The sequence below is a fragment of the Actinoplanes sp. NPDC023936 genome (assembly GCF_040639325.1).
Taxonomy (GTDB): domain Bacteria; phylum Actinomycetota; class Actinomycetes; order Mycobacteriales; family Micromonosporaceae; genus Actinoplanes.
The window spans coordinates 197,882-400,463 of record NZ_JBEZZR010000003.1 but is presented as its reverse complement, the minus strand read 5'-3'; the positions used below and the strand labels follow the sequence as shown (position 1 = coordinate 400,463).

Below are 202,582 nucleotides of genomic sequence, written 5' to 3'. Positions count from 1 at the left end.
CTGCTCCCAGAACCGCACCTGCACCCCACGAGGCACCATCTTCCCCATCAAAACCCCTGATCAATCGAGTGTTGCAACCACTGATTGACTCCAAGGCTTGGGTAGCCGCTCTCGCCTACGGCTGGCGTTGCCGGGCCGTAGCTCCTACTAACTACGACGTGAGGCCGCGCCGCCCGGTTGTCGATCGTGGAGTGGTGCGGGCGGGCTGGCGCGCAGTGCTCTTGAAACAGGCGTCTGGCAGCACTGGTGACCAGCTAGTCGTGCTCGGCTGGCGGTCAGTGTTCTCGCCGCCCCTGCGGGACAGCACCGAGTGCCAGCCGGACCACGCCCTTCCACGATCCACACCAGCCGAGCACAGCACTCACGACCAGCTGGACCAGCTGGACCGGCTGGATGGACCGGCTGGACCGGCTGGACCAGCTGGTCGTCAGCGCTCCCGGACGCGGCATCGTCCCCGGGGGCGCGTCATCGCCGTTGCGGGACCCCAGCCGAAACCAGTGCCAACCCGCCCGGTCTTAGCCCACCGGGTCAGCGCTCACCACGACCGTCACAAAACCTCGGCCGCCAGCGCGAGCGGGTTGCCGAAGCGGTGTGCCGTGATGCTGACCGCCTGCTCGTGCAGGAACGGCAGCAGCTCCACCTGACCGGATTCGGTCACCGGGCCGGACCAGATCGCCAGGTCGGGGCGTCCGCCGGTGGCGGCCATCAGGGCGCTGCCGGCGGCCGGGGAGCCGCTGATCAGGCGGACCCGGCCGGCGCCGAGACCTGCGGCGAACGTGCCGTCGTCCTCCACCACCGCGTCCGGGAAGCGGGCGGCCAGTTCGGCCGGCAGCGGCTGGGCCGTCGAGATCCGCAGCCAGGACGTGCCGGGGGAGCCGGCGAGCGAACCGGCGAGGGTGCCGGCGGCCAGGACCCGTACCAGGTCGGTGAGGGAACCGTCGGCGGCGAGCCGGACGGTGACCGGGGTGGGCAGATAGCGGAGCACGTTGCGCTCGGCCTCCAGCGCGGAGACGTCGCTCGCCGCGAGCGGGAACGCGGCGTCGCTGCGGGCGGCGCGTTCCACCCGGGCGGCATCGGGCTCCGGCAGGAAGGCCGACGCGGCGGAGAGCAGCGTGCGCACCCCCAGGTCGGTGATCGGGGCGGTGGCGGCCGACGGGCGGGACTCCCAGCCGGTGAGGCCGGTCAGGTAGTTCGGGCCGCCGGCCTTGGTGCCGGGGCCGACCGCCGAGCGCTTCCAGCCGCCGAACGGCTGGCGGCGGACGATCGCGCCGGTGATGCCGCGGTTCACGTACAGGTTGCCGGCCTGCACCCGGTCCAGCCAGGTGCGGATCTCGTCGCCGTCGAGCGAGTGCAGGCCCGACGTGAGGCCGAAGTCCACCTCGTTGACCAGGTCGATCGCCTCGTCCAGGGTGTCCGCGGTCATGATGCCGAGGATCGGTCCGAAGTACTCGGTGCGGTGGTAGGCCGACCCGCGCCGCACGCCGTCGCGGACGCCCGGGCTCCACAGCTTGCCCGAGTCGTCGAGCGCGCGGGGCTCGAGCAGCCACTTCTCGCCCTGACCGAGCGTGGTCAGCCCGTCCAGCAGCTTGCCGGCGGCCGGCTCGACCAGCGGGCCGACCTGGCTGCGCGGGTCGGCCGGGTAGCCGACGTCGAGCGAGGACACCGCGTCGAGCAGCTGCGTCCGGAACCGATCGGAGTGGGCGACGCTGCCGACGAGGATCACCAGCGAGGCGGCCGAGCACTTCTGGCCGGCGTGACCGAACGCGGACGACACCACGTCCTTGACGGCCAGGTCCAGGTCGGCGCTGGGCGTCACGATGATGGCGTTCTTGCCGCTGGTCTCGGCGAGCAGCGGCAGGTCCGTGCGGAACGACCGGAACAGCTCGGCGGTCTCGTACGCGCCGGTGAGGACGACCCGGTCCACGAGCGGGTGCGCGATCAGCTCACGGCCCAGCTCGTTCTCCTCGACCTGGAGCAGGGTGACCAGGTCGGGGTCGGCGCCGGCCGCGCCGAGGGCGTCGCGGATGACGCCGGCGAGCACGGTGCCGCAGCGTTCCGCCGGTCCGGCCGGCTTGAGCACCACCGACGAGCCGGCGGCCAGGGCGGCGAGCACCGAACCGGCCGGGATCGCGACCGGGAAGTTCCACGGCGGCGTGACCAGGGTGAGCCGGGCCGGCACCGGGCGGGCGCCGTCGGTCCCGGCCAGCCCGGCGGCGAGCTCGGCGTAGTAGTGCGCGAAGTCGACGGCCTCGGAGATCTCCGGGTCGGCCTGGTCGGCGGTCTTGCCGGCCTCGGCGGCCATCACCTCGAGGAACATGTCGCGGTGGGCTTCCAGTGCTTCGCCGATCCGGTGCAGCACGGTCCGGCGGTCGGCGCCGCCCCAGGACGCGGCGGCGGCCTTCTCCATGGCGGCGTCCAGCTCGTGCTGCGAGTGGATCTTCACGAGGGAGAGGCCGAGCTGCGAGTCGGCCGAGCGGGCCAGGATCTCGCGGAACCGGGAGCGGTTGACGGCCACGGCCGGGTCGGTGTCCGGGGTGTTGACGAACCGGCCCGGCTCGGAGCGGGGGACCGCGGCGTAGCGGTCGGCGACCCGGTTCGGCTGCGGCGCCGCGGAGTCCAGGTCGGCGAGGGACGCGAGGAACCGCTGCTCCTCACGGGCGAAGAGCTCGGCCGAGGAGTGCAGCTCGAAGACCGCGGACATGAAGTTGTCCGAGCTGGCGCCCTCCTCGAGACGACGAATGAGGTAGGCGATCGCCACGTCGAACTGCTCCGGCCGTACCACCGGGGTGTAGAGCAACAACCCGCCCACCTCGCGCCGGACCGCCTCGGCCTGGCCCTCGGCCATGCCGAGCAGCATCTCGAACTCGATGCCGGCGCGGACGCCGCGCTTGCCGGCCAGAACCCAGGCGTACGCGACGTCGAAGAGGTTGTGACCCGCCACGCCGAGCCGGACGTTGCCGATCCGGTCCGGGTGCAGCGCGTAGTCGAGGACCCGCTTGTAGTTGGTGTCGGTGGCCTGCTTGCTGTCGCAGGTCGCGACCGGCCAGCCGTGCAGTTCCGCCTCGACCCGTTCCATCGGCAGGTTCGCGCCCTTGACCAGGCGCACCTTGATCCCGGCGCCGCCACGCTCGCGGCGGGCGGCGGACCAGGTCTGCAGCCGCATCATCGCGTCCAGCGCGTCCGGCAGGTACGCCTGCAGCACGATGCCGGCTTCCAGCTTGAGCAGCTCGGGCCGGTCGAGGAGCTGGGTGAAGACCGCGATCGTGAGATCGAGGTCCTTGTACTCCTCCATGTCCAGGTTCACGAACTTGCCGGTCTCGGCGGCGAGCGTGAAGAGCGGGGTCAGCTCGTCCACGATGTCCGCGACGGACTCCTCGAAGGCCCACGGGTTGTGCGGGGCGACGGTCGACGACACCTTGATCGACACGTAGTCGACGTCCGGGCGGGCGAGCAGGCGCTCGGTGCTCTTCAGGCGCTGCGCGGCCTCGCCGCGGCCGAGGACGGCCTCACCGAGCAGGTTGACGTTGAGCCGGACGTTGCGCTTCTTGATCCGGGCGATGGCCTTGCCGAGGCGGGCGTCGGTCGCGTCGACGATCAGGTGGCCGACCATGTGACGCAGGGCGCGGCGGGCGATCGGGACGACCACGCCGGGCATCAGCGGCGCGAAGAAGCCACCGGCGCGGACGGCGGCCCGCAGGTGCAGCGGAAGGAACGCCGGGATGTCGGCCGACAGCGAACGCAGCGCGCGGGCGCTGACCCGGGTGTCCTCCGGGCGGATCACACCATCGACGAAGCCGACAGTGAACGCGAGCCCTTTCGGGTCGCGCAGCACTCCGGCGAGCTGCTTCGCGGATCCGCCGACGGGAACGTCCGCCGCCTCGCGCAGCCAGCGCCGTACCAGGGCGATCGTCTCTTCGGCGATCTCAGACATCGGGAAGCTCCTTCCGGTTTCGGCAACAGTGTGGGCCGGGGGATCCGGTTAGGAAAAGCGACGCTTTGTGAGCGGTACTCTTAAGTTCAGCTAATCTGTGGACCGTGCTCGAGATCCGACGACTGATCCTGCTCCGCGAGCTCGCCGTCCGCGGCACGATCGCGGCGGTCGCCGAGGCGCTCAACTTCACCCCGTCCGCGGTGTCCCAGCAGCTCAGCCTCCTGGAGAAGGAGACCGGCACCCAGCTGCTGCGCAAGGCCGGCCGCGGGGTTCGGCTCACCCCGCAGGCCGAGGTCCTGGTCGCGTCGGTCGGCGAGATCCTGGACACCCTGGAGCGTGCCGAGGCCGGGCTGCAGGCCGCCGCCACCCGGGTCACCGGGCGGGTCCGGGTCGCGGTCTTCCAGTCGGCGGCGCTCGCGTTCATGCCGGCCACGCTGCGCGCCATGGCGGCGCGGTTCCCGGACGTCCGGGTCGAGATGGTCCAGCGTGAACCCGAGGAGGCGCTGCGCGAGACCTGGGCGCGCGACTTCGACATGGTCATCGCTGAGCAATACCCGGCACACGCCGCTCCGCACCATCCCGGGCTGGATCGGCGTGATCTGACCACCGACGCGATCCGGCTGGCGCTGCCCGCGGAGGACGTCTCCCTGCGCCCGGTCGGCTCGCTGGCGGCGGCCCGCCACATGCCGTGGGTGATGGAGCCGCGCGGCGCCGCGTCCCGGCACTACGCCGAGCAGGTGTGCCGGCGGGCCGGGTTCGAGCCGGACGTCCGCTACGAGACGGCCGACCTGCAGGCGCACATGCGGCTGGTCGAGTCGGGCAACGCGGTGGCGCTCATCCCGGACCTGGTGTGGGCCGGGCGCCCCACCTCGTGCCGGCTCCTGGAGCTCGATGAGCGCCCCCGGCGCACGATCTTCACGGCCCAGCGTCTGGCCGGCGCGGCGTCGCCGGCGGCACGGGCGTTCCGCGAGATCCTGGGCGAGTCAGTGTCAACAGAATGACCCTTTCCGGGTACGCGCCAACCAGTCCCCAGCCGCACCCAAACCAGTCCCACCCACGCCACCCCTGACGCCCCTTCCGCCGGCGCCCGAAGCCGCCGGCCCCGGCGCCCCCGCAAGCTCACCCCTCCGTCCCGCCCCCGCAAGCTCACCCCTCTGTGCCGCGCCCGCAAGCTCACCCCTCCGTCCAGTCCCCGCGTTGGCGAGGGTCGACCGGTCCGCCCCGCGCGCCGGGTCCGTCCGGTCGTCAGATCGCCAGGTCGCCTCATCCCTTGTCGCCCGCAGTTTCGCCCGCCGGGTGCACGGTTCGCCGCGTCTGCGTCCGGACGGCTCATCGAGCCCACCCCCCGTCACGATGGGTGACTGTCCACGGGGAGCACTACGGGGTGTGCGGCATTCTGCGGGGCCTCCCACGTCCGCGGCTTTCCGAAAAGCGCCGGCTTTACCCCGGATGCCGGCACGCCAGGTGACGATCCGAGGGTGGCCGGTCCGCCGATCCCGGGCACACCGAGCAGCGGGCGGCTGCGAGGGGCGGGCAGCTGCGAGGGACAGCCGCATCACCCGGACCCGCCGCTCACCAGCGCCGACTCCAAGATCCACTTAAGCCGGGTGACATTGCGCCCCACCCGGCCGTAGCCGAGCACGGTGATCAAGCCGGCTTAGCCTCAGCTACGGCTCAAGCGCGCCATGCCGCCCAGCTCAAGTTGACCTTGAGTTCGGCCTGGCGCACGACGGGCCGGTGTATCGCTGCCACTCGCCAATCGGCGGGACCCCGGTTGGCGGGTTCGACATCGCCATCGATGCCGCTCTCAGCTACGGCTCGCTGACCCGAACTCCACACGCTCGCGCGCCAATTCGGCTGCGTGTGGAATCGAGGTGCGGATCGGACCCGAACTTCACACGCTCGCGCGCCAGCTCGGTTGCGTGTGGAGTCGAGGTGCGGATCGGACCGGAACTTCACACGCTCGCGCGTCAGCTCGGTTGCGTGTGGAGTCGAGGTGCGGATCGGACCCGAACTTCACACGCTCGCGCGCCAGCTCGGTTGCGTGTGGAATCGAGGTGCGGATCGCACCCGAACTTCACACGCTCGCGCGCCAGCTCGGTTGCGTGTGGAATCGAGGTGCGGATCGCACCCGAACTTCACACGCTCGCGCGCCAGCTCGGCTGCGTGTGGAAGCGAGGTGCGGATCGCACCCGAACTCCACACGCTCGCGCGCCAGCTCGGCTGCGTGTGGAGTCGAGGTGCGGACCGCACCGGAACTCCACACGCGATGACCGCGAGACCGCTAGGCGGGGCAGGGGGAGTAGTTACCCCGTACCCCAATGGTGAACCGACAACCGAACGTCGCCTCCGCCACCTTGCGCCGGTCCAGGATCGCGTCGCCCGCGGGGCGGCGGCCGGTCTCCACCCAGCGCACCAGATCGTCGAAGCCCTGCTTCAGTTCCGGCTGGGTGAAGCCGCAGTGCGTGATGTCCCGGATGGCCCGCGAGACGAAGTTGCGGCCGCCGGACTCGCGGGCGTAGTACTGCTCCATCGAGAACGGGACGAACAGGTCGCCGATCCCGTGCAGCGACAGGACCGGGACGCGCGGCTTGCCGGCGATCACCGGGACGTCCTCGGTGGTGGTCCGGCGCACCCGCAGGACCTCGGCGTTGAGCCGCCACTCCGCCGGGCTGAGCCGGCGGGCGTCGGTCGACCGGTAGAGGGTGCGCTTGTTGTCGACGCTGCCGGCGGTCAGGCTCGGGTAGAAGCTGAACAGGAACGGCGCCCCGCCCTGCGACGCGGCGTTCCAGTAGGCGAGCGCCGCGTCGAACCCCGGCCGCTCACCGCCGCTGCGCCGCTCGACCACTCCCGACCAGGTGCGCCCGGCCTCGGTGAGACCTGTTCGCACCCCCAGCGCCGCGACGATCCGACCGAGTTGCTCGCCGAACGCGGCGGTGGCCGGGAAGTCGACGTCCACGTCGGCGAGCGCGGCGGCCGTGACGGTGGTGTCCAGGAAGTAGTCGAAGAGCTCGACGTCGCCGAGCACCCCGCACGTCGGCATCGCTCCGGCGAACGTGCGCGGGTACTTCTCGATCGCGACCGCCGTGACGTGCCCGCCCATCGACGCGCCGGTGATGTAGACCTTCCGCGCCGCGGTGCCGGTGGCCTGCCGGAACACGTCGATGAGCGCGCGGGTGTCGGTCACGCCCTGCGTCACGTCGTAGCCGTTCGTCGCGTAACTGGAGGCCGCCCAGGCGAAGCCGCGCTCGATGTAGTGCGCGCGCAGCGCCGGGTTGTCGACGAACACCGTGGTGCCGTTGCCCCGGTAGCCGTGGGCGTAGACCACGAGCCGCCCGTTCCAGTGCTGCGGCTTCTCGATCCGGTAGGCAGCGCCGTCCCGGACGCCGGTCCACACCTGAGCGCCGGGCAGGGCCGTGAACGGCGTCCCGTCCAGCTCGCAGTCCGGGTCGGCGACCAGGTATCCGGGCTGCCCCGGCGTGGGTGGGTCGCACGGCGGGGCCGCCGCCTGCGCGGGTGCGGCGGTGTTGGGCGCCGCCGCGTGCGCGGGTGCGGCGGGGACGAGCAGTGCGAGGGCGAGCAGGACACGACCGATCATGGCGTTACCTCCCGGTAACATCCAATGGTCGACTCACGTCGATGTCAAGAGCCCGCGCAGCGCCGCCCACTGCACCAACATGATCGTCTTGGCGTCCGCGATCTCCCCGGTCGCGATCTGATCGAGGGCCTTGTCGAACGGCAGCTCCACCACCTCGATGTCCTCACCGTCCTCGGCCAGCCCGCCGCCGGCGCCGACCCGCGACGCCGCGCTGTACGGCGCCGCGAAACAGTGCACCCGCTCGGTCACCGACCCCGGGCTCATCCACACCGCGAACACCGGCTCCAGCTCACCGACCTCGACGCCGAGCTCCTCGCTCGCCTCCCGCCGGATCGCCGCGGCCGGGTCGTCGCCGTCGAGCAGGCCGGCCGCCGCCTCGACGAACATGCCGTCCGGGTGGCCGTTCACGTAGACCGGGTAGCGGAACTGCCGGGTCAGCAGCACGGTCCGCCGCTGCGGGTCGTAGAGCAGCACGCACGCGCCGTCGCCCCGGTCGTACGTCTCCCGCTGCTCCCGGCTCCACGTTCCGTCCCGGCGGCGGTAGTCGTACGTGGTCCGGCGCAGCACGTGCCACGCCGTGGCAAGCAGCTCGACGTCGCGGACCACCACGTCCGGGTTGCCGGTCAGGTCCCGTCCGGCCCGGTCGAGCCTGGTGCGGCCACGGGCGTCAGGGGTGTCGATCTCGGCGGTCATGCCGGGATCTCGGGGAGCTCGTAGGAGACAGTTGGCTTCGTCACGCGGAGAAACGTACAGTCAAAACGCGCAACAGTCGACAACAATGAGGAGAAACACGGATGCTGGCGGCGGAACGACGCGACTACCTGCTGGCCCGGCTGCAGGCCGACGGCAAACTCGTGGCGAAAGACGCGGCCGCCGAGCTGGGCATCGCCGAGGACAGCATCCGGCGCGACCTGCGCGAGATGGCGGCGGCGGGTCTCTGCCAGCGGGTCTACGGCGGCGCGCTGCCGATCTCGCCGGCTGCCGCCGACTACGCGACCAGGACCACCGTCGCCGCGTCCAGCAAGGAACGGGTCGCCCGGGCCGCCGTCACGCTGATCCGCCCCGGCGCCACGGTCCTGCTCGACGGCGGCACGACAGCGCTCGCCGTCACCGCCGCGCTGCCCCGCGACCTGACGGCCACCATCGTCACGCACAGCCCGACGGTGGCCGCCGCGCTGGTCAGCCACCCCTCCGTGGAGGTCTACGTCCTCGGCGGCCGCCTCTTCAAACACTCCGCCGTCACCTCCGGCGCGGCGACCGCCGAGGCCGCCCGGCGGATCACCGCGGACCTCTTCCTGCTCGGCGTCACCGGCGTCCACCACGAGGCCGGCCTGACCACCGGCGACGCCGACGAGGCCGCCATGAAACGCACCCTCGCCTCCCGCGCCGCCGACACGTTCGTCCTGGCGAGCAGCGAGAAGATCGGCGCCGCGTCCCCGTTCGAGGTGCTACCGGCATCCGACGTCAGCGGCATCATCACCGACGCCGACCCCAGCCACCCGGTCCTGATCGAGTTGAGCCGAACGACAACCCCCATCCGGTACGCATGAACGCCGCCCCCAACCGCACCAGCCCCGTCCCCGAGAGTCCACGCGACCCAGGCGCGGCGCACGGCCGCCCGGCGCCTTTCGCGACGCTGCCCACGCACGGCCCCCGCGACCCGGTCCCGAGCCGTAGCCCACGCGGGTAGTCACAGCGTCTGACATGCCTGCGCTACGGCCGCGCAGCGCGAGCCGTAGCGCAGCCAGGTGTCGGGGTCGTTTTTGCTGCGCTGGCTACGGCTGGGTGGCGCGAGCCGTAGCGGGGGCAGGTGTCCGGGCCGTTTTTCCTGCGCTGGCTACGGCTCGGTGGGGCGAGCCGTAGTCCACGCACGTTAGGGCGGCGTGTGACATGTGTGGGCTACGGCCGGGCGGTGCGGGGGCGGTGCGAGCCGTAGCCAGGGACGGCTACCCCTGCTTGATCACAGGGCTGAGCTACGGCTGGGCGGCACGCACGGGCGCGCTGCGTGCTTCACGTGAGGTGCTTGCGGAGGACCTCGACGACCCGGTCCACGTCGGCGTCCGTGGTTCGCCAGTTGCTGAACGCCGCCCGCAACGCCGGCACCCCCCGATAGACAGTCGGGGTCAGGAACGCCTCACCCGAGTCCGCGATCGCCTGCACGGCACGGGACACGTCCCCCGGGAAGGTGAAGCAGACGACGTTCAACCGTACCGGGGCAAGGAGCCGGACCCCCGGCAGAGCCGCCAGCCGCGCGCCCAGCCGGTGTGCCGCGGAGATGTCGCGCTGGACGATCTCCCGGTGACCGGCGGTGCCGTACGCGATGAGGGCGAACCAGGCAGCGAGGGCGCGCAGGCGCCGCGAGTTCTCCGGGGTGAGGTGCACGTGGTCCGGGCGCGGGCCGGGCTCGCCGAGGTAGGACGCCGCGTTCTGGAAGACCCGGACCTGCAGGTCGCGGCGGCGGGTGAACTGTACCGCCGAGTCGTACGGCACGTTGAGCCACTTGTGCAGGTCGATGCCGACCGAGTCGGACGAGCCCAGGCCGTCGACCAGGTGCGCGTGGTCCGGTGACAGGGCCGCGAACGCGCCGAACGCGGCATCGGTGTGCAGCCAGAACGGGTGTGTCGCCCGGAGCGCGGCGATCGCCCGCAGGTCGTCGAAGTCCACGGTGTTGACCGTCCCGGCGTTGGCCACCACGATCGCCGGCCGCCCGCCGAGGTCACGCAACGCGTCGGAGAGCGCCGCCACGTCGACCGCCTCCCGGCCGGGCAGCGCCGGCACCAGCCGCAGCGCGTCGCGGCCGATGCCGAGCATGGCCAGCGCTTTCACGATGCTGGAGTGCGGCGTGCCGGAGAGGACCGTCACCTCGCCGAGCGCGCCCACGCCCTGCTGCGCGACGCTCACCCCGAGCTGCTCGCCGAGCCATTCCCGGGCGATCGCGAGGCCGACGAAGTTCGACATGGTGGCGCCGGAGACGAACGCGCCGGAGAAGGCGTCGCCGAGCCCGAACATGTCGCGCAGCCACCCGGCGGTCTCGTCCTCCAGATCGGCGGCGCTCGAGCCGGACCGGTTGGAGCCGTTCTGGTCGAGGGCGCCGGTCAGCCAGTCGCCGGCGAGCGCGGCGGGTGTCGCGCCGCCGGTGACGAAGCCGAGGTAGCGGGGTCCGGCGCTCGCCGAGAACCCGGGCGCCCAGCGCCTGTCGAACAGATCCAGTGCGCCGGCCGCGCCGATCCCTTCCGCCGGGAGGGTGGCCGGGCTCGGTGATTCGGGGGTACGGGCGACCGGCCGCTCCCCGAGTCCGGCGAGAAGGCGTGTCGCGTAGTCGCGGGTCGCCTGCAACAGTTCGGGGAAGGCGGCGAGGTCGCCGGCGAGTAAGGGGTCCACGTCTGTAGACCGTAGGTTCGCCGCCGGTGGCCTGTCGCGGTCCACCTGAGGAGAGCTGGCCCGCGGAACCGCCGGCCCGGACCCCGGACACGGATCGACGTCCGTCGAGTTACGGAACCGAGCCGATCAGCCGTTTTCTCCGTTGTTCACGTTCACAACACGGGGAGTTGGGATGATCTTCGCCGGGCACCCGAAAGCTGAGCGCGATCTTGCCCGTACGCCCTCGGAGCCACCCACATGAACCTCAGCCGCCGCACTCTGCTGCGCGCCTCGGCCGCCGGAACCGCCGGTCTGATCGCCGGACCGCACCTGCTCTCCTCCGCCGGCGTCGCGGCTGAGAAAGCCCTCCCCGCGTTCGTCGACAGCTACCGGACGAACATCACGGCGAACCTGACCGCCGAGACCAACGCCGCGGTCCGCATCCTGTCCGGCATGACGCAGGTCTGGTCCACCGGCACGGCCTGGAACACCGGTACGGTGCTCGACGAGGCGTTCCTGCGCGCCAACGTCCGCTACTGCGTGAAGACCACGCACGAGCGCACCGACGCCGAGGCCGCCCGCGCGTTCGTCGTGGACCGCCAGCACCAGAGCTACTCGGTGATCGCCGGACTCGGCCCGCTCGCCGACGTCTACAAGGCCGGCGCGCTCGCCGTCACCAGCATCACCGCGGCGCCTGCCACCACCCCCGCGACCACTGTCAGCGACGCGGTTCCGGCCGGGGCCCCGGCGGGTTCGGCGATCGGCGCCGGCTCCACCAGCTCCGCGCTCGGCAAGGTCGTCACGCTGGTCAACACGCTGCGCGGCAACTACTCCTCCGGCAACCCGGCGAAGTCCGCCTACCAGTACCCGCGCCCGTGGCGGCTGACCGCCGGCAGCCAGGTCGTGCCGACCGGCGAGGTCGACGCGCTCGGCTACCCGGTCTACGACGCGGACACCGTCGTGGTCCCGCAGCTGCTCCGCCAGCGCAGCACCAGCCCGGCCGAGGACGGCGGCTACGTCAGCGGCCACACCAACGCGCTCTACCTCGCGTCGATCGCGCTGGCCTACGCCGTCCCGGAGCGCTTCCAGGAGATGATCACGGCGGCCTACGACCTGGCCGAGACGCGGATCATCGCCGGCATGCACTCCCCGGTCGACGTGATCGGCGGTCGCATCCTCGGCACCGCGCTGGCCGCGGCGATCCTCGGCGACGCGGCCAACGCGACCCTCAAGGCCGAAGCGCGCGCCCAGGCGCTCGCCTATTTCCAGGCCCGGGTGGGTACGGACGTCTACGGCTTCGCTCACTCCGGAGCCGGTTCCGACGGGTACGGCGATCGCGCTCGCAACGCCGCCATCGTCACGCCGAAGCAGACCTACGGGCTGCCCCGCACCCGCAACCGTGCCGCCTTCGTCGTGCCGAAGGGCGCCGAGGTGCTGCTCGAGACGCGTCTGCCGTACCTGGACGCCGCGCAGCGCCGTGAGGTCCTGCGCACCACCGGCCTGGCCGCCGGCAATCCGCTGCTGGACGGCGGCGAGCAGTGGGGCCGGCTCGACCTGTTCACCGCGGCCGACGGGTACGGCGCGTTCGACTCCACGGTCGCGGTCAGCCTGGACGCCGCCGCCGGCGGGTTCGCGGCCGCCGACACCTGGCGCAACGACATCGAGGGCCGCGGCGGCCTGATCAAGCTGGGCACCGGCGCGCTGACCCTGGCCGGCGACAACGAGTACTCCGGCGGCACCACCGTGGCGCAGGGCACCCTGATCGCGGCCGCGAAGAACGCCCTCGGATCGGGCTCCGTCACGGTCACCGGCGGCACGCTGCGCCTGGACACCGAGAAGGTCCACATCGGCGGCGAGCTGAGGCTCAGCGCCGGCACCCTCGCCGCGACGGTCCGCCCGCACGGCGCGCCCCCGCTGACCGTGCACGAGGAGGCCGTGATCGGCGCGCGGACCGTCCTGGAGATCGCCGTCACCGAGCCGAAGAAGTACGACAGCGACAAGGCCGTCCCGGTCCTGAAGGCCCGCAAGATCCGCGGCCGCTTCGCCGGGGTCGTCGTGACCACGCCGGGCTACCACGCCGAACTGGTCCAGCAGAACGACACGGTAGCCGTCCGCCTCCGCAAGTCCTGACCCCCGGCCTCCTGCTCGTCCCCCGCCCCACCCCGGCACCCCGGGAGCCGGCCCCCACCGGCCCCGTCGCCAGCCCGTCCCCCGGGAGCCGGCCACCGCCGAGCCGTAGCCCACGCAGGTAAAGCGCCGCCCCGCGTGCCTGCGTGGACTACGGCTCGCGTGTCCGAGCCGTACTCCATGCAGGTAAAGCGTTCCGGGAAGCTGCGTGGGCTACGGCTCGCGTGTCCGAGCCGTACTCCACGCACCCAAGACGCCCCGGGAAGCTGCGTCGGCTACGGCTGGCGACCCCCACGAGCCGTCGCTGACGCGGCTGGATCGGGGACGCGTAGCGGTGGGATTGATCTCGGCCGGATGGGGGCCCCGCGGCCTCGCGTGGCAGCCAGGTCTCGTCGCGGACGCGGTGGGACGGGTGTGGTGCGGTCGGGGGCGGATCAGCGCGTACCCGATGGGGGAAATCTAGGGGCGGGAAGCTTGTTCCACGAGGGTGGCGGCGACGTCGCGGAGTTTGCGGTTGGCGGTCTGGGAGGCCTTGGCGAGGATGGTGAAGGCCTCGTCGGCGGTGCACCGGCGCTGGCTCATGATGATGCCCTTGGCCTGCTCGATCACGGCTCGGCTCGCCAGCGCCAGCTGCATCTGGCGGGCCAGGGCGGCCGTCGTGTCGTAGAGGCAGGCGTTCGCCAGGCAGACCGCGGCGTAACCGGCGAACGTCTCGGCCAGCAGCAGCGAGTCCGCGCCGAACGCGCGCGCGGTGGTGGCGTAGATGTTGAGCGCGCCGGTCACCGTCTCGTGGATGGGCAGGCCAACCGAGAGGACGCTGTGCACGCCGACCGAGCCGGCGTGGTGCTGCCAGCCGGGCCAGCGGTGTTCGGCGCGGACGTCGTCGACGAGCAGCGTGGTCCGGGCGATGGCGGCGGCGAGGCAGGGGCCGCTGTCGTTCTCGTACTGCCATTTGTCGATCCAGAGGGCGGCGTCGCCGGTGCACGCCACGGTGCGCGGGCCGGGGGAGCGGATCAGCGTCAGGGACACCTCGAACGCGCCCGGCACGGCCCGTTTCGCGAGGGTCGCCACCTGGTCGAGGACGCCCTCGAGGTCGGTGTCGCTCAGCGCGATCCGGCCCAGCTCGTGCAGGGCTGCGGTCGGGTCGGCGCGCTCGGGCGGCATAGCATCGAGTTTCGGTCAGGCGAGTACCCCGGGACGGGAGATTTCCCGGATGAGCGCGGAGATAACCCGTTGGGTATTATCTGGCTCCTGCGGCCCGAGTCGTTCATCGACGAAGGCCTTCCGGCGTCAAGCAGCGGCGCGGGTCCGGGGATCGTGTGGTCCTCCGGGCAGCGACACCGTTACCAACGCGAACCGCTGACGGCGGATCGCGCACCGCTGCGGGGATCCTCTGACGTTGAAGGCGCACGACCCGACCGATTCCGCCACCACCTTCGCGGAGATCGGCCGCATCTTCGCTGAGCTCGGCCGCATCAAGCTGGGTGAGACCGACCTCGATGGTGTCCTGCACCAGGTCGCGGACCTCGCCCGGCGAACCCTGCCCGGCGCCGGCCAGGTGTCGATCACCATGATCCGCGACGGGGACGCGTACACCGCGGCGCACACCGACCGGGCGGTGCTGGTGCTGGACGAGCACCAGTACGCGCGGGCCGCCGGGCCCGGTCTGGACGCCGCGCGGAACCGGACCACCGTCGCGATCCTGGACGCCGCGAACGACGAGCGCTGGGACGGCTGGCCGAGGCTCGCCGCCGAGGCCGGGTTCGGCAGCGTCCTCTCGGCCGGCCTGCCGATCGGCGAGCGCATGAGCGGCGCGCTCACCCTGTACGGCGAGCGCCCGCACGGGTTCGGCGACGACGGCGTGACGCAGACCGGGACATTCGTCCGGTACGCGGCGGTGGCGCTCGCGAACGCCCACCTCTACGACAGCGCCGCGAGCCTGGCGCAGCACATGCAGGCGGCGATGGAGAGCCGGGCCGTGATCGAGCAGGCCAAGGGGATCATCATGGGCGAGCGGCGGTGCTCGGCGGACGAGGCGTTCGCCATGCTCACCCGGGTCTCCCAGGACAGCAACCGCAAGCTGCGCGATGTCGCGGCAGCGCTGGTCGAGCGGACCCAGCGCGCACCCTGACGGGCGGGGCGCCTGGCCTCACGGGGGTGGTCAGGCGCTCACGTCGAGCCGCCCGCCGCCTCCGCCCTGCTGCTCCAGGTGCCGCAGCGCCGGTTCCAGATAGCCGCTGACCGGGTTGCGGCCGCCCGCCTGGTCGTACCGCCGGGACAGGTCCCTGAGGTAGGCGGCGGTCACCTCCTGGCCGGGGGCGAGGCGGCCGGCGGCCCGGTCGGCGGCGATCGCCGCGGCGAGCGAGTTGATCCAGCCGGCGTTCGGCTCGCCGGGCTTGATGCGCTGGCCGGTGGCCTGCAGAATCAGCTGCCGGTCGCGGTCGGTCAGTGCGGCGGCGTCCTCGCGGGCGTGCTGGGTGCGGGCCCGGACCGGCCGGGCGCCGGCCACCGGGGGCGCCGGCTGGCTGCGGTTCAATCGGGGAATGGACATGGCGGCTCCGACTCCCGTGGACGTTCTTCCCTCTCCTGATCGGTGCGCGCGGGGCGTTGCTGAGGCAAACAGATGAGGCGTATCCGCAGCTCGGACGGGTACTCCCGTAGGCATGACCAGTTGGAAGACCCAGGAACGGATCAACACCTGCGGGGTACGGCTGGACGGCGACCTGACTCTCCCGGAACACCCGGCCGGTTTGGTCATCTTCGCCCATGGCAGCGGTAGCTCCCGCCACAGTCCGCGGAACCAGATCGTGGCGGCGGAACTGAACCAGTACGGGTTCGCCACCCTGCTCACGGATCTGCTGACGCCGGAGGAGGAGGTGGCCGACGAGCGTACCGGCCTGCTGCGGTTCGACATCGGCCTGCTCGCCGACCGGGTGATCGGCATCATCGACTGGGCGCGGAACCATCCGCCGACGGCCGCGCTGTCGTTCGGCCTGTTCGGCGCGAGCACGGGCGGGGGAGCGGCCCTGGTGGCGGCGGCGGCCCGGCCCGAGGCGGTACGCGCCGTCGTGTCCCGTGGCGGCCGCCCGGATCTGGCCGGTCCGGCGCTGCTGGAGGTGCGCGCGCCGACGATGCTCATCGTCGGCGAGCGGGACGTGAACGTGGTCGAGCTCAACGAGCAGGCCCGCAACACCATGCGGATCAGCGCCGAGCTGCGGGTGATCGCGGGCGCCACGCACCTGTTCTCCGAGCCGGGCGCGCTGGAGCAGGTCGCCGAGGAGGCGGCCGGCTTCTTCCAGATGCATGTGGCAGTGCCGGTGTCGCCATGATTTTCGCGGATCGCACGGCGGCGGGGATCGCCCTGGCGGATCTCCTTGCCGGAAGAGCGCTGGATCACCCGCTGATCCTCGGCCTTCCGCGCGGCGGCCTTCCGGTCGCCGAGCCGGTGGCGAAACGGTTGAAGGCGGGTCTGGAGATCGTGGTGGCCCGCAAGATCGGAGCGCCGGGTCATCCGGAGTTCGGCGTCGGCGCGATCGCCGAGGACGGCCCGCCGGTCTTCGACCGGGACAACCTGCGGCACGCCGGCGCCACCGAGGCCGACATGGCGCCGACCCTGGCCGCCGAGCGGGTGGAGCTGAAGCGGCGGATCCGCGACTACCGCGGCGACCGGCCGGCGCCGGCGGTGCGCGGCCGGACGGTGGTGCTGATCGACGACGGGCTGGCGACCGGGGTGACGGCCCGGGCCGCGATCTCCTGGCTGCGCGCGCACGGCGCGGACCGGATCATCCTGGCGGTGCCGGTCTGCTCGCCGGCGGCGCGGGACGCGCTGAGCGCGGAGGCGGAGGTGGTCTGCCTGTCCGCGCCGGAACGGTTCGCCGCGGTGGGGCAATGGTACGACGACTTCGCGCAGCTCACCGACGACGATGTGAAGGCGGTGCTGTCGGAATTCATCACCTGTTGAGATCCAGCGTGCCGGAGGTCTACCTTGAAACTCATCAGGTGATGAGTTTCTGGGGAGGCACGCATGATCGAAGTCAGGGGCCTCGTGGTCAGGCGAGGCAGACGCGTCGTGCTCGACGGGTTCGACTGCGAGATACCGCGGGGGAGCGTCACCGGGCTGCTCGGGCCGAGCGGCAGCGGCAAGACGACGCTGATGCGCGCGATCGTCGGTGTGCAGATCGTCGCGGCGGGCACGGTCACGGTGCTGGGTCACCCGGCCGGCTCCGCGCCGTTGCGCCGCAGGATCGGGTACCTGACGCAGGCGCCCAGTGTCTACGCCGATCTGACCGTGCGGGAGAACGTCCGGTATTTCGCGAGTTTATACCGACTAGGCGTTCAGCAGGCTGACGCCGCCGTCGAAGCGGTCGGGCTCGGCAGCCATGCCGGTCAACTCGTGTCCGACCTCTCCGGCGGCCAGCGCAGCCGGGCCTCGCTGGCCTGCGCGATCGTCAGCCGGCCCGAGGTCCTGGTTCTCGACGAGCCCACCGTCGGGCAGGACCCGGTGCTGCGCGACGAGCTCTGGGACCACTTCCGCCGGCTCGCCGCCGACGGCGCCACCGTGCTCGTCTCCAGCCACGTGATGGACGAGGCGAACCGCTGCGACCGGCTGCTGCTGATCCGCCAGGGCGTGCTGATCGCCGACGACACCCCGGCCGCGGTCAAGCGGTCGGCCGGCACCGACGATCTCGACCAGGCGTTCCTGCGCCTGATCCAGAACCAAGAGGTGACGGCATGAGCGACCGAAGGGAGCTCATGATCGTCTGCTTCTTGTTCGAAATTGGAGGTGAAACAGCGTGATTCTTCTCAGCACGATCCGGCGGATCCTCACCCAGCTGCGGCACGACCCGCGCACCATCGCGATGATCATCGTGGTGCCCACGCTGCTGATCACGCTGATCTACTTCATGTACGAGGGACGGCCCGGCGCCTTCGACCGGATCGCCCTGATCATGCTCGGGGTCTTCCCGTTCATCGTGATGTTCCTGATCACCAGCATCGCGATGCTCCGGGAGCGCACCAACGGCACCCTGGAACGGCTCTTCACCACGCCGGTCGGCAGATTGGACCTCCTCTTCGGGTACGGGGTCGCGTTCGGTCTCGCGGCGGCCCTGCAAGCGGCGGTCGCGGCCGGGTTCGCGTACTGGGCGCTCGGCATGACGACCGCCGGAAGCGCCGGCCTGGTCATCCTGATCGCCGTGGCCAACGCCGTGCTCGGCGTCGCCCTCGGGCTGCTGTGCAGCGCGTTCGCCCGGACCGAGTTCCAGGCCGTGCAGTTCATGCCGGTGGTGGCCGCGCCGCAGCTGCTGCTCTGCGGGCTGTTCGTCGCCCGTGACCAGATGGCCGGCTGGCTGCAGGCGATCAGCAACGTGCTGCCGCTGTCCTACTCGGTGGAGGCGCTGACCGAGGTGGGCGCCCACGCGGAGGCGACCGCCACGATGTGGCGTGATCTCATCGTGGTGGTCGGCGCGATCGTGGTGGCGCTGATCCTCGGCGCGGCGACCCTGCGCCGGAGGACCGGATAGGAGGCTGTGCGTGGTGCGACGGACCGGACGCCGTCCCGGAAACCCGGACACCCGTGAGGCGATCCTGGGAGCGGCCCGCACCGCGTTCGCCGAGAAGGGATTCGACGGAGCGTCGATCCGGGGGATAGCCACCGGCGCCGGGGTCGACCCGGCGCTGGTGCACCACTACTTCGGCACCAAGGACAAGCTCTTCCTGGCGGCGATGAACTCGCCGATGGACCCGCTCGACGTGATCGCGGAGGCGGCGGCCGGTGACCGGTCCGAGGTGGGCGAGCGGTTCGTCCGGGCCTTCCTGGAGATCTGGGACGGCCCGCGCGGCGCGGCCGGGGTGGCGCTGCTGCGCTCGGTGGTCGGCACCGAGTGGACCACGAAGCTGTTCCGCGAGTTCATCCTCACCCAGATCCTGCGCCGGGCCGTGCCGAAACTGGGCCTCGACGAGGCCGAGGGGCAGTTGCGCGTCACCCTCGCCGCCAGCCAGATGGTCGGGATGGCGATGGCTCGCTATGTGATCAAAGTGGAGCCGCTGGCGTCGGCGCCGCCCGAGGTGGTGGTGGCGGCGATCGGCCCCACCGTGCAGCGGTACCTCACCGGTGCGATGCCCGGAGTGTTTCCGCCCCGCTGAACCCGGGCACCCTGCGGGTGTGCGATTGATCCTTCTGCCGATAGGTCTGCTTCTGCTGGCAGGGTGCGGGTCCGTCGACGACCGGTCCGCCGCGGCGGCCTCGGTGGCGTCGTCCTTCCTCCAGGCGGTCGCGGACCGGGACGGCTCGGCCGCCTGCGGCGTCCTCGCTCCCGCCACGGCGGAGAAGATCGGCGAGGACTGCGCGGAGGGCGTCCTGAGCGAGCCGCTGCCGGCGCCGTCGCCGGTCACCGATTCGCAGGTGTACGGGCAACGCGCGCTCGTCCGGCTCGGGAACGAGACGATCTTCCTGGGCATGTTCCCCGGCGGCTGGCGGGTGGTGGCGGCCGGGTGCACCCCGCAGGGTGACCGTCCCTACGACTGCGTCGTGGAGGGATGATGCGCCTCCAGTTCTGGCTGCTCCTGATCGTGGTGCTCGGCGGGCTGGCGTACTTCGCCACGCTGGGGGTGCTGCACCGATGAGGCGCTTCTTCCGGGAGAACTCGCTCGGCCTCGTCTTCGGGTCGCTCTTCCTGATCGTGCTGGTCGGGCAGGCGTTCGCCGGGCACGCCGACTACAACCAGCAGCAGGTCGCGGCCGGGATGGAGCCGATCTCGCTGAGCCGGTACCTGACCTCGGCCAGCTTCGGCGTCGACGTCGCCGAGAACTGGCAGTCCGAGTACCTCCAGTTCTTCCTCTACATCTTCCTGACGGTCTGGCTCGTGCAGAAGGGCTCCCCGGAGTCCAAGCAGCTCGGCGACGAGGGCCGGGAGTCCGACCGGGATCAGAAAGTCGGCGCGTTCGCCACGGACTCCTCGCCGCGCTGGGCGCGCTACCCGGGCCTGCGCGGGTCGCTCTTCGCGAATTCCCTGGGCCTGGTCATGGGTACGCTCTTCCTGCTCTCCTGGCTGACCCAGTCGATCGCCGGGACGGCAGCCTTCAACGAGGAACAGTTGCGCGACCTGCAGGAACCGGTCACCTGGGCGCAGTACCTGACCGAGCCGGACTTCTGGAACCGGACCCTGCAGAACTGGCAGTCCGAGCTGCTCGCCGTCGCCTCGATGGTGATCCTCTCGATCTACCTGCGGCAGCGCGGGTCACCGGAGTCGAAGCCGGTGGGCAGCTCCGACGACGCGACGGGCGTGGAGGGCTGACGCTCAGGGATTCCGGGCATCGTGCCGATCTTCCTGATGTCCGCTCCGCCCGCCGTCGGAAGGTGCCCCCTTGTCGCGCTGGAGGCGAATGCCCCGCTGGGGGAAGGTTCTGACCGTTCTCTGCGCGCTGCTCGCGCTCGTCGCCGGTCCGGTCGTGGTGACCAGTGGCGTGCTCGCGTACCGGTTCAACGACCTGGTCGCCCGGGACGACGTGCTGGCCGAGGCGGCGGCGCTGCCACCGATCACGGCTCCGCCGGAGTACCAGTCGTGGATCCGTAGGTCCACCACGTCGGCCTCCGTCGACCTGCCGGAGTTCTCCAAGAATGCTCGGAATTTTCTGGTGCTCGGCGTGGACACCCGCAAGGGCTGGACGGCCGCGCAGTCCCGCAGCGACACGATCATGCTGGTGCACGTCGACGGTGACGGGTCGAACGCCTCGGTGGTGTCGATCCCGCGCGACTCGTACGTCTACATCCCGCCGGTCGCCGGACGGTGGGCGGGCGGCAAGACGAAGATCAACTCAGCGTACGCGTGGGGCGGCGCGCCGCTGATGGTGCAGGTGGTCAGCCACCTCACCGGCCTGACCATCGACAACGTGGTCCGGGTCGACTTCGCCGGTGTCCGCCGGATCACCGACGTGGTCGGCGGGGTCGACGTGCGGGTCGCCAAGACCGTCCGGGACAAGCGGACCGGCGTGACGTTCCGGGCCGGGCGGCACCACCTCGACGGCAGGATGGCCGAGGTCTACGTCCGCCAGCGGTACGGCCTGCCGAACGGCGACTTCGACCGGGTCAAGCGGCAGCAGCAGTACCTGCGCGCGCTCGCCGAGAAGGTCACCTCGCTGGGCATCCTGGCCAACCCGCTGAGGATGGACGAGTTCGTCGCGGCGATCGCCGGCTCGCTGGTGGTCGACTCCGGGATGAACCTGGCCGGCATGGTCCGCGACCTCTCCGGCCTGCGGCCGGACGACCTGTCGTTCACCACGCTCCCGTCCGAGGGGTACGTGTCCAGCGCGGCCGGCACCGCCAACCGGCTGGCGCCGGCCGGGTGCGGCGAGTTGTTCGCGGCGCTGCTCACCGACACGATGGACGCCTACTTCGCGAAGAACGGCTCGTTCTCAGGATCGAGTGGCGCCTAGTCCCGCCTCAGGCTCTATTGGCGCCCAGCCTCGCCAGGTAGTCCTCGATGCCGGCGCGCAGGTCGTCCGGCACGTCCAGGAACTCCAGCCCCAGCTCGATGGTCCCGTCGCCCCGCACCATGCGGCGGGCCACCCGCGCCTCGGCGGAGCCCCGGAGGCCGTCGAAGGCGAACTCGGCGCGCATTTCATCACCGACCGTGAGCGGCGACCCGCCCGGCGTCGTGCAGCCCACTCCGTCGGCGCTGAGGTCCACCGCCTGTGCCGTGATCGTCCGTTCCGGTGTGGTGAGGAGGACCTGTCCCCGTACCGGAAGGCGATCGTGCCTGCGCCGCTCCAAGCGTTCCGCGACGTCGGAGAGGTCCCCGATCTGCGCCATCGTGGCGTCCACGCTCTGGTGCAGCTGCGTCACGATGTCGTTCTGCCGGTCCGCGATCCCGCCCAGGTGACGCATCGCGTCCTCGATCTCCCCGACGTCCCGGATGATCGCGCTGAGCGTCTCGCCCATCTGCGCCACGTCCGCCTCCAGGGCCGCGACAGTGCTCGTGATCTGCTCGGTCGAGTCCGCGGTCGTGTCCGCCAGGCCCTTCACCTCGTCGGCGACCACGGCGAACCCGCTACCGGCCGCACCGGCCCGGACCGCCTCGATGGTGGCGTTCAGCGCGAGCAGCCGGGTCTGCGACGCGATCCGGGAGATCACGCTGGCGATCCCGGCGACCTGCCGCAGGCTGGCGTTGAGCGCGGTGGCCGCCTCGTCCGCGCTGTGTGCCCGCTGCACCAGCGCCTCGGCCGCCACATTCGTGATCGTCACCCGCTCCTGGGTGGCGGCCGCCGAGTCCCGCGCCGCCCCGACCTGGAGCACCACGTCCTCCAGCTTCCCGCCGATCACCGCGGCGGTGCTGTCGATCGCCTCCTTCGCCCGCCGGCGCAGCCGCTGGTTGAGCCGCACCTGGTCGACCTGCGCGCTCTGCGCCCGGGCGTCCCGGTCGGCACGCAGCCGTTCCAGCTCGGCGTCGCGCTCGGCGAGAGCCGCGGTCAGCGCGGCGATCCGCTCCTGGGCATCGGCGGGCAAGCCGTCGCCGGCCGACCCGAACCGCCCCAGCAAGCCGCGCGTCATGCCGGACTCGCGGCCGTCGTCGGCATCACGGTCGCCTCCCATCCGGCACGTCGGACGCCCCCGACGCTACCCGCAGCCGGCGTCCCAGGTAGGCGGTTCCCGTCCCTCGCCCCACGAAGCCACCCACGGTGGTCCTCGCGGGGCGGGGCGGGCGGTCAGGCGGTGAGCAGTTTGTCGATCTGGGACTGGGCCTCTCGCATGCCCTCCTCCATGCCCATCTCCGCCATCCGCTCCAGCTGCTCGGCACTCGTGAACGTGGAAACCGTGGTCATCCGCGTCCGTCCACCAGCCGCCTCGATCGTGACGGTCCCGTGCGTGGCGTCCTTGGGATCGACCGGTTCGGAGTTCTCGTCGGCGAACCCGTCGTCGAACTCCAGCCGGTGCGGCGCCTCGATCGCCGTGATCGTCCACCAGCCGCGGGCCTTCGTCCCGTCCGGGCCGGTCATGTAGTAGCGCGCCTGCCCGCCCGGCTCGAACTCGTACCGCTCGAAGGTGGCCGGCCAGGTCGGCGGCCCCCACCAGCGCTCCAGCTTGCGCGGGTCGGCCCAGACCTCCCAGACCTTCTCCACCGTCGCCTCGAACTCGGCGACGAACGTCATGGTGAGTGTGTCCACGTCCTTGGTCGAGCTGATCACCGGCATGGCCGGTCTCCCCTCAGTCGTCGTTGACGATCTCGGCGATCCGGCCGGCGCGGTGCCGCCAGATCGCTTCGTACGCATCAAGCAGGAGCGCCACCCGGCGTAGTGCCGTGACCTCTCCGTGCACGATCTGCTCCCGCCCGCGCCGGGTCTTGCTGACGAGGGCGGCCCGCTCCAGCACCGCGACATGTTTCTGCACCGCGGCGAAACTGATCGGATATTGCCGAGCGAGTTCCGAGACGGACTGTCCGGAACGGATCACCTTGGTGAGGATGTCCCGCCGGGTGGCGTCCGCGAGGGCGTGGAAGACGCGGTCCGCGTCCGCCTCGGCGACAAAACCTACAACCATGTGGTTGTACGTTAGTCGCCGTCATGCTCCGTGGCAACCCGGTAGCGGAGTGGGTGCGGAAACGGGTTTCCCTGCGGTCCGGTCGGCGGCGGCCGATCAACGAGGCACTTAGCTGATCAACCCGACGGGAGTCGTCATGAGCATGAGCATCGGGACCTCGACCCCGCCCACCACCCGCGACACGCACGCCGCGTGGCTGCGCCGCCGCGAGGAGGACCTGCCGTCCAACTGGGTGTCGCGGGCGCGAGCGTCCGAGGACGAGCGGCGGGACCGTCAGCCGGAGCTGGCCTGATCCTCGAGCACGGCCACCACCACCGGCCCGACGCGCAGAACTCCGTCGTTGAGCGGCACGCAGCGGATCCCGCCCTTGCCGCGCAGCGCCCGGAACGCGCCCGGACCGACTGTCACGTCCATCCACGCGCACGGGTTGGCCCGCCGGCGCGCCCGCAACAGCACCGGTCCGGAACCCGAGTCGAGGCTCAGCACCGACCCGACCAGGTCGTCCACGGCGATCCCGGTGACCAGGATGTTGCGGCGTACCCGGGTCAACCCGGCACCCGGCGGCAGCGACTCACCGGCGATGACAGTGACGCTCGCGTCCCGGTGTGCCGGGTGGTTGAAGTAGCGATCCCCGGTGATCCCGAGCCCGGCCCGGACGCGGATCTCGGGGACCAGCTCGCCCGGCGGCGCGGGCGCCGGCCCGTCGGACGGGCGCCCCTCGAAGCGGTGCACGGGCGAGGCGAGCAGCTCGACGATCTCCGGCATGGCGGGAGTGTAGGCCCCGCCCCCGGCGTGGCCGGGCGAACACCCGTCTCAGCGCAGCGCCGCCAGGGCCTCGGCGAGGGCGTCGGTGGCGTCCCGGACGTCCACCTCGCGCGACTGCAGCGGCCCACCCGTCTCGGTGAGCCGGGCCGCCTTCGCCCCGCCGGCGTAGAACGGCGCGAACCCCAGGTCACGGATGATCCGGCAGGCGGCCTCGCGGGCGTCCCGCTCATCGGTGCAGACGAACTCGGCGAGCAGCGGGTCGTGCCCGCGCCGCCGGCTCAGCACGTCGGTGGGGATGGTGTTGAACGCCTTCACCCAGTGTGCGCCGGGCGCCCATTCGATGAGTGTCTCCAGGCCGCTCTTCCCGCCGGCGTGGGAGAGCATCCGGTCGGCGGCCTCGCTCGGCGGGCCGTTGATCGCGGCGGCGACGAGGATCGGGTCCTTGATGCTGGCGCCGGTGAGGTGGCTGCCGGTGGCGGCGCCGCCGGGGCCGGCCGCGACGGGCGCGCCGTCCGCCGGGTTGGTGACGTCGATGACGACCTTGCCCTCCAGGGCGCTCCTGGTCACGTCGACGGCCTCCTTCGCCCCGGACCAGTTCGGCGCGAAGATCACCACTTCGCCGAATGCCGCGGCCTGCGGGACCGACATGACGCGCAGCTTCCCGTTCATCCGGTCCACCTGCTCGCGCAGCCGCTCCGGGTGCCGGGACGTGACCGCCACGTCATGCCCGCTCTCGGCGCACCAGGTCGCGAGAGTGCCGCCGAGCTGACCTGCCCCAATGACACCGATACGCATGACCCCAGCGTGCCCCCTGAATCAGCCGCCGGACCGCCGAATCGGCAAATCCCCGTAGAGCATCCGCAGCTCGACGGTGACCAGGTCCTCGATGATCTCGTCCGGGTCCGCCGCGCCGACGAACGTGGCCAGTCGCAGGTCGTCGATCATCCCGGCCAGGACCGCGGGCGCCGGTCCCTCCGGAGCGAGCCCGGCGGCGCGATCCCGTTCGATGCGCGCGGCCAGCCGGCTGACGTGCGCCTCGCGCAGCCCGGCCCGCCACTGGGCGATCGGCGGGCAGCCCGGTGCGGCGGCGAGCGCGCCGGTGAGCAGGCGGCCGTGGCTGCGCCAGAGCGTCGCGAGACCGGCAAGCGAGGTGCGCAGCGACTCCTCGTCCGGTCCGGTGCCGTCCAGCCACGGGCCCGCGTCGGCGAGCAGCTCACCGGTGAGGCCGTGCAGCAGGGCGACGACGACGGCCAGTTTCGAGTCGAAGTAGAAGTAGAAGCTCGACCGGGAGATCTCCGCACCGGCGGCGAGGTCGTCGATGGTGATGTCGGCGAGCGGTTTGCTCGCCAGCAGCGTCCGGGCAGTTTCCAGGATCGCCTGCTCGCGCCGGTCGCCCTTGCTGGGCCCGCGACGCCTTCCCGGTGCGTTCATGCACTCACCGTAACGCGGCTAACAAACCGGAGTCGACACGGCGTCGACTTTTTCGACATACTGTCGAGAAGCAACGACAGCCCGTTTCCGATTGGGGAGTCCTCGTGAAAGAGATCCGCCTCGCGTCCCGTCCCACCGGCTGGCCCACCGCCGAGAACTTCGAGATCGTCGACATCGGGACGCCGGTGCCCGGGGACGGCCAGGTGCTGATCCGAAACGTCTACATGTCGGTCGACCCGTACATGCGAGGCCGGATGAACGACGTCAAGTCCTACGTCCCGCCGTTCGTGCTCGGCGCTCCGCTGGACGGCGCCGCGGTCGGCGAGGTGGTCGCGTCGAACGCTTCCGCGGTTCCGGTCGGCGCCGTCGTGGCGCACGGTCTCGGCTGGCGGGAGTACGCGGTGGCGGACGCGAACCGGGTGCGTGTGGTGGACCCGGCCGCGGCGCCGACGCTCTCCGCGTACCTCGGTCTGCTCGGCATGACGGGCCTCACCGGGTACGTCGGCCTTTTGGACATCGCGCAGTTCAAGGAGGGTGACACGGTCTTCGTCTCCGGCGCCGCGGGCGCCGTGGGCAGCGTGGTCGGCCAGATCGCCAAGCTTCGCGGAGCGAAGCGTGTGATCGGCAGCGCCGGCTCCGCGGAGAAGGCCCGCCACCTGGTCGAGGACCTCGGTTTCGACGCGGCGTTCAACTACAAGGACGCTCCGGTGCGCGAGCAGCTGCGCGCCGCCGCGCCGGACGGCATCGACGTCTACTTCGACAACGTCGGCGGCGACCACCTGGAGGCGGCGATCTCCGAGCTGAACAAATACGGACGCGTGGCGATGTGCGGCGCGATCGCGCAGTACAACGAGGTCGGTGCTCCGTCCGCCCCGCGCAACCTCGCCCTCGCCATCGGCAAGGAGATCAACCTGCGCGGATTCATCGTCGGCAACCACAACCACCGGATGCCCGACTTCCTCGCCGAGGTCGGCGGCTGGCTGCGCGAGGGCCGGATCTCCGCCCGTGAAACCCTCGTCGAGGGCATCGAGAACGCGCCCGAGGCGTTCCTCGGCGTCCTTCGCGGGGACAACACCGGCAAGATGGTGGTCAAGGTGGGCGATCTGCCCGCTGTCCGTTCCTGATCATTCGGGTACGGGTCACCGGGTCCCGTTCTCGGCGGGACCCGCACCCCGTACCCTGGTCACTCTGTGTGATTGTTGACGATTTGCCGGATCCTGAACGATGATTCGGTCGCGCGGCGCGGTTGATCGCGATACGGAACGTACGGTTGATCGCACTCGTCCGTACGGACGAGGTCACTGACGGAAAGCAGACACTAGCGTTCCCGTGTGGCGAATCGGTTCCAACTCTGGGGACAAGCAGGCTGGGCAAGTGCCGAGGTGGTCGGCGAGACGCACTACGCGAAAGCGATACGTGCTCTCTTCGGCTCTGACTTCAACCCCCAGGGCACCGACATAACCGTTCCCCTGCAGCTGATACCCGACCGCAACAACCGCCACGACCGGAACGCGGTCGGCGTCTGGTCCGACTCCAGCCTGCTCGGGCATCTGCCCCGGCCGGAGGCCGCCCGATACGTCAAGGTGCTCACCGAGCTCACCAAGCGTGGCCTGGTGCCCGAGGTCAACGCCCAGATCCACGGCCGCGAGTGGGGCGAGTACGACGGCCGCCCGCCCGCCTTCGTCGGCACCATCCGGCTCGACCTCGCCGAGCCGCACATGCTGTTCCCGGCGAACGACCCGCCGCGCGCCGAGCACCGGCTCCTGCCGTCCGGCTCCGCCGTCCAGGTCAACGGCCAGCAGCAGTTCCTCGACGTGCTCCGCCCGCTGCTGCGTCCCGAGGGCGAGTGCTGGGCGTACGTGACTCTGCACGAGATGGCCGACCACCTCGTCGAGGTGCGCATCGGCGACGCCCGGGTCGGCGATCTGAGCCCGAAGATGAGCGGCGAGCTGCTGCCCACCCTGCGTCACCTCTCCGAGCAGGGCCTGCTGACCGCGGCCCGGGCCATCGTGAAGGGCAACGCCGGCGAGGCCAGCGTGATGCTCTACATCGCCCGGGTGCAGGACCTCCCCGAGGCCTGGCAGGGCAAGCAGTCCACGACCGGATTCCCGGCCACCCCGGCTGCCCCCGCGCCGTTCCCTGCCGCTTCGTCGTCCACCGCCGGCTTCCCGGCGGCCCCTTCCGGGTACGCGGCCGCGGCGTCCTCCGGCTACTCCGCCGTGCCCGCAGGCTTCGGCGACCCGGTCGCGGCGCCTTCCGGGTACGCGGGGGCACCGTCCCCGGACGCCCCGGACCCGGCAGCCCCCGGCTTTCCGGCATCGTCGACCCCCGGCTGGGCCGCGGCGGGTGCACCCGCGTCCGGCGCGACCTCCACGGGACCGGCCACTCCAGGCGCGGCGCCCGGTCCGGCCGGGGGCATCGCACCCACCTGGTCCCAGCCCGGCGACCCGGCACCCACCCGGTCCCAGCCCGGCGACCCGGCACCCACCCGGTCCCAGCCCGGCGACCCCGCCCCGGGCCCGGCCGGTGGTAGCGCGCCGGGTTCACCCGGCGGCATCGCGCCGTCCTGGTCGCAGCCGGGCGACCCCGCGCCGTCCTGGTCGCCGGCGGCCGACGCGGTGCCGGGCGCTGCCGGTGGGATCGCGCCGTCCTGGTCGCAGCCCGGTGAGGCGGTGCCGAGCTGGGCCACCCGGGACGAGACGCAGGGCTGGACGCCCGGCGGTTCGAGCGAGACGACCTCCGGCTGGTCCGCGGGGGAGTCCGGCCTGAGGCTCGGCATCGCCAGCGACGCGGGCCTGGGCCGCCCCGCCATCGACAACAGCCCGAAGCGGGACGCCGGCCTGAGCCGCGACGCGAGCTTCGGCCGTGATGCGAATTCCGGCCGTGATGCGGGTTCCGCTCGTGATGCCGGTTCCGGCCACGATGCGGGGTTCGGCCGGGACGCGACGTCCGGCGGCGGGCCGGGGCGTGACGGCGGGCTCGGGCGCGGTTCCGCGGGTGACGGTCTGCCGGTGCGTCCGGCGGGCAGCGAGCCGGGAACGGCCGTGCCGAGCTGGGCCGCACCGGGGGAGACCGTGCCGAGCTGGGCCGCGTCCAGCGAGCCGGGCCAGGGCTGGACCGCCGGCGAACCGGGCCAGAACTGGAACGCCGGAGGCGAAGCGATACCGAGCTGGGCTGCGCCGGGTGACGCCGTGCCCAGCTGGGCCAAACCGAGCACCGGCGTGCCGGCCTGGGCCGTGCCGAGCGCCTCGGCGCTGCCGACCCTGCCGTCCACCGGGTCCCTGCCGGGCAGCACTGCCCCGCGCCTGGACCAGTCCGGCGACGACGCGGCGTCCCGCCCGTCCTCCCCGCCCCTCTCCGGGACATCGCTCGCCGACTCGCCCCCGCCTGGCACGCGGCCGGGATCGTCCACGCCGTCGTCCCCGGACGCTCTGCCCGGTTCGCCGATGTCGCCGTCTTCGGGCGCTTTGCCGGGTTCGTCGTCGCCGTCGTTGTCGGGCGCTCTGCCGGGTTCGCCCACGCCGGCCTCGTCGCTGCCGGGGTCGCTGTCCGGCTCGATCGCGCCGGCGTCGTCCGTGCCGGCGTCGTCGCGGCCCACGTCGGGGCAGCCCGCGGCGGGTCAGTCGGCATCGGGTCAGCTCACGGCGGGTCAGGCCGCGTCGGGTCGGGCCGCGTCGTCCGCTGCCGGGTCGCTGGCGCCGATGCCGGCTTCGCCCCTGTCGGCCGTGCCGTCCTCCGGGGCGCCGGCGCTCGGCGACACCGGATCGGCGGACTCGTTCGGCAGACCGGTGAGCCCCGCCCCGACCGGTGCGGAGATCGCCGAGACCACGGTGATCCCCGCCCTGGCCGCCGTGGTGAAGAGCAACCCGGCCCGCCGCTCCGGCGCCGCGCCGGTCTCCCCGGCCCCCGAGCCGAACCCGCACCCGCCCATCCCCGGCGCCCCGACCGGCATCAAGTTCGTGGTCCCGCCGGGCTGGCCGGTCCCGCCGGACGGCTGGTACCCGCCCGACGGCTGGCGTCCCGATCCCGGCTGGCCGCTGGCGCCGGCGGACTGGCAGTGGTGGGTCCCGATCTGGGACTGACCCGAACCCCCACCCTGAGCGGTCCGCAGCGCGCCTGTTCGCACCCTGACTCAACTCGCAAGGCCGGCCGGCTCGCCGCTTTCCGGCAGCCGTGGTCCACGCACGAAGCCGAGCCGTAGCCCACGCAGGTCATCGGCCATGATCACAGGCCTGAGCTACGGCTGAGTGGTGTGAGCCGTAGCTGAGGCAGGTCGTGGGCGTGGTTTGCCTGTTTGGGCTACGGCTGGGTGGTGCGAGCCGTAGTCCACGCCGGTTATTGGCCATGATCACAGGCCTGAGCTACGGCTGAGTGGTCCGAGCCGTAGCTGAGGCACGTCACGGGCGCGGATGACCTGCCTGAGCTACGGCTGGGTGGTCCGAGCCGTAGCCCAGGCAGGTCATGGGCTCGGATTACCTGCTTCCGCTACGGCTGGCGTCCGGGGGCGGACGGCGGTGGAGGGTGCGCCACGCCCGAGGTCGATTGGCTGTCGTTATTGTTCTGTTTGTGGGCGTTTGTGGCGGGCTGAGCACGTCCAGCCCTTTCTTCGACAGGCCGAATTCGATAGGTTGACGTCCGGAACGTCGTATTAACCCGGAAAATCGCCACGGTGACCCACCTTGCCTTGCTGGAATGTTCCAATGCGGTGGGATGATGCTGACGGGCTGACCGGACGGCCGGATGCGCGGGTTCGCGGAGTGCTGGAGTCCTGGCGTGCCGGTCTGCTGGATTTCACCGGCAGCAATCCGCTGATCGACGTGGATCCGTCGGGGGCGGGCGTCGTGGCGATCGTGAGCCCCACCCCCCGTACCATCATCGAGGCTCTTCAACAGGGCCGGGAGTGCGGCTTCCTCGGGATCGAGGAGCAGGCCGAGGGCCCGCGGCCACGCGCCGCGAACGTCTTCCAGACCGAGATGATCGACGCGGACATGGACGCGACGCTGCACGCGCTGCGCCGCACGGCCCGCCGTGACCAGTACGAGCAGGGCATCTCCGCGCTCTACCTGGCGCTCGGATCGCTGCACTGGCAGGACGGCGGCCAGCAGTTCGCCAGCCCGATCCTGCTCCTGCCGGTCGAGCTGGTCTGCCCGGACCCGCTCGACTACCCGCGGCTGCGGGCCCGTCCGGACGACCCGATCGTGAACCCGGCGCTGGCGGTGCGGCTCCGGACGTACGGGATCGAGCTGCCCACCGTGAACAGCATCGCCGGGCTGGACCTGACCGTGTTCTGGGCCCGCCTCGACGCCGCGATCAGCGAGCATCCGGACTGGCACTCCGACGAGGCCGTGCTGCTGTCCCGCTTCGACGTGCAGCGTGAGGTGATGTACACCGACCTGGTCGAGAACGAGCGGCAGATCCTCGCCCACCCGGTGATCCGTGCCCTCGCGACCGACCCGCTCGCCCAGCCGGACGCGTTGCGTTTCGAACCCGTACCGGTGCGCCGCATCGACGAGCTGGCCGCGCCGGACGACGTTCCGCTGGTCCTGGACGCCGACGCCGCCCAGCGGTCCGCGATCGCGGCGGCGGTGGACGGCCGCACGTTCGTGCTGCGGGGCGCGCCCGGCACCGGCAAGACCCAGACCGTGGCGAACATGATCGCCTGCCTGATCCACGCCGGGAAACGGGTCCTGCTCGTCTCCGAGAAGGCCGCCGCGCTGGACGCGGTGAAGGAGCGGCTCGGGCGGGTCGGCCTCGACGACTACCTCCTGGAGCTGCACAGCGACCGGATCGGCCGGCTCCAGGTCGCCGGCACGCTGGCCGCCGCGCTCGACTTCATCCCGCTGCCGCCGCCCAGTCTCTCCACCGACGAGCGCGAGGAGTTGCGGCAACACCGGATCCGCTTGAACGCGTACGCGGAAGCGATGAACGAGGTCCGCGAGCCGCTCGGTCACCGGCTGCACGACGTGCTCGGCATGTGCGCGCAGATGACCGATCTCCCGGCCGGGCCGGTGCCGTCCGCGCTGCCGGTGCCGCTGACCACGCAGTCGCTGCAGCGCGTCCGGGACGCCGCCGCGAGCCTGGGCCGCGCCTGGCGGCCGGCGCTGGAGGGCGACGACTTCCTCTGGCGGGACGTGATCGACCGCAACCGCCTGGACGCCCGCCTGCACCAGGCACAGGCCGCCCTGGAGCACCTGGCCGAGGCGGTCGCCAGCGACCGGCTCGCGGCCGTCTTCGACGCGCAGGCCCTGTCCGACGCGATCACGCTGACCACGCTTGTCGGCCACGCCGCCCGCCGGCCCGCCGAGGTGCCCGACGAGTGGCTCACCCTGGACAGCCTGGAAACCGTCGCGAAGGCCGCGGAGAGCCTGGTCACCCACCTGCGGTCGCTGCACCGGGCGGAGGAGGCGGTCCGCGCGAAGGCCGGCGTCACCTGGTCGGCGCTGCCCATGCCGGCGAAGCTGCCGGTCGTGCCGACGCTCGTGCACCTGAACCCGCCGCCGGTCGAGCTGCTGCCGCTGACCTCGGCGCAGGCCCGTGGCCTGGCCCGCCGGTTCGCCGAGGAGGCGGACCGGCTGGAGCAGCACCAGCACAGCCTGGACCGGGTCACCGCCCGGCTCGGCCTGCCGAACGTGGTCGCGTTCACCGACATCGGCCGGGTCGCCGCGATCGTCGACCTGCTGAACCGGCCGGACAAACCGGAGCCGACCTGGTTCGACACGACCGGGATGGCGTCCGCGCGGGCCGCCGCCCGGGTGCTGCAGCGGGCGGTCGACGTGGTGAAGGCCGCCGAGTCACGGGCGCGGGAGCACTTCAACGACTCGGCGCTGGTGGAGCCGGTGGACGAGCTCGCCGAGCGGTTCGCCACCCAGCACCGGGGGATGCGCAAGCTGCGGGCGCCGTACCGGCGGGACAAGCGGATCGCGGCCGGCATCGCCCGCACCGACGTGAAACGGTCGGACGCGGTCGCCAACCTCGCCGCGGCGGCCGCCTGGAAGCGGTCGATCCGCGAGCTGGAGCGGGCCGAGCAGGAGTACGCGCGGAACCTGGGCAGCCACTGGCGGCACCTGGACACCGACTTCGACGCGATCCAGGAGGCGCTGAAGACCGCCGAGGAGGCGCTGCGGATCACCCCGCCGGAGGCCCTGCCGGGCGTCATCGAGCGGGTCTGCGCGCCGACCCCGAACAGCGCGATCATCCGGATCGTCACCGAGGCGCGCAAGGAGTTCGACAGGTTCACCGCGGCGCTGCGCACGCCGCCGGAACCGGCGCCCCGGCCGCAGCTCGCGGCGGGGCCGATCCACGACGCCGTCACCTGGCTGCGGGCGCACGTGGAGCCGCTCACCGCCGCCGCCGACCTGGTCCAGGCGTACAGCACGGCGGCCGGGCGGGACTTCACGCTCGCCGAGTCGGCCGCGATCGGCCTGCTCCGGGAGTCCGCCTCGGACGCGGCGGCCGCGCTCTCCGCGAACGCCGCCGAGTACGCCGACGTGCTCGGACCGCTCTACCGCGGCACCCAGACCGACGTGGACGCCCTGGCCACGGCGATGTCCTGGGCGTCGGAGGCTCGCCGGGTACGGGCCGGCGCCGACATCGCGTTCACGCGTGAGCAGGCGGCCGCCCTCGCCGAGGTGCGCCCCACCGACGCGCTGCCGTCCCGGGTTGCCGAGTGGCAGGCCGCCCGCGACTGGATCCTGCGTGCCTTCGCCCCGCGGCGGCACCCGTCGCTGACCGCCACCCTCGACGACTACGAGACCGCCCGGAAGCTGATCACCGATCTGCTCGGGGACAACCACGGCCAGCAGGAGTGGTTCGACTACCAGGCGGCGCGCGCGGTGCTCGGCGAGCACGGCCTGGACCCGGTCGTGGAGTTCTGCGCGCACGGGGACCTGGCCGTCGACCAGCTGCTGCCGGTCCTCGGTCGGGCGCTGTTCCAGTCCTGGGCCGACATGATCATCCGCGAGGACGAGCGGCTGCCCCCGCTCGACGCGGCGTCCCGGGACCGGCTGATCCGTGAGTTCCGGCTCTGGGACACGCTGCTGGAACGGGCCGCGGCCGCCGACGTGATGAACGCTGTCGACGGGATGCAGCCGTCCGGCACGGCGGTCGCCGAGGCCGCGGTGCTGCGGGCCGCGGCCGCTCAGCAGGGCCGCCGCCCGCCGGTCCGGGACCTGCTCGCCGAGACCCGCAACGCCACCTTCGCGGTGAAGCCGTGCATGCTGACCATCCCGGCCGACGTGAGCCGGCTGATCCCGTCCGACCTCTACTTCGACGTCGTGATCGTCGACGAGGCGTCCCGGGTGCCGGTCCCGGACGCGATCACCTGCGCGTACCGGGCCAGCTCGATGATCGTGGTGGGTGACGACCGGCAGCTCGGCGCGGCGCCGCTGCCCGGCGGCGACGGCCAGTCCATCCTCGGCCTGGCCATCCACTGTGGCGCGTTCCCGGTGCTGGACCTGACCACGCACTACCGCAGCCGGCACGAGTCGCTCATCGCGTTCGCCAACCACAGCTTCTACGCGGGACAGCTCAACACGTTCCCGGCCGCCGCGCCGGCCGGCCCGGACTCCGGTGTGCAGCTGTTCGGCGCCGACGGCGACGAGTCGCTCGCCGAGGAGGTCGCCAGCCGCGTCGCGCACCACCTGGTCACCCGCCCGGACCGGACGCTCGGTGTGGTCACCTGTACGCCGGAGCTGCGCTGGGAGATCGAGGCCGCGGTCGCCGACATGGTCGGCTCACCGGACGACGACCGGCTGCGCGGCTTCTTCGTGAAGGACCTCGACGCGGTGCAGGGCGACGAGCGGGACGTGATGATCCTGGCGATCGGCACCGACCTCGGCGGGCTGGACGGCCCGGACGGGTGGCGGCGGCTCAACGTCGCGACGACCCGCGCGGCCCGCCGCCTCGAGGTGGTCTCCTCGGTGCGCGGCCGGGACCTGGCGGGACGCGAGCATCTGCGGCATCTCGCCGGCTATCTGGACTATGCGGTACGCGGTGCGGACGCGCTGGAGCTGACGGATCCGGCGGCCGACGCGCAGACGCCGTTCGAGGACTCGGTACGGGACGTGATCGCCGCCTGGGGCTATCACGTGCGGACCCGGGTCGGCACCGGTGCTTTCCGGGTCGACCTGGCGGTCCGCCTCTCGTCCCGGCGCACCGCCCCCGACGTTCTCGGCATCGAGTGCGACGGCACCACGTACGATTCCGCGCCCGCCGCCCGGGACCGGGACCGCCTGCGTGAGCAGGTCCTGCAGGGGCTGGGCTGGCGACTGCACCGGATCTGGGGCACCGCCTGGTACCTGGACCGCGAACACGAGGAGCAGCGGCTCCGGATCGCCATCGAGGAGGCCCTCGCCGAATACCCCGCCGAACCGGCGCCCGAGCTGACCGGCGACGAGAGCCCGGTGGCGGAGGCCGCCGGGGACGAGCCGATCGAGTCGCTGGAGTCGATCGAGCCGCTGGCCGACGACGGACTGGCCGGGGTCTTCGCCGAGGCCGATGCCGAGGAGGAGGCCTTCGCCGAGGCGTTCGCCGAGATCTACGCACAGTCCGAGCCGGAGGTCTACGCGGTTGCCGAGCCGGAGGTCTACGCGGAAACCGAGCGCGGTGAGGTCACCGTCGAGATCACCGCGGAACAGGCGGCGGCCGCGGCCGGACCGGTCTACCAGTACGACGAGCCGGCCGGCCCGGAGCCGTGGTACCTGGCCGCCGACTACCTGGTCGACGAGGCGGGCGCCTACCTCGCCGGGGTGAAGGACATGGATCGGGAGGCCGAGGCGTTCGAGGGACAGCCCGACGTGGTGGCCGCGGTCAGCGACTACGAGCACGTCGTGGTCCCGGCGATCTTCGAGCAGCTGCACCGGGCCGAGATCGACCCGGTCGACATGCACCCGGTCCCCGGGCAGGAGCAGCCCTACGAGCCCGAGTACCACGAGCAGCCGGAGCCGGTCGCCGTGACCGAGCCGGTCGCGGCGGAGCACCCGGTCGCCGCACATCTGAGCGAGCAGTGGGCGATCCCGTACCAGAAGGCGCAGTTGACGCCCCTCCCGGCCGGCGCCGGACTGACCGACCCGGACACCCGCCTGCAGCTGACCGACGCCGTGCGGCAGCTGGCGCAGGTGGAAGGACCCGTGCACATCACGATCGCGCTGCAGCGGATGCGGGAGCAGTGGGGTCTCGCCCGGATCACCAAGCAGGCGAGGGCGGCCATCGAGGAGGCGATCATCGACGCCGGGCTGGCCTGGGACGGCACGTTCCTGAGCGACCCCGACCAGCTCGTGCCGATGGTCCGGTTCCGGGCCGAGGACGTGGCCCGCAAGGCCGACCAGATCGCCGACAGCGAGCTGCGGGTGGCCCTGGAACACCTGGTCCACGACGGCGGTGTGCTCACCGTGGACCAGCTGCTCGCCGCCACCGGCCGGCTCTACGGCTGGGCCGCGCGCCGATCACCCGAGGTGGACGCCCGGCTCACCACGCTGATCGCGGACATGGTCGACGAGGGGCACCTGATCCATCAGGCGGACGGGCTGGCCACCGCGCACGGCCTGCCCGAGGTGACCTCGCTGTCCCGGCACGACGCGGCGCCGCAGAAGAAGGCGTCACGGTCGCGACGGTCGTCGGCCAGCCGGAAGTGAAGCGGGGTTCACTCGTGGTCCCTATCGTCCGGCCACATGGGAAAGATCGTTAACCGTGCGCTGGCGACCGCCGGCGTGGTCGCGCTCACCGTGACCCTGGCCGGCACCGCCTCGGTGGCCGGCAGCCACCACACCAAGGTCACCACGCCGACCCTGACCGCCTGGGCCTCGCTGCCCGCCGGAACGTTCGTGCCGGGCAGCGAGCCGTCCGGCAGCCTGGTCACCGGCAACCTGAACGGCTTCACGGCGCCCTTCGCGGACCAGCCGGTGCAGGGCTTCTCCGGCATCGCCGACAACGGCGACGGCACGTTCGACGTGCTCTCCGACAACGGGTACGGCAACCAGGCCAACTCGGGTGACTTCCTGCTCCGCATCCAGCGCCTGGCGCCGGCGTTCCGGAGCAACACGGTGGACGTGCTCGGCGGCGTCAACCTGACCGACCCGAACGGCTTCGTGCCGTGGAAGCTGACCCGCTCGGACCGGGTCCTGACCGGATCCGACTTCGACGTGGAGTCGATCGTCAAGGCGAAGGACGGCTCGTACTGGATCGGTGACGAGTTCGGCCCGTACCTGCTGCACTTCGACCGTGCCGGGCGTCTGCTCGCCGCCCCCGCGCCGCTCGACGGCGTGGTCGCGCCGGAGACCGCGGCCCGGACCGGCGTGCCCGCGACCCTGGGCGGCAGCAAGGGCTTCGAGGGCATGGCCGCGTCGCCCGACGGCCGTTACCTCTACCCGCTGCTGGAGGGCACCGTCGCCGGTGACGCCGCCGGGCAGCTGCGGCTCAACGAGTTCGACCTGCGCACCCGCAAGTACACCGGCAAGCGGTACGTCTACCAGCTCGACGCGCCGTCGCACGCCATCGGCGACGCGATCGCCGTCGACAGGAACCGCTTCCTGATCATCGAGCGGGACGGCGGCCAGGGCGCCACCGCCGTGCACAAGAAGATCTACCTGGCCACCAAGCGCTCCGACGGCACGCTCGCCAAGAAGCTCGTGGTCGACCTGATGAACATCGCCAACCCGCGCAAGCTGGGCGGTTTCGGCACCACGTTCACCTTCCCGTTCCAGACCATCGAGGACGTGGTGATCCTGGACGAGAAGGCCATCGCCGTGCTGAACGACAACAACTTCCCGTTCTCCACCGGCCGCACCGCCGGTGTCGCCGACAACAACGAGTGGATCACCATCGCGCTGCCCGAGTCGCTGCGCCCGGACAAGCGGGTTCTCCGCTGAGCCAACGGTGAGGGCGTGCCCCGGTGCCGAGCCGGGGCACGCCGGTCCCTTCGCGCGGATCAGCCGTGTTGGCGTTAACTCAGCGTTTCCGGCCCTTGTCAGGTGATCGCTCGGGTCGGTTAGGGTGAGCGCTAACATTCGCGGGCTTGTGGGGAGACGACGTGACTTACGGTTCGAAGGCGCTGCGCCGGGCCGTGCTGCGGGCCAACAAGATGATCCCGGAGGCCGGGCTCGCCCAGCTGACCTGGGGCAACGTCAGCGGCATCGACCGTGAGGCCGGGCTCTACCTGATCAAGCCGTCCGGGGTCGCCTACGACGAGCTGACCGAGGACCACCTCGTTCCCGTCGACCTCGCGACCGGCAAGGTGCTCGCCGGCGACCTGCGCCCGTCCGTGGACAGCGAGTCGCACCGGGCGTTCTACCTGGCGTGGCCCTCGATCGGCGGCGTCACACACACCCACTCCACCAACGCTGTCGCGTTCGCGCAGGCCGGGCTGGACATCCCGCTGCTCGGCACCACGCACGCCGACACGTTCAACGGCCCGATCCCGGTCACCCGCGGCCTGACCGCCGCCGAGTGCGCCACCGACTACGAGCTGAACACCGGCCGGGTCATCGTCGAGACGATCGGCGACGACGAGGCGGCCGCCGCGATGCCGGCCGCGCTGGTCGCCAACCACGGCCCGTTCACGTGGGGCGCCGACCCGATCAAGTCGGTGCAGCACGGCATCATCTGCGAGGCGGTGGCGGAGATGGCGCTGAAGACGCTGGCGCTCAATCCGGCGGCGAGCATCCCGCAGCACCTGCAGGAGCGTCACTTCAAGCGCAAGCACGGCCCGGGCGCCTACTACGGCAACCCGAAGGCCTGAGCGGCAGTAAGCCCTCGTCCGCAATCCAGGCGTGTCAGGGCTGCCAGGCGGGCACAACGCGCCTGGATCGCGCGGAGGAGCGGCGGCGGTCGGCGCGTTTCCGCTATCTCGGCAAGCGGTGCCCGCGTGGCATTCGTAGGTTGCCCAGATCGGCGGCCGAGGAGTGGTGAAAGCGCACACAACGCCGTCGTGAGCTCCCACCCGTGCCAGGGCCGGGACACGGGCACACGCACGGCTTAGGCGTGCTCTCGTCCACGCGCCGGAGCCGCATCGTGTGCTCCCGACGCGGGTCGGAGCGCGGAGAGGCGGCGGGCCGGCCGGATGACCTGCCTCAGCTACGGCTCGGGTCTGCGAGCCGTCGTTCAGTCATGGAATCGGGGCTGGATGAGGTGTGCCAGCGACGGCTCGGGTCGCTCAGCCGTAGCCGACACATGTGATCAAGCGCTGCCGGCCCGGTGGCAGCCGTAGGTTGCCTAGATCGCGGCGGGAGCGGCGGGCACGGCGGCGGCGGGAGTGGCGGCGGCGGGAGCGGCGGGCACGGCGGCGGGAGTGGTGGGCATGGCGGCGGCGGGAATGGCCGGCATGGTGAGAGCGGCCGGCATGGCGGGCGCTGTGATCATGGCTGGCGGGTGACGCCATGTGAAGGCCAGCCCGCCGAGGATCACGGTCTCGCCGGCCGCGCACAGCCCCGAGGCACGGTCGCCCGCGGACCCGTCGCGTCCGTAACTGATCATCAAGCTGGTGTCCGCCGTCGCGGCCGCGGTGTGGACGGCCCAGACCTCCCCGTACCCGGTGAGGCCGGTGCCGCCCGCGGTGAGAACCGTCGCCCGGCCCCGCAGCGGCACGGCGACCTCACGGCCCGTGATGTCCAGGATGTGCAGGGTGCCGGCCAGGCGAGGGTTCCTCCGGCGGCCGAAAACTCCGCGGCCCATCGAGCCGGGCCTTCCGCCGCCCGGGGCGGGCCTTCCGTTGCGCGGGGCGAGCCATCCGCTGCCCATCGGTCAGAGCCTCTGCGTCGTGTCGTCGTTGAGCACCTCTCGGACTGTAACGGCCCATCGACCGCAATCCCGGTCCGGTCACCGGTACGGGGACGTATCGCCACTGGTCACGACGCTAGTGGAAGATCTCGGACAGTCACCGCAGCCGGATCGGCGGGGTGGAGCTGGCCCGGGCGACGAGGGACGGCGCGATCAGCACGTCCTCCGGCGGGGCGGCGCCGGGCCGGCCGAGGTGGCGCAGGAGCAGGGCGAGGGCCCGGCGGCCGAGTTCGGCGAAGTCCTGGTGGACGGTGGTGAGCGGGGGCAGGAAGTATCCCGAGTCGGGCATGTCGTCGAAGCCGACGACGCTCACCTCCTCGGGCACCCGGCGGCCACCCTCCTGGAGGGCGCGCAGCACGCCGAGGGCGATCCGGTCGTTGGCGCAGAAGATCGCGGTGACCGCCGGATCGGCGGCGAGGCGGCGGCCCTGCTCGTAGCCGGCGGCCGCGTCCCACCAGCCGGAGGTGACCGGCGGGACGACGGCGCCGGCCGCGTAGAGCGTCTCGCGCCAGCCCTCCACACGGGCCTGTGACTCCGGCCAGTCCGGCGGCCCGGCGACGTGGTGGACCGTGGTGTGGCCGAGGTCGAGCAGGTGACGGGTGGCGAGGCGTGCTCCGGCGGTGTTGTCCACCCGTACCGTGGGGAAAGGCTCTTCCATGGAGCCGGAGGCTCCGCCGACCGCGACGCAGGCGAGCCCGGCGGGCGCGTGGGTCAGGGCGGTGAGCACGGAGGGTTTGGGCGCGATCGCGATGATCCCGTCGACGTCGTGCTGGGCGAGCCGGTCGACGGCCTCCAGCACGGGCCGGTGCTCCAGGTCCCGGACGGTGGCGACGCTGACCAGGTACCCGGCGGCCCGGGCCGCGCTCTCGATGCCGTAGAGCATGGATTCCGGGCCGAACAGGGTGGTCTCGAAACCGATGATGCCGAGCGTGTGCGACTCGCGGGTGGCGAGGGTGCGTGCCGCCAGGTTGCGGCGGTAGTTGAGCGAGCGCATCGCCGCCAGGACGCGTTCGCGGGTCTCGGCGCGCACGTTCGGATGTTCGTTGATCACCCGGGAGACGGTCTGGTGGGACACCCCGGCCAGTTTCGCGACGTCGCGCATGACGGTGCCGCGCTCCTTGCCGATCCGGGTCTCGCGCCGTGAACGGGGGCGGGCCGGCTCGGTCGTGGATCGCTGCTGGGCTGCGGGTTCCGGACCCGGCGCCGCTGCTGATGTCGCCATTGGACGATATCTAGCAGGTGACCGGACGATGACCGTGGGCGATACCGGCGTTCTTGCAATCTGGCTGAAACAAAGATCGAGATCTCTTGACGACCACGTTGAGAACGGTAACACTCACGAAACGCAAGCTGTGACGGCGGTCGCAGCGAACCGATTATCTCTGCGGTGAAGGCGTGTCTGCCTGCCGCTGCTCAATTTGTGAACGGTAACAGTTTCGGGAGGTTATGGTGCGCAGGAACTGGTCCGCGGCTGCTCTGGCCGGCGTTCTGGCCGTCTCCACGCTGGCGGGGTGTGGCGGCAGCGACGGTGCCGACAGCGGGTCGGGCAACGATGACGGCAAGATCACCCTTGGGTTCTCTCAGGTCGGCGCCGAGAGTGGCTGGCGTACCGCGAACACCAAGTCCATCCAGGAGTCGGCCACCGCGGCCGGCATCGACCTGCAGTTCTCCGACGCCCAGGGTAAGCAGGAGAACCAGATCACCGCGATCCGCAACTTCATCACGCAGAAGGTGGACGTCATCGCCTTCTCGCCGGTGGTCACCTCCGGCTGGGACGCGGTGCTGCAGGAGGCCAAGGACGCCGGCATCCCGGTGATCCTGACCGACCGCGCGGTGGACTCGCAGGACACCTCGCTCTACAAGTCCTTCATCGGCTCGGACTTCGTCGTCGAGGGCCAGAAGGCCGGCGAGTGGCTGATCAAGGAGTACGAGGGCAAGACCGAGCCGGTCAACATCGTGGAGCTGCAGGGCACCACGGGCTCCGCCCCGGCGCTCGACCGCCAGAAGGGCTTCCAGGAGAAGATCGCCGCGAACCCGAACTTCAAGATCGTGAAGTCGCAGACCGGTGACTTCAAGCGCGCGGACGGCAAGACGGTGATGGAGACCTTCCTGCAGTCCACCCCGGACATCGACGTGCTCTACGCGCACAACGACGACATGGGTCTCGGCGCCATCGAGGCGATCGAGGCGGCCGGCAAGAAGCCCGGCACCGACATCAAGATCATCACGGTGGACGCGGTCAAGGACGGCATGACGGCCCTGGCCGACGGAAAGATCAACTTCATCGTCGAGTGCAGCCCGCTCCTCGGCCCGCAGCTGATGGACCTGGTCAAGAAGGCCGACGCCGGTGAGGAGATCCCGGCCCGGGTGCTCACCGAGGAGACCACCTTCACCCAGGAGCAGGCCAAGGAAGCCCTCCCCACCCGCCAGTACTGAGCGATCCCGCCAGGTGCCCCGGCCGGCCCGGCCGGGGCGCCGCGGAGCGTCGAAGTGGAGCACGAATGGGCGAGCAGTCCCCGGTCCTCGAGATGACCGGGATCCGAAAAGTCTTCCCCGGCGTCGTCGCCCTCGACGGCGTCGATTTCCGGCTGTTCCCGGGCGAGATCCATGCGCTCATGGGCGAGAACGGCGCCGGTAAGTCCACTCTGATCAAGGTGCTGACCGGGGTGTACGCCATCGACGGCGGCGAGGTGCGGCTCGGCGGCGAGGTGGTGCACATCAACGGCCCGCTGCAGGCGCAGCAGGCCGGCATCAGCACCGTGTACCAGGAGGTCAACCTCTGCACCAACCTCTCGGTGGCGGAGAACATCTTCATCGGGCGCGAGCCGCGCAAGTTCGGCCGGATCCAGTGGGGCCTGATGCGCAAGCGCGCGGCCGAGCTGCTCGCCCGGCTCGACCTGAACATCGACGTGTCGGCGCCGCTGAACACGTACTCCCTGGCGATCCAGCAGATGGTCGCCATCGCCCGCGCGGTGGACATCTCGGCGCGGGTCCTGATTCTGGACGAGCCGACCTCCAGCCTGGACGCCTCCGAGGTGGCGCAGCTCTTCGCGGTCATGCGCCGGCTCAAGGACGACGGTGTGGCGATCCTCTTCGTCTCGCACTTCCTGGATCAGATCTACGAGGTCTCCGACCGGCTCACCGTGCTGCGCAACGGCCAGCTGATCGGTGAGTTCAAGACCGAGGAGCTTCCCCAGGTACGCCTCGTCGAGAAGATGATCGGCAAGGAGCTGGCGGCGCTGGAGTCCCTGGAGGACAAGGCCCGGCGCACCCGGGAGAAGGTGGCCGGCGCCGAGCCGATCCTGGAAGCCCGCGGGCTCGGCCGGTCCGGGGCGATCGCGCCGTTCGACCTCACCATCCACGCCGGCGAGGTGGTCGGCCTGGCCGGTCTGCTGGGCTCCGGCCGCACCGAGCTGGCCCGGCTGCTCTTCGGCGCCGACAAGCCCGACACGGGCGAGCTGCTCATCGAGGGCAAGGCGACGAACCTGCGCGACCCGCAGGTGGCGATGAAGCGGGGGATCGCCTTCTCCTCGGAGAACCGCCGCACCGAGGGCATCATCGGCGAGCTCAGCGTCCGGGAGAACATCATCCTGGCGCTGCAGGCGTCCCGTGGCTGGACCCGGCCGATTCCGCGCCGCAAGCAGGACGAGCTCGTCGAGAAGTACATCAAGGCGCTGCAGATCCGCCCGGCCGACCCGGAGCGCCAGGTCCGCAACCTCTCCGGCGGCAACCAGCAGAAGGTGCTGCTGGCCCGCTGGCTGATCACCGAGCCGCGGCTGCTGATCATCGACGAGCCCACCCGGGGCATCGACGTGGGCGCCAAGGCGGAGATCCAGAAGCTGGTCGCCGAGCTCTCCGACGGCGGCATGGCGGTGCTCTTCGTCAGCGCCGAGCTGGAGGAGGTCCTCCGGCTCAGCCACAAGATCGAGGTGCTCCGGGACCGGCGGCTGGTCGAGGAACTGGAGAACACGTCGGGCGTCGACGCCGACCGCATCATGCAAACCATCGCCAGCGGAGCGACCTCATGACATCCATCCTCAAGAACAGGTTGTTCTGGCCGGCGGCGATCCTGGTGGCGCTGCTGGTCGTCAACGCGTTCACGTCCAACCAGTTCGTCACGGTCCGCGACGGGCACCTCTTCGGCAGCCTGATCGACATCCTGCGGGGCAGCGCGCCGCTGCTGCTGGTCGCGCTCGGCATGACGCTGGTGATCGCGACCGGCGGCATCGACCTCTCGGTCGGCTCGGTCATGGCGATCTCCGGCGCGGTCGCCTGCCTGCTGATCAGCGACCTCGGCGACCAGAGCAGCGTGGGCCCGGTCCTGCTGATCATCCTGGTGGCGATCGGGGTGTCGCTGCTGGCCGGCCTCTGGAACGGCATGCTGGTCGCGGTGATCGGCATCCAGCCCATCATCGCGACGCTGATCCTGATGGTGGCCGGCCGGGGCATCGCCCAGCTGATCACCGACGGTCAGATCATCAACGTGCAGTCCGGCCCGTACGCGACGATCGCCACGGGCTTCTTCCTGGCGCTGCCGGTGGCGTTCCTGATCGCCGTGGCGGCGATCGTGCTCATCACGCTGCTCACCCGGCGTACCGCGCTGGGCCTGCTGCTGGAGTCGGTCGGCGGCAGCCCGACGGCGAGCCGCCTGGCCGGCATCCGGGCCCGCCGGATCACGCTGATGGTCTACGTGGTCTCCGGTGGCTTCGCCGGCCTGGCCGGCCTCATCTACAGCGCGAACATCAAGAGCGCGGACAGCATCTCGGCCGGCAACCTGATCGAACTGGACGCGATCCTGGCCGTGGTGATCGGCGGCACGGCCCTGATCGGTGGCCGGTTCTCGATCGCCGGCACGGTCCTCGGCGCGGTCCTGATCCAGGCGCTGACCGTCACGGTGGTGGCGATCGGCGTGCCGTCCGAGGCGACGCTGCTGTTCAAGGCCGTCGTCGTGGTCGCGCTCTGCCTGTCCCAGTCCCCGGTCTTCCGGGAGAAGGTCTTCGGCCGCCTGAAGCCGAAACCCGCCGTGCGAGCGGAGGTTCCCGCCTGATGACCACTGTCGACGTCACTCCGGAGACCGGTGGCAAGAAGGACTCGCCGATCAATCCGCGACGCCGGGTCTACCGGCCCAACACCAGGTACATCCCGGTCCTCGCGACCCTCGCCCTGCTGGTGATCATGTACAGCAGCGCGGTGGCGACGTACGAGAACTTCGGCCAGCCCAGCGTCATCGTGAACCTGTTCCGGGACAACGCGGTGCTGCTCGTGGTCACGGTCGGGATGACCTTCGTGATCCTGACCGGCGGCATCGACCTCTCGGTCGGCGCGGTGATCTCGCTGACCACCACGCTGACCGCCACGCTGCTGCAGGGCGGCTGGCCGCCGCTCGTCGTGCTGGTGCTGGTACTGCTGCTCGGCTCGCTGATCGGCGCCGGACAGGGCGCGGTGATCCACTTCTTCAAGGTGGAGCCGTTCATCGCCACCCTGGCCGGGCTGTTCCTGGCCCGCGGCCTGGCGCTCTTCATCAACCAGGCGTCGATCCCGATCCGGGACGAGACGTGGAAGGCGATCTCGGAGTACCGGATCCCGCTCGCCGACGGCGTGGTCACCAAGCCGGTCGCCCTGGTCGCGCTCGCCGCGGTGCTGATCGCCGCGGCGGTGCTGGCCTGGACCCGGTTCGGGCGCAACGTCTACGCGATCGGTGGCAACGCCGACTCCGCGCTGCTCATGGGCCTGCCGGTGGGCCGTACCCGGATCGCCGTCTACACCCTCAGCGGCTTCTGCGCGGCGCTCGGCGGTGTGCTGTTCAGCATCAACTCGACGTCCGGCTGGGCGCTGCAGGGCAACGGCCTGGAGCTCGACGCGATCGCCGCCTGCGTCATCGGCGGTGTGCTGCTCACCGGCGGCTCCGGTTACGTCTTCGGCGCCCTGCTCGGCGTGCTGGTCACCGGCCTCATCCAGACAATCATCATTTTCCAGGGTGACCTGAACGCGGCCTGGACCCGGATCATCGTCGGTGTCCTGCTCTTCGCCTTCATCGTCCTGCAACGACTCGTGACGAGAAAGGTGAAGTAGATGAGCGACGGGGAAGTCTGGTTCCTGACCGGCAGCCAGGGCCTGTACGGGCCGGAGACGCTGGAGCAGGTGGCGAGCCAGTCCCGGGAGATCGCCGCCCAGCTGGACGCGACGATCGACGCGGACGTGGTCTGGCAGCCGGTGCTCACCACCGCCGAGCAGATCCTGGACGTCTGCCGGCGGGCCTCCTCCACGCCGGGCGTGCTCGGCGTGATCACCTGGATGCACACGTTCTCGCCGGCCAAGATGTGGATCGCCGGCCTGGACACGCTGCGGGCCCCGCTGCTGCACCTGCACACGCAGCACAACGTGGAGCTGCCCTGGTCCGAGATCGACATGGACTTCATGAACCTCAACCAGGCCGCGCACGGCGACCGGGAGTTCGGGTTCATCGAGAGCCGGCTCGGTGTCCCGCGCAAGACCGTGGCCGGGCACGTCAGCAACCCGGCCGTGATCAAGAAGATCGCGACCTGGGTACGGGCGGCGCGCGGCTACGACGCGATGCGCACCCTGAAGCTGGCCCGCTTCGGCGACAACATGCGCGACGTGGCCGTCACCGAGGGGGACAAGGTCGAGGCGCAGCTGCGGTTCGGCGTCTCGGTCAACACCTATGGCGTCAACGACCTGGTGGCCGTTGTCGATCAAATCGGCGACGAGGAGATCGACAAGCTGGTCAAGGAGTATGCCGACACCTACGAGATCTCCCCGGAGCTGGCCGTCGGCGGTGATCGCCATGACTCGTTGCGGTACGGCGCGCGCATCGAACTGGGACTTCGCCAGTTCCTCACCGAGGGTGGCTTCAAGGCGTTCACGAGCAACTTCGAGGACCTCGGCGGCCTCAGGCAGCTGCCCGGCCTGGCCGTGCAGCGGTTGATGGCCGACGGCTACGGGTTCGGCGGCGAGGGCGACTGGAAGACCTCGGTGCTGGTGCACACGCTCAAGGCGATGGTCCCGGGCGGCGCCACCTCCTTCATGGAGGACTACACCTACGACCTCACGCCGGGCAACGAGGTCATCCTCGGCGCCCACATGCTCGAGGTCTGCCCGTCGATCGCGGCCGGCACGCCCCGGCTGGAGATCCACCCGCTCGGCATCGGCGGCCGGGAGGACCCGGTCCGGCTGGTCTTCGACGCCGCGCCCGGCCCGGCGGTCGTGCTCGGCCTGGCCGACCTCGGTGAGCGGTTCCGCCTGGTCGCCAACGAGATCGAGGTGGTTCCGCCGACCGCGCCGCTGCCGAAGCTGCCGGTCGCCCGGGCGGTCTGGAAGCCGGCGCCGTCACTGGAGACGTCGGCGGAGTGCTGGCTGACCGCCGGCGGCCCGCACCACACGGTGCTGTCGTCGTCGGTGGGCGCGGAGGAGCTGGCCGATCTGGCCGAGATGGCCGGCACCGAGCTGCTGGTGATCGACGCGGCGACCACGACCCGGTCGTTCACCAAGGAGGTGCGCTGGAACCAGGCGTACCACCGGCTGGCGCGCGGCTTCGGCAGGTAAGGCATTGACGGCCGTGCGCTCACCACGATGAGCGCACGGCCTCGATCATGATGTAGTCCAGGTCTCCGGCGTAGTAGTCGCAGCCGACCTCCACCTGGTCGCAGTCCAGCTTGCCGCCGATCGTGATCGGCCAGGAGTTCGCGATCGGGCCGGTCCATCCGCTGCGGGAGGCGACCTCCCGGCCGTCGATGGTCAGGAACACCCCTTCCGGTACGCGGACGCACCGCACCACATGCCAATCCCCGTCGTTGATCGGGTACGGCGCGACCACCTCGAGGAATCCCTTCGGCCCCCGGAACGTGCACTCCACCCGCCCGCTCGGTATCTGCAGCTTGAAGTTGCCGCCGGCGACCGTGGCCTGGCCCTTCTGGATGATGTTGCCGAACTTGTTGGTGGTGCGGAGCCGGACCGTCACGGCGAAGTCGTCAGTGCCGGGATCGAGCGACGAGTCGTCCGGGACCACCACCAGATGACCGGGGCGGGGCGGCGGAGTGTCCGGCTCCAGCCGTTCGAAGCGGTAGCCGCCGTCGTCGCCGAGCGACTCGCCGATGGCGACCTCGTCACCGATCCGGCCGTGCCGGCCGTTGCCGCTGGTGTCGATCATCCGCTGGGCGCCGCGCGCCTCGTTCATCGGCCAGAAGGCGACGGTGCGGCCGCCGGCCCGGGCGGGTGCCGGGAGCAGCGCGAAACCGGCGGCCACCGTGGTGGTGAGGACCGTGACCAGCACGCGGCGGCATCCCATGACTCATCCTCAAGGGGCGATCGAACAGAAGTTTCCTGAGCTTATGGGGAGCGATATCCCTTTTGTGCTCGCTTCCGGAAATCGACCGCTCGGCGTGATCGTTCGTTCACCGTTGCTCTCTCGCAACCGGGCAGCTCAGCTTGGTAGCATCCGCCGATCATGGACGTGCTCCGTCGGGAACCCGGGGCCGACTGCTGACAATCGGATAAGGCAAGCAGATAAGGAACGTGTCGAAGTGCTGCTCAATGGGACGGACAGTGAGACCTCGGAGCACGCGATGATCCCGCCCACCCCCGGCCTGCCGAATCAGGCGCTTCAGGTGCTGGCCCTGGCTCAGCGCACCGCCGAGGAGCACGTGGCGAGCGCCCAGCACCACGCGGACAAGATCCGCACGGATGCGCTGTCCGCCGCGGAGCAGATCGCCCGGGACGCGCAGGCGCACGCGAACACCGTACGCAGGGAAGCCGATCGGGTGTTGGCCGAGGCGCGCGCCGCGGCCGACCAGATGGCCCGGGACGCGCAGGCGCGCGCCGAGGAGGCCCGGCGCACCGGGGAGAAGATCGTGGCGGACGCCCGCGCCCGGGCCGAGACGATCGGCGCGGACGCGATGGCCGGCGCCGAGCAGTTGCGTCACCAGGCACAGCAGCGCTACGACGACGTGGTCGGCAGCCTGGGCGCCAAGCGTGAGGCGCTCCAGCAGCAGATCGAGGCCCTGGAGGACTTCGACCGCGAGTACCGGGGCCGGCTCACCGCGTTCATGCAGAGCCAGCTGCGCGCTCTCTGGATGGACGCGCCGCAGCTCACCGCCGAGGTGATCGACCAGGAGCCGGTCGCCGAGGAGCTGGAGGCGTCGCAGGCGCCGGCGCAGCCCCGGCACGCGGACGACGTGGACGATCCCGACTCCGACGAGCCCGCCGAGAAGTGAGCGAAGGCCCGGGGATCTCCCCGGGCCTTTCTTTGTGCGGCCTTTCTCATGCGGTCATGCCCATGCGGCTTTTCTCATGCGCTTTTTCTCATGCGGCGTAGACGAGCCGGCCGTCGACGTAGGTGAGCGCCACCGAGGTCGCACCGATCTCGGTGGCCGGCGCGGCGAACGGATCGCGGTCCAGCACGACCAGGTCGGCCACGTTCCCGGCGCGGATCACCCCGCGGTCGTCCAGATGATTCACGAACGCCGACCCCGCCGTGTACGCGGTCAGCGCCGTCCCGAGATCCAGCTCCTGCCCCGGCAGGAACGGCGGGTAGTCGCTGCCGTGGTGCGCCCGGTTCACCGCCACGTGGATCGCCTCGATCGGGTCCGGGGTGGTGACCGGCCAGTCGCTGCCGGCCGCCAGGTGCGCGCCGGCCCGGAGCAGATCGCCGAACGGGTACTGGTGCACGGCCGCCGCCGGATCCAGGAACGGGATGGTCAACTCGTCCATCTGCGGCTCGTGCGAGGCCCAGTACGCCTGCAGGTTCGCGCTCGCGCCCAGCTCCCGGAAGCGCGGCACGTCGTCCGGGTGCACCACCTGCAGGTGGGCGAGGTGCGGCCGGGTGTCCCGGAACCCGTTCGCGGCCCGGGCAGCGGCCACCGCGTCGAGCGCGTCGCGCACCGCCCGGTCGCCGAGCGCGTGGAAGTGCGCCTGGAAACCGAGCGCGTCGAGCGCCGTCACATAGTCCGGCAGCGACTTCGGGTCGATGAAGGAGAGCCCGGTGTTCGTGGTGGCGCAGCCGCACCCGTCCCGGTAGGGCGCGGTCATCGCGGCCGTGAAGTTCTCCGCCACCCCGTCCAGCATCAGCTTCACGCTGTCGCAGCGCAGCCGGCCCACGCTGAACGTCTCGCGTTTCGCGACCAGCTCCGGGATCTGCGACGCGTCCCGGTCCCGGTCCCACCAGAGCGCGCCGACCACGGTGGCCCGCAGCGAGCCGTCGCGCGCCGCGGTCAGGTACGCGTCCGACACGTCCGGGTACCCGTTCGTCGCGCACACCATCGCGTCCTGCCAGGCCGTGACGCCGAGCGAGAAGAGCAGCTCCTGGCCCCGGTAGAGGCCGGCCAGCCGGTCGGCGGCGGTGGTCTCCGGCAGCAGGTCGGTGACCAGCCGCATGGCGCCCTCCTGCAGCCCGCCGGAGGGGGAGCCGTCCGGCGCCCGGTCGATCCGGCCGTCCTCCGGGTCCGGGGTGTCACCGGTGATCCCGGCGAGTTCCAGGGCGCGGCTGTTCACCCAGGCGCCGTGGTGGTCGCGGTTGGAGAGGAACACCGGCCGGTCCGGCACCACCCGGTCCAGCAGCTCCCGGCCGGGCACCCCGCCGGGAAAGCTCTCCATCGCCCACCCGCCCCCGGAGATCCACTCCAGCTCCGGGTGCGCGTCGGCGTACGCCCGGACGCGCCGCAGGTACTCGTCAACATCGGTGGTGTTGCTCAGGTCGCACTGGTTCAGCTCGACGCCGCCCATCACCGCGTGCACGTGCGCGTCCTGGAAGCCGGGGATCAGCAGCCGGCCGCGCAGGTCGACGATCTCGGTGTCCGGGCCGGCCAGGTCGCGTACCTCGTCGGTCCCGACCGCCTGGATCCGGCCGCCCCGCACCGCGACCGTCGTGGCGTGGCCGCGGGCCGGGTCGGCGGTGAAGACCCGGCCGCCGACGAAGAGCAGGTCAGCTGAGGGAAGAACCACGGGCATGACTCCAGGTCCGATCTGTTCGGGAGAGTTGATCGAATCACCACCGCGGAGAAGCCGTCAAACACCGGACCAGCGTGACGAGTCAGGCCCTCGGCGCCCGCCCTGTCCCGCCCCGCCGCGCCGCTCGCGATCTTGGCGGGTTGGCGCGCACCGTGCCGGGATGCACGGTACGGGGATGATCGTGCGTGGGAGCGCTTCCAGGCGGCTCTGTTGAAGGAAAGCGCACAACGGGTGTTTGTTGGGGTTGCCGGAGCGCATCTATGGTGAGCGGATGGCGTCGACCCCTGTCGATCTAGATCGCGACGACCGCGATCGCCACGAGCCGGGTGGCGACGGTTCCATCGGCGTCGATGCCTCCTCCGGTGCGGGACAGCGGTCCGGCGGTCCGGGGCACGCCGGCCGGAGCCGGCCCGGGCAGCGCCGGCATCCGCCGGGACCGGCCCGTGTAGAGCAGCCGGTCCGGTACCGGAACGACCGCTTCTGTGCCGCCCTGGAACTCGCGGTGGTCGCCGCTCACGAGCTCGACGCGGCGGCCGACCGGCTCCCGGCGGATCCGCCGGCCGACCGGCTCCCGGCGGATCCGGCGGCCGACCGGGTCCCGGCGGGTCCGGCGGCCGACGGGGTCCCGGCGGGGCGCGGCGCCGGATTCGTCGAAGCCGGTCTGGCCGAACGCATCCAGCGCGACGCGATCGTCCGCCTCCGCGTCGGCGCCACCGCCAACCCGGGCCTGCTCGCGCTGCTGGCCGAGGGCCGCTTCGCCCCACCCGGCCCGCCCTGGCCGGCCGCGCCCTCGGACGGCCCGGCGCAGGGTGTGCCTGGGCGGGCCGCGTCGGCCGGGGGAGCGGGAGCACGCTTCGCCGACGAAGCGCCGGCCCCGGACCGGGCTGAGGCGGTGCGGCGGGCGCTGGCCGTACCGGATCTGCTCTGTCTCGTCGCGCCGCCCGGCGCGGCCCGGACGCTCACCGTCGTGGAGATCGTGCGCGCCGCCGCGGAGCGCGGTGAGCGGGTGCTGATCACCGCTCCGGAACCGGCGGCCGTCGATGCCGTGATGACCCGGCTGCCGCCCGGGCCGATCGTGGTGCGTGCCGACCAGGCCGGCGGGGGACCGGGCAGTGTCGCTGTGGCGGCGGCCGAGACGCAGCGGCGGATCCTGGCCCGGTCGCAGGCCGCCGCGCACCAGCTCGAACCGTGGCTCGGCGAGCCCTCGCCGGCGATGGGCTGGCTGAAACGCCTGACCAGCGCGCTCGCCGAAGCCCAGCAGGAACGGCAGCGCGCCGACCGGGCCTGCGCCGAGCGGGACGCGATCGCCGAGGCGGCCCGGCAGCGGCTCGGTGGCCCGGTCCGGGAGCGGCAGCGGGCCGTCGAGGTGGCCGAGCGGGCCGCCGCGCTCGCCGGTGACGCGGTGGAGCGGCTCGGTGCGTCGCTGCGCCGGGCGGAGGGGTCGCGGTTCGGCCGGTGGCGGGCCGGGCGTCTGCGGGACCGGCTGGCCGTGGCGACCCCGGCCGCGGACCAGGCGCGGGAGGCGCTGGCGCGGGCCCGCCAGGAGTACGCGGAACACCGTGACCGCCGGGAGAAGGACGTGGAGCAGGACGCCGCGGTCCGGGCCGCCGCCGACCGTGCCGCGTTCGCCGACCTGGCCGCGCACCGTGCCCTGGAGTCCGCGGAACGTTCCGCGCACCGGCTGTGCCATCTCCTCGACGGCGTGGCCGCGGAGCCGGCGTGGACCGCTGACGTGCCGGGCCTGTCCGGTTTCGCCGAGCACTGCGCCGGTCTGGAGCCGGTGCTGCGCAACCGGGCCGGGCTGCTGCTTGAGTGGCGTCAGCGGGCCGCCCGGCCGAGCGACCAGCTGCACGCGGAGCTGTTGAGATACGCCGACGTGGTGGCGACCACCTGCCTCGGCGCGGGCCGTCCGGACCACGGCGACCTGGAGTTCGACCTGGTGGTGCTCGTGGACGCGGGTCGCACCGCGCTGCCGTCCGCGCTCGTGCCGCTGGTCCGGGCCCGCCGGGCGGTGCTCGCCGGTGACGCGGGTCGCGGGCCGCTGCGTGACGTCGGCGCGGCGCTCGTGCCGGACGAGGTGGCCGGGCTGCTCACCACGAGCGTGCTGGACCGTCTCCTGGAGGGGGCGCCGGCCGCTAATCGCGTACGTCTGCGAAGCGCGCCATGACCGAACCGGCCCACCTGCCGCTGACCGAGATAGAACGGCGGGTGAGCGCCCTTCCGGAGGTCCGGCCCCGGCGGATCGTTCCGCTGCTGCTGCCGATGTGGGCGGTCGAGGTGACGGCGACCGTACGGGAGTCCCAGTCCTACGACGTGCTGGACCGGTACCTGTCCCGCGCGGTCGCCGAGGGCGGCCTGACCCGGACCGCCGAACTGGCCGAGTTCCTCGGTGTGGAGCAGCCGCTCGTGGCGCGGGCGGTCCGCCACCTCGCCGGGATCGGGCACCTGGTCCGGGACGGTGACAAGCTGAGCCTGACCGCGCTGGGCCGCCGTTCGGTGGCGGACGGCCGGCGTTACCAGCTGGCGTCGGGACGCCGGTTGGTGCTGCGGTTCGACGGGTTCCGGGGCGAGCCCGTGCCGTACCCGACGGTGATCCGCTCGGTGTGGCTGGCGGAGCCGTCGCTGACGCTGGACGGGACGGTGTTCCGGGCTCTCGGCGGGCGGCCGCTGCCCGGCGATGCGGTGGACGGGCTGCTGGCACGCCGGGACGCCGGTGACTTCACCGGGCCGGTCGAGCCGGTGACCGCCACGACGACCGGGATCTCTCCGATCTTTCTTCCGGTCTATCACGTCGAGTGCGACGGGGACGACGTGGTCTTCGGGAAGGCGGTGGACGGGCCGGACCCGTACCTCGCCGGGTTTATCCCTTTCCTCGGCGGGAACCGGGAAACCTAGCAGAACACGGTGTGGGGACCGCCACGGTCCCTCACCGACCATCCTGGTCCATGACGGACTACCGTGGTCCCTATGCCCCGCCCCACCAAGCAGCAGATCGATGACGAGATCCTCGACGCCGCGGCCGGCCTCTTCGCCCGGCACGGCTTCCGGGAGACGTCGGTGCAGCGCATCGCGGACACGGTGGGCTACTCGAAGACCGGGCTGCTGCATCGCTTCCCCAGCAAGGAGGCCCTGCAGAAAGCGGTCATCGGGCGCTGCGTGGAGCAGATCCGCGACACCGCCACCGGAGTGTCGGATCTGCCGGTGGGGCCGGAGCGGGACCGGGCCGTGATCACCGCTGTGGCCGAGCTGGCGCTGGCCCAGCCGGGCGCTGTGGCTCTCCTCCTCTCCTCCCTGGTCAGCGAGCCGGAGAGCGAGATGGGCCAGGCGCTCACCGAGATCGGTGCGGCGGTCACTGCCGCGTTCGGTGAGGAGTTCCTCTGCGACTCGGCTCGTGCGCTGCGCAAGGTCGGCGCCCTCGGTGCGATCGCGGTGGCCAGCGTGGCCCTGCGTGACGTCTTCGGCCCCGATGCCATGTCCGGCCTCGCCGAGGTCGGTTACGACGCTCTCGGACACAGCACACACTGAACAAGGGAACCCTCATGGCAACGTTGTTGCATCGCCTCGGGCTGGCGTCCGTACGGCACAGAATCGTCGTCACCGTCGTCTGGCTGCTGGCTCTCGTGGCCGTCGGGGTCGGCGCGGCCACCCTCTCCGGCACCACCGCGAACACCTTCAGCATCCCGGGCCAGGAGTCGACGAAGGCCCTGGACCTGATGAAGGAGAAGTTCGGCGCGGCGTCGGCCGGCGCCACCGTGCAGGTCGTGTTCGAGGCGCCCGCCGGTGAGACGGTGACCGGCCAGGACAACGCGGCGCAGATCGCGAAGACCGTCGCGTCGCTGGCCCAGGTGCCGGGTGTGGTGTCGGTCAGCAACCCGCTCGACCAGGCCAACCCGACGGTCTCCCGGGATCAGGTCGCGGCGTACAGCACCGTCACCTTCGACGTGCAGCCGTCGCTGGTCACCGACGAGCAGCGCGAATCGATCATCGACAAGGTGGAGGACGCCCGCGCGTTCGGGATGACCGTCGAGGCCGAGGGCGAGGCGCTCAGCAACCCGGCCGACATCGGCGGCGCCTCCGAGATCCTCGGCGTCGTGGTGGCCCTGATCGTGCTGGCGCTGACCTACGGCTCGCTCGTCGCCGCCGGCATGAACCTGCTGACCGCGATCGTCGGCGTCGGCATCGGCGCGGCCGGCATCGTCACCCTGACCGGCTTCGTCGACCTGCAGTCCACCACCCCGATCCTGGCGGTGATGCTGGGTCTGGCCGTCGGCATCGACTACGCGCTGTTCATCGTGACCCGGTTCCGGCACGAGCTGCGCCGCGGCCTGCCGGTCGAGGAGGCCGCCGCGATGGCCGTCGGCACCGCCGGCTCCGCCGTCGTCACGGCTGGCCTCACCGTGGTGATCGCCCTGGCCGGCCTCTCCGTGGTCGGCATCCCGTTCCTCACCGAGATGGGTCTGGCCGCCGCCGCCACGATCGTGATCGCGGTGCTGGTCGCGATCACCCTGGTCCCGGCCATCCTGGGCTTCATGGGGGTGCGCGCCCTGCCGAAGAAGCAGCGCGGCGTGGTCTTCTCGAACGGCGAGCTGCCGGACGGCCGCGGTTTCATCAAGGGCTGGGCGAACCTCGTCACCCGCCAGCGTACGATCAGCCTGGTGCTCGCCGTCGCGGCGCTCGCCGTGATCGCGATCCCGTTCTTCTCGATGCAGACCACGCTGAACCAGCGTGCCGCCGAGGGCAGCACCCAGGCCAAGGCACAGTCGATCATCGACAGCCGGTTCGGTCCGGGCGTGAGCAGCCCGCTGCTCGTGCTCGTCGACGGCCCGAACGCGGTCCAGTACGCGGCCACCGTGCAGAAGCAGGTGGCGGCCCTGCCGGACGTCGCTCTGGCCACCCCTGCGCAGCCCAACCAGGACCAGTCGGCGGCTCTCATCACGATCATCCCGGCGTCCGGTCCCGAGGACCAGAAGACCGTCGACCTGGTCCACGCGATCCGGGACACGGTTCCGGACTCCGACGGCGCCGAGGTCTACGTCACCGGCAACACGGCGGTCAGCATCGACGTGTCGCAGAAGCTCAACGACGCGCTCCCGGTCTACCTCGCGCTCGTCGTCGGCCTCGCGTTCGTGCTGCTGGTGCTGGTGTTCCGCTCGATCCTGGTGCCGGTCGTCGGCGTGCTCGGCTTCCTGCTCACGATCGGCGCGGCGTTCGGCGCGACGGTCGCCGTCTTCCAGTGGGGCTGGGCCGCCGACGCGGTCAACGCCGGCTCCACCGGCCCGATCCTGAGCCTCGCGCCGATCATCATCGTCGGCATCCTCTTCGGTCTGGCCATGGACTACCAGGTCTTCCTGGTCTCCCGCATGCACGAGGCGCACGCACACGGCGCGTCGCCGCGGGACGCGATCGTGACCGGCTTCCGGCAGGCCGCCCCGGTGGTCGTGGCCGCCGCCACCATCATGTTCGCGGTGTTCGCGGCGTTCGTCCCCGAGGGCAACGACACGATCAAGCCGATCGCGTTCGCCCTGGCCGTCGGTATCGCCTTCGACGCGTTCATCGTCCGCATGATCGCCGTACCGGCGGCGCTCGCTCTCCTCGGCCGGTCCGCCTGGTGGCTGCCGTCCTGGCTGCGCTGGCTCCCGGAGCTGGACGTCGAGGGCGCCGCGCTGGAGCGCACGCCGTCGACGGCGCCGTCACCCGCTCGCGTCACCCCGGCGCCGCAGGCGGATTCCGCGAACGCCGCGTCGGAGTCCACGTCCGTCTGAGATCCGCACCGCGTGTCACGATGCCGCCCGTCGCGTCTCCGCGGCGGGCGGCATCCTGACACAATGGTCGCCTCGGCGCGCACAGGTGGGAAGGCGTGATCGGCGTGGCTTACGGAGTGGTGCTGGTGCCCGAGGCGAGCGTGTCCCGGGCCCTGGTGGATCTGTCCCATGCGATCGGGGCCGGCCGGGAGCCGCTGATGCTGCTCGGTGACGAGGCCCCGCCGCACGTGTCGGTGCTGCACGTGGACTGCGCGGACGATCGGGTCCCGGCGATCGTGGCGGCTGCTCACCCGTACCGGGAAAGGTCTTTTGAAGTGACGGTGACCGGGCTGCTGTACGCGGTGGTGCCGCCCGGTGACTACTACGTTCCGTCCGGTGGGTACTACTTCGGGCTCGAAGTGATCCGGCGGCCCGGCCTGGACGCCCTGCACCGGGAGTTCCTGGGGCTCGGGATGCCGCCGCTCGGGCTGGTGGGGGAGGACTACCGGCCGCACATCACGCTCGGCGTCACCGCGCGGCCGCCGGTGCTGCCGCCGCTGGAACGGGTGCCGACCGGCAGCCTGCGGATGACCATGGCGTCCGGTCCGGTCGGTCCCTACGGAACGTTCCCGGCGCTCTCCGCGGTCTAAGCGGCCTGGTCTAAGCGGCCTGGTCTAAGCGGCCTGATCTAAGCGGCCTGATCTAGCCGCGTGGTCTAGCGGATCGTGGCGCGGCGCGGGAGCTGGATGCCGCGGAGCGTGTGCAGCGCCGCCCGGCTGCGCCGGCGAGGGCGGCGGCGGAGAGCCGGGGGTGGAGTCGCGGCGGGCTCGGCGGCCTGGTCCGGCGCGCCGCGATCCCCAGCCTGTTCCGGCGTGCCGAGATCGTCGGCCTGTTCCGGCCTGTCGAGATAGTGCGCTTGTTCCGGCGTGCCGAGGTCGTCAGCGAGGAGGTCGCTCTCGGTGAACAGGTCCAGGTCGGACTCGGTGAAGCCGCCGGTCTCCGGGAACGCGGCGTCCGGCGCCGTGGCGCGGCCCGCGCTGTAGAGGAACCACGCCGCCGCCGCGTTGGCCAGCGCGAACGGCGCCGCGGCCAGCACCACGCCGGGTGTCGAGGCGGAGAGCGCCAGCAGCAGCGTCGCGACCACGGCGGTGGTCAGCGCCACCGCGGCGTCGGCCGGGCGCGGCGCGTCCGCGGGCCGGCGCGCGAAGCGGACCGTCACCACCGCGTTGGCGGTGGCGAGCCCGGCGGCGACCACCCAGCCGGCGACGAGCGGCCACAGGCGCTGCCAGGTGCCGTCCTCGTCGCCGAAGAGGAAGAGCAGGAACAGCGCCCCGACCGCGGTGAGGAACGCCAGCACTCCCGTGTTGGCGGTGAGGACGATCGCGGAGCCGCTGACCGCGTCCGGCCGCCGGGTTCGTGCCGTTCCGATGCTGACCATGTGCCTGCCTCCCGTGACGTGCGTGCCCGGTGGTACGGACGCCACCGCCCGGAAAGATCAAAGGCAGCCGTCAGCGGTCGCGTCCGGGAAACCGGTGCGTGGCAAGATCTGCTGGTGCATATCGGCGTACTCGGATCGTTCGAGGTTCGCACGGACGACGGCGACCTCACCGACGTTCCGGGCGCGCGACTGCGCGGGCTGCTGATCGCGCTCGCGCTCGAACCGGGCCGGGTGGTGCCGCGGGCGACCCTGGTGGACTGGATCTGGGGTGAGCATCCGCCCGCCGACGCGACGAACGCCCTCCAGCGGCTGGTCTCCCGGCTGCGCAAACTGCTGCCGGAGGGCTCGATCGAGGGGCAGACCGACGGCTACCGGCTGGCCGTCGACCCGGACGCCGTGGACGCGGTGCGGTTCGAGCGGTTGATCAGGGACAACGACGGCCCCGACCGGCTGGACCGGCTGCGGGCCGCCCTCGCGCTGTGGCGGGGCGCGGCCATGCAGGACGTCGGCCTGCCGGACAGCATGGCGCTCGGCGCGGCGGTCACCCGGCTCGAGGGCCTGCGCCTGGCGGCGCTGGAGGACCGGTACGCGGCCGAGGCCGGCGCCGAGCTGGTCACCGAGCTGACCGGCCTGGTGGCCGCGCACCCGCTGCGGGAACGGCTGGTCGCCGCGCTGATGCGGTCGCTCGTGGCGGCCGGGCGCGGCAGCGAGGCCCTCGCTGTCTACCAGCGGACCCGGGAGGCCCTGGCGGACGCGCTCGGCGTCGACCCGTCGCCCGAGCTCGCCGCCCTGCACGTCGCTCTGCTCCGCGGCGGCGGCGGGCAGCGGGAGGCGGATCGCCGGACCAACCTGCGTGCCGAGCTGACCAGTTACGTCGGCAAGGGCGGCGACGTCGCGGCGGTCCGCGAGCTGGTCGCCGGGCATCGCCTCACCACCCTGATCGGGCCGGGCGGCTCGGGGAAGACCCGGCTCGCCACCGAGGTGGCGCGCACGCTCGTCGCGGACCTGCCGGACGGCGCCTGGCTGGTGGAGCTCGCCCCGATCGGCGCCGGCGGTGACGTGGCGCAGGCGGCCATCACCGGGCTCGGCCTGCGGGACGCGCTGCTCGCCGGCGCGCCGGACATGGATCTCACCGACCGGCTCGTCACCGCGATCCGCGAGCGGGAGGTGCTGCTGATCCTGGACAACTGCGAGCACGTGATCGAGCAGGCGGCGACGCTGGCGCACCGGCTGCTCGGCGAGTGCCGGCGGCTGCGGATCCTGGCGACGAGCCGGGAGCCGCTCGGCATCACCGGTGAGACGCTGTGGCAGGTCGAGCCGCTCACGGTGCCCGGGCGTGCGGCCGGGATCGAGGAGATCGCGTCCTCGCCCGCGGTCCAGCTGCTGCGGGACCGGGCGCAGGCGGTACGCAAGGACCTCGCGTCGGACGCCCGCACGCTCGCCACGATGGTGCGGGTCTGCCGGGCGCTGGACGGCATGCCGCTCGCCATCGAGCTGGCCGCGGCCCGGCTGCGCACGATGACTCTCGACCAGCTCGCGCACCGGCTCGACGACCGGTTCCGGCTGCTCACCGGGGGCAGCCGGACCGCGCTGCCACGCCACCGGACGCTGCGCGCGGTGGTCGACTGGAGCTGGGAGCTGCTCACCGGCGCCGAGCGGATGGTGCTGCGCCGGCTCGCGGTGTTCGCCGGCGGGGCGAGCCTGGAAGCGGCCGAGCGGGTCTGCTCCGGCGGCGGGGTCGACCCGGAGGACGTGCTGGAGCTGCTCACCTCGCTCGCCGAGAAGTCGCTGCTGGTCAGCGAGGGCGACGACGCCCCGCGCTACCGGATGCTCGGCACCATCATGGAGTACGCGGCGCAGCGGCTGGCCGAGGCGGGGGAGCAGGGTTCGGCCCGGCGGGCGCACCTCGCGTACTTCACCGCGTTCGCCGAGACCGCGGAACCGCATCTGCGCCGCGCCGACCAGTTGCGGTGGCTCGCGCTGCTGCAGGCCGAGCACGAGAACATCGGGTCGGCGATGCGCGGCGCGATCGCGGCCGGCGAGGCGGAGCAGGCCATGCGGCTCGCGGCCGCCGCCGGCTGGTACTGGTGGTTCAGCGGGCACAAGGCCGAGGGCGCCGAGCTGATCACCGCGGCCACCGAGGTGCCCGGCACGGTCCCGGACGAGATCCAGGCGCCGGTCTACGCGCTCGTCGTGCACTTCGCGGGCTCCGGCCGGGCCGACGAGCACCAGGCGGCCGCGTGGATCCGCAAGGCGTACGAGCTGCGGCAGCGGATCGGGGCCGGCAGCCCGCTGCTCGACCTGGTGGTCCCGCTGGAGCGGCTGCTGCAGGGGCTGGAGGCTTCCCTGCCGGCCTGGGACTCACTGCTGTCCAACCCCGACCCGTGGGTGCGCGCGCTCGCCCGGCTGCATCTCGGCAAGACCAGGATCAATTTGGGGTACGCCGGAGCGGACGCCGACACCTACCTGGAGGACGCGCTCACCGAGTTCCGGGAACAGGGTGAACGCTTCGGCATCTACTTCGCGCTCACCGAGCTCGCGGACCGGATCGCCGTCCGGGGCGAGCTCGCCCGCGCGTGTGAGCTCTACGAGCAGGCGATCGCCGTGGTGACCGAGGTCGGCGCCCTGGAGGACGCCATCGGTATGCGGGGCCGGCAGGCGGAGCTGTACTGGATGCTCGGCGACGAGGCGGCCGGCGCGGCGGCCATCGCCGAGGCGCAGCGGTGCGCGGAGCGGGTCACCTGGCCGGACGCTCTCGCCGAACTCGCCCTGGCGAAGGCGAACCTCGCCCGGCTGCGCGGCGACGCCCCCGAGGCCCGCCGGCAGATCGAGGCGGCGATGTCGGTGCTGGGCGACAAGGCGGAGCAGGCGACGGTCCGGGCGGTCGCCGACGACCTGTTGGGGCGCATCGCCGGGGATCTCGGTGAGGCCCGGGAACACCACGCGTCGGCCTGCCGGGCGGCGGCCGAGGCGGGCCACGCCACGCTGATCGCCGGCGTCCTGGTCGGTGTCGCCGACCTGGCGCTGCGCCGGGACCAGCCGGAACAGGCGGCCCGGCTGCTCGGGGCGAGCACCGGCCTGCGCGGGCTGCGTGACGCGTCCCACCCGGACCTGGATCGCATCGAGCGGGAGGCACGCCGCCGCCTCGGCGACACGGGGTTCGCCGAGGCGGCTCGGGAGGGCGCGCTGACCGGCTGGCGTCAGCTGACCGGGGTCACGCTCGCTTCGTGACCGTTACGCGCGCTGCTTAGAGGTGTCGCCTCCCCGGCGGGCGAGGTCAGGGTGTCCACCTCAGCCCGGGATTGACGTTGCCGGTCCAGTCGAAGGTGGCCATGTTGTCCCAGCCGTCGCCGGTGCCGTTGATGTTCGCCGGATCCCAGCCGTTGCCCTTGATGGCGTACCAGGTGGGTTCCCAGTAGAAGACGCCGATCGCGCCGGCGTTGCGGGCGGTGTTCTGCACCCAGGAGAACTGCTGGGCCTGGCCCGCGAAGGTGGACGGGATGTTGTCGCAGAGGACGGTGCCCGGGATGGAGTTCTTCTCGCTGTCCGCGTCGGCGGAGGTGAACTGGTACGCGGTCTCCACGACGACGACCGGTTTGGCGTACCGGGCGCGGAGGTCGGTGATGACGTTGTAGAGGTTCGCCAGCGTGCCGTGCCACATGCAGTAGTAGGACAGAGCGGTGACGTCCCAGGTGACGCCGGCCGCCCTGATGCCGTCGTAGAACCAGCGGGCGTTGCCGAGGCTGTCCGAGTTCGCCGTGTGGATCATGACCTGGGTCGAGCTGTTGCAGGCCTTGGTGGCCCGGTAGCCCTGCTTGAGCAGCGACGCGAGCGGGGCGAAGTCGCTGTTGACGACCTGGCCGCGCGGCCAGAGCATGCCGACGTTGATCTCGTTGCCGATCTGCACGCTGTCCGGTGTGGTGCCCTGCGCCTTGAGCGCGGTGCAGACGTCGTAGGTGTAGTTGTAGACGTCGGTCTGCAGCTGGCCGAGCGAGTGCGCGGCCCAGGCCGCCGGCGGGTACTGCTTGCCGGGGTCGGCCCAGGTGTCCGAGTAGTGGAAGTCGATCAGCAGCTTGAGGCCCTTCGCCTTGATCGCCTTCGCCTGCTGGAGGACCTTGGCCTTGTTGTTGTAGCCGCTCGCCGGGTTGTTCCAGACGCGCAGCCGCATGTAGTTGGCGCCGGCGCCCTTGAGGATGTCGTAGGGGTCGGTCGCGGCGCCGTTCCGGTAGTACTTGGCGCCCAGGTCGAGGCTGCGCTGCAGGGACGAGACGTCGGCGCCGAGCATGGTCAGCGAGGCGGCCTGCGCGGGCGACGGGGTGAAGGTGACCAGCACCGCCGCGATCAGGAGCATCCGGAGAAGCCGCATTACTTCACCCACCTGATGTACGGGTTGATCCGCCCGCCGTCGTCGAAGGTGGCCATGTTCTCCCAGGCGTTGCCGGAGTTCTCGATGTCCTCGGTGTCCCAGCCGTTGCCGTCGACGGCGGTCCACGTCGGCTCCCAGTAGAAGACGCCGAGCGCCCCGGCCGACCGGGCGGTCTCCTGCACCGCGGCGAACTGCTGCGCCTGACCGCGCGGGGTGGCCGGGATGCCGTCGCACGGGGCCGGCGACAGGATGATGTTCTCCAGGTGGTCGAAGTTCTCGGTGGTCCACGGGTACGCGGTCTCCGCGATCACGACCGGCTTCGCGTACCGCGCCCGGACGTCGGTGATCACCGTGGCGAGGTTGGCGAGCGAGCCGTGCCACATGCAGTAGTAGGAGAGCGCGGTGATGTCCCAGCGGGCGCCGGCCGCGGTGATCCCGTCGTAGAACCAGTGCGCCGCGTCGATGTTGCCGGCCAGGGCCGTGTGGATCAGGACCTTCGTCGAGCGGTTGCAGGCCTTGGTGGCGTCGTGACCGGCGTTGAGCAGCTGGGAGACGGGGCCGAAGTCGCTGTTGCTGACATATCCGACCGGCCACAGCATGCCGACGTTGATCTCGTTGCCGACCTGGACGCTGTCCGGCGTGGTGCCCTGCCGCTTGAGCGAGGCGCAGACGTCGTAGGTGTAGTCGTAGACGTCCTTCGTCAGCAGAGCCAAATCGTGCCCCTCCCAGGCGGCCGGGGTGAACTGCTTGCCGGGGTCGGCCCAGGTGTCCGAGTAGTGGAAGTCGATCAGCAGCTTGAGGCCCTTGGCCTTGATCGCGCGGGCCTGCTTCAGCACCTGCGCCTTGTTGCTGTACCCGCTGGTCGGGTCGTTCCAGATGCGCAGCCGGGCGTAGTTGACGCCGGCCTGCTTGAGGATGTCGTAGGGGTTGTCGCGCCGGCCGCGGAAGTCGTAGAACGCAGCTCCCAGGTCGAGCGCGCGGGGAAGGGTGGACACGTCGGCGCCGCGCATCGCCAGGCCCGGAGGCGCGGCGGGGGAAGCGACGGCAGGGGCGGGGATGAGGATCGCCGCGAGGACGGCGGCGATCGCGAGGACGGATCTCATGACACTCCTTTACGAACAAAAGGGGCGAAATGGTGCCGTAGATCTCCCGAGGCCGGGGCGGAGCGCCTCAGGCGGGAGAGGAGGAGCGGATCACCAGGCTGGTCGGCACGGTGATCGAGAGCGGGGTACGGCCGGCGATCACATCGGTGAGCAGCCGGACCATCTCCTCGCTGATCCGTTCCAGCGGATGCCGGACGGTCGTCAGTGGCGGCTCGGTGGTCGCCGCCAGCCCGGAGTCGTCGAAACCGACGATCCGGACGTCGCCGGGCACGTCCCGGCCGGCCTCGCGCAGCACCGGCAGGGTGGCCGCGGCCATCGCGTCGGACGCGGCGAACACCGCGTCGACCTCGGGGACCCGGTCGAGCAGCGCGCGCATCCCGGCCGCGCCGCTCTCCCGGCTCCAGTCGCCGTGCACGATGTAATCCGGGTCGACAGCGATGCCGGCCGCGGTCAGCGCGTCGCTGTACCCCCGCAGCCGGAACACCCCGCCGAACGTGTCCTGCGGCCCGGTGATCGTGGCGATCCGGCGGCATCCGGCGGCGAGCAGGTGCTCCACCGCGGTCCGGGCGCCGCCCCAGTCGTCGGCCGAGACCGAGCTGATCGAGTCCTCGAAGCCGAGCACCTGACCGCACGCGACGATCGGGACCTCGGCCTGGACCAGTTGCTTGAGCAGCGGGTCGCCGGAGTGCGGGGAGACCAGCAGCACCCCGTCGACGTGACCGCCGGAGAGGTACGCGAGGGTCCGGTTCCGCTCCTCCGGTGTCGACGCGATCATCAGGATCAGCGTCAGTTCCCGGTCGGAGAGCGCCTGCGCGACACCGCGCAGCAGCACCGAGAAGTTCGGGTCCTCGAAGAGCAGGTGCTGCGGCTCGGTGAGCAGGAACGCGATCGAGCCGGACCGGCCGGTGGCCAGCGAGCGGGCGTGCTGATTGGTCGTGTACCCGGTCCGGGAGATGGCGTCGTTGACCGCGCGGACGGCTTCCGGGCTGACCCAGTCGCGGCCGTTGAGGACCCGCGACACCGTCGCGTAGGACACCCCGGCCTCGCGAGCGACGTCGCGGATGGTGGGGCGTTTACGCCCTGCCTGGCCGGTGGAGGGTGACACGTTCGGGATCATAGTCATGCCTTGACGCCACCCGCCGCCAGGTCGACCTGCCAGTAGCGCTGCAACGCCAGGAAGAGCGCGATCAGCGGGACGATCGAGACGAGCGCGCCGGTGACCACCGCGGTGTACATGGCCGGCTGGTTCGCGCCCTGGTTGAGCAGGCCGTTCAGGCCGACCGTGATCGGGTAGAGCTGGTCGTCGCCGAGCATGATGTAGGGCAGCATGAAGTTGTTCCAGACGGCCACGAACTGGAACAGGAAGACGGTCACCAGACCGGTGCGCATCATCGGCAGGACCACGCGGGTGAAGGTCCGCCAGTCGCCCGCGCCGTCGATCCGGGAGGCCTCCAGGATCTCCGAGGGCACCGACGCGGCCGCGAAGATCCGGGCCAGGTAGATGCCGTACGGGCTGATGAAGCTGGGCAGCAGCACCGCCCAGTACGTGTTCGTCATGCCGGCCTTCGCCAGCAGCAGGTACTGCGGGATCGCCAGCAGGACGCCGGGCACCAGGACGCCGGCCAGGATCAGGTTGAAGACGAAGCTCTTGCCACGGAACTCGAACTTCGCGAGGGCGTACCCGGCCATCGCCGAGACGAAGGTGGAGATGGTCGCGCCCACGCCGGCGTAGAGGGCGGTGTTCGCCATCCAGCGCCAGTACAGCCCGTCGCGGTAGCCGTTGAGGCCGACCAGGTTGTCCCAGAGGTGGGTGCTCGGCGTGAGGGTGAACGTGGAGAACAGCTCGCCGGCGCTCTTGCTGGAGGCGATCAGGACCCAGAGCACCGGCAGCAGGCAGTACGCGGCGCCGAGCAGCAGGAGCGTGGTGGCGAGAGCGCTGCGCCTCTGCCGTGGCCGCGCGGAAGCAACAAGAGCCATGATCAGTCCTCCTGGCTGAAGGCCCGGCGCCCGACGAGCTTCAGGAAGCCGAAGGACAGGATGAAGGCGGCCAGCGCGATGATCACCGAGGTGGCGGCGGCCGCGTACAGATCGTTGCGGGTGAACGCGTCCCGGTGCACCTTCATGAGCGGCGTCCAGGTCGTCGAGATCGTGTTGGCCAGCGGCTTGAGCGTCATCGGCTCGGCGAACACCTGCAGGGTGGCGATCATCGAGAAGACGAACGTCATCACCAGCGAGGGCATCACCATCGGGATCTTGATGCGGAGCGCGATGGTGACGTCGGAGGCGCCGTCGATCCGGGCCGACTCGTACAGGCTGGTCGGCACGGCCCGCAGCGCGGTGTAGATGACGATCATGTTGAAGCCGGTGCCGCCCCAGACCGCGATGTTCGCGACCGCCCAGAGGGTCAGGTCGTTGGAGAGCAGGTTCGGCGCGGTGATCCCGGCGGATTCGAACAGGTCGGTGATCGGGCTGACCCGGGGCAGGTAGAGGAAGCCCCAGAGCAGCGAGGCGACCACGGCGGGCACCGCATACGGCAGGAAGATCGAGATACGGGCGAACTTGCTGATCGATTCCCGGGTGCGGGCGGCGTCCAGCAGCAGGGCCATCAGCAGGGCCAGTCCGAGCATGGTGGGCACGACGATGAGGCCGTACGCCCCGACCCGCCACACGCTCGGCAGGAAGTCGGGATCGGTCAGCGAGCGGGCGTAGTTGCTCAGCCCGGCCCACACCTCGGTCCGGGCGGCCTTGCCCAGGCCCAGGCCGCTCACCTGGGTCTTGCGCAGGCTCAGGTATCCGGCGTAGACGATCGGCGCGGCCAGGAAGAGCGTGAAGAGGATCAGGGCCGGGGCCAGGAAGGCGTACGGGACGCCGGTCCGTCTGGTCCGGGGGCGGGAGGCTACCTGAGGCGTGGAGACGGCAGGCCTGTCCAAGATCAGCGACATCGCCGAACCTTTCTTGCGGTACGGCCCGGGCGGCTCGCGAGCCGCCCGGGCGCACGGTCATCCGGCGACGGTGAAGCCGCTGTTCTTCAGGTCGTCGACGGTGGTCTGCTGCATGGTCGCCAGCGACGCGGTGAAGGCGCTGGCCTGCTTCGCCTCGGCCGCCTTGCCGAACGCGTCGTTGAAGGCGCTGTACGCGACGTTGACGTTCGGCCCGTACGTGAAGGGCTTGGTGGTCCGGGCCGCCTCGGCGGCGATCGTCCAGAAGTCGGCCTGGTCGGCGAAGAACGCCGGGGGAGCGCTCAGCGCGCTGCTCGCGTCGTTCGCGGCGGGGTAGATGTTCGCCTCGGCGGCGAGCAGCTTCAGCGCGGCGGGGTCGCTGTTGAGCCAGGTGATGAACTTGGCGGCCTGCGCCTTGTGCTTGGTCTGGGTCGTCACGCTGGTGGCCGAGCCGCCCCAGTTGCCGGTCGCCGGGCTGGCGGCGTCCCACTGCGGCATGGGCGCGGCCTTCCACTTGCCCTTGGTGTCCTTGGCGCTGCCCTCGAGGACGCCCGGGGCCCACACGGCGCTGACCCAGCCGACCTGGGTGCCGTCGTTGAGGGCGGCGTTCCACTCCGGGGTGTACATCGGCTTGTTGTCGATGACGCCCTTCTCCACCAGGCCACCCCAGTACGCGGCGACCTTCTGGGTGGCGGCGTCGTTGATGTTGACGCTCCAGGCGTCGCCGTTCACGCCCCACCAGGAGGCGCCGGCCTGCTGCGCGAGACCGGTGAAGAGGCCGGCGTCGTTCGCGGAGAAGGTGCCGACGTACTGCTTCGGGTTCGCCTTGTGGATCTTCTCGGCGGCCGCGGCGTAGTCGTCCCAGGTCTTCGGCGCTTCGAGGCCGTTCTTCTCGAACACGTCGGCGCGGTAGAAGAACATCAGCGGGCCGGAGTCCTGCGGGACGCCGTAGACGGCCTCGGATCCGAGGGTGACGCCGTTCCACGTGCCGGCCGGGAACCTGTCCTTGAGCGAGCCGGCCTCACCGGCGATGTCGGTGATCGCGTCCGCCGAGACCAGGGTGGGAATCTTCTGGTACTCGGCCTGCATGATGTCCGGCGCGCCGGAGCCCGCCTTGATCGCGGTCAGCAGCTTGGTGACGGCCGGGTCGCCGCCGTCCTGCTTGTTGACAGTCACCTGAATGTTCGGGTTCGCCGCGTTCCAGGCCGCGACCACCTTCTCCATGTTCGGGGCCCAGGTCCAGTAGGTCAGCGCGACCTTCGCGTCCGGGTCGGCGGCGTCGGAGCCCGAGTCGGAACTGGTGCAGGCGGTGCCGGTGAACAAGACCGCTGCGGTCAGAGCCGCCATGAGCGGTACGTATGTGATCTTCATCGATCCTCCTTGATCGGCTTGGTCCGGGGACGGGAGCCGTGGACGGACCCGGAAAAGCGGGGCGGGCCCTGTGACCGGTTACAGTGCTGGTGTTACGGCCATGTGTCAAGCCCTTGCGTTCAGCCCGTGGGCGCTGTGTATCGTTCGCCCACGCCGGGCTGTGACCGGTTACAGTCAAAATCCGAGGAGGGGTTCTCGTGCCCACTGATCCAACGAGGTGGCCCGAGCCGCTCTCCGTTCGCCACCACGCCTGGGCGACGCCGCTGCGCCGGCCGCGGATGAGCAACGAGGAAGACGCGCGGGCCGGGATCTCGCTGACCAACCGTTACCTGGAGCTCGGCGGCGTGCCGGTCGTCCCGGTCTCCGGCGAGCTGCACTACTCCCGGGTGCCGCGCGAGCGATGGGCCGAGCGCCTGCGGCAGATGAAGGCCGGCGGCGTGACGGTGGTGGCCAGTTACGTCTTCTGGTTGCACCACGCGCCGCGCCGGGGCGAGGCCCGCTTCGACGGCAACCTCGACGTCGCCGCGTTCGTCGACCTGGCCGTCGAGACCGGCCTCGACGTGGTGCTGCGGATCGGTCCGTGGTGCCACGGCGAGGCCCGCAACGGCGGCTTCCCGGACTGGGTGCGGCACGCGCCGGTCCGGCACCGGACCGACGACCCGGCCTATCTTGAGCTGGTCCGCGAGTGGTTCGGCCAGATCGGAACGGCCCTGAACGGGCGTGCCTCCGAACGCGGCACGGTCCTCGGCATCCAGATCGAGAACGAGCTCTACACCCAGCCCGAGCATCTCCGTACCCTCAAGAGGTTGTCCCGCGAAGCGGGCATGTCCGCGCCCATCTGGACCGCCACGGCCTGGGACAGCGCCGAACTGCCCGAGGGCGAGGTGCTGCCGCTCTACGGCGGTTACGGCGACGGCTTCTGGGTGGAGACCGACGCGCCGTGGGCGCCGAACTTCCGCGACCACTACTTCTTCTCGCACGTCTGGGACGACCCCGGCATCGGCGCGGACGTGCGCCGCGCGCAGAACATCGAGGCGGCCAAGGGCGGCCCGCGCACCCCGTCCGACCTCTTCCCGGCCGCGACCTGCGAACTCGCCGGCGGGATGGCGACCGCCTACCACCGGCGGCCGCGCCCGGACGCCCTCGACGTCGCGGCCATCGCACACTGCAAGATCGGCAACGGCTCGGCCTGGCAGGGCTATTACATGTATGCCGGCGGCACCAACCCGGCGTCTCCGGACGGGATGCAGGAGTCGCACGCCACCGGGTACCCGAACGATCTGCCGCGCCTCGGCTACGACTTCCACGCGCCGATCGGGGAGGCCGGCGCGCTCGGCGCCAGCCACGCCGAGTTGCGCCGCCAGCACGCGTTCCTCGCCGCGTTCGGCGACCGGCTCGCCGAGATGCCGTCCACCCTGCCCGACATGCGGCCGACCGGGGTCGAGGACAGCTCGACGCTGCGCTGGGCGCTGCGCAGCGACGGCACCTCCGGGTTCGTCTTCGTGGCCTGGCACCAGCCGCACTTCCCGCTCGCCGCGTACGAGCAGGCCCGCTTCCGGGTCGAACTCGACGATCTCGTTGTGGAGTTCCCGTCCCGGCCGGTCGACATCCCGCCCGGAACCCTGGCCCGCTGGCCGGTCGGCCTGACCGCCGGCGGCGTCCGGATCGCCTGGGCCACCGCCACCGCGCTCACCCTGCTGCCCGGCGAGATCCCCACGCTGGTCCTGCTGGCCGACGAGGGCATCGCGCCGGAGGTGGCCGTCGCGGGCCCTGCCGGCATCGAGGTCCACGAGATCGTGCCGAGTCTCGAACCGGTTCGATGCGGCACGCTGGACGTCCTCGTCCTCCCGGCCTCGACGGCCGGTTCGGTCTGGGTGGTGGAGACCCCCGCCCGCCGGCTCCTGCTCAGCGACGACGAGCTGCAGTGGGACGCTGCCGGCCGGGTGCGGGTCAAGGCGCAGGGGCTTGCGAGGGTACGGGCATACCACCCGGCCACCCGGACATTCGCCCCCGTGGAGAAGGTGCCCGGGGCAGCCGCGCCGGTCCCCGCGGCCTCGCCGGTGGCGGCCTCTCCGGCTGCGACCTCGCCGGTGGCGGCCTCTCCGGCTGCGACCTCGCCGGTGGCGGCCTCACCGGTTGTGGCCTCGCCGGTTGTGGCTGAGCTGGTGCGTCCGGCGGCGACGGCGGTCCCGGTCAGCTACGGCAAGCACGACGGCCGCCCGTCCGCCCCGGCCCCGGACGTCTTCGACGAGCTGGCCGCCGTCTACCGCCTGGCCGTGCCGGAGTGGGCCGCCGACCCCGCGCTCGACCCGCTGCTCCGGATCGACTGGGCCGGCGACGTGGGCGAGCTGCGCATCGACGGCCGTACCGTGACCGACCGCTTCTGGGACGGCGCCCGCTGGATCGTCAACCTGATCGACGCCGGTCACCACCCCGGCGCCGAGGTGACCCTGCACCTGCTGCCCCTGGCCGCAGGCTCACCGGTCCACCTCCCCGCCGACGCCCGGGACCGCCTCGCCACCGTCGACGACCAGCTCCTGGAGATCACGCACATCGACGTCCAGCCCCGAACCACCACAGTCGAACAGCTCCGGTAGCCACGCATCCGCCCCGGCCGCGCTGTCGCCGCTCCCTCGCGTGGGCGGCGGCACACCGAGGCTCGCACCGGCCGCGATGAGGTCGCACCGAGGCGCTCCGTGCGTCTTCATCCCTGCCCTGACATCGATGAAACGCCACGCCGGCGTTGCGTGCGGGCTGATCCACGCTGCGCCGGCGTTGCGTGCGGCTTCGGGCGGGTGGGGACGGTGGCCCAGGGACTCAGGGATGGGAGAGTGCTGCCGAACTACGAGTGGGGAGGAACGACTGCGCGGAAGGGGACCTCTGTATGTCTCGCTCGCCGTGGCAGCGGCTCGCGGACCTGCCTCTGGCGGTCAAGATGCTCACCTCGGTCGTGGCCGTCGCGGTGGCGTGCGCCGTGGTCATCGGCATTGCCGTGGGTGGGTTGCGGACCGTCGAGACCAAGTCGAAGGTGGTCTACGACCACGGGGTCACGCCCATCTCGCTGCTCGCCAGCCTGCACCAGGACGTGCTGCGGACCCGGATGTTCGCGCTCAACTACTTCATGTCGGGCGCCGCGTTCCGGGAGAAGATCACCACGCAGGTGGCGGAGCTGGACGACCGGGTCGCGGACACCTGGGGGAAGTATGCGCCGCTCACCGCGGACGCGGAGACCGCCTCCGGGTTGAAGGCGAACTACGACAAGTTCCTGCAGTTGCGCGACGACGTGATGCTGCCGGCGTCCAACTCCAGCGACCTGCCCGGGTTCTGGAAAGGGTGGAACGAGGCCACCACGGTCTTCACCGAGGTCGACGAGCAGTTCGCCGTCCTGGAGCAGGCGCACGCCACGGAGGCGGTCGCGGCGACCGACGAGGTCACCGACGCGAGGAGCTCGGTGACGACGCAGGTGCTGGTCATCGGCCTGCTCGGGCTGATCATCGGCTTGTTCGTGGCGGTGCTGGCGGTGCGGGCCGTGGTCGGGCCGGTCCGTAAGGTCACGGATGTGCTCCAGTCGGTCGCGGGCGGTGACCTGACCCGGGATCCGGACATCCACAGCCGGGACGAGGTGGGGCAGATGGCGGACGCCCTGCGGCAGGCCACGTCGAGCATGCGGGACGCGGTCGGGGTGATCAACGGGAGTGCGGCGACCGTACTCGAATCGTCGCGGAACCTGAACTCGGTGAACGACAACCTCGCCGGTGGCGCAGCCACCGCGTCGGACCGGGCCGCCGCCGCGCAGCAGGCGGCCGAGGACGTGGCGCGGCATGTGCACACGCTGAGCGCGGCGGCCGAGGAGATGGGCGTGTCGATCCGGGAGATCGCGACGAACGCCTCGGACGCGGCCGGGGTGGCCGGCGAGGCGGTCTCGGTGGCGCACGAGACCAGTGGCATCGTGGCGAAGCTGGGCGAGTCGTCGAACGAGATCGGCAACATCGTCAAGGTGATCAACCAGATCGCCGAGCAGACCAACCTGCTGGCGCTGAACGCGACCATCGAGGCCGCGCGCGCCGGTGAGCTGGGCAAGGGCTTCGCCGTGGTGGCCGGCGAGGTGAAGGAGCTGGCGCAGGAGACCGCGAAGGCGACCGAGACGATCAGCCAGCGGGTGCAGGAGATCCAGACTGACACGTCCAGCGCGGTCACCGCGATCGAGCGGATCTCCGAGGTCATCGTGCGGATCAGCGACTACCAGACCACTATCGCCTCGGCCGTGGAGGAGCAGACCGCGACGGCCGGCGAGATCAGCCGCAGCGTGACCGAGGCGGCGGGCGGCGCCGAGGAGATCGCCCGCAACATCAGCGACGTGGCGGACGCCGCGCAGGCGACCACGGCCGGGCTGGAGGGCTCCCGGTCGGCGGCGCAGGAGCTGGCCGGGATGGCGGACGAACTGACCGGCGCGGTCCGGAGGTTCGAGATCAGCCGCCGATAACTCATCCGAGTAGACGCTCGTTACAGAGAAGAGCGGGCATAGTACTGTCCGTTTCATGGGCGCTGATCGATCTCTTGAGTTGCTGCACCATGACGAGGAGGAGCGCCCAGCCCGCGAGCTCACCGGGCGGTTCCGCGCCGTCGTCGCGATCGTCGCCTTCGCTGTCGCCCTGCTGGTGCTCGGGCAGGTGTTCCGGCCGCTCGCGCAGGGCAGCCAGTTCTACCTGATCATCTTTCTGGCCGGCACTCTTCCACTGGTCTTCCTGGCGTACCACAGCGGTTTCGGTGGAAAGCGTGACAGGCCCACCTGGCCGGACCTGATCCTGGCCGGGTCGGCCCTGGTGGTGTGCCTCTATCCGGTGAATCCGTTCGCCGGCGGCTACAACGCGTTCCTGGACCGGCAGGGCCTGCTCGAGCCGGTCGACGTGATCTTCGGAGCGGTGCTGCTCTTCCTCGTCGTGGAGGCCTGCCGGCGGACCACCGGGTGGGCGCTGCCGATCGTCTGCGCGATCTTTCTGGGGTACGGCTACTACGGCGGCCTGCTGCCCCAGCACTGGCCGATCGCGCACGCCGGACTCGACTTCGCCCAGATCGTCGACGCGCTCTACAACTCCGGCAGCGGCTTCTACGGCACACCGCTCGACGTCGCGGCCACCTACATCGTGCTCTTCACCATCTACGGCGCGGTGCTCGACCTCTCCGGCGCGAGCCGCTTCTTCGTGGACCTCTCGGTCGCCGCCTTCCGCAAGTCGCGCAGCGCCGCCGGGCGCACCGCGGTGGCCGCCGGCTTCCTGCTCGGCACCGTCTCCGGATCCGGCACGGCCACCGCGGTCAGTGTCGGCGCGGTCACCTGGCCGATGCTGCGGCGCGCCGGGTACCCCCGCGAGCAGGCCGGCGGCATGCTGGCCGCGGCGGGCGTCGGCGCGATCCTCTCCCCGCCCACCCTCGGCGCGGCCGCGTTCATCGTCGCCGAGTACCTGAACGTCTCCTACCTGACCGTCCTCGGCTGGGCGATGATCCCGACGGTCCTCTACTACCTCGGCATCCTGCTCGCCGTCGAGATCGACGTGCGGCGCTACGGTGTCCGGGCGCTGTCCCCCGAAGGGGCCGGCGCGTGGCGGCTGCTCGGCCGATTCGGGTACCACTTCTCGTCGCTCGTGATGATCGTGGTGCTGCTGGCGATGGGGGAGTCCGCGACCCGCTCGGTGGTCTACGCGACGATCCTGGCCGCCGCGCTGTCGTTCCTGGACCGCCGGGCCTGGCTCACCCCGCGGCGGGCGTTCGAGGCGCTCTCCGCCGGGGTGCGCGGCGTGCTGCCGGTGGTCGCGGTCTGCGCCGCCGCGGGCGTCATCACCGCCACGACCACGAAGACCGGCCTCGGCGCCCAGCTCGCGTCGCTGCTGGTCAACGGCGCGCGGGCGGTCACCGACAACCCCGAGGCGGTGCTCGGCCTGACCGTGGTCCTGGCCGCGTTCGCGCTGGCCGTGCTCGGTCTCGCGGTGCCGGTCACGGCGAGCTTCATCATCGGCTGGGTGATCATCGGGCCGGCCCTGCTCGCGCTCGGCGTCCCCGCGCCGGCCGCGGCGATGTTCGTCTTCTACTACTCGGTGCTCTCCGAGGTCACCCCGCCCACGGCCCTGGCGGCGGTGGGCGCCAGCGCGATCACCGGCGGCCGGGCGATCCCGACCATGTGGCAGGCCCTGAAGTACGCGTTGCCGGCCTTCCTCGCCCCGATCGCGTTCGTGCTGACCGGCAACGGTGAGCATCTGCTCGCCCGCGGGTCGTTCGCCGAGGTCGCCTGGACCACTGCCGTCGCGGCCCTCGCCGTGCTGGGTCTGGCCGTCGCCACCGGCGGCTGGGTGCTCGGCGTCGGCCCGGCCGGCACACCGAGCCGGGTCCTCGCCGCCGTCGCCGGTCTGCTGCTGCTCTACCTGGAGCCGGTGGCCGTCGCGCTCGGCGTGGGCGCCCTGGTCCTGGCCGTCGCCATGGCCGCTCTGCGCCGTAGGAGAGATCGGAGAGACAGGTCCGGCAGGGGCGACAGGCCCGGCAGGCCGGACCGGCCCGACGTGCCCGAGGGGACCGAGCGACCCGACCAAACCGACCTGATCCCCCGGAGGAGCGTATGAGACGAACACTGAGCATCACCCTGGCCGGCGTCCTGGCGGCGGCCACGGTGTCCTGCGGCGGCCGGCAGGACAGTGCCACGACCGACGCCGGCGGCGACGTCACCTGCGAGGTCGCCCAGTCCACCCGGATCGGCATCGCGACGGGCAACGCCACGGGTGTCTACTTCGCCCTGGGCAACGCGTACGCGGAGCAGGTCAACACGGCCGGCGGCAACGTGCAGGCGACCGCGTCCGAGACCGGCGCGTCGGTGCAGAACATCCAGCAGCTGGTCGCGGGTACCTACGACGTGGCGTTCTCGCTCGCCGACACCGCGGCGAACGCGATCAACGGAACCGGCAGCTTCACCGAGAAGCAGCCGATCGCCGCGCTGTCCCGGATACACACCAACTACACCCAGGTGATCGTCCGCAAGGCGGCGGGCATCACGGACGTCGCCGGTATGAAGGGCAAGCGGGTCTCCACCGGCTCACCGAAGTCCGGCACCGAGGTGATCGCGCAGCGGGTGCTCACCGCCGCCGGCCTGGATCCCGCGGCGGACGTGAGCGCGCAGAAGCTGGACCTCGCCAAGACCGTCGACGGGATGAAGGACGGCACGATCGACGCGATGTTCTTCTCCGGAGGCCTGCCCACGCCGGGCATCACCGATCTGCTCACCACGTCGGCGGACACTGTCGGGTTCCTGGACATCACGCCGCTGCTGCCGGAGATGCAGAAGATCAACGAGGTGTACCAGGAGGGCGTCATCCCGGCCGCCACCTACCGGACCCCGGCCGACGTGAAGACGATCGTGGTGCCGAACGTCCTGCTGGTCCGCGACGACCTCGACCCGGACGTGGCCTGTGTGCTGACCAGGACCCTCTTCGACCGCAAGACCCAGCTGGAACAGGCGAACGCGGCGGCCAAGGAGATCAGCCTGGACACCGCCCGCGCCACCGACCCGGTGCCGCTGCACCGCGGCGCCGCCAAGGCGCTGGACGATCTGGGCGCTCCGCAGTGAGCCGTGCCGCCGCCGTCACCCACGGACTGAACCGGAGAGTGACGGCGGCGGTACACCCGGTACACGCCGATGTTCAGCAGGGGAGACCGGGATGATCGCCGTGACCCATCCGCAGGTAATCGCCGCCCGCCGTTCCGCCCGGGTCGCGCACGTGGTGCTCGGGGCCTTTCTCCTCGTCAACCTGGTCGCCGTGCAGGCGATGTTCGTCCTGGCCGGCCCCGGGCACAACCTCGCCGGCTCGATCGGCCGGCTGCTCGGCCTGCACCTGGCGTTCGCGATGGCGCTGCAACTGCTGCTCGTCGCCCGCCTGCCGATCCTGGACCGGGGCGTCGGGATGGACACGCTGACCAGCTGGCACCGATGGACCGGCTTCGCCATCTTCTGGCTCGCGATCCTGCACCCCGCGTTCGTGGTCCTCGGCTTCGCCCGGCACGACCGGGCGCCGTACGCGCAGACCTTCCTCAGCCTGTCCGGGCAGCTCCCGGTGCTGCTCGGCGTGGTGGCGGTCGCCTTGATCGTGCTGATCGTGGCGCTGTCGGCGCGCGCCGCGCGCCGCCGCCTCTCCTACGAGGCGTGGCACGCCGTGCACCTGCTGCTCTACGTGGTCGTGGTGCTCGGCGTGATCCACCAGGTCTACGAGGGCACGGCCTTCACCATCAACATCTGGACCCAGGTGTACTGGTGGGGGCTGTGGGCGTTCGCCGTCGGAGCGCTGCTGGCCGGCCGCCTGGTCGTCCCGCTGGCCCGCAACGCCCGGCACCGGATGCGGGTCGCCGCTGTCGTGCCCGAGTCCGGCGACGTCGTGTCGGTGCACGTGACCGGCCGCCATCTGGAACGGCTGCGGGCCACCGCCGGTCAGTTCTTCCTCTGGCGTTTCCCGGAACACCAGTCCTGGTGGCAGGTCAACCCGTTCTCCCTCTCGGCCGCGCCGAACGGTCGCTCCCTGCGATTGACCGCCAAGGCCATCGGTACGACCAGTGCCGGGCTCCGTGATCTCCCGATCGGGACACGGGTCTACGCCGAGGGACCCTACGGCGCCTTCACCCTGGCGCAGCGGACCCGCCCCGGCATCCTGCTGGTCGCCGGCGGGATCGGGGTGACGCCGATCCGCGCGCTGCTGGAGGACCCGGCGATCGGCTCCGACGTGGTCGTCCTCTACCGGGTGCGCTCCACCGCCGACGCCGTCCTCCTCGGCGAACTGCGCAACCTGGCGCGGGTCCGCGGCGCGCGGCTGCACGTGCTCACCGGCCGGACCGGCGGGAACAACCAGCCGTTCCACCCGGAGAACCTGTCCGCGCTGGTCCCGGACGTGATCGACCGGGACGCCTACGTCTGCGGGCCGGCGCCGCTGACCCGCGCGGTGGTGGCGAGCCTGCGATCGCTGCGCGTCCCGTCCCGCCAGATCCACGCCGAGCTGTTCCGACTGGCCGCGTAGCGGATCACGCAGGTGGGTTGACCACCAACGTTCACCGGGTCTGATTCGTCAGGGGGCCTTGGTTCGAGGTGAGCCCCGGCGTTATCGGCGTTCGCTGCGACCCGCGCTCGTCCCCGGCGTTCGCTGCGACCCGCGCTCGTCCCCGGCGTTCGCTGCGACCCGCGCTCGTCCCCGGCGCGGGGGCGGCCAAGACGTCAGGGCGGCGGGTGCCGGCGTCGCGCCGGCGCAGGTATTTCTGCGGGCCGCCGTGATGAGCCGTGGCCGGCGGCTGTCGGTGGGGCTGGCCCGGGGTCGTCGGCGGCCCGGTGAAGGTTCGTGGTCAACGCACCCGGTGGCCGGGCTGGCGCTGAGTGCTGTCCCCGCTGGTTAATCGAGGAAGTCGTCTACCGGCGGAAACGTGGGCGCGAGCCGTAGGCCAGAGTGGTTACTCCAAGGGCTTGTTCACATGTGTGAGCTACGGCCGGGCGGCGCCAGCCGTAGGCCAGAGCGGCTACCTGAGCTTGATCACATGTGTGAGCTACGGCCGGGCGATGTCAGCCGTAGGCCAGAGCGGTTACCCGGGCTTGATCACATGCCTGAGCTACGGCCGCGACGGCGCGTTCCAAGATCGGCGAGGCGGGAGGCTTAGCCAGCGGGGTCAGTGCTGTGCCGAGAGCGCTGACCGGCTGGTCCGGCTGGTGGTCAGTGCTGTTCCGGCATCTCATCGGCAGCGCTGACGACCAGCTCACCTCTCCCGGCTGGCTGCCAGTGCTCCCGAGCGTCCATCTTGTCCGCACTGAGAACCAGCCGGCCCGGATCGTTCCAAGATCCGCCAAGCGGCGACACCAGCCGGCCCGGATCGTTCCAAGATCCGCCAAGCGGCGACACCAGCCGGCCCGGATCGTTCCAAGATCCGCCAAGCGGCGACACCAGTCGGCCCGGATCGTTCCAAGATCCGCTAACAGGGACACCGTGCGGGCCTCGGTCGCTCCACTATCCGCTGAACGCGGGCGCCGGCACAGCCCGCCGAACCTGCCAGGCGCGCTCGACCGTGCCGGCTGTCGGCGGAGACGACCCAGCCTGGGCCTTCACCCGTGAACGTTCATGGGCAACGCGCTAGAGATCCCGCACTTCGAGGACGCGGGTGGCGGGCGCCGCCTCGCCGATCGCGGACCGCAGCTGCGCGCGGCGGGGGTCGGCCAGGAAGGAGTCGAGGCCGGAGCGGGCGGCGAAACGGATCACCTGCACCTCGGTGCCGCCGGTGGTGTCGCGCATCCGCCGTTCCAGGGCGCCGCCGTGCCGGCCGAGGAGCGTGAGCACGTCGTCCTCGTACCGCCGGCCGGCCTCCTCGTGCCCGGCGGCCATCTCGACCACCGCGACCAGAAGCAATGTCATGGCCGCAGTATCACTCACGGTGGGCGGATATCGGCGCCCATATATCCCAATGGTCTAAGCGGAATGTGAACATTTGCATGTATCTGTCGCGTTCGGACGATCCATCACGGTCGGTCACAACGGAGCGTCGACAAGGGTGGGTGAAGTTTATTCACATTGGAGGGCCGATGTCCCGTGCCATCCTTCCCGCGCAACCGGCTGAGAAGGGTGGCCCGTCCCGGTAGGCTGACCCGCAGGTAACCGTGCGGCAGGAGCTGCGATGCCGGCGAACGACAACGACATCCTGGTCCGGCTGGGCCGGTGGGCGCTGGGCAAGGTCTGGTTCGGCTGCGTGCTCTCCGGGGCCTACGCGGCCGGCCGTCACTACCACTGGTCGCAGGCCTTCCTCACCGTGGCGGCCGTGCTCGGGGCGATCGGTCTCGCCCTCGCCACCTCGTTCCTGCCGGTCTGGACGCGGGAGCGGCCCAGCGGCATCCCGGTCGCCGACATCGGCCTGCGGGTGATGGTCTGGGGCGGTCTGACCGGTTCGGTGATCGCCCTGCTGATCGGGTTGCCGGCGGTCGGCATGGTTGCTGCCGCCCTGCTGCTGAACACTGCCGCGCGCACGTTCGGCGACCCGTTCGGGCCGGTGATGCGCCGCCTGCGGATCACGCCTGACGTGCGGTATCGCCGCCTGAGCAAAAGTGACGCGTCACGCATCAGCTAGAAATAGGTATGCCGTCATACCTAATAATGGAGGCATGACGGAATCGGACGACGCGGTGGCGCTGATGCACCTGGCCCACCAGCTGCATCGCAACCTTGAGCGCCGCCTCCAGTCCGATTTTGCCCACCCGAAGCCGCCCGAGATGCAGATCATCGCGCTCTGGCAGGTCCGGGCCCGTCCCGGTATCACGGTCCGGGAGCTCGCCGATGAGCTCCAGCTGCGGCCGAACAACGCCAGCGCCCTGGTCACCGCGATGGTCGCCGCCGACCTGCTGCGCCGGGAACCCGACGAGCGGGACCGGCGGGTGGTGCGGCTGCACACCACCGAGGAGGCCCGGCGCCGGATCGACCAGGTGCAGGAGCTCTTCACCGGTTATCTGCTGGGCGCGCTGGAACGGCTCGCCCCCGAGCAACGGGCAGCGGTGCGTGCCGCTCTGCCCAGCCTGACGGAACTGTCCGGCCTACTCCGGTCGGACGGCCGCTGAGCTTCACCCGTACCCAATCAATCGCACCAAAGATGGAGCACCCCCGATGCCGCCGGCAATCGTCGCTGAAACACCCACCCCCTCCCATTCGCCGCCGGTGGCCGCAGGCCGCGGCGGGCCCTGGCTCTCCCTGATCGCTGTCGCGTTCGGCCTGTTCATGGTCGGCCTGGACGGCAGCGTCGTCTCGATCGCCAACCCGGAGATCGGGCGTGACCTGGGCGCCAGCACCGCCGAGCTGCAGTGGGTGACCAACTCCTACCTGCTCGCGCTCGCCGCCGCGCTGATCCTCGGCGGCAAGCTCGGTGACCGGTTCGGCCGGCGCCGTTACTACCTGATCGGCGTCGCGGGCTTCACCGTGGCGTCGGTCGCCATCGGGCTGGCCGGCTCGATCGAGGGTGTCATCGCCTTCCGCGCCGCTCAGGGCTTCTTCGGCGCGCTGCTCATGCCGAACACGCTCGGCATCCTGCGCGCCGTCTTCCCGCCGAAGAAGTTCGGCATGGCGGTCGGCATCTGGGCCATGGTCTCCTCGGTCTCCACCGCGCTCGGACCGATCGTCGGCGGCCTGCTCGTGCAGCACGTCAACTGGGAATCGGTCTTCTACATCAACGCGCCGATCGGCGTGATCGCGTTCATCTTCAGCGCCTGGGTCCTCGCCGAGAGCAAGAACTCCACCGGCAAGCACAAGTTCGACGTGGCCGGCGTGCTGCTGCTCGCGGCCGGTCTGCTGGTCCTGGTCTTCGGCGTGGTCAAGGGCGAGACCTGGGGCTGGGCCTCGGCCTCGACGATCGGCACCATCGTCGCCGGTCTGCTGATCGTCGTGCTCTTCGGTTGGTACGAGACCCGCCAGGAACACCCGCTGCTCCCGATGCGGCTGTTCCGCAGCCCGGCGCTGACCATCGGCGCGGTGATCACCGCGATCAACTTCTTCACGCTGCTCGGCTCGATCTTCTACATCATGCTGTACCTGCAGAACATCCGCGGGTACACGCCGGTCATGGCCGGGGTGCTCACCCTGCCGCTGAGCCTCGCCTCGGTCGTCGCCTCGCCGCTCGGCGCGGCGCTCACCGACAAGTTCGGCCCGCGTCTCACCATGCCGATCGGCATGGTCCTGCAGGGTGCCGCCTCGCTCGGCCTGCTGCTGCTCGGCACCGACTCCAGCTACCACGCGATGTGGCCGTCCTTCGTCGGCCTCGGCCTCGGCGTCGGCATGGTGATGGCCGCCTCCTCCGAGGCGATCGTCGGCAACGCCCCGATCAAGGACGCCGGCGTCGCCGGTGGTCTGCAGGCCACCATGCTGCAGATCGGCGGCGCGCTCGGCACCTCCGTGCTGATCTCGCTGATCAGCAGCAAGGTCGGCGCGACGCTCGTCGGCTCGCTCACCGACGCCGGCGTGCCCGCGCCGATGGCGCACGGCCTCTCCGAGGCCAAGGACGCGGTGGCCATGGGAGTCGCGCCGGTCTCGGCCGACATGACCGATGCGGTACGGGCCGCTGTGGTCGACGGCGCCGGAACGGCCTTCATGAACGGCGTGCACGTGGCCGCCCTGGTCGCCGCGGTGATCTGCTTCCTCGGCGCGATCGTCGCCGTGGTCGGCATCCGGCGGGGAACCCCGGCTCACCAGTAACTCCCGTTGCGAGCGGGCCTTTTCGCCGGAAAAGGCCCGCTCCGCCGTGCTCAGCAGGTGCGGCACGGGTGCCGAACGGGAAGACATGAGCACGATGACGGCGGAGGCCGTGGTGACCCCGGACAAGGGCCGTGGTTACTGGGCGGATCTCAGTGTCAACATCAAGGTTCTGGTGGCGGTCAGCGTCGCGGCGGTGGTCGCGCTCGTGATCGGCGTGCTGGGCCTGCGCGCGCTCGCCGGAGCCAGCGACTCGGCGCAGGAGATCTACTCTGCCAACGTGCTGGGCGTGGCCGCGCTGGGTGAGCTGCAGAACGGCATGACGCAGGCACGACTCGATCTGTCGAACCAGGCGATCAACAAGGACGCCACCGCGAAGGCGCAGTACGCGGACCAGTACGCCGCCGACGTGAAAGCGGTCGAGGCCAGCTGGGACGAGTACGAGACCACCGACCCGGTCCCGCCGGCCGACATGGTCGCCGACGTGCAGGCGGACTGGCAGGCCTTCGTGAAGATCGCGGACGATCAGCTGCTTCCCGCGGGGACGCGTAACGACCTGACGACGTGGCTGACGGTCCGCAACGGGGAGATGGCGGACCTGGTCACGGAGATCAAGGAACACGTCTCGGAGATGAGCGAGATCGAACAGGCCGCCGCCGCGGATGCCGCCGCCGACGCCCGCTCCTCCTACGAATCCAGCCGCATCCAGTCGATCGTGCTGCTCGTGGCCGGGCTGGCCGCCGCGATCGCCCTGGGACTGTTCGTCGCCCGGGGTATCGTCCGTTCGCTGCGCCGGGTCACCGACGTCTGTGAGGGACTCGCCGACGGCGACCTCACCCGCAGCAGCGGGCTCACCTCCAGCGACGAGCCGGGCCGGATGGGCCGCGCCCTGGACCTCGCCGTCATCCGGCTCCGGGACACCGTCAACACCATCGGCGGATCCGCGGCCACCCTGGCCGGCGCGTCCGAGGAGCTCTCCACGGTCAGCGCCCAGCTGCAGAGCGGCGCCGCCGACGCGGCCACGAAGGCGACCTCGGCGAGCGTCGCGAGCGAGGACGTCAACACCGGCGTCCAGTCGATCGCGGCCGGCGCCGAGGAGATGAGCGCCTCGATCGCCGAGATCGCGACGAACGCGGCCGAGGCGGCCCGGGTGGCCCAGGAGGGCATGTCCGTCGCCGAACGCACCAACAACCAGGTCGCCGAGCTGGGCCAGGCGAGCGCGGAGATCGGCGACGTGGTCCGGCTGATCACGAGCATCGCCGAGCAGACCAACCTGCTGGCGCTGAACGCGACGATCGAGGCGGCCCGCGCCGGTGAGCTGGGCAAGGGCTTCGCCGTGGTGGCCGGCGAGGTGAAGGAGCTCGCCCAGCAGACCGCCAAGGCGACCGAGGAGATCACCCACCGGATCGGCGCGATCCAGGAGTCCAGCGGCTCGGCAGCGGCCGCGATCGGGGAGATCACCCAGGTCATCCAGCAGATCGGCGACTACACCACCACGATCGCCTCGGCCGTGGAGGAGCAGACCGCCACCACCGGGGAGATGAGCCGGTCGGTGGCGGACGCCGCCACGAGCAGCGGAGACGTCGCGCGTACCGTCTCCGGGGTCGCCGAGGTGGCGAGCGCCACCGCCGACGGCGCCAAGGCCACCCAGCAGGCCGCGGCCGACCTGACCCGGCTCGCCGGGGACCTGACCAACCTGGTCGGCGGGTTCCGGCACTGAATTCCCCTGGATTCCGCCTTCCCGCCGCCGATGGATTCTTCGCTGAACGAAACATTCCTCGTCGAAGCAGGAGCCGTGGATGACCGAGCCTTCGCCCTATGGGCTGTCACGACCCACCGTGGAGGACGCGCGGGCCGCCGTGCTGCGGGTGCACGGCGGTGACGGGCCACGGGTCTGGGACGAGCTGGTCCGGACCGCCGGGTCCGACCTCACCCTGGACCGGCTGCTGCCCGTGATGACCGTCGCCGACCCGACCACCCGGCTCTGCGCGCTCGCCCTGCAGATCCGGCTCACCTCGCACACCCATCTCGCCGCCGCACACACCACTGTCAGGAGCTGACGTGAACACCGACCTGTTCGACCGGCTGGGCACCCCGGAGCGGATGCGTGAGATCGCCGGTTTCGACCTGCTCAATCCCGACCTGCGGACCAGCCTCGACGAAGTCGCCAAGCGCAGCGCCACGCTGCTCGAAGCGCCGGTGTCGCTGGTCTCGGTGGTCCTCGACACCTCCCAGATGATCATCGGTGGGCACGGCGTCTCGGGCTGGGTGCACGAGGCGCAGGGCACGCCGGCGGAATGGGCGATGTGCACGCACACCGTGCTCGCCGGCGAGCCGTACTGCGTGATCGACGGCAGCAAGGACCCGAAGCACGCCGACAACCCGTTCCTCAACATGACCGGGCTGCGCAGTTACCTCGGTGTGCCGCTGATCGGCGAGGGCGGCCAGGTGATCGGCGCGCACTGCGTGATCGACAGCCGCCGCCGGATCTTCACGGACGTGGATCTGGCCGTGCTGACCGACGGCGCGGAGAAGGTCATGAAGCTGATGCGGGCCTACCGGGTCTGATCCGCCGGCCGCGGGCGATCCGTGCCGCCGGAAAAATGTCATAGGTGCGCGGCATCATCGCGACATGGGAGAACCAGCGACACCGATCCGCCGCCGCATCGAGCTCACCATCGCCGAGGCGCGCCTGCGGTTCCAGCAACTGGTGCGGGTGACCGGCCTGACCGGTCAGGTCACCGTCGTGGTCGACAATGGGCGGCCGATCGCGGCGATCGTGCCGGTCACCGACCTGCCGGAGTTCAGCCCGCCGCCGCCTCCGCCGCCTGCCCCTCCTCCTCCGCCGCCGGCCCGGCCGGTCGCGCCGGTGCACGCCCCGCCCGGCAACGACGGCTGGCTGCGCCGGGTGGAGAAGGTGCGGGAGGACGTGCGGCGCCAGCACGCCGGCCGGATCCGAGAGCTGACCAGGGCTCTCGACGAGGCGTGGGAGGCGCTCGACGCGGCCCGCCCGGCGGGTACCGATCGGGTGGTCGACGCGTTGCGGGCCGCCCACGCCGACCTGCGCCCGCCACGCTGATCAATGGATACCTGGCCGATCGGCACGGAGGTAAGATCGGACGATGCCTGAGCAGCTCGATCTGTTCGTGCCGGGGGTGGTGTACCTCGACGTCATCTTCACCGGCCTCCGTGAGCTGCCCGGCCCCGGCACCGAGGTGTGGGCGCCCGGGATGGGCTCGTGCCCCGGCGGGGTGGCCAACCTCGCGGTCGCGGCGAGCCGGCTCGGCCTGCACACCGGGCTGGGCACCGCGCTCAGCACCGACGCGTACGGGGAGTTCTGCCACCAGGTGCTGAGCCGGCAGGAGGGCATCGACCTCTCCGCCTCGCTGCGGGTGGACGACTGGCATTCGCCGGTGACGGTCTCCTTGGCGTACGACCGGGACCGCAGCATGATCACACATGGCCATCCACTGCCGACCGACGCCGACGGCCTGGTCAACGGCCTGCCCCCGGCGCGCAGCGCGGCCGTGAGCCTGGCCGGCTCCGGGATGGGCTGGGTGCACCGGGCCAGAGCCGAGGGCACGCTGGTCTTCGCGGACGTCGGATGGGACGAGACCGAGGCGTGGTCGCGTGACGTGCTGGCGGCGCTGACCGACTGCCACGCCTTCCTGCCGAACGCGGTGGAGGCGATGCGGTACACCCGGACCGACGAGCCCCGGCAGGCGCTCGACAAACTCTCCGGCCTCGCCCCGGTCGTGGTGGTCACGTGCGGTGGCGACGGCGCGCTCGCGGTGGACGCGAGCACCGGCGAGGTGGCCGCGGTGCCGGCCGTCGGCGTGGAGGCGCTCGACCCGACCGGCGCCGGCGACGTGTTCACCGCCGGGTTCATCACCGGCACCCTGGGCGGCTGGCCGCTCGCCGACCGGCTCGCCTTCGCCAACCTGGTCGCCGCGCTCTCGGTGCAGCACTTCGGCGGGTCGCTCTCCGCGCCCGGCTGGGGTGACATCGCCGACTGGTGGCAGGTCGCCCGCCGGGCCGGCGCCCGGCGGCACGACGACGCGGCCGAGGCCGTGCTGGCCCGGCGATACGGGTTCCTCGACGACGTGATCCCGCCCGGCCGGCGCGCCGCCGTGCACCGGGCCACCGCGACCATCGCCCGGCTCTCCGACGCCCGGGCCGAACACTGAGGCCGCTCCTGATGGGACCCGCATGCGACTGACGATTCTCGGTGGTGGCGGTTTCCGCGTGCCGCTGGTCTACCGTGCCCTGCTCGCCGACCACCGGCGCACCGGCATCACCGAGGTGGCGCTGCACGACGTCGACGCCGGCCGGCTCGACGGGATCGGCCGGGTGCTCACGGCCCTGGCGCGCGACGTGCCGGACGCCCCGGCGCTGCTCACCACCACCGACCTGGACGAGGCGGTGACCGGGGCGGCGTTCGTGTTCTGCGCGATCCGGGTCGGCGGCCTGCGGGGCCGGGTGGTCGACGAGCGGGTGGCGCTCGGCCTCGGGGTGCTCGGCCAGGAGACGGTCGGCGCCGGCGGCATCTCGTACGGTCTGCGGACCGTCCCGGTGGCGCACCACGTCGCGTCCCGGATCGCCCGGCTCGCCCCGGACGCCTGGACGATCAACTTCACGAACCCGGCGGGGCTGGTCACCGAGGCGATGACCGCCGAGCTCGGCGACCGGGTGATCGGCATCTGCGACTCGCCGTCCGGGCTGGCCGACCGGGTGCTGCGGGTGCTCGGCGCCGACCCGGCGACCACCCGGGTCCACTATGCCGGGCTCAACCACCTGGGCTGGCTCTACGGCGCGGACGATCTGCTGCCCGGCCTGCTCGCCGATCCCGGGCGGCTGGAGACGATCGAGGAGGGCCGGCTCTTCGGGGCGGACCGGCTGCGGGAGCTCGGCGCGATCCCGAACGAGTACCTGCACTACTACTACGACCCGGCGGGCACGCTGGCCGCGGTCCGGGACGCGCCGCGGACCCGTGGCGAGTTCCTGCTGGAGCAGCAGCACCGGTGTTACGCGTCGCTGGCCTCGGCCGCCGACCCGCTCGACGCCTGGCTCGGGGCGTGGCGGGAGCGCGAGGCCACCTACATGGCGGAGAACCGGGAGCTGGCCGGCGCGGGGGAGCGGGAGCACGACGAGTCCCGGCCGGCCGGTTACGAGGGCGTCGCCCTGGCGGTGATGCGCGCCCTGGCCCGCGACGAGCCGGCCCGGCTGATCCTGAACGTGCGGAACCGCGGCACCCTGGGCGTGCTCGACGACGACGCGGTGGTCGAGGTCCCGTGCACGGTGGACGCCCGCGGTGCCGTACCCGATGAGGTTTTGCCCCTGCCGGAGCACGGGGTGGGCCTGGTCCGGTCGGTGAAAGCGGCCGAGCGCGGGGTTCTGGAAGCGGCCGCGTCCGGCTCGCGGGCGGCTGCGGTGCGGGCGATGGCGGCGCATCCGCTGGTGGACTCGGCCCCGATCGCCGAGCGGTTGATCGACGGCTACCGGGCGGAGTTCGCCGAACTCGACTATCTGCGGTGAGCCACGATGGTCGGCGGTGAGCCACGATGGCCTGCGAACGGTTGATGCCGCCCACCGTGTGACGGCGGGCGGCATCAAGCGGGTCGCGGGTCAGGCGGCGACGGTCTCCGCCGGGCGCGGCGGGATGCTGTGGTCGATGTCGTTGGCCGGCTTGCGGTTCGGCAGCGCGAGGCGGAAGACCTTGGACCAGGCCGACGCGACCTGCACGACCAGCGGGCCGGACACGTAGTTCAGGTCGTACTTGTCGAAGAGCTCCCGCACCCGCGGCGCGATCTCCGCGTAACGGCTGGCCGGCAGGTCGGGGAAGAGGTGGTGCTCGATCTGGTGCGACAGGTTGCCGGTCATGATGTGCATCAGCTTGCTGCCGGAGATGTTGGCCGAGCCGAGCATCTGGCGCAGGTACCACTCGCCGCGGGTCTCGCCGGTGATCGAGGTGCGCTCGAAGGTCTCGACGCCGTTCGGGAAGTGGCCGCACATGATGACCGAGTGGCTCCACAGGTTGCGAACCACGCTGGCCACCGCGTTCGCGCTCAGGGTGCCGAGGAACGCGCCGAGCGGGTTGCCGAAGGCGAGGCCGACCGGCACCGAGAGCAGCGGGTGGACCAGGTAGTCCTTCGCCGCCTGCTTGCGGATCTTGCGGCCGACCTGGCGGAGCGCGGCCCGGAAGGCCGGGTTGCTGCGCCGCTTCTTGGTCTTCAGGTTGCGGCCGAGCTCCAGGTCGTACGCGGCGATGCCGTACTCGAAGAAGATCGCGTTGATGAAGTTGTAGAGCGGCTGGCCCAGGTGCGCGGGCACCCACTTCTGCTGCTCGTCGACGCGCATGATGCCGTAGCCGAGGTCGTTGTCCCGGCCGATCACGTTGGTGTACTTGTGGTGCAGCTCGTTGTGCGAGTGCTTCCACTGCTCGGCGGGGGAGGCCGAGTCCCACTCCCAGGTGGTCGAGTGGATCTTCGGGTCGCGCATGAAGTCGTACTGGCCGTGCAGGATGTTGTGGCCGATCTCCATGTTCTCCAGGATCTTGGAGATGGAGAGGCCGGCGGTGCCGAGGATCCAGGCCGGCGGGAAGAGCGAGAAGAGCAGGACCGCGCGGCTGCCGAGTTCGAGGCGCCGCTGGATCTTGATCATCCGGCGGATGTAATTGGCGTCCTTCTCGCCGCGCTTGGCGATGAACTCGTCGCGGATCGCGTCCAGCTCACGGCCGATCGCCTCGATGTCCTCGGGAGTGAGGTGGGCGATCGGATTGACGTCCTTGCGCTGCAGAGTAGTCACGGAGTTCCTCAGTTCTTTCTCGGGTCTTTCTGGGGGGATTGATCAGGCGTCCAGGCGGCACGGCCCGGCGGAGGCCGATATGCACGTCTGAATCAACACGGGTTCGTCCAGCTCGGTGACGGTGGTGACCGAGCCGTCCCGCACGTCGCGGATGATGCCCTCGCGCATCGGCAGCACGCACTTGAAGCAGATGCCCATCCGGCAGCCGGACGGCATGAGCTGACCGGCGGCCTCGCCGGCGTCCAGGATGGTGACGCCGGCGGGCGCCTCGGCCGAGATCCCGGACCGCTCGAAGGCGACGGTGCCGCCGTCGCCGGCGACCAGCACGGTCGGGCGGAACCGCTCGACGTGCAGGCGGTCCTCGGCGCCCGCGTCGGCCCAGTGCTCGGCCAGGGCGTCGAGCATCTCGCCCGGTCCGCAGGCCCAGGTCTCCCGCTCGAACAGGTCGGGGACGAGCTCGGACAGGTCGGCCGCCTTGAGCCGGCCGTCGGCGCGGGTGTGCCGCTCGATCAGGCGGATCTTGCCCTGGTCGGCGAGGGCGCGCAGCTCGGCGCCGAAGACCACGTCCTCCGGGGTGCGCGCGGAGTGCACCACCACCGCGTCGGGCAGCTCGTGCGCCGCGCTGCGCAGCATCCCCATCACCGGGGTGATGCCGCTGCCCGCGGTCACGAAGAGCGACTTGGCCGGCCGTCGCGCCGGGAGCACGAAGTCGCCGGCCGGGAGGTCCAGATTGACCAGCATGCCGCGCCGGGCGTGGTTGAGCAGGTAGGAGCTGACGACGCCGTCGGCGACCGCGTTCACGGTGACCGTGAACCGGCCGTCGGCGCGGCCGGCCGCGCTGCTCACCGAGTAGGCCCGCCACAGCCGGACGCCGTCGACGTCCACGCCGAGGCGAACGTACTGTCCGGGCTGGTGCGGCTGCCAATTGCGCCCGGGGCGCAGTTCGAGCGTGACAGATTTCGCCGTCTCGGGACGAACCGCCTCGATCCGGGCGCGCAGGACGTCGGGATTGCGGAGGGGCGCGATGACGTCGAGATAGTCGGCCGGCACCACCGGAGTGGTGATCAGCTCGACGACACGCCACGCGCCGTTGCGCAATGTCTGAGTTACTGGCACGTGACCAAGCTTGCTACCTCATCCGGGCGAAAGCATGACCAGGAGAAGTGAATCCGGAGCCGCATAATTGTTCGGCGGGGACAAGGATCGGACTGTAAACGAGAGGAACTCGTGTGAAAGAGCCGTTGCGCGACGTGCGGTCCTACCGCCTTCCCGAAGAGGTCGTCGCGCCGCTGCTGAACGGGCTGCCCGAGGTGGCGGTGCAGACCATCGCGGCCATCACGATGGAGGTCCCGGCGTACGCGGAGGCGTTCGCCGGCGAGCTCGGGCACAAGATCGAGCGGGCTGTGCAGGCCGCGCTCGGGACGTTCTTCAAGCTGGTGTCCCGTCCGGGTGGGGATCCGGGCACCCCGCTGCAGGCGGCGCTCGACGGGGCGTACGCGCTGGGCCGGGGTGAGGCGCGCTCCGGCCGCAGCCTGGACGCCCTGCTCGCGGCGTACCGGGTGGGCGCCCGGGTGTCCTGGCGGGAGCTGGCCGCGATCAGCGTCGGCACCGGGCAGCCGGCCGCGATCATCGCCGACTTCGCCGAGCTGGTCTTCGCCTACATCGACGAGCTCTCCGCGGCGAGCGTGGCCGGGCACGCCGACGAGCTCGCCGCGTCCGGCCGGATCCGGCTGAGGCACCTGCAGGAGCTGGCCCAGATGCTGGTCGCCGGGGAGCCGCCGCACGTCGTGCAGGCGGCGGCCGAGCAGGCCGAGTGGGCGCCGCCGCAGACGCTCACCGCGATCATCCTGCCGGAACGCGCGGCGCGCTGGGTGATCGACCTGCTCGACCCCCGGACGCTGCACCTCGTCGACGCCGTGCCGGAGCTGCCCGGCATGACCGTGCTGCTGGTCCCCGATCCGCAGGGCACCTCCCGTCCGCTGCTGTTCCGGCTGCTGACCGGGCACAGCGCGACGATCGGACCGGCCCGCCCGTGGATGGAGGCGAAGAGCTCGGTGGACCGGGTGATCCGGGTGCACGAGCTGTGCCGGCCGGGCGGCGGCGGTGTGGTCGACACCGAGGATCACCTGGCCAGCGTGGTGGTGACCGCCGATCCGAGCGCGCTCGCCGACCTGCGGGCCCGGGCGCTCGCGCCGCTGGCCGGCGAGCGCGGCGCGAGCGGCGCGAAACTGGTCGAGACGCTGCGCAGCTGGATGCTGCACCACGGCCGGCGGGAGGACGTGGCGGCGGATCTCTTCGTGCACCCGCAGACGGTCCGGTACCGGATGGCCCGGCTGCGCGAGCTCTACGGCGAGCGGCTGAAGGACCCGGAGTGGGTGCTGGCGCTGACCATCGCCCTGGCCGTCCCGGAGTCCTAAGTCATATACCAAAGTCGTCTGGCTCCGGTTTTCCGCCGGGCATAGCGTCGTTGCCGTGACCAGCGAACCGACAGTTCTCGCCCTCTCCCGGACCGACCGGGTGCTGATCCTGCTGGGTCCGGCGGCGCTCGGCCTGCTCCTCGCGCTGGCCCTGCCGCCGGCCGCGCGCTGGCTGGTGGGCCTCGGCGGCCCGCTGCCGTTCGGCTTCGTCGTCAAGGCCGTCGCCGGCGTCCACGGTGGCTGGCAACTGGCCGTGCAGGCCGGCATCTTCATGGCCGTCGGCGCGGTGACGAGCGCCGAGATCCTGCGCCGGGTCACCCGGGTCACGGTCGCCGACGACGAGGTCGAGCTGCGCACCGCGGCCGACCGGCGGACGTTCGCCCGGGTCGACATCGGCGCCCTTTACCCGGAGCGCGACCTGCTGATCCTGCTCGACCGCGACTCGCGGCACCTCTTCCACGGCGAGCCCGGCGCGAGCCGGGACAGGCTGGGCGACGCGTTCCGCAGGCACGGCTACCCGTGGCACGACGAGGATCCGTTCGGCGAGCTCTACCACCGCTGGACGCCGGACTCCGCCGAGCTGCCGATCGAGGTGGCCGCCGTGCTGTCGGCCCGCGCGATGGCCTTGCGGAAGAAGGCGGCCAAGGAGGTCACCGAGCTGCGCGCGATCGTGGAGAAACTGGGGTACACCGTGCGCGACGACGGCACTCAGCAGTTCTGGCGGCCGCTGGTGCGATCGTGACGCGGCCGGAGCAGCCGGATCAGCACCGGCACCAGCAGCCGGAGAGACCGTGGCTGCGGGACCGGCTGCTCGACGTCGCCGCGATCCTGATCTCGTGTTTCTGCGCGCTGGTCCTGGCCGGTGAGGCCGAGTCGGCCGGCCGGCTCACCGCCGACCAGACGTTCTTCGCGGTCGTCGTGGGCTGCACGGCGTCGCTCACCCTCTGGTGGCGCCGCACCCATCCGGTCGCCATGATGATCGTTCTGGCGCCGGTCGGCGTGTTCACCGACGCCGCGGCGTACACGGGGGTGGCCCTCCTCTACACGCTCGTGGTCCAGCGCCGTGGCCGCGCGGTCGCGGTGATGGTGGCGCTGAGCCTGGTGACCACGGCGGTGTACTCGTGGCGCCGGCCGGACCCGGAGCTACCGCTCCTCGCCGAGCTCATGATCACGGGCGGCTTCATCGTGGTGACGATCGCCGTCGCCGTGGCGGTGCGCTACCGGCACGATCTGATCGAGTCGCTGCGGCAGCGCGCCGACCAGGCCGAGTCGCACGCCCGGCTGCGCGCCGAGCGGCTGCGGGCGCTGGAGCGTGAGCGGATCGCCCGCGAGATGCACGACGCGCTGGCCCACCGGATCTCGATGGTGAGCCTGCACGCCGGCGCGCTCCAGATCCGCCCCGACCTCACCGGCGACGAGGTGGCGAAAGCGGCGGCGACGATCCGGGACAGCGCGCACCACGCGCTGGAGGACCTGCGCGAGATCCTCGGCGTGCTGCGGGCCGGCGACAGCGAGGGCGACCTGCGCCCTCAGCCGGACCTGGGCCATCTCGGCGATCTGATCACCGAGGCGACGGACGCGGGAGTGCTCGTGCGGGCGGAGAACCACCTGAACGGCACGCCCGTGGCGCCGTCGCTGGGCCGCACGGTCTATCGCCTGGTCCAGGAGGGGCTCACCAACGCCGGCAAGCACGCGTCCGGTTCCCCGGTCCGGTTGCTGCTGGAGCGCACCGGCGAGGGCGAGCTGCACGTGCTGGTCGCCAACCCGGTCACCGCTGCCACCAGCCGGGTGCCCGGGTCGCACGCCGGTCTGCTCGGCCTCACCGAACGCGTCGAGCTGATCGGTGGCCGGCTGCGGCACGGCATCCGCGCCGACCCGGTGCTCGGCAACGTCTTCGATCTGGAAGCCTGGCTGCCGTGGCCGAGCTGATCCGGGTTCTGATCGTCGACGACGACCCGCTCGTCCGCGTCGGGCTCTCCCTGGTGCTCGGCGCGGGGCCCGATCTGCGGGTGGTGGGCGAGGCCGGCGACGGCGCCGAGGCGGTCGAGGCGGCCCGGCGCCTGCGGCCGGACGTGGTGCTGATGGACATCCGGATGCCCCGGATGGACGGCCTCGCCGCGACCGCCGAGCTGCGCCGCGCCGGGCCGGAGCCGGCGATCGTCGTGCTGACCACGTTCGACACCGACGAGCACCTGCTCGGCGCGCTGCGGCTCGGTGCGAACGGTTTCCTGCTCAAGGACATCGCGCCCACCGAGATCCTGGAGTCGGTCCGGAAAGCGGCGGCGGGCGAGCCGATCCTCGCGCCCGCCGTGGTGCCGCGGCTGATCCAGCACGCCGTCGGCCGGGGCCCGTCCCGCGGCGGCGCCGATCCGCTGGCGGTGCTGACCCCGCGCGAGCGCGAGGTCGCCGAGGCCGTCGCCACCGGCGCGTCGAACGCCGACATCGGCCGTGACCTGCACATGAGCGTCCCCACCGTGAAGGCGTACGTCTCCCGGCTGCTGGAGAAGCTGCGCTGCGCCAACCGGGTGCAGGTCGCGATCCTGGTGCACGAGGCCCGGCAAAGGTGAGGGTGATCACCCCGATTGGCGTCCCGGCACCCTGAACGCTATGTTTGGCCACGGTGCAAAGCCCATCGATTGGGTAGGTTTTGCGACGCTCGTCACAACGGCTGACCAGGGTGTTTTACGTGATAGAAATCAGCGGTCTTCGCAAGACGTACCGCTCACGCAAGCGTGCCGTGTCAGCCGTCGACGGTGTCGACCTGACCGTCGGCGAGGGTGAGGTCTACGGCGTCCTCGGGCGCAGTGGCGCCGGCAAGAGCACGCTGCTGCGCTGCGTCAACATGCTGGAACGGCCGGACGCCGGCACCGTGTCCGTCGACGGCGTTGATCTGACACGGCTGAGCGGCAAGCGGCTGCGGGTCGCCCGGCACGGGATCGGGATGATCCACCAGCACTTCGCGCTGCTGTCGTCGCGGACCGTCGCGGGCAACGTCGCGTTCGCCCTGGAGGTCACCGGCACGCCACGGGCGGAGCGGGCGGCCCGGGTCGCGGAGCTGCTCGAGCTCGTCGGGCTCGGTGAGCGCGCGGACGCGTACCCCGCTCAGCTCTCCGGCGGGCAGAAGCAGCGCGTGGGCATCGCCCGCGCGCTCGCCGCCCGGCCCAAGGTGCTGCTCTCCGACGAGGCGACCTCCGCGCTCGACCCGGAGACCACCGAGTCGATCCTGCGCCTGCTGCTGGACCTGAACCGCCGGCTCGGGCTGACCATCCTGCTGATCACCCACGAGATGACGGTGGTGAAGCGGATCTGCACGTCGGCCGCGGTGATGCGCGACGGCCGGTTCGTCGAATCCGGGCGGGTCGCCGACCTGCTGCGCGGCGACTCCGAGCTGGCCCGTGACCTGTTCCCGATCGACGCGCCGGCGTCGCTGCCGGGCGCGACGGTCGTCGACGTGACGGTGAGCGGCGAGGACGCGGACCGGCCGCTGCTGGCCGACCTGGCGCGCCGCTTCGACACCGACGTGCGGATCCTCGGCGGCCACGTGGAGACCCTCGCCACCACCCGTGCCGGCCGCTGGCGGATCGCGCTGCCCGGCACCGAGAACGACGAGATGATCGACTATCTGCGCAAGTCCGGTGCACTGGTAGGGGCCGCGAAATGACCTGGTCCGAGGTCTTCGAACTGCTCGGCACGGGATTCCAGGAGACCGCCTGGATGGTCGGCGTCAGCACCCTGCTCACCGCGATCGGCGGCCTGCTCGTCGGCGTCCTGCTGGTGCTCACCGACCGGGGCGGCCTGCTCGCCGCGCCCCCGGTCAACGCGGTCCTCGGCCTGATCGTGAACGTCGGCCGGTCGCTGCCGTTCATCATCCTGCTGGTCGCGATCATCCCGTTCACCCGGGCCGTGGTCGGCACCACGATCGGCACCGACGCGGCGATCGTCCCGCTCACCGTCGGCGCCATCCCGTTCTTCGCCCGGATCGTCGAGGCCGCCCTGCGCGAGGTGCCCGCCGACGTGGTCGCGGCGAGCGTCGCGATGGGCGCCACCCGCCGCCAGATCGTCGGCAAGGTGCTGCTCCGTGAGGCGCTGCCGGCCCTGATCGCCGGCCTGACCATCACCGTGATCGCGATCATCGGGTACTCCGCGATGGCCGGCACGGTCGGCGGCGGCGGTCTCGGCGACCTGGCGATCCGGTACGGCTACCAGCGCTTCGAGACCCAAGTCATGATCGCCACGGTGGTGGCCCTGGTGATCTTCGTCCAGCTTGTCCAGATGGTGGGCGACGTCCTCGTCCGCCGGCTCTCTCACCGATGAAAGGTCGATAGAACATGCGCCGCCGCTCCCTCGCAGTGCTCGCCGCCGCCTCCCTTGCCCTGGGCCTGGCCGCCTGCGGCTCGTCCGATGACTCCGAGGCCGCCGCGAGCGACACCCTCAAGGTCGGCGTCAGCCCGGTTCCGCACGGCGAGATCCTCAAGTACGTCTCGGACAACCTGGCGGCCGCCGAGGGCCTCAAGCTGGAGATCGTCGAGTTCAACGACTACATCCAGCCGAACGTCGCCCTGAGCGAGAAGCAGATCGGCGCCAACTACTTCCAGCACATCCCGTACCTCGAGGAGGAGGTCGCGTCGAAGGGCTACAAGTTCACCGCGCTCAAGCCGGTGCACATCGAGCCGCTCGGCGTCTACTCCAAGACCGTGAAGGCGATCGCCGACGTGCCGAACGGTGGCGTCGTCGCTGTTCCGAACGACCCGTCGAACTCGGGCCGCGCCCTGAACCTGCTCGCCAAGAACGGCCTGATCACGCTGAAGGACGGCGTCGGCGTCAAGGCCACCGAGAAGGACATCACGGCCAACCCGAAGAACCTGCAGTTCAAGGCCCTGGAGGCGGCTCAGCTGCCGCGCAGCCTCGAGGACACCGCGATCTCCGTGATCAACGGCAACTACGCGATCGAGACCGGCCTGAAGCCGGCCGCCGACGCGCTCGCGCTGGAGACCGGCGAGGACAACCCCTACGCCAACCTGGTCGTCGTCCGCGCCGGTGACGAGGCCGACGCGCGAATCGTGAAGCTGGAGAAGCTGCTGCACTCCGCCGAGGTCAAGAAGTTCATCGAGGACAAGTACCAGGGCTCCGTCCTGGCCGCCTTCTAGTCCCGCCCCGCGCCCTTCCCGATCTTGGCGATTCGCACACCGCCTTCGTGCGATTCGCCAAGATCGGGTCGGATGACGGCGTCAGCAAGCGCCCTGGTCGACCCAGACGCTCGCTACTCCCGGGGTTTCGTTCTGGGTCCACCACTGGGCGCGCCATTTGCGGTTGTTGTGGGTGGCCATGGCACCGCCGACGTACACCGTCGAGCTCGCCCACGCGCCCACACCGCCGCAGTTGCCGGTCGGCGGAGGTGTGGTCCCGCCGCCTCCGCCGCCTCCGCCGATGTTGACGTCGATGCACGAGTAGAACGCGTTCGCGGTGTCCGAGATGTTCCAGATCGCCAGCAGCTTCTGCCGCCCGGAGAAGCCGCTCAGGTTCACCGTGTGCGACAGCGTCGCGGGCGGCTGCTGGTTGTTGCCGCTGAACGACGCGACCCGGGTGTTCCCGATGTAGTACTCCCAGTTCGCCGTCGCGTGCCGGGCCGTGTTGATCCAGGTCAGCGTCAGCGAGGTGCCCACGCTGGTGGCCGGCCAGCCCCGGCTGTCGTCGTTGAGCTCCGCGAACTGTGCCACGTTCGCGTTGCAGGTCCGCAGATTCTTCGGCCCTTCGACACTCTGCGGCTCGTACTTGATCTGCCCGCACGCCATGACGCCCCGCGCACAGAGCGCCTGACGGCTGGGCGGCGAGGAGACGTACCCGTGCGCCGCCGCCGGGGACGCCGCCAGCAGCGATCCGGCGGCGCCGACCAGGGCGACCGCGAGCAGGGCGAGCAACTTGCGCATGTCACTCCTCCAATGACGCTCGTCTATTGAATGGATGTGACAAAAATATAAAGCAAACTTTCCTAACAGAAAAGCGGCAGAATCAAGATCAAAATCAGGATGTCGCATCGGGGTGGTCGGCGCGGACCGTCGCTCCCGCCGAGGTGCGCGGCGGTGCTCGCCGGCCGCTGGCGCGTCCGGACCGCGAGCAGCCCGCCGCGCGGCCTGCGTGCGTGGTCGCGCCCTCTTCCTCTCAGTCCCGTGGCCGCGGGGCATTGATCAATCGTCGGGCGGACGCATAATGAGGTCATGGACGAGCTGAACCGCCCGGACGAGGCCGCGATCGAAGCCCAGCGTAAGGCGAAGTTCGGCGCCCTGCCGCCGCGTCTGCGCCCGGACGACCTGGTCGGCCTGGTCGAGACCCGCAGCGCCGAGGACCGCCCCGCGTCGGCGACGAGCGAGGCCCAGCAGATCGCCCTCACCGCCGGCGGCTGACCTCCGGGAGCCGGCTGCCTCCGCGCAGCGGCTGCCTTTGCGAGCGCCGGCCGAGCTGCGCGCCGGAAAGGGGTGCGCCCTCCGGCCGGGGGAGCGGCGGGAGGGCGCGGAGTGCGGCCCGGATCAGGCCAGGATCGAGGCGACCGTCTCGGTGGGCAGGCCGAGCGCGGCGCCGACCGAGTCGTTGGTCAGCACGCCGTCGTGCACGTTCAAGCCCGCGGCGAGGGCCGGGTCTGCCCGGAGCGCCTCACGCCACCCGAGGTCGGCCAGCCGCAGCGCGTAGGGCAGTGTCGCGTTCGTCAGCGCGTACGTCGATGTGTTCGGCACCGCGCCCGGCATGTTGGCGACGCAGTAGAAGACCGACTCGTGCACCTTGTACACCGGGTCCTGGTGCGTCGTCGGGCGCGAGTCCTCGAAGCAGCCGCCCTGGTCGATCGCGATGTCGACGAGCACCGAGCCCGGCTTCATCCGCTTGACCAGATCGTTGCTGACCAGCGTCGGGGCCTTCGCGCCGGGCACCAGCACCGCGCCGATCACCAGGTCGGCGGCGAGGACCGACTGCTCGATCGCGTACGAGCTGGAGACCAGCGTCTTGACCCGGCCGCCGAACTGGGCGTCGATCTGGCGCAGCCGCCGGATGCTGAGATCGAGGACGGTGACGTCGGCGCCGAGCCCGAGCGCGATGGTCGCCGCGTTCACCCCGGAGACGCCGCCGCCGATCACGGTGACCTGTGCCGGGGCGACGCCGGGCACCCCGCCGGGCAGCACGCCGCGGCCGCCGCTGTTGCGCATCAGGCTGTACGCGCCGACCTGCGGCGCCAGCCGGCCGGCGACCTCGGACATCGGGGCGAGCAGCGGAAGCGATAGGTCGGCGAGCTGCACCGTCTCGTACGCGATGGCCGTCGTCCCGCTCTTCAGCAGGGCTTTCGTTCCCTCGGGGTCGGCCGCGAGGTGCAGGTAGGTGAAGAGGACCTGCCCGGCGCGCAACCGGTGGTACTCCGCCGCGATCGGCTCCTTCACCTTGAGGATCATGTCGGCGGCGTCCCACACGGCGTCGGCGTCGGGGGCGATCCGCGCGCCGGCCGCCACGTAGTCCTCGTCGGTGATCGCGGACCCGGCTCCCGCGCCGGCCTGCACCAGCACCTCGTGGCCGTGACGCACCGCCTCCACCACGCCGGCCGGGGTGACGGCCACCCGGTACTCGTGGTTCTTGACCTCTGTCGGCACACCGATGCGCATGGGGACGTCCTTTCGACCGCACTGTCAGGTGGCTTCGCCACGTGGCGATAGGGTGGAACGATGTGCAAGGAACGGGCAAGACGAGCGAAGATGATTCTGTCTGAAACGTGCCCGGGGCAGATTCTGCGCGCCGAGCCGCTCCGATGACCGATCTGCCGAAGGATGTTCGAGGCCTGGATCACATCGATCTGGAGTTGCTGAGCCTGCTGCGGGCCGACGGCCGGATGCCGAACAACGCTCTCGCCGACCGGGTGGGCATCGCCCCGTCGACCTGTCTGACCCGGGTGCGCCGGCTGCGCGAGATCGGCGCGATCCGGGGTTTCCACGCCGAGGTCGACCCGGCCTGGATCGGCCGGCCCATCCAGGCGATGATCGCGGTCCGGATCCGGTCGGACGCGCGCGACGGGATCGGCAAGTTCGCCGAGTCGCTCGCCGGGATTCCCGCGGTCCGCGACGTCTACTTCGTCTCCGGCTCCTACGACTTCCTGCTGCACGTGGCGGCCGCCGACGTCGACGACCTGCGCAACGTGATCACCGAGCGGCTGAGCAGCACCCGGTTGGTCGCCGGCACCGAGACCTATCTGATCTTCGAGCACCGGAGAGGCGGCTGAGGTCGCCCCGCTGTTGCACCGTCCGGGTGCGGCCGTTGAAGCGAGCCGTAGGTCAGGCATGTGATCACGGGTGTTTGCCTGTGTGGGCGACGGCTGGCCGGTGCGAGCCGTCGGTGGTGCAGGTTGTGGGGGCGTTTTGCCTGCGTGGGCGACGGCTGGGTGGTGTGAGCCGTAGCTGGTGCAGGTTGTGGGAGCGGTTTGCCTGTTTGGGCTACGGCCGGGGGGTGGGGCTGGGGCGCGCCGGGGCCGGCGGCGGGTCGCGCCGGGCCGTGGCCGTCAGTCGCCCGGAAGGGGCGGGGACTTCGGGGTGCGGTGGGGACTGCCGGGCCGCGTACCCGATGGGAAAGCGGAAGCCGCCGCGCGGGGCCGGGATGGAACGGCCTCGCGCGGCGGCTGGTCGGGAACGGCGGCTGGGGAACGTGGTAGCCCGGGGAACAGGACTGGGGAACGGGCAGTAGCCCACGAGCCGGCGGCGGGGAACGGGGTAGCCGGGGGCGGGGATGGAGAACGGCGGATGGGAAACGGGGACGGGACGGCGGTGGGGGACGGCGGGGTCAGGGGAGACGGTCGCTGAGGATGTGGGCGGCGAACAGCTGGAAGCCGACCAGCAGGGGGATCGTCGCCGGGATCGTGAGGGCGAGGAAGAACGCCAGGGCGCCGGTGGCCGCGATGGCGGCGGTGGCGCGCGGGCGGTTCCAGGCGGAGCGGGCGGCGTGGCGCCAGGGAAGCGCGGGGTCGCGACCCAGGGCCACCAGGGTGAGGCCGGCCAGGCCGCCCAGCCAGGCTACGGCGAGTGCCGTGGCGGTGAGCAGCGGCGGGCCTCCGGGGACCCAGCCCCGGCCGACGGCGATCAGGTCGAGCAGGAGCGCCGCGGTGGCCAGGACCACCGGCACGCCTCGGAGCAGGCCGTGCCGGAACTGCCGGAGCAGCGGGGCGGTCCGGGGGAGACCGCCCTCGGTGTAACGGTGCCGGATCGCCGAAGAACCCGCCGCCAGGGCTGCCGGGGCGGTGAGGACCGGCAGCGCGAAGACCGTGGTGACGACGCCGATCAGAGCGAGGTCGGTGCCCAGCGCCAGACGTTCACGCCAGTCCGGGCGGGGGACGACATGGTGCTCGACCGGCCAGTTCATCCCTTGAGGCCCGTCGTGTTGATGCCCTCGACGAGCATCCGCTGGAAGGCCACGAAGAAGAGGAAGACCGGCGCGAGCGACAGCACCGACATCGCGAACATCGGGCCGACCGCGGACTGGCCGCTGGAGTCGATGAACAGCGTCAGCGCCACCGGAGCGGTGTATTTCTCCAGGTCGGAGAGGTACACGAGCTGGCGGAAGAAGTCGTTCCAGGTCCAGATGAACGAGAAGATCGCGGTGGAGACCAGGGCCGGGCGGGACAGCGGCAGGATCACGTGGCGGAACACCCCGTACGGGGTGCAGCCGTCGATCTTCGCGGCGTCGTCGAGCTCGCGCGGGACCCCGCGCATGAACTGGACCATCAGGAAGACGAAGAACGCCTCGGTGGCGAGCAGCTGCGGGACGATCAGCGGGGCGTAGGGCCAGTCGCCGCCGACCCAGCCGAACGTCTTGAACATGACGAACTGGGGGACGATCAGCACGTGGCCGGGGAGCAGCAGCGTGCCGATCATGATGGCGAACCAGAAGTTGCGCAGGCGGAAGCGCAGGCGGGCGAAGGCGTACGCGGCGAGCAGGCAGGAGACGCAGTTCGCCACCACGGTGAGCACCGCGACCATCGCGCTGTTCAGGAAGAACCGCCCGAACGCCACGTCGAAGTGCCCCCACCCGTCGGTGAAGTTGGCGGGGGTGAAGACCTCCGGCCACACCGACATGTTGTTCAGGACTTCCTGCGGCGACTTGAACGAGCTGCCGAGCATCCAGACCAGGGGATAGAGGACGATCGCGGTGAGCACGATCAGAACCACAGAGCGACGCATCAGTCGTCCCCGTCCGAGTAGTGCACCCAGAACTTGCCGGTGCGGAAGATGACCACGGTGACCAGGCCGATCGAGAGCAGGAAGACCCAGGCCATCGCGGAGGCGTAGCCCATCTGGTACTCGGTGAAGCCCTTGATGTAGAGGTGCAGCGTGTACATCAGCGTGGAGTCGACCGGGCCGCCGGTGCCGTTGCTGAGCACGAACGCCGAGGTGAAGCCCTGGAACCCGTTGATCGTCTCGAGGACCAGGTTGAAGAAGATCACCGGGGAGAGGATCGGCAGGGTGACGGCGAAGAACTGCCGCACCGCGCCGGCGCCGTCGACCGAGGCCGCCTCGTAGAGCTCCTGCGGCACCTGCTTCAGGCCGGCCAGGAAGATCACCATCGGGGCGCCGAACTGCCAGACGGCGAGCAGGATCAGCGTGCCGAGCGCGTAGTCCGGGTCGTTCACCCAGGCCTTGCCCTCGATCCCGAACCAGGCGAGGAACGAGTTGAACGCGCCGTCGCGGTTGAACATGCTCACCCAGACGATCGCCACGGCGACGCTGCCGCCGAGCAGCGACGGCAGGTAGAACAGGCCCCGGAACAGGCCGTCAGCGCGGAACGCCTTGTTCAGCAGCAGCGCGACGCCGAGCGCGGCGGCCAGTTTGAGCGGCGTCGCGACCAGCGCGAACGTGAGCGTGACCCGGACCGCGTGCCAGAAGGCGGGGTCCTCGGTGAACATCTGGCGGTAGTTGTCGAGCCCGACCCACTCGGTCGACGACCAGTCGCTGAGCACGTCGTAGTTGGTGAAGCTGAGGTAGAGCGACATCAGCATCGGGATCGCCGTGATCGCGGCGAAGCCGAGCAGCCAGGGGGAGAGGAAGACGTAGCCGGCCGCGCCGTCCGACTTGTGCCGGGCGGGCCGGCCCCGCCGCTTGGAAGCGGCGGGACCGGCGGGCGGCGCGGGCGGTGACGGACGCGCCGTGGTGACTGCCACTGGACTCACCGGCTGATCGCGGCCTGGCTGGCGGCGAAGAACTGCTCGGCGGCCTGTGCCGGGGTGGCGCGGCCGAACTGGGCCTCCTCGGCTGCCTTGATCAGCTCGGAGCGGACCGTGCTGTGGCCCTTCGGCGGGACGGTCGGCGACGGGCCGTAGCTCTTCGACAGCTCGTCGATGGTCGCGATGGTCTGCTTCATCGACGGGTTGTCGGTGGAGGCGGCGACCGCGGCGCGGGTGTCGAGGTTCGACGGCAGGCCCCGGTCGGTGCCGAGGATCTTGCCGGCCTCCGGGTCGTTCGCCAGGAAGTTGATCACGTCGACCGCGATGTCCTTGTGCTCGGTGCCGCGGAAGACCGAGAAGTACATCGAGGCGCGCGGCCACTGCTTGCTGTTGTCACCGGGGTACGCGACCACGCCGAGCTCGTCCTTCGTGTTCTTCTGCAGCTCGGGCATCTGGTTCGCCCACACCCAGGAGGTGAGCGCCTTGTTCGTGACCACCAGCTGCTTGGTGATGTCGGTCTGGTTGCCCTCGTGGATCACGTCGGCGGTCGGGGTGGCCTTGCCGTCCCGGGCGCCCTTCCACAGTTCGAACCAGGCCTGCACGTCGGCCGCGGTGAAGCCGAGCTCGTTGCCGTTGTACATCTCCTTGCCCTGCTGGCGCAGCCACACCCAGAACGCCTTGTAGTCGGCGCTCGGGTCCTGGGTGCCGGGGAGCTTGGCCGCGGCGCCCGCCTTCTGTGCCCAGGCGATGTGCTCCTCCCAGCTCATCCCGGTCGTCGGCAGCGGCTGCTTGGCGGCCTCCAATTTGGACTTGTTGAAGACCAGGCCCTGGGTGTTCTCGCCGAACGCCAGGCCGGCCAGCTTGCCGTCGACGACGCCGTACTTCCACAGGCCCTCGGGGAACTTCGTGGTGTCCAGCTTCCCGTCCGACTGGTACGGGGTGAGGTCCAGCGTGACGTTGCGGGTCGCGTACTCGGCGAGGAAGTTGTCGTCGATCTGGAAGATGTCCGGCGCGTCGTCGCCGGCGGTGAGCGTGGCCAGCTTGTCGAAGTAGCCCTGGTTGGCCTGCCAGGTCTTCTTGAAGGTGACGTCCGGGTGCTTGGCGGTGTAGAGGTCGAGCGCCTTCTCGGTGAGCTCGGCCCGGGCCTCGCCTCCCCACCAGAAGAAGCTCAGCTCCACCTTGCCGTCGTCACCGCCCGAGTCGTCACCGCCACAGGCGCCGAGGACCAGGGGAAGGGCGAGCATGCCGGCGACGAGGGTACGCAGGAAACGGCGCCGGGGCGGGTGTGTTGCGGTCATGGCTTGTCGTCACTCCTTGACGTATGCGGCGACCTCAGCGGTGGTCGCACCGGCCGGAAGGAACGGACCCGGACCGGTGGAGTTGCGGATGACAAGGTCGGTGTGCAGGTTGATCTGTCCGGTGGAGCCGTCGTCGCCCTGCTGCAGGAGCATGTCGACGGCGGCGCGTCCGGCGGCAGCGGTCGGATTCGCCACCGTGGTGAGCTTGGGGCGGACCAGTTCGCTTGCCGCGATGTCATCGATACCGACGACACTCACCTGTCCGGGCACGGCGACGTCACGATCGTGCAGCGCTTGCAGCAGGCCGATCGCCATCAGGTCGTTGTAGGCGAGCACCGCGGTGGCGCCGGTGGCCAGGACGGCCTCGGCTGCCGCGGCGCCGGCCGCCGTGATCGGCTGGTGCGGACCGAGGACCGTGAGCTCCGCGCCGGCGGCCCGGGCGGTTGCCCCGGCAGCCCTGCGGATCTCCCGGTTGGTCCAGGAGCCACGTGGTCCGGACAGGTAGACCAGGTGGCGGTGACCCAGGCTGAGCAGGTGACGCACGGCGGACCGCGCGCCCTGCCCGACGTCCATGACCACCGCGGGCAAGCCGGTGATCATGCGGTTGATGACGACCAGGGGCACCTCACGCCGGAGCTGCTCGATCTGGTCGTCGGTCATCCGGGGGCTGCAGAGCAGAATCCCGTCGACCTGTTTCGCCAGGGCCTGGACCAGGTCGGCCTCGACGATCGGGTCCTCATCGGTGTCGGCGACGAAGACGTGGTAGTCACGCCGCCGGGCATGTGTCTCGGCCGCCTTGATCAGCGGCGGGAAGAACGGGTTGGCGATGTCGGCCACGATCAGGCCGATGTTGTGGGTACGTCCGGTGATCAGTGCCCGGGCCGCCCGGTTGGGACGGTAACCGAGCTGCTCCGCGGTGGCCAGCACCCGGGAACGGGTCTCGGGGTTGACCAGATGCGGTGCCGAGAAGGTGCGCGACACCGTGGAGATGTGCACTCCGGACGCTCGTGCCACGTCCCGGATCGTGACTGCCACGATGCCTCCCTCAATGTGACCCGGATCTCTCCGGTGGAAGCCATTAATGCAAACGGTTGCTGAGGTGTCAACGCCTATCTATGTCGATCTTGTGGCGGCACGGTTAATCAACCGGCATAAAAGCGGGCAAATACCGACAGCATATTGACTTCCATCGAGACGAGGCCGGTAACCTGCTGCAAACGTTTGCCGATGCTGGAGGCGACGGAATGACGCAACCACCCCGCCGGCGCTACGCCCTCGTGGGCGCCGGCGCCCGGGCCGGCCTCTTCCTCAGGGCGCTCGCCACCGACCACGCCGACGTGGCCGAGCTGGTGGCCCTGGCGGACACCAACCCGGCCCGCGCCGCGGTCCACAACGCCCGCCTGCAACGACTCGGCGTGCCGCCCGTGCCGGTCTACGACGCGGCCGACTTCACCGAGATGCTGAAGCGGGAGCGGGTGGACGTCGCCTTGGTCACCACAGTGGACCGCTACCACGACGAGTACGTCGTGGCGGCCCTGGAGGCGGGCTGCGACGCCATCACCGAGAAGCCGATGACGGTGGACGCGGCGGGGTGCCGGCGGATCCTCGCGGCGCAGCGCCGAACGAACCGCGACGTGCGCGTCACGTTCAACTATCGCTACAACCCCTTGCACGAGGCGGTCAAGAAGATCGTGCGGAGCGGGGAGATCGGCGAGGTCGGCTCGGTCCACTTCGAGTGGCTGCTCGACGTGCGGCACGGCGCCGACTACTTCCGGCGCTGGCACCGGGACAAGGCCAACTCCGGCGGGCTGCTGGTGCACAAGGCCAGCCACCACTTCGACCTGGTCAACTGGTGGCTCGACGACGAGCCCGAGCAGGTGTTCGCCGCGGGGCGGCTCTTCTTCTACGGTGATCAGGGCGCGAGGCACGGCTATGCGCGGGACTATGAACGCGCCCATTTATCGGATAAAGCGGCAGATGACCCGTTTGCCCTGAAATTGGCTGACGAACCGGGGCTCAAGGAGCTCTACCTCGACGCCGAGCACCACGACGGCTACCACCGCGACCAGAACGTCTTCGCTTCCGGGGTATCCATCGAGGACGATATGGCGGTGCTGGTCCGCTACGCCGGAGGCGCGTCGATGAGCTACCACCTGACGGCGTACGCGCCGTGGGAGGGCTATCGGCTGATGATCAACGGCAGCCGGGGCCGGCTCGAGCTCGAGGTGGTGGAGAGCGACCACGTCGCGCCCGCGGCGGCCGGCGCGGTCAAGGGCGAGCCGGGCGCCGAGTCCACCGCGGAGAAGGGCTTCAAGCGGCTGCTGGTGCGGCCGTACTGGGCGCCGCCGCGGGAGGTCGTCGTCGAAGGGCTGTCCCGTGGCGGGCATGGCGGCGGTGACGTCCGGATGCTGGCGGATCTGATCCGGCCGGACCAACCAGAAGATCCGCTCGGCCGGAGCGCGACCGCGCGGGACGGCGCCCGCGCCCTGCTCACCGGCCTCGCCGCCAACGAGTCGATCAGGACCGGCACGGCCGTTCCGGTGAAGGACGTCCTGGACATCGAGGAGATCCGTTGACCCATCTCTTTCCCTCCGACCCCACCCAGCGGCGGATCGCCGGCGAGCTCTACCAGCACGCCAAGGACCTGCCGCTGATCAGCCCGCACGGCCACGTCGACCCCGCGCTGCTCGCCGACGACACCCCGTTCCCCGACCCGGCCCGGCTCTTCGTGGTGCCCGACCACTACGTCACCCGGATGCTCGCCAGCCAGGGCATCCCGCAGAGCCGGCTCGGCGTCCCGAGCATCGACGGCTCGGCGGTGGAGACCGACGGCCGGGCGATCTGGCGGCTGCTGGCGGAGAACTGGCACCTGTTCCGGGGCACGCCGTCGCGGCTGTGGACCGAGAAGGTGTTCCGCGAGGTCTTCGGCGTGGAGAAGCGCCTGGGGAGAACCACCGCCGACGCCATCTATGACGAGATCTCGGACAAGCTGCGCCACCCCGACTACCGCCCCCGCGCCCTCTTCACCCGCTTCAACATCGAAGTCCTGGCCACCACCGAGAGCCCGCTCGACGAGCTGACCGCCCACGCCAAGCTGGCCGCCGACGGCTGGGGCGATCGGGTGATCACCACGTTCCGCCCGGACAACCTGGTCGACCCGGAGTGGCCGGGCTGGCCGGAGCGGGTCGCGGCGCTGGGCGAGCTCACCGGGACCGACGTCGGCACGTACCCCGGTTTCCTGACCGCCCTGCGGGCCCGCCGCGAGCTCTTCATCGCGGCCGGCGCGACGAGCTCCGACCACGGCCACCCGACCGCCGCCACGCTGGTGCTGGACGACGGCGAGGCCGCGGTGCTCTACCGCAAGGCGCTCGGCGGTGGCGCGGACGCCCGCGACGCCGAGGCGTTCCGCGCGCACATGCTGATCGAGTTCGCCCGGATGTCGCTGGACGACGGCCTGGTCATGCAGCTGCATCCGGGATCGGTGCGCAACCACGACGTCGCGCTGCACCGCAAGCACGGCCGGGACGTCGGCGGGGACATCCCGTCCGCGACCGACTACGTCAACGGGCTGCGGCCGCTGCTCGACGCGTACGGCCACGACCCGCGCCTGCGGATCGTGCTCTACACGCTGGACGAGACGACGTTCACCCGTGAGCTGGCCCCGCTCGCCGGCGGTTACCCGGCCCTCTACCTCGGCGCGCCGTGGTGGTTCCTGGACAGCCCGGAGGGCCTGCGCCGGTTCCGCGAGACGGTCACCGAGTCGGCCGGTTTCTACAACACGGCCGGGTTCGCCGACGACACCCGCGCGTTCTGCTCGATCCCGGCCCGGCACGACGTGGCCCGCCGGATCGACGCCGGTTTCCTGGCCCGCCTGGTCGCCGAGGACCGGCTGCCGCTCGACGAGGCCGCCGAGACGATCGCGGACCTGGCCTACCACCTGCCGAAGCGGGTCTTCCGCCTGGACCGGTCATGATCAAAGACGTCACGGTCCACGACGTCCGCTTCCCGACCGCCGAAGCCGGCGACGGCTCCGACGCGATCAACCGGGGCGACTACTCCGCCACCTACGTCGAGGTGATCACCGACAGCGGCGTCACCGGCACCGGCCTGACCTTCACCAACGGCCGCGGCAACGAGATCACCTGCGCCGCGGTCCGGGCCCTCGCGGTCCATGTGATCGGGCGGGAGCCCGAGGAGGTCGCCGTCACGTCGATCACCGCGGACCCCCAGCTGCGCTGGCTCGGCCCGGAGAAGGGCGTCATCGCGATGGCGGCCGGCGCGCTGATCAACGCGCTCTGGGACCTCCGCGCCCGGCAGGCCGGCAAGCCGATGTGGCGGTACCTCGCCGAGCTGCCCGCCGCCGACCTCGTCGACTCCGTCGACTTCGGACACATCAGCGACGCGATCACCCCCGGCGAGGCGCGCGAGATCCTGGAGCAGGGCGCCATCGGGTACGGGGACCGGCTCGCCCGGCTGGAGAACGAGGGGTTCCCCGCCTACACGACGAGTGTCGGCTGGCTCGGCTACCCCGACGACAAGGTTCGCGCGCTGACCCGGCAGGCCGTCGCCGACGGCTGGCGCGCCGTGAAGATGAAGGTCGGCGGCCCGCTCGACGACGACGTGCGGCGCGCCGGCATCATCCGCGGCGAACTGCCGCCCGGCGCGCTGCTGATGATGGACGCCAACCAGGTGTGGGACGTCGACCAGGCGATCGCCGCGATGGGCCGGCTCGCCGCGTTCGACCCGTACTGGATCGAGGAGCCCACCCACGCCGACGACGTCCTGGGCCACGCCCGCATCGCGCAGGCCGTCGCGCCGGTCCGGGTCGCCACCGGCGAGGTGGCCGCCAACCGGGTGATCTTCAAGCAGCTGATGCAGGCCGGCGCGATCCGGGTCTGCCAGGTCGACGCCTGCCGGGTCGCCGGCGTCAACGAGGTGCTCGCGATCCTGCTGCTCGCCGCGAAGTTCGGCGTGCCGGTCTGCCCGCACGCCGGCGGCGTCGGCCTCTGCGAGTACGTCCAGCACCTGGCGATCTTCGACTACCTGCGGATCGGCCGTTCCCTGGACGGCCGCATGATCGAGTACGTCGACCACCTGCACGAGCACTTCACCGACCCGGTGACAGTGGTGGACGGCCGGTACCGGCTGCCGGCCCGGCCCGGCTACAGCGTCGAGATGAAACCGGCCTCGATCGCCGAGTTCCGCTTCCCGGACGGCCCGGCATGGCGGTGACCTATCGGCTCGGCCTCGCCGCTGCCGCCGGACTGCCCGCTGCCGCCCGCCCGCTCGTCCGGCCGGGCGAGGTCCGCCCCGGCATCGTCCACCTCGGACTGGGCGCGTTCCACCGGGCACACCAGGCCGTCTACACCGAGGCGGCGGTCGCGGCGTCCGGCGGGAACTGGGGGATCGTCGGGATCGCGCCGCGCTCCCGCGAGATCGTGGACCGGCTGCGCGAGCAGGACCGGCTCTACAGCGTGCTCACCGTGGGCGGGGAGGCCGACGAGGCACGGGCGGTCGGCATCCTGTCCGGGCTCGGGCACGCCGCCGGTGATCCCTACGGGGTCCTCGCCGCGATCGCCGACCCGGCCATCCGGATCGTGTCGCTCACCGTCACCGAGAAGGCGTACCGGCTCGCCGGCGACGATCAGGTGCGGGCGCAGCTGACCGGCGCCGCCCCGCCGGCGTCGGTGCCCGCGCTGCTCGCCCGCGGCCTGCTCGCCCGCCGCGCGGCCGGCGCCGGCCCGCTCACCGTGCTCTGCTGCGACAACCTGCAGAACAACGGCCCGCGGATCCGTGCCGTGGTGGCGCGAGCCCTGGAGCTGGCCGGCGCGGAGCTGCCGGACGACGTCGCGTTCCCGGCCACCATGGTCGACCGGATCGTCCCGGCCACGACAGCGGATCACCGGCGGCGGGCGGCGCTCGCGCTCGGCGCCGAGGACGCCGTCCCGGTCGTCGCGGAACCCTTCACCCAGTGGGTGATCGAGGACCGGTTCCCCGGCGGGCGTCCCGACTGGGCGGCCGCCGGCGCGATCCTGACCAGCGACGTCACCCCGTGGGAGACCCTCAAACTGCGGGCGCTCAACGCCGTCCACTCGGCGCTCGCCTATCTGGGGGCGCTCGCCGGGCAGGAGCTGATCGCCGACTCGCTCGACATGCCCGGCATGGGCGAGGTGCTGCGCCGGTTCCTCGCCGAGGAGGTCGCGCGCACCGTCACCCCGCCGGCCGGCGTGACGGTCACCGGGTACGGCGCGACGGTGCTGACCCGGTTCGCGAACCGCGAACTCGGCCACCGCAACCTCCAGGTCGCCATGGACGGCAGCCAGAAACTGCCGCACCGCCTGCTCGGCACCATCCAGGATCTGCGCGATCGAGGCGATGATCCCTGCTGGGCGGGGCTCTTCCTGGCCGCGTGGATGCGCTTCGCGCGAGGGTACGCCGACAGCGGCGCGCCACTGAGGCTGGACGACCCGCTCGCCGGCCGGATCCGCGAGGCGCTCGCCGCGGTGCCGGACACCCCGAACGGTGTGACGAGCGCGCTGTTCGGTCTCGGCGAGGTGTTCCCGCCAGCCCTGGCCGGCGACGACGTGCTCCGGCGCGAGGTGGTCCGCTGGTACGCCGAGCTGGACCGGCACGGCGCGGCGGCCACGATCCGGGAGGCCGGGCGATGACGCCACGGGTCGCCCTGATCGGCGCGGGTGGGCACGGCCTGTCCCACCGCCGGGTGCTGAGCCGCCTCCGGGACGCCGGCCGGATCGAGGTGGCCGGCCTCTGCGACAGGCAGCCGTTCGCGCCGGACCCCTCGGCGCCCCTGGACGGCGTGCCGTTCTTCACCGATCACACGGCGCTGCTCGCCGCGGTCCGCCCGGACGTGGTGGTGATCTGCACGCCACCGCACACCCATCTGCCGATCGCCCTCGACGCCCTCGACGGCGGCGCGGACCTGCTGCTGGAGAAGCCGCCGGTGATGTCCCTCGACGAGCACCGGCGGCTCGCCTCGGCGGTCGCCGCGTCCGGCCGGCTCTGCCAGGTGGGCTTCCAGGCGCTCGGGTCGGCGGCCCTGGCGCGGCTGGTCGCCGCCGCGCCGGCCGGTCCGATCGGCGTGTTCGGGGCCTGGTGGCGGCCGGACACCTACTACCGGCGGACGCCCTGGGCCGGGCGCCGGGCGGTCGGCGGGCGCCCGGTGTTCGACGGCGCCCTGGTCAACCCGTTCGCCCACGCGCTCATGCAGGCCCTGGTCATCGCCGGCCCCGGCTTCCGGCCCCGCCACCTGGAGCTGGAGGCCTACCGCACCCGGGACATCGAGACCGACGACACCACGTTCCTGCGGGTCACCGCCGGGGACGGCCGCCGGATCACGGTGGCCGTGACGCTCGCGTCGGCGGTCTTCCTGGCCGGCGAGATCCGGGTCGGCGGCGCGGCCCTGGAGTACCCGACCGACCGGCTGCGGCTGCCCGGCGAGGAGGCGTTCCGCGAGGTCCCGGGGCGGACCGGGCTCCTGGAGAACCTGCTCGACCACCGGGCGGACCCCGCGGTGCCGCTGCTCGCGCCGCTGCGCCGGACCGCGACGTTCACCGCTGTCGGCGCGGCGATCGTGGGGTCGGCGCCGCCGGTCGAGATCGGACCGAAATGGCTCGTCCCGCATTCCGAGGGCGGCGGATCGGTGCTGCCCGGCGTCGACGAGCTGGTCCGGCAGGTCGCCGCCACCGGTGAGCTGCCCGCCGAGCTCGGCGTCGGCTGGGCGTCCCGGGCTCAGCTCATTCAGCTGTGAGAAACCAAGAGGAGGATCGTCCGTGCGCAAATTAGCCGTCAGCCAATTACAGGACCATCATCGGGGCCCCACGTTCACCAGTGTTCTTCCCGGGCACGTGGTGCAGCGGGGCGGGTTCCGGGTCTACGCCCAGCCCGGTTTCCGGACGCACGACGAGCCGGGACGGCACGTCCACACCGTTCCCGAGGTGTTCGTCATCGTGCAGGGCAGCGGCGTCATCGAGATCGAGGGCGCCGAGGTGGACAAGTTCGAAGCCGGTGAGGCGATCGTCTTCGAGCCGGGGGAGGACCACCACCTGATCAGCCGGGGAGCCGACCCGCTGGTCTTCACGTGGATGCACCTCGAACCCGTCGCCCCGGAATCAGTCACCCCGGAATCGGCCGAGTAGGCCCGCGATGCGCTCCCTTCTCTCCGCGGCCGTCGGCATCGTCCTCGCCGGCACGGTCGCCACCGTTCCGTTCTCCGCGGCAGCGTCCGCCGTCTCCCCGGCAGCGTCCGCCGCTCTCCCCCCGGCCGCCCGGCAGGCCCTGCCCGCGAACGACGGATGGGCCGCCGCCACCAGCGGCACCACCGGCGGCTCCGCGGCCGACGACGCGCACGTTTTCGTCGTGCGCAACCGGGCCGAACTGGCCGCCGCCCTCGCCGGCGGCACCGATCCGACGCCGCGCATCGTGCTGATCTCGGGCACCATCAACGCCAACACCGACGATGCCGGCAACGCTCTCACCTGCGACGACTACGCCGATCCGGCCTACTCGCTGGACGCCTATCTGGCGGCCTACGACCCGGCCGTGTGGGGCACCGCGACCCGCCCGAGCGGACCGCTCGAAGAGGCCCGGGTGCGTTCGGCGCGCAATCAGGCGGCGCGGATCCAGCTGCGCGTCGGCTCGAACACCACCATTCTGGGCCTGCCGAACGCCCGTCTCGTCGGGGCGAATCTGCTGGTCCAGAACGTCGACAACGTCATCGTGCGCAATCTGCGCCTGGAGGACGCCGCCGACTGTTTCCCGGTCTGGGATCCGACCGACGGCTCGGCCGGCAACTGGAACTCGAACTACGACCTGATCACCCTCACCGGGGCCACGCACGTCTGGGCGGATCACAACACGTTCAGCGACGGGAACAACGTGGACGAGGCGCAGCCGCGCTATTTCGGGCGGCCGTACCAGGTGCACGACGGGGCGCTCGACGTGATCCGGGCGTCGGATTACGTCACGGTCTCCTGGAACGTCTTCCAGGAGCACGACAAGACGATGCTGATCGGCTCGACGAACACGGTCGGCGCCGATGCCGGCAAGCTCCGGGTGACGGTTCACCACAACAGGTTCGCCAATGTCGGGCAGCGGGTTCCGCGCGTGCGGTTCGGCCAGGTGGACGTCTACAACAATTACTACTACCTGACCGATGAGGACCGGTATTCGTACTCCTGGGGGGTCGGGGTCTATTCGGCCATCTACGCGGAGAACAATTTCCTGCTGCGCAGCGCCGACATCGACCTGGACGAGTTCGTCTACGACTGGGGCGGCACGGCGATGACCGAGATCGGCACGCTGACCCGGGTCGGCACCGGCCCGGTCCGCGCGGTCAGCCTGCTCGCCGAGTACAACGCGACGCACGACCCGGACCTCGGCACGGACGCCGGCTGGACCCCGGTGCTGCGCGCCGGCCCGGTCACCCCGACCGCGCTGGTGCCCGCTCTCGTGACAGCGGGAGCCGGCGCCGGGCGGATCTGACCCCGGTTCCCGCTCACCATGGGCTCCCGCGCACCTCGCGGGAGCCCATGATCGTGAAGTGCCTGGTGAGCGCGCCGCAGGCTGATCAGTAACGGACAGGTTTCTTAAGAGGGCAGCCCGTCGAACCTTAAGTTTCGCTTTATTTCGATCCCTGGTGGGAGCGTTCCCGTATGGACCGATCGAGAAGGTGGTCCGACAGGAAGGCACGAAGATGAGGCGCTACCGGAGCTACCGGAGCAACGGGGGATCGAACGTCCGGCGCTGGCGCGTGGCCGGCGTGGCGGGTGTCGCGGTGGCCCTGGTCGGAGTCGGACTCGGTGTGGCGGCGGCCGCGGACGCCGCGGTGCCGACGGTGAACTGTCCGACAGTGGCCATCAATGTGGCGGTGCCGGCGTCGGCGCAGGCGGAGATCACCCGGAACCTGGAGCTGCTGAACACGCAGATCCGGGAGGCGAACGCCCGGATCGTGAGCACGCAGGGTCAGGGCGGGCCGAACTTCGTTCAGAACGCGATTCTCGGGCCGCTGAAGGACAAGCGGTTCGCGACGATCAACCGGATGGAGACGGCGATCGGCCGGGCTGCCGCGAAACCGGATCTGAACGCCGAGGGTCTCTCGACCTGCGGCCTGAACCAGAACGGCGGCACGTCGCGGCCGCAGCCGACGGCGGTGCCGAGTGCGGCGGCCGGCAACAACAATGCCGGCAACAACAATGCCGGCAACAACAATGCCGGCGGCAACAATGCCGGCAACAACAATGCCGGCGGGAACAATGCGGCGGGTGTGCCGACGGTGAATTGCCCGGCGGTCACCATCAATGTGGCGGTGCCGGCATCGGCGCAGGCGGAGATCACCCGGAACCTGGAACTGCTGAACACGCAGATCCGGGAGGCGAACGCCCGGATCGTGAGCACGCAGGGCCAGGGCGGCGCCAACTTCATCCAGAACGCGATTCTCGGGCCGCTGAAGGACAAGCGGTTCGCGACGATCAACCGGATGGAGACGGCGATCGGCCGGGCTGCCGCGAAGCCGAACCTGAACGCCGAGGGTCTCGCCACGTGCGGCCTGAACCAGAACGGCGGCGCCTCGGCGGCCCAGCCCACCGCGGTCGCCACCGCCAACCCGGGCGGCAACGCGGGCAACAACGCCGGCGGCAACGCGGGCAACGGCGCCGTGCCGACCGTGAACTGCCCGGCCGTGACCATCGGCGTGGCGATCCCGGCGTCGGCCCAGGCCGAGGTGACCCGCAACCTGGAGCTGCTGGACACGCAGATCCGGGAGGCGAACGCCCGGATCGTCAGCACGCAGGGCCAGGGTGGCCCGAACTTCATCCGGAACGCGATCCTCGGCCCGCTGGAGGACAAGCGGTTCGCGACGATCAACCGGATGGAGACGGCGATCGGGCGGGCTGCCGCGAAGCCGAACCTGAACGCCGAGGGCCTGGCCCCGTGCGCCCTGAACGAGTGAACCGCTGATCGATGAACGGCTCGGTCGCCACGGTGACCGGGCCGTTTCGCTCCGTGTGAGCTGTCGCACGCTGATCCCCGGTGGGCTGCCACCTACACTTCGGGGCACCTCTGTTGCCAGTGACCCTGTGAAGGACCGCGCCGTGGTACTCCCGAAGAGCCTGCAGCCCGCCCCGGCCGACGGGGTCCCGTTCGCTGCGGACAAGGCGTACCAGCAGTTGCGTGACGCGATCCTGGACGGCGACATCGCCCCGAACCGGCGGCTCGTCGAGGAGGAGCTGGCCGCCTCGCTCGAGGTGAGCCGCACCCCGGTCCGCGAGGCCCTGCTCCGCCTCGCGCAGGAGGGCCTGGTCGCCCGGGTGCGTGGCTGGGTGGTCCGGGACCACTCGCCCGAGGAGGCGCTGCACATCGTGGTGGCCCGCGCCGCCGTGGAGAGCGCGGCGGCCCGGCTCGCCGCCGAGCGGATCACCGACGCCGACCTGGAGCAGCTCACCCGGATCGCCGACGCCATCGACCGGCCCGGCTCGACCGCCAAGGAGCTGAACCGGCTCAACCGGCAGTTCCACGGGCTGATCACGGCGGCTTGCGGCAACCCGCTGCTCGTCCAGTTCGCCCAGCGCACCAACATCAGCCACTGGTCGCTGAGCGCGACCTGGCTGATGTCGGCGAAGGACGCCGCCGAGGTGAACGCCGAGCACCGTCAGATGATCGAGGCATTGACGCAGCGTGACGGCTCCGCAGTGGAGACTCTCGTGCGCGCGCACATCAGCCGTACCCAAGCGATCTTGCAGACCGTCATTTCCGCAGCGTAAGCGGTATCTCTCGCCGTTACTCAAGGCCGGGCGCGGATGCGCCCGGCCTTTCGTTACATCTTTGTAATCGGCTCTGTATACGGTGCCGCATACAAGATCGGTGAGACTCTGGTGCACCGATCGGTATCCGCTGAGGAGTGCAACGTGACTGCTGTCAGTCGTGGACTCATAACAACTCTGGTCACGGGCGGCCTGGTGGTCGCTCTCACCGCCTGTTCGTCGAGCGAAGCCCCGGCCGGCGAGGAAGGCGCCACCGCCGCGGCGGCGAGCGGCCCGCTCAAGGTCGGCGCGATCCTGCCGCACACCGCCTACGCGGGCGCCGGTGAAGCCCTGGTCAGCGCGGTCGACGTGGCGGTCGAGGAGATCAACGCCGCGGGCGGCGTGAACGGCAGCAAGATCGAGGCCAAGCAGGTCGACTCCACCGACAACAACGACACCGCCGTGCAGGCCGTCGACAGCCTGGTCACCTGGGGCGCCGACGTGGTGATCGGCGCCTACGGTTCCGGCATGTCCGGCGCCATCGTCGGCAAGGTCACCGAGTCGGGCGCGGTGCAGGTCTCCGGATCGAACACCTCGTCCAGCCTGACCGGCATCAACCCGCTGTACTTCCGCACCGCGCCGACCGACGCCCTCGAGGCCGCCAAGCTTGCCGACCTGGTCGTCCAGGACGGGCACGCCACCGCGGCGATCATCGCGCAGAACGACGCCTGGGGTCAGGCGTTCCAGAAGTCGATGGTGGAGTCGTTCGAGGCGGCCGGCGTCGAGGTCGTCGCGCAGCAGCAGTTCAACACGACCGACACCGACTACAGCGCGCAGATCGACGCGGTCGTGGCCGCCAAGCCGGAGTCCGTGGTGCTGCTCTCCTACGCGTCCTACTCGGGCAGCATGATCGAGTCGCTGATCGGCACCCACGGGTTCACCGACAAGAACGTCTACCTGTCGAACTCCACGCTCGGCAAGTACACCATCAAGCCGTCCCTGCTCAAGGGCCTGCGCGGCTTCCTGGCCGGCCCGGACCCGGCGGTCGAGGCGGACTTCGAGAAGAAGCTCCTCGCGAAGAACCCGAACCTGAAGTCGTTCGCGTACGCGGGCTCCACCTACGACGCCGTGGTGGTCTCCGCCCTCGCCGCGATCGCCGCGAAGTCGAACGACGGCAAGGCGATCGCCGCCACGATGGCCGAGGTCTCCGGCGGCGCCGAGGGCTCGACCAAGTGCACGACGTTCAAGGAGTGCGCCGGCCTGCTCGCGGCCGGCAAGAAGGCCGATTACGACGGCCTCAGCGGCGGCCTGAAGTTCGCCTCCAACAACGACGTCACCGAGACCGCCTACAACCTCTACGTCTACGACGACAAGGGCGCGTACGCGGTAGCGAAGTAACCAGCCAGGACCCACGGTGGCCCCGGCGACGGTGCCGGGGCCACCGCTGACGACAAGGAAAAACCTCAGTGATACCGAGTAGAGCCATCCGGTGGCTTCTGGCGGTCCTGGCGCTGGCATGCGTGTTCGCCCTGCCGTCCCCCGCCGCCGCCGCGCCCGCCGACGAGTGGGGCTTCCGCGGCCTGCTCCGGGACGGGACGAAACAGCCGGTCAGCGGCGCCGCGGTCGAGATCCGGGACGGCGACCGGGTGGTCGGCGCCGACACCACGGACGAGAAGGGCCGCTGGGAGGTCGTCCCGGTGCCCGGTCCCGGCACCTACACGCTGACCATCGACACCACGGCGGCCACCAGCCACTTCGAGGGCGACACCTACGAGGTGGAGAAGGAGCTCGTCGACTCGCCGACCACGCTCCCGGTGCTCAACGTCGTGGTCTCCACGACCGAGAGCGGCCGGCAGGTCGCGAGCTTCACCGACCAGCTCGCCCAGCGCGCGGTCTCCGGATTCAACCTGGGGCTGCTCATCGCCATCGCGGCGATCGGTCTCTCGCTGGTCTTCGGCACCTCCCGTTTCACCAACTTCGCGCACGGCGAGAGCGTCACCTTCGGCGGCCTGATGGGCTTCGTCCTCGCGCACGTCGCCGGCCTGCCGCTGCTGCTGGCCGCGGCGATCGCCACGGTGCTCGGCGGCGTCTTCGGGTACGCGCAGGACGTCGCGTTCTGGCGTCCGCTGCGCCGTAAGGGCGTCTCCCTGGTCACCCTGATGATCGCCAGCATCGGGATCAGCATGGCGATCCGCAGCCTCATGCAGTTCTTCTTCGGCAGCGCCTCGCGCGGCATGACCGAGGAGAGCTGGGGCACCGTCACGCTCGGGCCGGTCGTCATGCCGGCCACCAGCTACGCCAGCATGGGCATCAGCATCGTGGTGCTGATCGGGGTCGGCCTGTGGCTGAAGTACGGCCGGATCGGCAAGGCCACCCGGGCGATCGCCAACAACAGCGCGCTCGCCGCGACGAGCGGCGTCGGCGTCGACAAGGTCACCCGCATCGTCTGGGTGCTGGCCGGGGCGCTCGCGGCCCTCTCCGGCGTGCTGCTCGGCGTCTTCAACCAGGTCTCCTTCGACATGGGCTTCAACCTGCTGCTGCTGATGTTCGCCGGCGTCATCCTGGGCGGCCTCGGCACCGCGTTCGGCACGCTCGTCGGCTCGATCGTGGTCGGGCTCTGCACCGAGATCCTGGTGCTCTGGATCCCCGCCGACATGAAGTACGTCGGCGGCCTGGCGGTCCTGGTCATCGTCCTGCTGGTCCGCCCGCAGGGCATCTTCGGACGCCGCGAGCGGATCGGTTAGGGGTCGGCATGGACATCATCTGGAACTCGCTGCGCGAGCTGATCACGCCGACCACCGCGGCGTACGCCCTGGCGGCCATCGGGCTCAACGTCCACTTCGGTTTCACCGGGCTGCTCAACTTCGGCCAGGCCGGCTTCGTGGCGATCGGGGCGTACGGCTTCGCGATCTCGGTGATGACGTTCGGCTTCTCCACGCCGCTCGCCATCGCCGTCACGCTGCTGCTGGCCGCCGCGTACGCGCTGCTGCTCGGCGTCCCGACGCTGCGGCTGCGGGCCGACTACCTGGCGATCGTCACGATCGCGGCTGCCGAGATCATCCGGTTCGCGCTGAACTCCAGCGCGTTCGCGAAGTGGACGGGCGGCGCGAACGGCCTCTACAACGAGTACTCGGGGTGGCTGAAGGACTCGAACCCGTACGCGAGCGGGGTGGTGAGGATCGGGCCGTGGACCTTCGGCAGCAACGATCTGTGGATCGCCACCGTCGACTGGCTGGTCGTGCTGGCCACGGCGGGCGTCATCTACCTGCTGGTCTGCAGTCCGTGGGGGCGGGTGCTCAAGGGCATCCGCGAGGACGAGAACGCGATGCTCAGCCTCGGCAAGAACGTCAACCTGTACAAGCTGCAGGCCCTGGTCATCGGCGGTGTGATCGGCGCGGCGGCCGGCATCCTCTACGTGCAGCCGACCTCGGTGCAGCCGTTCGACTTCGCCACCCGGATGACCTTCAACATGTACACGATGCTGATCCTCGGCGGCGCCGCCACGGTCTTCGGCCCGATCCTCGGCTCGATGATCTTCTGGGTGGTCATGCGCTTCACCGACGAGCTGGTCACGATCGGCGTCGAGCACGGGCTCTTCGACAACGTGACCCAGGGCAGCCAGCTGCGCTTCGTGCTGGTCGGTGTGGCGCTGGTGCTGCTCGTGGTGTTCCGCCCGCAGGGCATCCTCGGAAACCGGACGGAGCTTTCGTTCGATGCAAAATGACACACCGATCCTGGTCGCCGACCGCGTGCACCGGCACTTCGCCGGGGTGACCGCCGTCGACGTGGACCACGTGGAGATCCCGCGCGGCAAGATCACCGCGCTGATCGGCCCGAACGGCGCCGGCAAGACGACGTTCTTCAACCTGCTGACCGGTTTCGACAAGCCGCAGACGGGATCGTGGACGTTCGACGGCGTCGCGCTGCAGGGGATGAAGCCGTGGCAGGTGGCCCGGCAGGGGATGGTCCGCACGTTCCAGCTCACCAAGGTGCTCGGCCGGTTGACGGTGCTGGAGAACATGCTGATCGGCTCCAAGCGGCAGCCCGGCGAACGGCTCCTGCTCTTCTGGAAGAACCGGGACAGAGCCGAAGCAGCGCGCGCTCTGGAGATCTTGGAGAGATTCAAGCTCGACACGAAGGCGCACGACTACGCGGCAAGCCTCTCCGGCGGTCAGCGCAAGCTCCTGGAGATGGCTCGCGCGATCATGAACGAGCCGGCGATGGTGATGCTCGACGAGCCGATGGCCGGGGTGAACCCGGCGCTCACCCAGTCGCTGCTGCACCACATCAAGGACCTCAGGGAACAGGGCATGACCGTGCTCTTCGTCGAGCACGACATGCACATGGTCCGGTACGTCGCGGACTGGGTCGTGGTGATGGCCGAGGGCCGGATCATCGCCGAGGGCACGCCCGGCGAGGTGCTGTCGTCGACAGCTGTGGTCGACGCGTACCTGGGCGCGCACCACGACACCGACCTGCGCCAGCTGATCCGGGAGATGGAAGCATGACCGCTGTCGTCGTGAAGGCCCTCGTCGGCGGGTACCTGCCCGGCATCGACATCCTGAACGGGTGCGACCTGACCGCGTCCAGGGGCGAGCTGGTCGGCATCCTCGGACCGAACGGCGCCGGCAAGTCGACGCTGCTCAAGGCCATCTTCGGGATGGTGAAGATCCGTGGCGGCCAGATCCTGATCGACGGCGAGGACGTCACCGGGATCAGCGCCGAGAAACTCGTCGCCCGGGGCGTCGGCTTCGTGCCGCAGACCGCCAACGTCTTCACCGACCTGACGCTGCGGGAGAACCTGGAGATCGGGATCTTCCAGCGGCCCAAGGAGTTCGCCACCCGCCTCGCCGCGGTCTGCGACCTCTTCCCGGACCTCACCGCCCGCCTCAAGCAGAAGGCCGGCTCGCTCTCCGGTGGGCAGCGGCAGACGCTCGCGATGGCCCGGGCGCTGATGACCGACCCGTCGGTGCTGCTGCTCGACGAACCGTCGGCGGGACTCTCCCCGCAGCGGCAGGACGAGGTGTTCCTGCACGCGTACCGGATCAAGAAGTCCGGCGTCGCGGTGGTCATGGTCGAGCAGAACGCGCGGCGCTGCCTGCAGATCTGCGACCGCGCCTACGTGCTCGACCAGGGCCGCAACGCGCACACCGGCACCGGCGAGGAGCTCATGCACGACCCGAAGGTGATCGAGCTGTACCTGGGCACCCTCGCTTCCGACGTTGACGACAAGGAGCAATGACAAATGGACGCCGTAGCCACAGTGCCTGCGCCGGTGAACGAACCGGTGCGCGGCTACGCCCCCGGCTCGCCGGAGCGGATCAGCCTGCAGAAACGGGTGGCCGAGCTCGCCGGGGAGACCGCCGAGCTGACCCTGACCGTCGGCGGGGTCTCGCGGATGGGCGGCGGTGCCGCGCACGACGTCGTCCAGCCGCACAACCACGCCCACGTGCTCGGCGTGACCCGCAACGCCACCCACGCCGACGCGCAGGCCGCCGTGGACGCTGCCACCGCCGCCGCGCCGGCCTGGCGCGAGCTGCCGTTCGAGGCCCGCGCCGCGATCTTCCTGAAGGCCGCCGACCTGGCCGCCGGGCCGTGGCGGGACACCCTGAACGCCGCCACGCTGCTCGGCCAGTCGAAGACCGCGCAGCAGGCGGAGATCGACGCGGCCTGCGAGCTGATCGACTTCCTGCGCTTCAACGTGCACTTCGCGCAGGGCATCCTCCAGCAGCAGCCGATCTCCTCGCCGGGCGTGTGGAACCGGGTCGACCACCGGCCGCTGGAAGGGTTCGTCTACGCGATCACGCCGTTCAACTTCACCGCGATCGCCGCGAACCTGCCGTCGGCGCCGGCGCTGATGGGCAACACGGTGATCTGGAAGCCGTCGGTGACGCAGCAGCTCGCGGCGCACCACACGATGCGGCTGTTCGAGGCGGCGGGGCTGCCGGCCGGTGTGATCAACATGGTGACCGGGGACGGGCTGGCGGTGTCCGACGTGGCGCTGACCCATCCCGATCTGGCGGGCATCCACTTCACCGGTTCTACGGGTACGTTCCAGAAGTTGTGGGGAACCGTCGGGGCGAACATCGCGAAATATCGGTCGTATCCGCGCCTGGTGGGGGAGACCGGCGGTAAGGACTTCGTTCTCGCGCACCCCTCCGCGGATGTCGACGCGCTCGTCGTCGGGCTGGTCCGGGGCGCGTTCGAGTTCCAGGGGCAGAAGTGCTCGGCGGCGTCGCGGGCCTACATCCCGCGTTCGCTCTGGGAGGGTGGCGTCCGGGACCGGCTGGTCGCGCTCACCGAGTCGCTGTCCTACGGGGATGTGACGGACTTCTCCCACTTCGGCGGGGCGGTCATCGACGGCCGGGCCTTCGCCCGGCACGCCGCGGCGCTGCAGCGGGCCGCCGCCACACCGTCCTGCACGATCCTGGCCGGGGGCACGTGCGACGACAGCGTGGGCTATTTCGTACGGCCGACGGTCATCGAGTGCACCGACCCGCGCGACGAGGTGTTCACCACCGAGTACTTCGGACCGATCCTCGCCGTGTACGTCTACGACGACCTGGACGAGGTCGTCGGGCTCGTGGACACGGCCAGCCCCTACGCGCTGACCGGGGCGATCTTCGCGCAGGACCGGGGCGCCCTGGAGGACCTGGGACACCGGCTGCGGTTCACGGCGGGCAACCTCTACTTCAACGACAAGCCCACCGGCGCGGTGGTCGGGCAGCAGCCGTTCGGCGGCGGCCGGGCCTCCGGCACCAACGACAAGGCCGGCTCCTGGCACAACCTGGTTCGCTGGACGTCGCCGCGGACCATCAAGGAGACGTTCGTCCCGCCCGTCGGCCACGGCTATCACCACATGGGCTGAGATCCTGCCGCCCTCACCGGCGGGTTTGGATGACCCGCCGGGAAGCGTCCCACGGCTTCCCGGCGGGCCGTTACCTCAGCAGGTCGTCCAGGCCGGTCCGGGGCCGTTCGCTCGCGGCGATCCGGGTCTCCTCGACGAGAGCCTCGGCGGCCACCTCGGCGACGTGCGCCTCCTGGCGTACCCGCGCTGTCGCGGCGAGCGCCCGGTCGTACTCGTCGCGTGCCGTGTCCACCCGCCCGGGATCCGGTTCCACAGTAGACGCGGTGGCGTGCTCCCAGATGGTGTTCAGCTGCGTCACATTCAGATCACCGCGGCGGTACGCGTCCAGGGCCGCCCGCTGGACCAGCCGATCCGACTCGTTCCCGGCCGCCGACCGCGCCTCCCACTGAGCGGCGAGATAGCGCTGCTCGGCCTCCTCGGTGAGCTGTTCCGCGTACTCCGCCCGGTGCCGCGCCTCGTCGGCCGCCACCACGGCCCGTTCCGCCGCCGCCCGGACCGCCTCCGCCTCGGCCTCCGCCGCTGTCTCATCCAGCGCTGTCTCATCCAGTGCTGACTCGTACCGGGCTGTCTCGTACGGCGCTGTCTCGTACGGCGCTGTCTCGTCCGGCGGTGCGGCGACCGGTGTTCCCGCCGTCCGCGGCCGGGTCTTGGCGATCACCCAGCCGCCGAGCAGCGCGGCCAGGACGACGGCGGCGACCACGAGGGTCCATCCCATTCGTTCGATCCTTCCCCTTTTCCCGACCGTAAGGTGATCAATTCGTTCCCGCCACTCGGCGTCCGGTAGCGTTCGTCGCCGCGTGTCACATTCGCGTGGTAGAAAGCGCGGCGACGTTGTGAGAGAGGGGCGCCCCGGGTGAAGCAGCTCAACGATCTGGTCGCGGAGTTCTGGCAGGACTACGCCGCACTGGTGCTGCTCGGCGGCGGCCTGGCCGGGGTGATCGCGCTGATCGGGCTCTTCGTCTGGGCCAAGAAATCGCAGAAGCCGCTGCGCCCGATCGCCCTCGCGTTCAGCATGAACCTCGCCCTGCTGCTCAACGCCGAGGGCATGTGGGTCATCGCGGTCGACCAGCTCAACCTGCCGAAGATCTTCGCGGTGCTGGTCTTCGCGGTCTTCGAGATCTGCTTCCTGACCGCGACGTCACTCGCCGCCGAGCAGTACCGGCGCACCACCGTCTACGGCCCGGACGGCAAGATCGTCACTCCCGGTCACCCGGGCCCGATGCTCTACATCGCCGCGCTGATCGCCGCGATCTCCGGCATCATCGTGGCCAGCAACGCCGTCACCGGCACCGAGAAGCTGCTGCGTCTCGCCGTACCCTGTGTGATCTTCCTGATGTGGTGGGCCGCGCTCACCGCCGCCGGCCAGCGCGTGCGCCGCGGCCGCTTCGCCTACAGCCCGCGCCGGATGGCCGAGCGCTGGGGCTGGCTGATCCCGGACGACGATCCCGACCTGGTCCGGATGGCGTCCGAGCGTCAGGTGCGCCGCATGGTCGTGAACTATCACCGGGTCAGCGGTGGCCGCTGGCCGAAGGCGTGGTGGAAGTCGCGGCTGCTGAAGGACGCCCGCACCGCCGGTGAGCCGGCTGTGGCGGACGTGATCCAGCAGCTGAACCGGATCCAGCGAGTGATGGACCTGCTGGTTCCGGGCGCCGTCCGGCTCGCGGCCCCGCCCGAGCAGCCGGCGGGCTCGGCCCTGTTCGCCGCGCCCGGTTCCCCGATGCCCTCGGCCGCCGCGGCGCCGTCCTCGGCCGGGGTGCCCTCGTCGGCTGCGGTGCCGTCGTTCCCCGCCGTGCCGTCGTTCGCCGTGCCCTCGGCCGCGGCCGTGCCCTCCTCCGCCGCGGTGGCCTCTTCCGCCGCGGTGGCCTCCTCGGCAGGGGTTCCGGGTTCTGCGGCGGCGGTGGCAGTTCCCAGTCCGGTCTCACCGGCCGCCCCGCAGGTTCGCTTCGTGCAGCCGGTGGACGCCGGGACTCCCGACGACCTGGTGACCGAGGCGATCGCCGAGGCGCTCGCCGCACAGCGCAACGGCGCGGTCGGCGTGCCGATGCAACGCCGCCCCGCCGACGACGACGTCGCGCCGATGCCGGCCGGCCTGATGCCCGCCGGTCCGGCTCCTTCCGGTCCGGTGCCGCCCAGCGCTGCGTCCGCCGGTCCGGTCCCTGCCGGCTCTGCGTCTACGTCTGTGGTCCCTGCCGGCTCTGCGTCTGCGGCTCCCATCCCTGCGGGCTCTGCGTTTACGTCTGCGGCTCCGGTGCCCGCCGGTGCTGCGGCCGCTGGTCCGATGCCGGCCGTCGTGCCGGCGCCGATCCCGCTCGCTCGCCCCGCTGACGAGTTCCCCGCCGTGCCGGCCGCCGAGGCTCCCGCTCCGGTCTCGCCCGCCATCCCCGCCTGGGCGTCGATCGGCACCGGTGCCCGGCCCGCGGTCAGCATCGTCGGCTCCCCGTGGTGGCGTCTCGCCGTGGACCGCCTCAGCAAGCAGGTGGCCATGGAGATCAGCGTCGAGGACCTTCCCGACATGACCTACCCGCGCGTCACCGAACTTGTCCGCAACCTCGCCGCCCGCAACTCCGAGCTCGGCGAGGGCGTGATCAAGGCGTTCGTCAACGATTACATCCGCGAGCTGAACGGCGAGTACGGCGACGTGGCGTACCCGTGGCGCGACTTCCTGCCCGAGCCGGCCACCGCCACACCCGGCTCCGCCACCTGGCTGGCCGCGATCGAGGAGCTGCGCAACGCCCTGGAGGAGGAGCTCAACCAGGACGAGCTTCCCGCCGACCCGTACGAGTTGGCCGAACTCCTCGCGCCCAGCGCGCCCCGCCTGGACGAGGACACGATCCGCGCGTTCATCGGGGACTACGTGCTCGCGCTCAGCGGACAGGGCGGTACCGGCAGCTCACAGCCTTACCAGCACCTGCTGCCCCGCCCGCGGAGCATCCGCTCGGCCACGGACGAGGAGATCCTCGAGGTCTACGGCGGACAGCTCGAGGAGTACCTCCGCGCGAACGGCCGGATCACCCGCAACCGCGTCCAGTCGATCACCGGCATCAAGAGTCGCGTCCAGGCCGACCGCATCAAGGCCATCCTGGAGGAGCGCCTCGGCGCGCCCGTCTCCTGATCCCAGCGCGACCCCCACCCGAGCGATCTTGGCTAGTTCCGCACGCACCGCCGGGCTGCACCGCCGGGCTGCACTGCCGGGCTGCACTGCCGGGCTGCACTGCCGGGCCGGAACTGCTCAAGATTGCGAGGGCGGGCGCGCGAAGTAGACGTCGCGGGTGCTGCGGACCGCCACTCCGGGCAGGGCCGCCAGGGCGCCGGGGGCCAGCAGCTCGTCCAGGGCGGCGAGGTCCGTGGCGGACAGCCGGTCGGCGAGGGTGGTGCGGTACCGGCCCAGGACCGTGGTGGCGTACAACTGGGCTTTCTCGGACAGCGGGGCCGGCACCTCGACGGTCATGAGGCGGGCCTCCAGGACGGACAGGCCGGCGGCCTCCAAGCGGGCCGGCCAGTCCGAGCCGATGTGCGGGAGGTGCTCGGCGCGGGCCTGGGAGGCGGCGGCCTGGCAGCGGTTCTCCAGGCCGCCGGCGTGACCGGCCGGCAGGAAGTACGGCATCGTGTCCATCTCGATCATCACGAACAGGCCGCCGGGCGCGAGGGTGGATCGGATGTCGCGGAGCACGCGGTCCGGGTCGGCCATGTGATGGATCGAGGACGAGGCCCAGATCAGGTCGGCGGGGCCGACGGCGGGCCGGTCCCCGTCGAGGCCGGCATCCGCCGCGTCACGACCAGCACCCGCCGCGTCACGGCCGGTGCCCGTCGCCTCGGGACGGGCGCCGCCGAGTGCGGCCAGCGAGACGCCGTCGAGGTCGGCCTGGAGGGTGCGGACGCGGTCAGCCAGGCCGTGCTGCCGGGCAGCCTCGGTGAGGCGGCGCAGCATGTCGGCGGAGGTGTCGACGGCCGTGGAGGTGGCGTCCGGGAAGCGGCGGAGCAGGGCGAAGGTGCCCGTACCGGTGCCGCTGCCGATGTCCAGGATGCGCTTCACCGGGTGGTTCGTGGTGATCTCGGCGATGTGGGCGGTGAGGGCGTCGATCTGCGGGCGCGCGACCTCGGCGTCGATGTCCAGGAGGTTGGGGAGGATGTCGTCATCGTGCCCATGCCCGTGCTGGTGGCCGTGTCCGGAGGTGGTGGCGTGGTGGTGATCCTGTGGCATGGGTCGACCCTACGTCGCTCTTGCTCGGAGCGCATACACTCTTGCGTATGACGCAAGATGCCGAGGTGGATGCGCTCGTCCGGGCCCGGATTCGCGGGTTGCGGATCGCCAAGGGGTGGTCGCTCGACGAGCTGGCGGCGCGGTGCTACCTCAGCCCGTCCACCCTGAGCCGGATCGAAACCGGACATCGGCGCATCGGCCTCGATCAGCTGACGGCGATCGCCCGCGCGCTCGGCGCCAGCCTCGACTCGCTGGTGGAGACGGCCGGTGACGAGGTGATGATCACGCCGCACCACCATCCGGAGCGAGGGATCACCACGTGGGTGCTCACCCATGAACCGGGGCGGCAGGGGATGACGGTCGCCCGGATGCGCGTCACCAAGCCGGCCGAGCGCGGGCCGGACGCGTTGCGGGTGCATCCGGGGCGGGACTGGTTCACGGTGCTGTCCGGGACTGTCGAGCTGATCCTGGGCGACCGGACGATCCTCGTCGAAGCAGGTCAGGCCGCCGCGTTCTCGACGATGGTGCCGCATGCGTTCGGCGCGCGCGGCGGACCGGCCGAGGTGATCGCGATTCTCGACCACGACGGTGAGCGGGTCCACCTGGACACCTGACCCACCCCGAATTCCCCACACAGCCGGCACCCCAGGCGAGTGTGTGGAGTTGGGGTGCGGAGCGCGCCCGGATTCCACACGCTGGTGGTGCTGCGGGGGAGTGTGTGGAGTTGGGGTGCGGTGTGCGCCCGGATTCCACACGCTGGTGGTGTTGCGGGGGAGTGTGTGGAGTTGGGGTGCGGTGTGCGCCCGGATTCCACACGGGGTGTTCGTCAGTGGGCGGGAGCGGCGCAGCTGGCGCGCCACGCGATGGTGGCGGCGGCCGGCTCGGTGCGCGGGCTGAAGTCGTCGCCCAGGGCCAGGGCCATCGCCCGCTCGCCCATCTCGACGAGCGGCAGCCGGACCGTGGTCAGGGCCGGCGTCACGTCCCGGGCGATCGGCATGTCGTCGAAACCGGTCACCGAGATGTCCTCGGGGACGCGCACACCGCGCTCCCGCAGGGTGGCCAGGGCGCCGACGGCCATCGAGTCGTTCAGCGCCACCAGGGCGGTCAGGGTGGGATCGGTGTCGAGCAGCATTGTCGTCGCGGTGACGCCGCCGTCGCGGGTGAAGTCGGCGTGCACGACGCGGTGGGCGGGGAGGGCGACGCCGCACTCGTCGAAGGCCTGGCGGAAACCGGTCAGCCGGTCGGTGGTCGTGGTGAGCGTGCGCGGACCGGCTATCACGCCGACCCGCCGGTGACCGAGGCCGAGGATGCGCAGGCCGAGGGCGTGCGCGCCGGCCTCGTTCGCCGGCAGGACCGCGGAGCCGACCAGCCGGTGGCGGCCGATCACCGCGACCCGGCCGCCGGAGTGCTGGTAGGCGGCGAGCTCGGCGTTGAGCGTCGCGGTGAACGCGTCGTCGTGATAGCCGGAACCGGCCAGGATCAGGGCGTGCACCTGCTGGGCGCGGAGCAGCGCGACGTACGCCAGTTCCCGCTCCGGCACCCGGTAGCTGTTGCAGATCACCAGCAGCCGCCCGTGGTCGGCGGCCTGCCGTTGCAGCCCCCTGGTGATCTCCGCGAAGTACGGGTCGGAGACGTCGTGGACGATCACGCCGACGGCTGCCTGCCGGGGCCGGGCCACGTGCTGGGCGTGCGCGTTCGGCACGTAGTGCAGTTGGGCGACGGCGGCCAGGACCCGCTCACGGAGATCCTCGTTGACCGGTTTCGCACTGTCGTTGATCACGCGGGAAACGGTTGCCGGGGAGACCCCGGCGAGCCGGGCCACATCTGCCAAGGTGACCGCCATCGGGACAGTCTAGAGATTAATCCCGGCCGAGCAGACGCAGCGTGTCCACGACCCGGTTGGCGAAGCCCCACTCGTTGTCGTACCAGGCCACGACCTTGACCAGACTCCCGCCGTTCGTGCCGGGAGAAGCCGCGGCGGTGAGCAGCGAGTCGAAGATCGACGACGCCGGATTGCCGGTGATGTCGGTGGAGACCAGCGGATCCGAGGAGTACTCCAGGACGCCGCGCAGCGGACCGGCCGCCGCCGCCTCGAACGCGCTGTTGATCTCCTCGGTCGTGACCGGGCGCTCGACCAGCGCGTTCAGCTCGACGAGCGACCCGACCGGAACCGGCACGCGCACCGAGTACCCGGTGAGGCGGCCGGCGAGCCGGGGCAGCACGGCGCCGATCGCTGTCGCCGCGCCGGTCGTGGTGGGCGCGATGTTGAGGGCGGCGGCGCGAGCGCGCCGCAGGTCCCGGTGCGGGCCGTCCTGAAGGTTCTGCTCCTGGGTGTACGCGTGAATGGTCGTCATCGATCCCGTCTCGATCCCGGCCAGATCGTCGAGGACCGCCGCCACCGGAGCGAGACCGTTCGTGGTGCACGACGCGTTCGACACCACGTCGTGCACGGCCGGGTCGTAGTCGCCGTGGTTCAGCCCGTACGCGATGGTGATGTCGGCGCCCTTCGACGGCGCGCTGACCAGCACCTTGCGGGCGCCGGCGGTGAGGTGGGCGCGGGCGTCGGCGGCCGCGGTGAACCGGCCGGTGGACTCGACGGCCACGTCCACGCCGAGGTCCTTCCACGGCAGGCCGGCCGGGTCGCGCTCGCTGAGGACGTCGATGCGCCGGCCGTCCACGATCAGGTGGTCGTCGTGCGCCTCGACCGTTCCGCGGTACCGGCCCAGGGTGCTGTCGTACCGCAGCAGGTGGGCGAGGGTGCCGGTGTCGGCGAGGTCGTTGACGGCGACGATCTGGATGTCGGGGGAGTCGATGGCGGCCCGCAGGACGTTGCGGCCGATACGGCCGAAGCCGTTGATGGCAACTCGTGTCATGTCTTCATCCTGGGATCCGGTGGAAGACCGATAAAGACGGTCGAGCGTCAGGAAGCGACAGGATCTCGCCAGCGGAATGTCCGCCGGTACTCCGTCGGCGTCGTCGACAGCACGCGCTGGAAGTGCAGCCGCAGATTGGCGCCGGTGCCCAGGCCGACCCGCCCGGCCACCTGCTCCACCCCGAGGTCGCTCGACTCCAGCAGCGCCCGCGCGAGGTCGATCCGCGCCCGCAGGATCCACTGCATCGGCGTGTACCCGGTGTCCTCGACGAACCGCCGGCCGAAGGTGCGCTCGGAGACCCGGGCGTGCCGGGCCAGCGCGGCCAGCGTGAGCGGCTCGTCGAGGTGCTGCAGCGCCCACTCCCGGGTGGCCGCGAACACGTCGCCGAGCGGCTCCGGGAGGGTGCGGGGGATGAACTGCGACTGGCCGCCGCTGCGGTACGGCGCCGCCACGATCACCCGGGCCACCGCGTTGGACGCCTGCACGCCGTGGTCGCGCCGGATGATGTGCAGGCAGAGGTCGATGCCCGCGGCGACCCCGGCCGACGTGAGCACCTGCCCGTCGTCGACGAAGAGCACGTCGTCGACGACCTGCACCTTCGGGTACTCCCGGGCCAGCACGGGCGCGAGCTGCCAGTGCGTGGTGGCACGCCGGCCGTCGAGGAGGCCGGCCTGGGCGAGCGCGAACGCGCCGCCGCAGATGGAGACCATCCGGGCGCCCCGGAAGGCGGCGTCCCGCAGGGCGTCGAGAACGCGCTGGTCGAGCGCGCGGGCCGGATTGCGGTTGCCGGGAGCGATGACGGTGTCCGCGGTGGCGAGCGTTTCCAGGCCGGCCTCGACCACGAAACCGAGCCCGTCCCGGCCGGGGACCGGGCCGGGGGCGAGGGAGCAGTAGGTCACGTCGTACGCCGTGATGCCGTGCCGGCGCGAGAAGACCTGGGACGTGACGCCGACATCGAGCGGCGAAGCGCCGGGCAGCACCAGGACGGCGATCCGGTGGGGGTTTGCACTCACCACACCACAATGCCGGTCGCCCGCCACGACGCGGAACTGGCGGCGGGGACAGGATCCGCAAGGATCTCGCCAAGCGGGCTACCCTCTTGACGCATATGCACGTGTACCGTGTGTCGGTTGCGTGCGGCTACGCGGAAAGGACGGCCGGCGATGCGGGACGAACGGAGCCGCTCCACGGGGCGTCCGACGCTGGAGGAGGTCGCGGCCCGGGCCGGCGTCGGCCGGGGCACGGTGTCCCGTGTCGTCAACGGGTCGGCGCAGGTGAGCCCACGAGCCCGGGCGGCGGTCCAGGACGCTATCGAAGCGCTTGGCTACGTGCCGAACCGGGCGGCCCGCGCGCTCGTCACCCAGCGCACCGACTCGATCGCCCTGGTGATCTTCGAGTCCGGTGAGCGGTTCTTCGCCGAGCCGTTCTTCGGCCGGATCGTGCAGTCCATCTCCTCGGTGCTGGTGGCCCGGAACCTGCAGATGGTCCTGATGATCGCCCAGGCGCCCGAGGAGCGGCGTCAGCTGGAGGGGTACCTGACCCGTCAGCACGTCGACGGCGCGCTGCTGCTCTCGCTGCACGGCGACGACCCGCTGCCCACGATGCTGGAGGAGCGGGGTGTGCCGACCGTGCGCGTCGGCCGCCCGGCCCACCCGCAGGCGGTGAGCTTCGTCGACGCGGACAACCGCGGCGGCGCGCGCGCGGCCGTCACCTACTTGCGGGAGCAGGGGCGCCGCTGCATCGCCACGATCACCGGCCCGCTCGACATGGCGGCCGGCATCGCGCGGTACGACGGGTACCGCGACGTGGTCGGCGACGGCCCGGCCGCGCGCGGCGACTTCGGCGAGCTGAGCGGCGCCACCGCGATGGAGTGGCTGCTCCAGCAGTACCCGCACATCGACGGCGTGTTCGCGGCGTCGGACATGATGGCGGCCGGCGCGCTGCGGGTGCTGCGCCGCGCGGGCCGCCGGGTGCCGCAGGACGTCGCGGTGATCGGCTTCGACGACTCGGTGATCGCCCGGCACACCGACCCGCCGCTGACCAGCGTTTACCAGCCGATCGAGCAGATGGGCCAGGAGGTGGTCCGGCTGCTGCTGAACAAGATCGACGGCGAGGACGCGTCCGACTGGGAGACGGTGCTGCCGACCCGATTGATCCTGCGGGGCTCCGCCTGATCAAAAAAGGCCTGAGTCACGCGGCGGCGCCTTTCAGGTCGGTGAGCCGCTCCTGCAGCACCGCCGCCTGGTCGGAGGTCAGGCCACCCTCGCGGAGCCGCTGGCGCACCTTGCGGCTGAGCAGGTCGGCCCGGTCGTCCACGTCCACCTCGGACACGCCGTCCAGCTGCCCGATCAGGTTCAGGAAGTCGAGCGCGACGTCGGGCCGGATCTCGCCCGCCTGCTCGCCCTCCTGAACCGCGTCGCGGACCCGGCTCACCGCCGCCTCGACGGTGAGCGCCGACGCCTTCGCCGACGTGCCGGCGGCCGGCGGCTCCGGGGCGGCGATGGCCGGCGCCTGGCTGCTCACCGCCGGTGACGCGCTCGGCGGCGCGGCGAACTGGGCGTCGTCGCCGCCGGACTGCTGCACCGTGTTGACGAGAACCACGAACGAGCCGGCCACCACGGCCAGGCCGACGCCGAGCGCGATCCGGCGGCGGTTCACCGCGGGGTCGCCGGTCAGCCGGGGCACGACGCGGGCGCTGCCGGTCGGTGTCGGGCCGGGCAGCGGGATGGTCCGCCGGCCGGCGGTCGCGGGGATCAGCCGGGCGAGGGCCCGGCGCGCTTCGGCGGCCGAGGGGCGACGGTACGGGTCGTCGTCCAGGCACTGCTCGATGAGGTCCCGCAGCCGCGCCGGGATCGTGTCGGGCAGCCTGGCCGGGCCGTGTGCCTGCGCCGCGGCGAGCTCCTCCCAGGTGTCCACCGAGTACGGCGGCTCACCGGCCACCATCTCGAAGAGCAGCACGCCCAGCCCGTACAGGTCGGTGGCGGGTTCGGCGGGCTTGCCGTCCAGACGCTCCGGCGCCGCGTAGGCCGGGGTGCCGAACGTGGCGCCGGTGTCGTCGTCGTCCGGCTCACCGGCGGTCGCGCTGATCCCGAAGTCGAGCAGTTTCACCCCGCCCGGGCAGAGCATCACGTTGCCGGGCTTGATGTCACGGTGCACCACGCCCGCCGCGTGCGCGGCGGCCAGGGCCTCGGCCACGGCGGCGCCGATCGAGACGGCTTCGCCCCACGGCATCGGGCCGTCGGCCAGCCGGGCCGCGACGGTCTCGCCGCTGAGCAGCTCCATCACGACGAACGGCGCGACCGAGCCGTCCGGGCGGACCGCTTCGCGGTAGTCGTGCACGGCGGCGATGCCGGGGTGGGAGAGCCGGGCCGCGAGGCGCGCCTCCCGCCAGGCCAGGTGGGCGGCCCGGGTGTCGCCGGCCGGGAGCTTGACCGCGACCGGGCGGTCGAGCAGCTCGTCGGTGGTCCGCCAGACCTGTGCCATGCCGCCCGTCTCCAGCAGGGTGACGAGGCGGTACCGCGAGGCGAGGAGGATCCCCGGGACCGGCCAGACATCGTGCATGCCAGGACATTCGCCGAGTCGGGCGGACATGTCAACCGCTACGGGCACCGCAGGGCCGGAAAGGACCGCAACCGTCTCGCAACCGGGACCGATACCGGCCTGAACCCTGGTCTGCCGATCGTAGGAACTCCCCAGAACCGAGGAGTTCAGTTACATGCGTATGCGCCGCACTGCCGCCGCCGTCGTCATGGTCGCGGCCGTCACCGTCACCGCCGCCGGAACGAGCGTGGCCGCCACCGCCGCCGCGCCTGCCGCGTCCGTCGCGGCCGCGAAGAAGCCGGCCAAGGCCCCTGCCAAGGCCCCCGCCAAGGCTCCGGCGAAGGCCCCGGCCAAGGCTCCGGCGAAGGCCCCTACGAAGGCCCCGGCCAAGGCCCCCACCAAAGCTCCGGCCAAGAAGCCCGCCAAGAAGGTCAGCTTCTCGGCGCTCGGCACGATCACGGCTGTCGACACCGCGAAGAGCACCGTCACGGTCAAGGTCACCGGCGGCACCAAGGACGTCAAGGGCAAGACCGTCACGATCACCGTGCCGTCGAGCGTGGCGATCAAGCTCAACGGCAAGAAGGCCACGCTGAGCGCCCTCGGCGCGCCGCAGAAGATCCAGGTGACCGGCACGCGGGTGGACACCGCGTACACCGCCGGCAAGGTCGTGGTGACCGGCAAGAAGAAGGCCACCGCGAAGCCGAAGCCGGCGCCGACCCCCACGCCCACCAGCCCCGAGCCCACCAGCCCCGAGCCCACCACGCCCGAGCCGACCAGCCCGGAGCCGACCGAGACGCCGACCACGCCGGCCCCGGAGGAGACTCCGGAGCCCGAGGTGACCGCGTAGCGGAAAGCTAAGACCGCGCGGGTTCCGGCCGATCGCTGCGGAGACACGTGGGAGCGGAGACACGTGGGAGCAGAGACACGTGGGAACCGAACGGGGGACGGACATGCGCGGCCGGGATCCGGGTCTCCTCCTTCTCCTGCTCGGTGGCACGCTGCTGACCGGCGCCTACGCGCTGGACCTCGGCGGCCACCGGGCACAGACCCTGGTCGCCTGGCTGGTCACCCCGCTGCTGGACGTGCTGCTCTTCCTCTGGTCCCGCGCGGTGGCCCGCACGCCCGGGCTGCCGCGCCCGGCCCGGCATTTCTGGTGGGCCCTCGCGGCCGCCGGCCTGGTCTTCCTCTGCGGTGACACGGTGCAGTGCGTGGCGCTGATCGCCGATCCGCACGCCCACGGGCTCACCTTCCATCCGGCACAGAGCGCCGCCGCGCTGATCGGGCTGGTCCTGGTCTGCGTGGCGGCGCTGCGCTATCCGGCGGCGTCCTGGACCAGCGCCGCGAGCATCCGGTTCGCGCTCGACGCGGGAATCGTCGCGACGGCCGCCGCCACGGCGGCCTGGTGCCTGGTCACCGGCGGCGGCCGGGACGTCTACCTGCCGGTGGCCCTCGGCTCCGGCTTGCTGCTCTGTGCCGTCTTCCTGGTGGTCCGGATGGGCGTGAGCGGCCACAGCCCGATGTCCACCCCGGCGGCCGTGCTGATCGTCGCGTCGGTGCTGGCTCAGGTCGCCGCGACGGCGCTCGTGCCGACCCTGGACGCGGAGCACTCCCACGTGCGGCTGGTCCTCGCGTTCGCGCCGTGCGTGCTGGCGGCGGCCGGGCCGCGCGTCCAGCTGCTCGGTCGCGGGCGCGCCGCCGCGGTGCGGACGAGTGTGCGGCCGGGGCGCTGGTGGCACGGTCTCCCGCCGTACCTGGGAACTGTGGTCTGTGTCGTCGCCCTGATTCTCACCCTGACCACCGCCGGCCTGGGGCGGACCGCCTGGGGCGCGCTCGCCGGCCTGGTGCTGAACGTGGCGCTCGTGGTGGCCCGGCAGATGGTGTCGCTCGCCGAGAACAACCGCCTGGTCGACGAGGTCCGCCGGCGCGAGCAGCTGCTCGAGTCGATGCTGCGGCACTCCAGCGAGATCATCTCGATCGCCGAGCCGGACGGCGCGTTCCGCTATGTGAGCCCGGCCGTGGAACGGCTGCTGGGGCTGCCGGTCGGCTACGTGCTGGGCCGGTCGTCGCGGGACATCCTGCACGCCGAGGACGAGCAGCGGCTCGGCGCCGATCTCGATCACCTGTACCGGACGCCCGGCGCCGAGATGACCTACCAGGGGCGGTACCGGCGGTCCGACGCCACCTGGCGCTGGCTGGAGGTGCACGCCGTCAACCTCAGCCACCTGCCCGGCATCGGCGGCGTGATCTGCAATGCCCGGGACATCACCGAGTCCCGTGAGCTGCACGAACGGCTGCGCTACCAGGCCGGCCACGACGAGCTGACCGGGCTCGCCAACCGGCGCGAGTTCACCGCGGCCACCGTGGGGCTGCCGGGCGACGCGGCGGTCCTCCTGATCGACCTCAACGGCTTCAAACAGATCAACGATCGGTACGGGCATGCCGCCGGCGACGCGGTCCTCCGGCACGTGGCGGCTGTGCTGATCGAGTGCGCCGAACCGGACGACGTGCCGGCCCGGCTCGGCGGCGACGAGTTCGCGGTCCTGGCCCGCGGCGGCGGCCCGGCAGCCGATCGGCTCGCGGCGCGCCTGCGCACGGCGCTGACCCGGCCGGTCACGATCGACGGCCGGTCGGTGACGGTGGGCGCCAGCATCGGTGTCGCGTCCGGCCCGGCCTGCGACCCGGACCACCTGCTCGACACCGCCGACCGCAGGATGTACGAGGAGAAGCGGGCGTACGCCCCCTGACCCCGCCGCGCATGGCGGAACGCCCCGCCGTGCATGGCGGAACGCCCCGCCGTGCATGGCGGAACGCCCCGCCGTGCATGGCGGAACGCCTCGCCGTGTGTGGCGGAACGGCGCGGGCCACCGCCGCCGCAAGCGGTCTAAGGTACGGCGATGGACACGGCGGACGACGGCACCGGCACGGCCCGATCGCTCGCGGCCCGGCTGGAGCGGCTCACCTTCGCCGACCTCACCGAGAGCCAGGCCACGGCACGGATCATGGACACGATCGCGGAGTGGGGCGAGGAGCAGGGCTGGCGGGTCTACCGGCGTGCGCCGAGCGTGTTCCCGCTGCCGCCACCGCTGCGCGGCAACTCGGTCCTCGACGTGGCCTGCGCGCGGCCCGGCGGACCGCCGATCGCGATCGAGGTGGACCGCACCGACCGCCAGCGTACGGTCGACAAGCTGCTCGCCGAGGCCGCCGCGGGCCGTCTCGCCATCTGGGTCCGCTGGGGCGCCGGGCCGTTCCCGCCACCGCCGCTGCCGGTGCATCTGGTGACCCGGGAGGCGGCCCGCCGGTCCGGCAAGTGGCACACCGTCGCCGACCGGCCAGCGCCGCGGCACTCCGAGCGGTTACTCTCCGGTAACGTTGCGGAACTGCCCCTGGAGGAGACATGACCGAGAGCCCGTACCGGCTGGCCTGGCGGGTCACCGAGCCGATCCACGCGATGGTCTACTTCGTGCCGGAGGCGGCGGAGGCGTACGCGCGGGCCGGCGTGGACGACCCGAACGCCGGGTACTTCGCGTCCCGGGGCGCCGCGTTCGGCGCCTGCGGCCCGGGCATCGTGTCCGCGACCTTCTACAACTTCAACCCGGCCCTGGTCGCGCGGGTGCTGCCGGCGGTCTGGGCGAGCACCACCCCGGCGGCGATGCTGGCGGCCCGTCTGGAGGCGGCCGGCGCTGCTCTCACCCGCGGCCTGGGCGCCGAGTTCGTCGCCGGCCCGGAGGTCGCCGAGGCGGCGGCGCTGGCGCGGGTCGCGGCGGAGGCGGCCGCCCGGTGGCCGCAGGGTCGCGTGCTCTTCGCCGCGCACGCCGAACTGACCTGGCCCGGCGAGCCGCACCTGGTCCTCTTCCACGCGCAGATGCTGCTCCGCGAGTTCCGCGGCGACGGGCACGTGGCGGCGTTGCTGGCGGCCGAGATCAGCGGGCTGGAGGCGATCGTGCTGCACGTGGCCAGCGGGCAGATCGACGAGCGGTTCCTGCGGGGGAGCCGGGGCTGGAGCCGGGACGAGTGGGCGGCCGCGGCGGACGTGCTGCGCTCGCGTGGATTGTTGGAAGGTGACGGGCTGACCGAAAAGGGTCAGCAGTTGCGCGCCACGATCGAGGAGCGGACCGATCGGCTGGCCGAGCCGGCGTACCGGGTCCTGGGGGAGGAGAATTGTCTACGGCTCGCCGAACTCACCCGCGCGATGAGCCGTACCCTGGTAAAGGCCGGTTTCCTGGATCCTCGGCAACTCGCCTCCCGGCGAGCGGTCTGAGGATTAGGGCGGGTGAAAAGTCGCACCGCCAAGTGAGTTGTCAGTCCGTTACCGATCAGTCACGCTTAGTGCGTGACTGAACAACGGAGACACCCGGCGTCGTGGTGGGCGCAGTTCCACGAGGCCTCCGACCGCTTCGACAGCGCGTTCCTCACCGAAGGGCTCGGTGACCTCTTCAACGCGAAGATCGCGTCGCCGCTGCTGCGGCGGGAGGCCGAGATAGCCACGGACATCGTTGTCCGTCACCTGAACAAGCCGAACAGCGAGGAGCTGGCCGAGCGGGCCACCAAGGCGGTCGACCGGCTCGTCGAGACCGTGAAGCGGCTGGAGGAGCGTTCCGGCGACGCGTTCCAGCTGGGCGAGGCGCACGCCGTCTGCCACCTGCTGGAGGGCCGGTTCGCCGACGCCGCGTCGGAGGCCGAGGAGTTCCTCACCACCAAGCAGATCCTGCGGGTCTTCGTCGGCGCGCTGCGGATGGAGCGTTTCGACAACGACCTGGCGGTGCGGATGCTCGCGGCCGGGCACTCGCCGGGAGCGGCTCTCGCCTCCGGGTCGGTGGTCGGCAGGTACAGCTGGTGGCCCAGCTGGCTCCTCAAGGTGGTGCGGGACCGGGCGATGGAGGGCCGGCTCGACGAGCAGACGGTCGACGCGCTGGACCGGTTGGCGTACGCGGAGCTGAGCCCGGCCCAGGCACGCATCGCGCGCCGGCTGCTGGCCGGTGAGGAGGCGCTGGTCGAGGCCTCCGCCACCCGCCTGGAGACCCTCGACGAACGCAACGCCGCCCAGCTGCTCCGCGAGGGCGACCTGAGCGCGGTAGCCCTCGCCGCCCGCCTCATCCCCCTGTAACTCCGTCACTGGTGCTCTCCCGCGATTGCCGCCGGTGAGGGGGCAAGTGATCTGCCGACGCCCGCGGGGTTTGCGGGTGGCGGGAAATCGCCTGCCCCCTCACCGGTTACCAGGCAATCGCCGCGGAGCGAAGCGGAGCCGGCTAGCTCAGGCCCCGCCCTCCTCCAGGGTCACCGCGGCGGGCTGGAAGCCGGAGCCGGTGACGTCCACGCCGGCCGCCTTCGCGGCCTCGACCGCCTGGGTGATGTAGTCGTTGGTGTAGGCCAGGCCCTCCGGCGCCTTGGTGAGCACCGAGTCGCCGGTCTGGTTCTTGGTGGTCATCGAGATGTCCACGGTCTGCTTCCAGGCCGCCTCGTCGATCACGCCGACGCCGCCGGTGGACGGCCAGATCAGCTTGTTGACCTCGTTCATCTGCCAGAGCTGGTGGCTCTTGCCGAGCTTCGAGCCCTTCGCGACGACCAGGTCACGGCACTTCTCGGCGTTGTCCCGGCAGAACGCCCAGCCCTTGATCGTGGCGGTCAGGAACTTCACGGTCTGCTGCTGGTACGCCGTGTCGTTCAGCTTCTCGGTGTTCGCCCAGACCGCGTCCTGGAGCATCGACGACCCCTCGCTCTTCCAGTCGATGATCGAGAAGTCGTCGGCGGTGTAGAGCTTGCCGGTCGCCGGGTTCTTCGCCTCCAGCAGCTGGGCGTACTCGTTGTAGCTCATCGCCTGGGCGGCGTCGATCTCCTTCTTCAGCAGCGCCTGCATGTCGAACTGCTGCTGGACCAGGGTGACGTCCTTGCCCGGGTCGATCCCCGCCTTCGTCATGCCGGCGAACAGCTCGAACTCGTTGCCGAAGCCCCAGTTGCCGACCTTCTTGCCCTTGAGGTCGGCAGCGGTCTTGATGCCGCTGTCCGCCCACGCCACCTGGTAGGTGCCGGAGCGGGCGAAGATCTGGCCGACGTCGGTGATCCCGGCGCCCTGCTCGCGGGAGGCCAGGGCCTTCGGCACCCAGGCCACCGCGTAGTCGGCTTTGCCCTGGGCGAGCACGGTCTGCGGGACGATGTCGACGCCACCCTCCAGCAGCTCGACGTCGAGTCCCTGCTCGGCGTAGAACCCCTGGTCGACGGCGGCGATGTAGCCGGCGAACTGTGCCTGGTAGAACCACTGCAACTGGAGCTTGATCGGGGTGAGCGCGCCGCTCGCGCCCGGGGTGGCGGTGGTGGGCGTGTCGGCGGTGCCGCAGCCGGCCAGCACCAGGACGGAAGCGGCGGCAACGGAAACAAGGCGCATGGAAGCAAGGCGCATGGAAGCAAGACGCATGGAAGCAGGGCGCATAGCGGACCTCTCAGGAGATGAGCCGCTGCCGCCACGGCATGGCGAGCCGTTCCAGCAGCAGGGTGGCGAGGTAGAAGGTCAGTCCGAGGAGGCAGGCGCCGGCCACGAAGGCCCAGGCACGGGGGTACGCGGTGAACGCGGCGGCGGAGGTGATCCGCGCGCCGAGCCCGTCCTGCAGGCCGCCGAAGTACTCGGCGACCACCGCGGCGATCACGGCCAGCGACGACGCCTGCCGCAGGCCGGTGAAGAGATGGGGGAGCGCGCCGGGCAGGCGCACCTTCCGGGCGAACGTCCAGCCGCCGGCCGCGTACGTGCGCATCAGCTCCTGGTGGACCGGGTTCACCTCGCGCAGACCGCGCAGCAGGTTCAGGAAGACCGGGAAGAAGACCACGATCGCGGTGACCAGGCGGCGCGGCACGCTGCTCGTCGACTCGAACATGTTGTTGAGGATCGGGGCCAGCGCGATGATCGGCAGCGCGTTGATCACCGCGGCGAACGGGACGGAGACCTCGCCGAGGATCCGGGACCGGCTGGCGAGCAGCGCGGCGAGGATCGCGAGCAGGGTGCCGCAGACCAGGCCGACCAGGGCGTTGGTCCCGCTGGCGAGCGCCGCCTCCCACACGTTCGTCCGCTGGGCGGCCAGCTCCCGCCCGATCGCCGACGGGGCCGGCAGGATGAACGGCGCGATCCGGCCGAGCGTGACGGTGAGCTCCCAGAGGACCAGCGCGAGGATCCCGACGAGTACGGGTGGCAGCACGCGCCTCACGAGCGCAGCGCCTTGCGTACCTCGGTGATCTTTTCGAAGTAGGCCGGCGCCTGCCGTCCTGCCTCGTCCCGCGAGGGCAGTTTGACGTCGATCGCCGCGGTGATCCGGCCGGGGCGGGCGGACATCACCACCACCCGGTCGGAGAGGAACACCGCCTCGGAGATCGAGTGCGTGACGAAGACCGTGCTGGTCGCGGTCTTCGCGCAGATGGCGAGCAGCTCGGACTGCAGGCGTTCCCGGGTCATCTCGTCGAGCGCGCCGAACGGCTCGTCCATGAGCAGCAGCGGCGGCTGCACGGCGAGCGCCCGGGCGATCGCGACCCGCTGCTGCATGCCGCCGGAGAGCTGGGCCGGGTAGTGCCCGGCGAAGTCGGCGAGGCCGACCAGTTCCAGCATCTCCTCGGCCTTGGCCTTGCGGCCGGCACGGGACACGCCGCGCAGTTCCAGCGGGAGTTCGACGTTCTTCCGGACGGTCCGCCACTCGAAGAGGCCGGCCTGCTGGAACGCGATGCCGTACTCCTGTTCCCTGCGGGCCTGGGCGGCGGGCCGGCCGGCCACCGTGACAGTGCCGGTGGTCGGCGGGATCAGGTCGGCGATCAGCCGGAGCAGGGTGCTCTTGCCGCATCCGGACGGCCCGATCAGCGAGACGAACTCGCCGGGCGCGATGAGCAGGTCGATGTCGGAGAGGGCCAGCACCTCGTCGGGTCGCCCTTTGTTGAAGATCTTGTGCACGCCCTCGATCTGGACGGCGGTCATAGGGTCACCACCTCCACATGGCGTCGGTGCCTCATCAGCGGAACTTCAAGGAGACTGACGGCGCCGGCCACGAGCAGGCCGAGCAGCGCCGCGCCGAGCATGGCCGTGTAGACCTTGGCGGGATCCGAGGTGGCCTCCCGCGAGTACTCGATGATCAGGCGGCCGATGCCGCCGCGGGTGCCGGTGGAGATCTCGCCGACCACCGCGCCGACCACCGCGGCCGCGCCGGCCAGCCGCAGCGCCGGGAAGAGGTAGGGCAGCGCCGCCGGGAAGCGGAGCTTCACCAGCGTGCGCCACCACCCCGCGGCGTAACTGCGCATCAGCTCGGCGCCGCTGGCGGACGGCGACTGGAGCCCGCGCAGCATGCCCACCGCGACCGGGAAGAACGCGAGGTAGGCGGCGATCACCGCGACCGTCGCCCAGGGCGGCATGAGCACGCCGCCCCAGCCGGCGATCAGCGGCGCGAGCGCCACCAGGGGCACGGTCTGGGACAGGATCACGTACGGCAGGAGGCCGCGCTCGACGATCCGGAAGCGCTGCATCGCGACCGCCAGCACCAGCCCGATCAGCGCGCCGGCCAGGAAGCCTGCCGCGGTGATGCCGAGCGTGAAGACGCAGGCGTCCAGCACCACCTGCCAGACCGGGCGGCCGCCGGCCAGCTCGGGGGAGCCGAGCCGGTCGGCGATCGTGGCGAGGTGCGGCATCGAGAGGTCGTCGGCGCGCGGGAGCACCCGCACGCCGAACAGCACCGTCCCCTCGGGGTTGCCGACCGCCTTGTAGCCTTCCCAGAGCAGTCCTGCCACCAGCAGCCCGGCCAGTACCGAGAGGACTCTCCTCATCCGAACGCCGGGATGATCTTCTCGCCGTACGCGGCGAGGGTCTCGTCCTTGGCGTCGTGCTGCAGGTAGACCGCGAACTGGTCGACGCCCAGCTCCTTGAGCTGCTGGAGCTTGGTCAGGTGGCTCTCGGCCGGCCCGAGCACGCAGAACCGGTCCACGATCTCGTCGGGCACGAACGTGGTGTGGCTGTTGCCGGCCCGCCCGTGCTCGGCGTAGTCGTATCCCTCGCGGGCCTTGATGTAGTCGGTCAGCGCCTGGGGCACCGCGCCGCCGTCGCCGCCGTAACGGGAGACGATGTCGGCGATGTGGTTGCCGACCATCCCGCCGAACCAGCGGGTCTGTTCCCGCTGGTGCGCCAGGTCGTCGCCGACGTAGGCGGGCGCCGCGACGCAGAACTTGATCGCGTCCGGGTCCCGGCCGGCCTTGGTGGCGGCCTTCTTCACCGCGGAGATCATCCACTCGGCGATGTCCGGGTCGGCGAGCTGCAGGATGTACCCGTCGCCCACCTCCCCGGTGATGGCGAGCGCCTTCGGCCCGTACGCGGCGACCCAGACCTCCAGGCGGCTGTCCGCCGCCCAGGCGAACTGGATCTCGTTGCCGCGGACGGTGACCTTCTCGCCGTTGCCCAGACCCTTGATCACCTGGACGCTCTCGCGGAGCTGGCCGAGGGTCTGCGGGGTCAGGCCGAGCACCCGCAGCGCGGAGTCGCCCCGGCCGATGCCACAGACCGTCCGGTTGCCGTACATCTCGTTGAGCGTCGCGAAGAGCGAGGCGGTGACCGTCCAGTCCCGGGTGCCGGGGTTGGTCACCATCGGGCCGACCACGATCCGCTCGGTCGCGCCGAGGATCGCCGAGTAGACGACGTACGGCTCCTGCCAGAGCACGTGCGAGTCGAAGGTCCAGAAGTGACTGAAGCCGGCGGCCTCGGCCTTCTTCGCCCACTCGACGATCTCCAGGGCTGGTGGGTCGTTCTGAAGGACTACACCGATGTCCATGTGAGCCTTCCCCTTACACCAGGTAGTCGCTGAGGCCGCGCTTGACGTACCGGCCACGGCCGGCCCGCCCGGTGTACTCGCCACCGGAGGCGATCACCTCGCCCCGGGAGATGACGGTGTCGACCTTGCCGTCGATCTCCCAGCCCTCCCAGGCGGAGTGGTCCATGTTCATGTGGTGCGTCTCGGCGCTGATCCGGGTCCGCCCGTTCGGGTCGTAGAGCACGATGTCGGCGTCCGAGCCGGGCGCGATCACGCCCTTCCGCGGGTAGAGGCCGAACATCCGGGCCGGGGTGGTCGCGATCGTCTCGACCCAGCGGCTCAGCGACAGCTTGCCGTCGACCACGCCCTGGTAGATCAGGTCGACCCGGTGCTCGACGCTGCCGATCCCGTTCGGGATCTTGGAGAAGTCGCCGCGGCCCAGCTCCTTCTGGTCCTTGAAGCAGAACGGGCAGTGGTCGGTGGAGACCACCGACAGGTCGTTGGTGCGCAGGCCCTGCCAGAGGTCGGCGCGGTGGCTCTCGTGCTTGCTGCGCAGCGGCGTCGAGCAGACCCACTTGGCGCCCTCGAAGCCGGGCGCGCCGAGCTGGTCCTCCAGGGTGAGATAGAGGTACTGCGGGCAGGTCTCGGCGAACACGTTGCGCCCGCGGTCGCGCGCCTCGGCCACCTGCTCCAGGGCCTTCGACGCGGAGAGGTGCACGATGTAGAGCGGGCAGTCCGCCGCGACGCTGGCCAGCCAGATGGCCCGGCTGGTCGCCTCCGCCTCGAGCTCCTGCGGGCGGGTCAGGCCGTGGTGGATCGGGTCCGTCTCGCCACGCTCCAGGGCCTGCTTGACCAGCACGTCGATGGCCGGCCCGTTCTCCGCGTGCATCATGATCATGGCGCCGTTGTCGCGGGCCTTCTGCATGGCGCGCAGGATCTGGCCGTCGTCGGAGTAGAAGACCCCGGGGTACGCCATGAACAGCTTGAAGCTGCTGATCCCCTCGTTGGCGACCAGGTGGTCCATCGCCTTGAGCGACTCGTCGTCCACCCCACCGAGGATCATGTGGAAGGCGTAGTCGATGTGGCAGTTGCCGTCCGCCTTGCCGTGCCAGGCGGCGAGCCCGTCCTGCACCACCTCGCCGGTTCGCTGGACGGCGAAGTCGACGATGGTGGTGGTGCCGCCGATCGCGGCCGCCTTCGTGCCGGTGTCGAAGGTGTCGCTCGCCGCGGTGCCGCCGAACGGCAGCTGCATGTGGGTGTGCGCGTCGACGGCGCCGGGGATGACGTACTTCCCGGTGGCGTCGATGGTTTCCTCGTGATGAGGAGCGGTGCCCGGTGCGAAGAGCGCGACGATCTTCTCGCCGTCGACCAGCACGTCGGCGGGGATCGCCCCGCTGGGACCGATCACGGTCCCGCCCTTGATCAGGAAGCTCATGGCCGCACCAGGTCCCCGTAGGCGTCCGGCCGGCGGTCCCGGTAGAACTGCCAGCGGTCCCGGACCGTGGTGAGCAGGCTCAGGTCCAGGTCGCGGACGATCAGCTCCGGGTTGTGCGTGTCGCCGACGTCGCCGACGAATTTGCCCTCCGGGTCGACGAAGTAGGTCTGGCCGTAGAAATCGTTGTCACCGAGGTCCTCGACGCCGACCCGGTTGATCGCGCCGATGAAGTACTCGTTCGCGACGGCGCTCGCCGGTTGTTCCAACTGCCAGAGGTACGAGGAGAGGCCGCGACTGGTCGCCGACGGATTGAAAACGATCTGCGCGCCGTTCAGGCCCAGCGCCCGCCAGCCTTCCGGAAAATGCCGGTCGTAACAGATGTAAACGCCCACTTTGCCGACCGCGGTGTCGAATACCGGATAACCGAGGTTGCCGGGACGGAAGTAGAACTTCTCCCAGAATCCCTTGACCTGGGGAATGTGGTTCTTCCGGTACTTGCCGAGGTATTTCCCGTCGGCGTCGACCACGGCGGCGGTGTTGTAGAGGACGCCGGGCTGCTCCTGCTCGTACATCGGCAGGACCATGACCATGCCCAGCTCGGCGGCGAGGGCCTGGAAGCGCTCGGTGGTGGGACCGGGGATGGACTCGGCGTACTCGTAGTACGCGGCGTCCTGCACCTGGCAGAAGTACGGGCCGTAGAAGAGCTCCTGGAAGCAGATCACTTTCGCGCCCTGGGCGGCGGCTTCACGAGCGTAATCCTCGTGTGCCTTGATCATCGATTCCTTGTCGCCCGTCCAGGTGGTCTGGACGAGGGCGGCGCGGACGACGCTGGTCGTCATTGCGGCCCCTCTCTTTTGATCTTTCGCACGCGCAGTGCGCCAGGAAAAGCGCCTGTGATCGTGTGTTTACTCCTCGGTGTGTGTCCTGCGCCAGGGGTTGCTTGTCCCGGCCGGATGCCGTAGGACACTAACGACACACATTGAGGCGAACAATTGCCCGAACGTTACGGAATGTTTCGGAGAGGATAATTTGCTGACTCTGATCACCGGGGCGGTTCAGGACCGCAGCGCGCGGGGCATCGCGGCGGCCGTGAGCCGGCTGATCACCGCCGGGCGGCTGCCCGCCGGGATCCGGTTGCCCACCGTGCGCTCGGTCGCCACCGAACTCGGTGTCAGTCCCACCACGGTGAGCGAGGCATGGCGCAGCCTGATCCTGGCCGGGGCGATCCAGACCCGCGGCCGGTCCGGCACGTTCGTCTCCGGTCCGCTGCCGCCCCGGGAGCGGCTGCGATACACCCAGCTCGGCGGGGTCAGCGTGACGCTGCCGAGGGACCTGTCCACCGGCGTGCCGGACCCCGCGCTGCTGCCCGACCTCAGCGAGGCGCTGCGCCGGATCGGCGACGGGCGGTGGGCCGGCAGCTATCTCGACGACCCGGTGCTGCCGGAGCTGGAAGCGGTGCTGCGGGAGCGGTGGCCGTACCCGCCGGAACGCCTCACCGTGGTGGACGGCGCGATGGACGCCCTGGACCGGATCGCCGGCGCGACCCTGCGGTTCGGCGACCACGTGCTCGTCGAGAACCCGGCGTTCGCGCCGCTGCTCGACCTGCTCCAGGCGGTCGGCGCCACCGTGATCGGCGTGCCGCTGGACGCCGGCGGGCTCGATCCGGCGGCGCTGCGCCGGATGTTGCGCGAGTACCGGCCGGTCGCGCTCTTCCTCCAGCCCCGCGCCCAGAACCCGACCGGGACCAGCATGGACCCGGGCCGGGCGCGGGAGCTGGCCGAGATCCTGCGGCACGCGCCGAACGTCCTGGTCGTCGAGGACGACCACGCCGGCGACATCGCCACCGCGCCGCCGGTCAGCATCGGCACGCACCTGCCCGGCCGGACCGTGCACGTCGCCAGCTTCTCCAAGAGTCACGGGCCCGACCTGCGGCTCGCGGCGGTGGGCGGCCCGGCGCACGTGATCGACGCGGTCTGCGACAGGCGGCTGCTCGGTCCCGGCTGGTCCAGCCGGCTGCTGCAACACGTACTGCTGGACCTGCTCACCGACCGGCGGGTGATCGCCCAGGTCTCCGCCGCCCGGGAGACCTACGCGGCGCGTCGCGCCGCCCTGCTGGCCGTGTTGCACGCACGCGGCGCCGAGGCCACCGCGGCCGACGGCATCAACCTGTGGATGACCGTTTCCGATCAGCAGAGCGCGATGGTCGCCCTGGCCGCGCACGGCGTCGCGGCGGCGCCCGGCGCGCCGTTCTGCGTCGGCCCGCTGCCCGCCGACCACCTGCGGATCACCGCCGGCCTGGTCGCCGGCGGCTACGACGACCTGGCCGGGGTGCTCGCCTCGGCCGCCTTCCCGACCAGCCGCGGCAGCGGCCGGCGCGGCCAGGGACATCCCCACGGCTGGCGCTGAATTCCTGAGGAGGAGAGACCGGATGAGTCTGCTGGAACGGCATCGAGCGGTCATGCCCGGCTGGATGCCGGTGTACTACGGCGACGACGCGATCGAGATCGTGTCCGGACGTGGTCGTCACGTCACCGGCGCTGACGGCCGCACCTACCTGGACTTCTTCGGCGGGGTGCTGACCACGATGATCGGTTACGACATCGCCGAGATCAGCGACGCGGTCCGCCGTCAGATCGGCACCGGCGTCGCGCACACCTCCACGCTCTACCTGATCCGGCAGCAGGTCGAGCTCGCCGAGAAGATCGCCCGGCTCTCCGGCATCCCGGACGCGCGGGTCTTCTTCACCAACTCCGGATCCGAGGCGAACGAGTCGGCGCTGCTCTTCGCCGCGAACGTGCGCCGTTCCAACCAGATCCTGGCGATCAAGAACAGCTACCACGGCCGGACGTTCGCCACCATGGCCGTGACCGGGCACCGGAGCTGGTCGTCGAGCTCGCTCAGCCCGCTCACGGTGAACTGGCTCTCCTCCGCCGACCGGCTGCGCGGCCGGATGGCCGGGCTGTCCGGCGGCGACCTGCTCGACGCGGCCGTCGACGACCTGCGCGAGGTGCTCGCCACGGTCACCGCGGGCGACGTGGCGGCGCTGATCGCCGAGCCGATCCAGGGGGTCGGCGGGTTCGTCCACGGGCCGGACGGGCTGCTCGGCGCGTACCAGAAGGTCCTCTCCGAATCCGGCATCCTGCTGATCGCCGACGAGGTGCAGACCGGCTGGGGCCGCACCGGCGAGCACTTCTGGGGGTACCAGGCGCACGGCGTCGTCCCGGATCTGATCACCTTCGCCAAGGGGATCGGCAACGGGTTCGCGCTCGGTGGCGTGGTCGGCCGGGCCGCGGTGATGAACGCGGTGCCGGCGATCAGCTTCTCCACGTTCGGCGGCAACCCGGTCAGCGCGGCGGCCGGCAACGCGGTGCTCGACTACGTCCTCGACCACGACCTGCAGGGTAACGCGCAACGGGTCGGATCGATCCTGCTCGGCGGCCTGCGCGAGATCACGGCGCCGATCGTCGGCGAGGTGCGCGGACGCGGGCTGATGATCGCCGTCGAGTTCGTCCGCCCCGGCACCACCGAGCCGGACCCGGCCGCCACGCTGCGGGTCTTCGACAGGTGCCGGGAGGGCGGGCTGCTGGTCGGCAAGGGCGGGCTCTACGGCAACGTGATCCGGCTCGGCCCGCCGCTCACGCTCACCGTGGAGGAGGCCCGTTCGGGCCTTTCCGTGCTGGCCGACGCGATCGCGGCGACCGACGCGGAAGCCCGTATCTCCTGATCAGGACCGGCGAACCCCGCGGCGCGGCGGCGGGGTTTTGCTGTGTGTGCGGGAACTTTTGCTTGATCTGAAGAAACTTAGCTTCACTGTGGACGAAACACCTCGGTAACCTCTCGATTCATGTAGATGGATCGATAAGGGGGGACCGCAATGCCGCAGTCACTCAGTCGCCGCGGGCTGCTCGGCGCCGCCGCAGCGGCCGGAGCCGCCGGTGCGCTCGCCACACCCGCGGCCGCCGCCACCGCCGGATCCGGGGGACACGGAAGGCTCAGCCGCGTACCACGGGACCAGATCAGCGTGCAGCTCTACACGCTGCGCAACCAGCTCGCCATCGATCTGGAGGGCAGCCTCGCGGAGCTCGCCGAGATCGGGTACACCCGCATCGAGCACGCCGGCTTCGTCGGCCGCACCGCCGCGCAGTTCCGCGCCGCCCTCGACAACGCCGGCCTCCGCGCCACCTCCGGGCACGTCGGCATCCCGCAGCCGTTCAACGCCGACACCTGGAAGCGCGCCCTCGAGGACGCCGCGATCGTCGGCAACAAGTTCATCGTCCACCCGTTCTTCGGCCAGGGCCCGACCGGCCCGATCCGGGACGCGGCGGTCTACCGGGCCTTCGCCGCCGACCTCAACAAAGCCGGAGCGCTGGCCCGCCAGGCCGGGCTGAGCTTCGGCTACCACAACCACCACGCCGAGTTCTTCCCGCAGACCCAGAACGTCCGGCCGGGCACCCGGGTGACCGGATTCGACATCCTCACCGGCGAGACCGACCCGCGTCTCGTGCACCTGGAGGTCGACCTGTTCTGGGCGTACCGCGGGGCCAGCGACCCGGTCGACCTGATCAAGAAGCATCGCGGGCGGATCCGCCAGGTCCACGTCAAGGACCTGGACGCCAACGCCAGCTTCGCCGACCCCGGTGACGGCCTGATCGACTTCGGCCGGATCTTCGAGCACTCCCGTGAGGCGGGACTGGTCGAGTACATCGTGGAGCGTGACGACGCCGGCTCTCCGCCCCGGACTCCCGCCGACGCCCTGGTCACCGCTCAGCGCGGATACGCGTACCTGAAGGGGCTCCGTTTCTGATGTTGCGCCGACTCGCAGTTCTCACGCTCGCCGGAGCAGCCGTCCTGGTTGCCCCGGCCGTGGCCGTCGCCCATCCCGGGCACGACCTCCCGCCGTCCTCCGACTTCCAGAAGGTCACCCTCGACGACTTCCCGGGCGAGCCGATCGCGCTCGCCGTGCTGCCGGACCGGCGGGTGCTGCACACCGCCCGCACCGGCGAGGTACGCATCCACGAGCCCTCCACCGGCCGCAACGTCCTCGCCGCCACGATCCCGGTCTACCTGCACGACGAGGAGGGCGTGCAGGGCATCGCGATCGACCCGGACTTCCAGCACAACAAGTGGGTCTACGTCTACTACTCGCCGGTGCTGAACACGCCGACCGACGACCCGGCGACCCCCGGGGTCAACGAGGGCGACGCGCCGGCGGAGGGCACCGCCGCCGACTTCGCGCCGTTCAAGGGGCACCTCCAGCTGTCCCGGTTCAAGCTGGTCGGCAACACGCTGAAGCTGAACACCGAGCAGAAGATCCTCCAGGTGCCGACCGACCGCGGCCAGTGCTGTCACGTCGGTGGCAAGATCGATTTCGACCGGGCGGGCAACCTGCTGCTCTCCACCGGTGACGACAGCAACCCGTTCTTCTCCAGCGGGTACGCGCCGATCGACGAGCGGGCGAACCGCAACCCGGTCTTCGACGCGCAGCGCACCTCCGCCAACACCAACGACCTGCGGGGCAAGCTGCTGCGGATCAAGGTCGGCCGGGACGGCCGGTACACCGTGCCGCGCGGCAACCTGTTCAAGCCGGGCACCCCGAAGACCAAGCCCGAGATCTACGCGATGGGCCTGCGCAACCCGTTCCGGTTCACCGTCGACCCGGACACGAACGTGGTCTACATGGCCGACTACTCACCGGACGCGCAGGCCGCGAACCCGGCGCGCGGACCGGCCGGGCACGGGCGGTGGATGGCGATCGACAAGCCGGCGAACTACGGCTGGCCGTACTGCGTGCAGCCGGACATGCCCTACGTCGACTACGACTTCGCCACCGGCGTCTCCGGGGCGCCGTTCAACTGCGCGGCGCCGGTCAACGAGTCGCCGAACAACACCGGGCTGCGCAACCTGCCGCCGGTGGAGCGGGCCGAGGTCGCCTACTCGTACGGGGCCAGCGCCCAGTGGCCCGAACTCGGCACCGGTGGCATCGGCCCGATGGGCGGGCCGGCCTACGACTACGACAAGCGGCTGCGCTCGCCGATCAAGTGGCCGGAGACGTTCGACGGCCTGCCGCTGTTCGCCGAGTGGACCCGGGACTACGTGAAGGCGTTCCACCTGGACCGCCGCAACCAGGTCACGCAGATCGACCCGGTGCTGCCGGAGCTGGTCTTCGACAACCCGATGGACCTGGAGTTCGGCCCGGACGGCGCGCTCTACGTCCTGGAGTACGGCGACGGGTACTTCGCCGAGAACCCGGACGCCCAGCTCTCCCGGTTCGACTACGTCCGCGGCAACCGGACGCCGATCCCGCGGGTCACCGCCACGCCCACCTCGGGTGAGGCGCCGCTGACCGTGTCGTTCTCCAGCGCCGGCACCGTCGATCCGGACGGCGACGCCCTGCGGTACGCGTGGGACTTCGACGCCGACGGCCGGGTCGACTCGCGGCAGCCGAACGCCACGTACACGTTCACCGAGAACGGCAACTACCGGCCGGTCCTCAAGGTCACCGACAGCACCGGACGGTCCGCGTCCGCCGAGGTGATCCTGCCGGTCGGCACCCTGGCCCCGGCCGTCGAGTTCGTGACGCCGGTCGAGGGGCAGCCGTTCCAGTTCGGCGACACGGTGAACTACGAGGTGCAGGTCACCGACGACCAGCCGGTGGACTGCGCGCGGGTGACAGTGACGTACATCCTCGGTCACGCGGAGCACGGTCACCCGCTCTCCACGTCGGCCGGCTGCACCGGATCGATCACGACGTTCGTGGACCCGGGGCACGCCGGGGCGGAGGGGCTGACGGCGGTCTTCGTGGCCTCGTACACGGACACCGGCGCCCCGCCGCAGACCGGCACCGCGGAGGTGGTCCTGGAGCCCACTGAGTGATCGTTGCTCGTCGATGCCGGCCGGACCACTGGGTCCGGCCGGTATTGCGTTACCGTCCGAACGTACATAAAGAAATGTTCATGCGTCGTGCGTTGACATCACGCACAGATGCCGATGCGATCACCGTCCGTTCATATTTGGAAAACGGCAGGTAAACGCGAGCGGAACCTTGTACATGTGCCGCTCACCCTCTGGCCGCCGCGCGGGTGTGTCGGTCACGATCACGGCGTGACAGAAACATCCGTGATCTTGGCGCTGGTGGTCCTCACGGCCCTGGCCTTTGATTTCACCAACGGGTTCCATGACACCGCGAACGCGATGGCCACCTCCATCGCGACAAAGGCGCTACGGCCCAAAACCGCCGTCGCGCTCTCCGGGATCCTGAACCTGGTCGGCGCCTTCCTCTCCGTCGAGGTCGCGCTCACCGTCACCAACGCCGTGGTCAAGATCCAGGACAAGACCGGCGCGCCGAAAACCGAGCTCCTCGCCGACGGCGGCAGCGGTCTCCTGTTGATCATCCTGGCCGGTCTGGTCGGTGGCATCGTCTGGAACCTGCTGACCTGGCTGGTCGGCCTCCCCTCCAGTTCCTCGCACGCGCTCTTCGGGGGCCTGGTCGGCGCGACCATCGCCGGCCTCGGCTGGGGCGGCGTCAACTGGAACGGCGACGGCTCGAAGCTGGACGGCGTGGTCGGCAAGGTGCTGCTGCCGGCGGTGCTGTCCCCGGTCATCGCGGCCGTCGTCGCCGCCGCCGGCACCTGGATCATCTTCAAGATCACGGCGGGTGTGGCGGCGCGCTTCACCGACAAGGGCTTCCGCTGGGGCCAGATCGGCAGCGCCTCGCTCGTCTCCCTGGCGCACGGCACCAACGACGCGCAGAAGACCATGGGCGTGATCACGCTGGCGCTGATCGCGAGCGGCCACTGGAGCGACACCGCGAACATCCCGCTCTGGGTCAAGGTGTCCGCCGCCTTCGCCATCGCGCTCGGCACCTACCTCGGCGGGTGGCGGATCATCCGTACCCTCGGCAAGGGTTTGACCGACATCAGCCCGCCGCAGGGCACGGCCGCGCAGTCCGGCGCCGCCGCCGTCATCCTGGCGTCCAGCCACCTCGGGTTCGCGCTCTCCACCACGCACGTCGCCACCGGCTCGGTGCTCGGCTCCGGCCTCGGCCGTCCCGGCGCCACGGTCCGCTGGGCGGTCGCCGGCCGCATGGTCGGCGCCTGGCTGATCACCCTGCCCGCGGCCGGCCTGGTCGGCGCGCTGATGTGGTGGATCGGTGACGCGGTCGGCGGGATGGCCGGCGCGCTCGTGGTGTTCACCCTGCTCGTACTGGTCTCGGTCGGGATGTGGCTGCGGTCGCGGTCCGGCCGGGTCGACGCGGACAATGTCAACGACGAGTGGGACGGCAGCGAGATCTCCGCGATCTCCGAGAAGCCCCCCGTCCCGGCTCCGGCCAGCTGAGAGAGGCGACCATGCACAACCTCGGATTCGCCCTCGACGGCGCCTGGCGGGTACTCCTCGCCGGACTGCTCCTCGGCGCCGGCCTGCCGGTGCTCTTCGCCCTCGGCATCCGCTCGCTCGCCTGGGGCGCCGGCGAGGCCACGGTCAGCGAGAGCGGGGTCACCGTGGCCGGCAACCGCCGCCCGCTCGGCACCGTGATCGGCTACCTGCTCTTCGCGGTCGTGGTGCTGGGCGTGCTGCTCGGCCTGCTGTTCATCGTGGCGAGCGGCTTCGGCTACAAGCTGGACTTCTCGGGAATTCTCCCGACATTGGTCGAGAAATAGTTCTTGAGGCCCGGCGCGTTCCACGCGCCGGGCCCTTCATTGATCAGAGCGCCGGGCCTTTCGTTGATCAGAGCGCCGGGCCTTTCGTTGATCAGAGCGCCGGGCCTTTTGTTGATCAGATCAGCGTGCGGGCCAGGACGCCCACGTCCGGGTTGTCGGTGAAAAGACCGTCGATCCCGGTACGGAGGAACGTGACCTGCTCGTCGATGGCCTTGCCGTAGGCGCTCGGGTCGGTGCCCACCCGCAGCTCCGCCGGCAGGAACGAGTTCTCCGCCCGGAACGTGTAGGGGATGACCTTCAGGCCCGCCTGGTGCGCGTCCCGGACCAGGCTGGTCGGCGTGCCGAGCGTGCCGTCCGCCTTCCGCGGGATGATCTGGGTCTTCTCCGGGCCGAGGCCGCTCACGAAGTCGTTGAGCTCCTTCAGCCCGGCCGGGGTCAGGTAGTCCGCGTAGCTGCGCGGGTCGTTGAACGGGCCGCCGGTCGCGCCGGTCAGGAACACCAGCGGCACCGCGACGCGGTACCTGTCGGCGAGCTCCCGCAGGTTCGCGGCCTCGAACGACTGCACGAACACCTTCGCGCCCCGCCGGTCCAGGCCGTTGCGGCGCAGCGTCCGCACCAGCGGCCCTTCCAGAGCAAGACCCAGATTCTTGAAGTACGTCGGGTGCTTCGTCTCCGGGAACACGCCGAGATCCCGGTCGAGCTCCTTCGACAGGCGCTTACGCAGGTCCAGGACCTCCTGGAACGTCGGCACCTCGAACCGGCCGTCGTACAGCGTGTTCTGCTGCCGGATCGCCGGGATCCGCTCGGTCGCCCGCAGCGTCTTCAGCTCGGCGAGGGTGAAGTCGTGCGTCCACCAGCCGGTGACGCTGACACCGTCGAGCAGCACCGTCCGCTTGCGGTTCGCGAACTCCGGCCGGGACGCCACGTCGGTGGTCCCGCCGATCTCCGGCTCGTGCCGGCACACCAGCACGCCGTCCTTCGTGATGACCAGGTCGGGCTCCATGTAGTCGGCGCCCATCCGCGCCGCGAGCTCGTAGGCCGCGAGCGTGTGCTCCGGCCGGTAGCCGGAGGCGCCCCGGTGCCCGACGATCAGCGGCGCGGCCTTCCTGCCGGTCCCGGCCAGCACGGCCCCGGCCTGCGCGGCCTTCTCACCGGGCCGGGCCAGCGCGGGTGCGGCCATGGTGCCGGCGAGCGCGGGAGCGGCGGCGGCCGCGGCTCCGATGCGCAGCACCTGACGGCGATCTGCCACGTTCTCCTCCACGAGATTTTCGGGTCCGGCGCGTGCCGCCGGACTGTCCGCCGAAAGTCCAGGTGACCGATTCGTCGGGAGAGAGAAGCCCTCATGAACGAGGAGAAGCCATTGCGGTACGGGTAACCGCCCCTCCCGACCTCGGACCCGTCCCGCGGAGCCTACGCAGGCGGTCGCGTCGATGTGGGGGCTGCCCCGGGGGGGTGAACGACCGGCGCACCGGGCGCGGAACTGGCGCACCGGGCGGGGCCGGCGCACCGGGCGGGGCCGGCGCACCGGGCGGGGCTGGCGCATCGGGCGCGGAGCCGGCGCGGGATCTCGGTGTCCCGGGGTGGCGACAGCGCGGCCGTCAATCGGCCGGAATCGGTGATCAAGCGTGGATGAGGTCGCACATAACGTCATCGTGCGCTTACGTCGACGCCAGGGCAGGGATGAGGACGCACGGGCCGCTTACGTGTGCCCTCATCCCGCGCCGGGCGGGCTTGCGTGTGCCCTCATCCCGCGCCGGGCGGGGTTGGGTGTGCTCTCGTCCGCGCCGGGCGGGCGTCGGTGCGTTCCCACCCGCGCCGCTCCGGGCCCCTGACTCCCAGCGGTCGCGCAGCCCCCGCTGCGCGAGACCGGCGACCGGCGACGGCGCAACCGGCGACCGGCGACGGCACAACCGGGGGCCGGGGGTACGGCATTCACTGGAGGCGCAGGTGAGCCCAGTCGAGCAGTCCCTCGCCGAGGTCCCGGACGGTGGCGAGCAGACCCAGCCGGGCGGCCCGCAGCGCCGGATCGTCGGCCATCACGAACACCTCGTCGAAGAACGTGTTCAGCGGCGCGACGAGCCCCCGCGTCGCCCCCACAAATCCGGAAATGTCCGAGAAGTCAGAGACGGCGCCCACCGCAGCGTGCAACGCCAGCTCCGCGGGCTCCGTCAACGCCGCAGCCGAGTACGACGACTCGGTGCCCGCGGGAACGATCCGCCGGGCCCGCTGCACCGCAGCCGCCACCGCCCGGAAGTCCGGATCGTCGACGGCCGAACCCAGCTGCGCCAGCAGGAAGTCCACCCGCGCCGGCCGGCCCTCACGGGCCAGCACCGCCCGGACCCGGTCCACCGGCTGCCCCTCCTCGGTGAGCACCTGCTCGAGCCGCTTCGCGAGGAAGTCGGCACACGCCGGCACCACGTCGGCCGCGACCGGCACCGGCTGCGCCGCGGCGGCCACCCGCAGAGCGTCGACCAGGTCCAGCTCGGCCAGCGCGGGCGTCGCCCGGTGCACCGCGATCAGCCCGAGGAACGCGCGGCGCAGCGCGAACGGGTCGCTGCTGCCGGTGGGCAGGCCGACGGTCGCGGCCAGTCCGGCGATCACGTCCAGCCGGTCGGCCACCGAGAGCAGGGCACCCGTGACGGTACGCGGCAGCTCGTCCCCGGTGTTGCGGGGCAGTTCGGCCTCGTACACCGCCTGCGCGACAGCCCGTTCCTCACCGGCGCGCAACGCGTAGTCCCGCGCCATCACCCCGGCCAGGCTGGTCATCTCGGTGACCAGCTGCGACCCGAGGTCGAACTTCACCAGCGACGCGGCCCGCTCCAGCGCACCCGGCGACACTCCGAGGCCGGCGGCCAGGGCACGCGCGAGAGCGGAGATCCGCGACGCCCGATCCGCCATCGACCCCAGCTTGTCGGTGAACGTCAGCCGGTCCAGCCGGGACCGCATGTCCTCCAGCGACGTCGCGAGATCCGCGCGGTAGAAGAACGCCGCGTCCTCGTACCGGGCCCGCAGCACCGCCTCGTTGCCGGCCCGGACCAGTTCGACGTCGACCGGCCCGTTCGCCACCGTCACGAACATCGGCAGCAGCGCGCCGTCCGCGTCCCGCACCGGCAGGTAGCGCTGGTGCTTGCGCATCACCGTGGTGAGCACCGCGTCCGGCAGGTCCAGGTACGACTCGTCGAACGTCCCGAGCAGCGGCAGCGGCTGTTCCACCAGGTCGGTGACCTGATCGATGAGGGCCGCCTCGCCCTTGACGTCGATCTTCCCGTCCGGGTAGACGAGGTCCTGCGCCCCGATCACGATCAGTTCCCAGCGGTCCTCGTGGTCGGCGACGATGCCGTTCACCCCGAGCGTCTCCAGGAACGTCTCGGCCGACTCGATTGCGATCACCGGTTCGGCGGCGGTGCGCAGCAGCCGGGTGGTGCGCCCGGCGGCGAGCGTGGAGACGGTCACCGGCACCACGTCGTCGCCCCAGAGCGCCGTCAGCCAGCGGATCGGCCGGCTGAACGACAGCTTCGGGTCGTTCCAGCGCATGTTCTTGGCGGCCCGCAGGCCGGTGACGACCTGCGCGAGCACGGTGGCGAGCACGGCGGGCGCCGCGCGGCCGGCTTCCTGCTTCTCGACGACCACATGGGGTACGCCCCCGATCTCCACGGTCGTCAGGGAGTCGACGGCTACCCCCTGGGACCGGGCGAAGCCCTCCAGTGCTCTGGTCGGCGCGCCGTCCGGCCCGTACGCGGCGGCGGTCTTGGGTCCTTTGACCTGGCGCACGTGATCGTCCTCGCGCGCGCCCACCGCCTGGACCACCGTGATGAGCCGGCGCGGCGTGCCGTAGACCCGGATCTCGCCGTGGGCCAGCCGGGTGCCCGCCAGACCCTCGGTGACCAGCCGCGACAGCTGCGCCCGGGCCGAGCGCAGCTCGCCCGGCGGCAGTTCCTCGGTGCCGATCTCGAAGACCAGGGTGCGCGCGTCGCTGCTGGTCTGGGTGCTGGCCGCCGGTCGTGCGGCGTCGAGGGCCGGCGCGGTCCCGAGGGGGAGACCGAGCTCGGCGCGGCGGGCCACCCAGAGTTTCGCGACCTCACCGGCGAGGCGGCGCATCCGGGCGAACTCGGCGGCCCGTTCGGCGGTGGAGACGGCGCCGCGGGCGTCGAGGACGTTGAACGCCTGCGAGCACTTCAGCACGAAGGTGTGCGCCGGGACGGGCAGGCCGGCGTCGATCATCCGCTGCGCCTCGCCGGCGTAGAGGTCGAGCAGTCTCCGGTTGGCCTCGATGTCGGCGTCGTCGAGGTAGTAGCGCGACATCTCGTACTCGGACTGGCCGAACACCTCGCCATAGCTGACCCCCTTCGCGTACTCGATCTCCTTGAAGTGGGTCTTGTCCTGCAGCGCCATGATGATGCGCTCGATGCCGTAGGTGATCTCGACGCTGACCGGGTCGAGGTTCAGGCCGCCGGCCTGCTGGAAGTAGGTGAACTGGGTGATCTCCAGCCCGTCCAGCCAGACCTCCCAGCCCAGGCCCCAGGCGCCGAGGGCGGGGGAGGCCCAGTTGTCCTCGACGAACCGCACGTCGTGGGCGGCGACGTCGATGCCGATCGCCCGGAGGCTGCCCAGGTAGAGCTCCTGCGGGTTGCCGGGGTCGGGCTTGAGGACGACCTGGAGCTGGGTGTGCGTCTGCAGGCGGTTCGGGTTCTCGCCGTACCGGGAGTCGTCGGGGCGCACCGACGGCTCGACGTAGACGACCTTCCACGGTTCCGGGCCGAGCACGCGCAGGAACGTCGCCGGGTTCAGGGTGCCGGCGCCGACCTCGGTGTTCATCGGCTGGACGACGAGCGCGCCCTGATCTGTCCAATACGCCGTCAACCGGGCCAGTGCATCCTGCATGGTGAGCATGGGACCGAAGTCTAGGTGCGGCGTCGTGGGGGTACGAACGGAACATGCTTGCCGGAGATCTTTACGCCTTTCAGGGCCTCCTGACGGAGGACGAGTCCGCGATCGTTCAGCGCGTGCGGGACTTCCTGGCGTCCGAGGTGACGCCGATCGCGAACGAGTACTGGTCCAGAGCCGAGTTCCCGACCCACCTGATCAAGCGGTTCGCCGGGCTCGGGCTGGCCGGTGCGGAACGGTCATCGCTGCTCAACGGATGGCTCGCGCTGGAGATGGGCCACGCGGACGCGTCGATGGCGACGTTCTACGGCGTGCACGCCGGCCTCGCCATGGGCAGCATCCAAACCTGCGGGTCGCCCGAGCAGCAGGAGCGGTGGCTGCCGGCGATGACCGCGTTCGACCAGATCGGGGCGTTCGCGCTGACCGAGCCGACGGGTGGTTCCGACGTGGCGGCCGGGTTGCGCACGACCTGCACGCGCGACGGCGATTCCTGGGTGCTGAACGGCGCGAAGCGCTGGATCGGCAACGCGACGTTCGCCGATCTGATCGTGGTGTGGGCCCGCGACACCTCGGACGATCAGGTCAAGGGATTCGTGGTGCCGGGCGACGCGCCGGGCCTCACCGCCACCAAGATCGAGAACAAGATCGCGCTGCGGATCGTGCAGAACGCGGACATCACCCTCCACGACGTCCGGGTGCCGGAAGCCGATCGCCTGCAGCGGGCCACCTCCTTCAAGGACACCGCGAAGGTCCTCCGGCAGACCCGCGCGGGCGTCGCGTGGCAGGCGGTCGGCGTGATGCTGGCGGCCTACGAGATCGCCCTGGACTATGCGAAGGAGCGGGAGCAGTTCGGCCGCCCGATCGCCAAGTTCCAGCTGGTCCAGGACCTGCTGGTGCGGATGGTCGGCAACGTGACGGCGTCGCTCGGGATGTGCGTGCGGCTGGCCCAGCTCCAGGACGAGGGGGTCTACAAGGACGAGCACTCGGCGCTGGCGAAGGCGTACTGCACGACCCGGATGCGCGAGGTCGTCGGCTGGGCCCGTGAGCTGCTGGCCGGCAACGGCATCGTGCTCGACTACGACATCGGCCGGTTCGTGGCGGACGCCGAGGCGCTCTACTCCTACGAGGGCACCCGCGAGATCAACTCGCTGATCGTGGGCCGGGCGGTGACCGGCCACGGCGCCTTCGTCTAGCCCCACCAGCCCCCCGCGTGTGGAGTTGGGGTGCGATCCGCGCCCGAATTCAACACGCGGTGCTGGGCCCGCCCGCGTGTGTGGAGTTGGGGTGCGATCCGCACCCGAATTCAACACGCGGTGCTCGCCCGGCCCGCGCGTGTGGAGTTGGGGCGCGATCCGCACCTCAGTTCAACACACGCGGGTGGTTCCGCTCGTGTGTGGGGAGTTCGGGTGCGGAGCGCACCTCAAAGCCACACGCTCGGGGGCTAGACGTAGGTGATCTCGTTCACGGTCTGTGTGGCGGTGAACGAGAGGTCGCAGAGCGTTGCCTGGCCGCGCTCGCGCTGCACGCTGGACCAGGTCAGATAGAAGTGCCCGTTCCGCTCGGTGGGCGCCAGGTCGAACTCCACCGGCCCGGCGCCGTCCTTGAAGTCCCGCCAGCCGGGGTCGCCGGGCTCGTGCCTGTTCCACGGGTCGCGGGTGAAGCCCAGGCTGCCGCCCGACCGGGTCGGCCCGCAGTCACGCCGGAAGCTGAGGTGCACCGGCCCGGTGCCGAGCGTCAGGTCCGGGCCGTGCGCCCGGCAGACCGTGTGGCACTGCATCCGGGTGGCGGTCCAGGCATAGATCAGCCGCGTGACGGTACGGGTCGTGTAAACCGCCAGATAGTCGCTGGCGGAGGCCTGGCCGCGCCGCTTGTTGCCCCGGTAGAGCACCTCGTAGTCGCCGGACGCTGTCGCGGTCACGGTGAGGCTGAACCGCCCCGAGCTCGCCGCGGTCGTGCGCCCGATCCGCACGTACGGATCGTTCTCGGTCCGGCGGAAGAAGACGTCGACCGGGGCCGCGTTGCCGCTGTTCCCGGCGCCCGCGTACCCGGAGAGGGTGACCCGCGACCCCCGGGTGACCTGGTCGGGCGAGATCGCGAAGGTGATCTCGGTGAGCGGGCCGCGCAGTGCCGGGGCCGGGGCCGGTGCCGGGGCCGGGGCGGGTGCCGGGGCCCCGGCCGGCGCTCCGGTGGCCAGCACGGTGGCGGCCACTAACAGGTGGGTCCCGAGCATCTAGCGGTCCTTCCGGGTCGGTTGCCGCCCGAAATTACCACCTTCAGACCGATTTATCCGGGCTTGTTGGTCATGATCGGCGCGTCACCGGGCTGCGACCCGGACCCCGCCGCCACCGCGTTTCGCCTCGTACATGGCGGCGTCGGCGTCGCGCATCAGGGCCCCGAAATCGGCCGCGTGATCCGGGCAGAGGGCCACCCCGATGCTCGCGCCGATGCGTACCTCCTCGCCCTCGATGTCGAACGGCTCGCGCAGCCGGGCGCAGATGCGCTCGCCCACCAGGACCGCGGCGTGCTCGTCCGGGTCGGCGGTGAGCAGCACCGCGAACTCGTCGCCGCCGAGCCGGGCCACCAGGTCCGGCCCGCGGACCGCCTCCAGCATGCGCTTGCCGACCAGCTGCAGCAGCACGTCGCCGACGTGGTGCCCGACAGTGTCGTTGACCTTCTTGAACCCGTTCAGGTCGAGCATCAGCAGGGCCATCCGGGTACCGGTGGCGTAGGCGGCCTCCACCGCCTGCCCGGCCCGGTCCAGCAGGTTCTTCCGGTTCGGCAGGCCGGTCAGCGAGTCGTGGAACGCGTGGTGGGTGAGCTCGTCGACGTGCACCTGGGCGGCCTGCCGCATCCGGGCGCTGTCCAGGATCAGCGCGCCCTCGGCGGCCAGCTGCTGCGCCAGGATCCGGTCCCGGGCGCTCCACTCCCGGCCGCTGCTGGAGTCGCCGCACACCACGATGCCGACCGCGCCGGTCCGCGACATCAGCGGCATCGCGATGAACGACCGGATGCCGATCGACTGCACGAACCCGTTCGACCGGGTCCTGGACATGGCCGCGTCGGCGACCAGGATCGGCTCGCCCGCCTCGGCGGCCGAGCGCCACAGCGGGGAGTCGGTGGCAGCCTTGCCGAGCAGGCTGTCGACCAGTCCCTTCCGGATCTCGGGCGTGAAGCCGACGCCGTGCACGTACCGGATCCGGCCCTCGCCGTCGATCAGGTGCATCCCGGCGTGCTCGGTGCGGAACGCGGTCGTGGCGGCACGGGTCAGCAGCTCGGCGGCGGCCTCCACGCTGCCGGCCGTCATGCCCTGCTCGAACAGTCCCTGGATGGTGGCGCTGCTGTGCGCGACGAACTGCCGCTCCTTCTCCGCGGCCAGCCCCTGCAGGGTGGTGGCGAAGTGCAGCGCCATCGTCGCGATGGTGTCCGCCCGCAGCTCCCCGAGCGCCGAACCGGTGAGCAGCAGGACGCCCACGGTCTGGCCGCCGATGCGCAGCCGGATCGCCATCTGCTCGCCGCTGACCACCGGCTTGCCGCCGGCCGGGGTGCGGAACACCTTGCCGGCGACCATCTGGTCGCGCCGGCCGGGCTCGCCCACCCGCGCGGTGGCGGTCATCATGCCGGTCTCCGAGTCCAGCTCGTAGACGGTGGCGGCGGTCAGCCCGGCGATCTCCCGCAGGTGCGGTCCGGTCAGGTCGAGAACGTGCTGGACCGAGGGGGTGTCCTTGGTCATGAACGCGACGAGTTCGGCCAGCAGGAGGCTCTGCCGGTCCGGGGTCATGGCCGCTTCGCCGGGGAACTCCACCTGGAGCCCGGCTGTATCCACTGCGCTGCCTGCGGTCATGGTCGTAGGGTCGGCACCGCGCCGGTCCGGTTGAGCCGCCGGCCGCGCCGCGGGGTCGCAAATCAGGTGCAGCCCGGTGATCTTTCCGGGCGCCCCGGGCGCTCCGCCGCCGGTGGTCGCCGCCCCTTGTCACGGCCTCGGCCGGCGGTGCTGACGCCACGGAATGCGGCGGTGAACTGCCCGTTGCCGCTGTGTTTCCGGATCATTGCGCTGGGAGCGCTCCCATGTAATGCTGTCTCCATCGGCCAGCGATCCCCACCGATGTGTTGGCTCGTTCCCTGGCGCGCTTGCGCCGCCCCCGTCTCGAGGAGTCCTCATGAGACCCATCCCCACCCGTGCCCGGGCTCTCACGGCGGCCGCTGCCGTGAGCATCGTGGCCGGCGCCGGTGCCGTCGCTGTGGCCGGTAGTGCCAGTGCGGCGGCCGGTTGTCGCGTCGACTATGCGGTGAACCAGTGGAGCAGCGGGTTCACCGCCAACGTCACCGTCACCAACCTGGGCGACCCGATCAGCGGCGGCTGGAACCTGAAGTGGGCCTACGCCGGCAACCAGACGGTCACGCAGGGCTGGAGCGCGACGGTCAGCCAGTCCGGCCAGAACGTCACGGCCACCAACCCGTCGTGGGCCGCTTCGCTCGCCACGAACGGCACCGCCAACTTCGGCTTCAACGCCAACTACTCGGGTACGAACGCCGCGCCCACCTCCTTCTCCCTGAACGGCGTGGTCTGCAACGGCAGCGTCCCGAGCGGCTCGCCGTCGACCTCCCCGTCCTCCTCGCCGTCGACGTCGCCGTCCAGCTCCCCGTCGAGCTCGCCGTCCACGTCGCCGTCGAACCCCAACCCGGGGACCAAGGCCGACAACCCGTACGCCGGCGCCAAGGGCTACGTGAACCCGGAGTGGAAGGCGAAGGCCGAGTCGGTGACCGGTGGCAGCCGGGTCTCCAACAACCCGACCGCCGTCTGGCTCGACCGGATCGCCGCCATCAACGGCACCACGGGCAGCAGCTCGAACGGGTCCATGGGTGTGCGTGACCACCTGGACGCGGCACTCGCGCAGGGCGCCGGTTACATCCAGTTCGTCATCTACAACCTGCCCGGCCGGGACTGCGCCGCGCTCGCCTCCAACGGTGAGCTCGGCCCGAACGAGCTGCCGCGCTACAAGTCCGAGTACATCGACCCGATCGCCGCGATCCAGGGCGACGCGAAGTACGCCAGCCTGCGGATCATCAACATCGTCGAGATCGACTCGCTGCCGAACCTGGTGACCAACACCTCCGGCCAGCCCGGCGGCACCGCGACGTGCGACACGATGAAGGCCAACGGCGGATACGTCCAGGGCATCGGGTACGCGCTGCAGAAGCTGGGCGCGCTCGGCAACGTCTACAACTACGTGGACGCCGCGCACCACGGCTGGATCGGCTGGGACTCCAACTTCGGCCCGACCGCCGACATCATGCTGCAGGCCGCCCAGGCGTCCGGCAACGTGAAGAACGTGCACGGCTTCATCACCAACACCGCCAACTACTCGGCGCTGCGGGAGCCGTTCGTCCAGCCGACCACCACGGTGAACGGCCAGAGCGTGCGGCAGTCGAAGTGGGTGGACTGGAACCAGTACACCGATGAGCTCTCCTTCGCTCAGGCGTTCCGGAACAAGCTGGTCTCGATCGGCTTCGACTCCGGCATCGGCATGCTGATCGACACCTCCCGCAACGGCTGGGGCGGCTCGGGGCGGCCCGCCGCGGCGAGCACCTCGACCGACGTCAACACCTTCGTCAACGAGTCCCGCATCGACCGGCGGATCCACGCCGGCAACTGGTGCAACCAGGCCGGCGCCGGCCTCGGTGAGCGTCCCACCGCGGCCCCGGCCGCCGGTATCGACGCCTACGTCTGGGTGAAGCCCCCGGGCGAGTCGGACGGCTCGTCCACGCTGATCCCGAACGACGAGGGCAAGGGCTTCGACCGGATGTGCGACCCGACCTACACGGGCAACGCCCGTAACGGCAACAGCATGTCGGGTGCGCTGGCCGGCGCGCCGATCTCCGGCGCGTGGTTCCCGGCGCAGTTCGCCGAGCTGATGGCGAACGCCTACCCGGCTCTCTGATCCACGTTCCCCATCCGGCAACCGGCCGGCGTCATCTCGGACGCCGGCCGGTTGCTCTTTGTCGTGCCTCCTCCTGCGTCGCCGCTGCTCTGGGCGTCGCCGCTGCTCTGGGCGTCGCCGCCGTTCTCAGCGTCGCCGCCGTTCTCAGCTCTTCGCCACGAAGAAGCGGTAGACCGCGCGGTACGGGACGGCAGTGGTGGCGCTGCCGGAGCAGGAGCCGGCCGGCGCGATGCCGCCGACGGTGTCGAGCCGCTGGATGTAGGTCACCTCGCCGAACACGCCCGCACCACGGGTCGCCTTCGCGGTGATCCGAAGCTGCGGGATGCTGTCCGGATGCGCCGACGGCGCCCGGACGGCGGACGCGCCGTCGCCCTCGACCAGCGATCCGTCCTGGTCCGACTGCCAGGTCGGGCCGCGGTAGTGCAGCGCGGTCACCTTCTTCTGCGGTCGCAGCCGCATCCCGGTCAGCGAGGCGGCCGGTTCGATGAGCGTCCACGCGCCGGCCGTGCAGCCGTAGATCTGCACGCCCCTGGCCTTGAGCACCGAGTTGACGACGTGGCCGGGCGGCGGGGCCAGCTCGGGTGGCACCCGCGGCGCGCCGGCCGGAGCACCACCGGCGGAGACTGAGCCGCCGGGAACCGTGCCGGCGGAGACCGTGTCGCCGGAGACCGTGCCGGCGGAAACATGGCCGGCCCGGGCGGCGGCCGGCGCCGCCGTGGCCGGCATGCCCTCCGTCGCGGCGAACGAGACGCTGGCCGGCGCCGCCACCGCGACCAGGGCGATGGCGCCGAACGTGCCGAAGATTTTCACAAGACGCCTGGTCACGAGGCCCTCCCCAGTGGACGGTGTCACCGGGCCTCACCGTAACGGGCCGCCGGAGGGTAGCGGCCCGTTCAGTCGGGAAATCACCCGCAGGAAGCCCTTTACCGGGAGGATCCGGGCATCGTGTAGAAGCCGGTCGGCACCTGCCGGGCCCGCTGCCGGGCGGCTCGGGCCCGGGACCGGATGCGCAGCAGCAGGAGCACACCGAGGAAGACGAAGACGCCGCCGACGATCAGTCCGGGGCCGAGCAGGAAGGAGTCCTCGGAGACCAGGGCGGCCTGCGGATCCCCGGACGCGGTGTCGTCCGCGCCGGCCGCCGGGGTCTCGGCGACCGGCGCCTCGGTGGACTCCTCGTCCGGATCCGGCTCCGGCGACGCGGAGCGCGACGGCGAGGGCGACGGTGACGGCGGCGTGTCGCTCTCCACCTGCGTGGTGGCGCCACCGGCGGTGAGCAGGGTGTCCCGGGCGTCGAACGCCCGCGCCTCGAACTGCACCGGGCCGGCGTCCGGGCCGGTGAAGGCGACCTGCCAGCGCCCGGTGACGGTCCGGCCGCGGCACAGCGTGCCCGGGTCCAGCTGGGCGTCGAGGATCGTGGTGGTCACGCCCTCGGTGCTGGTGGTCGTCCGGAACTCGCCGTCGTCCTCGACGCGGACCACCCGGAGCTGGTCGTCCTGCAGGCCGGAGTGCACGAGCAGCGCCCAGCGGACCTTCCGGCAGCGCCGGTTCTCCGAGGTGACGACGGCGGTGACGGTCTGTGCCGAGCGCCCGGCGGCGAACGTCTCCGGCGCTGTCACCCGTACGCTGAATCCCGGCTCGTCGGCGCGGGCCGGTGCTTCCAGCGTCGTACTCAGCGCGGCGCCGGCCAGCACCGCACCGACGAGGCTGGTACCGACGAAACTGGTACCGGCGAGACTGGTACGGAGCCGGGCAGTCCCGTGACGCATGGCGAACCCCCTCTTCCCGGCAGGGCGAGCGATTCGCCTGCACTACTTAGTTCGCCGCCAGTGCCGGAATGGTTCAGCCGGTGTCCCGCGTCACCCGCACGGAATTCCTTAAATCTTCCTTAGGAGAGCAACCTTCTCGCTGTTTCGGCAGCTCAGCTCGCCATGAGCGAAGGGTAGTGGGGCAACTACGCAAAAAATTCCGACGGTGTTCATCCGAACCCCGGCGGGCCACGTAATCCGGGGAGGACACGGACCGGGGTACGGCAGGGGAAAGCAACGGCCACGGATCGGGTCCGGCAGAGCTTGAGCGCGGGGCGTCCCCCACGGACGCCGGCGTCCCACCGCCCACGGGACGTGCCCGCACGCAAGGAAAACGAGGAGTCAATGGCCCGGTCGAAGAACAATCAGCGAGCTGCCAGTCGGGTGGCGGTCGACGTCGGATCCACCGGCACGCGTCCGGCCTCGAGAACCGCGATCGTCTTGCTCGTCCTCAGCGTCCTGGCCGCACTCTGGTCCGTCGCCATGATGACGAAGCCCGGCCGAGTCGGCTACTACTACTTCTTCATCTACGCCGAGTTCTACATGGGCGTGATCAGCCTGGTGTCGCTCTCGGTCACGATCATGGTCGGCCTGGTGGCGACCGACCGGCTGGTGCTCAGCATCCGCCAGCGGGTCCTGCTCCAGTCCACCCACCGGACCACCGGCCTGATCGCGGTGACCGCTCTCGTCATGCACGTCTGGACGAAGTACGCCGAGGAGCACATCCGGCTCATCGACATCGTCATCCCGTTCCTGCTGCCCGGGAACAACCTCTACGTCGGCCTCGGCACCATCTCCGGCTGGATCATGGTGCTGGTCATGTGGACCGGCATCATCCGGTCCCGTTTCATCGGCCGGGGAAAGCCGTGGATGTGGCGGGGCATCCACTCGATCTCGTACCTGATGTGGCCGATCGCCCTGGTCCACGGGCTCTCGGCGGGCCGCCCGGCGGCCACCTGGGTCACCGTCAGCTACGTCGTCTGCGTGCTCGGCGTGCTCGTCGGCCTGGCCGTGCGCCTCACGGTCAGCCTCAACCGCAAGAAGGACTTCTCGTCGGCGGCCGGCACCGGCCTGAAGCCGGTCGGCCAGCTGGTGCCCACCGGCTCGCCGGCGCCCAAGCGGCGTCCGGGCCGGCGTGGTGAGCCCGTCGTGGACCTGATGGCGCCGGCCGCTCCGATCACCCAGTCCTGGACGCCGGCCGCTCCGCCGGCACCGCCCGCCCCGCCGGTGTCCCGCCCGGTCAGCCCGGCCCCGGCCGCTCCGATCAGCCCCGCCCCGGCCGGTTACCCGGTCAGCCCGGCTCCCATGGGGTACCCGGTCAGCCCGGCCCCCGTGGGGTACCCGCAGGACCGTGTCCCGGCCGAGCTGGAGGCCCCGGCGCCGCGGCAGCGGCGCGCCGTCGAGGACGACGACCGTTACGACACGTCGACACGGGCGATGTCGCGGCGCGACATCGAGGACGAGCGTTACCGGTACGACGACGAGCCCGCCCCGCGCTCCCGGGGCGGACGGTCGCAGGAGATCTACGGCGAAGTGCCGCGCCGTGGCCGCCGGTTCGACGACGACGAGCCTGCGCCCCGCTCCCGCCGCGACGACCCGGCCTCGACCGGTGCCCGGTTGCGCCGGGACGAGCTGGAGTCGACGGGCACCCGGTTGCGCCGGGATGAGCTGGAGTCGACGGGTGCCCGGTTGCGCCGGGACGAGCTGGAGTCGACGGGCACCCGGTTGCGGCGCGACGACCCGGCCTCGACCGGGACCCGGATGCGGCGCGACGACCTGGAGGACACCGGCACCCGGATGCGGCGCTACGCCGACGAGGAGCCGCCGCCGGTCCGTCGCCGCGAGCCCGAGTACGACGACCGCCCGCGCCGTCACCGTGACGACGACTACGACGAGGTGCCCCGGCCGCGCTCCGCCCGCTACGACGAGGAGCCGCGGGGCGGCCGGTACGCCGACGAGGAACCGCCGCGCCGCCGCGCCGACGGCCGGCACAGCAGCCGCAGCGGATTCGTCGACGTCGCCGACGGCGAGTGGGGCGAGCCGGACGACTCGCCCGCCCTCGTCGACATGGCGTCCCGCCGGTCGCGCCGCGCGGCCCCGCTGGAGCGGGAGAGCCGTGGCAGCCGCCGGGGACGCGACGACGACGAGTCCTACTTCTCCCAGCTCCGTGGTGACGTCAGGGAAGCGAATTGAGTACCGCACAGGTTCCACCGGTCACGGCGATCGGAACGCCACGCATCACGGCGGGGTTCGACGAGTACGGCCGCCTCGACCTCATCGCGCACCAGGAGGTGCACGGCGGATTCGCCGCGCTCTCCTCCGGTGAGCTGGTCGGGCTCGCCGACCGGATCGAGCTCCGCGGCCGGGGCGGCGCCGGTTTCCCGTTCGCCCGCAAGGTCCGCGCGGTGATCGACTCCTGCCGCCGGCAGGAGTTGCCGCCGGTGATCGTGGTCAACGCGACCGAGGGTGAGCCGCCCTCCTGGAAGGACAAGGCCGTGCTCACCCGCGGCCCGCACCTCATCCTCGACGGCGCCGCCCTCGCGGCGGCCGCCCTGGACGCCGAGGAGATCGTGATCGGCGTCGCCGACGACGGCGTCGGCCTGAACTCGATCACCGAGGCGCTGGCCGAGCGGAAGATGCCGTGCCCCACCCGGATCGTCACGGTGCCGCACCGGTTCATCTCCGGAGAGGGCGGCGCGCTGGTCCGCGGCATCAACGGCGAGGCGCACATCCCGCCCGGTCGCAAGGTCCGGTCCAGCGACAACGGCGTGATGGGCCTGCCGACCCTGCTGTCCAACGCGGAGACCTACTCCCAGCTGGCGATCGCCGCCCGGATCGGGCCGTGGGAGTACAACTCGGTCGGCATCCCGGAGGAGCCCGGCACGGTCATGCTCACCGTGGGCGGCTCGGCCACCGCGCCCGCCGTGGTGGAGGCGCCGAGCGGCACCCCGCTCATGGACGTGCTGACCATGTGCGGCGCCGACCTCGGCCCCGGCCTGCTGGTCGGCGGTTACCACGGCAAGTGGATCACCGCGGAGCAGGCGCAGACCGTGACGATCTCCCGTAAGGGATTCGCGAAGGTCGGCGGCACGCTCGGCGCGGGCATGCTGATCCCGATCGGCTCCAACACCTGCCCGCTCGGCGAGGTCGCCCAGGTCGTGCAGTACCTGGCCGGCGAGTCGGCCGGTCAGTGCGGCCCGTGCCGGATCGGCCTGCCCGACCTGGCCCGCGCGGTCACCCTGGTGTCGCTCGGCGGCAACGCGGTGGAGAACGTGCGGCAGGCCGCCGGCCTGGTCAAGGGCCGGGGAGCGTGCAGCCACCCGGACGGCACGTCCCGGTTCGCGCTCTCCGCGCTGGAGGTCTTCGCCGAGGACGTGCGGGCGCACACCAACGGCGAGGGCTGCGGCAAGCAGGTACGGGGCATCCTGCCGCTGCCGTACACGGCCGAGAAGGGCGCTCGGAAGCTGGCGCTGGACTGGTCGCGGTGCGACGGGCACGGGCTCTGCTCGGCGGTCGCCCCGGAGATCATCCGGTTGGACCACAACGGTTTCCCGGCGTTCCCGCAGACACCGCTGCCGCCGTGGCTGGAGGACGGCGCTCGCAAGGCGGTCAACGTCTGCCCGGCGCTGGCACTGCGACTGACCGAGCCGACAGCCGTCAAGTGAAGCGGAGGCGGGCTTTGCGCGTACCCAAGCTGGTTCTGACAATGATCGTGGCGCTCGTCGCCGCGGCCGGCTGTTCCACCGCGAAGACCGCGCTGCCGAAGGCCGGCGCGCCGGCGCCGTCCGCCGCCGCGAGCGTCCCGCAGGCGTTCGCCTTCACCGGGACCACGCTCGCCGGCGCCGCGTTCGACGCCGCCAGCCTGGCCGGGAAGCCCGCGCTGCTCTGGTTCTGGGCGCCCTGGTGCGCCACCTGCGCGAGCGAGGCCCAGTCGGTCGCCGACCTGCACGAGGAGTACGGCGACCGGCTGGGCATGCTCGGCATCGGCGGGCTCGGCACGACCGAGGCGATGCGGGAGTTCGTGGACGAGATGCAGGTCGGCACGGTGACCCACCTCAGCGACCCGGCCGGGCGGATCTGGCAGCGGTTCGGGATCGCGCAGCAGAGCTGGTACGTCTTCGTCGATCCGGCCGGCACCATCGTGCACCGCGGCTACCTCGACGACCTGCAACTCACCACGAAGGTCCGGGAAATCACTGGCCTCGCTCGCTGATCGTGACCGGCGTGTTCGCCGTCAGCGCGGCGCCTTCGCCGTCAGCACGGCGCCTTCGCCCTCAGCACGGTGAGGAACTCGCGCATCCACGCGGGGTGGTCCGGCCAGGCGCGGCCGGTCACCAGAACGCCGTCCACCTGCGCCGCACTGTCCGCGAAGGCGGCGCCGGCGGCGCGCACATCAGGGGCACAGGCCGGGTACGCGCTCACGGTGCGTCCCGCCAGCACCCCCGAGGCGGCCAGCACCAGCGGACCGTGACAGAGCGCCGCCACCGGTTTGTCGCTGTCGAAGAAGTGCCGCACGATGCGCCGGCAGTGCTCGTCGTTGCGGATGTACTCCGGCGCGCGCCCGCCGGGCAGCACGAGCGCCGCGTAGCCCGCCGGATCGATGTCCGCGAACGCCGTGTCGGCCGGCCAGGTGTGACCCGGCTTCTCCGTGTACGTGTCGAAGCCGTCCACGAAGTCGTGCACCACGAACTGCAGTCTCTTGGCCGTCGGCGCGGCGATGTCCACGTCGTAGCCTTCTTCTAGGAGCCGCTGGTAGGGGTACATCACCTCCAGGTCCTCCGCCGCGTCGCCGGTCAGGATCAGGATCTTGGCCATGGTCGCCTCCGCCCGTCGGTCTTTCCGTCATTCTGCGGCGGCGGCTCCGAGATCGGTGAGAGTCGGAAAGCTTTCCGCCCCGATCGGGGATGCCGACGGAGGAGTACAATTTTCTGTACTTCCGTGGAGGTGGAGATGCGCACGGTGAACTTCACTCAGCTGCGACAGAACCTTGCCGCCGAACTCGACAGCGTGGTCGACGACGCCGAGGAGCTGATAGTGACTCGCTCTGGCCACGAGCCCGTCGTCATCGTGCCGCTGGCCGAGTACGAGTCGATGAAAGAGACCGAGTACCTGCTTCGTAGCCCGAGCAATGCGGAGGCCCTGCGTCGATCGATGGCCGAGCTCGATCGAGGTGAGGGGAAGGAGCGAGCCCTCGTCGACCCGGACGCGGCGCAGGACGTGGCATGAGGCTGATCTTTTCCACGACGGCGTGGTCGCAGTACCTCAGCCATGCGGACCGCAAACTGGTCAAGCGAATCAACGACCTGATCGCGGACGTGATGCGTAACGGCTACGAGGGCATCGGCAAGCCGGAACCGCTGCGCGGCGAGTTGTCCGGCCTCTGGTCCCGGCGTATCGATCGGGAACATCGTCTCGTCTACCGGATCAAGGATGGCGACGTCGAGATCGTTGCCTGTAAGTATCACTACGGCGACAGGTGATTCGGCGAGGGTGGGCTGGGAAAATTCAAACCGCGTGAGCTTGTGCGTGGCGGTGAGAGATGGCTTATCCCTTCGACGGCCGTCAGCCGGGCTCTCGGCTACCGGCCGTCAGCTCCGCCGAGTAGCCGGAGGGTGAGACTCCCTCCGGCTACTCGGCCACCAAACCGAGCCAGCGCGGCCTCGATCTCAGAAGGACGCCGGCGGGTCAGAAGGACGCGGGCGGGGTGCTGGTCGGGGCCCAGGCGGGCTTCTCGGCCGGCATCAGGAGCCAGAGGACCGGGTAGATCAGGATCTGGCTGCCCGGGATGACGAAGAGGATCAGCACGAAGAGGAGCCGGGCGATCCACGGGTCCAGGCCGAACCGGCGGGCCAGACCTGCGCAGACACCGCCGATCATCCGGCCGTCCTGCGGGCGGACCAGGCCCTGGCGGGCCATCGAGTCGTGCACGGCGTTCATGGTGGGTCTCGCTTTCCGGTAGTGGCTTATGCATCAAGCCTGCGCTCCGCCGGCCGCCGAAACCATCCGGCGATGCCCGGATCCGACCCTGAGAGAGTGCTCGGGGAGACCGTGCAGATCTCTCCGGGAGACCGTGCAGACCCCTCCGGGAGACGATGGCGTTTCCTCCGGGAGACCGTGGAGAGGGCTCCGGGAGGAACGCGGGAGACCCCGCCCTATACAGTGCAGCCGGCGACAAAAAGCGGCCGGGGGGCGTTAGCGATGGTCGATGGAACACTGCCGGGGGAACGGACCGCGCCGCTGCGGCCGAGGGACCCGAAAAGCCTCGGCGACTACCAGCTGGTGGGTCGCCTGGGCGAGGGCGGGATGGGCACTGTCTACCTGGCGAAGACCGCCGCCGGTGTGCTCGTCGCTGTCAAGATGGTGCGTGCCGACCTGGCGCACGACGACGAGTTCCGGCGCCGGTTCCGCAGCGAGGTCAACCGGGCCCGGCAGGTGCCGCCGTTCTGCACCGCCGAGGTGCTCGACGCCGACCCCGATCATGAGCATCCCTATCTTGTCGTCGAGTACGTGGACGGGCCCACCCTGGCCGAGGTGGTCGAGGAGCGCGGGCCGCTGACCAGCGCCAACCTGCACGGTGTCGCGATCGGGGTGGCGACCGCGCTGACCGCCATCCACGGCGCCGGGGTGATCCACCGTGACCTGAAGCCGCGTAACGTGCTGCTGGCGCCGGGCAGCCCCAAGGTGATCGACTTCGGGATCGCCCGGGCCATGGAGGCGACCAGCGCGAACACGCGCACCGACCAGATGGTCGGCACGGTGGCGTACATGGCGCCGGAGCGGTTCGGCACCGAGGCGGACGCCCCGGTCACGCCGGCCGCGGACGTGTTCGCGTGGGGGAGCGTGGTGGCGTACGCCGGCACCGGGCGGACGCCGTTCGCCGCGGACTCGCCGCCGGCCACCGCGGCCCGGATTCTCACTCAGCCGCCGCGGCTGGACGGCCTCAGCGGCCCCCTGCGGGATCTGGTGGCGCACGCGCTGGAGAAGGACCCGGCGAACCGGCCGAGCGCCCGCGAGCTGCTCGACATGCTGGTCTCCTCCGGTGAGCGGCCGGCCGCCACGGCGGCTGCCTTCGCCGACCAGCCGGACCTGAAGGCCGCGGCGGTGGAGGCGCAGTCGGTGACCGGCTACGCGCCGCTGCTCAGCATTCCGCCCGGTCTGGTGGGCTACGACGAGAACTCGATCGTCACGGTGCCGATCTCGGAGGCGCCGACCATGGTGGGCGCCCCGGCCGGGCCGAAGCCGCCGCTGCGGGCCGGGCGCCGCTGGGCGCTGCCCGCCGGTGTCGCCGTGCTGATCGCCGCGGTGGTGGCCGGCGCGGTCATGCTGGCCCTGTCGCTGCGCCAGCCGGGCGGCGACGGGGCCGGCGCCAACCCGGACGGCGGGATCATGCCGGGCCAGGCGCTGATCCACGACGGGTTGCGCAGCCAGCTGTTCTGGCGGCCCACCACGATGCCGAGCGAGACGGCGAGCTGCTCGTTCGACGACGCGCTGGTGGTGCACCGGGAGATCGAGGGCACCTACCGGTGCAGCGGCCCGCTCGACACGATGCCCGCCGACCTGCGCGCCGAGGTCGGGGTGCGGCTGGTCACCAAGGACAGCTGCGCGGCGATCTGGTTCCGCTTCCAGGACTACGTGGGGTACCAGCTGCGGATCTGCGAGCAGAACGTCTATCTCGGCGTGCACCGCGACGGCAAGGTCACGGTGCTGAAGACGTTCCCGATCGCGGACGCGCCGATCCAGCTGGGCGCCGCGCCGACCTTGATCTCGATCTCCTACACCGGGGAGTACTTCGAGGTGCTCCGCGACGGCACGCTGCTCGGGTCGGCGATGCTGACCGACAAGCAGATCACCGGCGGCCAGGTGGTGCTGGGCATCTTCACCGAGCGGGGCGCGCCGCGGAAGGGCCCGTACGAGGTGGCGTTCACCGACGTGAAGATCTGGGCCGCCGGCTGACGGGCCCAGATCCGCACCGCGTTCTAGTCCCGGGGTTCTAGTCCCGGGTCAGGCCGGCCCGGCGCAGCGCGTCCGCCATGGCGCTGTTGCCGAAGCTGTTCCCGCCGCCCTGACGGCCGCCCTGGCCGCCGCGCTGGCCGCCCTGCTGGCGCGGCTGCCCGCCGCGCTGCTGGCCGCCCTGGCCGCCCTGACGGCCACCGTGCCCGCCCTGGCGGCCCTGACCGCCACCCTGGCCGCCCTGAGCGCCGCGCTGGCCGCCACGGTCCTCGCGCGGGCCGCGGCCCTTCGCCGGCTCGTCCTGCAGGCGCATGGAGAGCGAGATCCGCTTGCGGACCGGGTCCACCTCGAGAACGCGGACCTTCACCACGTCGCCGGACTTCACCACCTCGCGCGGGTCCTGCACGAACTTGTCGGAGAGCGCCGAGACGTGCACCAGGCCGTCCTGGTGCACGCCGATGTCGACGAACGCGCCGAACGCTGCCACATTGGTGACCTGGCCCTCGAGGATCATGCCCGGCGACAAGTCGGCGATCTTCTCGACGCCCTCGGCGAAGGTGGCCGTGGTGAACGCCGGGCGCGGGTCGCGGCCGGGCTTCTCCAGCTCCTTGAGGATGTCCGTGACGGTCGGCAGGCCGACCGTGTCGGTCACGAACTTCTCCGGCCGGATCGCCTTCAGCAGCGGGCTGTTGCCGATCAGCGTCTTGATGTCGGCGCCGGCGTCCGCCGCGATGGTCCGGACCACCGGGTACGACTCCGGGTGCACGCTGGAGAAGTCGAGCGGGTCCTCGCCGTCGGAGATCCGCAGGAAGCCGGCGCACTGCTCGAACGCCTTCGGGCCGAGCCGGGCCACGTTCTTGATCTCCTTGCGGTTCTTGAACGGGCCGTTCTGGTCGCGGTGCAGCACGATGTTCTCGGCCAGGCCCGCGGTGATCCCGGAGACCCGGGTGAGCAGCGGCGCGGAGGCGGTGTTGATGTCCACGCCGACGCCGTTCACACAGTCCTCGACCACCGCGTCCAGCGACCGGGCCAGCTTCACCTCGGAGATGTCGTGCTGGTACTGCCCGACGCCGATCGACTTCGGGTCGATCTTGACGAGCTCGGCGAGCGGGTCCTGGAGGCGGCGGGCGATCGAGACGGCGCCGCGCAGCGACACGTCCATGCCGGGCAGCTCCTGCGAGGCGTACGCGGACGCCGAGTAGACCGACGCGCCGGCCTCGGAGACGACCACCTTGGTCAGCTTCGCCTCCGGGTGCCGCTTGATCAGCTCGGCGGCGAGCTTGTCGGTCTCCCGGGACGCGGTGCCGTTGCCGATCGCGATCAGCTCGACGTTGTGCTTCGAGGCGAGCGCGGCCAGCCGGTGGATCGACTCGTCCCACTTGTTCTGCGGCACGTGCGGGTAGATCGTGTCGGTGGCGACCACCTTGCCGGTCGCGTCGACCACGGCCACCTTCACGCCGGTCCGGAAGCCGGGGTCCAGGCCCATCGTGGCGCGGGTGCCCGCCGGGGCGGCGAGCAGCAGGTCCCGCAGGTTCGCCGCGAAGACCCGGACCGCCTCGTCCTCGGCCGCCTCGCGCAGCCGGACCCGCAGGTCGGCGCCGAGGTGGATCAGGATCCGGGTCCGCCACGCCCACCGGACCGTGTCGACCAGCCACCTGTCGCCGGGCCGGCCCCGGTCGCCGATGCCGTTGCGGCCGGCGATGCGGCCCTCGAAGTAGCCCTCGTCCTCCTCCGGGTGCGGCTCCATGGTGAGCTCGAGGACGTCCTCCTTCTCGCCGCGCAGCATCGCCAGGATGCGGTGCGAGGGGAGCTTCGCGTACGGCTCGGCGAAGTCGAAGTAGTCGGAGAACTTCGCGCCGTCGGTCTCCTTGCCGGAGCGGACCTTCGCCACCAGGCGGCCGCGCTTCCACATCTGCTCGCGCAGGTCGCCGATCAGGTCGGCGTCCTCGGCGAACCGCTCGATCAGGATGGCCCGGGCGCCGTCCAGGGCGGCCTGCGCGTCGGCGACGCCCTTCTCGGCGTCCACGAACGCCGCGGCGGCCGCTTTCGGGTCCACCGAGGGGTCCTCCAGCAAACCGACCGCGAGCGGCTCCAGGCCGGCCTCACGGGCGATCTGTGCCTTGGTCCGCCGCTTCGGCTTGAACGGCAGGTAGATGTCCTCCAGGCGGGCCTTCGTGTCGGCCTCGAGGATCTGCTGCTCGAGCGCGTCGTCGAGCTTGCCCTGGGAGCGGATCGACTCCAGCACCGCGGCCCGCCGGTCCTCCAGCTCCCGCAGGTAGCCGAGGCGCTCCTCGAGCGTGCGCAGCTGCGCGTCGTCGAGAGTGCCGGTCACCTCCTTGCGGTAGCGGGCGATGAACGGCACCGTGGCTCCGCCGTCGAGCAGTTCGACGGCCGCGGTGACCTGTCCTTCCCGGACCCCGAGTTCCGAGGCGATGCGCTGATGGATAGCTGTCGTCACGCCGACGATTGTTACCGAGGCCGCTGTGCGTTGTCGCGCCGCCCCGCGCGGTCGGCTGTTGACGGTCACCGCGCGGACGATGCCGCCAGGGTCTGGGGCCCCGGTGCGCCCCGATGTGGTACGGCGCCGTTGTTGCTCGCCATCCCCTCGGCCAGGCAGCCGGCCTGGCCCACGTCGGCCGGGCGCAACGCGCTCAGATGGCGCCGCAAGATCTTCAACGACGAGTACGGTGGGACGCCCGCCCACGAGCGCACGGACGGCCGTCACCGCGAGACGCAGAGCGTCCGGCGTGTACCGCTCGCGGGGGACGTCGGGATCCTGTTCGAGCCAGGCGAGAGCGTCCCCGGGTACCCCGATGTCGCGAATGTCACGATCGGCCAGGACCGCGGCCAGCCAGTCGTAGGGCGCCGGCGAGTGCGCCCGCGCCGCGCCGGACAGCACCGCAATCGGCTCCGCGGTGCGCAGGAACTCGCTCACCAGCGTGCTCTTGCCGGTCCCCTGATCGCCCGTGACCAGCACCGTCACCGGCGTCCCCGGCGCACGCACGCGGGCACCGGCGCGCCGGAGATCGTCCGGCGCGGGTCCGCGACCCACCAGTGTCCCCGCCATCATCAGCACACACTACGTAGGAGGTACTAGAGACAACGGAATTGGGCTTTGGCACTCTTAGCACCATGACGCTTGCTGTCCGGGCGGTCGCCGCCACTGATCAGGGCCTGGTCCGGTCCAACAACGAAGACGCCGTCTTCGTCGGTAATCGACTGTTCGTGGTGGCGGACGGCATGGGCGGGCTCCCCGCCGGGGAGCTGGCGAGCGACATCCTCGTGCAGACGCTCAGCACCGTCGACACCGCGCCGGACACCGGCGAGCCGCTGCAGGATCTGATCGCCGCGCTGCAGACCGCGAACCAGCGCATCGAGGCGGCCGTCGCCGACGACGACGCGCGCGACGGCATGGGTACGACGGTGACCGCCCTGCTGCTCTCCGGTGACCGCCTGGCCGCCCTGAACGTCGGCGACTCCCGCTGCTACCTGCTGCGCGACGGCGACTTCCAGCAGCTCACCCGGGACGACACCTACGTCCAGGCGCTCGTCGACCAGGGCGTGCTCACCCCGGACGACGCCCGCCGCCACCCGCAGCGCGCCCTCGTGACGCAGGCCGTGCAGGGCGGCCCGTTCCGCCCGGCCGGCCGGATGATCCCGGCCCGGGTCGGTGACCGCTATCTGCTCTGCAGCGACGGCCTCTCCGATTACGTGGAGGACGCGGTGATCGCCCGGACGCTGCGCGAGGTGGCCGACCGCAAGGAGTGCGCGGGCGAGCTGGTGCAGCGCACGCTGGACAACGGCGCCCCGGACAACGTCACCGTGATCGTCGCCGACGTGGTGGAGGCCTGACCGGCAGGATCAGGGCAGCTCCAGGAAGTCGCGGACCGCGTCCTCCACGGCGTTCATCGTCGCGACGGAGACGAAGCCGTGGTTCTCCCGGAGCGCGCTGCGGTCGAGGATCACTCTCCGTATGCCTGCGCGGCCGCGCGCTGGCGTGTGCGTCGCGCCTCGGGCAGGACCTTGCGGACCGCCTCCGTGACAGCGGCTGAGGCGTTGCCCTGACTCTGCAGGTAGGCCGCGACGTCATCGGGCACGCTGATGCTGAGCTTGACGGTCATACTTTGATCCTACTGAGGGCGCGGCAGGCGGGCCACCAGGGATTTCGGGGCCACCGTGCGGAAGGCGTCGGTGCACAGCTCGGTGATCTCGGTCCAGTCCGGGTCGCCGTCGAGGCGGACGCCGAGCCAGCCGCGGTGCCCGACGTAGGGCGGGCGGAAGAAGCGGGCCGGGTCGGCGGCGATCAGCTCCTCCTGGGCGCCGGGTGGGGCCGCGCACCACAGGTGCGGGAAGTCGTGGTCGTGGTGCCCGTCCGGCCAGAGCATGACGAACTGCTTGCGGTCGCGGACGAAGAAGGCCGGCGCGCCGTGGCTGAGTCGTTCGGTGGCCTCGGGCAGGGCGAGGCAGATCGCCCGCAGGCGGTCGGTGGTGGACTCCATGCCGCTATCCTCACCCGGTGCTTCTCGCGACGGAACGGCTCACCCTGCGGCGATTCCGGGCGTCCGACGCCCCGCGGCTGGCCGCGTACCGGTCGGATCCGGAGGTGGCCCGTTACCAGTCCTGGGACGCGCCGTTCCCCCTCGACCGGGCGGAGGCCGCGGTGCGCAACTTCGCCGCCGGCTCGCCGGACGAGGCGGGCCATTTCCAGTACGCGGTGGAGCTGACCGCCGAACGGGCGCTGATCGGGGACGTCTACGTGCGGCTGCACGACAACCTCAGACAGGCGGAGATCGGCTTCACGGTCGACACCCCGTACCAGAGGAAGGGTTTTGCCGTTGAGGCCGTCAGCGCGGTGCTGGACCGGCTCTTCCGGCGTCAGGGCCTGCACCGGGTGATGGGGGAGTGCGACGCGCGGAACGTGGCGTCGGCGGCGCTGCTGGAACGGCTGGGTTTCCAGCGCGAGGGGCGGCTGCGCCAGCAGACGTTCATCAAGGGGGAGTGGACCGACGACCTGCTGTACGGCCTGCTCGCCCCCGAGTGGCTCGGGGACGAGCAGGAGCCCGGTCAGCCCTCGTAACGCAGCCAGAGCGCGCCGAGCGGCGGCACGCGCAGCGCGGCCGAGGCGTCGAAGCCGTGCCACGGGATGTGCTCGGCCTCCACCGCCCCCATGTTGCCGACGCCGGAGCCGCCGTAGATCTCACTGTCCGTGTTGATCACCTCGGTCCACCGGCCGGCCCGGGGCAGGCCGATCCGGTAGCCCTCGTGCGGGACCGCGGCGAAGTTGACGACGCAGGCCAGGGTGTCGCCGTTCGGCGTGAAGCGGACGAACGAGAACGTGTTGTGCTGCGAGTCCTCGCTGGTGATCCACCGGAAGCCGGCCGGGTTGGTGTCCTGGCTCCACAGCGCGGGCGTCTCGCGGTAGACCCGGTTCAGGTCGCTCACCAGGGTCTTCACGCCGGCCCGCTGCGGGTCCTGGAGCAGGTCCCAGTGCAGGCCGCCGCTCTCGTTCCACTCCTTCTCGTCGCCCATCTCGGCGCCCATGAAGAGCAGCTGCTTGCCGGTGAACGCCCACATGAAGCCGAGCAGCGCGCGGGTGTTCGCCAGCTTCTGCCAGGTGTCGCCGGGCATCTTGCCGGTCAGCGAGCCCTTGCCGTGCACGACCTCGTCGTGGCTGATCGGCAGGATGTAGTTCTCGCTCCACGCGTAGACCGTCGCGAACGTCATCTGGTGGTGGTGCCACTGCCGGTGGATCGGCTCCTTCTCGATGTACGAGAGGGTGTCGTTCATCCAGCCCATGTTCCACTTGAAGCCGAAGCCGAGGCCGCCCAGGTGGGTCGGGCGGGTGACGCCCGGCCACGCGGTGGACTCCTCGGCGATCGTCATCACTCCGGGGTGGTGCTTGTAGACGGTCGCGTTCATCTCCTGCAGGAAGCTGATCGCGTCCAGGTTCTCCCGGCCGCCGTACTGGTTCGGGGTCCACTCGCCGTCCTTGCGGGAGTAGTCCAGGTAGAGCATCGAGGCGACCGCGTCGACCCGCAGGCCGTCGGCGTGGAACTCCTCGCACCAGTAGAGCGCGTTCGCCACCAGGAAGTTGCGGACCTCCTTGCGGCCGAAGTCGAAGACGTACGTGCCCCAGTCCGGGTGCTCGCCGCGCCGCCAGTCGCCGTGCTCGTACAGCGGCGTGCCGTCGAAGCGGGCCAGGGCCCACTCGTCCTTCGGGAAGTGCGCCGGCACCCAGTCGAGGATGACGCCGATCCCGGCCTGGTGCAGCTTGTCGACCAGGTAGCGGAACTCGTCCGGGGTGCCGAACCGCGACGTCGGGGCGTAGTAGCCGGTGACCTGGTAACCCCAGGAGCCGCCGAACGGGTGTTCCATCACCGGCATCAGCTCGACGTGCGTGAAGCCCGTCTCGAGCACGTACTCCACCAGCTGCTCGGCCAGCTCGGTGTAGGTCAGGCCGGGCCGCCACGAGCCCAGGTGCACCTCGTAGCAGCTGATCGGCTCCTGGTGCCAGGACTTGCGGGCGCGCTCGCGCATCCACTGCTCGTCGTGCCAGGAGTAGGACGACTGGTAGACCACCGACGCGGTGGCCGGCGGCACCTCGGTGTGCTGGGCGATCGGGTCGGCGTGCTCGCGCCACACCCCGTCCCGGCCGAGGATCTTGAACTTGTACTTGGAGCCGATGTGCGCGCTCGGGATGTACAGCTCCCAGACGCCGCTGGAGCCGAGCGAGCGCATCGGCCACCCGTCGTACGGCCCCCAGCCGGAGAAGTCGCCGATCACCTGGACGCCCTGCGCGCCCGGCGCCCAGACCGCGAACGCCACGCCGGTGCCGCGCGGCTGCGCGCCGAGCACCTTCCAGAGCTTCTCGTGCCGGCCCTCGCCGATCAGGTGCAGGTCCAGCTCACCTAGGGTGGGCAGGTGACGGTACGGGTCGTCGCACTGCGTCCCGTCCACGTCCAGGCGGTAGTCCAGGACGGTGCCGGCCAGCTCGGCCGCGAAGATGCCGTCCGGGTGCACGGCCGTCATCTCGGTGCGCTCGCCGTCGTGCAGGACCGCCACCGTCTTCGCACCCTTGCGCAGGGTACGGATCACGGTGTGCCCGCCGTGCGGATGAGCGCCGAGGATGGCGTGCGGATCGTGGGTCGCCCCGGAGATCACGCTGTCCATGGCCCGCTGGTCGGCGGCGAGGCGCGAGGTGGTGTTCCCGATCATGGTGGTTCTGTCCTCCGGGATGGTCATCCGACGAGCCGGGTGATGGAGCGCAGGGGGATCCGCAGCCATCCCGGGCGGTGCCGGGCTTCGTAAGCGGCCTCGTAGACCGCCTTGTCCAGCTCGTACGCCGACAGCAGCGCCCCCTGGTCGCGGGGGTCGGCGCCGGCCACGTGGGTGTACCCGTCGCAGAACGCCGCCCGGTTGCGGTCCACCCACTCCCGGGCGCGCGCCGCCAGGTGCTCGTCGTCGTCCTGGTCGACGAGCAACTGGTAGGCCGCGTACTCGTAGGAGCGGAGCACGCCGGCGACGTCGCGCAGCGGCGAGTCCGGCATCCGGCGCTCGTCCAGCGGCTGGCCCGGCTCGCCCTCGAAGTCGATCAGCAGCCAGGCCTCCGGGGTGCGCAGCACCTGGCCCAGGTGCAGGTCGCCGTGGATGCGCTGGACGACCACCTCCGCGCCGGTCAGCGCCTCGAACCGGGCGGTGATCGCCGGGACGAACTGCTCCAGCTCCGGCACCGCTGCGGCGGCGGCGCGCAGCCGGGCCAGGACCGCGTCCAGCGGGAACGGCGCGGGACCGGTGCCGAGCTCCTCGGCGAGCGTCCGGTGCACCGACGCGACCGCCTCGCCGAGCCGGTACGACTCGCCCTGGAAGTCGCCGCCCACCTCGTCGGCGCCCAGCTCCGCGTCGGCGAAGAGGTCCCGCGCGGACGCGGTCGCCATCGCCCAGCCCTCGGCCGAGTTCGCCGCGTACTCGGTGACCATGCCGAGCGAGCAGGGCCCGCTGTCGTCGGCCGACTGCAGCGAGCCGAGCAGCCGGGCCACGTGCGGGTTGCCGGCCCGCCCGAGCACCCGGTTCAGCTCGATGTCCGGGTTGACGCCGCAGGTGACCCGCCGGAACAGCTTGAGGATCGCGTCCTCGTCGAAGATCACGCTGGTGTTGCTCTGCTCGGCGTCGAAGACCCTCGGCCACGCTTCGAGCGGCAGCTCGACGCCGGGTTCCTTCTCGAACGTCACGTCGCCGGCCGTGGCCGAGCTGTCGACCAGCCCGAGCAGGTGCCGGGTGGCCCGCGGGTCGTAGAGCGCGTCGTAGCCGGCCCGGCCGTCCTCGGTCGTGCCGATCGAGGCGATCGCGCTGTACTCGGGCAGCGGGCCGTCGCCCCAGCCGACCAGCACCTGGTAGCGCTCGGAACTGCCGTCGGTGTACTCCACGTCGACGAGGACCAGGTCGAGGTCGTCGCCCAGCGGCGTGGCCGACGCCTCCGTGACGGACGCGAGCACCCGGCTGCGCCCCGCGTACCAGCGTTGTTTCGGTAACCACTCGGCGAAAGGCAGCGTCATTGCTTCTCCTCCGACCCGCACAACTGGAACCAGTAGAAGCCGTGTCCCGGAAGGGTCAGAAGGTACGGCAACTGCCCGATCCGCGGGAAGTTGACGTGCCCGGTGAGCTCGACCGGGGTGTATCCGTTCCAGTGCTGCAGGTTCAGCTCGATCGGCTGGGGGAAGCGGGACAGGTTGTTCACGCAGAGCACGACGTCGTCGCCGTACTCGCGCAGGTACGCCAGGACCGACGGGTTGGAGCCGCCCAGCTCGCGGAACGTGCCGACGGCGAACGCCTCGTGCCGGCGGCGGACCGCCAGCATCGTCCGGGTCCAGTTCAGCAGCGAGGTGGAGTTGTCCCGCTGGGCCTCCACGTTGACGGCCTGGTACCCGTACACCGGGTCCTGGTTGACCGGCAGGTAGAGCCGGCCCGGTGTGGCGGTGGAGAAGCCGGCGTTGCGGTCCGGCGTCCACTGCATCGGGGTACGCACGCCGTCCCGGTCGCCGAGCCAGATGTTGTCGCCCATGCCGATCTCGTCGCCGTAGTAGAGCACCGGCGAACCGGGCAGCGAGAGCAGCAGGGCGGTGAACAGCTCGATCTGGTTGCGGTCGTTCTCCAGCAGCGGGGCGAGCCGCCGGCGGATGCCGACGTTCGCCTTCATCCGCGGGTCCTTGGCGTACTCCGAGTACATGTAGTCGCGCTCTTCGTCGGTGACCATCTCGAGCGTCAGCTCGTCGTGGTTACGCAGGAAGATGCCCCACTGGCAGTTGTCCGGGATGGCCGGCGTGTTCGCCAGGATCTCCGAGATCGGGAACCGCGACTCGCGCCGGACCGCCATGAAGATGCGCGGCATCAGCGGGAAGTGGAACGCCATGTGGCACTCGTCGCCGCCGCTGCGCGGATCGCCGAAGTACTCCACCACGTCGGCCGGCCACTGGTTCGCCTCGGCCAGCAGCACCCGGCCGGGGAACTCGTCGTCGATCACCTTGCGGCAGTGCTTGAGGAACGCGTGGGTGGCCGGCAGGTTCTCGCAGTTGGTGCCCTCCTCCTCGAAGAGGTAGGGCACCGCGTCCAGCCGGAAACCGTCGATGCCGAGGTCCAGCCAGAACCGCAGGACGTCCAGCATGGCCTCCTGCACCTTGGGGTTCTCGTAGTTGAGATCCGGCTGGTGCGAGAAGAACCGGTGCCAGTAGAACTGCCGCCGGACCGGGTCGAACGTCCAGTTCGACTCCTCGGTGTCGACGAAGATGATCCGGGCGTCCTTGTACTTGTCGCTGGTGTCGTTCCAGACGTAGAAGTCGCCGTACGGGCCGTCGGGGTCGTGCCGCGACGCCTGGAACCACGGGTGCGAGTCCGAGGTGTGGTTCATGACCAGGTCGGTGATCACGCGGATGCCGCGCTTGTGCGCCGCGTCCAGCAGCGCCACGAAGTCCTCGACCGTGCCGAACTCGGGCAGCACCTTGTAGAAGTCGCGGATGTCGTAGCCGCCGTCGCGCAGCGGCGAGTCGTAGAACGGCGGCAGCCAGAGGCAGTCCACGCCGAGCCACTGCAGGTAGTCCAGCCGCTCGATCAGGCCGCGCAGGTCGCCGCCGCCGTCCGAACCCGAGTCGTAGAAGGCGCGCACCAGGACTTCGTAGAAGACCGCGCGCTGGAACCAGGTGCGGTCGGCGGGGAGCGCCCGGGCGTGACCGAAGTCTTCCGCGTTCGGGTGCTCGACCACACCGTCCTCGGTGTGACTGCCCTCCGCCGGGTCGTGCTCGCTCGTCAGCTCCATCGTGTGTTCCCCCTACCCCGTCTGCACGACGAAGATGTGTGCCGGCTCGACATACGGGTCGATCCGGACCGCGTTGAACTGACCCCACTCGTACGTCGCCCCGGAGATCTGGTCGACCACGGTGAACCGGTCGTGCCAGCCGAGGCCGAGCGCCGCCATGTCGAGTGTGGTGTTGCCCCATTGCACGTTGCTGGAATCGAAGGAGACGATCACCAGAATCGTGTTCCCGGTCTCGTCGTCCCGCTTCGAGAAGCAGAGCATCGCGCCGTTGTCGATCTCGTGGAAGCGCAGGTTGCGCAGCCAGTGCAGGGCGGGGTTCTCGTCCCGGATCCGGTTCAGCCTCCTCAGGTACGGCGCGAGCGACCGTCCGGCCCGCTCGGCGCCGGCCCAGTCGCGCGGCTTCAGCTCGAACTTCTCGTTGTCGATGTACTCCTCCGCGCCGGGGCGGGCGACGTGCTCGAACAGCTCGTAGCCCGAGTACATGCCCCAGGACGGCGTGAGCATCGCCGCCAGCACCGCGCGGATCTTGAACATCGGCGGGCCGCCGTGCTGCAGGGACTCGTGCAGGATGTCGGGGGTGTTCGGCCAGAAGTTCGGCCGCATCCAGTCGATCGTGGTGAGCAGCTGCTCCATGTACTCGCGCATCTCCCAGGCCGTGGTGCGCCAGGTGAAGTACGTGTAGGACTGCGTGAAGCCGATCTTGCCGAGACCGTTCATCATGGCCGGCCGGGTGAACGCCTCGGCCAGGAAGAGCACGTCCGGGTCGGACTCCTTGACCTTGGGGATCAGCCACTGCCAGAAGTTGACGGCCTTGGTGTGCGGGTTGTCGACGCGGAAGATCTTCACGCCGTTGTTCACCCAGTGCATCACCACGCGGTAGACCTCGTCGCGCAGCGTGCGGTAGTCGTTGTCCCAGTTGATCGGGTAGATGTCCTGGTACTTCTTGGGCGGGTTCTCGGCGTACGCGATGGTGCCGTCGGCGCGGGTCGTGAAGAACTGCGGGTACTGCTTGACCCACGGGTGGTCCGGAGCCGCCTGGAGGGCCAGGTCGAGGGCGACCTCCATGCCCAGCTCCTCGGTCCTCTCCCGGAAGTAGCGGAAGTCCTCGAGCGTGCCGAGCTGCGGGTGGATCGCGTCGTGGCCGCCCTCGTCCGAGCCGATCGCCCACGGCGAGCCGACGTCCTCCGGGCGGGCCACCAGGGTGTTGTTGCGGCCCTTGCGGTTGATCTTGCCGATCGGGTGGATCGGCGGCAGGTAGACGACGTTGAAGCCCATCGCTGCGATCGCCGGCAGGCGCTCGGCAGCGGTCCGGAACGTGCCGTGCTTGATCGGCGTGGCGTCCGGGCCGATCTCGGCGCCCTCGGAGCGCGGGAAGAACTCGTACCACGAGGAGTAGAGCGCGCGCTTGCGGTCCACCCAGAGCGCGAACGAGCGGGTCGTGGTGACCAGCTGGCGCACCGGGTTGTGCCAGAGCAGCTCCTCCAGCTCGACGCCGGGCGTCACCCGGGCGAACAGCGACCGCTGCTCGTCGCGGAGCGCGGCCGCGGCCTCGCGGACCCGCTCCTCCTCCTCGGCCGGCACGATCTTGACGGCGAGGTCCAGGATCTCGGCGCCCTCGGCCAGGTCGTTCGCCAGGTCCTCGAGGCCCTGCCCGGCCTCGATCTTCTTGACCACGGCGTTGCGCCAGGTCCGGTACGGATCGTCGAACGCCTCCACGGTGAACGTCCACCGGCCCACCTGGTCCGGGCGGATCGTGGCGTGCCACTGGTCCAGGCCCGGCTCGCCCGGCGCCATCCGGGTGAACGGCTTGGTCTCGCCGTCCGGGCCGCGCCATACCACGTTCACGCCGAGCGCGTGGTGTCCTTCCCGATAGGACACGGCGGAAACCGGGACCACCTCGCCGACCACCGCCTTCGCGGGGTAGCGGCCACCGGAAACGGCCGGGGTCACGTCTTCGATCGGGAAGCGTCCGGTCATGATCTCCACCGTAGTCAGAGGGGCGCGGGAGGACTCGGCGACCGGGAAAACCACCGCCGGCGTCGCTAAGACTTTTCCGCAGTGGAGGGGATGAAACCGGCCGATCGCCGATGCGTCTCAACCTACCGGAGCACCCCTACCGGGGCGCATCCAGACGCGGCCGCGCGCCGCCGGAAAACACGACAAGTTCACCTGCCCGCAACAGGCGCTCGTCACGCTCGGTAGGCACCCGGGGGACAGCGCCCGCCAGCAGCACCACGTTGCCGGCCCGCCGTCCGCGCAGCACAGCGGCCGATCCGAGCAGTCCGGCCTCGTCGAACGCCGCACGGACGGTCGCCACCTGGATCCGCGTCCACGCCAGCGGTGGGACATCCGTCACGTTCATGATCAGAAGTCCGCCGGGCCGCAGCGCGCGGGCCGCCGCTGACGCGAATCCGAGCGTCGCCACGGAGATCGGCGTGGCGGCGCCGTCGAACACGTCGGCGACCATCACGTCGTACCCCTGCGGATCCTCGGTCTCCAGCGTCGCGCGCGCGTCGCCCACCTCGATCTCCACGCCCGGCGGTGGCGGAAGTTCCCGCCGGACCAGATCGACCAGCAGCGGATCGAGCTCCACCACCTTCTGCGCGACACCCGGCCACCACCGGGCCGCCAGGCGCGGCACGGTCAGCGCGCCCCCACCCAGATGCAAGATCTTCCCGGGTACGCGGGAAGCGCTCCACGACCGCAGCACGCGGCCGATCTGACGCACGTAGGGAAACTCCAGGCGCTCCGGGTCGGCAAGATCGACATACGACTGCGGGACGCCGTTCACCAGCAGCGTCCAGCCCTGCGGGCGGGCCGGATCGGGCCGCAGCTCGGCCCGGCCGGACGCCACCTCCACGACCAGGGGAGCGCGTCGGTTGCCGTGCGTTGCCATCGAGGAACCTTACTCAAGAGCGGGCCCGGGCACCCGAGCTATACCCCTGACGCCAGCCGGATCCGGCAGGCGCCTGAGGGAGGAGAGCAACACGTGGCCGGACCGTCGACCGCACTGTCCCCGGTGATCGCCGCCAGCACCCACTGGCTGGCCCGCGCCTACCCCGGCGGTGAGTCCAACACGGTTGCCTGCACCCTCGCCGAGCTCCAGGCCCGGCAGGCCGTCACGGTCGCCGCGTGGCTGCGCTACCCGACCGAGATCGACGCCGCGCTCGTCGCGATCGCCGGCCCCGGCGGCTCCGCCCTGCTCGACTGGAAGGCCGGCAGCGAGCCCGAGGACGAGTACGCCGACGGCGAGGGCTGGCGCACCTGGGTCGACGAGGTCGTCGTCAGCTGGGCCGCGTGCCTGCTCGCCGACCCGATGCTGGCCCGCCGCGGCGTCGACTCGGTGATCGCCGCGCTGCCGGCCATCCCCGACCCGCGGCCCCGCCCGCACGCCCGCCGGGGCGGCGGCCTGCCGAACGAGTTCCGCCGGCTGCTGCAGCCCGACGCCCGCGACCGCGAGGCCGCCGCGCTGCTGCGCCACCCCGACCTGCTGGAGCCGATCGCCGCGATGCACCGCGACTCCTTGCTCTACCTGCTCGACGCCGAGCCGGACCGGGCGCCGCTCAGCGTCTGAAGACTTTCTTGAGAACGAGCAAGGCCGGCGCCCTCCTGTCCTCCTGGGGTGCCGGCCTTGCTTCGTTCGCGTCTGATCTCCGGCTCTGATCCCGGCTCTGATCCTCGGCTCTAATCCTCGGCCAGGCGCGGCGGGAAGCCGCCGGTCGCGATCGGGCCCCACGACTCGATCGTCACGCGGATCAGGCACTTGCCCTGGTCCCGCATGGCCTGGCGGTACTCGTCCCAGTCCGGGTGCTCGCCGGAGATGACCCGGAAGTACTCCACCAGCGGCTCGACCGCGTCCGGCAGGTCGATCACCTCGGCCACGCCGTCCACCTGCACCCACGCGCCGTTCCACTCGTCCGACAGGACGCAGACGCTGACCCGCGGGTCGCGGCGGATGTTCGCCACCTTGGCCCGCTCCGGGTAGCTGGAGATGACGATCCGGCCCTCGGTGTCCACGCCGCACGTGTTCGGCGAGGACTGCGGGCGGCCGTCCTTGCGGGTGGTCATCAGGATCGCGTGGTGCCGGTGCCGCAGGAATGCGAGCAGCTCGTCCCGGCCGACCCGGTTGTTCGTCGCGATGGTGCGCGCCATAACCCCGTACCCTCTCCGTCTATCAGCTCTTGGCGGCCTGCGCCGCCGCGTCCACCTGGATCGCTCCGGGGTCCTGCCGGCCGGGGCCGGCGGCAGCCTGCTCGGCGCTGACCGCCGCGCCGATGATGCCGGCGTTGTTCAGCAGGGTGGCCGCGACCATCGGGGTCCGGATGTCGATCAGCGGGAAGAACTTCTCCGACTTCTTGCTCACGCCGCCGCCGATCACGAACAGCCGGGGCGAGAGCAGCATCTCGACGTGCCGCAGGTACTTCTCCACGCGCGGCGCCCAGTGCTCCCAGGACAATTCCTTCTGCTCCCGGATCCGGTCCGAGGCGAGCAGCTCCGCGTCCTTGCCGTCGATCTCCAGGTGGCCCAGCTCGGTGTTCGGGATCAGCACGCCGTCGAGGAAGAGGGCGCTGCCGATGCCGGTGCCGAGCGTGACCATCATGATCAGGCCGGACTGGTCGCGCCCCGCGCCGAACGCCACCTCGGCCGCGCCCGCCGCGTCCGCGTCGTTGAGCACCGTGGCCGGCTTGCCCAGCCGGTCGCTGAAGAGCTTCGCGGCCGGCGCGTCGATCCACGACTTATCCACGTTCGCCGCGCTGCGGGTCACCCCGTCGACCACGACGCCGGGGAAGGTGATGCCGACCCGCTCGAAGCCGCCGAACTTCTCGGCGACCTCGGCCACCGCTTCCACGACGCTCTCCACGGTCGCCGGCTGGGGGGTGGGCACGCGGAACCGCTCAGCGAGCAGCTCCCCGCGCACCGTGTCGACCGGGGCGCCCTTCACACCGGAGCCGCCGATGTCGATGCCGAGGATGGTCATCCGTCTTCCTTCTCCCGCTGAGGTCCTTGCCGTTGCGTGTCTACCACGCGGATTCTCCGGAGGCCGGACGGGCTCTCCAGGATGAATTCGCTCCGCTATTCCCGCATTCACGCAACGTCACTCATCCTTTCGGCTAGGCGCGAGTAGGCTTCTCGGATAGCGTTGCACTTCAGAACGGTCGCCGCTCGCGGGCACGGCTCTCTGCCCGCTGTGATGGAGGACCTGACATGACAATTCTGGGAACCGCGCCGACCAGCGCGGCCGACCAGCTCGCCGCGCTCGCGGCCGTGCCGGCCGGCGATCCGACCCGGGCCGCGCTCCGGAGCCGGGCCATCGAGGCCTGGCTTCCGCTCGCCCGCCACCTCGCCCACCGGTACTCCGGTCGTGGCGAGCCCACCGACGACCTGATCCAGACCGCGACCGTCGGTCTGATCAAGGCGGTGGACAAGTTCGACCCGGAGCGTGGGGTCGACTTCGCGGGCTACGCGATTCCGACCATCATCGGTGAGATCAAACGGCATTTCCGGGACCGGACCTGGTCGGTGCGGGTGCCGCGCCGGTTGCAGGAACTGCGGCTGGCGATAACCGAGGCGAACAGCACGCTGACCCACGCGCTGGGCCGGTCACCGACCGTGCCGGACATCGCGGGCCATCTGGGGATCAGCGAGGAGGACGTGCTCGAAGGGCTGGAAGGGGCTCGGGCCTACAACGCCACGAGTCTGTCCACGCCGATCTCCGCCGACGGGAACACCGAGCTGGGGGACACGCTCGGGTGTGAGGACCACGAGTACGAGGTCGCCGAGACCCGGGTGGCGCTCGGGCCTGCCCTGGCGATGCTCGACGAGCGGGAGCAGCGGATCCTGACGCTGCGGTTCTACGGGAATCTGACCCAGTCGCAGATCGCCGATCAGGTGGGGATCTCGCAGATGCACGTGTCGCGGTTGCTGACCAAGGCGCTGACGAAGCTGCGGCGTCATCTGGATGGGGAGATCTAGGCTCGCCGGTGTCGCGGTGTGTGGCACTCAGCTTGAGTTGAATCTCGGGTATGGGCCTGGCGGGCGGATTGTTCTGCTTGTGGTGGTTCAGTGAACCTGGGCTATTTGTGGGCTGTCGCATTCGGGTTGTTTGTGTGCGTTGACGGCTTCTCGGGGGCGGCGGCTGGCACGCGGGATCGGTCTGTGCGGGCGCTGCTCGCACTGGCGCATCTTGGATGATCGTGTTTCGTGGTAATTGTCCGGGAGGGCTGGGTGCCGACTGGTCCGCTGGATGCACGAATCGACGCGCCCGCGTTCTGGTAGTCCGCCAGGCGCAGCCGGTTGTCACGCTGTTTACCAGCGGTTGTCACGATGGCACCAGCGGTTGTCACGATGGCACCAGCGGTTGTCACGATGGCACCAGCGGTTGTCACGATGGCACCAGCGGTTGTCACGATGGGTCACCAGCACGGCGGAGCGTTGTGGCTTTGCGGCATTCTGCGGGGCCCGGGGCGTCCGCCAGTTTCCGGTAAGCGCCGGCTTTACCCCGGATGCCGGTACCCCCGGTGACGATCACGGCGTCTGACCGGCGACCGGGGTGTGGCGCACTGACCCGAATCCCACACTCTCTGCGGTATCACGTGCTGCGGGCCACTCGGGGTCGCTTGGGCGGGAAGGTTGATCATCAATGATGGGGCCGCCCACCCAGGGCTGCCGACAAGGCGTCGTTCGCGGGGCCGCTGACGGGGCTACTGGCTGCCACCCGGTCGCGCTGTGCCACGAGGCCGATCGTCGAGCGCGCTCCCCGGGGCCGCTCGCAAAATGCGTTCACAGGGTCGGCCCTCGCAAGGCCGGCCCTCGTGAAGACCGCCCCCGGGAAGCCGGAGCCCCCGGGAAGCCGGGGCGCCCGCGAAGCCGGGGCGCCCGCGAAGCCGGAACCCGCACAAAGACCAAGCCACCACAAAGCCCGCCCTCCCTAGGGGGAGCCCCCTCAGCCAGTGTGGCGGGGGAGGGCGATCTTTGCTTTCGGGGCTGTGGATGACGGCCGGGTGTGTATAACTCCGAATCTCGGGGCCGGACCCTCGGTGGAACCGCCGGGCCCGGCGAACCCGGTTCTCACTGCGCGCCGCTCGCCCGCCAGTTCAGCTGCACCAGCAGGTGGCGCGCCTCATCCGCCACCTCGGCGTCGGCGATCACCGCGTACTGCGCCGCCTGCAGCGAACTCCGGGACGAGAAGTCCCGGCGCCCGCCGGTCGCCGCGTGGGCGATCGCGCCGAAGATGGCGCCCCAGATCGCGCCGATGATCAGCGTGGTGAGGATGACGCCGAGCCAGCCGCTGTCGCTGAAGATCCCGAAGAGCAGGCCGATGAAGAGGCCGAACCAGGCGCCGCTGGCCGCGCCGGCGGCGGCTGCCCGGGCGGTGGTGAGCCGCCCCAGCACGGTTTCGACGAGGCGCAGGTCGGTGCCGACGATGGAGACCCGCTGGACCGGGAACTTGTTGTCCGACAGGTGGTCGACGGCCTGCTGGGCCTGCGCGTACTCCGGGTAGGTGCCGACCACGACGGTGGGGCCGGCCGGGCCCGCCGCCGCGGGACTCTGCGCGGGCAGCGTGGGCACGCCGGCCGGGCCGGGCGGGACCGGGCCGCCGGCGGGAGCGCCCGGGCCGGGCGGAACCGAGCCGCCGGCGGGAGCGCCCGGGCCGGGAGTGCCCGCGGCCGGCATGGGTGTGGTCGGGTCGTTCGACGGCAGTGTCATTTGGTGCCTCCCAGGTTGGGCCGGCCGGCCGGCGGTTCGTCCGCCGTGAGCCGCACCCAGAGAATGAACGTACCGGCGACGCAGGCCACGATGCCCGCGCTGCCGGTGAGAAACGCGAACCGCTCGGACACGAAGTCGGGGGAGCCGCGTTCGGCCAGGGCCACCGCGAGCAGGCCGAGGAGGCCGGCTGCGGCGGTCACCGCTCCGGTCACCGCGAGACCCGCCATGACCAGCCTGTTCGGCAGTTGCATCGGACGCGGCGCGCCGGCCCGCCGCATCCGGACGGCCCAGACGGCCACGCCGCCGCAGGCGATCACGACCAGCAGGGCGGCGACGGCGTCGCTGGGGCGGTGCCATTCGGCCCAGACGGTGGCGATCGCGACGAGCGTGACGTAGCCGGCGCCGACCAGGCCGATGGTGCCGCGCAGCGCCCGGGGGAAGACCAGCACCAGCACGAACGCGACCGAGGCGGCGGCGGTGACGTGCCCGCTGGGGAACGAGTTCGGCATCGCGAGGCCGTCGAGGTCCGGCCGGGTCAGGTGCGACTTGAGGTACTGGGTGGTGAGGTTCGCGGCGCCGACCACGAACGCGGCGCCGAGCGACAGGTCGAGGCGGCGCCGGAGCACACCGAACGCGGCGGCCAGGACGCAGACCAGCGCGAGCAGCGTGAGGTGGGTGTACTGCAGGGCCTTGTTGAGCACGTCGGTCACCTGCGGATGGTCCACGTCGCCGCCGGACATCACGGCGGTGTCGACGGCCTGGCCGAGCGGGGTGCGGACGAACGTGTAGTAGATCGCCGCGACACCGGCGGCGGCGAGCACGCTGACGAGCAGCGGCGTGACCGTGTGCCGGAGGCTCCGGGCGGGCGTGGCCACGGCGATCCGTGCCGGCTGCGGCGCGACGGTCGTCAACGGGACCTCCAGACGGTCGTCAACGCGACCTCCAAGTGCGGCGGGTGATGCCGACACGGCTTTCCCCGTCCCGCGGATTCTCAAGCACACCTGTCACGCCGGCCACATCGGACACACGGCACACCACGGCAACGCAGCCGCACCCGGACGGGATCCGGGGACGCAACACCCGGCCGGGACCTTCGTACGGACGCCGCCCGCTACGAAGGAGACGTTTCCATGAGGCACACGACCCGACGACTGCTCACCGGCGCCGCGCTGGTGCTTGCCGCCGGGACCGGGCTCGGCATGGCACCCGGCACGGCGAACGCGGCCGGGCTCCCGGCGACCGTCGACGTCAGCAGCACGCTGAAGACGCGGTCGGCGCCGAGCACCACCGCGAAGATCATCGGAACGGTCAAGGACGGCGCGAAGATCTCGATCGCCTGCGCGGTGAACGGGACGACCGTACGCGGGAAGGTCCGCACCACGAAGGTGTGGGACAGGCTGACCAGCGGCGCCTACATCTCGCACAGCTACGTGCGCACCAGCTCGAAGATCCCGGCGTGCCCGGCGCCGGCGAGGAAGCCCGCCGGGAAGGCCGCGAAAACCGTCACCGGAACGGTCCGCAGCGGCGACGGCCCGGTGAACACCCGCAGCGGCCCGTTCACCTCGTACGCCACGGCCGGTTCGCTGGCGAACAACACCGTCGTGCAGCTGGTCTGCGCGGCGCAGGGCACCCAGGTCGCCGGGACGGTCCGGACGACGTCGCAGTGGGACAAGCTCACCGACGGGCGGTACATCTCGCACGCGTACATGCTGTCCGGGACCTTGCCGGCGTGCCCGGACGCGCCGGCCGCGACGCCCGCGCCCGCACTGACGCCCGCGCAGTTCATCGCGGCCGCGGCGCCCGGCGCGCAGCAGGGCTGGCGTGACTACGGGGTGCCGCCGTCGGTGACCATCGCGCAGGCGATCCTGGAGTCCGGCTGGGGTCGCAGCGGCCTGTCGTCGGTCGACAAGAATTTCTTCGGCATCAAGTGCCAGAACGGCGCGTACGGCCCGCACGCCACCGGCTGCCACGTCTACAAGACGACCGAGTGCACCAAGGCCGGCAAGTGTTTCGAGACCGCCGACGCGTTCCGGACCTACCGCACGATGGCCCGCTCGTTCCGCGACCACGGGCACTTCCTGAAGGTCAACAAGCGGTACGCCCCGGCGTTCGCCCACACCCGCAACGCCGACAAGTTCATCGAGCAGGTGTGGAAGGCCGGGTACGCCACCGACCCGAAGTACGTCGCCAAGGTCACCGGGATCATGAAGAGCTACGACCTCTACCGGTACGACACCTGGAAGTAGGCACCGGAACCCGGTTCGCGTCCTACGCTTTTTATGGTGGGGCGACGTACGGGTTCAGAACACCGGGTGGCCGGTCCGCTCCTCGCCACCGGGATGCTGCTCACGGGACTGCTGGTCACCGTGCTGGTGGCGGCCGGGCTGCACGCCGCGCAACGGGACAAGGCCGAGCGCGTGATGGATCAGCGGCACGCGATGGCCCTCGCGGCGGTGCGGACCGAGATCGGGCGGTACCGCCAGCTGCTCGAGGCGCTCGCCGCGGGCGCCGCCACCCAGAACGAGCTCACCTGGGAGGACTTCGACGTCGCCAGCGCACCGCTGGAGGACGCCGAGCTGATCGGGGCGGCGGCGATGGCGTACGTCGCCCCGGTCCGCACCACCGACATCGCCGCCGCGCAGCGTCTCTGGCGGGCGCGGGGCGCCGACGGGCTCACCCTGCGTCCGGACGGCGCCGGCCCCGAGCACTTCTTCTCCATCTTCGTACGCCCCCTCGCGGACGCCACGGCGACGGCCGGTGGCGTCGACCTCAGCAATGCTCCCGAGCTGATGAACGCGCTCGAGGAGTCGCGCCGGATCCACGCCACGACGGTCTCCGACGCGTACGTCCTGCTGCGGGACCGGCACAAGCCGGTCGACGCCCAGCAGCAGTCGTTCGCCTTCGTCGCCCCGATCTGGACCCGCGCGAACACGCCGGAGTTCCGCGGCTGGATGGTGCTCGGCCTGCGCGGGCGCAGCTTCCTCTCCGGTGTGCTGGACACGATCAGCCAGGGCCAGATCTCCGGGAACCTGATCGCCACCGGCAGCGACGGCTCGCGGGTCACCATCGCCGACTGGTCGGTGCCGGGGGATCCGGACCTGCGGCGCGGCTCCGGGTTCCGCGTCGGCGACCGGACGTGGACGCTGGTCACCCAGGCCGACTACGGGCGGCTGCCGGGCGCCGGCGGCCAGCTGCCGGTGCTCGTCGGCGGCGGCGGGCTGGCGCTCAGCTCGTTGCTGTCCTGGCTGGTGTACGTGCTGGCCACCGGCCGGGCCCGGGCCCGGCACCAGGTCGCTGTCGCCACCGGGGAGCTGCGCGCGGCGGAGGCGGAGAGCCGCCGCCAGGCCGGGCTGCTCGGCGCGGTGGTCAGCAGCATCAGCGACGGGGTCAGCGTGGTCGACGAAACCGGCCGGGTGCTGCTGGAGAACCCGGCCGGCAAGCGGCTGATGGGCACCCCCGAGCCGAGCGACCATCCCCAGCAGTGGCAGCAGCACTACGGCGTCTTCCGGCCGGACGGGATCACCCCGCTGCCGCTGGAGGAGATGCCGCTGATCCGCGCCCTGAACGGCGAGTCCGCCGACGGCGTGGAGATCGTCATCCGCAACGCCCAGCGGCCCGAAGGGGTGCTGATCAGCGTGGACGGCCGGCCGCTCGACCCGAGCGCCGGGCTGCGCGGCGCGGTAGCGGTGTTCCGGGACGTCACCGACCTGCGCCGCTACGAGACGGATCTGCAGGTCTTCGCCGGTGTGGTGGCACACGACCTGAAGGCGCCGCTGGCGGTGGCCCGCGGGCATGCCGAGCTGGCGCTCGACGAGCTGCCCGACGACAGCCCGGCCCGGTCCCGCCTGGAACGCGTGGTGCGGACCGCCGACCGGATGGACACCATGATCGAGACGCTGCTCGCGTACACGACGGCCCGGAACGCGCCGCTGCGGCCGGCAGTGGTGGACATCGAGGCGCTGGCCCGCGAGGTGATCGAGGAGCGGGCCGGCGACCGGGAGGTGCGCTGGTCGGTCGGGCCGCTGCCGTGCGTCCAGGCCGACGGCGGGATGGTGCGGCACGTGCTGGACAACCTGGTCGGGAACGCGATCAAGTACGTCCGTCCCGGTGTGGTGCCGCGGGTCGAGGTCACCGGGTCGCTGGACCCCGACCATTGGGTACGGGTGGAGGTCGCCGACGCCGGAATCGGCATCCCGGAGGAGGACCGGGCCGAGGTCTTCGAGACGTTCCACCGGACCGAGGAGGCGGCCGGATACGCCGGCACCGGCCTCGGTCTGGCGATCTGCCGCCGCATCGTGGAACGGCACGGCGGCGAGATCGGTGTCACCGACAACCCGGGCGGGGGGAGTCGCTTCTACTTCACCCTGCCGAACGCCGAGGAGGCGGACATGATCGATATCCCCGACGACACCGGTGTCTCCGGTAGCAGTGTCCCCGGTGACAGTGACTCCGGCGACGACGATGACGACGCTGCGGTTCGCGCGGCCCTGGAACGGGCTCTCGCCGAGCGCGCCGCGATCATCGAGGCCGCGCAGCTGCCCGGCCTGGGGCTGACGCCGCATCCGGCCGAGGACCGGCCGCTGCGCGCGCCCCGCCAGGAGCGGCAGCACCAGGACTGAGCGGCTCTCCGGCGCGCGGACTCTCCGGCCGGCTGGCTCTCCGGCCCGGGGGGCTCTCAGGCCCGCGGGGCTCTCAGGCCCGCGGGGCGGGGTCGAGCAGGCTTGCGATCAGGGCGAGCAGCTGGGCCGGCACGAACGGCTTGAGCAGCGTCGCCGAGGCGCCCGCGGCCTGGGCGGACTCGTCACCGGGCAGCAGCGACCCGCTGGCCACCACCACCGGGATGTGCCGCAGGTCGTCGTCGGCCCGGATCGCCCGGCACAGGTCGAGGCCGGTCATCCGGGGCATGTCCACGTCGGTGACGACCAGGTCCGGCCGGTGCTCACGGACCGCTTCGAGGGCGGCGGCGCCGTCCGCTGCGGCGACCACCCGGTGCCCGGCTCGCTCCAGGGAGCGCTTCAGCACGTACCGGATGTCCTCGTGATCCTCCGCGACTACGATCACAGCGCGCCTCGTTCCCTGTTCATCTGTTTATGAGGGCCGACCTCGTCCGTCGGTGGGGATACCGAGCCAGGACGCGCCGGGAAACGGCGATTTCCACCGGTTCTTGGCGAGTTCCACCTGAACGGTTGATGACCTTCGCCCAGCCCTTCGGTTGGGTGTTCTGGTGGACGCAGAGAACGATCTTGAGCCGGTGGCCGAGCCGGTGGTGAAGCCCCGCCGATTCGCGGGTTTCCGCACGATGGCCGGCTGGCAGAAGGCGCTGATCGTTCTGGGGGTGCTGCTGCTCGTGATCGCCGGTGGCCTGACCGGCACCGGCTTCTACCTCTACGAGCGGTACGACAACAAGGTCTCCCGCGAGTCGCTGCTGCCGTCGCGGTCGGCCGAGGACGCCGCCAGGTCCGCGGAGAACTGGGACTCCGGGCCGCTCAACCTGCTGCTGCTCGGCTCCGACTCGCGTGCCGAGGAGCCGGACGAGGCGGGCCCGATCGGCGAGCGGTCGGACACGATCATGCTGCTGCACATCTCGAGGAAGCGGGACCACGCGACGCTCATGTCGATCCCGCGGGACAGCTACGTGGAGGTGCCGGCCGGCGGTTCGTGGAAGGGCGGCAAGAACAAGATCAACTCCGCGTTCGCGTTCGGCGGGGCGCCGCTCACCGCGGAGACCGTGACGAAGCTGACCGGGATCACGCTGGACGGCGCCATGATCGCCGACTTCGCCAGCATCCGCGAGATGGTCGACGCCGTGAACGGGGTGAACGTCTGCACCTACGCCACTGTGACGTCGCTGCACACCGGCCGGGTCTGGGAGCCGGGCTGCCACGACATGAGCGGCGAGGTGGCTCTCGACTTCGTCCGCCAGCGCTACAGCGTCGAGGGCGGCGACTTCGGCCGGATGCGCAACCAGCAGCTCGTGGTGAAGGCGCTGGTCGCCAAGGTGCAGTCCAGCGGCGCGATGACCAACCCGCTCAAGCTGGACAGCCTGCTCGGCATCGCGGCCGAGGCGCTCACCGTCGACGACAGCCTCGACCTGCGGGACCTGGCCTTCAAGGTCCGCGACCTGCGTCCGGACGACATCGATTACCTGACCGTCCCGGACACCGGCGCGAGCCTGGACACCCCGGCCGGCAGCGCGGTCGAGCTCGACCCGGACCTGTCGGCGTCGCTGTTCCAGGCGGTCGCCGGCGACACCGTGCGGCAGTGGCTCGCCGATAACCCGGGACAGGCGGCGCCCGGCTCCTGAGGGCGGCGATAATCACCGGGCGTTCCGCCGGAGGACCGCCTATTCTTGCCACGCCATGTCGATTTCGCCTGCCACTCCGGCCGTAGCCGAGCTGCGTTCCCGGATCTCCGAGCTGCTTCCCCGCGACGAACACCGCCTTGGGCGCCGGTTGGAGGGGACCCGGCGGATCCGTGACGACGCGGCCCGCTCCAGCGCGCTCGCCGAGATCGCCGCCGAGGTGGACCAGGCCCGGCTGGCCCTGGCGGCCCGTCTCGCGCGGGTGCCCCGTGTGACGTACCCGCAGGCCCTGCCGGTCAGCGGCCGCAAGGACGACATCGCCGCGGCGATCCGCGACCACCAGGTCGTGGTGGTGGCCGGCGAGACCGGCTCCGGCAAGACCACGCAGATTCCCAAGATCTGCCTGGAGCTGGGCCGGGGCCTGCGCGGGCAGATCGGTCACACCCAGCCGCGGCGGATCGCGGCGCGCACCGTGGCCGAGCGGATCGCCGAGGAACTGGACCGGCCGCTCGGCTCCACCGTCGGTTACAAGGTGCGGTTCACCGACCAGGTGAGCGACGACACCATGATCAAGGTGATGACCGACGGCATCCTGCTCGCCGAGATCCAGAACGACCGGATGCTGCGCCGGTACGACACGCTCATCATCGACGAGGCGCACGAGCGCAGCCTCAACATCGACTTCATCCTCGGGTACCTGCGGGAGCTGCTGCCGAAGCGTCCCGACCTCAAGCTGATCATCACGTCGGCGACGATCGAGACCGAGCGGTTCGCCGCGCACTTCGCGGACGCCGAGGGCAAGCCGGCCCCGGTCATCGAGGTGTCCGGCCGCACCTATCCGGTCGAGGTGCGGTACCGGCCGCTGGTCACGACCGCGATGATCGACGAGGATGAGGTGCGCGAGGAGCCGATCGACCAGATCGACGGCATCGCGGCCGCCGTCGACGAGCTGCCCACGGACGGCGACATCCTGGTCTTCCTCTCCGGTGAGCGGGACATCCGGGACACCGCCGACGCCCTGACCAAGCGGGACCTGCGCAACACCGAGATCGTCCCGCTCTACGGCCGGCTCTCCGCGGCCGAGCAGCACAAGGTCTTCGAGCGGCACACCGGGCGCCGGGTGGTGCTCGCCACCAACGTCGCCGAGACGTCGCTGACCGTTCCCGGCATCCGCTACGTGATCGACCCCGGGACGGCCCGGATCAGCCGGTACTCGAACCGGCTCAAGGTGCAGCGGCTGCCGATCGAGCCGGTCTCGCAGGCCTCCGCCAACCAGCGGAAGGGGCGCTGCGGGCGGACCTCGGACGGCATCTGCATCCGGCTCTACTCCGAGGAGGACTTCGAGCAGCGCCCGGAGTTCACCGAGCCGGAGATCCTGCGGACCAACCTGGCCAGCGTCATCCTGCAGATGACCAACCTGGGTCTGGGCGACCTCACCAAGTTCCCGTTCATCGACCCGCCGGACCGGCGCAACGTCACCGACGGCGTGAAACTCCTCGAGGAGCTCGGCGCCCTCGCCGACCGCAAGCTCACCCCGATGGGCCGCCAGCTCGCCCAGCTGCCGGTCGACCCGCGGCTGGCCCGCATGGTGATCGAGGCGGACCGGCAGGAGTGCGTCGCCGAGGTCATGGTGATCGCCGCCGCCCTGTCGATCCAGGACCCGCGCGAGCGGCCGGCCGACAAGCAGCAGCAGGCCGACGAGAAACACGCCCGGTTCACCGACAAGGAATCGGACTTCTTCAGCTATCTGAACCTGTGGCGTTATCTGCGCGAGAAGCAGCAGGAGCTTTCCGGCAACCAGTTCCGGCGGCTCTGCCGCAGCGAATTCCTGAACTATCTGCGGGTCCGTGAATGGCAGGACATCTACTCGCAGCTGAAGCAGGTCACCCGTACCCTCGGATTGTCGGTGAAGGAGGACTGGGAAGCCGGGGTCGCGGCACAGCCGGTGCACACCGCCCTGCTCGCGGGTCTTCTCAGCCACATCGGGTTCAAGGACCCGGAGAAACGGGAGTACCTGGGCGCCCGCGGCGCCAAGTTCGCCATCTTCCCCGGATCGGCCCTGTTCAAGCGGCAGCCGCGCTGGGTGATGTCCGCGGAACTCGTCGAGACCAGTCGGCTCTGGGGCCGGGTGAACGCGCGGATCGAGCCGGAATGGGCCGAGAAACTCGCGCCGCACCTGGTCAAGCGCACCTATTCGGAACCGCACTGGGACCGGAAGATGGGCGCGGTGATGGCGTTCGAGAAGGTGACCCTTTACGGGCTGCCGATCGTGCCGCGCCGCCGCGTCGGTTACGGAAAAGTGGATCCGGTCGTCTCCCGGGAGCTTTTCATCAGGCACGCCCTCGTCGAGGGTGACTGGGAGACCCACCACAAGTTCTACGCCGAGAACAACCGGCTGCTGAAACAGATCACCGAGATCGAGAATCGCGCCCGGCGGCGCGACATCGCGGTCGACGACGAGACGGTGTACGCGCTGTACGACGCGCGCATTCCGGCCGAGGTGGTCTCGTCGCGGCATTTCGACGGCTGGTGGAAGAAGGCCCGGCGGGACAACCCCGATCTGCTGACCTTCACCCGCGAGGACGTCGTCAACGCGGGCCGGGACACCGTCGACCCGAACGCGTTCCCGGACGCCTGGCTGGCCGGCGGGGTGAAACTCCCGCTCTTCTACGAGTTCAATCCCGACTCGCACGCCGACGGCGTCACGGTGAAGGTGCCGCTCGACCTGATCAACAAGATCGACGCGGAGGACTTCGGCTGGTCGGTGCCGGGCTTCCGCAAGGACGTCGTGATCGCGCTGATCCGGGCGCTGCCCAAGCAGCTGCGCACGTCGTTCGTCCCGGTGCCGGACTGGGCGGAAGCGGTCCTCGACCGGGTGCCGGCCCGGCGCGGCCCGCTGCCCGACGCGATCGGCGCCGAGCTGCGCCGGCTCAGCGGGACAGTGGTGCCCGCCGACGCGTGGCGCCCCGACCAGGTGCCCGAGCACCTGCGGATGAACTTCCGGGTGGTGAACGAGGCCGGCGAGGTGGTCGCCGAGGGCCGTGAGCTCGACGTGCTGCGCCGCCAGCTGGCCCCCAAGGTCCAGGCCACCATCTCCCGGGCGGCCGGCAACCTGGAACGCCGCGGCATCACCACGAACGACTTCGGCGCGCTGCCCCGCAAGGTCGCGCAGGTCCGGGGCGGGTACGAGGTCAACGTCTGGCCGGCGCTCGTCGACGAGGGCACCTCGGTCGCCGTGAAGGTCTTCGAGACCGAGCCGGAACAGCGCGTCGCGATGGTCGCCGGCACCCGCCGCCTGCTGCTGCTGACGCTGCCGCCGGCCGCGAAATATCTGGGCGGCCGGCTCGACAACAAGGCCAAGCTGGAACTGTCCCGCGCCAATCCGTACCGGTCGATCGCTGACCTGCTCGACGACTGCGCGGGCGCCGCCGTCGACCGCCTGGTCGCCGACAACGGCGGCCCGGTCTGGTCGTCGGTCGAGTTCGCGTCGTTGCGTGACCACGTCCGCCAGGACCTGGTCGACGCGGTCGCCAACGTGGTGACCCAGGTGCAGGCGGTCCTGGCCACCGCCTACGACGTGGAGCAGCGGGTGCGCACGCTGCGCGACCCGGCCCTGCTGCCCGCGCTCGCCGACATCCGGCAGCAGCTGAAGGGCCTGGTGCATCCGGGGTTCGTGACGGACACCGGGTGGCGGCAGCTGCATCACCTGCCGCGCTACCTGCGGGGCATCGTCTACCGGCTGGACCGGCTCGGCGGCGGGCTCGGCCGGGACCGGCAGCTGACCACGCAGATCCACGAGATCGAGTCGGAGTACCGCGAGCTGCGGGCCGAGGCGCATCCGGGCGGCCCGGCCGAGGAGGGGCTGCGGGAGATCCGCTGGATGATCGAGGAGCTGAGGATCAACTACTTCGCGCAGACGCTCGGCACCGCGTACCCGATCTCGGACAAACGGATCTACAAGGCGATGGACGCGCTGCCTCTCTAGCACTGTCGGTGCGCACCGGGTGCGGTTCGGTTACCCACCTGTTTTTGCTGGTCACGGGGCCCTAGTGTCTCCCGCATGACGAACGAGAACCTCGCTATCACCCCGATCGCCGCCGCCCCGCTCGCCGCCGTCGCCGCCCGCCCGGCCGGCGTCTACCTCGACGAGATGATGGCCCGGATCGGTGTCGACGGCCTGGCCGCCGCGTTCGCCTCGCCTGCCCTGCTGGCCCGGGTCGACCAGCACGCCGCCGCCGTCCGGGACGCCCTCGCCGGCGCCGACCGGGTGATGGACGCCGAGGGGCTGGCCGCTTACGCCCGGTCGATCGTGGCCGGCGCCGCCCGGATGGGCCGGACCCTGCCGGCGCCGGGGGAGGCCCCGCTCACCGCCGCCGCGTGGCTGGACGCGGAGTGGTCGCTGCTGCGGCTGCTCGGCGTGTGCCTGAACGCGGTGGAGGCCGCCGTGCTCTGACCCCCATATGGTCGACTTTGCTGGGGTGTTTTGCCGCATTCGAGTCGGAATGCGCGATCTTTTGTGCATGAGGATCCTCAACTACTCGATTCTGGCCCTGCTGGCCGTGCCGGCATCCGTCGCGGCTCTGGCCGCCCCGGCCGCCGTCGCCGCGCCGGGCGAGGTGCCGCCGGCGGGCCTGGTGGCCCGATACAACTTCGACGGCGGCGCCACCGGCGGGCGGGTCGCCGACCTGTCCGGACGCGGTGGCCCGCTCACCGTGCGCAGCGCCAACAACGGGCTCATCGCGTTCACCACGCTTGGCGCGGGACGGATCGCCTCGTTCCCGGGCACCTGTGCGGCCGGCGCCACCACCTGCCCGAAGGCGCTGCTCGAGGCGGCCGACGACGCCGACCTCGACCCGGGCGCCCGCAACTTCAAGTGGGCGGCCAGCGTGCGGGTCACGCAGGCCCAGCTGAGCGGCAACGCCAACGTGATGCAGAAGGGCGTCGCCGGCACCGCGAGCCAGTGGAAGATGCAGATCAGCGGCAAGGCCGGCCGTGCGCAGTGCGTGATGGTGGCACAGGGCACCGGGCAGAAGTTCACGGCCACGTCGGCGCGGCCGGTCGCGGACGGCAGCTGGCACCGGGTGGTGTGCGAGCGGGCCGGGACCGCGCTGAGCGTGTCGGTGGACGGGGCGGCGGGCAACCGGGTGACGGTTCCGGCCACCCTCGCCGTGGACAACACGATGCCGCTGCGGGTCGGCGGGCCGAACCTGCAGACCGGCGGCGACATGTACCACGGCCAGATCGACGACGTGTACGTCCAGCTCGGCTGACCGGCGGGCGGCCGGCTGGGCTGACCCGCTGACCCGCTGACCTGCTGACCTGCTGGGCTGATCGGCGGGCGCGGCAGCGACGGCGGTCGCCCGCCGCCGGAGCGCGTCGCACGCTCGTGGCGCACGCTCGTGGCGCACGCTCGTGGCGCACGCTCGTGTCGCAGGTGAGAAAGGCGAAGGCAGCCTCGGCCGCCTTCGCCTTTTGCTGTGTCAGTGTTGCCTGGCGGGCTGACCACTAACGTTTACCGGGTCTGATTCGTCAGGCGGCTTTGGTTCGAGGCGTTCCCAGCGTTGCCGGCGGTCGTTGCGATCCAGGCTCGTTCCCGGCGTGGGGCAGCCACGACGTCAGGGCGGCGGCGTCGGTGTCGCCTCGGCGCTCGTCGGCAGCACTGACGACCAGCTCACCCGGGCCGCCTCGCCCCCGCGTGCCCGCGCCCCCGCGTGCCCCGCCGACCCCGCGCTGGCGTCCTGCGGCTGGCATCTCACGCGGCACCTCCGGCCCCGCCGATCTTGGAACGCTCCGTCCCAGCCGTAGCTCAGGCATGTGATCAAGCTCGGGTAGCCGTTCTGGTCTACGGCTGGCGTGGCCGGGCCGTAGTTGAGGCATGTGATCAAGCTCGGGTAGCCGTTCTGGTCTACGGCTGGCGTGGCCCGGCCGTAGTTCAGGCATGTGATCAAGTCCGGGTAACCGCTCCGGCCTACGGCTGGCGTCGCCCAGCCGTAGGCCGTGCTGACTACTGATGGAAACACTCCGCCGGTAGACGACTTCCTTGATTGACCAGCGGTGTCACTGCTCCCGAGCGTCCGTTGTCCGCGCTGGGAGCCAGCCGACCCCGATCGCTCCACGATCCGCGAACGGCGACACCGGGCCGGCCCTGATCGCTCCACGATCCGCGAACGGCGACACCGGGCCGGCCCTGATCGCTCCACGATCCGCGAACGGCGACACCGGGCCGGCCCTGATCGCTCCAC

The 202,582-nt window shown here is 71.2% G+C and carries 168 protein-coding genes and 1 pseudogene; 100 read left to right on the top strand and 69 right to left on the bottom strand.

All coding sequences use genetic code 11. The features are described from left to right. Positions 1 to 547: 547 nt before the first annotated feature. Entirely contained in the window at positions 548 to 3,931 is a 3,384-nt protein-coding gene (locus AB0F72_RS06290; RefSeq protein ID WP_360426014.1) for a bifunctional proline dehydrogenase/L-glutamate gamma-semialdehyde dehydrogenase, read from the bottom strand. A gap of 104 nt (positions 3,932 to 4,035) precedes the next feature. On the opposite strand from AB0F72_RS06290, the gene AB0F72_RS06285 reads away from it, so the two are divergent. Further along, a complete protein-coding gene (locus AB0F72_RS06285) occupies positions 4,036 to 4,932 on the top strand; it encodes a LysR substrate-binding domain-containing protein (RefSeq protein WP_360426011.1) in 897 nt (298 codons plus the stop codon). Positions 4,933 to 6,215: 1,283 nt separating this feature from the next. On the opposite strand, the gene AB0F72_RS06280 is transcribed toward AB0F72_RS06285, so the two are convergent. Both AB0F72_RS06280 and AB0F72_RS06275 read right to left on the bottom strand, forming a co-directional pair. Next, positions 6,216 to 7,529 (bottom strand): prolyl oligopeptidase family serine peptidase, encoded by a 1,314-nt coding sequence (locus AB0F72_RS06280; protein WP_360426008.1) that lies wholly within the window; start codon positions 7,527 to 7,529, stop codon positions 6,216 to 6,218. A 33-nt stretch (positions 7,530 to 7,562) separates the two neighbouring features. Continuing rightward, positions 7,563 to 8,222 (bottom strand): NUDIX domain-containing protein, encoded by a 660-nt coding sequence (locus tag AB0F72_RS06275; RefSeq protein WP_360426005.1) that lies wholly within the window; start codon positions 8,220 to 8,222, stop codon positions 7,563 to 7,565. Positions 8,223 to 8,323: 101 nt separating this feature from the next. On the opposite strand from AB0F72_RS06275, the gene AB0F72_RS06270 reads away from it, so the two are divergent. Then, on the top strand, positions 8,324 to 9,079 hold the full coding sequence (locus tag AB0F72_RS06270; protein WP_360426002.1) for a DeoR/GlpR family DNA-binding transcription regulator: 756 nt from the start codon (positions 8,324 to 8,326) through the stop codon (positions 9,077 to 9,079). A 460-nt stretch (positions 9,080 to 9,539) separates the two neighbouring features. On the opposite strand, the gene AB0F72_RS06265 is transcribed toward AB0F72_RS06270, so the two are convergent. Beyond that, a complete protein-coding gene (locus tag AB0F72_RS06265) occupies positions 9,540 to 10,910 on the bottom strand; it encodes a pyridoxal-dependent decarboxylase (RefSeq protein WP_360425999.1) in 1,371 nt (456 codons plus the stop codon). 237 nt (positions 10,911 to 11,147) lie between these two features. Between AB0F72_RS06265 and AB0F72_RS06260 the strand changes: the two genes are divergently transcribed. Then, positions 11,148 to 13,019 (top strand): phosphatase PAP2 family protein, encoded by a 1,872-nt coding sequence (locus AB0F72_RS06260; protein ID WP_360425995.1) that lies wholly within the window; start codon positions 11,148 to 11,150, stop codon positions 13,017 to 13,019. A gap of 456 nt (positions 13,020 to 13,475) precedes the next feature. Here the strand turns inward: AB0F72_RS06260 and AB0F72_RS06255 are convergent, their stop codons facing one another. Next, a complete protein-coding gene (locus AB0F72_RS06255) occupies positions 13,476 to 14,180 on the bottom strand; it encodes a GAF and ANTAR domain-containing protein (protein WP_360425992.1) in 705 nt (234 codons plus the stop codon). A gap of 235 nt (positions 14,181 to 14,415) precedes the next feature. Here AB0F72_RS06255 and AB0F72_RS06250 point away from each other — a divergent pair, with 235 nt between their 5' ends. Continuing rightward, entirely contained in the window at positions 14,416 to 15,147 is a 732-nt protein-coding gene (locus tag AB0F72_RS06250) for a GAF and ANTAR domain-containing protein (RefSeq protein WP_360425989.1), read from the top strand. Positions 15,148 to 15,177: 30 nt separating this feature from the next. On the opposite strand, the gene AB0F72_RS06245 is transcribed toward AB0F72_RS06250, so the two are convergent. Next, complete coding sequence (locus tag AB0F72_RS06245) at positions 15,178 to 15,567, bottom strand: hypothetical protein (RefSeq protein WP_360425986.1); 390 nt, start codon at positions 15,565 to 15,567, stop codon at positions 15,178 to 15,180. A gap of 112 nt (positions 15,568 to 15,679) precedes the next feature. On the opposite strand from AB0F72_RS06245, the gene AB0F72_RS06240 reads away from it, so the two are divergent. The 8 genes from AB0F72_RS06240 to AB0F72_RS06205 all read left to right on the top strand — a co-directional run bounded on the left by AB0F72_RS06240 (position 15,680) and on the right by AB0F72_RS06205 (position 21,449). Continuing rightward, on the top strand, positions 15,680 to 16,345 hold the full coding sequence (locus AB0F72_RS06240) for a dienelactone hydrolase family protein (protein ID WP_360425983.1): 666 nt from the start codon (positions 15,680 to 15,682) through the stop codon (positions 16,343 to 16,345). Further along, entirely contained in the window at positions 16,342 to 16,977 is a 636-nt protein-coding gene (locus tag AB0F72_RS06235; protein WP_360425980.1) for a phosphoribosyltransferase family protein, read from the top strand. Before AB0F72_RS06240 ends, AB0F72_RS06235 begins: the two co-directional genes overlap by 4 nt. A 63-nt stretch (positions 16,978 to 17,040) precedes the next feature. After that, positions 17,041 to 17,751: an ABC transporter ATP-binding protein gene (locus AB0F72_RS06230; protein ID WP_360425977.1), complete on the top strand. Its 711-nt coding sequence runs from the start codon at positions 17,041 to 17,043 to the stop codon at positions 17,749 to 17,751. 58 nt (positions 17,752 to 17,809) lie between these two features. Next, on the top strand, positions 17,810 to 18,538 hold the full coding sequence (locus tag AB0F72_RS06225) for an ABC transporter permease (protein WP_360425974.1): 729 nt from the start codon (positions 17,810 to 17,812) through the stop codon (positions 18,536 to 18,538). 10 nt (positions 18,539 to 18,548) lie between these two features. Then, a complete protein-coding gene (locus AB0F72_RS06220; protein ID WP_360425971.1) occupies positions 18,549 to 19,160 on the top strand; it encodes a TetR/AcrR family transcriptional regulator in 612 nt (203 codons plus the stop codon). Positions 19,161 to 19,179: 19 nt separating this feature from the next. Next, positions 19,180 to 19,557 (top strand): hypothetical protein, encoded by a 378-nt coding sequence (locus tag AB0F72_RS06215; protein WP_360425968.1) that lies wholly within the window; start codon positions 19,180 to 19,182, stop codon positions 19,555 to 19,557. A gap of 79 nt (positions 19,558 to 19,636) precedes the next feature. After that, positions 19,637 to 20,311, top strand: coding sequence for a DUF6766 family protein (locus AB0F72_RS06210; RefSeq protein WP_360425965.1), 675 nt, complete (start codon positions 19,637 to 19,639; stop codon positions 20,309 to 20,311). A gap of 88 nt (positions 20,312 to 20,399) precedes the next feature. Then, complete coding sequence (locus tag AB0F72_RS06205) at positions 20,400 to 21,449, top strand: LCP family protein (RefSeq protein WP_360425962.1); 1,050 nt, start codon at positions 20,400 to 20,402, stop codon at positions 21,447 to 21,449. Between the two features lie 7 nt (positions 21,450 to 21,456). Here the strand turns inward: AB0F72_RS06205 and AB0F72_RS06200 are convergent, their stop codons facing one another. The 3 genes from AB0F72_RS06200 to AB0F72_RS06190 form a co-directional block, all read right to left on the bottom strand. Then, positions 21,457 to 22,563, bottom strand: a complete 1,107-nt coding sequence (locus AB0F72_RS06200) for a methyl-accepting chemotaxis protein (protein ID WP_360425959.1) — start codon at positions 22,561 to 22,563, stop codon at positions 21,457 to 21,459. 155 nt (positions 22,564 to 22,718) lie between these two features. Continuing rightward, entirely contained in the window at positions 22,719 to 23,204 is a 486-nt protein-coding gene (locus AB0F72_RS06195; RefSeq protein WP_360425956.1) for an SRPBCC domain-containing protein, read from the bottom strand. 13 nt (positions 23,205 to 23,217) lie between these two features. Then, positions 23,218 to 23,550 carry a winged helix-turn-helix domain-containing protein gene (locus AB0F72_RS06190; protein WP_360425953.1) on the bottom strand — a complete coding sequence of 111 codons (333 nt, stop codon included), beginning with the start codon at positions 23,548 to 23,550 and terminating at the stop codon, positions 23,218 to 23,220. A gap of 136 nt (positions 23,551 to 23,686) precedes the next feature. Here AB0F72_RS06190 and AB0F72_RS06185 point away from each other — a divergent pair, with 136 nt between their 5' ends. Beyond that, positions 23,687 to 23,842, top strand: a complete 156-nt coding sequence (locus AB0F72_RS06185) for a hypothetical protein (protein ID WP_360425950.1) — start codon at positions 23,687 to 23,689, stop codon at positions 23,840 to 23,842. On the opposite strand, the gene AB0F72_RS06180 is transcribed toward AB0F72_RS06185, so the two are convergent. Genes AB0F72_RS06180 through AB0F72_RS06170 form a run of 3 tightly spaced genes read right to left on the bottom strand, consistent with a single transcriptional unit; the run spans position 23,824 to position 25,746 of the window. Then, positions 23,824 to 24,315 (bottom strand): molybdenum cofactor biosysynthesis protein, encoded by a 492-nt coding sequence (locus tag AB0F72_RS06180; protein WP_360425947.1) that lies wholly within the window; start codon positions 24,313 to 24,315, stop codon positions 23,824 to 23,826. The two genes, AB0F72_RS06185 and AB0F72_RS06180, sit on opposite strands and share 19 nt — an antisense overlap. Positions 24,316 to 24,363: 48 nt before the next feature. Next, positions 24,364 to 25,110: an NAD(P)-binding domain-containing protein gene (locus AB0F72_RS06175; protein ID WP_360425944.1), complete on the bottom strand. Its 747-nt coding sequence runs from the start codon at positions 25,108 to 25,110 to the stop codon at positions 24,364 to 24,366. A 21-nt stretch (positions 25,111 to 25,131) separates the two neighbouring features. Continuing rightward, on the bottom strand, positions 25,132 to 25,746 hold the full coding sequence (locus AB0F72_RS06170) for a TetR/AcrR family transcriptional regulator (RefSeq protein ID WP_360425941.1): 615 nt from the start codon (positions 25,744 to 25,746) through the stop codon (positions 25,132 to 25,134). Positions 25,747 to 25,850: 104 nt separating this feature from the next. Here AB0F72_RS06170 and AB0F72_RS06165 point away from each other — a divergent pair, with 104 nt between their 5' ends. From AB0F72_RS06165 to araD, 5 genes are all read left to right on the top strand, one after another. Continuing rightward, the gene (locus AB0F72_RS06165; RefSeq protein WP_360425938.1) at positions 25,851 to 26,870 is read left to right on the top strand and encodes an NADP-dependent oxidoreductase; all 1,020 of its coding nucleotides are present in this window, start codon (positions 25,851 to 25,853) and stop codon (positions 26,868 to 26,870) included. 207 nt (positions 26,871 to 27,077) lie between these two features. Continuing rightward, positions 27,078 to 29,828, top strand: coding sequence for a hypothetical protein (locus AB0F72_RS06160; protein WP_360425935.1), 2,751 nt, complete (start codon positions 27,078 to 27,080; stop codon positions 29,826 to 29,828). Between the two features lie 618 nt (positions 29,829 to 30,446). Continuing rightward, positions 30,447 to 36,377 carry a DUF3320 domain-containing protein gene (locus AB0F72_RS06155; RefSeq protein ID WP_360425932.1) on the top strand — a complete coding sequence of 1,977 codons (5,931 nt, stop codon included), beginning with the start codon at positions 30,447 to 30,449 and terminating at the stop codon, positions 36,375 to 36,377. A gap of 36 nt (positions 36,378 to 36,413) precedes the next feature. Then, the gene (locus tag AB0F72_RS06150) at positions 36,414 to 37,610 is read left to right on the top strand and encodes an esterase-like activity of phytase family protein (protein ID WP_360425929.1); all 1,197 of its coding nucleotides are present in this window, start codon (positions 36,414 to 36,416) and stop codon (positions 37,608 to 37,610) included. Between the two features lie 161 nt (positions 37,611 to 37,771). Beyond that, positions 37,772 to 38,479, top strand: coding sequence for an L-ribulose-5-phosphate 4-epimerase AraD (gene araD / locus AB0F72_RS06145; RefSeq protein WP_360425926.1), 708 nt, complete (start codon positions 37,772 to 37,774; stop codon positions 38,477 to 38,479). A gap of 473 nt (positions 38,480 to 38,952) precedes the next feature. On the opposite strand, the gene AB0F72_RS06140 is transcribed toward araD, so the two are convergent. After that, positions 38,953 to 39,411 (bottom strand): hypothetical protein, encoded by a 459-nt coding sequence (locus tag AB0F72_RS06140; protein ID WP_360425923.1) that lies wholly within the window; start codon positions 39,409 to 39,411, stop codon positions 38,953 to 38,955. Between the two features lie 202 nt (positions 39,412 to 39,613). After that, positions 39,614 to 40,618, bottom strand: a complete 1,005-nt coding sequence (locus tag AB0F72_RS06135) for a LacI family DNA-binding transcriptional regulator (protein ID WP_360426065.1) — start codon at positions 40,616 to 40,618, stop codon at positions 39,614 to 39,616. 344 nt (positions 40,619 to 40,962) lie between these two features. Here AB0F72_RS06135 and AB0F72_RS06130 point away from each other — a divergent pair, with 344 nt between their 5' ends. The 5 genes from AB0F72_RS06130 to araA all read left to right on the top strand — a co-directional run bounded on the left by AB0F72_RS06130 (position 40,963) and on the right by araA (position 47,079). Further along, positions 40,963 to 41,952, top strand: coding sequence for an ABC transporter substrate-binding protein (locus AB0F72_RS06130; RefSeq protein WP_360425920.1), 990 nt, complete (start codon positions 40,963 to 40,965; stop codon positions 41,950 to 41,952). Between the two features lie 65 nt (positions 41,953 to 42,017). Continuing rightward, the gene (locus tag AB0F72_RS06125; protein ID WP_360425917.1) at positions 42,018 to 43,544 is read left to right on the top strand and encodes a sugar ABC transporter ATP-binding protein; all 1,527 of its coding nucleotides are present in this window, start codon (positions 42,018 to 42,020) and stop codon (positions 43,542 to 43,544) included. Further along, entirely contained in the window at positions 43,541 to 44,563 is a 1,023-nt protein-coding gene (locus tag AB0F72_RS06120; RefSeq protein WP_360425914.1) for an ABC transporter permease, read from the top strand. Before AB0F72_RS06125 ends, AB0F72_RS06120 begins: the two co-directional genes overlap by 4 nt. Then, a complete protein-coding gene (yjfF, locus tag AB0F72_RS06115) occupies positions 44,560 to 45,588 on the top strand; it encodes a galactofuranose ABC transporter, permease protein YjfF (RefSeq protein ID WP_360426062.1) in 1,029 nt (342 codons plus the stop codon). The genes AB0F72_RS06120 and yjfF overlap by 4 nt, the downstream gene beginning before the upstream one ends. Beyond that, positions 45,589 to 47,079, top strand: a complete 1,491-nt coding sequence (araA, locus tag AB0F72_RS06110; RefSeq protein ID WP_360425911.1) for an L-arabinose isomerase — start codon at positions 45,589 to 45,591, stop codon at positions 47,077 to 47,079. Positions 47,080 to 47,098: 19 nt separating this feature from the next. On the opposite strand, the gene AB0F72_RS06105 is transcribed toward araA, so the two are convergent. Beyond that, positions 47,099 to 47,821, bottom strand: coding sequence for a laminin G domain-containing protein (locus AB0F72_RS06105; RefSeq protein WP_360425908.1), 723 nt, complete (start codon positions 47,819 to 47,821; stop codon positions 47,099 to 47,101). A 235-nt stretch (positions 47,822 to 48,056) separates the two neighbouring features. On the opposite strand from AB0F72_RS06105, the gene AB0F72_RS06100 reads away from it, so the two are divergent. Then, entirely contained in the window at positions 48,057 to 48,746 is a 690-nt protein-coding gene (locus AB0F72_RS06100; protein WP_360425905.1) for a hypothetical protein, read from the top strand. Between the two features lie 88 nt (positions 48,747 to 48,834). On the opposite strand, the gene AB0F72_RS06095 is transcribed toward AB0F72_RS06100, so the two are convergent. Then, positions 48,835 to 50,478, bottom strand: a complete 1,644-nt coding sequence (locus tag AB0F72_RS06095; RefSeq protein WP_360425902.1) for an amidohydrolase — start codon at positions 50,476 to 50,478, stop codon at positions 48,835 to 48,837. 292 nt (positions 50,479 to 50,770) lie between these two features. Beyond that, positions 50,771 to 50,995, bottom strand: a complete 225-nt coding sequence (locus tag AB0F72_RS06090; protein WP_360425900.1) for a hypothetical protein — start codon at positions 50,993 to 50,995, stop codon at positions 50,771 to 50,773. Here AB0F72_RS06090 and AB0F72_RS06085 point away from each other — a divergent pair. The 5 genes from AB0F72_RS06085 to AB0F72_RS06065 all read left to right on the top strand — a co-directional run bounded on the left by AB0F72_RS06085 (position 50,981) and on the right by AB0F72_RS06065 (position 56,869). Beyond that, positions 50,981 to 52,645 (top strand): AAA domain-containing protein, encoded by a 1,665-nt coding sequence (locus AB0F72_RS06085; protein WP_360425897.1) that lies wholly within the window; start codon positions 50,981 to 50,983, stop codon positions 52,643 to 52,645. The two genes, AB0F72_RS06090 and AB0F72_RS06085, sit on opposite strands and share 15 nt — an antisense overlap. Continuing rightward, positions 52,642 to 53,373: a hypothetical protein gene (locus AB0F72_RS06080; protein WP_360425894.1), complete on the top strand. Its 732-nt coding sequence runs from the start codon at positions 52,642 to 52,644 to the stop codon at positions 53,371 to 53,373. The genes AB0F72_RS06085 and AB0F72_RS06080 overlap by 4 nt, the downstream gene beginning before the upstream one ends. Before the next feature lie 72 nt (positions 53,374 to 53,445). After that, positions 53,446 to 54,003 (top strand): TetR/AcrR family transcriptional regulator, encoded by a 558-nt coding sequence (locus AB0F72_RS06075; protein ID WP_360425891.1) that lies wholly within the window; start codon positions 53,446 to 53,448, stop codon positions 54,001 to 54,003. Between the two features lie 14 nt (positions 54,004 to 54,017). After that, positions 54,018 to 56,240: an MMPL family transporter gene (locus AB0F72_RS06070; RefSeq protein ID WP_360425889.1), complete on the top strand. Its 2,223-nt coding sequence runs from the start codon at positions 54,018 to 54,020 to the stop codon at positions 56,238 to 56,240. A 95-nt stretch (positions 56,241 to 56,335) separates the two neighbouring features. Further along, complete coding sequence (locus AB0F72_RS06065) at positions 56,336 to 56,869, top strand: 2'-5' RNA ligase family protein (protein ID WP_360425886.1); 534 nt, start codon at positions 56,336 to 56,338, stop codon at positions 56,867 to 56,869. Between the two features lie 65 nt (positions 56,870 to 56,934). Here AB0F72_RS06065 and AB0F72_RS06060 read toward each other — a convergent pair whose 3' ends face one another. Beyond that, on the bottom strand, positions 56,935 to 57,657 hold the full coding sequence (locus AB0F72_RS06060; protein ID WP_360425883.1) for a hypothetical protein: 723 nt from the start codon (positions 57,655 to 57,657) through the stop codon (positions 56,935 to 56,937). Between the two features lie 114 nt (positions 57,658 to 57,771). Here AB0F72_RS06060 and AB0F72_RS06055 point away from each other — a divergent pair, with 114 nt between their 5' ends. Then, entirely contained in the window at positions 57,772 to 60,888 is a 3,117-nt protein-coding gene (locus tag AB0F72_RS06055; protein WP_360425880.1) for a BTAD domain-containing putative transcriptional regulator, read from the top strand. Between the two features lie 46 nt (positions 60,889 to 60,934). Here the strand turns inward: AB0F72_RS06055 and AB0F72_RS06050 are convergent, their stop codons facing one another. The 6 genes from AB0F72_RS06050 to AB0F72_RS06025 all read right to left on the bottom strand — a co-directional run bounded on the left by AB0F72_RS06050 (position 60,935) and on the right by AB0F72_RS06025 (position 67,436). Then, positions 60,935 to 62,023 carry a glycosyl hydrolase 53 family protein gene (locus AB0F72_RS06050; protein ID WP_360425877.1) on the bottom strand — a complete coding sequence of 363 codons (1,089 nt, stop codon included), beginning with the start codon at positions 62,021 to 62,023 and terminating at the stop codon, positions 60,935 to 60,937. Next, positions 62,023 to 63,126 (bottom strand): glycosyl hydrolase 53 family protein, encoded by a 1,104-nt coding sequence (locus tag AB0F72_RS06045; protein WP_360425874.1) that lies wholly within the window; start codon positions 63,124 to 63,126, stop codon positions 62,023 to 62,025. Before AB0F72_RS06045 ends, AB0F72_RS06050 begins: the two co-directional genes overlap by 1 nt. Before the next feature lie 67 nt (positions 63,127 to 63,193). After that, positions 63,194 to 64,249, bottom strand: coding sequence for a LacI family DNA-binding transcriptional regulator (locus tag AB0F72_RS06040; protein ID WP_360425871.1), 1,056 nt, complete (start codon positions 64,247 to 64,249; stop codon positions 63,194 to 63,196). Next, positions 64,246 to 65,103: a carbohydrate ABC transporter permease gene (locus AB0F72_RS06035; protein ID WP_360425868.1), complete on the bottom strand. Its 858-nt coding sequence runs from the start codon at positions 65,101 to 65,103 to the stop codon at positions 64,246 to 64,248. Before AB0F72_RS06035 ends, AB0F72_RS06040 begins: the two co-directional genes overlap by 4 nt. Positions 65,104 to 65,105: 2 nt before the next feature. Next, positions 65,106 to 66,068 (bottom strand): sugar ABC transporter permease, encoded by a 963-nt coding sequence (locus tag AB0F72_RS06030; RefSeq protein WP_360425865.1) that lies wholly within the window; start codon positions 66,066 to 66,068, stop codon positions 65,106 to 65,108. A 57-nt stretch (positions 66,069 to 66,125) separates the two neighbouring features. Further along, positions 66,126 to 67,436: an extracellular solute-binding protein gene (locus AB0F72_RS06025; protein ID WP_360425862.1), complete on the bottom strand. Its 1,311-nt coding sequence runs from the start codon at positions 67,434 to 67,436 to the stop codon at positions 66,126 to 66,128. Positions 67,437 to 67,633: 197 nt separating this feature from the next. On the opposite strand from AB0F72_RS06025, the gene AB0F72_RS06020 reads away from it, so the two are divergent. The 5 genes from AB0F72_RS06020 to AB0F72_RS06000 all read left to right on the top strand — a co-directional run bounded on the left by AB0F72_RS06020 (position 67,634) and on the right by AB0F72_RS06000 (position 76,477). Continuing rightward, positions 67,634 to 70,033, top strand: a complete 2,400-nt coding sequence (locus AB0F72_RS06020; RefSeq protein WP_360425860.1) for a beta-galactosidase — start codon at positions 67,634 to 67,636, stop codon at positions 70,031 to 70,033. A gap of 287 nt (positions 70,034 to 70,320) precedes the next feature. Next, on the top strand, positions 70,321 to 71,919 hold the full coding sequence (locus AB0F72_RS06015; RefSeq protein ID WP_360425857.1) for a methyl-accepting chemotaxis protein: 1,599 nt from the start codon (positions 70,321 to 70,323) through the stop codon (positions 71,917 to 71,919). A gap of 55 nt (positions 71,920 to 71,974) precedes the next feature. Then, positions 71,975 to 74,044 (top strand): TRAP transporter fused permease subunit, encoded by a 2,070-nt coding sequence (locus tag AB0F72_RS06010; RefSeq protein WP_360425854.1) that lies wholly within the window; start codon positions 71,975 to 71,977, stop codon positions 74,042 to 74,044. Next, complete coding sequence (locus AB0F72_RS06005; RefSeq protein WP_360425851.1) at positions 74,041 to 75,042, top strand: TAXI family TRAP transporter solute-binding subunit; 1,002 nt, start codon at positions 74,041 to 74,043, stop codon at positions 75,040 to 75,042. Before AB0F72_RS06010 ends, AB0F72_RS06005 begins: the two co-directional genes overlap by 4 nt. 91 nt (positions 75,043 to 75,133) lie before the next feature. Further along, on the top strand, positions 75,134 to 76,477 hold the full coding sequence (locus AB0F72_RS06000) for a ferredoxin reductase family protein (RefSeq protein ID WP_360425848.1): 1,344 nt from the start codon (positions 75,134 to 75,136) through the stop codon (positions 76,475 to 76,477). 1,095 nt (positions 76,478 to 77,572) lie between these two features. Here the strand turns inward: AB0F72_RS06000 and AB0F72_RS05995 are convergent. Next, positions 77,573 to 77,851, bottom strand: coding sequence for a hypothetical protein (locus AB0F72_RS05995; protein ID WP_360425845.1), 279 nt, complete (start codon positions 77,849 to 77,851; stop codon positions 77,573 to 77,575). A gap of 259 nt (positions 77,852 to 78,110) precedes the next feature. On the opposite strand from AB0F72_RS05995, the gene AB0F72_RS05990 reads away from it, so the two are divergent. From AB0F72_RS05990 to AB0F72_RS05950, 9 genes are all read left to right on the top strand, one after another. After that, positions 78,111 to 78,557 (top strand): hypothetical protein, encoded by a 447-nt coding sequence (locus tag AB0F72_RS05990; protein WP_360425842.1) that lies wholly within the window; start codon positions 78,111 to 78,113, stop codon positions 78,555 to 78,557. Positions 78,558 to 78,591: 34 nt separating this feature from the next. Next, on the top strand, positions 78,592 to 79,041 hold the full coding sequence (locus AB0F72_RS05985; protein ID WP_360425840.1) for a MarR family transcriptional regulator: 450 nt from the start codon (positions 78,592 to 78,594) through the stop codon (positions 79,039 to 79,041). 97 nt (positions 79,042 to 79,138) lie between these two features. Then, a complete protein-coding gene (locus AB0F72_RS05980) occupies positions 79,139 to 80,665 on the top strand; it encodes an MFS transporter (RefSeq protein ID WP_360425837.1) in 1,527 nt (508 codons plus the stop codon). Between the two features lie 85 nt (positions 80,666 to 80,750). Beyond that, a complete protein-coding gene (locus tag AB0F72_RS05975; protein ID WP_360425834.1) occupies positions 80,751 to 82,382 on the top strand; it encodes a methyl-accepting chemotaxis protein in 1,632 nt (543 codons plus the stop codon). A 79-nt stretch (positions 82,383 to 82,461) separates the two neighbouring features. Beyond that, complete coding sequence (locus tag AB0F72_RS05970; RefSeq protein WP_360425831.1) at positions 82,462 to 82,722, top strand: hypothetical protein; 261 nt, start codon at positions 82,462 to 82,464, stop codon at positions 82,720 to 82,722. Between the two features lies 1 nt (position 82,723). Next, a complete protein-coding gene (locus AB0F72_RS05965; protein WP_360425828.1) occupies positions 82,724 to 83,230 on the top strand; it encodes a GAF domain-containing protein in 507 nt (168 codons plus the stop codon). 64 nt (positions 83,231 to 83,294) lie between these two features. Beyond that, positions 83,295 to 83,741 carry a hypothetical protein gene (locus AB0F72_RS05960; protein WP_360425825.1) on the top strand — a complete coding sequence of 149 codons (447 nt, stop codon included), beginning with the start codon at positions 83,295 to 83,297 and terminating at the stop codon, positions 83,739 to 83,741. Positions 83,742 to 83,784: 43 nt separating this feature from the next. Further along, entirely contained in the window at positions 83,785 to 84,849 is a 1,065-nt protein-coding gene (locus AB0F72_RS05955; protein ID WP_360425822.1) for a PfkB family carbohydrate kinase, read from the top strand. A 22-nt stretch (positions 84,850 to 84,871) separates the two neighbouring features. Then, positions 84,872 to 86,197 (top strand): 6-phospho-beta-glucosidase, encoded by a 1,326-nt coding sequence (locus AB0F72_RS05950; RefSeq protein ID WP_360425819.1) that lies wholly within the window; start codon positions 84,872 to 84,874, stop codon positions 86,195 to 86,197. 90 nt (positions 86,198 to 86,287) lie between these two features. Here AB0F72_RS05950 and AB0F72_RS05945 read toward each other — a convergent pair whose 3' ends face one another. Continuing rightward, positions 86,288 to 87,466, bottom strand: a complete 1,179-nt coding sequence (locus tag AB0F72_RS05945) for an acyl-CoA desaturase (protein ID WP_360425816.1) — start codon at positions 87,464 to 87,466, stop codon at positions 86,288 to 86,290. Between the two features lie 42 nt (positions 87,467 to 87,508). After that, positions 87,509 to 88,582, bottom strand: coding sequence for a ferredoxin reductase (locus AB0F72_RS05940; RefSeq protein ID WP_360425814.1), 1,074 nt, complete (start codon positions 88,580 to 88,582; stop codon positions 87,509 to 87,511). A gap of 113 nt (positions 88,583 to 88,695) precedes the next feature. Between AB0F72_RS05940 and AB0F72_RS05935 the strand changes: the two genes are divergently transcribed. The 7 genes from AB0F72_RS05935 to AB0F72_RS05905 all read left to right on the top strand — a co-directional run bounded on the left by AB0F72_RS05935 (position 88,696) and on the right by AB0F72_RS05905 (position 95,030). Further along, complete coding sequence (locus AB0F72_RS05935) at positions 88,696 to 89,883, top strand: helix-turn-helix domain-containing protein (protein WP_360425811.1); 1,188 nt, start codon at positions 88,696 to 88,698, stop codon at positions 89,881 to 89,883. Positions 89,884 to 89,938: 55 nt separating this feature from the next. Next, positions 89,939 to 90,625 (top strand): hypothetical protein, encoded by a 687-nt coding sequence (locus AB0F72_RS05930; protein WP_360425808.1) that lies wholly within the window; start codon positions 89,939 to 89,941, stop codon positions 90,623 to 90,625. Continuing rightward, entirely contained in the window at positions 90,622 to 91,812 is a 1,191-nt protein-coding gene (locus AB0F72_RS05925) for a histidine kinase (RefSeq protein ID WP_360425805.1), read from the top strand. The genes AB0F72_RS05930 and AB0F72_RS05925 overlap by 4 nt, the downstream gene beginning before the upstream one ends. Continuing rightward, a complete protein-coding gene (locus AB0F72_RS05920; protein WP_360425802.1) occupies positions 91,800 to 92,450 on the top strand; it encodes a response regulator transcription factor in 651 nt (216 codons plus the stop codon). The genes AB0F72_RS05925 and AB0F72_RS05920 overlap by 13 nt, the downstream gene beginning before the upstream one ends. Positions 92,451 to 92,569: 119 nt before the next feature. Further along, positions 92,570 to 93,544, top strand: a complete 975-nt coding sequence (locus AB0F72_RS05915; protein WP_360425799.1) for an ATP-binding cassette domain-containing protein — start codon at positions 92,570 to 92,572, stop codon at positions 93,542 to 93,544. Next, positions 93,541 to 94,197, top strand: a complete 657-nt coding sequence (locus tag AB0F72_RS05910; RefSeq protein WP_360425796.1) for a methionine ABC transporter permease — start codon at positions 93,541 to 93,543, stop codon at positions 94,195 to 94,197. Before AB0F72_RS05915 ends, AB0F72_RS05910 begins: the two co-directional genes overlap by 4 nt. A gap of 14 nt (positions 94,198 to 94,211) precedes the next feature. After that, on the top strand, positions 94,212 to 95,030 hold the full coding sequence (locus tag AB0F72_RS05905) for a MetQ/NlpA family ABC transporter substrate-binding protein (RefSeq protein WP_360425793.1): 819 nt from the start codon (positions 94,212 to 94,214) through the stop codon (positions 95,028 to 95,030). A gap of 81 nt (positions 95,031 to 95,111) precedes the next feature. Here AB0F72_RS05905 and AB0F72_RS05900 read toward each other — a convergent pair whose 3' ends face one another. Continuing rightward, on the bottom strand, positions 95,112 to 95,810 hold the full coding sequence (locus AB0F72_RS05900) for a lytic polysaccharide monooxygenase (protein WP_360425790.1): 699 nt from the start codon (positions 95,808 to 95,810) through the stop codon (positions 95,112 to 95,114). A 288-nt stretch (positions 95,811 to 96,098) separates the two neighbouring features. Between AB0F72_RS05900 and AB0F72_RS05895 the strand changes: the two genes are divergently transcribed. Continuing rightward, positions 96,099 to 96,284 (top strand): hypothetical protein, encoded by a 186-nt coding sequence (locus tag AB0F72_RS05895; protein ID WP_360425787.1) that lies wholly within the window; start codon positions 96,099 to 96,101, stop codon positions 96,282 to 96,284. Between the two features lie 123 nt (positions 96,285 to 96,407). On the opposite strand, the gene ald is transcribed toward AB0F72_RS05895, so the two are convergent. Beyond that, the gene (ald, locus tag AB0F72_RS05890; protein ID WP_360425784.1) at positions 96,408 to 97,523 is read right to left on the bottom strand and encodes an alanine dehydrogenase; all 1,116 of its coding nucleotides are present in this window, start codon (positions 97,521 to 97,523) and stop codon (positions 96,408 to 96,410) included. Between the two features lie 143 nt (positions 97,524 to 97,666). On the opposite strand from ald, the gene AB0F72_RS05885 reads away from it, so the two are divergent. Beyond that, complete coding sequence (locus AB0F72_RS05885; protein WP_360425781.1) at positions 97,667 to 98,134, top strand: Lrp/AsnC family transcriptional regulator; 468 nt, start codon at positions 97,667 to 97,669, stop codon at positions 98,132 to 98,134. 554 nt (positions 98,135 to 98,688) lie between these two features. Here the strand turns inward: AB0F72_RS05885 and AB0F72_RS05880 are convergent. From AB0F72_RS05880 to AB0F72_RS05860, 5 genes are read right to left on the bottom strand one after another with little or no spacing between them, the layout of a single operon-like run. Next, complete coding sequence (locus tag AB0F72_RS05880) at positions 98,689 to 99,264, bottom strand: hypothetical protein (protein WP_360425778.1); 576 nt, start codon at positions 99,262 to 99,264, stop codon at positions 98,689 to 98,691. Continuing rightward, entirely contained in the window at positions 99,261 to 100,082 is an 822-nt protein-coding gene (locus AB0F72_RS05875) for a carbohydrate ABC transporter permease (RefSeq protein ID WP_360425775.1), read from the bottom strand. The genes AB0F72_RS05880 and AB0F72_RS05875 overlap by 4 nt, the downstream gene beginning before the upstream one ends. After that, positions 100,082 to 101,059 (bottom strand): sugar ABC transporter permease, encoded by a 978-nt coding sequence (locus tag AB0F72_RS05870; protein WP_360425772.1) that lies wholly within the window; start codon positions 101,057 to 101,059, stop codon positions 100,082 to 100,084. The genes AB0F72_RS05875 and AB0F72_RS05870 overlap by 1 nt, the downstream gene beginning before the upstream one ends. 5 nt (positions 101,060 to 101,064) lie before the next feature. Beyond that, entirely contained in the window at positions 101,065 to 102,360 is a 1,296-nt protein-coding gene (locus AB0F72_RS05865) for an extracellular solute-binding protein (RefSeq protein ID WP_360425769.1), read from the bottom strand. A 9-nt stretch (positions 102,361 to 102,369) separates the two neighbouring features. Continuing rightward, positions 102,370 to 103,395 (bottom strand): LacI family DNA-binding transcriptional regulator, encoded by a 1,026-nt coding sequence (locus tag AB0F72_RS05860; protein ID WP_360425766.1) that lies wholly within the window; start codon positions 103,393 to 103,395, stop codon positions 102,370 to 102,372. 209 nt (positions 103,396 to 103,604) lie between these two features. On the opposite strand from AB0F72_RS05860, the gene AB0F72_RS05855 reads away from it, so the two are divergent. The 15 genes from AB0F72_RS05855 to pruA all read left to right on the top strand — a co-directional run bounded on the left by AB0F72_RS05855 (position 103,605) and on the right by pruA (position 120,984). Further along, a complete protein-coding gene (locus AB0F72_RS05855) occupies positions 103,605 to 104,936 on the top strand; it encodes a Gfo/Idh/MocA family oxidoreductase (RefSeq protein ID WP_360425763.1) in 1,332 nt (443 codons plus the stop codon). Beyond that, a complete protein-coding gene (gene uxaC, locus AB0F72_RS05850; protein WP_360425761.1) occupies positions 104,933 to 106,333 on the top strand; it encodes a glucuronate isomerase in 1,401 nt (466 codons plus the stop codon). The genes AB0F72_RS05855 and uxaC overlap by 4 nt, the downstream gene beginning before the upstream one ends. After that, entirely contained in the window at positions 106,330 to 107,592 is a 1,263-nt protein-coding gene (locus AB0F72_RS05845) for an enolase C-terminal domain-like protein (protein ID WP_360425758.1), read from the top strand. The genes uxaC and AB0F72_RS05845 overlap by 4 nt, the downstream gene beginning before the upstream one ends. After that, the gene (locus AB0F72_RS05840; protein ID WP_360425755.1) at positions 107,583 to 109,028 is read left to right on the top strand and encodes a mannitol dehydrogenase family protein; all 1,446 of its coding nucleotides are present in this window, start codon (positions 107,583 to 107,585) and stop codon (positions 109,026 to 109,028) included. Before AB0F72_RS05845 ends, AB0F72_RS05840 begins: the two co-directional genes overlap by 10 nt. Beyond that, positions 109,025 to 110,128 (top strand): Gfo/Idh/MocA family oxidoreductase, encoded by a 1,104-nt coding sequence (locus AB0F72_RS05835; protein WP_360425752.1) that lies wholly within the window; start codon positions 109,025 to 109,027, stop codon positions 110,126 to 110,128. The genes AB0F72_RS05840 and AB0F72_RS05835 overlap by 4 nt, the downstream gene beginning before the upstream one ends. 22 nt (positions 110,129 to 110,150) lie before the next feature. Continuing rightward, entirely contained in the window at positions 110,151 to 110,516 is a 366-nt protein-coding gene (locus AB0F72_RS05830; protein WP_360425749.1) for a cupin domain-containing protein, read from the top strand. 7 nt (positions 110,517 to 110,523) lie between these two features. Next, a complete protein-coding gene (locus tag AB0F72_RS05825; RefSeq protein ID WP_360425746.1) occupies positions 110,524 to 111,861 on the top strand; it encodes a pectate lyase in 1,338 nt (445 codons plus the stop codon). Between the two features lie 211 nt (positions 111,862 to 112,072). After that, positions 112,073 to 113,326: a hypothetical protein gene (locus AB0F72_RS05820; protein WP_360425743.1), complete on the top strand. Its 1,254-nt coding sequence runs from the start codon at positions 112,073 to 112,075 to the stop codon at positions 113,324 to 113,326. A 142-nt stretch (positions 113,327 to 113,468) separates the two neighbouring features. Continuing rightward, positions 113,469 to 114,137 (top strand): GntR family transcriptional regulator, encoded by a 669-nt coding sequence (locus tag AB0F72_RS05815; protein ID WP_360425740.1) that lies wholly within the window; start codon positions 113,469 to 113,471, stop codon positions 114,135 to 114,137. 144 nt (positions 114,138 to 114,281) lie between these two features. Further along, the gene (locus AB0F72_RS05810) at positions 114,282 to 115,514 is read left to right on the top strand and encodes an ABC transporter substrate-binding protein (protein ID WP_360425737.1); all 1,233 of its coding nucleotides are present in this window, start codon (positions 114,282 to 114,284) and stop codon (positions 115,512 to 115,514) included. 68 nt (positions 115,515 to 115,582) lie between these two features. Then, positions 115,583 to 116,860, top strand: a complete 1,278-nt coding sequence (locus AB0F72_RS05805) for a branched-chain amino acid ABC transporter permease (protein WP_360425735.1) — start codon at positions 115,583 to 115,585, stop codon at positions 116,858 to 116,860. Between the two features lie 8 nt (positions 116,861 to 116,868). Beyond that, positions 116,869 to 117,840: a branched-chain amino acid ABC transporter permease gene (locus AB0F72_RS05800; protein ID WP_360425732.1), complete on the top strand. Its 972-nt coding sequence runs from the start codon at positions 116,869 to 116,871 to the stop codon at positions 117,838 to 117,840. Beyond that, positions 117,830 to 118,624, top strand: a complete 795-nt coding sequence (locus tag AB0F72_RS05795) for an ABC transporter ATP-binding protein (RefSeq protein ID WP_360425729.1) — start codon at positions 117,830 to 117,832, stop codon at positions 118,622 to 118,624. Before AB0F72_RS05800 ends, AB0F72_RS05795 begins: the two co-directional genes overlap by 11 nt. Further along, entirely contained in the window at positions 118,621 to 119,358 is a 738-nt protein-coding gene (locus AB0F72_RS05790; protein WP_360425726.1) for an ABC transporter ATP-binding protein, read from the top strand. Before AB0F72_RS05795 ends, AB0F72_RS05790 begins: the two co-directional genes overlap by 4 nt. 3 nt (positions 119,359 to 119,361) lie before the next feature. Continuing rightward, complete coding sequence (gene pruA / locus AB0F72_RS05785) at positions 119,362 to 120,984, top strand: L-glutamate gamma-semialdehyde dehydrogenase (protein WP_360425723.1); 1,623 nt, start codon at positions 119,362 to 119,364, stop codon at positions 120,982 to 120,984. A 70-nt stretch (positions 120,985 to 121,054) separates the two neighbouring features. On the opposite strand, the gene AB0F72_RS05780 is transcribed toward pruA, so the two are convergent. After that, the gene (locus tag AB0F72_RS05780) at positions 121,055 to 121,699 is read right to left on the bottom strand and encodes a hypothetical protein (RefSeq protein WP_360425720.1); all 645 of its coding nucleotides are present in this window, start codon (positions 121,697 to 121,699) and stop codon (positions 121,055 to 121,057) included. A gap of 138 nt (positions 121,700 to 121,837) precedes the next feature. On the opposite strand from AB0F72_RS05780, the gene AB0F72_RS05775 reads away from it, so the two are divergent. Beyond that, positions 121,838 to 124,096 carry an MFS transporter gene (locus AB0F72_RS05775; protein ID WP_360425717.1) on the top strand — a complete coding sequence of 753 codons (2,259 nt, stop codon included), beginning with the start codon at positions 121,838 to 121,840 and terminating at the stop codon, positions 124,094 to 124,096. A 117-nt stretch (positions 124,097 to 124,213) separates the two neighbouring features. On the opposite strand, the gene AB0F72_RS05770 is transcribed toward AB0F72_RS05775, so the two are convergent. Continuing rightward, entirely contained in the window at positions 124,214 to 125,185 is a 972-nt protein-coding gene (locus AB0F72_RS05770) for a class I SAM-dependent methyltransferase (RefSeq protein WP_360425714.1), read from the bottom strand. 47 nt (positions 125,186 to 125,232) lie between these two features. On the opposite strand from AB0F72_RS05770, the gene AB0F72_RS05765 reads away from it, so the two are divergent. Then, positions 125,233 to 125,799, top strand: a complete 567-nt coding sequence (locus AB0F72_RS05765) for an XRE family transcriptional regulator (protein ID WP_360425712.1) — start codon at positions 125,233 to 125,235, stop codon at positions 125,797 to 125,799. A gap of 212 nt (positions 125,800 to 126,011) precedes the next feature. Here AB0F72_RS05765 and AB0F72_RS05760 read toward each other — a convergent pair whose 3' ends face one another. The 3 genes from AB0F72_RS05760 to AB0F72_RS05750 are packed head-to-tail and all read right to left on the bottom strand — an operon-like array spanning position 126,012 to position 129,071. Continuing rightward, the gene (locus AB0F72_RS05760; protein ID WP_360425709.1) at positions 126,012 to 127,028 is read right to left on the bottom strand and encodes a LacI family DNA-binding transcriptional regulator; all 1,017 of its coding nucleotides are present in this window, start codon (positions 127,026 to 127,028) and stop codon (positions 126,012 to 126,014) included. Between the two features lie 16 nt (positions 127,029 to 127,044). Further along, the gene (gene gap / locus AB0F72_RS05755) at positions 127,045 to 128,058 is read right to left on the bottom strand and encodes a type I glyceraldehyde-3-phosphate dehydrogenase (RefSeq protein ID WP_360425706.1); all 1,014 of its coding nucleotides are present in this window, start codon (positions 128,056 to 128,058) and stop codon (positions 127,045 to 127,047) included. Between the two features lie 47 nt (positions 128,059 to 128,105). Next, complete coding sequence (locus AB0F72_RS05750) at positions 128,106 to 129,071, bottom strand: DJ-1/PfpI family protein (RefSeq protein ID WP_360425703.1); 966 nt, start codon at positions 129,069 to 129,071, stop codon at positions 128,106 to 128,108. Between the two features lie 150 nt (positions 129,072 to 129,221). Between AB0F72_RS05750 and AB0F72_RS05745 the strand changes: the two genes are divergently transcribed. Beyond that, the gene (locus AB0F72_RS05745; RefSeq protein ID WP_360425700.1) at positions 129,222 to 130,232 is read left to right on the top strand and encodes a LacI family DNA-binding transcriptional regulator; all 1,011 of its coding nucleotides are present in this window, start codon (positions 129,222 to 129,224) and stop codon (positions 130,230 to 130,232) included. A gap of 16 nt (positions 130,233 to 130,248) precedes the next feature. Here the strand turns inward: AB0F72_RS05745 and AB0F72_RS05740 are convergent, their stop codons facing one another. Next, on the bottom strand, positions 130,249 to 131,619 hold the full coding sequence (locus tag AB0F72_RS05740; protein WP_360425697.1) for a serine/threonine-protein kinase: 1,371 nt from the start codon (positions 131,617 to 131,619) through the stop codon (positions 130,249 to 130,251). Between the two features lie 154 nt (positions 131,620 to 131,773). Between AB0F72_RS05740 and AB0F72_RS05735 the strand changes: the two genes are divergently transcribed. The 5 genes from AB0F72_RS05735 to AB0F72_RS05715 all read left to right on the top strand — a co-directional run bounded on the left by AB0F72_RS05735 (position 131,774) and on the right by AB0F72_RS05715 (position 136,702). Next, on the top strand, positions 131,774 to 132,445 hold the full coding sequence (locus AB0F72_RS05735; RefSeq protein ID WP_360425694.1) for a hypothetical protein: 672 nt from the start codon (positions 131,774 to 131,776) through the stop codon (positions 132,443 to 132,445). 79 nt (positions 132,446 to 132,524) lie between these two features. Beyond that, positions 132,525 to 134,342, top strand: coding sequence for a sensor domain-containing diguanylate cyclase (locus AB0F72_RS05730; protein ID WP_360425691.1), 1,818 nt, complete (start codon positions 132,525 to 132,527; stop codon positions 134,340 to 134,342). Positions 134,343 to 134,492: 150 nt separating this feature from the next. Beyond that, positions 134,493 to 134,996, top strand: coding sequence for a hypothetical protein (locus tag AB0F72_RS05725; RefSeq protein ID WP_360425688.1), 504 nt, complete (start codon positions 134,493 to 134,495; stop codon positions 134,994 to 134,996). Further along, a complete protein-coding gene (locus AB0F72_RS05720; protein WP_360425685.1) occupies positions 134,993 to 135,856 on the top strand; it encodes a hypothetical protein in 864 nt (287 codons plus the stop codon). Before AB0F72_RS05725 ends, AB0F72_RS05720 begins: the two co-directional genes overlap by 4 nt. Positions 135,857 to 135,928: 72 nt before the next feature. Continuing rightward, positions 135,929 to 136,702, top strand: coding sequence for a hypothetical protein (locus AB0F72_RS05715; RefSeq protein ID WP_360425683.1), 774 nt, complete (start codon positions 135,929 to 135,931; stop codon positions 136,700 to 136,702). Positions 136,703 to 136,849: 147 nt separating this feature from the next. On the opposite strand, the gene AB0F72_RS05710 is transcribed toward AB0F72_RS05715, so the two are convergent. The 7 genes from AB0F72_RS05710 to AB0F72_RS05680 are packed head-to-tail and all read right to left on the bottom strand — an operon-like array spanning position 136,850 to position 143,630. Further along, positions 136,850 to 137,977, bottom strand: a complete 1,128-nt coding sequence (locus tag AB0F72_RS05710; RefSeq protein ID WP_360425680.1) for an ABC transporter substrate-binding protein — start codon at positions 137,975 to 137,977, stop codon at positions 136,850 to 136,852. Positions 137,978 to 138,032: 55 nt separating this feature from the next. Next, the gene (locus AB0F72_RS05705) at positions 138,033 to 138,788 is read right to left on the bottom strand and encodes an ABC transporter permease (RefSeq protein WP_360425677.1); all 756 of its coding nucleotides are present in this window, start codon (positions 138,786 to 138,788) and stop codon (positions 138,033 to 138,035) included. Further along, positions 138,785 to 139,543, bottom strand: coding sequence for an ABC transporter ATP-binding protein (locus AB0F72_RS05700; RefSeq protein ID WP_360425674.1), 759 nt, complete (start codon positions 139,541 to 139,543; stop codon positions 138,785 to 138,787). The genes AB0F72_RS05705 and AB0F72_RS05700 overlap by 4 nt, the downstream gene beginning before the upstream one ends. Then, a complete protein-coding gene (locus AB0F72_RS05695) occupies positions 139,540 to 140,382 on the bottom strand; it encodes an ABC transporter permease subunit (protein WP_360425672.1) in 843 nt (280 codons plus the stop codon). The genes AB0F72_RS05700 and AB0F72_RS05695 overlap by 4 nt, the downstream gene beginning before the upstream one ends. Continuing rightward, a complete protein-coding gene (locus tag AB0F72_RS05690) occupies positions 140,379 to 141,377 on the bottom strand; it encodes a TIGR03842 family LLM class F420-dependent oxidoreductase (RefSeq protein WP_360425669.1) in 999 nt (332 codons plus the stop codon). The genes AB0F72_RS05695 and AB0F72_RS05690 overlap by 4 nt, the downstream gene beginning before the upstream one ends. 13 nt (positions 141,378 to 141,390) lie before the next feature. Next, positions 141,391 to 142,791: a dihydropyrimidinase gene (hydA, locus tag AB0F72_RS05685; protein WP_360425666.1), complete on the bottom strand. Its 1,401-nt coding sequence runs from the start codon at positions 142,789 to 142,791 to the stop codon at positions 141,391 to 141,393. Then, entirely contained in the window at positions 142,788 to 143,630 is an 843-nt protein-coding gene (locus AB0F72_RS05680) for a nitrilase-related carbon-nitrogen hydrolase (RefSeq protein WP_360425663.1), read from the bottom strand. Before AB0F72_RS05680 ends, hydA begins: the two co-directional genes overlap by 4 nt. A 190-nt stretch (positions 143,631 to 143,820) precedes the next feature. Here AB0F72_RS05680 and AB0F72_RS05675 point away from each other — a divergent pair, with 190 nt between their 5' ends. The 6 genes from AB0F72_RS05675 (at position 143,821) to AB0F72_RS05650 (ending at position 151,448) form a co-directional block, all read left to right on the top strand. Continuing rightward, positions 143,821 to 145,197 carry an aminotransferase class I/II-fold pyridoxal phosphate-dependent enzyme gene (locus tag AB0F72_RS05675; RefSeq protein WP_360425660.1) on the top strand — a complete coding sequence of 459 codons (1,377 nt, stop codon included), beginning with the start codon at positions 143,821 to 143,823 and terminating at the stop codon, positions 145,195 to 145,197. Positions 145,198 to 145,219: 22 nt separating this feature from the next. Beyond that, the gene (locus AB0F72_RS05670) at positions 145,220 to 146,515 is read left to right on the top strand and encodes an aminotransferase class III-fold pyridoxal phosphate-dependent enzyme (protein WP_360425657.1); all 1,296 of its coding nucleotides are present in this window, start codon (positions 145,220 to 145,222) and stop codon (positions 146,513 to 146,515) included. Between the two features lie 150 nt (positions 146,516 to 146,665). Further along, entirely contained in the window at positions 146,666 to 147,595 is a 930-nt protein-coding gene (locus tag AB0F72_RS05665; protein WP_360425655.1) for a TIM barrel protein, read from the top strand. Next, positions 147,595 to 149,664 carry a PQQ-dependent sugar dehydrogenase gene (locus AB0F72_RS05660; protein ID WP_360425652.1) on the top strand — a complete coding sequence of 690 codons (2,070 nt, stop codon included), beginning with the start codon at positions 147,595 to 147,597 and terminating at the stop codon, positions 149,662 to 149,664. Before AB0F72_RS05665 ends, AB0F72_RS05660 begins: the two co-directional genes overlap by 1 nt. A gap of 228 nt (positions 149,665 to 149,892) precedes the next feature. Then, positions 149,893 to 151,125: an inorganic phosphate transporter gene (locus AB0F72_RS05655; protein WP_360425650.1), complete on the top strand. Its 1,233-nt coding sequence runs from the start codon at positions 149,893 to 149,895 to the stop codon at positions 151,123 to 151,125. Between the two features lie 11 nt (positions 151,126 to 151,136). Next, a complete protein-coding gene (locus tag AB0F72_RS05650; protein WP_360425647.1) occupies positions 151,137 to 151,448 on the top strand; it encodes a hypothetical protein in 312 nt (103 codons plus the stop codon). A 115-nt stretch (positions 151,449 to 151,563) separates the two neighbouring features. On the opposite strand, the gene AB0F72_RS05645 is transcribed toward AB0F72_RS05650, so the two are convergent. Both AB0F72_RS05645 and AB0F72_RS05640 read right to left on the bottom strand, forming a co-directional pair. After that, entirely contained in the window at positions 151,564 to 152,697 is a 1,134-nt protein-coding gene (locus AB0F72_RS05645) for a glycerophosphodiester phosphodiesterase (RefSeq protein WP_360425644.1), read from the bottom strand. A gap of 683 nt (positions 152,698 to 153,380) precedes the next feature. Continuing rightward, entirely contained in the window at positions 153,381 to 156,338 is a 2,958-nt protein-coding gene (locus AB0F72_RS05640; protein WP_360425641.1) for a glycine--tRNA ligase, read from the bottom strand. A gap of 44 nt (positions 156,339 to 156,382) precedes the next feature. On the opposite strand from AB0F72_RS05640, the gene AB0F72_RS05635 reads away from it, so the two are divergent. Then, entirely contained in the window at positions 156,383 to 157,525 is a 1,143-nt protein-coding gene (locus AB0F72_RS05635) for an acyl-CoA dehydrogenase family protein (protein WP_360425638.1), read from the top strand. Positions 157,526 to 157,773: 248 nt separating this feature from the next. Here AB0F72_RS05635 and AB0F72_RS05630 read toward each other — a convergent pair whose 3' ends face one another. Further along, on the bottom strand, positions 157,774 to 158,562 hold the full coding sequence (locus AB0F72_RS05630; RefSeq protein ID WP_360425634.1) for a hypothetical protein: 789 nt from the start codon (positions 158,560 to 158,562) through the stop codon (positions 157,774 to 157,776). 84 nt (positions 158,563 to 158,646) lie between these two features. Further along, entirely contained in the window at positions 158,647 to 160,173 is a 1,527-nt protein-coding gene (locus AB0F72_RS05625; protein WP_360425631.1) for a sensor domain-containing diguanylate cyclase, read from the bottom strand. A 316-nt stretch (positions 160,174 to 160,489) separates the two neighbouring features. On the opposite strand from AB0F72_RS05625, the gene AB0F72_RS05620 reads away from it, so the two are divergent. After that, positions 160,490 to 162,271: a glycoside hydrolase family 6 protein gene (locus tag AB0F72_RS05620; protein WP_360425628.1), complete on the top strand. Its 1,782-nt coding sequence runs from the start codon at positions 160,490 to 160,492 to the stop codon at positions 162,269 to 162,271. A gap of 144 nt (positions 162,272 to 162,415) precedes the next feature. Here the strand turns inward: AB0F72_RS05620 and AB0F72_RS05615 are convergent, their stop codons facing one another. Further along, on the bottom strand, positions 162,416 to 163,096 hold the full coding sequence (locus tag AB0F72_RS05615; RefSeq protein ID WP_360425625.1) for a DUF3455 domain-containing protein: 681 nt from the start codon (positions 163,094 to 163,096) through the stop codon (positions 162,416 to 162,418). A gap of 98 nt (positions 163,097 to 163,194) precedes the next feature. Next, complete coding sequence (locus AB0F72_RS05610) at positions 163,195 to 164,037, bottom strand: hypothetical protein (protein WP_360425622.1); 843 nt, start codon at positions 164,035 to 164,037, stop codon at positions 163,195 to 163,197. 423 nt (positions 164,038 to 164,460) lie between these two features. On the opposite strand from AB0F72_RS05610, the gene AB0F72_RS05605 reads away from it, so the two are divergent. Genes AB0F72_RS05605 through AB0F72_RS05595 form a run of 3 tightly spaced genes read left to right on the top strand, consistent with a single transcriptional unit; the run spans position 164,461 to position 168,289 of the window. Then, positions 164,461 to 166,269, top strand: a complete 1,809-nt coding sequence (locus tag AB0F72_RS05605) for a translation initiation factor III (RefSeq protein WP_360425619.1) — start codon at positions 164,461 to 164,463, stop codon at positions 166,267 to 166,269. After that, the gene (locus tag AB0F72_RS05600) at positions 166,266 to 167,741 is read left to right on the top strand and encodes an NADH-ubiquinone oxidoreductase-F iron-sulfur binding region domain-containing protein (protein WP_360425616.1); all 1,476 of its coding nucleotides are present in this window, start codon (positions 166,266 to 166,268) and stop codon (positions 167,739 to 167,741) included. Before AB0F72_RS05605 ends, AB0F72_RS05600 begins: the two co-directional genes overlap by 4 nt. A gap of 14 nt (positions 167,742 to 167,755) precedes the next feature. Further along, the gene (locus AB0F72_RS05595; protein ID WP_360425613.1) at positions 167,756 to 168,289 is read left to right on the top strand and encodes a redoxin domain-containing protein; all 534 of its coding nucleotides are present in this window, start codon (positions 167,756 to 167,758) and stop codon (positions 168,287 to 168,289) included. Between the two features lie 41 nt (positions 168,290 to 168,330). On the opposite strand, the gene AB0F72_RS05590 is transcribed toward AB0F72_RS05595, so the two are convergent. Beyond that, positions 168,331 to 168,891 carry a DJ-1/PfpI family protein gene (locus tag AB0F72_RS05590; protein ID WP_360425610.1) on the bottom strand — a complete coding sequence of 187 codons (561 nt, stop codon included), beginning with the start codon at positions 168,889 to 168,891 and terminating at the stop codon, positions 168,331 to 168,333. Between the two features lie 123 nt (positions 168,892 to 169,014). On the opposite strand from AB0F72_RS05590, the gene AB0F72_RS05585 reads away from it, so the two are divergent. Together AB0F72_RS05585 and AB0F72_RS05580 are read left to right on the top strand one after the other, a co-directional pair. After that, positions 169,015 to 169,302 carry a type II toxin-antitoxin system prevent-host-death family antitoxin gene (locus AB0F72_RS05585; protein WP_360425607.1) on the top strand — a complete coding sequence of 96 codons (288 nt, stop codon included), beginning with the start codon at positions 169,015 to 169,017 and terminating at the stop codon, positions 169,300 to 169,302. Then, positions 169,299 to 169,556, top strand: a complete 258-nt coding sequence (locus AB0F72_RS05580; protein WP_360425604.1) for a Txe/YoeB family addiction module toxin — start codon at positions 169,299 to 169,301, stop codon at positions 169,554 to 169,556. Before AB0F72_RS05585 ends, AB0F72_RS05580 begins: the two co-directional genes overlap by 4 nt. Positions 169,557 to 169,761: 205 nt before the next feature. Here the strand turns inward: AB0F72_RS05580 and AB0F72_RS05575 are convergent, their stop codons facing one another. Further along, positions 169,762 to 170,013 carry a PspC domain-containing protein gene (locus AB0F72_RS05575; protein WP_360425601.1) on the bottom strand — a complete coding sequence of 84 codons (252 nt, stop codon included), beginning with the start codon at positions 170,011 to 170,013 and terminating at the stop codon, positions 169,762 to 169,764. Between the two features lie 261 nt (positions 170,014 to 170,274). On the opposite strand from AB0F72_RS05575, the gene AB0F72_RS05570 reads away from it, so the two are divergent. Then, complete coding sequence (locus AB0F72_RS05570; protein ID WP_360425598.1) at positions 170,275 to 172,029, top strand: serine/threonine-protein kinase; 1,755 nt, start codon at positions 170,275 to 170,277, stop codon at positions 172,027 to 172,029. Between the two features lie 37 nt (positions 172,030 to 172,066). Here the strand turns inward: AB0F72_RS05570 and AB0F72_RS05565 are convergent, their stop codons facing one another. Both AB0F72_RS05565 and AB0F72_RS05560 read right to left on the bottom strand, forming a co-directional pair. Continuing rightward, positions 172,067 to 174,484, bottom strand: a complete 2,418-nt coding sequence (locus tag AB0F72_RS05565) for a Tex family protein (protein ID WP_360426059.1) — start codon at positions 174,482 to 174,484, stop codon at positions 172,067 to 172,069. 219 nt (positions 174,485 to 174,703) lie between these two features. Next, positions 174,704 to 175,093: pseudogene (locus AB0F72_RS05560) on the bottom strand (ATP-binding protein); the annotation flags it as partial. Between the two features lie 65 nt (positions 175,094 to 175,158). Here AB0F72_RS05560 and AB0F72_RS05555 point away from each other — a divergent pair. Next, positions 175,159 to 175,878 carry a protein phosphatase 2C domain-containing protein gene (locus AB0F72_RS05555; protein ID WP_360425595.1) on the top strand — a complete coding sequence of 240 codons (720 nt, stop codon included), beginning with the start codon at positions 175,159 to 175,161 and terminating at the stop codon, positions 175,876 to 175,878. Between the two features lie 110 nt (positions 175,879 to 175,988). On the opposite strand, the gene AB0F72_RS05550 is transcribed toward AB0F72_RS05555, so the two are convergent. Together AB0F72_RS05550 and AB0F72_RS05545 are read right to left on the bottom strand one after the other, a co-directional pair. Continuing rightward, positions 175,989 to 176,147, bottom strand: coding sequence for a hypothetical protein (locus AB0F72_RS05550; protein WP_360425592.1), 159 nt, complete (start codon positions 176,145 to 176,147; stop codon positions 175,989 to 175,991). Positions 176,148 to 176,156: 9 nt separating this feature from the next. Then, positions 176,157 to 176,525 carry an MmcQ/YjbR family DNA-binding protein gene (locus tag AB0F72_RS05545; RefSeq protein ID WP_360425589.1) on the bottom strand — a complete coding sequence of 123 codons (369 nt, stop codon included), beginning with the start codon at positions 176,523 to 176,525 and terminating at the stop codon, positions 176,157 to 176,159. A gap of 17 nt (positions 176,526 to 176,542) precedes the next feature. On the opposite strand from AB0F72_RS05545, the gene AB0F72_RS05540 reads away from it, so the two are divergent. Next, complete coding sequence (locus AB0F72_RS05540; protein WP_360425586.1) at positions 176,543 to 177,103, top strand: GNAT family protein; 561 nt, start codon at positions 176,543 to 176,545, stop codon at positions 177,101 to 177,103. Here the strand turns inward: AB0F72_RS05540 and glgB are convergent. From glgB to AB0F72_RS05515, 5 genes are all read right to left on the bottom strand, one after another. Then, positions 177,091 to 179,196: a 1,4-alpha-glucan branching protein GlgB gene (gene glgB, locus AB0F72_RS05535; protein ID WP_360426056.1), complete on the bottom strand. Its 2,106-nt coding sequence runs from the start codon at positions 179,194 to 179,196 to the stop codon at positions 177,091 to 177,093. The genes AB0F72_RS05540 and glgB overlap by 13 nt on opposite strands. Positions 179,197 to 179,264: 68 nt before the next feature. Then, complete coding sequence (locus AB0F72_RS05530; protein ID WP_360425583.1) at positions 179,265 to 180,578, bottom strand: maltokinase; 1,314 nt, start codon at positions 180,576 to 180,578, stop codon at positions 179,265 to 179,267. Next, a complete protein-coding gene (gene treS, locus AB0F72_RS05525; RefSeq protein WP_360425580.1) occupies positions 180,575 to 182,332 on the bottom strand; it encodes a maltose alpha-D-glucosyltransferase in 1,758 nt (585 codons plus the stop codon). The genes AB0F72_RS05530 and treS overlap by 4 nt, the downstream gene beginning before the upstream one ends. Before the next feature lie 12 nt (positions 182,333 to 182,344). Continuing rightward, on the bottom strand, positions 182,345 to 184,309 hold the full coding sequence (locus AB0F72_RS05520; RefSeq protein WP_360425577.1) for an alpha-1,4-glucan--maltose-1-phosphate maltosyltransferase: 1,965 nt from the start codon (positions 184,307 to 184,309) through the stop codon (positions 182,345 to 182,347). Positions 184,310 to 184,445: 136 nt separating this feature from the next. Next, entirely contained in the window at positions 184,446 to 185,228 is a 783-nt protein-coding gene (locus tag AB0F72_RS05515) for a fused MFS/spermidine synthase (protein ID WP_360425574.1), read from the bottom strand. 93 nt (positions 185,229 to 185,321) lie between these two features. Here AB0F72_RS05515 and AB0F72_RS05510 point away from each other — a divergent pair, with 93 nt between their 5' ends. Next, positions 185,322 to 185,906, top strand: a complete 585-nt coding sequence (locus AB0F72_RS05510; protein WP_360425571.1) for a hypothetical protein — start codon at positions 185,322 to 185,324, stop codon at positions 185,904 to 185,906. A 110-nt stretch (positions 185,907 to 186,016) separates the two neighbouring features. On the opposite strand, the gene AB0F72_RS05505 is transcribed toward AB0F72_RS05510, so the two are convergent. Next, positions 186,017 to 186,484 carry a PPOX class F420-dependent oxidoreductase gene (locus AB0F72_RS05505; RefSeq protein ID WP_360425569.1) on the bottom strand — a complete coding sequence of 156 codons (468 nt, stop codon included), beginning with the start codon at positions 186,482 to 186,484 and terminating at the stop codon, positions 186,017 to 186,019. Positions 186,485 to 186,506: 22 nt separating this feature from the next. Continuing rightward, entirely contained in the window at positions 186,507 to 187,310 is an 804-nt protein-coding gene (gene ppgK, locus AB0F72_RS05500) for a polyphosphate--glucose phosphotransferase (RefSeq protein ID WP_360425566.1), read from the bottom strand. Positions 187,311 to 187,537: 227 nt separating this feature from the next. Here ppgK and AB0F72_RS05495 point away from each other — a divergent pair, with 227 nt between their 5' ends. Beyond that, entirely contained in the window at positions 187,538 to 188,305 is a 768-nt protein-coding gene (locus AB0F72_RS05495; protein ID WP_360425564.1) for an RNA polymerase sigma factor SigF, read from the top strand. A 1,095-nt stretch (positions 188,306 to 189,400) separates the two neighbouring features. Here AB0F72_RS05495 and AB0F72_RS05490 read toward each other — a convergent pair. Continuing rightward, the gene (locus AB0F72_RS05490) at positions 189,401 to 190,006 is read right to left on the bottom strand and encodes a general stress protein (RefSeq protein ID WP_360426053.1); all 606 of its coding nucleotides are present in this window, start codon (positions 190,004 to 190,006) and stop codon (positions 189,401 to 189,403) included. A gap of 29 nt (positions 190,007 to 190,035) precedes the next feature. Next, the gene (locus AB0F72_RS05485) at positions 190,036 to 190,950 is read right to left on the bottom strand and encodes a phosphatase PAP2 family protein (protein ID WP_360425561.1); all 915 of its coding nucleotides are present in this window, start codon (positions 190,948 to 190,950) and stop codon (positions 190,036 to 190,038) included. A 219-nt stretch (positions 190,951 to 191,169) separates the two neighbouring features. On the opposite strand from AB0F72_RS05485, the gene gsmA reads away from it, so the two are divergent. After that, positions 191,170 to 192,285, top strand: coding sequence for a sporangiospore maturation cell wall hydrolase GsmA (gsmA, locus tag AB0F72_RS05480; protein ID WP_360425558.1), 1,116 nt, complete (start codon positions 191,170 to 191,172; stop codon positions 192,283 to 192,285). Between the two features lie 66 nt (positions 192,286 to 192,351). After that, positions 192,352 to 194,658 carry an ATP-binding protein gene (locus tag AB0F72_RS05475; protein ID WP_360425555.1) on the top strand — a complete coding sequence of 769 codons (2,307 nt, stop codon included), beginning with the start codon at positions 192,352 to 192,354 and terminating at the stop codon, positions 194,656 to 194,658. Positions 194,659 to 194,731: 73 nt separating this feature from the next. Here the strand turns inward: AB0F72_RS05475 and AB0F72_RS05470 are convergent, their stop codons facing one another. Further along, positions 194,732 to 195,100 carry a response regulator gene (locus AB0F72_RS05470; protein WP_360425552.1) on the bottom strand — a complete coding sequence of 123 codons (369 nt, stop codon included), beginning with the start codon at positions 195,098 to 195,100 and terminating at the stop codon, positions 194,732 to 194,734. A 163-nt stretch (positions 195,101 to 195,263) separates the two neighbouring features. On the opposite strand from AB0F72_RS05470, the gene AB0F72_RS05465 reads away from it, so the two are divergent. From AB0F72_RS05465 to AB0F72_RS05450, 4 genes are all read left to right on the top strand, one after another. Then, positions 195,264 to 196,343 carry an LCP family protein gene (locus AB0F72_RS05465; protein ID WP_360425549.1) on the top strand — a complete coding sequence of 360 codons (1,080 nt, stop codon included), beginning with the start codon at positions 195,264 to 195,266 and terminating at the stop codon, positions 196,341 to 196,343. Between the two features lie 55 nt (positions 196,344 to 196,398). Continuing rightward, positions 196,399 to 200,325 (top strand): ATP-dependent RNA helicase HrpA, encoded by a 3,927-nt coding sequence (gene hrpA / locus AB0F72_RS05460; protein WP_360425546.1) that lies wholly within the window; start codon positions 196,399 to 196,401, stop codon positions 200,323 to 200,325. A 75-nt stretch (positions 200,326 to 200,400) separates the two neighbouring features. Then, positions 200,401 to 200,793, top strand: coding sequence for a DUF6401 family natural product biosynthesis protein (locus AB0F72_RS05455; protein ID WP_360425543.1), 393 nt, complete (start codon positions 200,401 to 200,403; stop codon positions 200,791 to 200,793). A gap of 67 nt (positions 200,794 to 200,860) precedes the next feature. Next, positions 200,861 to 201,610, top strand: coding sequence for a LamG-like jellyroll fold domain-containing protein (locus tag AB0F72_RS05450; protein ID WP_360425540.1), 750 nt, complete (start codon positions 200,861 to 200,863; stop codon positions 201,608 to 201,610). Positions 201,611 to 202,582 lie beyond the last annotated feature (972 nt).

Excerpts from the sequence above, each read along its gene's own strand:
- AB0F72_RS06195 (WP_360425956.1), bottom strand. The coding sequence starts at position 23,204 with ATGCCGGTGATCAGCTCGACCAAGGACGTGGACACACTCACCATGACG.
- AB0F72_RS05450 (WP_360425540.1), top strand. The coding sequence starts at position 200,861 with ATGAGGATCCTCAACTACTCGATTCTGGCCCTGCTGGCCGTGCCGGCA.
- AB0F72_RS06175 (WP_360425944.1), bottom strand. The coding sequence starts at position 25,110 with ATGCGTATCGGTGTCATTGGGGCAGGTCAGCTCGGCGGCACTCTCGCG.
- AB0F72_RS06240 (WP_360425983.1), top strand. The coding sequence starts at position 15,680 with ATGACCAGTTGGAAGACCCAGGAACGGATCAACACCTGCGGGGTACGG.
- AB0F72_RS05665 (WP_360425655.1), top strand. The coding sequence starts at position 146,666 with ATGCCGCAGTCACTCAGTCGCCGCGGGCTGCTCGGCGCCGCCGCAGCG.
- AB0F72_RS06060 (WP_360425883.1), bottom strand. The coding sequence starts at position 57,657 with ATGGTCAGCATCGGAACGGCACGAACCCGGCGGCCGGACGCGGTCAGC.
- pruA (WP_360425723.1), top strand. The coding sequence starts at position 119,362 with ATGGACGCCGTAGCCACAGTGCCTGCGCCGGTGAACGAACCGGTGCGC.
- AB0F72_RS06155 (WP_360425932.1), top strand. The coding sequence starts at position 30,447 with ATGCGGTGGGATGATGCTGACGGGCTGACCGGACGGCCGGATGCGCGG.
- AB0F72_RS06135 (WP_360426065.1), bottom strand. The coding sequence starts at position 40,618 with ATGCGCGACGTCGCGAAACTGGCCGGGGTGTCCCACCAGACCGTCTCC.
- AB0F72_RS06010 (WP_360425854.1), top strand. The coding sequence starts at position 71,975 with ATGGGCGCTGATCGATCTCTTGAGTTGCTGCACCATGACGAGGAGGAG.
- AB0F72_RS05795 (WP_360425729.1), top strand. The coding sequence starts at position 117,830 with ATGCAAAATGACACACCGATCCTGGTCGCCGACCGCGTGCACCGGCAC.
- AB0F72_RS05650 (WP_360425647.1), top strand. The coding sequence starts at position 151,137 with ATGCACAACCTCGGATTCGCCCTCGACGGCGCCTGGCGGGTACTCCTC.
- AB0F72_RS05570 (WP_360425598.1), top strand. The coding sequence starts at position 170,275 with ATGGTCGATGGAACACTGCCGGGGGAACGGACCGCGCCGCTGCGGCCG.
- AB0F72_RS05690 (WP_360425669.1), bottom strand. The coding sequence starts at position 141,377 with ATGGACATCGGTGTAGTCCTTCAGAACGACCCACCAGCCCTGGAGATC.
- AB0F72_RS05855 (WP_360425763.1), top strand. The coding sequence starts at position 103,605 with ATGACGCAACCACCCCGCCGGCGCTACGCCCTCGTGGGCGCCGGCGCC.
- AB0F72_RS05710 (WP_360425680.1), bottom strand. The coding sequence starts at position 137,977 with ATGCGCCTTGTTTCCGTTGCCGCCGCTTCCGTCCTGGTGCTGGCCGGC.
- AB0F72_RS05955 (WP_360425822.1), top strand. The coding sequence starts at position 83,785 with ATGCCTGAGCAGCTCGATCTGTTCGTGCCGGGGGTGGTGTACCTCGAC.
- AB0F72_RS06275 (WP_360426005.1), bottom strand. The coding sequence starts at position 8,222 with ATGACCGCCGAGATCGACACCCCTGACGCCCGTGGCCGCACCAGGCTC.
- AB0F72_RS05620 (WP_360425628.1), top strand. The coding sequence starts at position 160,490 with ATGAGACCCATCCCCACCCGTGCCCGGGCTCTCACGGCGGCCGCTGCC.
- AB0F72_RS05630 (WP_360425634.1), bottom strand. The coding sequence starts at position 158,562 with ATGCTCGGGACCCACCTGTTAGTGGCCGCCACCGTGCTGGCCACCGGA.
- AB0F72_RS05875 (WP_360425775.1), bottom strand. The coding sequence starts at position 100,082 with ATGCGTCGCTCTGTGGTTCTGATCGTGCTCACCGCGATCGTCCTCTAT.
- AB0F72_RS06140 (WP_360425923.1), bottom strand. The coding sequence starts at position 39,411 with ATGGGCCGCGGAGTTTTCGGCCGCCGGAGGAACCCTCGCCTGGCCGGC.
- AB0F72_RS05725 (WP_360425688.1), top strand. The coding sequence starts at position 134,493 with ATGGACACGGCGGACGACGGCACCGGCACGGCCCGATCGCTCGCGGCC.
- AB0F72_RS05545 (WP_360425589.1), bottom strand. The coding sequence starts at position 176,525 with ATGGAGTCCACCACCGACCGCCTGCGGGCGATCTGCCTCGCCCTGCCC.
- AB0F72_RS06170 (WP_360425941.1), bottom strand. The coding sequence starts at position 25,746 with ATGAACGCACCGGGAAGGCGTCGCGGGCCCAGCAAGGGCGACCGGCGC.
- AB0F72_RS06280 (WP_360426008.1), bottom strand. The coding sequence starts at position 7,529 with ATGATCGGTCGTGTCCTGCTCGCCCTCGCACTGCTCGTCCCCGCCGCA.
- AB0F72_RS05635 (WP_360425638.1), top strand. The coding sequence starts at position 156,383 with ATGCTTGCCGGAGATCTTTACGCCTTTCAGGGCCTCCTGACGGAGGAC.
- AB0F72_RS05840 (WP_360425755.1), top strand. The coding sequence starts at position 107,583 with ATGGCGGTGACCTATCGGCTCGGCCTCGCCGCTGCCGCCGGACTGCCC.
- AB0F72_RS05640 (WP_360425641.1), bottom strand. The coding sequence starts at position 156,338 with ATGCTCACCATGCAGGATGCACTGGCCCGGTTGACGGCGTATTGGACA.
- AB0F72_RS06040 (WP_360425871.1), bottom strand. The coding sequence starts at position 64,249 with ATGACTATGATCCCGAACGTGTCACCCTCCACCGGCCAGGCAGGGCGT.
- AB0F72_RS06105 (WP_360425908.1), bottom strand. The coding sequence starts at position 47,821 with ATGGGATGCCGCCGCGTGCTGGTCACGGTCCTCACCACCACGGTGGCC.
- AB0F72_RS06120 (WP_360425914.1), top strand. The coding sequence starts at position 43,541 with ATGACATCCATCCTCAAGAACAGGTTGTTCTGGCCGGCGGCGATCCTG.
- treS (WP_360425580.1), bottom strand. The coding sequence starts at position 182,332 with ATGGAGCTGACGAGCGAGCACGACCCGGCGGAGGGCAGTCACACCGAG.
- AB0F72_RS05555 (WP_360425595.1), top strand. The coding sequence starts at position 175,159 with ATGACGCTTGCTGTCCGGGCGGTCGCCGCCACTGATCAGGGCCTGGTC.
- AB0F72_RS05670 (WP_360425657.1), top strand. The coding sequence starts at position 145,220 with ATGAGTCTGCTGGAACGGCATCGAGCGGTCATGCCCGGCTGGATGCCG.
- AB0F72_RS06050 (WP_360425877.1), bottom strand. The coding sequence starts at position 62,023 with ATGCGGCTTCTCCGGATGCTCCTGATCGCGGCGGTGCTGGTCACCTTC.
- AB0F72_RS06035 (WP_360425868.1), bottom strand. The coding sequence starts at position 65,103 with ATGGCTCTTGTTGCTTCCGCGCGGCCACGGCAGAGGCGCAGCGCTCTC.
- AB0F72_RS06235 (WP_360425980.1), top strand. The coding sequence starts at position 16,342 with ATGATTTTCGCGGATCGCACGGCGGCGGGGATCGCCCTGGCGGATCTC.
- AB0F72_RS05820 (WP_360425743.1), top strand. The coding sequence starts at position 112,073 with ATGAGGCGCTACCGGAGCTACCGGAGCAACGGGGGATCGAACGTCCGG.
- AB0F72_RS05590 (WP_360425610.1), bottom strand. The coding sequence starts at position 168,891 with ATGGCCAAGATCCTGATCCTGACCGGCGACGCGGCGGAGGACCTGGAG.
- AB0F72_RS05835 (WP_360425752.1), top strand. The coding sequence starts at position 109,025 with ATGACGCCACGGGTCGCCCTGATCGGCGCGGGTGGGCACGGCCTGTCC.
- AB0F72_RS06125 (WP_360425917.1), top strand. The coding sequence starts at position 42,018 with ATGGGCGAGCAGTCCCCGGTCCTCGAGATGACCGGGATCCGAAAAGTC.
- AB0F72_RS06230 (WP_360425977.1), top strand. The coding sequence starts at position 17,041 with ATGATCGAAGTCAGGGGCCTCGTGGTCAGGCGAGGCAGACGCGTCGTG.
- ald (WP_360425784.1), bottom strand. The coding sequence starts at position 97,523 with ATGCGCATCGGTGTGCCGACAGAGGTCAAGAACCACGAGTACCGGGTG.
- AB0F72_RS05530 (WP_360425583.1), bottom strand. The coding sequence starts at position 180,578 with ATGACGCTGCCTTTCGCCGAGTGGTTACCGAAACAACGCTGGTACGCG.
- AB0F72_RS06150 (WP_360425929.1), top strand. The coding sequence starts at position 36,414 with ATGGGAAAGATCGTTAACCGTGCGCTGGCGACCGCCGGCGTGGTCGCG.
- AB0F72_RS06200 (WP_360425959.1), bottom strand. The coding sequence starts at position 22,563 with ATGACGCGCGGCTTGCTGGGGCGGTTCGGGTCGGCCGGCGACGGCTTG.
- AB0F72_RS05505 (WP_360425569.1), bottom strand. The coding sequence starts at position 186,484 with ATGGCGCGCACCATCGCGACGAACAACCGGGTCGGCCGGGACGAGCTG.
- hrpA (WP_360425546.1), top strand. The coding sequence starts at position 196,399 with ATGTCGATTTCGCCTGCCACTCCGGCCGTAGCCGAGCTGCGTTCCCGG.
- AB0F72_RS05975 (WP_360425834.1), top strand. The coding sequence starts at position 80,751 with ATGAGCACGATGACGGCGGAGGCCGTGGTGACCCCGGACAAGGGCCGT.
- AB0F72_RS05950 (WP_360425819.1), top strand. The coding sequence starts at position 84,872 with ATGCGACTGACGATTCTCGGTGGTGGCGGTTTCCGCGTGCCGCTGGTC.
- AB0F72_RS06290 (WP_360426014.1), bottom strand. The coding sequence starts at position 3,931 with ATGTCTGAGATCGCCGAAGAGACGATCGCCCTGGTACGGCGCTGGCTG.
- AB0F72_RS05825 (WP_360425746.1), top strand. The coding sequence starts at position 110,524 with ATGCGCTCCCTTCTCTCCGCGGCCGTCGGCATCGTCCTCGCCGGCACG.
- AB0F72_RS05575 (WP_360425601.1), bottom strand. The coding sequence starts at position 170,013 with ATGAACGCCGTGCACGACTCGATGGCCCGCCAGGGCCTGGTCCGCCCG.
- AB0F72_RS05520 (WP_360425577.1), bottom strand. The coding sequence starts at position 184,309 with ATGACCGGACGCTTCCCGATCGAAGACGTGACCCCGGCCGTTTCCGGT.
- AB0F72_RS06095 (WP_360425902.1), bottom strand. The coding sequence starts at position 50,478 with ATGCCCGTGGTTCTTCCCTCAGCTGACCTGCTCTTCGTCGGCGGCCGG.
- hydA (WP_360425666.1), bottom strand. The coding sequence starts at position 142,791 with ATGAGCTTCCTGATCAAGGGCGGGACCGTGATCGGTCCCAGCGGGGCG.
- AB0F72_RS06210 (WP_360425965.1), top strand. The coding sequence starts at position 19,637 with ATGAGGCGCTTCTTCCGGGAGAACTCGCTCGGCCTCGTCTTCGGGTCG.
- AB0F72_RS05910 (WP_360425796.1), top strand. The coding sequence starts at position 93,541 with ATGACCTGGTCCGAGGTCTTCGAACTGCTCGGCACGGGATTCCAGGAG.
- gsmA (WP_360425558.1), top strand. The coding sequence starts at position 191,170 with ATGAGGCACACGACCCGACGACTGCTCACCGGCGCCGCGCTGGTGCTT.
- AB0F72_RS05900 (WP_360425790.1), bottom strand. The coding sequence starts at position 95,810 with ATGCGCAAGTTGCTCGCCCTGCTCGCGGTCGCCCTGGTCGGCGCCGCC.
- AB0F72_RS06270 (WP_360426002.1), top strand. The coding sequence starts at position 8,324 with ATGCTGGCGGCGGAACGACGCGACTACCTGCTGGCCCGGCTGCAGGCC.
- AB0F72_RS05720 (WP_360425685.1), top strand. The coding sequence starts at position 134,993 with ATGACCGAGAGCCCGTACCGGCTGGCCTGGCGGGTCACCGAGCCGATC.
- AB0F72_RS06045 (WP_360425874.1), bottom strand. The coding sequence starts at position 63,126 with ATGAGATCCGTCCTCGCGATCGCCGCCGTCCTCGCGGCGATCCTCATC.
- AB0F72_RS05695 (WP_360425672.1), bottom strand. The coding sequence starts at position 140,382 with ATGAGGAGAGTCCTCTCGGTACTGGCCGGGCTGCTGGTGGCAGGACTG.
- AB0F72_RS05780 (WP_360425720.1), bottom strand. The coding sequence starts at position 121,699 with ATGGGATGGACCCTCGTGGTCGCCGCCGTCGTCCTGGCCGCGCTGCTC.
- AB0F72_RS05995 (WP_360425845.1), bottom strand. The coding sequence starts at position 77,851 with ATGACATTGCTTCTGGTCGCGGTGGTCGAGATGGCCGCCGGGCACGAG.
- glgB (WP_360426056.1), bottom strand. The coding sequence starts at position 179,196 with ATGGACAGCGTGATCTCCGGGGCGACCCACGATCCGCACGCCATCCTC.
- AB0F72_RS05985 (WP_360425840.1), top strand. The coding sequence starts at position 78,592 with ATGACGGAATCGGACGACGCGGTGGCGCTGATGCACCTGGCCCACCAG.
- araA (WP_360425911.1), top strand. The coding sequence starts at position 45,589 with ATGAGCGACGGGGAAGTCTGGTTCCTGACCGGCAGCCAGGGCCTGTAC.
- AB0F72_RS05490 (WP_360426053.1), bottom strand. The coding sequence starts at position 190,006 with ATGCCGGCCGCGGGCACTCCCGGCCCGGGCGCTCCCGCCGGCGGCTCG.
- AB0F72_RS05790 (WP_360425726.1), top strand. The coding sequence starts at position 118,621 with ATGACCGCTGTCGTCGTGAAGGCCCTCGTCGGCGGGTACCTGCCCGGC.
- AB0F72_RS05990 (WP_360425842.1), top strand. The coding sequence starts at position 78,111 with ATGCCGGCGAACGACAACGACATCCTGGTCCGGCTGGGCCGGTGGGCG.
- AB0F72_RS05760 (WP_360425709.1), bottom strand. The coding sequence starts at position 127,028 with ATGGCGGTCACCTTGGCAGATGTGGCCCGGCTCGCCGGGGTCTCCCCG.
- AB0F72_RS05885 (WP_360425781.1), top strand. The coding sequence starts at position 97,667 with ATGACCGATCTGCCGAAGGATGTTCGAGGCCTGGATCACATCGATCTG.
- AB0F72_RS05495 (WP_360425564.1), top strand. The coding sequence starts at position 187,538 with ATGACAATTCTGGGAACCGCGCCGACCAGCGCGGCCGACCAGCTCGCC.
- AB0F72_RS06245 (WP_360425986.1), bottom strand. The coding sequence starts at position 15,567 with ATGTCCATTCCCCGATTGAACCGCAGCCAGCCGGCGCCCCCGGTGGCC.
- AB0F72_RS05745 (WP_360425700.1), top strand. The coding sequence starts at position 129,222 with ATGCGGGACGAACGGAGCCGCTCCACGGGGCGTCCGACGCTGGAGGAG.
- AB0F72_RS06025 (WP_360425862.1), bottom strand. The coding sequence starts at position 67,436 with ATGAAGATCACATACGTACCGCTCATGGCGGCTCTGACCGCAGCGGTC.
- AB0F72_RS05905 (WP_360425793.1), top strand. The coding sequence starts at position 94,212 with ATGCGCCGCCGCTCCCTCGCAGTGCTCGCCGCCGCCTCCCTTGCCCTG.
- AB0F72_RS06075 (WP_360425891.1), top strand. The coding sequence starts at position 53,446 with ATGCCCCGCCCCACCAAGCAGCAGATCGATGACGAGATCCTCGACGCC.
- AB0F72_RS06030 (WP_360425865.1), bottom strand. The coding sequence starts at position 66,068 with ATGTCGCTGATCTTGGACAGGCCTGCCGTCTCCACGCCTCAGGTAGCC.
- AB0F72_RS05740 (WP_360425697.1), bottom strand. The coding sequence starts at position 131,619 with ATGCACGATGTCTGGCCGGTCCCGGGGATCCTCCTCGCCTCGCGGTAC.
- AB0F72_RS05895 (WP_360425787.1), top strand. The coding sequence starts at position 96,099 with ATGGACGAGCTGAACCGCCCGGACGAGGCCGCGATCGAAGCCCAGCGT.
- AB0F72_RS05865 (WP_360425769.1), bottom strand. The coding sequence starts at position 102,360 with ATGACCGCAACACACCCGCCCCGGCGCCGTTTCCTGCGTACCCTCGTC.
- AB0F72_RS06070 (WP_360425889.1), top strand. The coding sequence starts at position 54,018 with ATGGCAACGTTGTTGCATCGCCTCGGGCTGGCGTCCGTACGGCACAGA.
- AB0F72_RS05515 (WP_360425574.1), bottom strand. The coding sequence starts at position 185,228 with ATGGCAACGCACGGCAACCGACGCGCTCCCCTGGTCGTGGAGGTGGCG.
- AB0F72_RS06255 (WP_360425992.1), bottom strand. The coding sequence starts at position 14,180 with ATGCCGCCCGAGCGCGCCGACCCGACCGCAGCCCTGCACGAGCTGGGC.
- AB0F72_RS05660 (WP_360425652.1), top strand. The coding sequence starts at position 147,595 with ATGTTGCGCCGACTCGCAGTTCTCACGCTCGCCGGAGCAGCCGTCCTG.
- gap (WP_360425706.1), bottom strand. The coding sequence starts at position 128,058 with ATGACACGAGTTGCCATCAACGGCTTCGGCCGTATCGGCCGCAACGTC.
- AB0F72_RS06130 (WP_360425920.1), top strand. The coding sequence starts at position 40,963 with ATGGTGCGCAGGAACTGGTCCGCGGCTGCTCTGGCCGGCGTTCTGGCC.
- AB0F72_RS06260 (WP_360425995.1), top strand. The coding sequence starts at position 11,148 with ATGAACCTCAGCCGCCGCACTCTGCTGCGCGCCTCGGCCGCCGGAACC.
- ppgK (WP_360425566.1), bottom strand. The coding sequence starts at position 187,310 with ATGACCATCCTCGGCATCGACATCGGCGGCTCCGGTGTGAAGGGCGCC.
- AB0F72_RS05970 (WP_360425831.1), top strand. The coding sequence starts at position 82,462 with ATGACCGAGCCTTCGCCCTATGGGCTGTCACGACCCACCGTGGAGGAC.
- AB0F72_RS05735 (WP_360425694.1), top strand. The coding sequence starts at position 131,774 with ATGCGTATGCGCCGCACTGCCGCCGCCGTCGTCATGGTCGCGGCCGTC.
- AB0F72_RS05625 (WP_360425631.1), bottom strand. The coding sequence starts at position 160,173 with ATGACCGCAGGCAGCGCAGTGGATACAGCCGGGCTCCAGGTGGAGTTC.
- AB0F72_RS05770 (WP_360425714.1), bottom strand. The coding sequence starts at position 125,185 with ATGCCACAGGATCACCACCACGCCACCACCTCCGGACACGGCCACCAG.
- AB0F72_RS06185 (WP_360425950.1), top strand. The coding sequence starts at position 23,687 with ATGAGCATGAGCATCGGGACCTCGACCCCGCCCACCACCCGCGACACG.
- AB0F72_RS05610 (WP_360425622.1), bottom strand. The coding sequence starts at position 164,037 with ATGCGTCACGGGACTGCCCGGCTCCGTACCAGTCTCGCCGGTACCAGT.
- AB0F72_RS05680 (WP_360425663.1), bottom strand. The coding sequence starts at position 143,630 with ATGACGACCAGCGTCGTCCGCGCCGCCCTCGTCCAGACCACCTGGACG.
- AB0F72_RS05765 (WP_360425712.1), top strand. The coding sequence starts at position 125,233 with ATGACGCAAGATGCCGAGGTGGATGCGCTCGTCCGGGCCCGGATTCGC.
- AB0F72_RS05960 (WP_360425825.1), top strand. The coding sequence starts at position 83,295 with ATGGGAGAACCAGCGACACCGATCCGCCGCCGCATCGAGCTCACCATC.
- AB0F72_RS05550 (WP_360425592.1), bottom strand. The coding sequence starts at position 176,147 with ATGACCGTCAAGCTCAGCATCAGCGTGCCCGATGACGTCGCGGCCTAC.
- AB0F72_RS05800 (WP_360425732.1), top strand. The coding sequence starts at position 116,869 with ATGGACATCATCTGGAACTCGCTGCGCGAGCTGATCACGCCGACCACC.
- AB0F72_RS05455 (WP_360425543.1), top strand. The coding sequence starts at position 200,401 with ATGACGAACGAGAACCTCGCTATCACCCCGATCGCCGCCGCCCCGCTC.
- AB0F72_RS06180 (WP_360425947.1), bottom strand. The coding sequence starts at position 24,315 with ATGCCGGAGATCGTCGAGCTGCTCGCCTCGCCCGTGCACCGCTTCGAG.
- AB0F72_RS05880 (WP_360425778.1), bottom strand. The coding sequence starts at position 99,264 with ATGAACTGGCCGGTCGAGCACCATGTCGTCCCCCGCCCGGACTGGCGT.
- AB0F72_RS05845 (WP_360425758.1), top strand. The coding sequence starts at position 106,330 with ATGATCAAAGACGTCACGGTCCACGACGTCCGCTTCCCGACCGCCGAA.
- AB0F72_RS06205 (WP_360425962.1), top strand. The coding sequence starts at position 20,400 with ATGCCCCGCTGGGGGAAGGTTCTGACCGTTCTCTGCGCGCTGCTCGCG.
- AB0F72_RS05580 (WP_360425604.1), top strand. The coding sequence starts at position 169,299 with ATGAGGCTGATCTTTTCCACGACGGCGTGGTCGCAGTACCTCAGCCAT.
- AB0F72_RS06005 (WP_360425851.1), top strand. The coding sequence starts at position 74,041 with ATGAGACGAACACTGAGCATCACCCTGGCCGGCGTCCTGGCGGCGGCC.
- AB0F72_RS05700 (WP_360425674.1), bottom strand. The coding sequence starts at position 139,543 with ATGACCGCCGTCCAGATCGAGGGCGTGCACAAGATCTTCAACAAAGGG.
- AB0F72_RS06015 (WP_360425857.1), top strand. The coding sequence starts at position 70,321 with ATGTCTCGCTCGCCGTGGCAGCGGCTCGCGGACCTGCCTCTGGCGGTC.
- AB0F72_RS06080 (WP_360425894.1), top strand. The coding sequence starts at position 52,642 with ATGACCGAACCGGCCCACCTGCCGCTGACCGAGATAGAACGGCGGGTG.
- AB0F72_RS06190 (WP_360425953.1), bottom strand. The coding sequence starts at position 23,550 with ATGGTTGTAGGTTTTGTCGCCGAGGCGGACGCGGACCGCGTCTTCCAC.
- AB0F72_RS06000 (WP_360425848.1), top strand. The coding sequence starts at position 75,134 with ATGATCGCCGTGACCCATCCGCAGGTAATCGCCGCCCGCCGTTCCGCC.